The following is a 230,686-nucleotide window of genomic DNA, read 5'->3' on the forward strand; positions in this document are numbered from 1 at the left end:
CACGGGTTCCCGAGGCCAGCGTGCACGCCGCATGCGTCGGTTGACTACCACAGGTGGATTCCCGCCTTCGCGGGAACGACGAACTCTGTGAGTCCCGCGTCGCGACAGACTTTGCAGCACTGGCAGCTACGCCGAGTCCGAGCCTCTCCGAAGCAGCGGTACGGACCTACTGCGGCAGTCTGCATCGAATCTGCAAATTGGGTGGACGGCATCTCGACCCGGTATGCCGAAACTCGGGCGAAATGCCTGGAATGGGACTCGCAATGCGTCCGGGATGGATGGGCCGGGCTGGCGCGATAGCGGTCGCGGCTGCTCTCACCGGCCTCATGGTGGCCGCGTGCGGTGACTTGAGTGAAGCGACCGGTGGCGTGACTCGCGCCACTCCAATGGCAGCGGCCACGGTCGAACCGACGGCCGCCCCGCGCAGCGCGGCGAGTGCTACTTCCCCGACGGCAAGTCCTGCGGCTCAGTCGGCGGGCGCGGTTGAGCGACCGGCAGCGGGCGGCGGTCCCGGCGCTCGTCCGGGCGGCGCGGGTGCTTTTGGCGGCCGGTTCGGCGGTGCGGGGCTGGCCGACGCCGTGACTGCCGCGGTGGCTGAGGCCGCCGAGAAGTCCGTGGACGAGGTGCAGGCGCTCCAGGAGTCAGGCATGACCCTGGCCGAGATCATCGAGGCTGAGGGGGTCGACCGTGAGTCGATCGTTGACGATGCCGTGGACCAGATCCTGGCCGGCTTTCAAGGCGGACCGGCTGGTCGGGCCGCCGGCGCTCGTCCTGGTGGCGCCGGGGCCGGTGGCGGCGGGTTTGGCGGTGGCGGATTTGCTGGCGGCGGGGCTGCCGGCGGATTCGATCCGCGCGCCCCGCTGCGTAATGCCGTCGATGCGCTGATCGACGGGGAGGCGCCGGTCGCGCCGAGTGGAGCCAGGCAGTTCGTCGGCATGGGCCAGGCGATCATCAATGTCGTCGCCGAGCGCACCGGACGCGACGCCGCCGAGGTGCGCGAAGCACGCGCCGGAGGCCAGTCGTTCGCCTCGCTGCTGTTCGTGGCGGGACAGGACGTGGACGCCGCCATTGACGAAATCGTGGAGACCATCGAGTCCAATGCCGCGGCGGCTGAACGCCCCGAAGGCGCGCCCGCGCTGCCAACCGGCGAGGCGCTGCGCGAGGCCATCGAGGCGATCATGTACGCCACCGACGACAGCGAAGCCGACCTCACCCCGCCCGCGGTGGAGGGGAACTAGGCCGCGGCGTCGATGGCGAGTCTCGGCTCGGGAAGGGGTGGGCGCTGCGCGGCGATGGCCTCGGCCTGCTCGGCTTCGGTTAGCGGACAGAATCGCTCCGCAGCGTCCAGGATCTGCGGCAAGAGGCGCAGGTCGCCGGTGCTTGGGGCGGTGTGCACGGGCTGGGAGAGCACGAACCAGAGCGAGCGGTCGATGTCCGGCTGCTCGCGGTGCGGGTCGTACCAGACGTTGAGCTCGCGCTCGCGGCCGCCCCAGCCGCCGCGGGCCAGCATCTTGATGGTCTGGACGCCAACGTCACGCGCGGCAGCATCCACCAGGAGCGCCTCGGCGTCGCGGCGGTAGGCCGCATTGCGATAGATCGCCGGCGATAGCGGAAACATGATCGTGTCGAAGTCGAACCGCCGCAACGCTTCCAGGTGGACGCGCGGCGCGTTGGGCCCGTGCCCGGTGATGCCGAGGAAGCGCGTGAGCCCCTGCTCCCGCATCTCGATGAGCGCCCGCAGCGCGCCGTCAGCAGCCGTCGCCGCGTCCAGGTCCTCGAATGTGCTGACGCTGTGGAGCTGGAAGAGGTCGAACGCCTCGACACCCAGACGCCGCTGGCAGGAGCGGATGCTCTCCCAGGCGTCCTTGTAGACGCGCTCGGCGGTCTTGGCGCCCAGAAACACCTGTTGGCGAATGGCCGGCATCGAGGGCGCCAGGCGTTCCATGGCCTGGCCGTAGCTGGGCGCCACGTCGATGTGATTGACGCCGCGGCTGAGGATGAGATCGACGGCGGCGTCGGCCTCCGCCTGATCGACCCCGCGCCCAACCGCGAAGGCGCCAAACGTGACCACGGAGCTCATGTGTTCCGTGCGGCCGAGTCGTCGGGTTTCCATGGATTCGCTCCCTACAGGGTTCTCGCGATTGTGGCGCCTGTCCTGCGGGCCAAAATCCACGAAATCTGCACAGCCGGTCAACCGAATGACGACAGGCTCAAGCCTAGATTTGCCGTGGTCGCGGTGCACGTGCGGCCGCCAGCCTGAGGCCCATCATGTCAAGTCTGCTTCGCAGGGCCATCGTGGCGCTGCTCGTCATGGCCGTGGCGGGAGGCGTGGCCGCCTTCCTCATCATTCGGCTCGAGGTCTTTCAGGCCGAAGAGGAGGCGCCGCCGATAACCGCCAGCGTCGAGCGTCGGGACCTGGTCAGCACGCTCGCCGTGATCGGCAACGTGGAGTTCGGCAACACGGTCGGGCTGGGATTTGGGCAGTCCGGCACCTTGCAGGCACTGAATGTGGAGGCGGGGCAGTTGGTGCCCGCGGGGACCGTACTGGCCCAGCTAGACGTCGTCGATCTCGAGCGAGCCGTGGACGACGCCGCGTCGTCCCTGCAGCAAGCCGAACTGCAGCTCGCCAAGCTGCTCCGGCCCGCCGACGACGCAGATGTCGAGCGCGCCGAGCTGGACGTGCAGGAGGCACAGGCGTCGCTCGACGACCTGCGAGCCCCAGTCAGCGCATCGGATGTCGCGGCCGCCGAAGCGGCGGTGATCTCGGCGCAGATGAGCCATGACCGTGCGGCCAAGGACCTGGAGGACCTCCAGGCCGGACCTTCGGCTCTGGATCTGATTGAAGCCGAAGGCGCGATCGCCTCGGCGCAAGCCAGCCTCGCAAGCGCGGAGCTGGGATTGCAGGCGCTGCTGGACGAGCCTTCGGTCGCTGCGATGGCCGACGCCCAAGGCGCGATCGAATCCGCTCGTTCGAGCCTCGCCGGCGCCAAGGACGCGCTGGACACATTGCTGGAAGACCCGAGCACGAGCGACGTGGCCAATGCGGAGCTCAGGATCCGATCGGCGCGCGCGGCCCTCGCCGAAGCCGAGGACCAACTGGCCACCCTGCGGGCAGGCGCCACACAAGCCGAAATCAACGAGGCCGCCGCGAGCGTGGAGGCCGCCCGCACCGCGCTCGTCGAATCCGAGGAAGACTTGGCGACGCTGACGGCCGATCCGACGCCCGAGGAGCTCACGGACGCCGAGAACGCCGTGCAGAGCGCGCAGGCCGGCTTGCTGCAAGCCCAGTCGGCGCTGGACGCGCTGGTGCAAGGGCCGACGGAGTCGCAACTCCAGGACGCCCGGGACCAGATCGCCACGGCGCAGGCCACCCTCGATAGCGCCCGCCGAGACGCCGTCGAGGCGCCAACCAAGCAAATCCAAATCATCGCCAGCGCCGAATCGAGCTACGAGTCCGCCCAGGCCACGCTGATTTCGGCCTATGAGGCGCACGGCGAGGCGCAATTCGACGAGTTGACGGAGCATCAGATCGAGGCGGCCGCGGCCCGAGTGCGGGCCGCCGAGGCCGGGCTCGAATCGGCCGCCCACCAGCTCAGCGAAGCGCGGGCCGGACCGGACCACGCAGCGCTCAACGAAGCCATCGCGGCCGGTGAGCGTGGCCTCGCCGCCGCCCAGCGTCGGCTGGTAGAACTCCAGGAAGCGCCGACCGAAGCGGATCTCGCGGAGGCCCGAGCGAACATTGCCCTGGCCGAGGGAGCGCTGCGCGATGCCGAGGACGACCAGCGCGACCTGATCGAGGGACCGTCGGCCACGGAGATCGCGACCCAGGCCGCCGCCGTGACGACCGCGCGAGCGGCGCTGGCATCGGCTCGCGAGCGACTGGCCGAGTTGACCGAAGGTCCGAGCGAGGTCGAAATCGCGGTACAGGAAGCCGCGGTGGCTGAAGCACGGCAGGCCGTGGCGGACGCCGAGACTGAATTGAGTGAATTGCGCGCCGAACCATCGGACCACGACGTAGACGCGCAGGAGAGCGCCATCGCGGTCGCCTCGCATGGCGTCACTGCCGCCGAGGCCCGCCTGCAGGATCTGCTCGCCGACCCTGACGCCGCCGAGCTGCTCCGCGAGCAAGCGGGCCTGACGTCGGCGCAACTGTCGCTCGAGGCGGCCAGGCTGCGTCTGGACGAGCTGCGCGAGGGACCCGACCCAACGGATGTCCGCCTGGCCGAACAGGCCATTCGCGCGTCCGAGTTGTCCCTCACCGACGCCAAAACGCGGCTGGAGGAGCTGCAGGAGGGACCGTCCGCGCTGGAGATTCTCCGGGCCGAGAACGCCGTGCGCCGAGCCGCGCTGGCACTGGCCGACGCGCAGGCCCCGCCGGACGCGCTGGACGTCGAGCAAAGCGAGTTGGCGGTGACCGACGCCGAGCGGCGACTGACAGCTGCCCAGGAGGACCTGGCCGATGCGCTGATCGTGGCGCCGTTTGCCGGAGTCGTGCTGGATGTGAACGGGCAAGTGGGACTTCAGGCGCCGGCAACCGTCGTGACCCTGGCCGAGGCGGCGTCGATTCACGTGCTCGTGAACGTCGATGAATCCGACATCGGGCTCGTCAAGCTGGGTCAGTCGGTGAGGCTCGAGTTTGAGGCGCTTGGCGGCACGGTCTTCGCCGGCACCGTGATCCGTCGCGGTCAGCAAGGCGAAGCGTCGCAGGGGCTCGTGACGTACCCGGTCGAAATCGGCTTCACCTCGCCCGACCCTCGCCTGCTGAGCGGACTGACGGCCGATGTCTCGATCGTGCTGGCCGAGTCACCCGGCACGCTGGCGATCCCACGGCAGGCCGTGCAGACGGTCGGGGCCCGCTCGTTCGTGAGCGTGCTCGGCGCGGACGGCGTGATCCAGCAACAGCCAGTCACGGTCGGGCTGCAGGATGAGCTGTTCGTTGAGGTGACCGAGGGCCTGGTCGAAGGCGAGGCCGTGGTCCTCACCGGCGCGGCTATCGCCGGATTCCAGCTGCCGCAGCTGCCGGCCGGCTTCACGCCGGGTCAGTTCAGGCCCGGGCAATTCGGTGGCGGCGGCGGGGGCTTCCGCGGTGTTGGCGGCGGCGGTCCCGGCGGAGGCGGCAGCTAGTGGACAGCATCTCGCAGGAGAACGGCGATCCGACGCCGGTCGTGCGCGTCGAGGATCTCGCCAAGACCTATCACATGGGCTCGATCGACGTGCACGCCCTGCGCGGCGTCTCATTCGACATCGGCACAGGCGAAATGGTCGCCATCATGGGCCACTCGGGCTCCGGCAAGTCGACGTTGCTCAATCTGCTGGGGTGCCTGGATGCGCCCACGGCGGGGAGCTACTTCCTCGACGGCGAGTTGGTCGGCGATCTGTCGGACGACGCGCTGGCGGCCATTCGCAACCGCAAGATTGGCTTCGTCTTCCAATCGTTCAATCTGCTGGCGCGAATGTCGGCGCTGGAGCAGGTTGAGATGCCATTGCTCTACGCCCGCGACCGTCAACGACGACAACGCGCGGAAGAGGCGTTGGCGGTCGTTGGGCTCGAGGACCGCATGCACCACAAGCCGTCGGAGCTCTCCGGCGGGCAGCAGCAGCGCGTGGCAATTGCGCGCGCCCTGGTGGGCAACCCCAGCATGGTGCTGGCCGACGAGCCCACGGGGAATCTCGACACGGCCACGGCCAACGAAATCATGGAGCTGCTGGTCCTCCTGAATGAGGAGCGCCGCATCACCACGCTGATCGTGACGCACGAGGCAGACGTGGCGGCGCGCACGCAGCGGGTGATTCGCATGGTGGACGGAACGGTCGCCACCGACGACCTCACCGCTTGTGCGGAGAGCGGCGTATGAGTCTCGCGGACGGTGTGCTCCTGGCCCTGCGGGCGCTGGCCGCCAACAAGCTGCGCACGAGCCTGACGGTGCTGGGCATGGTGATCGGGGTGGCGGCGGTGATTGCGCTGATGTCGCTGGGCGCGGGCGCGCAGGCGTCCATCGAGGCGAACATCCGCGGCACGGGTTCCAACCTGCTCTTCATCAGCCCCGGCGTGCAGTCGGCGACCGGCGGCAGGTTCGTGGACGTGAGCGCCACCTCGCCGACGCTGACCTTCGAGGACGCCGAGGCCATTCGCGACGCGGCCATCCAGGGCATCGTCGACATCGCCCCGACGCGCAACACGAACGCATCGCTGGTGGCGGGAGGCAATGCGTTCACGACGCAGATCATCGGCGTGACGCCAAGCTACGCCGAGGTGCGCACCTTCCAGCCGCAGGCCGGTCGCTTCATCAGCGACGACGACCTCAGTCGACGCGCCCGCGTGATCGCCCTGGGGCAAACGATCGCCACCGAGCTGTTTCCGGGCCAGAACCCCATCGGCGCCACGGTGCGTCTCAACAACCAGACCTTCACCGTGATCGCTGTCATGGAGGAGTCGGGCCAGGCGACGTTCCAGAGCCGCGACAACCAGGCGCTGGTGCCGCTGACCACGCTTCAGACGCGCATCAGCCCGTCGCGCACGCTGGCCGGCGATGACATCGTCTCGGAGATCAGCGTGACGCTCGCCGACGAGGACGAGGCGACGATCGAGGCGGTCACCACCGAGGTCAGCGCGCTGCTCCGGCTGCGGCACGACGTGGTCCAAGACGACTTCACCATCCGGACGCAACAGGACATCATCGAGGCGCTCGGCGAGGTGACGGGCACGCTGACGCTGTTCCTGGGGGCGATTGCGGGCATCTCGCTGCTGGTCGGCGGCATCGGCATCATGAACATCATGCTCGTCTCCGTGACCGAGCGAACGCGCGAGATCGGCATCCGCAAGGCCATCGGCGCGCGCCGCCGCGACATCCTGGTGCAGTTCCTGATCGAGGCCGTGCTGGTGAGCTTGGGCGGCGGCATTGCGGGGGCGGTCATCGGCGGTCTGCTGGCGACGTACATGGGCGGCGTGCGGATCGGCGGTCGCGCGCTGGAAGGCCACCTGACGCCGGAGCCGGTGATCCTGGCGTTGGCCGTCTCGGTGGCCATCGGCCTGGTGTTCGGCATCTACCCCGCCAACCGTGCCGCCCGGCTGCGGCCGATCGAGGCGCTGCGGTACGAGTAGGGCGACACGGCCTCTTTCGATTCGACCGTGGCAGTTACTCGTCCGGGGCTTGGAACTCCATGAGGTTCGTCAGCCAGCCCAGCTCCGCCGGGATCGGTTCCAGTCAGCTGGTTGCCGCTCAGGTCGAGGGTGGTCAGCGCGAAGAGGTGATGACCGCCGCTGCCAGCAGAATCGCCACGCCAAGAAGCGTGAAGCGAAACGTGGGCAATGCCTTCCGGCTATCACCTCACGCCGGCCCTGGGACCGCATCGTGCTTGATCGGCCGTGCATACCCATCAGGCTGGCCCGCACGTCGGCAGCCCGAGGCTATCGAGATCGTTCTCCGGCACCCGCAGCGATGCTGCCGGGATGCACCCGATCAGCTCATTGCCGCCGACGTGCAACTCTTCCAACTTGGCTCGCTGGCCCGACTCAAGCGGGATGGCGCCCGTGAGTTGATTGTCGCTCAGATCGAGATGGATCAGGTTGGTCAGTTGACTAATCTCCGCCGGGATTGGGCCAGTCAACTGATTGCCGCTCAAATCCAAAACCCGCAGCTGACTTAGTTCACTCAATCCGAGTGGGATCTCGCCCGACAAATCCATCCCGGCAAGGTGCAACTCGACGACACGCCGCGTCACGCCTCCAAGTACCACGCCTTCCCAATCGGCGACAGAATGGTTGGCCGTCCAATTCAATTCCCTGGATCCCGAAAGCGCGCCCTTCAATGCAAGCAACACCGCGCAGTCGTGGACTAAGCCAGGATGGGCAGCTGGGTCTGGAACGACAGTGCCAGCCGCGCACTCGCTCACCTCATTGGGCGGCGCGACATCCCGCAAGCGGACGCTGCCGTCCGGATCACGCCGCACCAGAACCCGAACGTCCTCGCCACTCGGCGCCATGCTGTAGAGGACGATGCCCTCACCAGGACGCGCGACACTGGCGACGGCGATTCGGGAGCCGTCCGGCGACCAGGCGGCTACCGACCCGCCGGGAATCTCGATTGGCGACTTCCCAATCCAGGTCCCATCAACGGCCACCACGCATACGGCCTCACCGCATGTGAACAGCAGATTCCGACCGTCCGGCGACCACGCCACCGTCTCGATCCAGGGAGGCGCCGGATCGTGCACTGGACCTGAACCCGACTGCAGCGGAATCATCGACACTGGCTGAGCATTCGATCCGTCGGCTGCGATCGTATAGAGGACCCTGCGGCCAGCGTCGAACTTCGCAAACGCTATCCGATCCCCGTCCGGCGACCAGGCCGGCCCACTAATCGCTTCTGTAAGTCGCTCGCGGCCCGAGCCATCGGCGCCCACCGTGTAAATGGCGTATCCGGCCCGCCTTGCCGTTCCCATCTCCTCCGACTCAACCTTCACCTCGATGCCGACGTAGGCGAGGCGCTTGCCGTCCGGCGACCAGCGGGGAGGATGATGAGCCACCGTCCCAAGCCTGGCGTGGATCAGCACATCCGGCGGAACGGGCGGCCCAGGATCGATCTGCCGCACTCTCGAGCCATCCCTTGCCATCGTGTAGAGACGCAATTGCGATACAAGCCACGTGTAAGTCAGATCGCGGCTATGTCGACTCGATAGAAATGCAATATGCGCGCCATCGGGCGACCACGATGGGTAGTTATCTTCACCCCTATATGCCGTTAAACGATCGTCGCCAGTGCCCTCGGCATTCACCACTGAAAGTTCATGGCTATAGCCGGCAGTTGGATCATTGTCATCACCACCTGCCGCGACGTATCGATCGACCAACTCTGATACCACGCGATACGCACATGTCGAATAAACGATCTTTGTGCCGTCGCGAGATAGGTCAAAGGAGGCGATCGAACCCGCCCCATCCGTCCCTGGCGTCACACGAGCGATACGTACCATCCGTGAGCCGTCCGCCGCGACTGCGTACAATTCCGCTTCTGGAAGTCCATGGCTGAAGTAACTGAAGTAGATTTCCGATCCCATCGCGTTCCAATGCACCGCGCTATTCCGCTGCGGCCAGTTGCGAATGGGATGCGCGAGATCTGGATCACAGGCCGTATGACCTTCAACAGCAATACCAGGCAGTGAGTCTAATCCCTTCGGAGCCGATGTCCACGACTCCTCACCACATCCAATCAACACGATGAGTGCGGTCATCATGCCCGACACGGCCTTCCACAACCGCCACATGGACTCCGGCGATCTACATATGGGCACAGGGGATCTCATTGGGTCGCTACGCAAGCCATGCACTCACTCCACATCAATCAATGACAAAGATCGCATATCTATATCCGTGTCTGAACTAAGCTGCATGTTCACCCCGGAGCATCTCGGGCGTCAACTAGTTGGCCGTCACAGGGGTGGCAGTCCCGAACGGCCTGCAGCGGCCAGCGAATGCCTCTCGGACCGTTGGGCACCCCGGCCGCCGGGACATCCTGGTGCAGTTCCTGATCGAGGCCGTGCTGGTGAGCCTGGGCGGCGGCATTGCGGGGGCGGTCATCGGCGGCCTGCCGGCGACGTATATGGGCGGCGTGAGGATCGGCGGCCGGGCCTTGGAGGGCCACCTGACGCCCGAGCCGGTGATCCTGGCGCTGGCGGTATCGGTGGCGATCGGCCTGGTGTTCGGCATCTACCCCCCAAACGCGCCGCGCGGCTGCGGCCGATCGAGGCGCTGCGGTACGAGTAGGGCGGCACGGTCTCTTTCGATTCGACCGTGGCAGTTACTTGCCCGGGGCTTGGCCTTCGGTCAGGTTCGTCAGCCAGCCCAGCTCCGCCGGAATATCCCCGGTCAGCCGGTTACCGCTCAGGTCGAGCGTGGTCAGCACGAACAGGCTGCCCAATCCCGCAGGAATAGTCCCCGTCAGGCTCTCGCTCGCCAAGTCCACTCGACTCGGCGTGCCGCCCGTCGTGATCCCCTCCCAGCTGCCGACGGCGGTGCTGTTGTCCGCTTCACGAGTGCCCATCGCCTCGTCGGATCCCGGCGTGCTGGGCGGAGGAACCGCTTCGGTCGCAACGCCGCTCCCGACCGCGGACTCTCGGCCTGGCACCGACGCGTCAGCCGTGTCTCACACCTCTGTGGTCAGTACAGCTAGGCCGGCCGTCCGCGGACGGCCGGCGGCGCGAAGGCCGCGCCGGGTTGTCGTCGCGGCGCCACGCCCGCGCGCAAGAAGGCCAGCACGTCGCCGTCGAGCTGCACCCGCGCGCGCGTTCCCGGCGGGGGCAGGAATGTCGGACCGGCCCGGCATTCCACCGTCAGTCCGGAGTCAAAGCGCACCCGCACCAACTGGTCGTGCCCAAAGAAGCGGCGCGATTCGATCACGCCCTGGCCGCTGGGATCTTCGGAGATCTGCAGCGCCTCGGGTCGCACGTAGAGGTCGACCGTTCCAATCATGGGCTCGGGAATCGTCACGGTGCCCAGGTCGCACACCACCGCGCGACCGATGCCCGCGGCCTCGATCACGTTGAACTGGCCGATGAAATCGGCCACGGCTCGACCGACGGGCTGGCGATAGATTTCGTGCGGGGGCGCGACCTGCAGCACGCGGCCGTCAATCATCACGGCCACCCGGTCGGCCAGGCTCAGGGCCTCCTCTTGATCATGGGTCACGAACACGGCGGTCGTGCCGGACTCATGCAGCACGCGGCGCACGTCATTCCGCAAGTCGTTGCGCAGCGCCGCGTCGAGGTTCGAGAACGGCTCGTCCAGCAGCACCACCCGCGGATTGGGCGCCAGCGCGCGGGCCAGGGCCACGCGCTGCTGCTGCCCGCCGGACAGCTCATGCGGCATGCGTGACGCCAGCGCCGATAGGCCAACCAACTCCAAAGTCTCGGCAACCCTGGCGGCGCGCCCGTTCCGCCGCGACAAGCCGAACCCCACATTCGCCTGCACGTCGAGGTGGGGAAACAACGCATAGTCCTGAAAGACCAGGCCAACCCGACGGCGCTCCGGCGGCACGCTCACGTCGGATCCCTGGACGACCGAGCCGCCCAGCACGATCGTTCCGGCGTCGGGCCGATCCAGGCCCGCAATGAGGCGCAGCGTCGTCGTCTTGCCGCACCCGCTCGGACCCAGCAGCGCCAGGATGGACCCGGCCCTGACGTGGAACGACGCGTCGTCCACGGCGGTGGCGGCGCCAAAGCTCTTGCTCAGGCCCTCGCAGTGCAGCGCGATCGGCGGCGCTTCCGGCGTCATCCGCGCATCCTAACGCGCAAGCCTTGGCTAATGCCGAATATTAGCCAAGGCAAACCGCAGATTTTCTAGACGTGCGGCACCAAGGCGCTGCGCGTGATCCGCCCGGAGTCCTGCTGCGCGAAAGCTTCGTTGATGTCGGCCAGCGGGAAGTGATGCGACAGCACCCGGTCGAACGGCAAGCGCGACACGTTGTCCTTCAGGAAATCCAGGGCATGCCGCAGGTCCTGGGAGGTGTAGTGCGCCACGCCAATGATCGAGATGCTGCGGAAGACGATCCACGACGGATCGAACTCGGTGTGCCAGCCGACGTTGATATTGCCGATCTCCAGGTAGCGCCCGCCCGGCGCTGTCATCTGCAGACCCTCGGAGACCACCCCCGGATGGCCCACGAGCTCCAGCGTCACATCGGCGCCCAGTCCATCGGTCAGCTCCCGCACGCGGTCCACGCGCTGCTCCGGCGTCTCGAACTCGCGTATATCCACGATCTCGTCCGCGCCGAACGACCGGATCAGGTCGATGCGCTCATCCACGCCGTCGATCGCGATGACCTTGGAGGCCCCGTGCGCCTTGGCAACCGCAGCCGCATAAACGCCCAGACCGCCCGCGCCCTGGATGGCCACCGTCTCGTTGAATGTCAGACGGGCGCGCCGCAAACCGGAAATCACCTGCACCAACGCGCAGTTCAGTCCCGCCACCATGTCGTCGGTGAGATGGTCCGGCACCTTGTACATCGTGTGATTGGGGTGCAGGTAGTAGTACTGTGCAAATGTGCCCCGGAAGTGCGGCCACTCCTCCAGCCCACCCATTCGATCGTGCTGTCGCGTGGGACAGGCGTAGGTATGACCCTTGAGGCAGGTGGGGCATTGCAGGTCGGGATAGAGATATGAGAATAGAACGCGATCGCCTTCTCGGAGCGGATCACCCATCGAGTCGGTCGACACGCCCGCCCCCAGGCGGTAGATCTCGCCGGTGCCCTCGTGCCCCAGACACGCCGGCATTGGCCGGCCCATCTTGACCATGTCCATCTCGCCCCGCCAGTAGTGCATGTCCGATCCGCAGATGTTGGCGAGGCTAATCTTGACGACCGCGGCGCCCGGCGCTGGGTCCGGGATTGGAAACTCGCGCAACTCGAAAGGCTTGCGAAAACCAAAGAACGCGGCGGCTACGCCTTTCTCGGCCATTGCCCTCACTCCTCCCGGTCACGGCGGCGGTTCCCGATGCGCGGGCTTTAGCCTATCCCATTGCCTGACGGCGACATGACGACAGAGGCGCCATGACCACCGACGCCTGGATTCTCATCGGCGTGCTAGGCGGCGCCTTGGCGCTCTTCGCCAGCGAACGCGTGCGTCCCGACCTGGTCGGTGTGCTGGCGTTGCTGGCGGTGGCCTTCGCCGGGCTCGTCACGCCGGACCGGGTGTTCAGCGGGTTCGGCAGTCCCGCCGTGATCACGGTGGCGGGAATGTTCGTCTTGAGCGCGGGACTCGTCGAGGCCCGGGTGCCGGCCGCGATTGCTGCCATGATCGCGCGCCTCGGCGGCGGTCTGCGCCTGCGCATGGCGCTGCTGGTGCTGATCGTGGGCGTGATGTCGGCCGTGATGAACAACATCGCCGCGACCGTGATCCTGATCCCCGCGGCCACGACCCTTGCGCTCGGCGCAAAGACCTTTCCCTCCAAGCTGCTCATCCCGGTCTCATTCGGCTCCCTGCTCGGCGGGCTTGTCACCCTCATTGGCACGCCTCCGAACCTGCTCGTCAGCGACGCGCTGGCGCGGGCCGGCGAGACGCCGTTCGGCATGTTCGACTACGCGCCGACCGGCCTGGCCGTCATGGCGGTCGGGCTGCTCTACCTGCTGCTTGCCGGGCCGCGGCTCATCCCCGCGCGCGAGGGCGCCGACGTTGAACAAGAAATCCAACAGAGACGCGACTTCATGGTCGAGCTCGAGGTGCCGGGCGATTCGGATCTCGCCGGGCGCACTCTGTCGCAGCTCCGCTGGCGGCCTCGTTTTAGTATCGCCGTGGTCGAGATCACCCATCTCGGCGTCCGGAACAGGTTTCCGGGACCGTCGGACGCCATCTATGCCGGCGACCGGGTGATCGTGGAAGGTGAGCTCGAAGCCGTCACCCGCTTTGCCCAATCCGAGCGCTTGCGTTTCGCCGGTGAACATGCCGGAGCTTCTTCCGACGACGCCAGCGATGGAATGGCCGTGGTCGAGCTCGTGGCCGGTCCGGCCTTCAGGTTTGCGCACCAAACGGTCGTCCAGATGAACTTCCGCAGGCGCTACGGCGGCGTGGTGCTGGGCATCTGGCGCCAGGGCCAGCGGTTGGGACGCCCGATCCGCGATGTGCAAATCCGGCCGGGCGACGTGCTGGTCGTCCGGGTGCCCATCGATCGCGTCGACACCTTCGCCCGCTCGCGCGAGTTCATCCTCATCGGTCGTCGACCGGCACGGCCGGCCGTTCGACCGCACATGGCCGTGGCCGTGCTCATTCTCGGGGGCGTCGTTGGGCTGGCCGCCGCGGGCATCGCGCCCATTGGCGTGACGGCCGCTGCCGGCATCATCCTCATGCTGCTCTTCCGCGTGCTGCCCTACCAGCGCCTCTACACGGCTGTCGATTGGCGCACGATCGTGCTTATCGGCACGCTCATCCCGCTGGGCGACGCCATCACGTCCACCGGGCTCGCGGATCTCGCGGCGCAGTTCGCCGAGGAATATGTGAGCCCGATTGGGCCGCTGGCCGTGCTCGCCGGGCTGTTCGTCGCCACCGCACTGCTGACGCAGCTGATGTCCAACGCCGCCGCCGTCGTGCTCATCGCGCCGGTTGCGCTCCAGATCGCCGCAGGCGCGGGCATCGCCCCGCAACCGGCCCTCATGATGGTGGCTATCTCGGCCTCCACGGCCTTCCTCACCCCCATCGGCCACCAGGCCAACCTGCTGGTCTACAACGCCGGCGGCTACCGCTTCGTGGACTTTCTGAAAGTGGGCGCGCCGCTCACGCTGCTGATCCTCGTCACATCGCTGATCGTCGTGCCGATCGTGTGGCCGGTCTAGTGAGACCTCCCGCGTCCGTCATTCCTGCAAATGCGGGAATTCACTCTTCATTGAACCTGGGAGCGGATTGGATGCGCACGGTTATCCCTTTGTCTGACCGGATTCGTAAAGGTCTCTAGAAGCGGGAATCTAGCTGCCGCCGAACCTGTTTCTCCACAGGTAGGGGCGGTTCGCGAACAGCCTCTACCCCTCTATTCGCAGGCCTCCGCATGCGGGGAGCGGAAGTCTAGGCCCGTGTGGCTTCGGCGGGCGGCTAGTAGAAATGGCCCATCCGTCGGCGAACGTCCGCGCGCGAATCCTCCCGACTAGCATCGTCGTCGTAGCCGCTGGCAATCCGTTCAAGGACGCTGCTCACATAGGGGAATTCGAAGTCGAGTAGCTGTGCCCAGGACCGGTACTTTGCTGCAATCTCACGTTCCTGATCGCCGCCTTCGCCACGCCAGTGGACGCCCCGAGCGTTATTGACGCCAATATGGAATCCACGCGCGATGTGCTCGGAAGACACAGTCTCCATGACCGCGCATACCGAGCGGCACGGCCATAGGCCGTCTGTGCCAGCCGGGGCCTTGGAAAGCAACTGGCCGATGTATTGGTCCCCGAGGTCGACTCGGCCGTACTGCGCGCACAGACGGCGTACTTCCGCGACCCAGCGCTTCAGCTTGTCTGTGCTGATACTGCCGTCGGGTTCAGTGCCTGGAATGCGCCTGATGCGATTGAATAGGCGATACGCGGCACTTGCGGCAGCGGTGCGCTGAGCGGAGTTCCTTATCTTCCATTCAGACGGATCGTCACCGTCATCGTCGCGTTTGAAGAGGACGGCCAGCGCCTGAACGAAGAGTATCGGTGACTTCTCGATCTCGCGCTCGAGATTCGGAATGCCGTGGTTGCTCTCATCTTCGTCGAGTGCCCCGATGAATGTAAACTCCAACTGCGCCATCTCAGCCTGGGTGACGCCGGGCCGCCCATCGAGTGCACTGAGCGCACGCGAGATGTCGAAGGCGTCGGGCGCAATCGTTTCGTCTGCATCGACGGTAGTGGCGACAGCCGTCAAGAGTCGCTTCAGGCGCGAAGTCTCAATCTTGTCCCAATCCCGACTCGCAGTATGGAACGCTGGCCAGGCACGCTTTACTTCAAGGAGTCGATCGGTCAATTCGTTCAACTCCGACTCACTATGCTGATTCCAGCGAGGGGGGACCTCGCGCCAATAGCCGTCGCGGACATCCGGGGAGTATTGTTCCAGTAGGCGCCACGTTCGGTTGTCGAACGGGGCGCACGTGAGAAGGCGCACTTTCTGGTCGGTAGTGGCTGCACTTGCGACTTCCAGGAGAATCGACTCCCTGTCACAACCGTGAATCTCCCAAATGAACCCCTGCATGAAAGCGTCGGTCTTCTGGCTGGGTTGGGAGTCGTCGAATAGACAGATTCGCAGAACGTCTGCCGCCACGCCCTGCGCGGTCGCGCACGGAGCGGCGTAGCGTCCGACTGCGTGGGCGCCGTTGCCCGTGGCGAGGAGGTTGGTGACCCCATCAAGGCCGCTTGCTGCCCAGATGTCCGCCATCGCATCGGTTCGAAGTTTGTGGATTCGATCTTCACGCTTGGAAAAATCCAGCTCCTCGCCGTCGAAGTCGCCAACGGAATGTCGAATCCATTCATCGGCGAACAGCCACGCGTGACGGTTGACTGGATCACGGGGTGCGAGCTGCCCGTAGGCGTCACGTGCTCTTTGGTGGGTTATGGTCTCTGGGCTGTGCCCCCGTCCGCGTCTCATGAGCGCGTAGCGACGAATCTGCTCGCGCAACTCTGCTTTGGCGCTCTCGTCGGTTTCAGTCTGAGACCATGTGTCGATCAGATTCCACACGTCCGATTGATACTCATCGGACATTCCACTGAGTCGCTGGATTAAGTCACCAAGAGTCGCGCTGTCGTGCTCGGGCCATGCCAATGCGAGGTCGAGTGCCCTACAAGCGAACTTCATTAGCTCTAGCTTGGTCACCACCTCTCCGGCACCTACCGCGTCGGTGCGCCACCGTGGCCGATAGCTCGGGATCGCTATCTGGTGTGACTCAATTTGCTGCATGCAGATTTGCCAGGCGACCTCGGGGAAGCGGCGCACAAGAAGCTCAAGGCCCCTGATGCGATCGTCGAGCGAAGCCGCTGTCTGTGGCATCCAACAGCAGTAGATTGCCGCTAGGCCATCGATTGGCTTGTTGGCCACGTTGTCGTCGATCTCCGTCAAAGCAAGCTGCGCCAGGATTAGGCTGACGCGCGAAAGACGTTGCGGACTCCAGGCCAGGCACTCCAATGCCCACAGGAGACCTGTTCGCGAGGGGCCCGTGAACAAAGGGTCGCTGACAGGCTTCAAGAGACCTTGCAGAGCAGACTCCGATTGCCCGAGGTCATGCTCGATTAAGGCAAGGAACGTGTTCGGCGCCGCTTCGGCGTACCGCGGGAGGTCGCTCTCGTGTGACAGCAGCTTGTCGAGTGTCAATGGCGCGAGGAGCCGCTCGACGAGGTTGGAAACACGTTGCTCGACATCGACGCCAAGTCGACGCTGGAATAGATCGTTTCCATGGACCGCCAGCAGGACGAGCGTCTCGCAGATGCCGTCGCGCAACGCGCTGGAGTGGTCGCGCGTCTTTCCGTAGAGGCCCGCCGCCCATCTATCACGCTCTGGCAGTTCGAGAGACGGATCGGACTCTGACAGCACGTACTCGGCAAGCTCCAGGAAGTCCTCGATGTGCTTCGCCGTCAGAGAACGGCTGATGGCGAAGAGGGCGTCCAGCTTGGACACGACGCCGCGGTGCTCGGCGACAGACCAGACCGGGCAGTCTTCCAAATGCAGGAGACGCGCCAGAGTCTCCTCGACCTTCTGATAGTCGGCATTTGCAAGGGCGGAGAGAATCTCGCAATCGGCGCTCGATTCCCTGTGCCAGGCACCGGCCATCACCAATGGGATCAGGCTGCGCGCAATTCCAAAGTCCGCAGCCCATGGCGGCGTTCTAATCGCATTGATATTCGAGAGGCGCCGCCGCAGGATAGTTGGCGAGCGACCGGACTCCCTGCCCCATCGATCAAAGTCGTTTCGGTTGATTTCCATGTCGGCGAGCGCCGCTTCAAACGCCTCACGGCCTAGTGGTCTAAGGTCCACATTGGGTTCGCGATCAACAGCGTTGCGGGGACGTACCACGATGCAGTGGCGCCGCCGATAGACGTTGGCGAGCTCGCGTTCGGCTTCTTCGCTCGACACGATCAAAAGAAACGGCGCTGACGCTGACGCTAGGATTCTCAGCGTTTGCGCCGAGTCGAACACGGCGACTCGATCTCCGTGCTGGGCCGGCGCTTCGCCTTCATCAAACAGGCAGTAGAGGAAGGCCAGTGCTTCATCCTTGGAGTCGGCGGCGACGGCGAACGGGCGGTCTCCGGGTTCGGCCGCCAGCCACTCTGTGATGGCTTTACGGTGAGCACTGACCGCAGGCTCGAACATCTTGACAGTCATCATGGGCTCGCTCGCCGTGGACCAGCGACTCCAGGACTGATCGAGGGTCTCAAGTCCGTCTAGGGGAATCTCTAGCCTTTCAGCCAGCCAGACCTGCCCGGTGACCGACGCCGCCAGCCATTGCTCGAGGTCGCTTGCATCAAAGGCCCGAACGGCCTTCCAGTGCCCAAGTGCTTCCTTCTCCGCAGCCCAGTCATTCTTGCCGGGCCAGTTGCGCGCAGTGACGAACACGAACGTGAGCTTTGCTTGCTCTGCCGCTGGGACGGTTCCCAACCGGCCCCTGTAGTCGTGCTCGGCCTTGGCTTTCGGGCGTCGATTGGTGCTCAGCTCCCAACCCGAATCACCATCGGGAATCCACGGAGTCGGCTCGCCGGCTTCGACCCAGCCGTCCCAACCGGCCCGCTGCGCGTTGTCGTACCCGGGAAAATCAACGCGGCGCAGATCGTAGCCCGTTGAATGAATCAATCGGCGAAGCAGCACCGGCAGTTGGGCGCGGGCGTCGTTACCAGCCGCCCAGTCGCTGATTTGCCGAGCGGTGATGGTGAGGAAACTCGGCACGTGGGCCTGTACGGCCAGGCGCCGATCCGCCTCGCGTCGGAGGTCTTGCTTCGACTGCTCTTGGCGGTCCAAGAGTTCCTGCCGGTCGGCGCCGAACGCTTTCTCCAACCGGAGCGCCATGTCGGGAGAGAGCGCGGCGCGGCCATTCAAGAGGTTCGACAAGGCCGGCCGTCCCACACCCAACTGCCTTGCGGCGTCCGTCACCGTCACTCCCTGCGGCAGCACGCGCTGCCTGATGAATTCACCTACGTCCACGGTCGATTCCGATCTGTGACATCAGAGACTACGGCGAAGTGTATTGTGTCGCGCTACACGCGTCAACACGCCTGGGCGCGGGTCTCTGGCACCGGATTCTTAGCGTGTCCGATTCAATTCCAACAGCTCCCACAGGGCGTCTTCCTCTGAGATGTCGGCGGCCCAGCCGTCGCTGCCGGAGTCCTTTCGCGCGCCGCGCTCGAAGCAGTAGTTCTGGCCGGTTGGGTCGGCTTCCACCGGCGTCGGCTCGCCGAGCATGCGGCCGAGGTCGTTGAAGTGCGACTGGGCGACCGCGTTCTCCTTGAGATCTACCGCTTGCCATTTGGCGATGAATGAGTCCGGCGTCATGGGGTCATGGTCTCACCCGCACCCGATTCGCGCCGGGACAGGCCCTCTCCCTTGGGAGAGGGAGTCGGACAAAGGAGTGGCGGGATGGTTACGCAACGGTCACAAGGTTGGGAACCGCGGCGACGCCTATCGAGCTGTACCGTTCTCGAAGCGGTCCAGGCGGAACATCTCGATGTCGTGCCGGGATTGACCGTCCAGCGCCAGTTCAGCCGCGATTTCGCCAACCACCGACGCAAATTTGAACCCGTGCCCGGAACAGGCTGACACCAGGGTCACGTTTGGGTGTCGTGGGTGCGCATCCATGATGAAGTGGCCGTCCGGCGTGCTGGTGAACATGCAGGTCATCAGCTCCAGCGCGCGCCCGTTGGCACCCGGAAAGTAGGGAGCCAGGCACGTGCGCAACAGCGCCTCGTCCGCGTCGTCCGTCGTCCGGTTCAGCGTCTCGGGCGTCACCGCGTGCTGCAGGTGGAACATGCGCCCGAGCTTGAGCCCAGGTGGACCGAAACGCGGCAGACCGTAGAAATACTCCTCGTCGTCCGGTGGCTGCAGCAGCCACACCGGCAGACGGTCCGGTTCGCAGAGGGCCGGTTCATCCGGCTCGAACCACCCGACCACCTGTCGCGTCACTTCGAGCGGCAGATGCAGGTCCGCCAGCAACTCCGCCATCCATGCGCCGGCCGTGAACACGAGCCGCTCGGCTCGGTAAACGCGATGTTCGGTCTGGACCTCCACGCCGTCCGTTGTGGCCTCCCAGCCGGTGATGGCTTCCTGCGTCCGCACCTCCGCCCCGTGCAGGCGAGCCGCCGCCGCGTGCGCCAGAATCGCCCGCTCCGGGAGCAAGAACCCCGCCGACGGGTCGTGCACGCCGATCATGTCGTCCGAGAGTCGAACGGCGGGAAACCGCCGCGCGACCTCGGCGGCGTCGAGCACCTCGTGCTCCAGCCCATAGCGTTCGGCGGCCAACAGCGCGCCGCGCACCACCAGCGCATCGGGCCGTCCCAGCGAGAGACCGCCCGAGTGGATAAACAGCGTCTCGCCGCTGACTTCCTCGAGTTCGCCCCACAGCGTCTGGGCTCGCTGCACCAGCGGCACGTACCCGGGCGCGTTGTAGTACGCATGCCGCATGATGCGGGTGTAGCCGTGGGAGCTGCCCTGGTCGTGCGCGAGGTCAAACTGCTCCAGCGCCAGCACGCACACGCCCCGGCGCGCCAGGTGAAAGGCCGTGGCGCTGCCCATGGCGCCCACGCCGACTACGATGACGTCCCAATCAGACACGCGGGCAGTGCCTCCAGCGCTCACAATCCGCCCGCATTGTGCGAAAGGCCCCACGGATGAGCCAGCCGCTGCGAGTGGTGCTGTTGGGCACCGGAACGCCCGACCCGCGACCGCATCGCGGCGGGTCGTCCACCTATGTCGGCGTAGGCGACGCCGGCGCGGTGTTCGATCTGGGGCCTGGGGCGACGCGGAACCTCGCGGCGGCGGGCATCGACCTGGCCACGATTGGCCATGTGTTCTTCACCCACCTGCACTTCGATCACTCCACCGACTACGCGCACTTCGCGCTGTCGCGCTGGGACCAGGGCGCCGGACGCGGCGACGACCTCTCCGTCTTTGGCCCGCGACCGCTGGAGCGCATGACGGAGCGCCTGTTCGGCCATGACGGCGCCTTTGCCCCCGATCTCGTCGCGCGCACCAACCATCCCATGAGCTTGCAGGCCTTCCGCAATCGCGGCGGTGTGATGCCCCGCCGGCGCCCGCGGATTGACGTTCGAGAGCTCGCCGTCGGGGATACGGTCGTAACTGACGGGTGGACGGTTCGCGTGGGGCACGCCCAGCACGCGCAGCCCTACCTCACCTCACTGGCCTACCGGCTCGACGCCGAGGGCGGCTCGATTGTCATCTCCGGGGACACGCGCCCGTTGCCGGAGATCGTCGAGCTGGCGCGCGGGGCCCACACGCTCGTCCACATGGCCATGGAGGTCGACGCCTCGCGCGACCAGTGGCCCGACATCTACTCGGCCTGCACCACGGCCCGCGGCGCCGGCAAGATCGCCGGCGCCGCGGGCGTCCAGCGACTGGTGCTGGTGCACGTCATGACCGAAGCCGACGACCCGGCGTACATGCAGGCGATGGTGGACGAAGCGCGCGAGGTCTTCGACGGCTGCGTCATCGGCGGCGCCGACGGTCTGTGCCTGTCGTTTCCCGAGCCTGCCTAGCGCGCCCCGGTAGCCGCCTCGATCAGCCGCTCGGGCAGTGTGTCCCTTGGTCGCGGCTCCACGACCTCCAGGTTGCGCCGCGAAGCCTCCTCGGCAAGCCACTGGCCGAACAGCCACTTGCCTCTGACCTCGGCTTGAAGTTCAGCTTGTGTCCGGCCCGCAACCCAGCTGCCGCCGCGAGCCACCAGGGCGGCCCGAAGCGCTGATTCGTCCGGTTCCACGATGAACGCCGCGCGTATCCAGGCCGCGCGTTCGAGCATTGATGGGCGAGCAAGCAGCGACGGCAATGCGCCATCCCCCTCGATCACGATGGGGATTTGCTGGTCGACATGGTTTTCCACGATCGCCTCGAGCGGGGCCGACATGACGCCGCCAACGTCGATGAGAGCGGCGCACTGCTCCTCGGGCGTGCGATTCCTAAAGTCTGGCCGCTTGTCGGCGTACAACGACTCCGTTCCCTTGGGAAGCGTCACATCAGCCCGTTGGAACGCGAGCCGCACGTCGTCGACCATTAGCCACGGCACGCCCAGCGACAGCCCGATGCGCTCCGCGGCGGTGGTCTTCCCGGCCGCCGAATGCCCTCCGATCAGGAGAACGAGCCAGTCATAGTCCCACCCCGCGCCACTGGCATCGAACAACTGTTCACTCCTCAGGGACGGTCAATGCTCGCGACATCGTCAAGGGATCAACGGGGTCGGGGGCGCGAGCCGATGGTCCCGAATGGAATGGGCCGCCGGCTACGCCGCCCGGGCCTTCGCTACCAGACCTCGTCCTTGGCGTAGAGCGACTTCGCCGGCCCGATCAGCTTGGGATCGGGCTTGGGAACGCGCCGGGCGACGTCGGGGTCGTACTCCAGATTCCGCAGCACGAAGCGCATGCAGTTCAGCCGGGCGCGCCGCTTGTCGTCGGACTTGACAACCGTCCACGGCGAAGCCTTCGTATCGGTTCCCGCAAACATCACCTTCTTGGCCTCGGTGAAGTCGTCCCACAGCGGCAGCGACCGCCTGTCCACGGGGCTCAGCTTCCACTGCTTGAGGCTGTCTTGGGCGCGGGACACCACGCGCCTGAGTTGCTCCTCCCGGCTCACCGAGAACCAGAACTTGAACAGCCGCAGGCCGTCGCTGATCAACATTTGCTCGAACAAGACGGTGTCGCGCAGGAAACGCACCGTCTCGGCCGGCGTGCAGAAGCCCAGCACCGGCTCGACTACCGCCCGGTTGTACCAGGAGCGGTCGAAGAACACGATCTCTCCCTCGGATGGGAGGTGCTGCACGTAGCGCTGGAAGTACCACTGGCCGCGCTCCCGCTCGGAAGGGGCCGGCAGCGCAACAACCGTGGCGCCACGGGGGTTGAGGTGCTCCATGAAACGCTTGATCGTGCCGCCCTTGCCCGCGGCGTCCCGCCCCTCGAACAGCAGCACGACGCGCTGCCCGGTCTCCTTGACCCACTTCTGCATCTTGAGCAGCTCGACCTGCAGCGCGGCCTTCCGACGTTCGTACGCCCGCCGGCCCATTTTGGTGTCGTAGGGGTATGAGTCGCTGATGATCTCGCGACGCCCGGCGCGCTCCACTTTCCGCAGGATTTCCTTGGGAATCCCTTTCGTGGGAATCAGGAGACCAGTGTCATCTCGGACTGCGGTTGCGGTTGCCATGCGAATACCCTATTTCCGCGTCTCACACCCGTCAATTTCCAATTCGAACTTTGAATGACTAGGTTGGGTGAACCTGTGCCATGCACCACGGCGCTCGCCTCGACCAGTGGCCGAGAGTCACAACGGGTCGACGCCTGACCAGTCGAGCCCGCCCCTCTCACGCTACAGCGCCGCCAACACCTCGCGCTGGCGCGCCAGCCGCTCGGACCGCGCCTCGGCGAAGCGCTTGATGCCGGCGTGGATCGAGTCGGCGTCGAGATTCGCCTCCGCGATCACGTCCGGCTCGGTTCCGCCGGTCAGCCACTGGTTGTCCCAGTCGGACCACAGGGAGTACTCATCGGTCAGCGGCCCCAGGTCGCGCACCGGCGGCATGCGCCGCGTGCCCGTGGATACCACCATCGCGTCATAGCGCGCTCCGGCCGGAATGAGGTGGTCGCGATAGGCCTGCGGCTGGCGTTCGAAGAGCTCCTCGCTCACCACGGCGATCACTCGCACGTTCACGCCCTCGGCTTCAAGCTGCGGCAGCACGCGCATCAAGTTGACCGTCGAGTTCGAACCTTGCACGAACACCGTGCCCTGCGGCTCGCTGCCCGCGTCCCAGTCGCGGATCAGATACATCCCCTTGGCCGCCGCCAACGGATCGGAGTCGGCGAATCCGGCGCGGTCGGCCACCGGAAAGTCGGGTCGCGCCACCTCGATGGTGATGAGCCCAACCTTCGGATCGCGTGCCGCCAGTGACGCCGCCGCGAAGTAGCCCGGGGCCACGTCGTTGTAATCCCAGAAGCTCAAGTTGATGGCCTGGTCGCGCGGGAACAGCTTCCACACCTGCGGCGCGAAGATGCCGAAGTGCGTGCGCGCGTCCGCGGCGGTCTCCGGCCCGGAGTGCCCGGCCAGAATGTGCAGCACGCCCATGCGAAACGGGCTGTCCTGGTTCTGCTGGCTCCAGACGCGCGCCGGCAGATACATCAGCGGCGTGAATGCGCCGTAGGTGCCGCTCAGGGCCCAGACACCGGCGTGGCGGTCGGGGTCGAGCGACGCGGACTGGCTCACCAGCCCGATCGCCGACGAGGCGTTTCCGGCCTCCTCGATCGGCGCCTTCATGCGGGTGCCCAACGGGTTGTCCACCGGGTCGTAGTGCCCCCACAGCGCGCCCTTCTCGACGTTGATCGAGCTGGACAGGTCGGCGGCCAGGGTGATGAAGCGGTTGTCCGTGACGTAGTTGACCCACTTGATCAGCTCGGAGATGGCGCGCCGGGTGCCGGCAACGTCGCCCGGCTTCTTGGCCAGCTCGATGTCCACCGTCGCCGTCTCGCCGGTGAGCTCGTTGGTGACCTCGACCGACTGCGGCTCGAGCGGAATGTTATCCGGACACAGCCGCTCGTCCATGAACGGATTGATCGTCGGATCGATGCGCAGTGGCAGGTTGTCATTCAGCGAGTCGCCGATCTCGACCAGCCGATCCGCCAGCCAGTCGCCCAAACCGTTCTGGTTGAGCACCGACATCGCCACGTCGATGTTGGTCTTGAACTGGATCAGGCGCTCGCGCTCGTCGGCCACCGGGCCGTCGCGGATGCCGTCAAACTCCACGCCGTAGCGCCGCTCGAAGGTCTCGGCCAGCGCCACGAAGTAAGGCTCGTTCATCTTCAACTCGTAGGGATGGCTGTGATAGCCGACGAGCTGGTCGCCGAACCCGGGCACGTGTCCGTTGTCCGCGGCCGGCCACCACCCCTTGGTCGTCGTCCCAACCAGGATGATCGGGCGGCGGTCGTTCGGATCCCACTCTTCCATCGCCCGCAGGGCCGCCATGATCTGGTCGTAGTCGTTGCCGTTCTCCACCGAAATCACATTCCAGCCGTAGGACGTCCACTGGTCCTCGATCACGTAGCCCTGGGTGAGAGACGGGTCGATGACGCCGCCGACGAGCGAATCGTCGATGCCGGCGTTGTTATAGGACAGCAACACGCGCAGCCGCTTGCCCACCTGCTGCGCCAGCGCCTGGGTCTTCAGCTCCTGCGCGTGGCCCTCGGTCATGGCGAACTCGCCCTCGAGCGCGATCACCTTGAGCGAGTCGTCGGCGCCGACGAAGTCCCAGAAGGCCGCCTTGCCCGCCGCCGTGGCGACGCCGATACCGGAAGGGCCGCCGTTGACGTCGTTGGTCAGGTCGGTGGTCTCGGAATGACCGGCGAGCGAGCGAATGCCGCGGATCTTGGCCTGTGCGAAAAGCGGGTGGTCCTCCAGCCCGTGGTCCTGCAGCAGCGTGTCCAGGGCGCCGCGTCCGCGGCGGAACCCCAGCGCGTCGATCGGCAGCATGCCCACGTTGGGGTCCACGGCGTAGCGGTCGTCGCCCGTCGCCGCGTGCTTCTGGGCCATGGCCTCGCCCATGATCATCCAGAGGGCGTAGGCCGTGGGGATGTTGTGGCCCCCGGCCAGCATGAAGCGGTCGCAGAACGGGTGCTTGGGCCGGCGGTAGTCGTAGCGCAGGGCGCCGTTCTCGGGTCCGCCCAGGTGCAGCGCCACGTTGTACGGCGTATAGGCCAGCGGCCCGCCGAAGTGCCCGGTCTGGGCGTAGTTGCCCAGCAGCACCAGCGTCATCGCGGTCATGAACCCGACGTCTTCGATCCGCTCGCGGTCGTCGGCGGGGACTTCGACCGTGTCGTCGATCGTCACCGTCTGCACCGCGCTCGCGCGGGCGGTGACGCTTTGGCTGCCGTTGCTGTGCGCCATCAATCGCTGCTCCTTGGGAGTCGAGGCCGGGGATAGCGGTTTATGTGGCAGCCCGAGGGCTGCCGGCTGCTGAACAAGCGTACCGAATCGCCCAAATCTGGGGAATCCGCCAGGCACTTCAGTCCGCGACACCACTTCCCGCGACTCACGCTCGTTGGATTCTCTCCCGCAATGCCCCCTGAATTTCCGGTCGCGGTCACCGGCGGTGTCCCGGGGCAGACCTAGCGTAGGCGGGAGCTAGCCTGTGATTCCCCGCCTCAGGGCGACCACCACATGCTGTGGTACAGGATTCAGCCACTGCAATATGCTGTGGCCACCCACCGCAAATTGCGATACTATGCCTGTTCCTATCGGCCTAGGCCGAACATCCAGCACACCGCGTGCAAGACAAGGGGTGTGCGCCATTCGAGGTTAGAGTATTGATGACTCAGGAATCATCTGACAACGGCAATCGGCGTCGACGCCGATTGATCGGCGAGCTGGAGAAGCACCGTCAAAGCAAAGTGGTCGCATACACCATCAGTGATAGAGAAAATGCTAGCGCTCAAATCGGCGACGATGCTGTGAGGCCACTCTATGATCACTTTAGGCGCATTGGAAAGGTAAGTAAAGTTGATCTACTCATCTACTCCCGCGGCGGATCGACTGATACACCTTGGCGAATAGTCTCACTTGTCCGTGAATTTGCAGATGAATTCGCAGTTCTTATTCCCTACCGAGCTATGAGTGCAGCTACCATGATCGCACTAGGTGCCGATGAAATTGTAATGTGCCCCAAAGGTGAGTTAGGACCTATCGATCCACAGCTAAAGCAAATCCACTCAAGTCCGGATGGCGAAAGAACGCAAGAAGAGATATCTGTTGAGGACATCATGGCTTATGTCCGGTTCTTGAAGGACGAGGTCGGTCTATCTGATCAGAATGTCCTGGGAACTCAGGCAGCATCACTCACGGATAAATTATCACCTCAGATCCTTGGCAAAATATATCGCGGCCATTCGCATATTCGCTCAGTTGCAAGGAAGCTTCTCGAGGCTCACAGCTCGAAATTTGAAATTGATGGCCCTGCTATAGATGTAATTGTAGATACACTGGCTGAGAAAACGTTTGAGCATGGTCACGCAATTGGCAGACGCGAGGCGCGTGAGATTGGTCTGAATATTGTTGAACCAGATAAAGTCTGCGAGGACCTAATATGGAACATCTTCGAAGAATACGAAAGTCTGTTTTGTCTAGATAGTCCGATTGATCCTCATACATTTATACCTGATAATCAAGAAGAGCGTATTGAGCCTCTGGTGATGGCGTGTATTGAATCTTTGGCTTTAGCTCATCATTTCACAGCTGAACTCAAGGGACGCCATCAGAGAAACATGCCGCCTCAGCTAAACCTAAATCTCAATGTTCAGTTGCAGATGCCGGCAGGAATAGACCCTTCAACTATGCCTGTTGAGCAACAGGCACTTCTCCAGGAGTTGGTGCGAGCGGCACAGATTCAAGCGGAGCAGGCTGTGCAAGAGCAGATTTCCCAGCAAGCGCCGATTGTTGGGTTCTCGGGGCAGATACAGCGTACTGGGTGGCGGGAGCTTGGGGGCTGGGCTGCTTAGGCGCGAAAGAATGGCACCGGCGACGAGACAAAGTGGGTAAGTGTGGTGCCGCCGTCAATGATGCGAACCCGAGGGCGCTGGTCGGGGCGGGGGGCTTTCGGGGTTGGCGCCAAGTAAAGCTCAGTTGCAATTTCGGAGCTTCCGAATGGCACGATGGTGACCGAAACCCTTCTCCGAGCCAATTCACCTTGGCCTACTACATGCCGCATGGTTTCACCTTTCAGGCCACCGGCGGTCTAGGCAACGATACATTCCGAAAGGCGCGGCCCGACTCCGGGAAGCGATATTTCGGGCTTGAGGCTGCACAGATGAACTCGGCGGTACCCAGCCTAGGCCGATCACGTTTGGGCAACGACCTAGGAGCAATATGATAGATGTAGGGCCTTAGGAAGTCCATACTCAAATAGTATACAACCCTGCAACGAACTGCAAGCGGTGAGTCGAAATCGAAAATAAAGCTACATAATCCGACATAAACCCAGTCTACGATGTGGAATGAGCTGTTATTTCGTAGCACGGGCATTTCGCTCGCGCCTAGTCAAGCTCAGGTAGTTTCGCTCCGTGGATTGATGGCTCCGCCGCCAGTATCCGTCGCAGGCGCGCCACTGATTCCTGACCTTCGGAGCCCAGCCCGAGTATGTCGCGCACGAGTACCCGGTCCAACTCGATACGTGCAGAGTCCACCGCGCAGCGGTGGAAGGACTCGAACTCAACGTTCGCCAGTTCGCGCCAGGCGCCGTTCGCGGCATCCAATTGCCACGAGTCCAGTTTGCAGACGTTTAGCGTCGGCAACTCGCGAATCAACGTCCGGCTGCCTTGTCCGCGCCCAAATTGTGATGGGTTGGCGCGGCTGGCATGGCAGAGCATCCCAAATGTCGAGTTGCACCAGAGCGCAAGCGCGGCCTCCATGACCTCACGTAGCTCGCCCGCGTCGTCATTGAGTTTGAGCGTGTGCCAAGCGCGCACGCCCAAAGTGCGTTCGAAGGTTCGCACGGCGGCGACTCGCTGTGAGTTGTACCGAACATCCGGTGTCAGGTGCAGGTTCCCGGCTGCGGTCCAAACCCGGGCATGGTCGCGGCCGGGCTTGGGCGAAAGTCGCGCATTGGGGTCGGTACCCAGCGAACGATGCACCGCCTCGCGCTGTTTCCAGATAGCTGGGTACTGCGCTAGTCCATCGTAGCCGTGGAAAGCGTCGAACACGCCGATCGAGTCCTTACGAATTTGCCCATGGTGAGGACTCACGGTGGCGATGGACTCAACTTGCGCGATGGGGATCGCACTCACAGCGCGGGTTCCGTCTGCGGACCAAATGAGACCGTTCGCAAGTGCCAGGGCACGTTGCCCAATCTCGGCAGAGCGCCACCGCACTCCGGGCACCGGAGCGCGGTCGATTGGCGAGTCCACCAGCTCTCCCCAGATTTCCCCGCCGACCACCAGCGGGTTGCCTCCAACTGGTGGCCCGTCCACGCGCTGAACAGCGGGCACTGAGCGCACCGCATTCAACACGGCGAGCGCGTCGGTAACCTGCATCGGCGACTTCCACAAGTTCACGCAGGTCACTCGACGCGGCGGCAGCTCGTCAGTCCGTAGGCGGCGTGCAACCAACAGCACTTCGGCGATGTCCGTGTCCTCGGACAGCGATTGGTTCTTGGGGTCATGCACCGCGAGGATGTAACTCACCGCATACCGCGATGTCAGGAGTTCCCGCATCCCGGACCAGGCGCTCCCTGCAACCGCCGCCATCGGCAACACCACGGCGATATGTCCGTTTGATTGCACCAGACGGTCTGCCAGCGCAAGGAAGGCCGACGCCAGGCCCACCCGCTGGTTTGCCGGCGTCCCCTGACAGGCCCGCACAAGGGCGCGTGACATCTGCCGCTCGACAGACGGCTCTCGGAACGACCCGAATACCGTCGTGTACGTGTCGGACCCGTCGCCAGGGCCTTCGTGCCGGGTATACGGCGGATTCATGATGACTAGATCAGCTCTGGGCCGCTGCGCACTGGATGCTTCTTCGCCTGCGAGCCCGCTTACCTGTTCTCCCGCGCCTGAAAATAGAGAGTCGAGACGGTCGCGTGTGAGCCAGTCCAACGACCCCAACCGCGCCCCGTTCACATCGTCGAAGCCTAGCGGCAGCGTATGCAGGTTCATCCGCCGAAATGCGACCGACGGCGACATCGCGGCCAACGTCGCTGCCGTGAGGTGAATGGCGGCTTGAACAACGTCTGCGCCGTGAATCACGTCTTCGATTAGCAGTTGATGCAGTTGGGTATCCGGCAGGTTTCTGGCCAGTCCCGCACGGCGTGCGTTGTCCGCCAGTTGGTGGTATGCGGCCATTAGCAGCGTTCCGGTGCCGCAGGCGGGATCGATGACAGTGAGATCCCGTATGGATTCCGGGTTGCGCCAATCCACGTCGGGCCATTGCGACGAATCGAGCGCAAGCCCAGCAAGGAGTGTCGCCGTCGGGATTTTCGTGTAGAAGGCGGCCAGGAATTTTCGGTCGGCGATGAGCCGGTTGAATATTCGTCCCGCAAGGTCGTGGCGGCGTGTGGCGGCCAGCCCCAACAGACGCTCGGCCGTCAGCGCGCAGCGATCCAGGAAATCCGAGGCGAGTTGCGTCGGGAGTTCTTCCACCACATCCCGTGCCATACGGAAGATTGGGAAGTAGTCGATGGCGAGAATCGCGTCCCAGGCGCTTGTCAAGCGGTTCTTGGAAGTGTGACCGTCCCAGCGGAGCGTGCTGACTGGACGTATGCCCGGTTCGAATTCGGCCAAGCGCTCGTGAAACATCATGGCGTTGATGACGACGAGCGCTCCCATGTTCGCGACCTCGTCGCCGGGTGCCGTCAAAAACACCTCGGCTACCCGCGGCAGCGTCGCCGGTGACGCGAATAGCCGAGCGCCCGCTGCCCGGGCGCCCTCGTCTAACTGTTCAACTGCTTCATCCAGGTCGTCGACTGGCGCTTCGGCGCTACGTACGGCCTGCGCTAGTTCATCAACGCTCCCGCGAATCTGCGGACCCGAGGTTCCGTCTCCGCGCCACTCCTGCCAGTCCAGGGTTGCAACGGCTAGCCTGCTACCTAGTTGGGCCTGGGGAACTCTCCGAAGGTCTTCAGGCACCGACACGGCAAAGGCTACGGCAACGGTCTGGCCCTGAATCTCCATTCCTAGCCGAGAGAGCGCGTCAGCGTGCACGCTGCGCGCCGGTGCATACTCCGTCTCGACGGCTATCGGCCCGCTGTCGACCAGGACGAGCACATCGGGCCGTCCACTGTCTGAGTGGGTCGATTCAGGCTCAGCTTGGAGCCCCGCTCGCTTGTGGAACAAATCCGCCAACGCCGCGTTGACCACGCTTTCATGCTTGCGGCCGGACGAGATTGCGGACATTTGAGTGGGTTGCTATCACCTGATGCGCGACGGTCTTCGGGCCAGTGTGCCAGCAAGTGAGGCGTGTCCCGCATAGTATTGTCGCGCGCGACTGCGTACGTGGATGCTCCTGGCCGCTTCGTCAGTTTCAGGCGGCCGTCAGAAGTTCCCGCAGACCCTCGGGATACAACGGACCGTCGAGCGGCTCGGAAAGGTCAAGCCAAACGGCTTCGATGCGTTTTCCGCTTGACTCCATCCCATGGATGAGCTCGGCGCCGTAGAGCGACCGGTCCACGAATTGCGCCTCGAAGAGAAACTCGATCTGGTGCGCGTGCTCACCGTCCCGCTCGAAGATGTTTTCGACGGTGGTCAGATGCCGCACCTGCTCGATTTCCGCCTCGATCTCCTCCAGGATCTCTCGCTTGACGGCCTGCGCCGCCCGCTCGCCGAACTCGATCGCGCCGCCCAACGGTCGGTAGTAGTGTTCGCCGTCGGGCGCGGTGTACCGCCGCACCAGCAGACGCGAGCCGTCGCGAATCACCGCCAGCGCGACCGGGCGAATGCGGGACCGGGACTTTCGCTTCTCAGACATCGGCACACCGCCTGGTAGGTCCGGCCGGCGCCGCGGCCACTTCGCGCCCACGCCGGGCGCGCCGTGGTGACCGGACCGGTCCTATGGCGCGCCGTCCGGTGGAGGCGGCGGACCGTCGGCCAAGTAGTCGAGGCTGAGCGCCGTGCGGACCTGCTCGACCAGCGCCTCGCCGCGGCGCTTGGTCGCGGCCGTGCCCGCAGCCAGCACGTCGCGCACGTCGTCGGGACGCGCGGCCCAGTGCTCCCGCCGGTCGCGAATCGGCGCCAGGAACGCATTCATGGCGTCGAACAGCCGGTCCTTGACCTCGACGTCCCCCACCCGGCCGGTTCGATAGCGGGCCTTCAGGTCGTCCACCTCGTCCGTATTCGGATTGAAGGCGTCGTGATACATGAACACCGGATTTCCCTCCACGGTGCCCGGATCGGTGGCTCGCAGCCGCTTGGGGTCGGTGAACATGCTGCGCACCTTGGCCCGCAGCGTTTCCTCCGAGTCCTTGAGGAAGATCGCATTGCCGGCCGAGGTGCCCATCTTGCCCTTGCCGTCGATGCCGACCAGACGCGGCACCGCACCGATCCGCGCCTCGGGTACCACGAAGGTGTCCCCGAACCGCCGGTTGAATCGAATGGCGATGTCGCGCGTCATCTCGATGTGCGGCAGCTGGTCGTCGCCAACCGGCACCAGGTGCGCCAGCGGCAGGAGGATATTGGCGATCTGCATGACGGGATAGTTGAAGAAGGCCACGGGCACCGACTTGGTCGTCGCTTCCAGGTCCGCCAGCTCGGCCTTCAGCGTCGGATTGCGCTGCAAGTGGCCCAGCCCCAGAAACCAGCTCAGGTGCAGCGTGAGCTCGGCAAACTCCGGCACGCCGCTCTCGATGACGAAGTGCGACTTGTCTGGATTCAACCCCACGCCCAGCCAGTCCAGCGTCACTTCCCACAGCCCCCAGCGAATCCACGGCAGATTGTCGGCATAGTCCGAGACCTGGTAGTCCGCCAGCAGGAAGAACGACTCGTACTCGTCCTGCAGCTCCAACCACTGCGAAAACGCCCCGGCGTAGTGGCCCACGTGGGACGGCCCCGAGGGGCGCAGCCCGGTCAGGATGCGGCGGCGTTCAGCGGCGGGGGTGTTGGCAGGCTCCGACATGCGGCGTGACCTTGAGGGCGAATGGGAACAGCCCATAGTGCCACTGGCAACTGCCCCAACGCGCCGCGTGGTCTACCGGACCAGCTTGTTGACCCCGTTCAGTCCGGCGACCTTGTAGGCCTCGGCGAACGTCGGATAGTTGAAGATCGTTTCCACGAAGTAGTCGATGGTGCCCTCGAGCTGCATGACCGCCTGGCCGATGTGCAGCAGCTCGCTGGCCTGGTTGCCGAAGATGTGGACGCCCAAGACCTTGCGCGTGCCCGGGTCGAACAGGAGCTTCAGAATGCCGAAGTCGTCGCCGATGATTGCCCCACGCGCAATCTCCTTGTACCGCGCCACGCCGCTTTCGTAGGCCGCCCCTTCCAGCGTGAGCTGCTCTTCGGTCTTACCGACCAGGGCAATCTCGGGAATGGTGTAAATGCCGATGGGCAACTCGTCGTCGATGCTGGGGCAGTCCAAACCCAGGGCGTGGCGTGCGGCCAGGCGGCCCTGCTCGGCCGACGTGGACGCCAGCGCGGGCTGTCCGATTACGTCGCCCACGGCATAGATGTGCTCCTGCTCCGTCTGAAAGAACTTGTTGACTTTCACCCGTCCGCGGTCGTCGGCGGCCAGCCCGGCGGCGTCGAGATTCAGCAGTCCCGTGGCGCCGCGGCGTCCGATGGAGTACATCACCACGTCACTGACCGTGCGGGCGCCGGTTTCGAGCACCGTGACCGGACGGCCCCTGGGATCGAACTCCACGTTTTCCACCCGATGCCCGAGGCGCATCGTGATGCCGTCCTCGCGCATGCGGAACTTCAGCGCTTCGCCAATCTCCTCGTCGACGATGTCGAGCAGTTCCTTGCGCCCGTCGATCAGTGTCACCGCGACGCCCAGCGTGGCAAAGATGCTGGCGTACTCCGTGCCAATGATTCCGCCGCCCACCACGGTCAGCGACTTTGGAATCCTTGGCAGGTCCAGGATGCCGTCGCTGTCGACGACCCGCTCCTGGTCGAAGGGGATGTGCGCCGGCCGCGACGGGTTCGACCCGGTGGCCAGAATGACCTTGTCGGCGCGAACCTCGATGATGGAGTTCTCGGTATGAATCGCGAGCATGTGGGGATCAACGAAGTGCGCGACGCCGTTGAGCAGCTCCACGTCGTTGCGCAAAAAGCCGTCGCGGACCACGTCCACCTCGGCCTGAACGACCTGGGCCGTGCGCAGCAGCAGATCGTGCATGGTCACGTCGGCCATCACGCGGTAGGACTCGCCGTAGAACGAGCGCTGGCCGATGCCGGTCACATGGATCACGGCCTCGCGCAGGGTCTTGGAAGGAATCGTGCCGCGATGGACCGCCTGCCCGCCGACGTAACGTTGGCGATCGATGGCGGCCACGCGCTTGCCGCCCTTGGCGGCCTGAATCGCGGCGCGCCGTCCCGCCGGTCCCGTGCCGATGACCACAATGTCGTAGTGCGGCTTGTCGTTCGACGGGCCGCCGGAGCCAAGGCCTTGAGAGTTCTGCACGCGCACAAACCGTATGCCCCAACAGTTCCGCAGGCATCGTAGCGTGACAATCGTTGAGGTAGGTATGGCCTCGACTGCGCGGAGTGGGTGGACGAGCTTGTGACGACGCATTGGCGCCGTGTGCCGGTTTCTCTGAGTGCACGGCGTGCCGCGGCTATGGTCGGGCTCGCGGTAGCGCTGCTGACAGGTGCCTGCGGCCCGGTTAATGACGACGAGATCACCGTCTATGCCGCGGCCTCCCTCCGGGATGCGTTTTCCGAAATTGCCCGGAAGTTCGAGGAAACTCGATCAGACGCGCGAGTGGTGCTCAACTTCGCGGGCTCGCAGGTGCTGCGGGCGCAGATCGAACGCGGGGCTCCGGCCGATGTCTTCGCCTCGGCGGACGACGTCCACGCACGGCAATTGGAGGCGGCCGGACTGCTGGCGGCCCTGCCGCGCACCTTCGCCGAGAACGCGCTGGTGCTCGCCGTGCCGGCAGGCAATTCACGTGGGATTGCGCAGCTGACCGACGTGGCCGCGCCGGACGTGCGCCTCGTCATGGGCATTGCGGACGTACCGGTCGGACGGTATGCCCGCGCGGCGTTGGAACGCTATGCCGGGGCGATTGGACGCGACGATTTCGTGGGAGCCGTCCTCGACAATGTGGTCTCATTCGAGACAAACGTTCGCCACGTGGCGGCGAAGCTGGAGTTGGGCGTGGTGGATGCCGGGTTCGTCTATCGCACCGATGTCCTCGCGTCCGACGGCGCGCTGGTCGAGATTCCGCTCCCTCCGGATGCGGTGATCGCGGCGCCCTATCCGATTGCGCTGACGAAGCGCGGAGCCGGCCGAGAGGCCGCGACGGCCTTTGCCGACTTCGTGCATTCACCCGCCGGCCAGCGCATGCTTACGTCGCACGGCTTTCGGCCCGCCGGCTGAAACTCGCCGAGGAATCTCCGAAATGCGGCGCGCCCAGTCCCTCACGTGGAGCAGGCTTGCCCTTGCCGCGTCCGCCGCGATCCTCGTTGCCTTTATCGGCATCCCCGTGGGGGCATTGATCGCCCGCGGGTTCATCCAGGGCGACGTGCTCGCGGCGCTGCGCAGCCCGGTGGCCACCACTGCCCTCTTGCTGTCGCTGGCCACCTCGGCCATTGCCGTCGCCGTGGCCGTGGTGCTGGGGACGCCGGCCGCCTATCTGCTCGCGCGTCATCCCTTCCCCGGGCGAAGCATCGTCGACACTCTGATCGATCTGCCGGTGGTGCTGCCGCCGGTCGTCGGCGGGCTGGCGCTGCTCGTGGCGCTTGGTCGCCATGGAGTCATCGGCGGCCCGCTGGACGCCGCCGGCGTGGACGTGGCGTTCACCACCGGGGCGGTGGTCCTGGCGCAACTTTTCGTCGCCGTTCCGTTCTACATTCGCGCCGCGCGTGCCGGATTCGAGAGTGTCGACCGCCGGCTCGAATCCGTCTCGGCAACGCTTGGCGCAGGCGGATGGCGCACGTTCAGGCGAGTAACGGTGCCCTTGGCGCTGCCGTCGCTGATCGGCGGCGCGGTGATGTGCTGGGCGCGCGCCCTGGGCGAGTTCGGCGCCACGATCATGTTTGCCGGCAATGTCTTTGGCCGCACCCAGACAATGCCGCTGGCCATTCTCGAAGCGATTGAGACTGACGTGGACGCGGCGCTGGCCATCGCCATTGTCCTCATCGCCCTGGCCTTCGCCGGGCTGCTGGTCTTCAAGGGACTGGCGCGGCTCGGAGGACGGGTCCTGTGATTCGGGCCGACATCCGCACTACCGTCGGCAGCTTCGACCTCGCGGTCGAGCTCGCGGTGGATCGCGAGATCACGGTGCTCTATGGGCACTCGGGCGCGGGCAAGACGCTGACCCTGGAGGCCATCGCAGGTCTGCTGACTCCCCGACAGGGTCGAATCACGCTGCACGACCGGGTCATGTTCGACAGCGCGAACGGCGTCAACGTGCCGCCGCAACGGCGCGACCTCGGCTACCTGGTGCAGAGCTACGCGCTCTTTCCGCATCTGACCGTGGCGCAGAACATCGCCTACGGCCTCGGACATGTCCGCCGTTCCGAGCGGCGCGAGCGAGTGGAGAGCTTCGCGCGCATGTTCGGCGTGGACGACCTGCTCCGGCGTCGTCCCGCGCGCATCTCGGGCGGCCAGGCCCAGCGCGTGGCCTTGGCGCGCGCGCTGGTGCGCGAGCCGCGGGTGCTGCTCTTGGACGAGCCGTTCGCCGCCGTTGACTCGAGCAACCGCCGCACCATGCGGCGGGAACTCCGGCAGCTCGCCCAGCGCCTAGACCTGAGCGTGGTCATGGTCACCCACGACCTCACCGAGGCCTACAACGTGGGAGACCGGCTGGCGGTCATCGATCGCGGACGCGTGCTGCAAGCGGGACCCCGCGACGAGGTCTTCCACCGCCCCGCCACGGCGCGCGCCGCGGAGCTGCTCGGCGTGCAGAACGTCCTGCCGGGCCGGGTCGTGGGCACTAACGGCGACCGCGTCCACGTCGCGACCGGGCTCGGCATGGTCGCGGCAATGGTCGAATCCCGCCCCGCAACCGATCATGTCCAGCTCGCCGTCCGCGCCGAGCAGATCATCCTGGAGCGGCCCGACCGGCCCTCGACCGAGCGCGAGAACCGCTTCCAAGTCACCATCATCGACGAGGCCGCGTTTGGCTTCTCGCACACGCTGGTCGTGCGAGTCGACGACGCCGCGTCAGGTGCGCCAACCCTGGAGATCGACGTCCCGGCGCATCCCTACCAGGTGCTCAACGTCCCCGCCCACCGCGACTGGCGCATCCACATCCCGCCGGAGGCAGTGCACGTCATCGTGGAGTAGCAGGGCGCAGATTCCTCGATGGATTCGGAAGCGCCACGGTGGTACCGTACAAAATACGAACAAGCGATAGGAGCCAGCGTGGGCGAGTTCTCGCATCTAGTTGAGACCAGCGGTGACGGCCTGCCGGTCTCGGACTACCGACAGCACACTCTGCAGAAGCTTGCGACCGTGCGCTACTACCTCGAAGCGTTCAATATCGCGTGCACACGCACGAAATGGTTTGGCGGATGGACGTTTGTGGATACGTTCGCTGGTTCTGGCCTCGTGCAGGTTCGCGACACCCAAAGGTTCTTCGAAGGATCTGCGCTGATTGGACTTCGAAGTGGGGCGTCTGTTGTCCACGCCATTGAGTTTGAGCAGGCCAATGTCGATGCGCTCAGACAGCGTGCGACGGATCGCGGCATCGGTGGCCGACTCCAAACACATCCGGGAGACGCCAACACTGTCGCTCCACGTATCCTCGCCAACATTCGACCACGGACTCCTGTGTTCGTGCTTCAGGATCCGGAGAGTATGGAACTCAAGTGGTCGACCGTCGAAGCCGTCGCAAGGGCCAATCAGGGAAGGCGCAAACGCAAGCCCGAACAGCTCATCAACTTCACCGACGGAGTTCTGAGACTCTTCTGGACTAAGCAGCGAATTGCGCCAGCGAACCAAGATCGCCTTGACAGCTACTTTGGTACCGGTGCTTGGCGCGATATCGTCGAGAGCCGCAGGGCGGGTCGCTTGGAATCATGGGGGACGATCCAAGCTGCTGTGGACCTCTACAAGAAGCGACTTCGCGATGACGTCGGATACTCGCACGTGCTTGATCAAGAAGTGCGCCGCGACATGGTGACGCGCGGTCAGCGCGCCTATCACCTTATCTTTGCAAGTGACCACCCTGCTGCTCGCGGGATCATGACGGACGCATTTGGGAAAGTGCACGTGGGGCAGGGCCAGTTCCCTGGGATGCCACCGGCGAGTACTGATGAGTAGCGCGAGCCGCATCGAGTGGACCGACGCCACCTGGAATCCCGTGACGGGCTGCACCCGCATGAGTCCCGGCTGTGACCACTGTTACGCCGAGCGGATGGCGAAGCGGCTGAAGGCGATGGGGAATCCTCGCTACACGAATGGGTTCGACGTGACGCTGCATTGGGACAAGGTGTCCGAGCCGCTGAAGTGGCGGCAGCCGCGTCGCATCTTTGTAAACAGCATGAGCGATCTGTTTCACGACGCGGTTCCGCCGGAATTTGTGCGGGCGGTTTTCGACACCATGGCGGCCGCACACTGGCACGAGTTCCAGGTTCTCACCAAGCGCGCTCGGCGGCTCCCCAAGGTCGCGGGGGACCTCAGATGGCCGCCCAATGTGTGGCTAGGCGTCTCGGTTGAATCGCAGGAATATGCGTGGCGCGCGGACCACTTGCGTCGGGTGCCTGCCGCGGTGCGCTTCTTGTCGGTCGAGCCGCTTGTCGGTCCCGTTCAGACGCTGGACTTGGACGGCATCGACTGGGTCATCGTGGGCGGCGAAAGCGGACCGGGCGCCCGACCGATGGACCCGCAGTGGGCGCGCGCGATTCGCAATCAGTGCGTGGCCGAATCCGTCCCATTCTTCTTCAAGCAGTGGGGAGGTGTGAACAAGCACCGCACGGGACGCGTGCTCGACGGCCGCACATGGGACGAATTCCCGGTGGCGACCGCCAAAGCCTAGCCGGCGAGCAGTCGGTCCCCGCTAGCTCGCCCCGTTCAACCTCGGCATCACCTCGTCCACCAGCAGCGTCATCGACTGCACCCACTGGTCGCGCGGCTGCCACTCGTGCGCCATGGCCAGCAGCACGCCGAACCCACCCACGTCGTCGTAGAGCTTCTGCAGCTTGGCGGTGACGTCGTCCGGGCTGCCCACGATGAAGACGTTGTCCACCAGGTACTCGACCGTCACGTCGGAGTCCGGCATGTCCGTGTCGATCTTCATCGCGTCGAGCATGCGCACCTTCGGCATGATGTGCAGGAAGTAGTGACGGAAGTCGCGGGCCAGCGTGCCTTCCAGGGCTTCTTTCCGCGCCTTCTCGGTGGTTTCGGCGATATAGACCTCGCGCGCGATGCGCCATTGCGAGCGGTCGGGCGTTCGGCCGGCCTCCCGCGCGCCCTCCTCCACCGATTCCCAGTGCGTCTTGACCACGCGCGTCGGCACCAGGTTGATGCTCATCGGAATCCACCCACGCGCGCCCGCCAGCGTCAGCGTGCCGGAGTTCTCCGACACTCCGGCTACCCCGATCGGCGGATGCGGCTTCTGGTAGGGCTCCATGTGCACCCGCAGGCCGATCAGATCGTCCGGCTCGGGAATGTTGAAGTCCCAGAAGGCCGTTCGGTAGCGTCCCGGCTTCGGGTCGTTCCAGAGCATGAGCACCGTTTCGATGGCTTCGCGCGTCATGGCCCGGTGCTCGCCTGTCTTCGGGTCGAAGCCGAACACCTCGAAGTCGCCGGGAAATCCGCCGGAGCCCACGCCCCACATGAAACGGCCCTTGGCCATGTGGTCGAGCTGGGCGATCCGGTGGGCGATCATGAATGGGTTGTGGTTGGGCATGCAGGTCACGCCCGTCCCGAACTTCATGCGCTCGGTTTTTGCCAGCGCGTGCGCAATGAAAATGTCGGGCGCGGGGATGTTCTCCCACTGCGTCGTGAAGTGCTCCCCGATCCACGCCTCGCTATAGCCCAACTTTTCGAGCGTGATGAGCATGTCGAGGTCGTTTTCGAGCGTCTCGGTGACGTTCGACCCCGGAGGGTGCAGGGGCATGGCGAACAGTCCGACGTCCATCGCAACCTCCGTCCCGTATCCGGACAGTGCGGGCGCGCGTTGAGCCGCGATTGTCGGCCAGCGGCGGACATAGCGTCAACGCGGCGGCAATTGACCGGGAGCGTCGACCACCGCCTGCGCGCTCGTTGCTACCGTGGACGGCGGGACCGCGCACGGTGCGATGTCGATGGCCGAGTGGGTAGCCGAGCAGGGACAGCTGCTGCTGGCCTTGCTCGAAGATCACCAATACCTTGCGCTCGCCCTCGCCGTCGGTCTCGAGGGCGCCGGCGTGCCGCTGCCGATCTCGGCCGAGGTGGTCGTGGTCACGATGGGGTTTCAGGTCTACCGCGGCGAGGCGAACCCGTGGGCGGTGATGGGCACCGTGGTGGCGTCCGCCACGGCCGGCGTGAGCGTGCAGTATTGGATTGCGCGCGGCATCGGCCGCCCCCTGCTCGATCGCTACGGACGCATCCTGCGGATTCGCCCCACGCACCTGGAGCGCCTCGAACGCTGGTTCGCGCGACGCGCCTTCCCGGTGGTCGTGATCGGCCGCGTCGTGCCGGCCGTGCGCATCATCATTCCCGTCGTGGCCGGGGTTGCGCGCGGCGACTTCCGCCGCTTCGTGCCCGCCGCGGCCGCCGGAATCTCGCTCTGGGCCCTGCTCTACATGGGCATCGGCTGGGCCTTCGGCGACACGGTCGAGCACCTCGTGACGACCCTGCTGGAGGACCCGACGCTGGCGGTCATCGTGGGCGCCGCGGTCGGCGGCCTTCTCGCGGTGCTCGTCGTGCTCCGCTTCCGCCGTCGTCTGGCGCCGCTCGTCGCCGGTCCGGCGGCGCGCCTAACCGAGCGATTCGGGCGGCGCGGCTAGGTCTCGTCCGCTAGTCGAGCACCGCCGTCGCCTCGATCTCCACCAGGCCGCCCGGGAGCGCCAGCTCCACGCCCACGGTCGAGCGCGCGGGCTTGAGGTCGCCGAAGTACTCGATGTAGACCTCGTTCATGCCGGAGAAGTTGGCGATGTCGGTGATGAACACCGTCACCTTCACCACGTCTTCGAGCGTCGCCCCGGCGGCTTCCAGCGCGGTCTTGACGTTCTCGAGCGTCTGCCGCGTCTGCGAGGTGATGTCGTCGCCCACCAGCTTGCCGTCGGCGTCGAGGCCCAACATGCCGGCGGTCGTCACGATGTTGTTCTTGCGAACCACGAGCGTGTAAGGAGCAATCGGCGCGGACATGCTGTCCGGGTTGATGCGCTGGATTCCCATGAGCGTTTCTCTCTGTCAGTGACTCGGTTCCCGAGGGTACACGGCGGAATGGCGATTGGCCGTCCAACAAGCCCATTTCGTACTCCCTTGTCGGACGCTGGAACAGAGTCCGTACCCCCTCTCCGACTGTCCCTAAGTGCTCTCAGTTGCGAGACCCTTGCGCAACCCCTCCGTCATTCCCGCGAAGGCGGGAATCCACCCTTCATTGATCCCGGGGGCGGACAGGATGCGCCCGGTCATCGCCAAGTCCGGCTGGATTCTGCAAGAGTCTCCGGAGGCGGGAATCCACCCTTCATTGATCCCGGGGGCGGACAGGATGCGCCCGGTCATCGCCAAGTCCGGCTGGATTCTGCAAGAGTCTCCGGAGGCGGGAATCCAGCGGCGGCTGAACGGCGGTCCAGTCCCCTCTCCCTGAGGGAGAGGGTTAGGGTGAGGGGGTCCGGGCTTGGGCGCGCGGGCTGTAGACCAATTGCCGAACGCCACCCATCCGCGACGGCTACCATTGCGTCTCTCGTCAGCGGAGGGCCTGGCCGTGTACGACCTCCTGATCTCCGGCGGCACCGTCGTCGACCCGGCGCAGGGCCTCAACCACCCGCGCGACGTGGCGATCGCGGGCGGCCGCGTGCGCGCGGTCGCCGAGCGCATCGATCCCGCGCAGGCCGAGCACGTCCTCGACGCCTCCGGCCTCCTGGTCACGCCCGGCCTCGTCGACGTCCACGTCCACGTCTACGACGGCGTGAGCCACTACGGCATCGACGCTGACACCTACGTCCTTCCGAGCGGCGTCACCACGGCCATCGACGCCGGATCGGCCGGCGCCGACACCTTCGAGGGCCTGCGGCGCTACGTGATCGAGGTTTCGGAAACGCGCCTCAAGGCCTGCCTCAACATCTCGGCGACGGGCATGGTCTCGCCGGTGGTGGGCGAGCTGGAGGACATCCGTCTCATAGACCCGAAGAAGGCCATCGAGGTCTGCGAGCGCCACCGCGACGTGATCGTCGGCGTCAAGGCCCGGCTCAGCGAGAACCTGGCGGGAAACAACGCCCTGCCCGCCCTGCACCGGGCCCGCGAGGCGGCGGACGCGGTGGGGCTGCCCATCATGATTCATCCCAACGCGCCCGTCTGCACGCTGGACGACATCCTCCGCGAGATGAAGGCCGGCGACCTGTTGACCCACTGCTATCACGGGTTGGACGAGGGCATCCTGGACGATGACGGCCGCGTGCGCGCCCCGGTCCGCGACGCCGTAAACCGCGGCGTCCACCTCGACGTGGGGCACGGCCAGGGCAGCTTCTCCTGGAGCGTGGCCGAGTCGGCGATGGCGCAGGATCTCGTCCCAAGCACCATCAGCAGCGATCTGCACGCCTACAATTTCGACGGTCCGGTCTTCGATCTGGCCACCACCCTCAGCAAATTCCTGCACCTGGGCCTGGATCTGCCCGACGCCCTGCGCCGCTGCACCGTCACCCCGGCCGAGATCCTGGGCATGCAAGGCCAGATCGGCACCCTGGCCGTCGGCGCCCACGCGGACGCCGCGCTGTTCCGCGAGGAGATCGGCGCCCACAGCTTCGAGGACGCCCACGGCCAAACTCGCATCGGCGAGCGCCGCCTGGTGCCCGTCAAGGTCGTCAAAGGCGGCAAGGTCATCGACGCCATCGCCCGCGGCTGGCACGGCGACCATCATCACCATCACTAGGCGGGTCGGGTTGGGGCTGTCGCCGACCGCGCCTCCGCTATAGGAGACTTTTGCGTAGACCCTTCGTCATTCCCGCGAAGGCGGGAATCCACCCGTCGCTGAATCTGGTGGCGGGTGGGATTTGCACGGCCATCCTTAGTCTGACCGGATGTTGCATGGGTCTTCGATAGCCCGTAGCTGCCTGACCGACCGGATCGACACCCGTCGCCCGGTGCTCCCATTGATTGGCGAGTCCAGCTGACGTCTCACGACAGATCGCGGAAGGGCGGCGCGCCCAGACTGTGCGGTGCAATCCGGCTGGCGCTTGAATCGACCATGGAACGATTCGGCTGCCTCGCGCGTATTGTTTGGTAGGAGTGCCGAGAAACAGATGCCGCGATGGCGCCTGAGACTTACCTGCGAGCATCCAACGCCTTGCCTGGCGGGCGGCATAGACGAACGGTCGCGAACAGTTCCGGGAATCCGGAACCGGTGACTCGACGGCGATATCGTGGCCGCTCGGACGGGATGCGATGCCGCCGACGCCACCACATTGGGCATCTGTTGACTAGGACGACAGTGTCGTGAACCTCAATCCTTGAGAGCCTGACGGTGCACCTCATTCATTGGAAATCTTGGCCTTGTACTCACCGAATGAGGCGCGGTGACGGTGGCGTGGTGAGTCACGGGATTAGCAGGCGTGGCTCCGGGGCGCTGGCGCGGGTCGCCTTACCGGCGGTGCTTGTGGCAGCGCTAGCGATTGGATGTGGTCCCGACGGAACCGAAGAGCCCCAGTTCATAGAAATAGTGAAAACAGACGTCCCTGTGCATGTACACAGAGCAACCACGGCTTTGACCACTCACGGCCAGCTCACCTTTCAGGAGTGTGACGGGCGATTCGGTTGGGGCCCGCGATATGACTATGACGTGGTGGCCTGGAGTCCCGACGGGTCGACGGTGTATTTCACGTATGGCTGGGACCTCTACGGCGTCACGGCGGATGGGTCGCGCCTCTGGCTGATCGCCACCGGCGCGCCGCCAGAATCGGACCCTCTCAGGGCAACGGCACCGGCGACGGCGTTCTCGGTGGCGCCGGACGGGAGCCACCTGGTGTACGCGAGCTGCCGCTACCCACCAGCGGAGTTCACCATGCCGGATGGTCGAGTGTTGCTGGATGCCGGCGGGGGAACGTTCGAGCTGGTGCGGATCACGGTCGATGGCGGGAATGTGGAGCGGCTCACGGCGAACCGGGGCGTGGATCACTATTCCGCTTGGTCGCCGGATGGGCGGCGCATTGCCTACGTATCCGATGCCGAGCTGGTCGCTAGTGAACTTGATGCCGCGTTGGCAGACCAGCACCCGGCGCCGCCTAGCCGGCGCATTCGGAGCAATTCCGACGCCTCGTGGGTGGGCCTGTACACGATGGCGGCCGATGGCACCGACATTCGACCGGTGCTGGACGAGGACTTCGCGGTGCTGCACCAGCCGCCCGCCTGGTCGCCCGATGGCCGGCATTTGGCCGTCGTGCGATATGGCAAAGAAGAGTCGGCATTTGGCCCCACGACGAGGAGTACCAGACGGCAGTTGTATGTGGTCGGGGCCGACGGCGCCGAGCCGCTGCGACTGGCGGCCAACGTGGTGAGCGGGCCCTCGTGGTCGCCGGACGGCCGGCGGCTGGCGATCGCGAAGGCGGAAGAAGGCGGGGTGGGGCTATACGTCATTGGTCTAGACGGTACGGGGGCGCGGCGGTTGATTGGCATCGAAGAGTGGCGTGGGGGCAACTGGCAAGCGCTGGAGGGTGAGAATCCGGCAGAGGCCTGGATCGACACGGTGGCCTGGTCGCCTGACGGCACGCAGATTCTCGTCCGGTCCAACGCTCGGTACACGGCGATTGTCGTCAACGTGGAGTCTGGCCGGAGCACCGAGGTAGGGATCGAACCTGGAATTCGGCCCAAGAGAGCATTCCAGGGCGTGCGGGCTGCGGCGTGGTCGCCCGATGGCTCGCGCATCGCGATGACCGGCGGCGGGGAGATCAAGCTACGAGAGGCACCCCAGATCGTGGGGACGGTGGCTCCTGACGGCACGGGTCTGAAGGTGCTGGCCTTGGTAGGCGCGGGAGGCGACCTGGTTGCGGAGGGCGCGCAGGAACCAGACGTGGTGGCCAGCCAGACTAAGTGCGCCGACGGGACGCTGGTGCCGGATCCCGCCGGGAGCGCCGGCTTGGTGCGCGATTGCCAGGTCCTGCTGGGTCTGCGCGACGCGTTGTTCGGCGAGAGCGGCCAAAAGCCGAATTGGAGTCCGGGAGCGCCGATGGCCCAATGGCTGGGAGTGACGATCACGGGCACGCCGCCGCGGGTCACGAGCCTTAGCCTGCGGTCCCAGGATTTGCGCGGGACGTTGTCGCCGGCGCTGGGCGACCTGACGTCCTTGCGCACCTTGGACCTCGCCTTCAATTCCTTCTCCGGCTCAATCCCGGCGAAGCTGGGCAACCTGTCGCAACTGCGTCGATTGGGACTCGCGTCGAACGAACTGCGAGGGCCGATTCCGCCGGCGCTCGGGCGGCTGACCAAATTGGAAGTTCTCAGTCTCAGCGATAACTACCTCGAAGGCGCGATCCCGCCGCAGCTGGGCCAGTTGGTCAACCTCCGCCTGCTCGGCCTCGAGGCCAACAAGCTCGTCGGTGACATCCCACCGGAGTTGGGTCGCTTGCCCAAGCTGGAGTACGTCTGGCTGGGGGGCAATGACCTCACCGGCTGCGCGCCGGCGGAGTTACCGGTCGAGGATTCGGCGAGCCTCGGGCTTCCCACATGCGAGCCGGCAGCGTGAGGAGCCTCCACGAGCGAGTCTGGGGCATGCGCGCCGGCGGCGCACGCAGCGGACGAACGCCCGTGGCCACCCTCGTCGCCGTCCTGATAGCGCTGAGCGTGGCTTGCAGCGGTGCCGATGGGATCGATGAGGTAAAGCCGTCGTTCCCGACGTCGGCGCCGGTCGCTGCTGAGTCGGCATCCGCGGTTGAAACGGACGGTTCGCTCGCGGTGGCGTCGGCGGTCCAAACGGTCGCGCCCGGCCCCACATCGCACGCCGGCAACGCGACGCCCCGGGCCGTCACCGCCACGGCGCCGGACTTGTCGACTACGGGCCAGCCCGCGGGAGTGCGAGATGACCACGGGCACGGCGAAGCGGCCGCCACCAGCGGACCGGAGTCGACCGTGGAGGAATTCTTGGCGGAGGGTCTGCACTTGGCGGGGGCGTCGCCGGTGCACCTGGCGGTGCGGGGGATGGCCGCGGCAGACACGGTGCGCTGCGCGTGGCGGGGCATCGCGCGAACCGCGGCGCAGCGGGAGGGCGCGATCCGGTTCTGGCTGCGGCTGGACGCGAGCGAAACGATCCCGGCTGCGGACTATCTGGGGATCCTGTTCGCGGTCACTTGGGACACGATCGACCCGAAGTACCGGGAGACGGCGAAGTCGAACTTCCTGGCGATCGCGCGGGGCGGGCTGTCGGAGGAGTATCTGTTCCTGACCTGCTTCGCGGACTACACGGTGAGCAGTTATCTGCTGGGCGCGGGGCCGACGACGGTGACGGTGGCGTACGACAACTGGGGCGAGGCGCGCTCCTATGAGTTGTACGTGCGGGAGCACGAGGCAGGGACGTACGGCACGGACCCGTTGCAGGCACGCGGGGACTACGAGGCGTCGCTGCAAGCCAAGGTGGTGGCGGCGGAGGAAGCCTTGGCGGCTGAGATCGGGGGCCGGGAGCGGATCGTGTTCCTGGCGCCGATGGGTGCGCATAACGCGATTGCGTTCGAGGCCTGGCAGGCGGTGGCGCACTGGGACGTGGCGACGGCGGCCGACGGCACGGTCACCGCGGTGCGGGTGGGGACACCGGAAGGCGACCCAGAGCACACGCAGACGCTGGCCAACTTGACCAGCCGGATCACCACGGCGGCGGCGAGCGACGCGCATGCAACCACGCGGATAGCCAATGTCACGGGGCTGCAGCAGGCATACCGGGACATGGGGGCCTACGACGACATCACGCCGGACGATGGCGATACAACCACCTTCACGCCGGCGCAGCCGCCGCCGGTGTCGGGGTGCGCCAACGGCACGGCGGTGGGCACGCCCAACGCCAACCGCGGCTTGGTCCAGGACTGCGAGACGCTGCTGGCGGCCAAGGACGGACTGCGGGGCGCGGCCACGGTGAACTGGAGCACAAGCACGGTCATCTCTAACTGGGAGGGCGTCACCACCGGCGGCACGCCGAGCCGGGTGACGGGGCTGAACCTCTCCCGCAAGAGCCTGACAGGGACGATCCCGGCGGGGCTGGGCCGCCTGTTCGCGTTGACCACGCTCAACCTGAGCGGTAACCAGCTGACCGGGACGATCCCGCCGGAGCTGGGCTGGCTGACGAACCTGACCGAGCTGCGGCTGTCGGGCAATGCGCTGACGGGAACGGGGCAGCCATAGCCACAGCGCGACGACCGTGGTGGCCATCACCGTCACTAAGGTCGCCGCGCCGGCGGTGGCACGACGGAACTTGCAGCCCGGCGCGGCCTTCGCGCCGCCGGCCGTCCGCGGACGCCCGGCCTAGCCCATTCGCCCAGGTCGCCGCCCTGTCTTCCCCTCGTGGCAGAATGCATGACTATGGCGCTGACAAGTACGGCTGAAGACTATCTACTCGCGATCTATGGGTTGCGCGCCGAGGGTGGGCCCGTCATCGCCGCTCGACTCGCGGAACGCCTGGGGGTATCGGCGCCAACGGTGTCGGCATCGCTCGAACGGCTGGTGCGCGACGGTCACGTGTGGATCGCTCCGCAACGCGAGGTGTTCCTGACGCTTGGCGGCGAGCGCACCGCCGAGAAGCTGGCCCGGCGCCACCGGCTGATCGAGCACTGGCTGATCCGGACGCTGGGGCTCGGCTGGGCCGAGGTGCACCACGAGGCCGACCGCTTGGAGCACGCCATCTCGCCCGAGCTCACGGATCGAATCTCGGAGTCGCTGGGCCATCCGCCCACGTGCCCGCACGGATTGCCCATCCCGGGCAACTATCCGGAAACCGACGTGGGCAACCTGTTCAAGCTGTCGACGGCCGAGGTCGGGTCCAAAGTACGGGTGGTGCGGCTCTCCGAGCCCGCGGAGGATGACAGCGAGCTCCTGCGCTATTTCGAGGAGAAGCAACTGGTCCCCGGACGGGTGATCGAGGTCGTTGAGCAGACGCCGGCCGGGCATATCGTGGTGCAGGTGGACGACCAGTCCGCCGTGGTTGACGACACGGTTGCCACCAATCTGTGGGTAATCGCGGCGTAGCCGCCCGCCGCAAACGCCCCCGCGCCATGATCACTCGTCGTTCGCCGCACGCTGCGCCAATGCGCCGACGTTGTCCCCCGCACGAACCGGCCGGCGCATGACGGCTGAGGTTCGCCCGAGCCGTATCTTTACCGTTCGGCCGGCGCTTCCGCGGCGTCTCGAGCGCTTGCGCGATCTGGCGTTCAACGTGTGGTGGGCGTGGACGCCGGCGGCGCAGGACCTGTTTCGGCGCATCGACGCCGAAGCCTGGCACGCCTCGCAGGGGAATCCGGTGGCCGTGCTCACCCGGGCAGCTCCGGGCCAGCTCCAAGTGCTGGCCGAGGACCCGATCTTCATCGCCGACCTTGACCGCGTGTCCGAAGCCTATGACCAGTATTTGAGCCGCCCCACGTGGTTCGAGCAAGTGCACGGGCATCTCGAGGGACTGCGGGTGGCCTACGTCTCCATGGAGTTCGGCGTGGCGGAATCGGTGCCGCTGTATTCCGGCGGCCTGGGCGTGCTGGCGGGTGATCAGCTCAAGGCCGCCAGCGATCTCGGGGTGCCGCTGGTCGGCGTCGGCATGCTCTACCGCCAGGGGTACTTCCGGCAGTCGATCGATCCCTCCGGCGCGCAGCGCGAGCAGTTTCCGGAAAACGACGTGGAGGTCCTGCCCGTGGTCGCGGTGCGGGCGGGCGACGGGCAGCCGCTGACGGTTCGGGTGCCGATTGACGGGCATGAGATTGCGGTTCGGCTGTGGCGAATGGACGTGGGTCGCGTGCCGCTGATCCTGCTCGATGCCAACACGCCGGAGAACAGCCCGGCGGACCGCGAGCTGACGTCCCGGCTGTACATCGGTGACAGCGACATTCGCATTCGGCAGGAGCTGCTGCTGGGCGTCGCCGGCATGCGCGCCTTGGACGCGCTCGATCTCACGCCGACCGTGGCCCATTTGAACGAGGGGCATAGCGCGTTTCTCATTCTGGAGCGCTTCCAGGCGCTGCGCGCGCAGACCGGTCTCAGCGAGGCCGCGGCGATGCAGATCGTGCGCGCGACCAATGTCTTCACCACGCACACGCCGGTCGCGGCCGGCCACGACGAGTTTTCGGCGGAACAGGTGAAGCGTCATGCCGGCGCCTATTTGCAGGCGTCGAACATCGATGTCGAGCATGCGCTGGCGCTGGGCCGGGTTGACGGCGCCAACGACGGCGAGCCGTTTGGCATCACCACCCTGGCCATGCGCGGTTCCGCCTGGCGCAATGGCGTGAGCGCGCTTCACGGCACCGTGAGCCGTCGGATGTGGGAACGGCTGTGGCCGGGCGTCCCGGTCGGCGAGGTTCCGATCGGACACGTGACCAATGGAGTGCATCTGCGCACCTGGGTATCTCGCGAGCTTAACGGCCTGCTCCAGCGCTACATGGGGCGCCATTGGGCCGAGCGCACCGATCCGCAGGGCATCGAGGAAGGCTTGGCCGCCATTCCCGACGACGAGCTTTGGCGGGTGCATACGCAACGTCGCGAGCGTCTGGTGGCCAACGTCCGGCGACGCCTGCGAGCGCAGGCGGAGCATCGAGGAGCCGCGGCGCACGAGTTGGCGCAGGCGTCCGCCGCCCTGCACAGCGATGTGCTCACGGTTGGGTTCGCGCGCCGCTTCGCGCTCTACAAGCGCCCAACCCTGCTGCTGCACGACGTGGAACGGCTCAAGGCAATCGTCGGGAACTCCCACCGCCCGGTGCAGATCATCTTTGCGGGCAAGGCCCATCCCAACGACGATCTGGCCAAGGACTTGCTGCGCGAAATCACGGCCATCAGCCGCGACCCGGCATTCGAAGGGCGGCTGGTCTTCGTGGAGGACTACGACATGGGACTGGCGCGCGACCTGGTGCAGGGTTGCGACGTGTGGCTGAACTTGCCGATTCCACCGCAGGAGGCCAGCGGCACGAGCGGGATGAAGGCGGCAGCCAACGGCGTGCTCAATGCCAGCGTCCTGGACGGTTGGTGGGACGAGGCCTACACGCCCGAGGCGGGTTGGGCGATTGGCCGGGCGGATGTCGACGACGAACGGCAGCGGGACGCGAGCGACGCTGGGGCGATCTACGACCTGCTCGAGCACACGGTGGCCCCGCTGTTCTACGACGTCGGGGCGGGAGAGACGCCGACGGCCTGGGTCCGAATGGCGCGGCGCTCGATGGCCCTGGCGCTGACGAGCTACAGCGCGAACCGAATGGTCCAAGATTATGTCGAGTCATTCTACGGTCCCGCGCACCTGCTCGGCCGGAGCCTGCGCGAGCACCAGGGCGGTGCGGCCACCGAGCTCGCCCACTGGCTCGACCATCTGGTGGCGCAGTGGCCTCACGTGCATATCGCGGAAGTGCACGCCGACGGCCCCAGCCAGGTCGACGCGGGGATGATCGTGCCCGTGCGAGCGCGCGTGGCCCTGGCGGGGCTGAGTCCCGACGACGTGACGGTCGAGGTATTCGTGGGGCACGTGGACTTCGACGGCGCGCTAATCGGCGGTCGGGCCGAGGTGACCGAGCATGCAAGCGCGGACGCAGACGGCGCCCACTGGTTCACGGGACGCGCCGTGCTGTCCCAAAGCGGACGCCTGGGCATTGCCGTCCGCGTGATTCCACGCCATTCCCTGCTGGCCGGGCCGTACGATACCGGGCTGATTCGCTGGAGCGAGGCGGCCGGCGCGACCTGATGCTTAGGCGTCGGGCATCGGCCGCGTCTTTTGTGAGTGACCCCTCAAGCGTTTACCCTGAGGTACCGTTTCGGCCGGCAGACCGGTCGGACAGCGCTTGCGCCGACACAGGAGGAATCCCCCGTCGATGACGTACGTAATTGCCGAGCCATGCATCGGTACGAAGGACGCCTCGTGCGTGGACGTTTGCCCTGTCGACTGCATTCATCCGGGTCCAGACGCGCCCGAGCATGAGGCGGCCGACATGCTCTACATCGACCCCGTGGAGTGCATCGACTGCGGCGCCTGTGAGCCGGTATGTCCCGTGACGGCCATCTTCCCGGACTTTGACGTGCCCGAGGAGTGGGCGCACTACACGGAGATCAACGCGGACTACTTCGCGTAGCCGGGCGCTCTGCGGCTAGCCGGCACCCTTGTGCATGACAGCCAGCGCCTCATACGAGGGTCGGGGCGAGCCGTCGGGGCGCAGGACGCCGAAGGGGAATTTCTCGTCTTCCGGTCCCACGACGGATTGGAAGTTGAGATTCCACACGAAGGCGTGGGTGATGTAGTCGTATTGCTCGCGCACGAGCCGGATGGCATCGACGAGAAACTCCGCCTGATCGGCCTCGGAATTGTCGACGCCGTAGCCGTAGGCCGGGTCCTGATTGGCGGTTGACCAGCCAAACTCGGTGATCCAGATGGGCTTTGCCCCGTCGCCGAACTCCTCCATGACCGCCCGGTGCTGCGTGAAGCGCTGGAAGTAGAAGCTCGCATGACCGTTCCAGCCGTCGCCGCGCGGAGATCCGATCTCCTGGCGCGGAGCATTGTTGAATCCCCCCGGGTGGATGCCCCAGGCGTCGAATCCGTCGCGGACGATGCCGTCGTTGTACTCATACATGCGGCGGAGGAACGACACATCGTCCACGGCCTGCACCTGCTGGTCGGGAATGTCGACATCGCCGGCGGGTGTGAGGGCGCCTCCAATGGTCACGGCGTTGGGATCGCCGGCGCGCACTCCGCGGTGGCCAGCCAGGAGCAGCTCCACAAACTCCCCGGCGTTGATGCGTCCGTAGCCCCACTCGCGTGAGAGATTGGCCTCGTTCCACAGCTCATAGGCCTGCACGGCGCCCCGATACCGGGACGAAATGACCTGCATGAAGTCCTCGAAGTCCTTGGGATCGGCTGGAGGGCCGTGCGCCCCCTCGCCGAGCGCCCAGCCGGGCGCGCGCACGACGCTCAGCATCAGGTTCAATCCGGCGGCCGAAGTGGCGGTCACAATCTTGTCCAGCTCCCGCCAGTCGTAGCCGCCCTTTTCGATCGGCTCGGTCTGGCTCCATTCCACCTGCTGCTTGAGCCAGTTGAATCCGGCGTCGAGCGTCCGGCTGACAATGAGGTCGCGGTCCTGGTTATAGATATGAGCCTGAAAGCCATAGCCATCGAGGCGGCGAAGCGCCGCGTCGGGGTCATTCGGATCGGGAGTCGGCACCGCCGGACTTGGCGCGACCGGGGCCGGGGTGTCGGGACTTGGCGTAGCCGGGTCCGGCGTGGCTGGGACTGGCGTAGATGGGCTCGGCGTGAGGACCTTAGGCGTGAGCACGCCCGCGGTGACCGCGGAGCCCGCCTGCGTCGGCGTCGGCTCGGCGGGTGCGGAAACGGTAGCGGCGTCGGTCACCCCGTTTCCGGATTCGCCACAGGCCAGAGTGGCCGCTCCGGCCGCGAGGACGGTCAGCAAGCGTCGCCTCGACCACCGGCGCGGCATGGAAATCGGCAACGTGCGACGTATCCTTGAGTACAAACCGCGTGGATGGTATCAAGGCGGGGATGGCGCGCCGGCGACCGCCAACCCGCGTCTCCCAACCAACCGTCGCTAGAGGAAGGTCCGCATGGCCCAGCGCAGATACGGGAATTCAGTCCTTGGCATAGGCGTAATCTTGGTGATCGCAGTGATCATCATCGGGCTGTTCAGCGTCCGCTTCGTGGGCGTTGGCGAGGTCGGCGTGATTCACACGTTCGGCGTCGTGGACCCGGTACCAAAGCCGCAGGGCCTGCTGCTGAAGCTGCCGTGGGCGACGCTGGACACCTACAGCGTGCGGACGCAGTCGATCACGATGAGCTCGCGCGCCGAGGAAGTCGGAGTCTCCGATCAGACCGTGCGGACGCTGACCTCCGAAGGGTTGTCGGTCGGCCTCGACATCACGACGCTCTTCGTGCTCACTTTCGCCAATGCGCCGGAGGTGCGCAATAACGTCGGTCCAGAAGGCGTCTACCAGGAAATCATTGTTCGGCCGGCCATTCGGGACGCGATTCGCGACGTGGTGGCGCAATACACGGCCGAGGCGCTGTACACGACGGCTCGCGAGGAAATCAGCAGCCGCATCCAGGCCCAGTTGGACGAGTTGCTCAATCCGCGCGGCGTCTCCATCCAGAATGTGCTGTTGCGCGACGTGACCCTGCCGGCGGTGATCACCCAGGCCATCGAGAACAAGCTGGCCGCCGAGCAAGCGATTCAGGAACGCCGCTTCCGGGTCGACGAGGCCAAGGAAGAGGCCCAGCGCCGGATCGAGGAGGCGAACGGTATCGCCGAGGCCAACCGGCGGATCAACGAGTCGCTCACCGCGGCAGTGCTGCAGGACAAGTACATCCAGGCGCTGCGCGAGATGGGCTCGGGCAGCGTGGTGTACGTGCCCACGAATCCGGAAACCGGGCTGCCGGTGATCCTGGGCACCCCGGAGCTCGGATCGAACTGACGGCTGACGGAAACGTCCAAGTCGTAGGGCGGGATGCCGCCGGGCTCGACCCGGCGGCGATGGGCGATTAGCTCAGCTGGGAGAGCGCTACGTTTACACCGTAGAAGTCGCAGGTTCGAGTCCTGCATCGCCCACCGTATGCAGCCCGAATATTCTCTACGTGCAACGCACGCCCCGTCAGCAGTCGTGCATTCACTCGCGAGAGATGCCGCACGAGCTGACTCCGAAAAGGACTTGCGGTGCGTGGGCCCTTTAGATTTGGCCGTTGCGCTCTGCCACCACGGACGTGCCAGGTGCGAACGTGATCGACGGCGTGCGACCCTAATGGGCACCGATTTCGTTATGCAAGGTCGCGAGCGATGACGACCGAGCACCTGGGCGGACGCTACTTCGCCGATGCACTCGACGGTCGCGTGGACATCACCGACAGCTACGAGGTGTTGGGCGACCTTCCGAATCTTGTGGGCGTCTCATCGGGAGAGGAAGACGAGATCGTCGATCAGATTCGCCGACTGATTCAGGATGAGGGGGGTGGAGTCGCAACAATCGGCGGCACGGCCGCGCCGGCCACCGCAGACGCAAACAATCTATATCACGCCGATCTCATCGCCGCGGTCGACGGAACAGACGCCGTCGCCCCTCTGAGATTCGTCGCGGATACGCTCTACGCCGTCGGAATGGTGCGGGTGACGCCGCGGACGCACCATCAGCCCAAGGCGTTTGTGACGCGAACAAGGGCGTCACATTCAGCCTCCCAGAGTCTCCCGAGTGGCAACTTGAGTGACGCCGTCCAGCGCTGGAGTGAGCACCTTCGCGGTGCTCGAGAGCATGAGAGATCGTGGACGAGCACATTTAGAGAGTACGGGGAACGCGAAGTCGCGCTCGACTGGCTGAGGGGTGATGACGCCAGATTCGTTCTGGTTGATGGCCCAATAATCACCCAGAACATGCTTACGCAAGATCGGGCCCGCGGCCTGCTCCAGAACTTGGTCGCAACTCGGCGCGCAATCGGGTTTATCAAGGAGCTAACTGCTAACCCCTTGCTTACTGCGATCGGGTATGCGCTTCGACCGGACGAGGTCTTTGTGCTGAGCGACTGGAGGAATATTCTGTCCGACCGCTTCGGTGCAAGGCAGAGACATATCGGGACATGGGTCGAGCAACATGGAGAGGCAATTGTTAGGGCCGTCTACAAAGTCCGCAACCGGGCGTTCGCCGTCGAGTGTCACATCGAGCGACTGCCACTCGCATTCGCAATCCTCGAACACGACAACGGGGGAGCGCTGGACCATGACATCCCAATGCTGCTGCAAATCGCCGACAACCATGTGCGGTCACGATTTAACGGCAACCGCGCGCGTGAGGAAGTGATTGCACGCTTCGCTTCATCCGAGCCGAGTCGATTCCTTGCCCTTACAAGCGAGAGGGGATTGCGTTGACCCAATTGATCCAGGTAGCCGACGACCAAAACACTCCCACCGACATCGTCAGGTTGGTGACGGGTGGGGAAGAAGAACTCCTTCCGCTCTTCACCTATGTGATTTCGGAATCACAATCAGATCGCTTCTTCCTCCAGATCGCAACTCCGAATCGCAATCTCAGCCGCTTTTCCCCCCATCCGTTCGACGCCATCTCGTTGGCACAGATACTGTCGCTTCTCGGTGAACGCGGATACGCCACCGATGCGATAGTCGCGAACGTGACGTACTACGACGCAAAAGTCGAGGCGATCATGCGGGACGAACAGGCCGTGACAGCGTTTACTCGCCCGACGACTGGCGCCGTTTGCCGACCAGCCACGACCGGCGAGATAACGGCCTGCCTCGAATTGCCAGCCGGGAACGGGCCGGCGACCCGAATCGGTCACTTAGCACAGTCGGGGGACGCAGATGTTCCAGTGCACGTCGACGATCGAGTCCTCAATCACCACGCATTGGTGGCGGGAGCAACAGGATCTGGCAAATCACACCTCCTTTCGAATATTGCGCACGCCGCCGCCCACATGGACCGGTGCGTAATCCTGTTCGACCACAAGCCAGATCACCAAGACCATCACGAAGAAAACAACGAAGCAGCGTATTCCAAGGCATTCAATCTCAATGGTACCGGGAGTGATTCAGTACGGTATTGGACGCTGGATGAGGACGACCAAAACTCATCTGCTAGGCTGATCAGCGCCCAGGCATCAGAACTTGATAGGGCCATACTTGCCGGAACTATCTTTTATCGTGGCGGTGAGGAGAATCAGGCCGAAACATTTGAGCTTATAACCTCTGATTTCGCGGACAATCAGCAATCAACATGGACTATCCACGACCTCACCGACTACATCCGCAACAATAACAACGCCACGCTGAGTAATCGAGTATTGGGTGCTGGTGGCGGTAGCCTAAACCCACAAACTATGAATGCGATCCGGTGGAAAATCCGGGCTCCAGGGCGTATCCCTCAGTTCCTCGATCCCAGGCCGACGCCAGATTGGCAAGGGAGACGCCGCGAGACTGGTGACATCTCCGACATATTTGCGCCCGGGTTGAATGTTATCCGCATCAACGAGGAGAACGCGCGTGGCTATGCACTCTTTTTGGACCAGCTCCTGAGGCGAGCTGCATCCATTCGCAGTATCACTATGCAAGGAAATACGCAAGAGACGCCAGCATTAGAAGTGATCATCGACGAAGCTTCGGATATTTTTGCAGCCGAATCCCGCCATTTGCGTGAGGCAGCAAGCAGTGCCCTAGCGGAACAGATTCGAAAAGGGCGCTCACTTCACATCGGCTACCTAATCTCCGTGCAGAGTGCCGGAGACGTACCTGATCGAATTCGGAATAATCTCAACACTACGATCATTGGAAGACACCGAAACTTGAGCGTATTGCGCGACGCTTTGCCTACAGCCAGAACTGAAATGCTCGATCAGGCAGACAAATTGAACCCCGGTGAGATGTTTGTTGACATGTTCTCTGTGCGCTCACTGCTTTCGTGCAAGATGGATTTGTCGCCGTCAAAGCTGACCGTTGCCGAGTGAGCGGTGTGAGCCAGCGATGGATTAGGTACCTCCGGCGTAGGACGGGAGACCCCGGCCTAGTACTCGTTGAGCAGGGTCGGCGGATAGGCAAAGCACGGAGGGAACTGTCCTCGGACCGCTATCGCGAGGTGCTCGCGCACGCTGGGCTGAGCGAGCGCGACGCCGAGGCTCTGGCGGGCTACGCCGCTGTGCTGGGGCCGCTAGTCGAAGCGCAGCCTGACGTCCGACTGCCCTTTCGTGCCAGGACGCTGGCAGCGCTAGCGGATCAACCGCTGGACGTGCTCGTACAAGCTGCACAGGCTGGATCGATCCAACCGTCAATGACCGAGGCGGATGCAAAGTCCCTCACGCCGACGGCCAGCGCCTCCGTAGCATCGGTGATTCGGCCAAGCGATAGCTGGAACTTCGGGCGCCTTCAATGGCCCAGGATCGACGGCGAGAATGGATATGGCTACATACCCGGAGATCTCTACGCCAACTGCCTGTGGTACTACGCACGTAATGGCGATGTCGTAGTCGACCCGATGGCCGGTTCTGGCATGTTGCAGCGGGTGTGGGATGATCGCGACCTCTGGCTCGGCACCAATGCGGTCGAGTTGGAAATCGTAATGTCCGACCTCGCACCGCGCGGCCCGTACCGGGAATTGATTCAGAAGTGTGACCTACTACAGAGGTTTCCGGTACCAAGAGCCGACTACGTCATACTCGACCCACCCTACTGCGAGATCGTTTCTGGCCAGTACTCTGACCTTGAGTCTGACTTGGCAAACATGTCGCCTGATCGGTGGCGCGAGGCCATGGAGGTGGTCGCGCGCCGTCTGCGGGAGGCTCAGATTGAAGGCGGACGCTGCACGGTAATCGTGCCCAACTGGCGCGGGCTCGCTAGCGGCCAACGACTACTGTTTCCCGAAATGGTTCGTCGGACTTGGTTGCGGATGGGCTACGAGTTGTACGACGTGGTCTATTCGTCACGCCGCATTCAGCGCCGGCAGGGTCGCCGAATCGCGATTCTCAACAATCAGGCCCGCCGATCACGCGTTCCCCTCACAGACATTTCGGAAGTGCTTACCTTCGTAGCCAAGTAGCCGTGCGGCCGTCCGGTGTTTGCATTTCGCTGGCTTCACGACATACGAGCTGGAGTGTAGTGGGCAACTGCGCCAACGGCGGTCCAATAGTCTGACAAGAGATTCTGCTCGCATTGGCGGTCGTTGCCACGGGGACCAGGACGCATCCGTGCGGCAAAGGAGCGGCGCAAGTGGTGCAGCAACCCCCCAGGCCAGTTGGCTTGGGTCGGCGGGCAACCGATCTGTGCAGCCGAAGGGACGAGCTTTCGCCCTTGTGGGCGGCTAGAAAGTATGCCCAATCGCCAAGCGCTTGCAGGTGCTATCCGAGTAGCAATTCCCAAGAACGCAAACAACGCAGGAGTTCGCAGTACAGTGGGTACAGACCCAGCGGTGCCGCGCCATTACCCCTCGGGACCGCGCGCCTGGCGAGATAGCTCAGTCGGTAGAGCAGTGGACCAAAAGTCCATGTGTCGCCAGTTCGATTCTAGCTCTCGGCACCACCGACGCTTAACCCGCGCGGCCGCGCCGGAAGGTCTGGTCTCTCTCGGCGCCCGGAATGACAGATCGGTAGTGCGCAAGGTGATGGCGCGGCACGAGCGACCAATCGCCCAATAGACCGGCGACTCCCAAGCACCCGGGCACGCAACACGATCAGCTGGGGGCCGTCGTCATCGCTCAACTTCGGTGATCCGTGACAGGTCGATGGGACACTTGACCCGAGGTCGCTCGTTCCGCCAAGCGTCCCGAAGGCGGCGGCCGCAGCCGCGAAGGAATCGGCACCAGCGAATTCGGCATGCCTTACGCGAGGCCTAGCCCCTCATCGCCAACGCAAACGGCGGAGATTGGGCTGCCGGCTAGGCCGCAGCTGTCTAGCTCCGAACCTCAAGCAGCGCCAGAATTGGCTCGACATGTGCGTGTGTGGGCAGAGGCTCCCGCCGATCCCACCAACGAAAGTCTCTGATTTCGGCTGCAATCCGCACCTCGCCGTCCGCCTCGACAAGGAAGACGTGGTGCCTGTTCACAGAGCTCGCCCACTGGAACAGGTATTCCACTCGTGTCGCCGTGAGGCCCGTTTCCTCGAGCAGCTCTCGAACCGCCGCTTCCGCAGGCCGCTCCCCCGGCTCGATGCCTCCGCCTGGTATCGAGAAGTCGCCGGACCCGCCCCGGACGAGCAGCACGTGGCCATTTCGAATGACGACCACGGTGGCCCGCTGGCGGAGTCCATCAGTCGGGGGCGCCGGGTGCACGCACTCGTATTCCCAGCGCCAGCGGCGTAGGTGTCGCCCCGCCTCCAAATCTCCATCACCCCAGACGCGATAGAACAGATCACCGACTTCGTACGGCTGTTGGTGTAATGTGCGCCCGTCCCAGGTGACGATGCGGGGGTCGCCTGGATCCCACGCGGGCGTGCACGCATCGAGACCCGATTGCTGGTCAGGAGTCGTGCCGTCGGCGGCGGATACCGCGGATACCGAAAGAGTCGCGGCGACCAGAATGGCCGTCACCATGCAGGCAACCCGCCTCATGCTCACCGCCTCGTCATCTCTCCGACGTGCTTGCACATCTGACCAGAATGATGTGATTAACGATCATTCGTCACAATGGCACAAGAACCGCAGCCTGGTTGCAACCCGCACCCGGCCCGAAGACCGGGCGCAACTATGGAATCGGTGCGACGAACCCTTGTCAACGACTTCGCGCGCTGTCACTGGCCCTCGGATGACGGACTTCCCTCGGATTGAAGACTCGAGCATACGGTGGCGGAGTGAGCTGCACCGACGATTCTCAGCGGTAGACCCGTAGTACAGTGCAGGCTCGCCCACCGGCATCGCGCGATGACCCGTTGGGGCCGTGCGCATGGCGAGATAGCTCAGTCGGTAGAGCAGTGGACTGAAAATCCATGTGTCGCCAGTTCGATTCTGGCTCTCGCCACCAGGAAGTTTTCCTATCCGATTGGCGCAGGGCGCAGGTGGTGCGCTCCACGGACTCAACCAGGCGCTAGATTCCTGCCTTCGGAGTCCCCTGCCGAGTCCGGTACGGGCGGGGATGCGACCCACCCGACCGCAAGCATCCGGCGCGCGCCCCAGGTTCAGTGAAGGTGCATTCCCGCCTTCGGAGACCTTTGCAAAACCCGGCCAAGCTTGAGGAAGACCGGGCGAACCCCATCCGCGGCCAGGTTCAATGATGGGTGGATTCCCGCATTCGCGGGAATGACGAGGGGCTACGAACAGGTCGGCCCAATCGCGGGCGTGCCGCGTCGGGTCGCCGACTCGTCGAGTCCGAACCGGCGGTGCTAGCAGCCGCTGTAGATGGTCATGCTGGGCAGGCAGCCGAAGTTGATCTTGGTGGTCTGAATCGTGACGTCCTGCACCGGCGCCGACATCTCACCGTCCGGTCCCGGACCCAGCGCCACGCCGCCAATCTTGTCCAGCGTGGTTAGCGAGGGGGCGTGGTTCTCCTTGACGCGTCCGAAGATGGTGTAGTCGGGCGGCAGCTCGGCGTCCGTGAGGTCGTTGAGAATGATGTAGAAGCGCGACCCGTTCGAGTTCGGCGCGCCGGTATTGGCCATGACCAAATCCCCGCGCCGGTAGGGCTGCTGCGGCGGCTCAATCTCGAACGTATAGCCGGCGTCGCCCGTTCCCGTGCCGGTGGCGTCGCCAGTTTCAATGAGCACGCCCGGCACCACGCGATGCACGGTCATGCCGTCGTAGTAGCCCTCCTGGGCCAGGAACAGGAAACTGTTGACCGCTCGCGGCGCCTCTTGCGGCACCAGGTTGAACGTCATCCGTCCAAGGCTCGTGGTGATGACGACGCTGTAGGGCCGGAGCTCCTCAACCGTCATCTCCGGCTCGGCGGCGAATGTCAGCGGACCCTCCGGCTCCGGCTCGCCACAGGCAGCGACCGCAACGGCCGCCATTGCCACGACCAACGCAATCACGATTGCTCGCCACATGGCTCTTCGCTCCGCATTCAACCGCCGGCTCTCCCGCCATTCTGCCGCGTCGGCCGCCCAATCGCCATGCAAGTCCCGCCGAGTCAGACGGCGAGCCGCGTGCGCTACGGTTTTGGGGCCTTGCCCGGAACGCCGGCAAGCGAGGGGTGAGTTCGTGAGCGTCGACATCGACCAATGTGTCGCCGACATCCTGGACGTCGGCCATTGCGTCTTGCCCAATCACTTTCCGAAGCCGGCGATCGACGCGTTCCACGAGGGATTCCTGCCGCTACTGCAAAGAGTCGCGGCCCGCATTCCCGAAGGCAATCGCCGGGCGCACCGCTGGGCCATCGGCCTGCCCTTCGCACCGCCGTTCTATCAGTCCGAGTTCTTCAGCGACGACACGGTTAACGAGATCGTGGGGCGCATCCTGGGCGAATACATGTTCATCGCCTACTACGGCACCGATACGCCGGTCGCGGGATCCGAGGACCAGCAGGTGCACTCGGACATCCGCCCGCTGTTCCCGGAGCAGCCGGACCTGCGCTATCCGCCGCCGACGCTCTCGGTGCGCTTCACCAGCGTGGACATGACCCTCGACAACGGGCCTTACAGCACGTCCGAACGCACGCAGCACCTCACGAGGGACGAGGCGCAGACAAAGATTGCGGCGGGCGAGATCGAGCTCGCGCCGCTGCTGCTTCGCGCGGGGGACGTGCTTATCAGCGACGCCCGCACGCTGCACCGAGGAACGGCGAATCGCACCGACGAGCCGCGTCCCTTCGCGGTGATCGTCTACAACCGCGACTGGTATCACCTGGAAGGCGAGTTTCGGCTGGAGGCCAACGAGGAAACACCGATGCTGCTGGAGTCGTTCTATCGGACACTGCCGCCGGCCGAGCAAAACCTCCTCCGGCGCGTGCCGAGGACGGATGGCTAGCGCCGGACAACCAATCGACGGCGGACCTGCCGACACTCGTTTGGTTGTCGTTCCCTACGATCCAGCGTGGCCGGCCATGTATGAGCGGGCACGCGCGGAGATTGTCGCGTGTATCGGCCAGCACATCCTGCGAATCGAACATGTCGGCAGTACGTCCATACCTGGACTGTCTGCCAAGCCAACGATTGACATTCTTGTGGGCGTGCGCGATTGGGACGAAGCCAACATCACCATTGCGCCGCTTGCCGACATTGGATGGGGATACGTCGGCGAGCACGGCATCCCACGCCGGCACTATTTTCGCCGGGGCGCCGTGAGCGGGCGCCGCACGCACCACCTGCACATGCTCGAGGTGACGCAGCCGGAGTGGGAGACCATGCTGTCGTTTCGCAACTTCCTCCGCGGCCATCCGAAAGCCGCGGCCGATTACGAACGCCTCAAACTTGACCTCGCGCGCGGAAATCTTGACGGGCCCGGCTACCAGGCGGCGAAAGCGCCGTTCATCCAGGGAATTCTCGAGCGGGCGCGCGGCACTTGCCCCACAACGGATGGCTGAGGCGAAACGCCCAATCGTTCGCGTGCCGGCGGAGACGCGCCTCGCTGTCGTTCCCTACGACCCGGGATGGCCAGCCATGTATGAGCGCGAACGCGCCGAGATTGCCGCGTGCATCGGCCAGCACATTCTGTGCATCGAGCACGCGGGCAGCACCGCCATTCCGGGCATGGCCGGAAAGCCGACCATCGACATCCTGGTGGGCGTCCACGAATGGGACGAAGCCAGGGTCACCTTCGGGCCGTTGGCCAAGATTGGGTGGGAGTTTCGCGGCGAGCGCGGTATGCCGCGGCGGCACTTCTTTCGTCGGCTCGATGCGCAGGGCCGCCGCACGCACCAGCTGCACATGCTTGAAGTGACCCACCCCCAATGGGAGGCGATGCTGCTCTTCCGCGACTACGTCCGCAGCCATCCAGATGCGGCAGCGGAGTACCAGCGGCTGAAGCTCGATCTGGCGCGGCGGTTTCCCGACAGCCGGGGCCAGTACACGGTGGGTAAAGAGGCGTTCGTGATGGACGTGCTGGCGCAGGCGCGGCGAGCGCGTGAGGACAGGCGAGACGCGTGACGTCGAGGTCGATCCGACGTGCTCGCCGCTAGAATTGACGCCACGCGGTCGCCTGAATGAAGGGCCGGCGCCATGTCGCTCTCCGACCAACAACTTTCGTTCTTCGAGACCTTTGGCTACCTGACCTTTCCGGGAGCGTTCGCTGACGAGGCCAAAAGGATCACCGAGGAGTTCGAACGGGTGTGGGCGGATCATGGCGGCGGCCACAACCAGCAAGCGCACGATCATGAGCGTCGGTCGGCCCTGGTTCCGTTCATCGACCAGAGCGAGTATCTGAGCGCACTGCTGGACGACCCACGGATCGACGGGGTCGTCAGTGCGTTGCTGGGCGACGATTACAACTACACCGGGAGCGACGGCAACTTCTACGTGGGCAACACGCGCTGGCACTCCGACGGGTTCGCCCGCATGAAATACCGCTCCATCAAGATCGCGTTCTACTTGGACCCCGTCACGCGCGACTCGGGTTGCCTGCGGGTGATTCCCGGTAGTCACATTCCCGGTGACGGCTATGCTGAGTCCCTGCAACAGATCATGCCGAGCAGCCGGTCGGCGTCGCTCGGGGAACGCCTGGGCATCGAGGGCCGCGATGTGCCCGCGGTGGCGCTGGAATCGGAGCCGGGCGACATGGTGCTGTTCATTCACGACCTGAAGCACGCGTCATTCGGCGGCGGAACCCGCCGGCGCATGTTCACCATCAACATGTCTGAGCGCTTCCGTGACGAGGACCTGGACGATCTGCGAGAGGACGTTGCGACGATGGTTAGGTTCTGGGCCGAGCGGGCCTACGGCGACGCGATGATCCGAACGGCAGGTCCGGGCCGCATGCGGCATTTGGAGCAACGGCTGGCCAACGACGACCACTTGCCAGAGCTGGTGCGTCAGGCGCGCCAGGAGATGAGCGAGCCGTCGCGCAGCTAGTCCTGGGCCGCTCCGTCGACCACAAAGGGAGACCTTTGCAAAATCCAGCCGGGCTTGGGGATGACCAGGCCTATCCTGTCCGCCCCCAGATTCAGTGAAGGGTGGATTCCCGCCTTCGCGGGAATGACGAAGGGTTACGCAGAGGTCTCCTTCAGGGAGGGGGAACCGGAACTGCCCTCCAAACTCCACCGGAGGAACTACGCAAGAGTCTCCAGGGGCGGTTCCCATTGGATACCGCTAGGCTGTGCGCACTGCGGCGGCGACGAGCCGGAATTGGTGAACTCATGACAAAGACGATTCCAGGCGACCACGAGTGCTTCAGCGAGGACTGGCGCCGCACCGATCCCGACCTGGTGCTCTATTTGCCCGAGGAGCCCTCGTACTGGATCGAGGCCGTGGACCACGTCCTGGTGGACGTCACGCCGGGCGGAGACTTGCTGGCGATCTTCGCGCTGGCCAGCCAGCCGCATGGGGCCGACTACCGGGTCGCGTACTCACGCAGCGCCGACGGCGGACGGACGTGGTCGCCGGTGGGCGTCATTGACGGTCCGGGGGCGAAGCCCGGCCAGGTGAGCGCCTTTGGATTCCCAATCATCAGCCGGCGCGGGCGCATCTACTGCTTCTACAACCACGGCCGCGCGATCGGCGACAGCTATCAGACGAGCTTTCTGCGCTGCAAGTACTCCGACGACGATGGCCGCACGTGGATCGATGGGGAAGTGGTGATTCCCTACCGCTCCAGCGCCAACGACCACCCGGACCGCTCCATCGGGGCCAACTGCGTGGTGTGGCAAAAGCCCATCCGCGACGCGCACGACCGCCCGATCATCGGATTCACCCGCTGGACGAACTCCTACGTCAAGACAGCGCGCCGCGAGGACGACTTCACCATGTCCCGCCGCGATAGCCAGGCGGAGTTCATGCGGTTCGAGAACATCGACGAGTCGCCGCATCCGCGCGACGTGCAGATCACCTGGCTGCAAGACGACGACACGGCCATCCGCGTGCCGGTGCCCTACGAGCCCGAGGCTTCGCGCAACTATTCCTATTGCGAGGAGCCGAGCGCGGTGCTGCTGCCGGATGGTCGGCTGTTCGTGGTGGCGCGCACGGCGACCGGACAGATCTGGTACACGGTTTCGACCGACGACGGCGTCACCTGGCGGCCGACGGAACCGCTGCTGAACCGCGACGATGGCGCGCCCATGCTCAATCCCGTCTCGCCGTGCCCCATCTTCGCGTTGGACGACGGCCGGTTCCTGCTCATGCTGCAAAACCACGACGGGCACGGATTCGGCGGTCGCGGGCCCCGCGACTTTCATGCGCGGCGACCGCAGTTCATCGCCGTGGGCGAGTTCCGGCCCGACGCCCACCAGCCCATCTGGTTCAGCCAGCCCCAGTTGCTCTTCGACACGCAGAACATCGGGGTGTTTCCCTTCTACATGAAGTGGCTGTCGATGTACGCCAGCGTCACGGAGCATCGCGGCGAGCGCATCCTGTGGTACGCCGACCGCAAGATCTTCGGCCTCGGTCGCTACATCACCGACGACCTGCTGGCGCCGCTGACGGTCCCCTCGGCGTAGCCCCGATTTTGGCGGGGCGCTGCTACGATTGGCGCCCCATATCCCGCGCGGCGCGCGGGCGCCCCCCGAGATCGAGCACGGCTCCATGGCACTAGAGGTCAGGCCGGTTTCGGCCGCCCTGGGCGCCGAGATCATCGGCGCCGATTTGACGCAGCCGGACGACGACGAGCAGTTCGAGACGATCCGCCAGGCGCTGCTCGACTACAACGTGGTCGTGATCCGCGACCAGCAGATTTCGCCGGCGGACCACGCCGCGTTCAGCGGCCGCTTCGGCGTGCTCGAGCTCCACGTGTTGAACCAGTTCCTGCTGCCCGAGCAGCCTGAGGTGCTGGTGCTTTCGAACAAGCGCATCAATGGAGTGCCCGTCGGGCTGCAAGACGCGGGACGCGAATGGCACAGCGATCTCTCTTACATGCGACTCCCCTCGCTTGGCTCGTTGCTGTACGCGTTGGAAATTCCGCCGACCGGCGGCGACACGCTGTTCGCCAATCTCTACTCGGCCTACGAGACGCTGTCGCCTGAGATGAAGGAACGCGTCGAAGGGCTTCGCCTGCGGCACTCCTATGCCGACTTCATCAATCGCCGGTTCCAGGAATCCGCGATGGAGCGACCCACCCTCACCGCGGAGCAGGCGGCCAAGGTGCCCACGGCTGTCCATCCGCTGGTGCGCACGCATCCGGAGACTGGGCGTAAGGCGCTGTACGTGAGCCCGTCACTCGTGGCCGGGATCGAGGGCATGGACGACGCCGAGGGCAAGGCGCTGCTGCAAGAGCTCAACGACCACGCCACGCAGCCCGAGTTCGTCTACCGGCACGTGTGGCGGCTGCACGACATCGTGTTCTGGGACAACCGCTGCACGCTGCACCTGGCCACGGCATTCGACCCGAAATACACGCGCCACATGCACCGCACCACGATTCAGGGCGACCTGCCGGTCTGACCACCGGTTGCCGGGTGCATCTCGAGTGAGCGCCGGGTCCAGCAAGTCCGTCGATCCCGACGATTCCTATACGGCCGCGAATCGCGCCGCTTGGGACGCAATTGCGGATAGGCGCCAGAAGATCTTTCCGCCGGCAGGCCATTTCGCCGAGGGCGGGTCGGTGCTCGACAAGCGCGATCACGAGGCCGCCGGCGACGTGCGGGGACTGCGGCTGTGCCATTTGCAGTGCGGGAGCGGGGAAGAGGCGCTCTCGTGGGCGAACTTGGGCGCCGAGGTGACCGGCGTCGACATCAGCCCCAGGCAGATCGAGCTGGCAACCGCCAAGGCCAAGGCAGCCGGCATAGCGGCTGACTTCGTGGCCGCGGACGTGTGCTCGCTCCCCCACGATCTGCTCCGCCCCGCGTCATTTGACATTGTCTACACAGGCGGCGGCGCCCTGGTATGGCTGCCGAGTCTCGACCGCTGGGCGGCGACGATCAACGACCTGCTCAAACCCTCGGGACGGCTCATCGTGCGCGAGGAGCATCCAGTGATCGCCCGCGTCGAGGTGCGCGAAGGGGCGATCGCCATCGTGAATGACTACTTCGACCGGCAGCCCGAAGCGTCTACCGGGTGGTGCCATTTCCCCGGCGCCGCGGACGCCCCTGAGACGAAGTGGGATTGGACCTGGCCCTTGGGCGACATCATCACCAGCGTGGCGCAGGCCGGTCTCCGCGTTGAACGCTTAACCGAGTTTCCAAGCACGGCTGCCTGGCGCTTCGGCGACGACTTGGAGCGTCTGCAGAAGCTGCCGGGCTCGTATCTGTTCGTTGCCAGCAAGCCTCCCGACACCGATCAACAAGCGTCCGCTTAGGGAGACCGCGCACGAGCCGCCGCCGTGGGCGACAGGTGGCGTCCGTGGCTCAAGCGGCTCGAAAACGCGGGCGCCTAAAGTTGAGTCTTGTCCGAACTACCCCGGCCGATCTGCTCCCGCGTCACTGGTTTGGGCCCAACGCAGCCCGGCGAACCGTCCGCCGGCCTGGAGCAGATTCTCTGGCGTTCCTTGCTCGAGCACCCGGCCGCGGTCCATCACGACGATTCGATCCGCGCCCATCACCGATTCGATTCGGTGGGTGACGACGATCAGGGTGCGGCCGCGCCGTGACGCGGCAAGCGCGCGCCGCAGGTCTTGCTCGGTCGCCGCGTCCAACGAGGCCGTGGCCTCATCCAGAATCAGCAGGCGCGGGTCGCGCAGCAGCGCGCGGGCGATGGCGATCCGCTGCCGCTCGCCGGCGGAGATGCTGTGACCTTGCTCACCGACGGTGGTCTCGATCCCTTGCGGCAATCTGGCGAGGAAGTCGTCGAGCTGAGCGTCCCGCAGCGCCCGCGCCAACTCGTCGGCACCGGCCAACCCTGCCGGATAGCGGATGTTGTCGGCGATGGTTGCGTCCCACAGTCGCGGTTCCTGGGGCACCAAGCCAATCTGCCGGCGCAGCCACGAGAGATCGATCTCGCGGGTGTCGATCCCGTCGACGCGCACCGAGCCCGAGTGCGGCGCATAGAGCCCGACCAGCAAGTCCAGCAGCGTCGACTTGCCGCTGCCGGTTTCCCCCACGATGCCGAGGAATTGGCCCGGCTGGACCGAGAACGAGACGCCGAAGACCCCCGCGTCTTCCCGCGCGTAGCGGAAGTTTGCGTCCTGAAACGCCACCCGAGCCCCTGAATCGTCAGCCGGGAGTTGCGGCGTCCTGCCTCCAGCCCGCTCCGGCGCGAGACCAAATACATCGTCCATTCGCTCGTATTCGGCCTCGACCCGCGCCCGGTTTGCCTGGAGCGTCAGCAGGCGCTGCAGGGATACATAGGCCCGAGGCACAAGCGCCACCGCCGCGATCAGCCCGCCGAGCGTCAGGTGGTCACCGGCAATGAGGACGGCGCCAATTCCGAATGCCGCCGCAGTAACCAGCGCCTGGGCTGCCGCACCGCTGTGGGCGATCACCACGTCGTGCAGGACGAAGGTCTTGGCCTTTACACGCCAATGCTCGTCGAGCCATCGAAGCCATCGCCCTCGCTCCCGTTCCGCCGCATCAAACACGCGGACCACCCGAATGCCCGCAAGCACCTCCTGAAGGAAGATTTGCCCGCGCTCCAGATGGCGCCCGAACCGCCGTTCAAGTCGCGTGGAAAGGGGTCCGAGCCGGGCAACGCCAAGGGTCATCGCCGGTATGGCGACGAGGGCCAGGAGTCCGAGCGGCCAGGCCAGCACCAGCATGGCCGAAAGTGAGGCGACCAGCACCAGGGTCTGGGAAACGGCGGGAAGCAACGACTCGCCAACGAACCACTCACCGATTCGTCCGCACGATCTGGTGAGTCGAAACACGAGCTGCTCGGACGGGACCTGCTCAAGCTCCGCGAGTTGGGCGGCTGCGATGCCGTCGAAGGCTTGCTGGCGCAGGCGACGCGACACAGCCTCGCCGATCGAGGCCCGCATGTAGCTCTCGCTCGACGCCAGAATGAGCAGCACGAGCGCCGCACCGGCCATCCCACCGGCGAGCACCGCCGTCAACCCGAGGTTTCCGCCGGGAAGAGCACGATCGATCAGCGCGGCGACAAGCAGGGCCGGAACGATGCTGACGGCCGCGCCGCCCAGCATGAGCCCCGCCGTGAGCGCAACGGCGCGCCAACGCCGACGCAGCTCCTGCCGCACGATGGCGGCCGACGTGGACGATTCGGCAGTCGTCGGATCGGTAGCGTTCGCGGGTTCAGAAATCCACGGCCTCATTACCCAAATATTTTGACGGGAGTGGCCGCCGCCGTCAGTGCCGATTCCCGCCGAGGATTCGAAAAACCGGGGATATAATGAGGTGGGCGAAGAGAGCGGTCGCCTTCCGCGCAGCAACCACATTCTCGATCCGTGCGCGGCCGCCATGGCGATGACGCCGATCGCAATACTCCCATCGAGGGCGCGGTGAAGCTCGGCTACTTTCACAACGGGCACTTTCCGCCGATCGAGTTCGAGGACTTCGTGCGCTGGGGCGCGGCCAACGGCTATCAGGCCATCGACGTGCCGCTGTTCCAGCCCGACGCCCGCGCCATCTGCGAGCGTCACAGCCTGGAGCCGACCTCCACCACGGGCATGATCTGCCAGCCCATTGCCACCGATGCGGCGACGCGGGCCGAGCAAGCGGCCGAGGCCTGCCGGGCGTTGGACTACGCCGCCGCCGAGCACATCCCGCTGGCGTGGCTGGGACACCAGATGGCGCCGGACCTTGGATTCGACGCCAACGTGCGCCTTTTCGCCGAGGGCGTGGCGCCGGTGCTGGACCACGCGCAGCGGGTCGGCGTGCGCCTGGTGATGGAAAACTGGGCCGACGGCGGGCGCAACCTGGCCTATGCCCCGGCGCACTGGGAGGCCATTTTCGACGCCGTCCCGCACAAGGCGCTGGGGCTGTGCTTCGATCCATCGCACCTGGTCTGGCTGGGCATCGACTATCTGCGCGCCACGCGCGAGTACGGTCCGCGCATCTACCAGGCACACGCCAAGGACACCGAGTTCCTGCCCGAGGCGCGTTACCAGTACGGCGTCATCGGCGCGGAGCGCGGCCGGATTGGCCAAGGGACCTATCGCTTTCGGATTCCGGGATTCGGCGTGATCGACTGGCCGGCCTTCATCACCGCACTGCTCGACGTCGGCTACGCCGGCCCGCTGGTCGTGGAGCACGAGGACCCGTTCTGGAGTGCCAGAACCGACCCTGAGAACGACGCGCTCAAGGGACTAGTGCTGGCCCAACGATTTCTGGCGCCGCTGCTGGTCTAGACGGCCAGCGGAAGACGACGAATTCGCTATACGCTTGGCCAGCCGTCGGGAATCTCGTTGGCGTCGAGTGCGGCCTTGATGGCTTCGGCGGCCCCGGGCGTCACCCAGCCTGACCATACGCTCACGTTGCTCTTGAGCCACCAGAGTGCAGTTTCGTTGATGCTGGCATCCCGGTTTTCGAGCCGCCACTTGCCGACAGCTTTGTAGAGCTCAAGATTCAGATTCCAGGCCCGCAGCATCTCGACGACTTCCGGCGCCCGACCAGGGATGTCTCGATGCACGGCAATGGAGATCGTCGCGTCTCGGTAGGCGCAAGCCTTGGTCGTCGCCCAGCACTCATCGGTGTACTCGGGCTCCTTCAGGCGGACCAAGTCGAGCTCGGCCGCAGGATCGTTGGTTCCCCATTGGTAGCCGAGCCACGGTTCCCGTCGCTCGTAGGCGCCGTAGAGGTCGGCATTCGCCGCGGCGCTGTCACCTGGATTGATGATGTGGACGTGGTCCGACAGTCCGTATGCGTCGATCTGCTGGGCGTTGATTTCCTCGCAGACCCAACCGATGACGCAGGACACCAGCCGCGCTTTACCGCGTGTTTCGACCGTGGCGAACAACGCCTTGAATTTCTCTTCTTTAAGATCCTCGACGCTGTCCAACTCCGGGTACTGCTCCTGAAGATATGCCGGGATTACGAATGCGGACTGCCAGTCGCGGCCGAGGCTTTCGCCGACCAATTCGACATCGCCCGCTGCCAGCGCATCCACCCAGGCATCCTCCTGGTTCGGCAGCCAGATCTCCATGGTGACCTGGGTGTCGCCTCGGCGCAGTCCCTGCAACAACGGAAGGGTGGCGCCGAATACCAGATCGGTGGGATAGCCGTAGCCCTTTTCGACGATGTATTGGGCGACGCGATTCTGAAACTGCGCACTGGTCCAGTTCAGATCGCTGAAGACGATGGGCTCCTTCTCCGCAACGACTTCGGTCTCGGAGCAGGCGGTTCCAAATATGACGGCAATCAGCGCAATTGCCATGACCGACCGTCTGGACATGGCCAACATGCGGCAGGTCTCCCTTCTCGTTTCCCTCAAGCTGCTTGCAGCGTGACTCTTGGAGATACCGTCATCGTGCAATCGGGAATCACCGGCCCCGATTCGAGGATGCTACTGCCTGCTTTCCGGTCCGGCCAATCGTCATGGCAGGGCCTGCAAGCCACTTCGCATGGGTGATCCGACCCGGTCCCGCTACAACACGCCCTTGGTCAGGATCACGTTGCCGTAGAGCCGCCGTTCGCCGGTGGCGACGATGGCGAAGGCCTGCCGCGCCCGCTCGTAGAACGCAAAGCGCTCCACTCGCTCGAAGCTCACGGGCGCCCCGCGGGCTGTCGCGGCAATGCGGCGAAAGTCGGCGAAGACAGGCGGCTCGGCGTCCGGGTCGCCGACCACCGCCATCACCGCCGCCGGCCGCTCGACGTACTCGTCGAGCGGCAGCACCGAGAGAATGGCTTCGGCGGCGCGGGTGGCGTCGACGCCATCGAGGCGCACCAGCCGCCGGGCGTTGGCCTCGGCCGGAAAGTTCGCATCGACGATCACGATTTCGTCGCCATGCCCCATGGCCGCAAGCACACGCAGCAAGTCCGGCCCCAGGAGCGGGTCGATGCCTTTCAGCATGGGGGCGTTCCTCAGCGTCGGCGCGGTGGCATCGTGGCACATGCGGACGGCTATGCTCCGAAGCATGGGCGAATGCGGCGCGACGGAACGAGGAGGCGAAATGTCGCCACGCGCCAGCTCAAACCACCTTGGCGCGGAGGGCGCTGGCCCGTCGCTCAAGGAGTTCGTCGAGCACGTGCCGGTGACGCTCAACGATGCCGGCGACACCGCCGGCTGGGTGTCCAAGGAAGTCGTTGATCGCCTGTGGCTCGAGGTAGACGGGGAGCTGGTCAGCCAACTCTGGGTGGTCGACGTCGCGGTGCGAGCCTGGGACGCCGAGCTGCGCAGCGCCGGCGTGGCCGGCGTGGGGACGCCCGAGCCGCATCGTTTGAAGGGATATGCGCGGCGGCTGATGGAGGCTTGCGAGCGGTTTGCGGCCGACCGGGGCTACCCGATCAGCATGCTGTTCGGGATTCCGGACTTCTATCACCGCTTCGGCTACGCCACGGTCTGCCCGGAGTACGAAATCCGGATCGAACTCGACGCCCTCGAGACGAATGGGCCAGCCGCTTCGCTCGAAGATCTCCAGCCCTCGGACTGGGTTCCGATCGCTCGCATTTGCAACGCGGCGTACGGATCACTCGACGGCTCGGTCGTCCGGCGCGAAGGCGCGTGGCGAGGTCCCAGGCAGGGCTCGGACTGGTTCCGAAAGCCGCAAGCGTTCGTGAGTCGCGACGCGCGTGGGCGCCCGGCGGCTTACGCGGTGGTCGACACCGAGCTGACGGACGGTTGCCTGTCGGTGTCGGAAGCGGTGGCCGGCCATGACGCCGCCGGATTAGCCCTAGCCGGCGGATTGGCCGGGATGGCCAGATCGCGCGGCGCGACGGGCCTGCTGGCCAGTCTGCATCCGGGCACGGGGTTGGGTCCGCTGCTGACTCGACTTGGTGGCGCGGTCGAGGTGACACGACCGGAAGACGTCGGCTACATGGCGTGCATCGTCGACCTGGACGCCGTGTTGCAGAAGTACACGCCGGCGCTTGCTTACCGCGCAGCCGCCTGCGAGCTGCCATTGCCCGGAACGCTGCATGTGAAGACCGACATCGGCGAGGGCTGCGTCACGCTTGGCGGGCAGTCGCCGCCCGCCGAGCTGTCAATTGATCGGCTTGGGCTCGTGCAGCTTCTGTTCGGTTACCGGACGTTTGGAGAACTTCAGGAGATCGGCCAGGCCCGCGCGACCGGTGTCTCCGACGCCGTGCTGGCGAAACTCTTTCCGCGCAATGACGGCTACTGCTTCTGGCCGGACCGGTATTGATGCCGGCGCCTCGAGGTTGCCATCTCGACCGTTGATAGGCGTCGAGCTGATTAGAACCTTGCCGGATAGCCGCCGCAGCTAGGACTTCCCATCGCCGTGCAAAGAGCGCGCCACAACTACGAGATCCTCAGAGCAGCGAGCGTCGAATGCCTGGCGATCGAACCCGCCATCGATGTGCTCGATTTCGAGCCCGACCTCTCCGAGGAGCTGCTCGATCTGCGCAGGGGACGTGTATCGCAGCGGCATGCGTTCGATCACGCGATTCGAGCGACCGTCGCGACCCACCACCTCGAACGCGACTTCGAAGTCGAATATATGCCGCCCTTCGTCCCGGGCAACGGATCGGGTGAATCGCGCGATTCGCCGACCGTCCCCGAGAGAGACCTGACCGTCGTCCAGTCTCCAGTCCGTTGGGCCGAGCTTGTCGAAGCATGCCGGCCGGCGACTTGGCAGGTCCAGGGCCAGCCGTGCACCAGCCGTGAGGTGACGGAGAACCGTGCGGAGGCATTTCACCTGATCGTCGTGCGTGAGGAGATGCATGAATCCGCCGAATGGGATGATCGCGAGGGCGAACGACCGATCAAGGTCGAACCGCCGCATGTCGGCTTGGACGAGCTCAACATGCCGCCGAACGCGTTGGGGTTCGCGGACCAGCTTGGCGCGGCAGCTGTCGAGCATGGGCGACGCAATGTCGATCCCGACGACATCGAGGCCAGCTCGGGCAATCGGGAAAAGGACCTCGCCGGTGCCACATCCCAGTTCAAATACAGGCCCACGGGACCGGCGGGCGAGGTCAACGTAGAAGTCGACGTCGGGACGCTTGCGAACGATCTCGAGGTGGTCGTAGGTCACGACCGTCAGCGAGTCGTGCCGCTCGTACGGTGAAGGATCAGGGAGTGCGGTCACGGCGCCGCCGGGTTCGGAGCCATTAGCACCACGCAGGCTTGGCATTGCCATCGACCGGGGTGCCTGAGTGCAACGCCGACGCGTGGTCGCGACGGTTCAACGGACGGTAAACACTAGCTGAACCGCTTGATGAAGCCCGGGAACGTGCCCATCGTCGGCATCTCGAGGTCAAACGCGTCGTAGCCTGCGCGGCGGATCCGGTCCAGGATTTCCGAATCGCTCGGTCGGCACGGCGCCAGCATGAGGGCGGTCCCGCTGGGTCTCACCACACGATCGATCTCGCGCAGCTCCTCATCCGGCTTCCAACCGAACGACCCGTTGGTCAAGATCGCCGCGTCCACGGCATTGTCTGCCAGCGGTACCCGTTCCAGAAGTCCGTCCAATGTGGTGACGTTGTAAAATCCGTGTGCGGACAATTTCCGCTCGATGTATTCACGCAGCGCGGCGACAGGCTCCAGCGCGAACACCCGCGCGGCATACGGCGCACACCGCAAGGTGGCCTGGCCCGTGCCGGCACCAATATCCAGGACCACGCGATCGCGGACGTCCACGCGGTCATGAATTTCGCTCGGACTCCACGAGCCCCACGTCAGGGCGTCCCAGGTGGCCGGCGATTTGGCCATGCCGACGTTCCAGGCGCAGCGTCGCAGGATCGACTCTTGCGTGGATCGCAACTCCTCGGGCGAGAGTTTCAGCGGATGCGCTTCGGCCTCGCGCAGTCCGGCACGGAACCCGGGCGAGGCGTCGGAGAAGTGCGCGGCCACCTCGGGCAGCGGCATGAGCGCCGCGTACAGGCGGGACCCGAACTCCCGCAAGAGCCCAGGGTTACCGCGTTCGTCCTCCAGAAACGCATTTACGAAGTACGTGTTCAGGTGCACGAGATCCGGAAGCCGCAGATCGAATAGTCGGATCGGATCGATCACCGTGCGTGGCCAGCCGCGCGCGGAGCCCCGCGGATACTCCGGAGAGCCTTCGGATTCGCGGCGCAGCAGCCCGTATTGCACCTCATCCGCAGGCGTGCCGGACTTCGCCGAATGCTCGCGCAACGTGCCTTCGTACCGCATCCCCAGCTTCCGCAGGACGCGGGTTGACGGCTGGTTGCGCGCGTCGGCCCTGGCGAAGACACGATTCAGATCCGGCTCCGCGGCGAAGGCGGACTCGATCACGGCCGCGGCGGCCTCGGTGGCGATCCCGCAGCTTCGGTGCGCACGCGCCACTTCATAGCCAATCTCGGCCCGCCGGTTGGAGATTTCGATCCGGAGATCGACGCCACCGACCAGATCTCGGTCGAGCCATATCCCCCAATGAGGTTCGGTGCGCCAGTCGAGCTGCTGCGCGCGCGCCAGCCACTCACGCGCGTCCGCCGCCGGGTCGATCCGGGGCGCTGCCGGGTCGTCATCGGTGAATTTCGGATCGGCCATGTAGCGCGACATGGCCTCGATGTCATCCGGCCGGTGCGGTCGAAGGGTGAGCCGCTTGGTTCGAATTGTGCGCGGCAACATGGGGCGACGGGCGCTAGGGCTCCAATACCAGCGCCGGAATTTCGGTCAAGCTGGTGATCCGTGTGACGCCCGCCGGTCCAGAACCCTCATCGTGCCGGTCAAGCCAAACGCCCTTGAGCCCCGCATCGCGGGCTCCAATCGCGTCCGCGTCCAAGCGATCGCCGACGTGCACGCACGCCGACGGCGGCGCACCTAGGGCTTGGCAGGCCACCTCGAAGATCCTCGGATAGGGTTTCGCAACTCCAACCTCCTCGGAGACCACCACCGTCGTGAAGCTGTCCAAGACGCCGACGGCCGCGAGCTTCCGTCGTTGGTGCACCGACCCACCGTTCGTGATGACACCGAGGCAGAGACCACGCAGTGCCTCCAGGGTGTCGCTGACATCTGAAAACAGCGTCAGGTTCTGGTCGTAGTGGTCGCTGTAAACGGCGTAGGCCCGATCGGCTTCGGCGTCGGGCAATTCGCGTGATATGAGACTGAATAGGCCACGGATCCGACCACGGCGCTGGTCTTCCAACGTGGTTTCACCCCGCAGGTAGCGATCGAAGTGAAATTCCGTCAGGTCTTCCCAGCGCTTGAGGAGATGCTCGTCGGAACCGATCAGCCGGTCTCGGTACCTGCTGAACATGCCGAGCGCCCCGGCTCGGGTGGCCGCGTCGTGGTCCAGCAACGTGCCGTCGAGGTCGAAGAACACGGCTTGGATGGGTGAATCTGGCATGTGACGGAGTTGGGGAGGGCGAACTCAATTCGGTCGCTTCCCGCAGCATATCCCGACGCAGTTGTCGCCAAACGGGTGGCCGGCGATGGTCCGGAATTCCCTGATTCGGCCGATTGAGATCCTTGGGGGACTCGGGGCGGCGGAGGACTTGCGGAGGAGACCTGGAGGGTTCGAGGTGGGGGATGGGTGGATTCCCTAAATTCACAGACGAAGTGCAACACCTCGCGAAGGTCTCCCGCGCGGCTATGACAAAATCTCCAGTTGCATGAGGCCCACTGGCGTAGCCCGTGATGACAATCGGCGGGGATCCGGGTCCTAAGCCCAGCGTGATCGGCTGACGCATGCCCACCCTCAGCGCGGCATGGACCGGATCCCTCGGCTACACGCGCCGGGGACTGCGCGTGCTGGGGGCGACTCCCTGGTTGTACGTCCAGATCCTGAGCGCCTTCGCGGCGCCGGCGGCGGTCGCCGCGTATGTGACGGCTTCGGACATTCCGGAGGGATTTGGCCGATCGGCGCTGCTCTACGTGCTCAATGCCGTCTCCGCGTCGGCCGCGCCGGTGGTGGTGATGGTTGCCGTCGCCGCCGGGTTCCATGGCGTGCGCCTCAGCTTCATCAGCGCGATGCGCCAGGGGCTCTGGTGGCTGCCGCGCTACCTCTGGACCAACGTGCACACCACGGTCATCTTCTGGGCGCCGATTCTGGTGCTGTTGAATCTGTTCGAGTGGCAGCGGAATGAGGCGCCGGTCGAAGGCGCGGCGGGCTTGGCGTTGACGGCCGCCTGGGTGGTGCTGATTGGTGTCGCAGCACTCTACATTCACTCCCGGACGCTCCTGGCGCCGTTCTTCGCGGTGCACGGCAACCTGCCCGCCACGCTGGCGACGATCGAGTCCTGGCGCATGAGCGGCCGCCGCTTCCCCATCGTGTTCGGCACCTTCGTCGTGTCGTCGGCGCCCACAGCGGTGCCGCTGGCGGTTGTGCTGACGACGTTGGCGTTCACGCTTGACGAACCAAGCGGGGCCAGGGCGACGTACGGGGCCATGCTGCCGGCACTCGTGTGGGCGACCATCAAGCTGGTGCGGCCATTCCTCATCACGGCAACCTACGGCATGTATTCGGAGCTCTGGACCGAGGAACAGGAGCGGCGGACGGAGCACGGGTCGCCGGCGGTGCCGCTGTTGGCGCGGCCGCTGCTGGCGATTTCGCGTTGGATCCCACGTCTGGCCGGTCGCGCGATTGGGCGGCGCATCGAGTGGACCGCGTGACCTCAGATTCGCCGGCCACCAGTTCGCCGGGACGCCTGGTCCGGGCGCTGTCGCTCGACGCCGAGCGGCGGGTGCGCGAGGGTGGATTCGAGGCGCTGGCCAACGCGATCCGGCGGGGCGCCGACCTGCACATCGGCACGGAGTTTCGCCACAACGAGCACGTGGATACGACGTCGGACAGCCCGGAGGTCGTGCGCGAGCTGGCGGAGTTCCGGACGACATATCTGGTCGAGGACCGCTGGGCGGCGGGCATCATGACGCTCAGGCAGCCGGTAAGCCTGCCGGACGCCTTTGGCCCGCGGCCGTCGATGTCGTTCTTCCTCTACAACCAGGACGGCACGCAGGCCATCGCGCGACCGCACCTCGACGGGGTGGCGAGCGCCGGCGCGACCGGCGCGGCGCCGATCGACAGTCATCCCGACATGCCCAAGTACCACGTGCTGGACAGCTGGGACGCCGAGACCAACGCCCCGAGCAGCACCTTCATCTACGACTTCGAGCACTTCGACTTCCTGGTGCGGGACGACTGGACCGAGGTGTTGGCGCACGACGCCGAGGGGGCGGTGGTCCACGGATCGGAAGATGCCCTGGGCGAGGTTTGCGGTTCCGGGGGCGAGGTCAAGGCCTCGATTCGGGGGCTGTGTGCGGACCTGGCCGGACCTGAATCGGACGCAGTTGACCACGAGGTCTTCATCCAGGTCGGATCAAGCTACTACTACACGGAGCAACGGCTCTTCATCGGCGGGACGCACCCGCTGCCGAGAGTCCGGGCGTCAATTCCACTGCGGTATGCGACCCGGGCCTGGGACTTCGGCTGGTTGATCGTGCGCACCGACGGCCGCGTGATCCGCCGCCTGTGCGATCCCTACACGCTGCGCTTTCACGACAGCGAGTCCCGCCACGCGATCCGCTGGTTCGCGCGGTGAGCGTGCTCGGGCGGGTTTGAAACCCGCCCCTACCCCAAAACGCTCAGGGCCGGCAGTTGAATCCGGCCGCGGTTGAACCGTCGCCGGAGCAGTTGAGCGTCACGCCGGTCTTCATCGCCGAAATCGTGATCGCCTGCTGCGGCACCGACGACTCGCCGTCCGCGGCCGTGCCCACGGGCACCGCCTCGATCTTGGCCAGTGTGTCGAACGATGCCTGGTGTCCTTCCTTGATCTGCCCAAAGAGCGTGAAGTCCGGCGACAGCCGCTCCTGCGCCGTGAGGTCGTCCAGGATGATAAAGAACTGCGACCCGTTGGACGTGCCCGGGCCCTTGTTCGCCATCGCCAGCCCGCCCCGGACGTAGGGCCGCTGCGGCGGCTCGATCTCGAAGGAGTAGCCCGGGCCTCCCGTCCCCGTGCCAGTGGGATCACCGCCCTGCACCATGAAGCCCGGGATCAGCCGGTGGAAGGTCACGCCGTCGAAATAGCCCTCGTTTGCCAGGAACAGGAAGCTGTTGACGGCCAACGGCGCCTCTTCGGCGAACAGGGTGAAGGTCATGCGCCCCAGGCTGGTCGTGACGATCACCCAGGGCTCACCGGCGGGAATGTCCATGGCCGGATAGGCAGCGTAGGTCTTGGGGCCTTCGGGCTCGGCTTCACCGCACCCCACCACCACTACAACCAGCAGCACCGCCACCAGTGCGAGTCGCCACATGTCCCACGCTCCTTCGTCCGCCTCCGCGACATCCGCATTGTCGCAGCGGGTTCAAGGCTTTGTCGCACGCCGGCCATGTGATGGACGGTCAATGCCACGTGCGGTTCGCGTACCGCCCGTCACGTGACACCCGGCTCAGTTCACGTCAGTGCGGGACTCCTGCGCGAGCGGCTGAGGGCGCCACGTCAGCACCTAGCCCTTACGGCTTGCAGGTGAACCCGATCGCACCCTCGCCGGAGCAGTTGAGCGTCACGCCGGTCTTCATCGCCGAAATCGTGATTGCCTGCTGCGGCGCCGACGACTCGCCGTCCGCCGTCGCGCCGACCGGCACCGCCTCGATCTTGGCCAACGTGTCGAACGATGCCTGGTGTCCTTCCTTGATCTGGCCGAAGAGCGTGAAGTCCGGCGACAGCCGGCCCTGCTCCGTGAGGTCGTCGAGGATAATGAAGAACTGCGAGCCGTTGGCGGTGCCTGCACCCTTATTGGCCATCGCCAGGCCGCCGCGCACGTAGGGCCGCTGCGGCGGCTCGATCTCGAAGGTGTAGCCCGGGCCACCGGTGCCCGTGCCGGTGGGATCGCCACCTTGCACCATGAAGCCCGGGATCAGGCGGTGGAACGTCACCCCGTCGAAGAAGCCCTCATTGGCCAGGAAGAGGAAGCTGTTCACGGCTAGCGGCGCCTCTTCGGCGAACAGCGTAAAGGTCATGCGCCCCAGGCTGGTGGTCACGATGACCCACGGCTCACCGGCGGGAATGTCCATGGCCGGATAGGCGGCGTAGGTCTTGGGGCCCTCGGGTTCCGCTTCGCCGCACCCCACGGCCACAACCACCAGCAGCACTGCCACCAGCGCGAGTCGCCACATGTCCCACGTTCCCTTACCCGCCTCGGCACCGTCCGCATTGTCGCAGCGCCCTCTACCTTCTGTCGCGCAGTCGTGCGGTCGCAGTTCTAAACTGTCCCCTGCGAACCGGGTTGCCACTGACTGAGGACGCGCCATGACCCAACGCCTCTACCGGAGCCAGGTCGACCGCATGCTCACCGGCGTCGCCGGCGGGATGGCGGAGTATCTGCGCGTGGATCCGGTGATCGTCCGCATGCTCTGGGTGATCGCCGTGTTTCTCTCCAGCGGCGTGGGGCTGCTGGTGTACGTCACCCTTGCAATCGTCATGCCGACCGCGCCACCGCTCGACGATGATGCCGAAGCGCAGCGGGCAGAGGGCAGCCAACCGGCCACTCCGGCCCGATACGCTCACGCGACCAACGGCGCCGCGCTGGTGGTGGGATCGGTTTTGGTCATCATCGGCGCCGCTGCGCTCATGAGCCAGTTTGGCTGGTTCGACGCCTGGCGGCTCTGGCCGCTCATCCTCATCGCGATCGGCGGCGTGTTGATTTTCAACCAGCGACGGTAGGCAGCCTTGGACCAGCGCGGCTTCGGATTCGGCGGGGCGCTGATCCTCGTCGGGATCGTCGCCCTGCTTTGGAACTTCGACGTCCTGCCCGACCGCTTCTGGCCCGTGGCCTGGTCGTTGTGGCCGGTGGCGCTGGTGGCGGTGGGCGCCGGCCTGGCGCTCTCACGCGTGCGTGCCTGGCTTGGCTCGACAGCCTTTCTGGTCGTGCTGATCGCCGGATTCGGCACGGCGTGGGGTCTGGCGGCGGCAGGCAAGGGGCCGGTCCTTCACCACCGAACGATCGCCGTGGAACGGGGGCAAGCCACCGCGGTACGCCTTGAAGTAAACGTGGGGGCAGGCTCGCTTAGTCTGGGCGCGCAGGCGCCTTCTGGTCTGCTGATCGCCGGCAATCTGGAATCGCGCGCGGTCGACATCGACTACGCAATCAGCGAATCGCATCAGCCCGGCGGCCGAAGCGTTATCGAACTCGGGAGCGGGCCCGGCCGGGAGTTTTCGATTTGGCCCGGCCAGGGCTCGTCGGAGGACTGGCACCTGCATCTCACGCCGGACATTCCCACCGAAGTGCGCGTGGAGGCCGGCGCCGCCGACATCGACCTGAATCTTCGCGGCCTCCGTCTCCAACTCCTCGAGATCGAGGGCGGCGCCGCCGACATCGACGTGGTGATGCCCGCCGCCGCTGGAAGAACCGAAGCCAGCATCGAGGTCGGCGCGGCCAGCCTGCGGATCACCGTTCCGGAAGGCGTGACAGCACGGATCGAGGTCGATGCCGGGCTTTCGAGCATTCAGATTGACGAGGATCGATTTCCGCAAGCGTCCGACGACGTTTACATTTCGCCAGACTTCGATCGCGCCGCCAACCGCGTGGACATCACGATCGATGCCGGCGCCAGCCACGTTGAGATTCGCTGAAGGAGTATCCGCCATGACGAACTTGCCCGACTCGGAAGTCAAGAGTCTTCTGGCCGCCACGTCGACGGCCACGCTCACCCACCTTCTGCAGCAGCGCGGCTATCGCAACGTCTACTTCAGCGGGCTGCGTCCGGTCGGTCCGGCTGCACGGGCGGTGGGCCGAGCGCGCACGCTGCGCTACACGCCCCACCGGCCCGATCTCTATCCCGACGACCTGTCTCAAAATCCGCAGCGCCTGGCGATCGAGTCGATCGAGCCCGGCGAGGTGCTGGTGGCGGAGGCGGGCGGTGAGTTGGGCGCCGGGGTGCTGGGTGACATCCTGCTCACGCGCGTGGCCAAGCGCGGCGGCGCGGCGTTCGTCGTGGATGGGGCAGTGCGAGACCCCGAGGCTATCGGGCAACTGGAGATGCCGGTGTTCGTGCGCGGCATTCATGGCGCGGCGCACATGCGCGACCTGGTACCGATCGGGCACGACGTGCCGGTTCGATGCGCCGGGTGCACCGTGGTGCCCGGCGACTGGATCGTGTGCGATGCGAACGGCGCGGCCGTGGTGCCACCGGAGGTCGCCGCCGAAGTCGCCGCCGAGGGCGTGGAAATGGACCTCAAGGAGGAGTATGTCCTCGAATTGATCGAAGGGGGCGCGTCCACCGTCGACGTCTACCCGCCAACTGACGACAACATGCAGGGCTTCCCCGCGTGGAAAGCGGCCCGCGGACACAAATAGTCGCGCCCGCAGCCTGGAGACCCTTGACTAGAGGAGGAGGGGCGGGTCTCAGACCCACCCGACGTCAAGTATCCGGCGCGTCTCCGGACTTGGCCGGACTGGATTCCGGCCTTCGCCGGAATGACGGAGGGGTGACGCAATGGTTTCCTACCTGGGAATACTGAAGCACATGACGTCGGTCGGCGGCACAAGGCCAGTGGACATCAACGCATGACGCAGCACTCGATCGTGGGGGTGTGGCGGCTCGTGTCGTACGAGTCGCGACCGGAGTCCGGAGCGACTCGACTGCCGTATGGCGTGCAGGTCAGCGGCTACCTGATCTATACGCCACAGGGCTACATGTCGGTGACGATCATGGGCGCCGATCGGGCAAATCTCGCCTCCGAGGACCGCCTCGCAGGCACGCCCGACGAGTACGCGCGGGCCATGAAATCCTATGTCTCCTACTGCGGGCGCTACACCGTGCTCCCCGACCGCGTCATTCACCACATTGAGCTCAGCCACTTTCCGAATTGGTGCGGCGTGGACCAAGAGCGCTTCTACGAGCTCGAGGGGGATCGCCTGCGGCTGCGAACGCCGCCGTTCGTGCTCGGCGGCGTCGAGCAAACCGCGCATCTGGTCCTGGAGCGCGTTCGGGACGGCGAGTAGCGCCGCCGGAGCGACGCTCGTGACAGCGGGCGACTGGCGCCGGCGCGTAGGATGCGCTTGGGCGTGAAACAAGGAGTCCACGGTGAGCTATCCGCGTGCCTTTGCCCGGACCGAGTTCGAGCGCCGCGCCGCCGCGGTTACCGCGCGCATGCGCGACACGGGCTTGGACGCGCTGATCGCGTACTCGGTTCGCAACAGCCAGGGCCCGGTGGCCTATCTCGGCGGCTACGAACCCGATCTGGGCCTGCATGACGTGTCCTATTTCCTATTGATCCCCGGCGAGCGGCCGGATGCCGTCCTGGTGACGAATGGGTTCTGGGACGATCCGGCCTCGCGGACGTGGGTCGACGACGTAGTGATCTCCTACAAGTTCGAGTCGAGCCTGCCGGAGCTGCTGCCGAGCACAGCGAAGCGGATCGGCGTCGCGGGATTCGACTACCTGCCCGCTCCGGTCTATCTGGGCCTGAAGGCGGCTCACCGGCAGTGCGAGATCGTGGACGCCACGCGCCTGGTGAAGGAAGTAGCGCAAATCAAGAGTCCGGCCGAGATCGAGGTGATTCGCACCTGCATGTCAATCAACGATCACGGCGGGCGGGCCTTTCTGGAGGGCGTCCATGAGGGTGCGAACGAGCGCTCGCTGCAAGTCGCGGTCGACCAAGCTCTGTTGCAGGCGGGGGCGGACGGCCTCTACTACAACCCGCAGATCTACAGCGGAGCAAGCGTGGCGCACGGCATGGGCATGCGCACAGACCGCATCCTCCAGGCGGGCGACCAGGTGCAGGTGGACTGCGGGGCCATGTATCGCGGCTACCGCGGCGATCTCTCGCGGGTCACCACCGTCGGCCTTGTGGCGCCGGAGGTCAGGCACATCATGGAAGCCACGGCCCTTGTGTACGAAGCCATGGTGGACTCGCTGCGCCCCGGAATGGCCGCGGCCGACGTGGCCCGCGTGGGGATTCGAATGGCGGAAGCCAATGGGCTCGGCGACTGCCTGTATCGCCCGACGCCGGACCATCCGCCGGGCATGCTCGGCCACGGCATCGGCTGCTGGGTGCACGAGCTGCCGGACATTCAACTCGATTCGACCGACGTGATCCAGACCGGCATGGTGGTGGTATTCGAGACCATCCTGGGGCGGCCGGGGACCGGCGGAGCGAAGATCGAGGACGCGGTGCTGGTGACCGACGGCGCGCCCGAACGGCTTTCCAGCATCCCGGTGCGCACGTGGCCGCTGTGAAATCGGTGGTAGCGTACGCGTCGGCTGCCTCGTGCCGAACTAAGGTCCCCGCATGAAAACCACGGTCGCGATTGCCCACATCCTGCAGGCCGAGGGCATCGAGTTCCTCAGCGCCTACCCAACCACGCCCGTGATCGAGGCCGTGGCCGAAGTCGGCATCCGCCCGGTCATCTGCCGGCAGGAGCGCGTGGGCGTGGACATCGCCGACGGATTCTCGCGGGTCACCAACGGCAATCCGCCCGGCGTGTTCGCGATGCAGTACGGACCGGGCGCGGAGAACGCGTTTTCCGGCATCGCCACGGCGTTCACCGACGCGTCGCCGCTGCTGGTGCTGCCGCTGGGACAGCCGGGAGATCGCGAAGGGGTGGCGCCCTTGTTCAGCTCCGTACGCGCCTATGCCCCGATCACGACGTCCATCCAGCGCTTGAATGCACCCGAGGATGTCGCCGATCGGATGCGGCGGGCGTTCGCCGCGCTGCGCATGGGTCCCGGCGGACCCGTCATGCTCGAGATTCCCGCCGACGTGGCCGAGGCCGAGGTGGACGACGCCATTCCGGCCGGCTATCGACCGGTGCGACCCGTGGTGGCGGCCCCGAATCCGGACGACGTCCGACGTGCGGCGCGCGCCCTGCTCGACGCCCGTCACCCGGTGCTACTCGCCGGGCAAGGCGCGCTCTACGCGGGCGCGAGCGGCGAGCTGATAGAGCTCGCGGAGCTGCTTGGCGCACCGGTCGCGACGACCATGGCCGGCAAGAGCGCGTTTCCCGAGAAGCACCCGCTGGCCCTCGGGAGCGTGTCGGGCGTGATGAACGAGGCCGCGCGGCACTTCGTGCAGCAGGCGGACCTGGTGTGCGGGATCGGTAGCAGCTTCACCAAACACATCATGTCGATGCCCATTCCGGCCGGGACGACCATCATTCAGCTGACCAACAACCGGCGCGACATTGCCAAGGACTACGACGTCGACGTGGCGGCAGTCGGCGACGCGAAGCTGGCGCTGCGCAGCCTCGTGGATGCGTGTACCGATCTCATGGGTGGGAGCTCGAATGCCCGCGATGGAGCGCCGGCCGACCAGATCGAGCAGCTGCGGCGCGGCTGGCTGAGCGATTGGATGCCGAAGCTGGCCTCGGACGCCAAGCCCATCAATCCCTACCGGGTCATTTGGGAGTTCATGCAGCGGGTCGACCCGGACGAGGCCATCGTGACGCACGACTCGGGGAGCCCGCGTGATCAGATCATGCCGTTCTACCAGGCCGGCGGACCGCGGACATACCTCGGCTGGGGCAAGTCCCACGGGCTGGGCACAGGACTGGGCCTGAGTCTCGGCGCGAAGCTGGCGGCCCCCGACAAGTTCGTCGTCAACTACATGGGCGACGCCGCCTTCGGGATGACCGGACTCGACATCGAAACCGCCGTGCGCTGCAAGATTCCGATTCTGACCATCGTGCTCAACAACTCGTCAATGGCCATCGAGGCCCGCCATTTGCCGCTCTCGCACGCGAAGTACCGCACGCGAGACATCGGCGGCGACTACGCGGACATGGCGGCGGCCATGGGGGCGTGGAGCGAGCGCGTGGACGAGCCGGACGACGTCGGCCCGGCCCTGGAGCGAGCCCGACGTGCGACGGAAGACGGCCGCACGGCGTTGCTGGAATTCATCACCAGCGAGGAGATCACGTTCTCGAACAAGAATGTGATTGGCTAGGCGGGCTCGATATCGACGACCAGCAACGATTCCTCGTTGCCGGCGTTCGCCGCCAGCAGCGCGCCGCCCGGGCCGAAGACCGCCGACCGGCCGGTGACCCGGTGCGGCCAATTTGGGCGCTCGTTGAAGTCGCCGCGCGGGTCCTTGGCATCGAAATAGAGCGCAAACACGCCCAGCCGTTCGGCCAGGTTCTCGGCACGGCGCTTGAGCGTGTCGCGCTGGTTGAAGTCCAAGATTTTGTCCCATGAATCCCCGGCATTCTGGAAATCCTTGATGCAGTCGAAGTGCGGCTCGACGATGACGCGAGCGCCGAGCCCCACGAGCGTGTCGTGGATGGCGGGGGACTCGTTGTCGGCGCAGATGGTCACGCCGATTGTGTGTGGGCCAAGCCGGAATGGCGCCATGTCGTCGCCACCGCCGCGGTAGAAGTCCATTTCGCTGGTGGTCGGTTGCAGCTTGCGCTGGACGTGCCGCACGCCGTCGCCGTCCACGATGACGTACGCATTGAACGGCTTCGGCGCGAGCCCGCGTTCGGCAATGCCGGCGCCGATCGCCAGACCAAGTCGCGCGGCAAGGCGCGCCAGCCGCTCGGTCGAGGGGCCGGGAATCGCTTCGGATTGCGTCTCGAGGTCGGCGAGGTCGGCATCCGCGTCGTAGGTCACCCAGGGACCGTGCACGGAGAATTCGGGGAAGAGCACCAGGTCGCACCCGGCGGCGGCCGCCTGCTCGGCGAAGGCCTCGATCTTCTCCAGATTCGCGGCCTGCTGTCCGCGCAGGGAACACAGGGTGACCATGCCGATTCGCATCAAGGCCTCGATCGCAACTGTTCCGACGCCCACTAAGCCTCACACAGGCGGAGACTGCACGCGTACCGGGGACTCTGCCGCACGCTTGGTAAGACGCCGCTCCTTTTCGGGGGATGGCGCGGGTAGTGAGCCATCGCGGCAGATGCCTCACGAATCGAGGCACGTCGTCCAAGGTTTTCCGCGCGACAGTGGCTATGCTTACAGTCATACGGGTTGAAGTGCGGCGACTCTGAGTCCGGGCGTGTACGGCCGAATGCCATTCCACCCGCCGCGAGCAGTGCTGGGATGGACGCCGGAGCAGATCGTCAGATCGCTCCGGCGGCTCTGAGACGACGACTGGAACGCGCGACGAGGCGCGAACCCGCGTCCAGCAGGGTGAGAATCCCGCCGCACGTCGCGTGGTTGTCGAACGGCTAGGGCTTTAGGCCCAGCCCTTTCATGGACGGAGCATGTCCCATGGCCCGCTTGGCGATTTTCATTGATGGCGCGTACCTGGAGTCGGTGCTCAAGTACGAGTTTGGCGGCGTTCGGATCGATCTGACGAAGCTCGTCGATGAGATTCAGAACCACGTCGAGGACAACAGCCCGGATCCCGTCGAAGTCCTGCGGACGTACTACTACAACTGCCGTCCGTATCAGAGCGATCCCCCAACGCCGGAGGAAATTGACCGATATTCGAACTCGCGACGCTTCGAGGACGCGCTGCGGTATCTGCCCCGCTTCGAGGTGCGACTGGGTTATCTCCGCAAGAGCGGCATCGACGAGTGGGGGAACCCGGTATTCGAGCAGAAGCAAGTCGATCTGCTGCTGGGTCTTGACATGGCGCTGCTCGCCAGCCGGAGGCAGGTGCAGCACGTGGCGCTCGTGGCCGGCGACGGGGATCTCTATCCCGCCGTGCAAGTCCTCAAGAGCGAGGGGGCCATTGCGTGGCTGATCCACGGGCCGCGGCAAGGCAGCGACGGACGCCCGATGTACTCGTCCAATCTCTTCAAGGCCGCGGACGAGCGCTTCGAGCTGGATGAAGAGCTGATCGACCGCCTGCGGATGTAGGGGCCCCGCTCGCCGTCAGTTTCCTTCGTCCTCGCAGGCGCGACAGACCCGGCGACTACCCGCGCTCCGCGCGCCGATCGCTTGCCCCTCCGCGCACGCTGGCGCGAGAACGACGACGGCCAAGCCTCCCCACCGCGGCCGCGGTTGGCGACATAGGTTAGGGTCCGGGCGACACTCGACTTCTCGGAGCCCGCGCGGGGTCCGCTCACCAGACTCACGTCGTCGACAGGGGAGCCACCTGATGAAACGCCGCCTTCAACTTGTCGGATTCGTGGCCGTGCCGCTTGGCGCCATCGCCTTGGCCGCGGTTGCCTTCGTGCTCGTCATCAACCTGCAGCAGCAGCTGGCGGACGCTACCGCGCGGGTCGACCGGCTCGAAGCCGCAGGCGCGGCTTTGGAGCCGCGCGTGCTTGCCCTGGAAGACGCGTCCACGTCACTCGACACGGTTCACCCCATGCTCAGCGCCCAACGCTTCCGCCTCGTGGACGACAGCGGCCAGGAACGCGCCGTCCTGCAGATGGAAGAAGCCGGGCCGTCATTGCGAGTCTTGGGCGGCGGCGGCGAGTCTCAGCTGTTCATCGGCGTGACGGACACCGGGCCGGAGCTCACCGTCAACGGCCCGGGCCTACCCGCGAGTTCCGCCCGCGCCACGATGAAGCTCAACGCAAATGGACTTCCCCACCTGGAAATGGTCGACCTGGAGGGGCGTCCGCGGACGGCGCTGGCGCTCAGCTCCGCCTCCGGAAACGGCGATGGCTTCCTCCGCTTCTGGGATCAGGACGGCGACCGGCGCCTGCTCGTGGGCGTCCGCGATGACGCACCCGAGGTCGTGCTGGCCGACAGGGAAGACATCGCGCGCGCGAAGCTGAGCGCCGGTCCGACCGGACCGATCCTGAGGCTCCACGATGCCGCCGGCAACGCGCGGGGGGACTTTGGCCTCACCAACCTCGACCAGGTTGGGGTCATCCTGAGGGGCGATGACGAGGAGCAACGCGCCGCGTTCTTGGTCAATCCCTTTGAGAGCTCCCTGACCTTCTATGGACCTCGAGGCCAGGTTCGTTCCGTCCTCGAAAGCGATGACGAAGGCTCATCACTCTTCCTCTTCGACGCGCGCGACAGCTTCGGCGTGTCCCTCGGAGTCTCGGACGATGGGTCGGTCATGGGATTCTCCGATGAGACGGGCGCCATCCGCGCCGCCTTGGGCTTCGTCGGTCTTGGGTCTTCGCTTGAATTCGCCGACGCCGAGGGCACCGTGCGCGCGCACTTGAGCGATACGGCCGACGCCACCAGGCTCGTGCTTCAGGACGAGCAGGGGGTTCCGAGAGCGGCGCTCGGTATCAGCGCCGAGGGTGAAGTGCTGGGGCTGTTCGACGAATCCGGCACCGTGCGGACCAGCGTGGCGCATACGCCGCAAGGTTCCGCGTTTGAGATCTACGATGCCCAGGGCACGGTGCGCGCCAATCTGGGCTTTTCGCAAGGCAGCCCTGGGCTTTCACTGAACGACTCGTCCCAGAATCCTCGCGTCGCCGCCGGTTTCATCCGCAGCACGCAAGAGCCCTTCATCGCCACGTTGGACGAGGACCTCGGCATCATCTGGCGGTCCGACCGGCCGCCGGATTCGGAGTCTGACTCCGAAACCACCGCGAGCACAGGTGACTAGGTCTCGCACGGGTTGGCGTGGTCCCACGGCTGGATAGGCGGTCGCCCGCAAGGCGGCGCAGTGCCCAGGCTATTCTGACCTCATGGCGTACGGGTGGCACGACAGCCTTGGCCCGGGCGGGCCGTCGCTGAGTGATCCGAATTTTGAAGAGCCCAGAAGGCGGCGCGGCCCGCCGCGTTCTCGCTGGCTGGGCGCCGCCTCCGCGTGCTTCCTGGTAGCGCTCGGCACGGCTGTGCTTGTCACGCAGTCGATGGCGGTCGGCATGTGGTTCATCTTGGCCGGAATCGGTGTGTCGATGTTGATTCGCGGTCTGCTCTCCGTGCGGCGGATAACCCAGGGCCGCCGGCACATCGACTTGGCCGGCGCAGGCGAACACTCCGCCAGCAGCAGTTTGCCGCGCCCGGTCCCAGCCGTTGAACCCTCGTGGTGGCTGCAGCCAATGAGCCACCGGCAGGCTGCAGCCGTCATCAGCTTGCCGTTTGGCGCTACGGGTATCGCCTTCTTGGTCGCTGAACCGGATTTCGTGCCCAGCGCGTGGACGGCGATCGCCAGCGGCAGCCTGGCCGTCATTTATCTCGTCGTGGCCTACCGGCGGTCCAATCGCCCGCGACGCCAGCGGCGTTTCCGCGTGGAGGAAGACGACTCGAGCAAGAAGTGGCGTCGCTATCGGTGGCCGCGCGGCGCCCGCACGCTGCGCTAGACGCGAAGCGTGAGTTCCGTGGAAAGCTCGTGCGTCGAGCGGAGGCGGACCTAGGCCCCAACCGCTCGCTGCCGCGCGAGGCCGCGCCGGGCGAGGACGGTGACCAGCACCAATGAGCCCGCGAGCGCGGCGACGCCGACCCAGTTCATACCGCCCGCGCTGAATACCGGACCCGTCGCCAGGCTGCCGGTGGCCGCGGCCACGGCCGCAAGCGCGTCGCCGGCACCCTGGGTGCGGCCTCGCTCGCGGGGCGAGAGGCCGACAATCAGCAAGGCCGAGCCGGCGACGAAGCACATGTTCCAGCCGTAGCCAACCAGGAACATCGCCAGGAGCATCACGCCAAGGTCGGCCGAAAACGGCGTCAGGAGGCTGGCGGCGATCAGCTGCGCCGCGCCCAGCGCGATCACCGGCAACTGACCGTAGCGGTCAACCAGGCGTCCGGTGAGCGCCGCCAGCCCGAACATGCCCACGGTGTGGACCGCGATGGCGATCGAGATGGTGGTGGGCACGTGGCCGTGATCGTGCAGGTGCACGGGCGCGATGGTCATCACCATCACCATCACGAGCTGGCCGATCAGCATGGCGAGCACGGCCACCCGGACGTTGACGGCGCGAAAGATCTCGCGCAACGGACGCGCATCGGCATCCAGGCCGCCGCCGGCCGCAATGGGGGCCAGCGGCGACGCGATGGTCATGTCGCGTGGATCGGGTCGTACGAACGCGAGGACCAGGGCCACAGCCGCACCGACCAGCACGGCGGCGGCCAGCCACGGCCCGGCGAATTCATCGATCCCAGCGCCCTCGGCCAGGCTCGTGGACGCCTTGACAATCAGCGGCCCAGTGATCGACCCGACGGTGCCGGCGAAGACGATGCGGCCGATGATGCGCCCGCGGCGTTGCGGCGAATGCACCTCGGCGGCGACGTAACGCGACTGATCGCTCGCGGTCCGCGACATGCCAAAGATCGCGGCTCCGGCCACCAGCCCCGGGTATGACTCGGCCATGATGGCAAGGGCTCCCACGACCGCGCCGGCCACGCCCGTGAGATAGCCGAGCGCGAGCGCGGGCCGACGCCCGGCGGCATCCATGAGCCAACCAATCGGGTAGGCCGCCAGCGCCCGACCAAACAGCATGGCGGCGCCGGGGATTCCCGCATAGGCGGGGTCTCCCGCCAGAATCGCCGCGCTGATGGACAGCACCGAGAAGCTGGCGATACCGGCGGCCGAAAAGGCGGATTGGGCGGCAAACAGCGTCGCCGTGATGCGCTGAGGGGCGGTCAGCGACGGAATGAAGGACGTGGGCCTGTCTCCCCGCGAGGGCGTGCGGGCATTCTAGGCGGGAGTGAGACGGGCTATCGTGGCCCCACACGCGGGGGCCACAAGGAGCGGGCACAGGTGGGCACATTCGACGGAAAGTCAGTCGTGGTGACGGGCGGCGCTCAAGGCATCGGCGGCGGCGTCAGTAAGGGCTTCGCGCGGGCCGGCGCGTCGGTCACGGTGGTGGACATCGACGAAGCGGCGGCCGCGGCGCTGACCGGCAGCCTGGGGAACGAAGGGGGCACGGCGCAGTACGCGATTGCCGACGTGAGCAGCCACGCGGACGCCAAGCGGGCCATCGAGCAGGCCGTGTCGGCCTTCGGCGGCGTGGACGTGCTGGTGAACAACGCCGGCATTCAGCCGATGGGTTCTTATGTCAAGCTCGATGCCGAGACCGAGGAGGGCTGGGACCGGATCATCGGGGTCAACCTGAAAGCCTGCTTCCTGATGTCCAAATACGCCATTCCCTCGATGCGCGAGCGCGGCGGAGGCGTCGTCATCAACGTCGCCAGCGTGCAGGGCCTGCAATCGCAACCCATGGTGCCGGCCTACGCGGCGTCGAAAGGCGGGCTGCTGTCCCTGACGCGCAACATGGCGCTGGACTATGCCCGAGAGAACATCCGGGTGGTGGCCATCAACCCGGGATCGATCGATACGCCCATGCTTCGGACACAGGCTCGCGCGGCGGGTGACGAGGACGAGATGGTCGAGACCTGGGGGCGCACACACCCGATTCCACGCATCGGTCAGCCCGCCGACATCGCCAACGCGGCATTGTTTCTCGCCAGCGATGCGGCCAGCTTCATCACCGGCGAATACCTGTGCGTCGACGGCGGCTACATGGCCCAGGGCGCGTGGGCGGGGAACTACGACGAGTAGGCCGTCCCCTCACCCCGGCCCTCTCCCCTGGGGAGAGGGAGCCTGATCGAGCAGGCTATGGCGGCAGTGTCTGGAGGTAGTTGACCAAGTTCCAGATGTCGAACACGGTCAGCGTCTCGCCAAACGCCGGCATGGCCGTGTCGGCGATACCGCTTTCGATGAAGCCGTAAAGCTCGCCGTCGGGATGCAGCGGCACGTGAATGGTCAGGTCCAGCGGCGGCGGATCGAGTCCAGCCGCCAGCGGTCCGTCGCCCTGTCCGCCCGGACCGTGGCAACTGACGCAGTGGGCCTCGAAGTGCACGCGTCCGGCATCGATGGATGTCTGGTCGGGCGGTACGGGGTTCACGGCGCTCAACGAACTCGGAGCGAACTCGGGGGTAGTGACGAGCAGCGCCAGCCCTACCGCGCCAGCGCCGAAGCCGGCGACCGTCACGCCCCGCCGTGCCCAGTCCGCCCAGGCCATGGGCTGCAGCATGGCGAAGGCCAGAAGGAGTCCCAGGCCGGCGAGCGCGATGGCCCATACGCGGCGCACGTCGTCGGCGGCCGGCGGCGGCGCGCCGCCCGCCGCTGAGCCGCCCGGCGTCACGTCGAACCGGAAGGGCGCGCGCGCGTCGAATTCGCCGGGGCGCCGGACGATGGCCAGCGCCTGCCAGCGCCCGACGAGACCGATGAAGTCGCCCGCCACGATGTAGCGTCCGTCAGCGTCCGGAGTCGGACGCAGATCGCGCTGCCCGATATCCGAGTCGAGGAACTTGACGTGCAGCTCGACGTCGGCGTCGACCACGGGCTGCCCCCGATCCTGCAGCGTCAGGGCGGCGGTGTTGTTGCCCGGGGCACCGGGCTGAATGCTCAGGGACACGTCGAGGTCGTCGACGCGAGTCTCCAGGTTGACGCCGCGCGCATCTCCCAACGCGACCTGGCGCGCGGGTTCGAGGCTGGTGAGCAGGCCGACCACCACAACCACGGCGACGCCAAGCAGCACCTCGGCGGCCACCAGGCGCGGCGCCCAGCGGCCGGCGGCCGAGGGCCGCGAATCGCTCAGGCGACGCCGCGTCCAGAGCAGGTTGACCGCGCCGAGGCCAATCAGGGGCGCCACCAGCGCGAGCTTGGCCACCAGGGCCCGGCCGTAGTCGGTTTGCGCCAGGCGCGGCAGCTCGACGACTTGAATCCAGGTGGCAAACGCCCCGGTGATGACGAGAGCGCCGACCGATATCGTGGCAATGGTGGAAAACCGCGCCAGCAGCGCCCCCATCAGACGGCGGCGCGGGTGGTCGTCCAGCGTCCGGCGGGCGTGCGCGAGCGAAAGCAGCAGCGGCGCCAGACCGCCGGCCCACAGGGCAGCCGTGAGCAGGTGCAGCACGTCCGCGCTGGTGGCCGCGGCCGAGGATTCCAGCAGCGCCGCCGCATGGCTGCCCAATGAAACTGTGACGAGCACGGCCGCGGCCACGGCGGCGACCGGCAGCCAGGCTCCCAGCGGCCGCGGTTCGCGGCCGGCTCGCATGAGCGCCAGCGCCAGGGCCACGAAGGCGATGGCCCGAGCGATCCACAACGTGCCCCACTGGCCCAAGCCGAGCGCGCTGCCGACGGCGCCGACCAGGTCCGCCTCGGCATCGCCCGCGAGGCCCGCGGCCTGGGTCACCAGCAGTCCCACGTGGGCGCCGGCGGCCAGACTGAGGCCAATCCATCCAAGCTCCACGTAGCGCGATCCCGCGCTGCCGACACCGACCGCGCGAGCGGCCGGCGCGAAAGTCAGCGGCACATGCACCGCGGTGCCCAGCACGAGCATGACGCCAACGAGCAGCGCGGCCCGAAGGACGGGCTCGGCGGGGCTGAGAATGAGCGCGGACGCCGGGGTGCTCGCCACGTCGGCGTCGATGGGCTCGCCCACGCTGAAGGCGTAGGAACCGCGGATCACGTGACCGTCGACCACCGACAACGTGCGCCAGGTCACGACATAGGTGCCATCGGCGAGCGGCGGCACCCGGACTAGCATGGCGGAACGGTTTGACGGATCGACCTGGCTGGGGCCGTCGGTCACCGACGCCCCGGAGGCATCCAAGACATCGATGCGGCTGAACCCAGGCTCGATCCGCTCGCTGAACTCGGCGGCGACGACCTGCGGCGGCGTCTCAACCGTCGAGCCGGCAGCCGGGATCGCTCGCACGAGATTGGCATGGGCGCCAACCGGCATGAGTCCGACGCCGATGAGCACGGCGGCAAGCGCGACCGCCAACGCCCAGCGGTGGGCCGGCGCCTGGGTCAGGCGGCGGAGAGTCACCTGGATCGCCAGGTGCGGGCGGGTTTGAAACCCGCACCTACCGGAGACATGGCGTCCCTGGGTTTGACCGGACTGGATTCTGGCCCCGGATCGAGTCCGGAGCAGGCTCTGCGCCGGAATGACGGAGTCTAGACACGGCGGCGACTCCGAATTGCCAGCGCGATTGCGGCAGCAGCGGTCAGAAGGCCAACAGCGCCCACGACAATGCCGACGATGCCGATCGCTCGCGCGCCCGCCGCTGCGTCCAGCGCCTCGTCGGCCGATGCCCGCGAGGTCCGCACGACCCCCTCGAGCTCGCGGACGCTGGGGAGCGTGACGGGGAATTGCGCGGCGGCGCGGGACTGAACGGCGTCGAAGGTGTTGGCGCCCGACTCGAACGTCTCGTCGAACGGCTGGCCCTCGATGCTGCCGAAGAACCGGAACCGATAGCCGCCGGGTTGCGTCGGAATGAACTCCGCCGTGTAGGCACCGGGGCGCTCGAACAGCGGCGCGAGCGCCATGACCGTGGACTGCCCCGAGGAGCTGTGGGTGACCTCGACTTCGAGCGTGTCCTCCAGTCCGGTCACCGGCCCGCCCAGGCCGGCAGCGGCGTGGGCCTCATCCGTGTGCATGCCGCTCGCGATGAGCTGAGGCTCGCCGGTGCGATTGAGAAACACGACGGCAGTTCCCGGCTGCGCGCGAAGCACGGGCGGCGCGGCGCCGCCGGCGTGCAGCTCGATTTCGAGGCGACTTGCCGCGGGCGCCCCGCTTGAAACTTCGATCGATCCGGCAATGTCGGGATTGAGGTGGCTGTGGTAGGAAATGGTCATGCCGTCGAGGCCGTGCGGAATCTCCGCTTCGAATGCGTCGCCATCCGCGAATGGCGTGGACACAAAGATGCCGCCGTGGGCCATGACGTCGGGCATCTGGCTACCCGACATGTCGTGCGGCTGCTGGGTGTCCGGCTGGTTTCCGTTCCTGGTGACCTCGAGGAAGACGGCGTTGAGGTAGCCCTCGTACGCGGGCTCGTTGAGGAAGCCGACCACAACGTCGTAGCCGGCCGATTCCCGGCCTTCGTGCGCCAGCGCGCCTGCGGCGGCGGTGGCGGTGAGGGCCGCCGCCGCCACCAGCACGCGCGCTACGGCGCGCGCGGATTTCCATCGCATGTGAGTTCTCCTGGGTGCATGGGCTCGGCGGCGCGAACAATCGATGCGCCTGCCGTGAAGGTTGTCGACGGGTCGACTAGCTCCGAGGCGGTGGATGCGCCGCCTGCGGCGTCCACCCCGATACTCGTTGGGTGGCATGCGTGATCCGGCGAAAGGTGATGGGCAGCAGGGCGGTGGCCAGCAGCGCCGGCAGCACGCCGGCGAGCAGACCAAACGCGCCCTCCGGGAATTCGCCCGAGGACGCCTCCGTGTCAGCTCCCAACGGCGCGTCGCCGGTCGCGAGGTGCACGTGGCGGTGCCCCTCGTGTCCGGGTGGAACCTCGATGCCAATGGCCTGCGCAAGCAGCACGGTCAGCAGGGGCGCGGCCAGGGCAAGCAGCGCCGCGCGCGCGAGCAATTGCCCACCGGCGCTGGAGAGCTGCATCGCTGTCAAGACTCGCGGGAACCATTCGGGCGCACGAGTCAAGCTTACTGCCGTTGCGCCGAGCCTCAGTCAGCGGTTGGCGGCGCCTGCTGAAACCTGAGCGCCGCGTGGTGACACGTCACCGGCCAGCACGCTCGACTTGCCGGTTGACCCACGAGGGTGGATACCCGCCTTCGGAGAGCCTTGCAGAGTCCAGACGGGCTTGGGGATGCCCGGGCGCGTCCTGTCCGCCCCCAAGGTTCAATGATGGGTGGATTCCCGCCTTCGCGGGAATGACGAAGGGTTACGCGAAGGTCTCCATCGCGGGAATGACGAGCTTGAGGCGGCCCACGATGCGCACAGCGGCCTTCCGGACTAGACGCGTGCGGACACGCTGACCGGAAGGACAACCAGCATCGCGGAGCCGGTGCGGTTGGACGACTCACCGTCGCTGCCAGCGGAAACTCTGGCTCGGATGTGCTCAATGACCGCTTCGACCTCACGCTCGGCCACGCCGACCAGCAGGGTCACGTTTCCGCGTCTGAGAAAACCGCCCGTCGTGTTGATGCGCGTGACGCGGAACTCGTCCTCGACCAGCGCGGCCTGGACCGTGTTGGCGTCGTCGTTCGGCAACACGGCGAGCACCATGCGTTCGACCGGGATCTCGGGAAGCATCAGCCGGCAGTGGAGGATGGGCAGCGCGCGACGCTAGCACCGGCTAAATCGAAGGGTCAATCTCCCGGAGGCGGGAACGCCAGGTGCAAACCGTGCGCATGCGCAAGCTCGATCATGGCTTGGTGGATCCGCCCGTTGCTTAACACGCAGCGGCGGCTGTCGGGGCCCATGGGACGCCAATAGATATCCGTGGCGCGACCGCCGGCCCGCTCGACGATCAGCGACGCCGCGGCCTGGTCCCACCACTTGACATTGCCCAGGAGCGCGCCGTCGAAGCGGCCCGCCGCGACCCACGCCATCTCGAGGGCGGCGCTGCCGGTCAAGCGGACGCGATGAAAGGTGGAGGCCGCCGCGGCCAGCGCCACGCGAAGGCGCTTGGAGTCCTCGCTCGACACACCCGCTTGTGCCCAGGCGACGGCTGATTCGGCGGGATCGTCGCGATCGGTGACGCGCACAGTTGCGCCGTTGCACTCCGCGGGACCGTCGGCGGTAGCGGTAAACATCTCACCGCGGACTGGGTCGAAGATGGCGCCGACGTCAACCCGCCCGTGGGCTGCATGCGCCACGCTGACGCAAAACTGCGGCTGGCCGCGTGAGTAGTTGTCGGTGCCGTCGAGCGGGTCGATGACCCAGACGTCGGGCTCGAGAGTGTCGTCGTGCGGCACTTCCTCGGAGAGAATCACGTGGTCGGGGAATCGGGCGAGCAGCACCTCGCGAATGGCGCGGTCCGCAGCCATGTCCGCGTCCGTGACGACCGTTGTCTCTCCTTGGTAGGTCTTCCAGCGGACGTCAACCGTGCCGCCCAGCCGCTGCATCAACTCGTCACCGGCCGCCCGAGCCGCCTGGGTGGCGGCCTCGAGCATGGCCGCAGGGTCGGCAGTCATGATTCCCGAGCGTTGCGCCGACCGAGCGGCATCATTCCGGGCGCGTGGGCTGCGTGCATGGGCGGATTGCTCTGCCATTGGCCTGGCGGCGGCATCATAGACGGCGGATCAAGCGACGGCCATGCCCACCAGCGCGTGGTTCGACTGGCTCACCACGAACGGAATTGGCTCATCACGAGCGGCGCCGTGGGCGATGGCGCGCACGGGGTACGCTAGCGGCCATGCCCCGCACGCATCGAGAGCGCACTCCATGCATCCGCTGACGTTCGCCGATCAAGAGCTCACAGACCTCCGCGGCAAGGGCCTCTGGCGGCCCCTCCGCGTCTTGGAGTCCCCGCAAGGTCCGCGGATTCGCATCGGCGGAGACGACCTGCTGAACATGTCGTCGAACGACTATCTCGGGCTGGCCAACGACCCGGAAATGCGCACGGCCGCCCAGGCAGCGGTCGACGAGTTTGGCGCGGGCGCCGGAGCGGTGCGCACCATCGCCGGGACGATGGATATCCACGAGGCGCTCGAGCGTGAGATCGCCGAATGGAAGGGCGTGGAAGCGACGCTGGTCCTGCAATCGGGGTTCGCCGCCAATCTGGGCGCGGTGGCGTCGCTGGTGGGTCGCGACGACGTGATTCTCAGCGACGAGCTCAACCACGCCAGCATCATCGACGCCTGCCGTCTCAGCCGCGCCACGGTGCGCCGCTTCGCCCATAGCGACGCGGATTCGTTGCGCACCGAGCTGCGGCAATGCGGGAACTATCCGCGCAAGCTGGTGGTGACCGACGGTGTGTTCAGCATGGACGGCGACATCGCGCCACTGCCCGATTTTGTCGAGGTGGCGGAGGAGTTTGGCGCGATGGTGATGGTAGACGACGCCCACGGCAGCGGCGTGCTCGGGCGGGGCGGGCGCGGCACGGTGGATCACTTCGGCCTCAAGGGACGCGTCCACGTGCAGATGGGCACGCTGTCCAAGGCGATCGGGTCGATGGGCGGCTACCTGGCCGGCTCGCAGACGCTGCGCGACTACCTGATCCATCATGCGCGGCCGTTCCTGTTCTCGACCTCGCATCCGCCGGCCGTGGTCGGCGCCACACGGGCCGCCATCGCGATCCTGTCGCGTGAGCCGCAGCGGGTGGAACGCCTCTGGGAAAACGCCCGACATTTCAAGGCCGGCCTGGCGGACCTCGGACTGAACACAGGACGCAGCGAGACGCCGATCACGCCGGTGATCGTGGGCGAGGCGGAGACGGCCCACGCGCTGAGCGACAAACTCCGCAGTCTTGGGATATTCGTCCAGAGCGTCGCGTTTCCCACGGTGGCTCGCGACGCCGCGCGAGTGCGGGTGATGGTGAGCGCCGCCCACAGCCGCGACGACCTGGACGAGGCCATCCGAGCGTTTGCCAAGGCCGCCGCCGATCTCGGCCTCAACTGAGGGCCCTGTGCCGGGGACGAATGCCGGGGGACACCGTGTGCGTCGAGCGTCAACCGCCGGTTCAACGTCTATACGCGACGCCTGCGGCGGCGGAGTAACCCGGTGCTAGAATCCCGCTCACCTGCGACGGAGGACTTGCCGGCGGTGGCCGATCAGCTCGATGAGCTCCGGCGCGCGGTGGACGCGTCGGATGATGAGTTGGTTCGGCTGCTGAGCGAGCGGGCGGGCGTGGTCCGCCGCATCGGCACCCTCAAATCCGCGGCCTCGAGCCCGTCGTATTCGCCAGACCGCGAGCGCGCGATCCTGGACCGCGTCGCGGCGTCCAACCCCGGCCCCCTGAGCGCGGCGCACATCCGAGACATCTTTCGCGAAATCATCTCCGCGTGCCGCAGCCTCGAAGAGCCCGAGCGGGTGGTGTTTCTGGGTCCCGCCTACACCTTCAGCCATGAGGCCGCGCGCGCCCACTTCGGACGCTCGGCGGACTATCTCCCCGCCGAGTCGTTTCGCGAGGTCTTTGCTCATGTCGAACGCGGCGACGCGGCCTATGGCCTCGTCCCGGTCGAAAACTCAACCAGCGGCACCATTGGCGAGACCCTGGATCTGTTTTCCGAACACGATGTGGCGATTTGCGGTGAAGTGGTGGTACCGATTTCGCACAACCTCATCGCCACAGCCATCGAAGACACCTACGAGACGGTCTTTTCGCACGCCCAGGCTCTGCACCAGTGCCGCGACTGGCTGGCGCACCAATTGCCGGCGGCAACCCGACACGAGGTAGCCAGCACGTCGGAGGCCGCCCAGCGCGCCAGCGGCCAGCCCGGAACGGCTGCCATCGGCACCGTGGCCGCCGCCGAGGCCTATGGGCTGACGGTGGTGCGCGGCCACATCCAGGACCTTGCGGCCAACCGGACCCGCTTCTACGTGATCGCGCGCCGGCCCGCGAGCCGCACCGGGAAAGACCGCACCGCGCTGCTCGTTTCCATCCGCGACCGCGTGGGAGCGCTGCACGACATGCTGGGCATGCTGCGCAGCCACGACGTTAACTTGAACTTCATTCAGTCGCGCCCATCCCGTATCAAGCCCGGCGACTACCTGTTCTTCCTCGAACTGACCGGGCACCCGGACGACCCGAACGTGGGTCAAGCGCTGGCCGAGCTTGCCCGGACGAGCGTGCTTGCTCGCGTGCTCGGGGCGTGGCCGGTCAGTGCGGCGCCCGACTAGCTCGGTTTCGCAGTCTCGGCGCTGAGCCGCGGATGCATGCGGCGTGCCAACTCGCGGCGCGCCAGAAAGATCCGACGACCGCATCCCGCGCAGCGGAGCCCCACGTCGCCGCCCACCCGGGTTACGGTCCAGGTGTCCGCGCCGCACGGATGCGCCTTGCGCATGCGCACCGTTTCTCCGACGGTGAACTGGGGAACGCCGGACGACGTTGCCTCAGTCACGCGGATCGGACGGCGTTGATGCGGTCGCGCATCTCTTGCACCGCGGCACGGGCCGCGAGCGCGTAGTCGGCATCGGCTGACGCCCAGAGCGCGGAGCGCCCCGCGTTGATAAGCACCCCGGCCGGCGCATCACCAAACCCGGCGCGCACGACGGCGTCCAAATCTCCGCCTTGGGCGCCGACGCCCGGTGCCAGCAACGGGACGCTTGGCGCCGCGGCACGCATGCGCCGCGCGTCGTCGGCCCGAGTGGCGCCGACAACCGCTCCCAGGTTGCCCATCGCCGCCCGCGATTGAATTTCGGCGGCCAGGCGCACGAACAGTGGAGCCGCGTCCCGCGAACCACCTTGAACGGCGTCCGCGTCGGGATTGCTGCTGCGCGCCCACACGAACACGCCGCGCGTCGGATCGACGAGCATCGGCTCAACCGTGTCCCACCCGCCGTAGACGTCGACGGTCACCGCGTCAGCGTCGAACACATCGAATGCCGCCCGAGCGTAGTGCTCCATGGAGTCCGAGACGTCACCGAACTTTCCATCGAGGATCACGATGGCGCGATGATCGATATGTTCAATGATGTCGGTAAGCAACTGGATTCCATCAGTTCCCATGGCAAGATAATGGGCCAGATTAGGCTTGAACGCCGACACATCTTCAACAGATGCGTCAATGACGTTTCGCAAGAACATGCCAGCGCCCTCGACCGTGTGCGGGATATTCAGCGGCAAACGCTCGCATAGAACATCCAGTCCGAGGCAGACCCACGACTGCTTGGCCTCGGCCTCGGCCCACAGCCTTGCCGAGAAATCCGGTGGGTCGGTGGAAACGCCGAGCGCTTCGAACTGACCGGCCGCGGGCCGTGGTCGATGACTCATGCTCGCCGGCAATGGTAGCCTATCGGCCCCCAATCAGAACGCAGCGGGTGCGCGCCGGTGGACCTTCGCAAGCTATTCCGAAAAACCCCGGCGCCCAACGAGTGGCCGATTCGCCACACGATCAAGGTGATGCCGCGGGAAACGCTGCGAACGATCGCCGAGCGCGAATACGGCGACCAACAGCAGTGGGAGATTATCTTCGAGCGCAATAGGTGGCGATTTGACGGCGAGGATCCTCAGGCGATTTATCCCGGAATGGATCTCGATATCCCGGAACCCGCGACCTAAGGCAATGCCAACTCCTGGTGCCGAAGGTCGGGATCGAACCGACACGAGGAGTTACCTCACTGGTTTTTGAGACCAGCGCGTCTACCAATTCCGCCACTTCGGCGCGTGGCAGGAGTGGAGGGACTCGAACCCCCGACCTACGGTTTTGGAGACCGTTGCTCTAGCCAACTGAGCTACACTCCTCTGCCGGGTTCACGGTAGCACAGGATCAGCGCGCGGCGGTCACAATCCTAGGCGTTGCGTGAGCCGCAATTCTTGCGGATTACCCCCTTGCTCGTCGACGCGACTGGCGATGCAATCAGGATGGCGCTGCAACCACATTCCATCGCTGTCAACGTATTTGTGGACGAGCAATCATGGCAGATCGCTTGTCCATACTCCTGTACGCCGACTTAGGTTGAATGGACCATGAATTCCCGCCTTCTCGGGAATGACGAATGGTCCATTGGATGCTTTACATATGATTGCTTGATGTCAGTGTCATTGCCTGACTTGCGAAAGATTGACTGAAAGTAAATCAGGCAAACAGCGAATCCAGGCCTTCCATATGGCGACACGCATTGAGACTTCTTACATCGACAACAATAATAGTCGACGTGATCTATTCGCCTTCCGACCAGCGCTGGTATTCGCTCCAAATATCGCCAGCCCCATTGTCCGGCTTGAAGACGATGCGGCCGTTCCAGCGATACGACGCGCCAACCTGACAGTTCTTCATCACGATGCCGAAGTCCCAAGCGGGGTTGCGCGGTCCGCCTCCGGTCGGCTGGATGGCAAACCGCAGGTGGTCATCCGTGCGCAGCATCAGGGCCAGCGCCATGTTCCGCCAGCGGCCGAACATCACGGGCTCGGCGAAGCGCATCGGTTGGATGTTGTGCAACAGGCGCCCGGCGGGGTCCGGCTCGTGGGGCAGCAACTGCGCCTCCCGCTCCGAGGCAAGGGCGCGCGCGTCGTGCGGCGGCTCGGCCAGCGTCGCCACCCAGTCACTCTCCGCCCCCGGCCGCGCCCGGGCGCGAACGTACGTGGTCTTGACCTCGGGCCGCCGGATGTAGCAGGCCCAAAACAACCCCATCCAATCACCGCTGAATGAGCCTGGGTGCGGAAGAATCTCAGTTTCCAGGTCGACGTAGTGCGGCGGCACGACCCTAAATGTGGTCCGCACGTCGACGCGTTGCGGCGATTGGACGCTTGTCGTCAGGACTACGGTGGATTCGTCCACGCGCGTGAGGCCGCTGGGTGTGGGCGCGCCGCCCGGTCGCCCATCGACCCAGCGCGGCCGAAATGACGAACCGTCGGCGTCATAGACAAACTCGAAGTTCAGTCCGCTCCCGCCGCCCACGCCGAAGACGTTCTCCGCCGGGCCGCGGCGGCTGAAGAGCTGTCGGATGCCGTTGTAGCCGGTGTAGCGGTCGAAGCGGTAGGGGCCGTCTTCGAACGTGCCGTCCTTGATCGCGGCCATGCGGGCGTCGTCACGGGTTGGGGGGTCGGCGGCGTCGGCGTTGTCAACGACCTCAACGAACAAATCGCCCGCGGCAAGAAACTGCGTGCCCATGGGTGCCTCGATGCGCTGCTGGATCGTGGCTGGCATAGCGTCTGATAGGCTTCGCCGTCAACTGGTGGCCCGCGCAATCGACGGCGATGCGCGAGCCGGCGGAAGGGGTTGCGCCGTGACTGGGGATGAGCACGACCGCATCGCGGACCGATGGCTCGCCAGCGATCCCATCTATCTGACGGACCTGGACCGGTGCGAGCCGGCATCGGCTCTGGTTGACGTGCCCGCGCTGCGGCACTGGCGCAAGCTGGCCTACACCACCGACGACCTGGAAGGCACGATGCTGCTGGCCGGCCCGCAGACCGCGGCGCCGACCGTCACCTATCCGCTCGAAGCGTCGGGCTGGCATGCCATTTCGGTTGGACTCGTGCGATGCCATGCCGGAGGCCACCACGCCCGGTACAGCGAGCTCGAGGTTCGGCTCACCGACGACCAGGTGTCGACGATGCTGACTCTCCCCTCGCTGGCGGATCACTATCCCGACGAGCCCATGCCGGAGCACCGGGAAGTGGCGGAGCTGTTTTGGAAATGCGCGGAGCTGGACGGGCAACAGCTCGAGCTGGGTCAGCCGGCGGCCCGCCTGAAGTCCGGCGACGAGCACGCGTCGTTTGCCTGCGGCGCGGTGCACGTGGCGTATATCAAGCTGGTGCCGCTCACCGACGACGAGGCGGCTCAAGTCGCGGCGGATCGGCAGCGAGCCGACACCAAGCGACTTTTCGCGCACAACGACTCCCACGGGCCCCATTGGGTTTGGCGGCTGACGTCGGCAGACGAGATTCGCCGCGAGATCGAGCCCTATCGCGACACCGACTTCAGCCGCATGTATTGGGAAGCCGGGGGCGGCGACGAGGTCCACTACTTCTCGAAGATCGCGCACATCCCGACGATCGAGGAGGTGCAGGACTTCAATCGCCGCGGCGACCGGCTCCATGCCGAGAGCTGGCGCGTGTTCCGCGATGCGGGGATCGACCCGTTTGCCGTCGCGGTGGACCACACCCACGAGCTCGGCATGGAGTTTCACGCGGCCTGGCGAGTTTCGGGGTTCCACTACCCGCCGCCAATCGACCACAACAACTTTGGCGATACGTTCTACGACCGCCACCCAGAGTGGCGCGGCGAGGACCGCCGGGGCCGGCGCACGCCGATCATGGCCTACACCTACGAGGGTGTGCGCCAGTTCGCGGTTTCCCTGTTTCGCGAAATGACGAAATACCCGATCGACGGCGTGTGTCCGCTCTTCAATCGGCGTCTGCCGCTGGTGGAGTACGAGCCGCCGTTGGTGGAAGGATTCAAGCGCGAGTTCGGCGCCGATCCGCGCGAGCTGGACGAGCGCGATCCAACCTGGCTGGCCTATCGCTCGCGCGTCCTCACCCAGTTCATGCGCGAGCTGCGGCAGGCGATGGACGACGTAAGCCGGGAGCAGGGGCGGTCGACGCCGATTGCGGTGTCGGCCGTCGTCGAAGGCACCGAGGCCGCCAACGCCTTCTTTGGCTGCGATCTCAAGACCTGGGCCCAGGACGGCCTGGTCGACACACTGATTCCCTACGTCTCCGACTTGGAATCGCGCGGCTCCGTGGCGCCCTGGTCCGACGCACGGGAGCTGGACTATTTCCTGGATGCGGTCGACGGCACGTCGTGCCTGCTGGCGCCGAACGTGATGCCGCGCCGGATGAGTCCCGAGGACTTTCGCCGACGGGCCGCCACGATCTACGGCGCGGGCGTCGAGCACTTGTTCTTCTGGGACTGCGCGGGCGGCCACGGACGCGCGAACTACCGCCCGATGTGGAACGCGGTGCGGCGCCTGGGCCACGTGGACGAGGTGCTGGCCTGGAGCCGCGACGGCGAGCCGGAGTTGGGCTGGATCTCGTCCGACCTGCGAAGCGTGGGCGGCTGGAGCACGGCGTACGCCGATGCCGGGTAGCGCGAGCGTGGATCGCCACACCGACCGCTGGCTTGCCGGTTCGCCGGTGTATCTGGCGGACCTCGACCGCTGCCTGCCCGCCGACGCCATGAACCCCGCGCCTGCCTTGCGGCGCTGGCGCGCGCTGCCATTCACGGCGGAGGCCTGCGCCGGGACGATGCTGCTGGCCGGTCCCGAAACCGCGGCGCCCGACGTCACCTATCCCCTCGATGTCGCGGGCTGGCACGCGATTTCGATCGGCGTCTACGCCGAAACGCACGGGGAGAGCCGCGCGCTGCGCGCCCGGCTCACGGGCGAGCCGTCGTTCACGTACCTGGCGACGCATCCCGACGAGGGCACGTTTCAGGCCGAGCACCTGCTGGAGCGCTTCTGGAAGATTGCGGACCTCACGGATCGGCAGATCGAGTTGGGACAGATCAGCCCCCGCGTGGGGTCCGGTGACGAGGCCGGCTCGTTCGTCTGCACGCCCGCGAACATCGCCTATATCAAGCTGGTTCCGCTGTCACCGGCCGAGGTGGAAGCGCACTTGGCCGACGAGGCCCGCACCGACCGGCGGCGGCTGTTCGCGCACAACGACGCCCACGGCTATATCTGGAATGGCGGGCCGCTCACGGTCGAAGAGATCCAGCGCGAGGTCGCGCCGTTGGCCGATTCGGACGTGGCGCGGATCTATTGGGAGGGCGCCGTCGGCGACCTGACGTTTTATCCGTCGGACATCGGCCACATGCCGACGGCTGATGGCGTGGAAGACTTCATGCGCGTCGGGGATCACACGCACGCGCGTGCCTGGCGGCACCTTCGCGACGAGGGGATCGACCCGCTGCGCGTCGCCGCCGAGACCGCGCAGTCAGTTGGGATCGAGCTGCACGCCTCATACCGCGTCGCCGGATTCCACTTTGCGGCGCCGATCTACGACTCGTGGAACGCCGGAGGGTTCTACCTGGACCATCCCGAACTCCGCTGCGTGACACGCGACGGCTATCCGGCGCCGCGACTGTCCTATGCCTACCCCGAGACGCGGGACCTGGTGATCTCGCTCTTGCGGGAGATGGCGAGCTATCCGGTCGACGGCGTGGCGCTGCTGTTCAATCGCCGCCCGCCGTTGCTGGAGTACGAGCCGCCGCTGGTGGAGGGATTCCAGGCGCAGTTCGGCTTGGACCCCCGCGCATTGGACGAGCGCGACGAGCGCTGGCTGCGATATCGCGCCGCATTCCTGACCACGTTCATGCGCGAGTTGCGCGCCGGACTGGACGCGACGGACCAGGAGTTGGGGCGCACCCGTCCGACGCAAATCTCAGCCGTCGTGCTGAGCAGCGAAGCCGAGAACCTGTACCGCGCCATCGACCTTCGCACGTGGGTCGCGCAAGGCCTGGTGGACACGGTGATTCCCTACAGCTCGGCGCCGAACCTTGACAGCGGCGCCGAAGCCTGGGGCGACCCGGCGTCCATCGAGTTCTTCACCGAGCTGGTGAACGGCACAGACTGCGTGCTGGCGCCGAACCTGATGCCGCGCTACGTGCCCCCGGCTGAACTGCGACGGCGCGCGCGCGAGCTCTACGACGCCGGCGTGACGCACTTCTTTGCCTGGGATGCCGTGATGCTCGGTGGGCGCGCAGTCTTCAACGACTATTGGGACGCGCTGCGCCGTCTGGGCCATCGTGACGAGATTGCGGCCTGGAGCGAAGCGGGCGAGCCGTCCCTCGCCTCCACCACGATGCGTCTCCTGACGCTCGGCGACTGGGACATGTCCTACGCCACGCCGGGCTAGCGCCGCCGTGCGGCAACCCGAACGACGGCGTGTCGCATGACCGACAGTCCAGTGGTGGATGGACCGCGGGCATGCGCCGCCGACGAGTTCGATGGCGTGGTCGCGCTGCTCAACCGCGTGTTCCGCGAAGGCTCCGACCAGAACACCCAAACCGACTATCCGCTGATCTTCGACCCCGCGCGCCGCGAGTACATGCGGGTGGTCAGCATCGACGGCGCGGTGGTCGCCCACGTGCCGGTGGCGCCGCGGGGCGTGGTCATCGACGGGGACAGCTTCACGCTGGCCATCATCGGTGGGACGGTCACGCACCCGGACCATCGGCATCGCGGCTATGCCACCGCCTGCCTGCGGGATGGGGTGCGCATCATGGTCGAGCGCGGCTGGCCGGTCTCGGCGCTGTGGACGATCGAGCCGACCTTCCCGTTCTATCGCAACTCGGGCTGGGAGGCCGTAGGGTCGCAGGGCTGGATGTACCCGCTGGACGCGGATGACGTCGCGCGGATGCGGCCCAGCCGCCACCGGATCGCCGTCTACGAGCCTGGCAATTCGGGGCATCTCAGCGCAATCCGCGGCATCCACGACCGCGAGCCGCTGCGCATCGCCCGGTCCCCCGACGAATACGACGTGCTGTTTAGCCTGCCCAAGATGCACACCCTTCTAGCTTTCGAGGACGACGACGTGGCTGCCTACCTCACGGTTGGGCAGGGAACGAACAAGCCGGGTCTGGTCGAGGGCGGGGGCGACCACCGGGCGCTGGAGGCGCTCGTGCGTCACGCCCGTGCCGAGTGGCCCGCCGACCAAGACCTGCAGGTCGTCCTGCCGCTGACGCCGTGCGCCCTGGGCAAAGTGGTCAGTGCGATCAAGCCGGGGCAGCAGCGGCCAGTGGAGCAGGCCAGCGGCATCGGGTTTCAAATGATGCGAGTGAACGACTTTGGCTTGCTGATGCGACAGGTTCGGAACCACCTGGGTCGCCGGTCGGCGGGCATCCGTGGCGAGGCGTGCGTGGTGAGCGAGGACACGAATGAAGCCGTGTCGCTGCGCGTGCGCGACGGCGAGGTCGAAGTCATGTCCGAGCGCCTGCCCGATGCGGTGGCGCTGAGCCGCCGGCAGCTAACCCAGCTCGTGTTTGGGGGGCATCCGTCGGCGCCGCCGCTCGACCTGCACGGCAGCGGCGCGCACCTCCTCGACGCACTGTTCCCGATCTACGCGCCGATCTGGGAAATCGACCACTCATAGCGTCCCACGGCAGCGAATGGAACCCACCGTGAGCCGTCCTAACATCCTGCTCATCGTCACCGACCAGCAGCGCGGCGACTGCCTGGGTCTGGCGGGTCACCCGGTGCTGCGGACGCCCAACATGGACTACATCGGGGGCGCCGGCACGAACTTCACCCGCGGCTACAGCGAAGTGCCGTCCTGCATCCCGGCGCGCCACGTGTTGATGTCGGGGCAGTCCGCGGACGTGAGCGGGATGGTGGGGTTCTACTACCGAAATGAGAAGTCGACGTGGCAGCCGGAGGCGACCCTGCCGGGCGAGCTGCGCCGCGCGGGTTATGAGACGCGCCTGATCGGCAAGCTGCACTTGCAACCTCGGCGGCGGCGCTGGGGGTTCGACGCGATGGAGCTGGCCGACGGCATCGGCGGGGACGACAACGACTACGCGGACTGGCTGCGCGAGCGGGTACCCGAGGATCAGCTCCAGGCTGCACACGGCGTCGGCTCAAACAGCTGGGTGGGCCGGCCGTCGCACCTGCCGGAGCACTTGAGCTACTCGGCGTGGGTGGTCACCCGAGCGCTGGAATACCTGGAAAAGCGCGACCCGTCGACACCGTTCTTCCTTAACCTCTCGTTCTTTCCGCCGCATCCGCCGCTCGCGCCGTCGCGCGTCTTCTATGAGCGGTACGCCTCGCTCGATCTCCCGGAGCCGGTCGTCGGGGATTGGGTCGATCCCTTGCCGCCCGGCGCGTCGCTCGGGCTGGATCCCCTCGGCGGCTCGCAGCGCCTGAATCTCGATCCGCTGACCATGCACTATTGCCGGGCGGCGTACTACGGCCTGATCAACGAGATCGACGCGCAGCTTGGTCGGCTGTTCAACGCCATGCGCGGCTCGTTGCTGACCAACACGTTTGTGATGTTTGTGTCCGATCACGGCGAGATGCTTGGCGATCACCACCTGTTCGCCAAGACCGAGCCGTTCGAGGCTTCCGCCCGGATCCCCTTCATGGCGATGCCGCCGCAGCCGGGCCGGGGCAAAGCGAATGCCGAGTTTCCCTCTGGCGTTACCTGCGACGCGCCGGTCGGCCTGCAGGACGTGATGCCCACCCTGCTGGACGCGGCAAACGTGCCGATTCCCCCCGGCGTGACCGGGCGGAGCCTGCTGCCGTTCATGCGCGGCGAGCGGCCCGAGTGGCGCGACGCCCTTCACGGCGAGCACGCCACCTGGCGCACACCCGACACCGGCACCCACTGGCTGGTGACGGCCACGCATAAGTACATCTGGTATAGCCAGACCGGGGACGAGCTCCTATTTGATTTGGCGGCCGATCCGAATGAGCTGCACGACCTTTCCGGCGAGCACGACCTGGAGCAGTGGCGTCGGCGAATGGTCGCGGCGCTGGTCAACCGTCCGGAGGGATTCACGGATGGGCGGCGGCTGATGCCCGGCCAGCCGCATCGGTCCTTCGTGCCGGGCAAGGGACCAGTCGTCGAGTGGCCGGACGTGGGCCGTTAGGACGATTTCCACGAGTGCTCGGCCGACGCGCGATTAGGTGAGCTGTCACGCGGGCCTCCCGATGACCGTTCAAATTGCGCTCGTATACCGTGGGCACTGCGCGCCATCGAGCCATTCGGCGTGCACGGAGAACTTGTAGCACCCTAATGCGACGTTCCAACCGCCAAGCGGCCGTGCGGGTGGCGGAATGGATTGGGCGGATCCTGCTCGTGGCAGTCGTGGGATTGTGGTGGGGCGGTCACGTGGGGCCACAGCTCTTCAGCCTGGCATTCCCGTCGCTCCTGCCGTCCGACAATCTGCTGCGCCCGCTGGATCCCGAGCTCGATGAAGGCTTCGCCAACGCCGCGTCCGCGGCCACGCTGCTGATCGTGGCGCTGCTGGCTGCGGCGAATACCGCCGTTGGATGGCGGCGGGGGTCCGGCCGAGTCGCCGTGGGCGGCTGGTTCCTGCTGGCGGCGTTGGTCGCTGTCGTCGCCGTCAGTGAGCTGAGCGATACGCACAACGACGTGCAAGCCGACGTGCTGCGAAACGTATTCGGCGTGGAGGGACGTCCCGCGGATTGGGCGCGAATCGCGCTAATGAGTCCGCTGCTCGCAGCATTTGCGCTGGCAATGTGGCTTTTCGTCCGCCGGGGTTTAGGCGCATCCCCAGCGCGCGTGCCGATTGTCCTTGGCGCCGCAGCCTGGCTGCTGTCCGTGGCCTATGACGCCACGCAGCACATCCTGCTCACCGGCCAGGACCATGTGTTGGGGAGCATCATCGAAGAGATGCTGGAGATATGCGGGGCGTTGCTGATTGGGTTGGGCGCCGCCATGTCCCTTCGCGCGGACGCGGCGCTGCGAACGCGCTCTCACGCACGGTATGTCCGGTGGAGAGCGCAACTGATTGGATCCTTTGTCGCCGTTGTCGGGCTCGGCGCCCTGGCCGTCGTGTTTACCTACAGAGTCCTGCTCATCGACGTGGGAGCAACACCGGACCTTCACGCGTTGGATTTGCGCCTATACGCGCAAGAAACGGTCGCGCAGGAGCTGCGAATGCCGGCCAATGCTATTGGGCGAATCGATCTGCGGCTCGCCCAGCGGGATCCGGACGGCGGAACGGGCACGGCGGCCGTGCGCATTGCCAGCCCGGAACATCCGGAGCGCACATTGGCGGTTGGATCGGTGGAGATTCCCTCAGGTGTGCGAACGCACTGGCGCAGCATCGATCTCTTGCCACCGCTGACCGAGCCCGAGGGCCGGCGGCTGCGGGTAACGGTGATTGCCGACATCGATTCCAACGCCGAACTATGGGTTGGGGTGGCGAAGTCGAACTGGTATGCCGACGGGGGGTTCTGGATCAACGGCGAGCCCGCCGCGCCGCACCAGGACCTCGAGTTCGTGGCCTATGGCGCCGCCGAACCCACGCGAAGCAAGGTGCGCGCGATCTGGGAGAGCTTCACCTCAGGCTGGCGTTGGCCCGCGACGCTGGCCCGTGTGGTGGTGGGGCTGACGCTGATTACCTTTTTCCCCGTTGTGCTGGTCACCGCCGCGTGGCGGCGGCCAGGCGTTTCAGGAGACCGTCGCCACTAGGAGTCGGCACCGCGTCGCTGCACTTAGGTCAGGCCCGCCCGGCGCAGCGCTCGTGGAACGTCGCCGGCGTGGGCGCGGGCCCTGGCGTCGAGCGTGCCCGCCAGCTCCCCGGCCTCGAATGCCGCCGCGGGCTCGGCCATGGGACGGGCTCGCAGCCACTCCGCCGCGACGACCGCGTCGTTGTAGTCGCCCAGGACATCCTGGAGCGCGGCGAGACGGCGCGCCAGGCGCTTGACCGGCTTGCCCCCATAGCGCTCCACCGCCTCGGCGGCATAGCGCGCGCGCTTGGCCACGATGCGCATGCGATGCAACTCGTCGGGGCTGGTGGCGGCGTCGACCTTGGACGCCACGCGACGCAGGCGTCCCTCAGCCCGTCGCGCCAGGGATCGAAGCTCGCGCGGCGCCATGTCGCGTGCATCGACACGTACCTCGGGCGAGGCCGACGCGGCGATCACGCGATCGAGCAACTGGTCGGTGCGCTCGCTCTGGAGCATGGCCAGGAGCTCTTCCCGCGCTTCCTGCCGCTCGACGAGCAGTCGCGCGAGCACCGGCTCGGGAGTCGTGCGCGACGGGTCCAGCGCGCGAGCCGCCGCCTCGAGCGTCTCGAGCATCACGTCGGCGTCGCGAATCGGCTGCATGAGCCCGGCCAGCCACCGCAACTCGTCGCCCAGCGCGCGCCGCCACGCCTCGTCCAAGAGCGGTCCAAACGTGCGCATGTTGGAGCGCAGGCGTCGGGTGGCGACGCGGGCCTGGTGCACGGCTTCGGGGTCTTCGTCGAGCACGACTCCCGGGAGCGCGAGCACCAGGCGCCTCGTGGCCTCGGCAAACGCGACCCGAATCACATCGGCCGCCGTGGCGTGGAGGCCGAGCCGGGGAACGGTCACTTCCGGCGAGGCGGCGGCGTCGGCCTCGATTGCCCGCCGCAGCTTGGGCACCCGAATCGGAACGGTCGCGCCGGCGACTTGCAGCCGCGTTACGACGTCCCGAACGACTGCTTCGGACGCATCCGGACGCAACTCAACTTCAACTTCGCGAAACTCCCTGGCCATTGCGCCGCCGGCATAGGCCGTGACGGCGTCATCAGAGATTTCGGCGACGTCTCGCCCCTGAGGGTCGGCCACATCGGTGGATCGGCGCGTCGTTTCCAGGCGAACCAGCGGGATGACCGGACGGGCGCGAGTGAACGGCCGCACGATGGTGATCGCGTGGGGCGGCGGGGCGTCGGCCGCACCGTCCACTCGAACCTCGTCACGCGCGAGGGCGGTTCCGTCGTCGAGCACCGGGAGCTTGACCAGCCATCCCTCGCCGACCCTATAGCGCAACGTGCAGCCCCAGCGGAGGAGTCGCAGGTCGGCGGTGTCGTAGTAGGTCGTGACCAGATGGCGAGGTTCGTGCGGGCGCGTCACGTACGCGGCCAGCGCTCGGTCAAGGTTGAGATCGACGAGCGGGTCGACGCCCAGCTTGTGCTCGCGCTCTCGCGTCACGCGCTCGCGAGTCACCGGCACAGCCCAAGTCTGATCCGCACGAAGCCTCTCTGCTCCCCGGTCTGTCGGCGCGGGCCGACTATCATATAAGCCCCACGCCGCCCTTCGAGGACCACGCCGTGAGACTCGCCGGACTCGCTGGCCTCTTGCGGGCATGGGCGGCGCGAAGTCTCCGACGCACGGGGCGTGCAGCGGGCGCTGAAGGAGTCGTCCGGCCGCCTGACGGTGGCTCAACCGCGCCAACGAGTCGCCGCGCACCGGTCATGTCGGACGACGACGGCATGCAGCCCGGACCGTTTCCGGGGCGCCTGTTCGTCGTGGAGGGGATCGACGGCTCCGGCAAGAGCACGCAGCTCGACCTGCTCCACAAGTGGCTAACCAGCCGCGGGGTGCTGGTGGTGTCAAGCGAGTGGAATTCGTCGCCGATCGTCCGCCGCACCACGCGTCGAGGAAAACGGCGCCGCTTGTTTTCGCCCATGACGTTCAGCCTCATCCACTGCGCGGACCTGGCGAACCGGGTCCACGAGCAGATCCTTCCCGCGCTGCAGGCCGGGGCCACGGTGCTTGCCGACCGCTATATCTATACGGCGTTCGCACGCGACGCCGCCCGCGGCGTCGACCCCGTTTGGCTGCGCCACCTCTACGCCTTCGCTCCGAAGCCGACCATGGCGTTTTACTTCGACGTTCCGCTGCCGGAGGCGATTCGGCGAATCGAGGATGGCCGGGCCCAGCTGAAGTACTACGAGGCCGGCATGGACCTTGGCCTGAGCAGCGATCTCGACCGGTCGTTCCAAGCGTTTCAGGGCATGATCCAAACCGAATACGAGCGGATGCTCGATGAGTTTGGGCTGATCTCCATCGATGCAACCGCTCCGCCCACTGAGCAGCAGCACAAAGTCCGCGAGCTTGTGGAGCCCCACGTCGGCGACGCGCTCAAGATTCAAGACGGCGGCCTGGCGGACGCCCTCACGGCGTCGGGACTCACGGGGCGCTACCTGAACACGCTCGGGGCCCGACGATGAGGAACCGGCAGGCGCGCGACTTGCGCTTCTACGGGGAGCCGCCCACCGGATGGCACGATCGCGAGGTCCTGGGTCGCATTGTCGTCTTCGAAGGCCCGGACGGCGCCGGACGATCGACCCATATCCGGCTGATCAAGGAGTGGCTGGAGGACATGGGGCTTCCAGCCGTGGACACCGGACTTACCCGCTCCGACCTGGCCGGGCGCGGCATCGACCGGGCCAAGACGGGGCATCGGTTGGACGCAGTGACGCTCAACCTGTTTTACGCCACAGACTTCTGCGACCGCCTGGAGCGGTTGATCCTGCCGTCGGCCCGCGCCGGAATGGTGGTGCTCGCCGACCGCTACTTTTATTCGCTGATCGCGCGGGCGTGCGTGCGAGGCATGCCGCGCGAGTGGATGGACGGGCTCTACTCGTTCGCCCCGATCCCTGACAAAGTGATTTATCTCGATGTCGATGTGGACCAGCTCCTGCCGCGCGCTCTGCACGCCGGAAACATCGACTACTGGGAGTCAGGGCAGGACTTTCTTAAGGGGACCGATCCGCATTCGACCTACATCGCCTATCAGACGGACATGATCCGGCAGCTGCGCGAGCTGGCGGGCATCCACAGCTTCGACGTGGTGGACGCGCGCGGACCGATTACGCAGACCTTCGAGTCCATCCGCGGGCGCATCGAGGAAGTGATCGCCGACATCGCCTGAGTCCACGCCGCGGGGCGGCGGCGACCTCTAGTCCCCGAGCTCGACCCCGGTGTCGCGCGCGGCGGAAATCCAGTGATGATCCAGCGGCACAGTCTTGCGCTCGCCGGCAACGTCGGCGAGATCGACCGGCGTCACCTCTTCGCCGTGCACGCCGATCATGCTGCCGGTGACGCCATCGGCCACGTATCGCGCGCAGGCCGTGCCGAGGTGAGTAGCCAATACCCGGTCGAAGGGCGACGGCGTTCCGCCTCGCTGCACGTGGCCCAAGATCGTCAAGCGCGATTCCAGACCCGTCAGCTCTTCCAACTGGCGAGCCACCTGCTGCGAGTGCGCGCCAAGTGAATCACCGTGCCCATTGCCTCGTCCGCCGGCAGCGTTGCCGTTTCCACGTTCCTTGCCCGAAGCGCCTTCATGTGGCCGCGCCCCCTCCGAGACCGCGACGATGCTGAATCCGCGACCACCCAGGCTGCGGCGGCGGATCGCTTCCGCGATCTTCTCGATGTCATAAGGAATCTCGGGGATGAGGATCACGTCGGCGCCGGCGGCGAGTCCGGCCCCGAGGGCGAGCCAGCCAGTGTTGTGCCCCATCGTCTCCACGACGATGATTCGATGATGGCTGTGCGCGGTGCTGTGCAGGCGGTCAATGGCCTCGGTCGCAATCGTGAGCGCCGTGTTGAACCCGATGCTCACGTCGGTGCCGGCCACGTCGTTGTCGATGGTCTTGGGCAGCGTGACAATCCGCAGCCCTTTGCGCACCAACTTGTAGGCGCTGGCCTGCGTGCCTCCACCGCCGAGGCAGACCAGCGCATCCAACCGATGCTTTTCGAAGTTTTCGACCATGATGTCGGTCATGTCCGCCTTGCGTCCGGCAATGGGCATGCGGTGCGGCTTGTCGCGACTCGCCCCAAGCATCGTTCCGCCAAGCGTCAAGATTCCCGAGAGGTTGTCGTTGTTGAGCTCAATGAATCGGTTTTCCATGAGCCCGCGAAACCCATCGCGGAAACCAACGACGCGCATGCCGAACTGCTGAATCGCGGTCTTGCCGACACCGCGAATGGCCACATTCAGGCCCGGGCTGTCGCCTCCGGCTGTGAGGATTCCGATGTTTCTCAACGAAAGCTGCATTGGCCGCCGTCCTCAGCCGTCGCGGAGGCCTGGCTGAATGCTGCGGACCACACCCAAGGCCGCGCGAAGCGTCCGTCACTGGCGCTGCACGCTGTGCCCGAAGATGCGGTGACGGACCTCGCCCGGGCGGCGCCCAATCCCTGGCGTTGACCGGCGACGCGGCACGCCATTGGCGTGCCTTCCGCCTGCAAAGCCTCGCGGAGCATCCGCTAGCCCTCCCGCAACGCGCCACCGCGCTGGAATGATACGCGCGGCGCGTAGTCGGCGCTGGCGTCGCCGCACCCGCGGAAACGGACGACCAGCAGCTGGGGTTTGCCGGCGTTGGCATCGGCGCGTCCTGGGCGACAAACGGTCGCCAGACTCTGTCGAGACCAAGGGCGGGCGGCTCGCGAACCGAGTGAGCCGCGATAACCGGCAGGTGTCAGCGAGCTAAGCGCCACCTAACCGTGGTTCACCATTCGATAAGATTCGCCCCGTGCAACATGCACTCTGGCCACGGGCGCTGCTATAACAGCTACGAGGTCTTCAAGGGTGCGTCTCATGCACGAACGTCAACGACTACCCCGGTTTTCCCTTGCGACGAGCATGTGGGGCGAAGTGCCGACAACCACGCTCACCGAAGCGCTCGCGGAAGTGACCGCGGCAAACTTCGAGGCGATCGAGTTCTGGCCGCCGCTGTGTCCCCTGATTTCCGCTGACATGCGGAAAAACGCTCGGTCGGCATTTGAGCTGGCCAAGGTTCGGCCGACCTCGATGCACGCGCCGCTTACCCCGACGGTCAACCTTGCGGCCGTGGATGAGCTCGAGCGGCGCCTCTCCGTGTACGAGGTCGCCGCCTGGCTCGCGCCCTATGCGGACCTTGGCGGCGACGTGGTGGTGATTCACCCGACGGGCGCCGCCTTCAGCGGCGAAGGGTCGATGGCTATCAACGTCGAGGCGGCCATCGACGCGGCCCGCCGGTCAGTCGACGAGCTCTATTCGATCGCCGATCGCCTGGGCCTGCGGATCGCCTGCGAAAACCTCATGGAGCGCGGCACGCCGCGCCCGCTATGCCGCATGGAGCAGCTGCGCGCGTTTGTCGACCCCTACCCGGAAACGGTGGGGATCTGCCTGGACACCGGCCACGCGGCGGTGAACGGCCTGAATCCGGCGTCGGAGGCGCGCGCCGCGGGCGAGCGGCTGATTGCGACGCACCTGCAGGACACCGATGCCCTTGACGACCGGCATTGGGTGCCGGGCGCCGGCCACATCGACTGGGACGAACTGGTGTCCACGCTTCGCCAGATCGACTACACGGGTCGATGGACGTTTGAGTTGAGCTCACGCGACAGCCCGCCGGCGTCCGTCGCGGGCGCCGCACACCAAGTGGCGTTGGCGTGGAGTGATTGAGCGGCGGCGACCGCGGCCGGTTCCAGCCACTAAATCGAGCGGCGGTCGCGGGATAGATGAGAAGGGAACGCCTGGGCTGGCGCTCTGGACCAGAAAGATTCCGCGACGGTATAGTCCCCCGACAGGCGCCGGATACCTTGCGGTGGGTTTTTTGTCCCGTCGCCAAGCCGGCCAAATGGGGAGGGCACACGTATGAGCCATCACATTCGCGCGGGCGTCTCGCGTCGGCGCGTCCTCAAGGGCGCGACTGCGGGACTGTTTGGCGCAGCCGGGGCAGCCGTGTTGGCGGCGTGCGGTGAAACGCAGGTCGTCACCAAGGAAGTCATCAAGGAAGTCCCGGTCGAGACGGTCGTGACCAGGGAAGTCGTTAAGGAAGTCCCGGTTGAGACGGTCGTGACCAAGGAAGTGGTCAAGGAAGTCCCAGTCGAGAAGCTGGTGACCACCGAGGTCGTCAAGCAAGTTGAGGTCATCAAGGAAGTTGCCGTCGAGGTCGAGAAGATCGTCACCAAGGAAGTCGAGGTCATCAAGGAAGTCACGGCCGAGATGATGATTCCTGAGGGACCGATCAGCGGCGGCACGCTGAATCACAGCGGCAGCGGCCCAAACCACCAGGACATCTTCAACCCGCTCAAGCAGGTCAGTAGCTCGCAGGCCTACATCACGGACTATGTGTTCCTGCCCCTGTGGTACGGCGACACGTGGGGCGCGGGTGACACCCCGGCCATGACGGGTGAGTGGGACAAGGGCGTGGCCCACAGCTGGGATGAGGTCGAGAGAGGCCGCGTCTACAACTTCCACATCAACCCCGACGTCACGTGGCACGACCAAGTCCCGGTGACGGCGGACGACGTGCTGTTCGGCGCCAAGATGGGGCTGGACAAGAACTACGGCTCCGGCAAGCACAAGAAGGACTGGGGCCGGATCGACGGTGCCGAGGCCTGGGGCGAGAACCCCACGGACAACGTAGAAGACGTTCCCGGCCTGTCCAAGCTCGACGAGATGACGGTGCAGATCGCGATCGACCGGCCCGACCCGGCCTGGTGGGCGAGCCGCGACTGGCACATCCCGCCGATGGCCCGGCACCACTACGCCAATCTCGACCCGGCGACGGCGATCGAGACGCGGGCGCTGAATCCGCTGGGCAACGGTCCGATGATCTGGGAGCGCTACGTCACCCAGCAGTTCGCCGACCTGACGGCGCACAAGGCCTTCGCCTACGGCGTGCCGTACGTCGACGACTACGTCGTGCGCTACGGCGAGCGCAACGCGCTCGACGCGGCCATGGAGGCGGGCGAGCAGGACTTCCACCGCGCGAGCAACATCGAGGCCTTCCAGCGCCTGGCGAGCCTGGCGCACCTGCGGCCGTTCCCGCAGCGCTCGCCGTTCGGCGGGCACGTGTTCTTCAACCAGACCGCCGAGGTCTTCGCCGACATGACGCTCGAGCAGCAGTCGCTGATGATCGAGGCCATGGTGCGGGCGGTGGACCGGGACACGGTCAACAACGAGCTCCACGCGGGCACGCTGTTCATCTCGGACTACATCTTCGAGCACGTGGCGCTGATGCAGGACCCGCCCGAGGGCACCTTCCGCGCCATGCCCTACGACCCGGACGCGGCGCGCGCCCTAGTCGAGGAAGCCCAGTGGGACTCCGAGAAGGTGATCAACTGGATCAAGTGGGGGCCGCCGACGCCCACGGACCTGGCGCTCAAGAACTACTGGGAGCAGGTGGGCATCAAGGTTGAGTTCTTCCTGGTCGACGGCTCGGCGGTGATCGAGAAGCTCTACCAGGAGCGCGTGCACGACATGGTCATGGCGAACATGGGCGGGGACCAGGCCGTCGTGGACGCGTGCCTGCGCGTGTGCAGCGACCGGGTGTACGAGCTCGGTGGCTGGAACCACTCGAACATCAACCGCCCGTGGATCGACGAGGCGTACGCCGACATGCTCGCGGCGCCGAACAACGAGGCGCTGCGCGAGCGGTGGATCGAGTTCGCCACGCGACTCCACTCCAAGGGCAACATGGTGGCCGGACTGTTTTGGCGCGGCTCGCTGCGGAACCTGTATCACAGGCGTCTGCAGGGGGCGTTCTACATGCAGTTCTACGCCATGCCGGTGCACTCGCCGATCGAGCGCGTGTGGCTGGACCCGTACTGGGACGAGCGGTAGCGCCTACCGCCATGCCGGCGCTCAACGCGGCGGCATGAGCCCAGATCGAGGAGCCGGCGGTCGAATGACCGCCGGCTCCTCGGCGTTTCGGCGTGTCTCACCGCCGAGCCCACGGCGTGGTTGACGAGATTCGTCCCTGTAAACTACGGTGCCGCAAAGTGCGGGCATACGTTGGGCCAGTGCATGCTGGATATGCGTAATCCGACGAGCAGGCGAAGCCGCACGCCCCGCACGCCATCCGTCCGAATCGTGACCATGTCGGTACCGTCGGGCACGCCCACGTTTCACGCGCTGCCCGCCCGCCACTCCTCCAACGCACACCGTTCCGCGGTCAACCGCCGATTGACTGAAGGGAGGAGGTCCAGACGCATACGCGGATAGCCGTTGGAACCGTGGTCGGACACTGACTCTTACGCAGCACTTAACCAGGGGAGGGACTACAGATGCTTGACGTTGGAAAGAAAATGATGACCCGCCGAAACCTGATTCGGGGAGCAAGTGCGGGTCTATTCGGAGCAGCGGGTGCGGCCGTACTCGCGGCGTGTGGCGAGGCGCAGGTCGTCGAGCGCATCGTCACCCAGGAAGTGATCAAAGAGGTCCCGGTCGAGACCATCGTGACCAAAGAAGTGGTCAAGGAGGTCCCGGTCGAGTCCGTGGTGACCAAGGAGGTCGTCAGGGAGGTCCCGGTCGAGAAGGTCGTGACGCAGGTAATCGCTCAGCAGGTCGTCAAGGAAGTTCCGGTCACGATCGAGAAGGTGGTCGAGGTCGAGAAGGTCGTGACGGTTGAGGTCGAGAAGGTCGTGGAAGTCGAGAAGGTCGTGACGGTCGAGGTCGAGAAGGTCATTGAGAAAGAGAAGATCGTCGAGCGACCAACCTCCGTCCAAGCCGGCCAGCCGGTATACGGCGGGGACCTTAGGGTCAGCTGGGGCGGCGGGATCGCCGGCGCCAGCTTCAACAGCTACACGCAGATCTCCAGCGACCAGGCCATCGTCAACGTGGAGGTCGGCACTTCGCTGATCCACGGCGCCAGTTGGGGCGACGGCCCGTTCGCGACCCTCGAGACCCGCTTCGGCGACGGCGTGGCCAAGTCCTTTGAAGAGGTGGCGCCGGAAGAGTCCTACATCTTCCATCTCGACGAGCGCTTCAGCTTCCATGACGGCAAGCCGGTGACGGCGGACGACTTCATGTACACGTTCCACATCGTCACGCACCCGGACTGGGGCGTGGGATATGGCTCCCGGCAGCTCGAGCAGCTGAAGGGGTTCAAGGCGTGGGCTGAGAACCCGACCGACAACATCGAAGACACCGGCGGGGTGAAGAAGATCGACAACATGACGATCCAGCTCACCACCGACGGCGTGCAGGAGCCCTTCTGGGCGAGCCCGAACCCCATGCAGCCCATGCCCAAGCACATCTATGAGGCGCTGGACCCGGCCACGGCGTTCGACACGATGGCGCTGCAACCGGTCGGCAACGGGCCGTTCAAGTTCGAGCGCTACGTCGACCAGCAGTTCGCGGAGTTGAGCCGCAACGACGACTATCCCTACGGTGCGCCGTGGGTGGACCGCTACATCGTGCGCTATGGCGACCCGTCTGCGCTCGACGCCGCGACGGAGGCGGGCGAGCTCGACTTCCTGCGCACCAGCAGCGTCGAGGCCTACGCGCGCCTGGCCGGCATGCCGCACATGCAGGCGCAGCCCATGCGATCGCCCTTCGCGAGCTTGATCTTCCTCAACCACAACATCTTTGCGGAGAAGTGGCCGGACGTTGACGTCTCGCTGATGACCGAGGCGATGGTGATCGGGGCCGATCGTGTGTCGATCGCCAACAACATCATGGCCGGCACGCTCTTCGTAGACGACTACCACTTCAGCCATATCCGGTTCATGCAGGACGTGCCGATGGACGCCTATCGGGCGCTGCCATACGACCCTGAGGGGGCCAAGGCCCTGCTCGAGGAGTCCGGCTGGAACACGGACGACACGCTCACGTGGCTGGGGTGGTTCGCGCCGCGTCCGCAAGACCTCGCGCTGATGGCGAACTGGCTCGACATGGGCCTGAAGGTCGAGTTCGAAAGGGTCGACCGCGCCGTGGTGGTCGAGCACCTGTGGGAAACCGGGGCCAACGAGATGGTCGTCGCCAACCTGGGCGGCTCGCAGGACGTGGGCGATGCGTTCCGGCGGATCGGATGCGACAACATCTGGCCCAACGGCTACAACTACCACCACACCTGCTTCCCGGAGATCGACGCGCTCTATCAGGCGGCGTTCGACGCGCCAAACAAGGCGGCGCTGAAGGAGGCCTGGATCGAGATCTCCCGCTACCTTCACGGTCGCGGGACCATGATCGCCGGGCAGCTGTGGAAGCACTCGCTGCTGTTCCTGTACCACCGACGCGTGAGCGGACCGTGGTGGATGAACAACTACGCGATTCCGGCACGCAGACCCACCCACCGCGTGTGGCTCGACCCGCGCTGGTCCGGTAGGGACTACGTCGGGTAGGCCCCGGCGAGCGCCCCGGCTGACGGGTCGCTCACCAACGCAAGCGGCGGGGGTGAATCACCCCCGCCGCTTTGCGTCGTAACTGCAGGACGGGCGTCGCTGCCGCGGTGCCGGGTTAGTCCTCGACGACCGCCTCGAGCCGGCGAATTAGCGTTGCTCCGCTCTCCGCGCCGGCAGTCCGTCCGTAGAAGGTCAGATAGCAGATCCCCAAGGGGGCGTGCTCAATCGGAATCCGACGCTGCCGATCGCCGACGCTGAGGTCGGCGGTCTGCTCGGCGACGTTCCAAGAAACCGTCACGGGAACCCATGCATCCGGGGGCACGAGGTCCGCGTCCAGGCCGATGTCAATGGCCCCGTTTCGTCGGCGATCCCTGGGGTCCCAATAAGTCTCGTCGAGCACCAGATCCACGCCCGCCGAGGACTCGTCGCGCCGCAACTCGAAGCGCAACCTGCCGCGCACGGCGAAGGGGAAGTTGCGCTCGGCCCCCAGCCGGCCGCTCCCATCGCCCTGCAGGCGCAGCGCGTGCTCCTCGTCGAGCAGCACCGTCTGCACGGCCGTCGCCCCGGTGAACGACCAACCCGCCAGCCCGTTGTCGAAGTCTTCGCGATCGCTGGTCTCGTCCAGGCGGTCGGGATCAACGTAGACGTACTGGCACTCGGCCCGCTCGCCACCCGAGTGGTGGCCGAATTGCACGAGGACATCGCCTTCGGGCAGTTCCGCAAACCGCGGATAGCCGACGCGAGCGCCGTCCGGCTCGTGCCCAATCGTCCGAACGATCTCGCGATAGCCGCGCCACGTCGCGCCGTTGTCGTGCGAGACCGCGACGTTGAAGACGTGGCGGCACCAGGACTCGGTGGGATAGTCGGCCCACTCCGACAGCATGTCGGAGGCAAACGGCGGCCCAATCCCGTTCGTCCACACGAACAGCAACCGCCCGTCACGCAGCCGCAGGTTCTCGCCGGGCGAGCTGGACCCCTTGAACCGAGAGGGCGCCGGCGGCGACCAGATCCGTCCGTCGTCGGAAAAGGACTCGTAGAAGCATCCAAGCTGCGTGCGAATCAGCATCCACACGCGACCGCCGTCGAGCTCGGCCACCACCGGCTCCACGGCCCCTGAGTGGCTGTGTTGTCCGCCCGACTCGACGGGCAGGTGGGTGGAATCGTGTCCCCAGGTGCGACCGCCGTCGTCCGAGTAGCAGGACTTGGAGACGTACTTCCCGACGGCGCGTTCGACGTCGAAGTACTCCAGCGGAAGCACGATTCGGCCGTTCGTGAGATGCACGACGTTCATGATGGCCGCGGTGAATTCCTCGCCGTAGTCGAGTCGCGCCGGGCCATCCCACGTGGCGCCGCCGTCGCGGGACACGACGTGGTAGGCGTCGGTGCGCTGCTCGTGGAGCTTGGGGTCCTCGCGATCTTCGGGCCACTTGAGGAACCGCATGCCGAACAGGTGAATGTCGCCCTGGCGGTCGACGAAGTTGATACAGCCTTCCCAGCAGCCCAGGCCCATGGGGAGCTCCATGATCACCTCGCGGGGCTCCCACGCAATGGGCCGCCCGCGTCCGTATTTGACGGTGAGGTATTCGGGAACCCACGGGTCGTCAAAGGTGCCGGATTGGAGCGACTGATGCAGCACTTTGCCGCGCGTGGACGCGCTCATGCAGCGTCCGTCCGGCAGGACGCTGATCTGCCCTGGCGTTGGGTGACGCTCGGCGAGGATCATCGGTGAGCCGCCGGTCGGGATCGAGGGTCGGGCCGCGTATTCGATCCTGCCTTGGTTTTTGCCTTCACCGAATCCCCTGCCTTCCCCTGTACGAGGCGAGCCCGCAACCGATAGCACCAATATCGTGAGGCTCCAGATTCAGCGGCCCAGCCGGTTCCGTCAAGCGACAATGCTCGTGCCGGTGACGTTGTGCGCGTCTGCCGGATCCGACGACCGCGCCTGGGAATCGGCGGGGGGCACACCACCAGCCGGTTAAACTGCATAGTCATGCACGATCCCGACGCCATCGCCATAGTTCCGGCTCCGGCCGAAATCAGATCTCTCCTGGGACGATTTCGGCTCGGGCCCTCCACAACCATCCACCTGGCGGATGCGAGCTTCGAGCCGGTCGTTGCGCGAGAAGCGCAGCGGCTTCGCGCGTCCACCGGACTGGATCTGCCGGTCGTTTCGCACGAGTCGGCGGACATCGTGATCTCATCGGACGCGTCGCTCCCGCCGGAAGGCTACCGGCTCATCGTGCGTCCCGACGCCGTGCGGATTCAGGCCGCCGACGCGGCCGCGCTGTTCTATGCGTTCCAGTCGATCCGGCAGCTGTTGCCGCCTGCGGTGGAGAACGAGCACGTCAGCCCAGACGTTGACTGGAGCCTACCCGCCGTGGAAGTCGTGGATTACCCGCGCTTTGCCTACCGGGGGTTGATGCTGGACTCGAGCCGGCATTTCTTCGAGGCCAGGTTTGTGAAGCGCTTCATCGACCTGATGTCACGCTACAAGTTCAACCGCTTCCATTGGCATCTGACGGACGACCACGGATGGCGCATCGAGATCGACGCCTACCCGCGTCTGACGGAAGTGGGCGCCTGGCGACGCGAGACGATGATCGGAAACAACCTCAAGACCTACGGCGGCGACGGCATACCGCACGGAGGTTTCTACACGCAGGACGAAATTTGGGAGGTCCTGAACTACGCCGCCGAGCGCTGTGTGACCGTTATTCCCGAGATCGAAATGCCGGGCCATTCCACAGCCGCGCTGACCGCCTATCCCGAGTACGGATGCCATCCCGGACCCTACGAAGTGCCTGTGAGCTGGGGGATCAAGAAAGACATCTACTCGCCCTCAGATGCCACGTTTCGCTTCCTGGAAGATGTGCTCGCTGAAGTGATGCAGCTATTCCCCAGTGAGTACATCCACATCGGCGCGGACGAAGTTCCCAAAGACCAGTGGGAGGCGAGCAGCCTCGCGCAGGAGGTCATCGCGCGCGAGGGTCTTGCCGATGAGAACGAGCTTCAGAGCTGGTTTATCAGGCGCATCGAGGCCTTTCTGAATGCGAATGGCCGCCGCCTCATCGGTTGGGACGAAATCCTGGAAGGCGGGCTGGCGCCGAACGCGACCGTCATGTCATGGCGCGGCATGGGCGGTGGACTTGAGGCGGCCAAGCAGGGGCACGACGTCATCATGACGCCCAGGGACTACGTCTACTTCGACTACTACCAAGGCGATCCCGACGTCGAGCCGCTGGCCGGGCGCTTCGGCCACCCGATCCCGCTGGACGCTGTGTATGGGTTCGAGCCGATTCCGGATGAGCTGACGGAGCGGGAGGCCCGACACATCCTCGGCGCTCAGGGCAACGTCTGGACGGAATTCATCAGTACGCCCGAACACGTGGAATATATGACGTATCCGAGGGCATTGGCCTTGTCGGAGGTCGCCTGGTCGCCGAAAGCCCGCCGGAGCCTTAGTGGGTTCCACCGGCGGCTGCGAGCAAACATCGGGCACTTGGATGCGCTCGGCGTGAATTACCGGGCGCTCGACTAGAACCCGGCAGCGAATTGGCGGTCTAGAGCACGGTCTGCACGTGAGGGTACGCGGCAATCTTGTCGTCGGAGGTCACCAAGGGAAAGCCATGCACCCGGGCGGTGGCGACGATGATTTGGTCCGACGGGTCGCGATGAAAGTCGCCCGGCAGGCTGATCGACTCCACAGCGACCGCAGGCGTCAACTCCAGCAGAGTGACTCCTGGGTATTGGAGCGCCGCGTCAAACCAGTCGGACAGGCCAACGGGCAATGCCAAGCGTCCATACTCGCAGAGCTTCGCGATCTCCCAGCAGGATATTGCGCTGACGCCAATGCCGACATCTTCGCTGCCGGCAATCTCCCGCTGCTGCGTCTCGGTCAGCTGATCGGGATCAATCGTCCACCACACCCAGGCGTGGGTATCCAGCATGATCACAGCCGAAACTCCCAGTCGTCCGACGCCACCGGTTCGTGGGGGCGATCGTATCGGTAGGGCTCGCCTCGCAGGGAGTAGCGATCGCCCGCCAACGGAACCCGTTTCACCGCCCACCTCGGCTCGGGCTCCAGGGTGAAATGCCGTCCGTGGGTCAGGACGTAGATTCGCGGCGTCGGTCCGGAGACGTCGACCACCCGATAGACCGAGGCGTCCCCGCTGGTGAGGGCGTCGTGCGACTTCCGGCTGGAAACCTTGAGCTTGTGCCAGTCGAGGCTGGGCGACTCGGTGCCCTTGATCTCGACTCGCTCGCGCCGGCCGTCGATTGACACCCTGAGGTCAACGCCGTCCCCATCCTCCTCGATCTGTGCCCGGCGCCCAAATCTGTCGCGGAGGTGCGTGCGCACAATGGACTCAGCCTTTTCGGCCGTGCTGAGGCTTGCCAATTCCTGGCGCTGCGTCGGGTCCAGTGCAATCGAGAATGACGGGTAACGGTTGGAGGATTCAGGCAGCGGCTCGATCGGCATCGTGGATCGGGCGTGCGTGGAAATGGACGCCGCGTCCCGGTGGCCGCTGGTCAACCTCATCCGCCGCCTGATCTCGTCGGCTCGGTTCACCGCTCGACGCCTCTCGGTTTCCTGAGTCGCACCGTCGTCCCCCGGGTCCGACACCAACTGGAACTGGCCGCGGCCAACCCGCCACACCTTGGGCGCCGCTCCTTTCGCGACGAAGTCGCCAACCTTTGCACCATCTGTCGAGATGCTGCTGTTGAACGGACAGACGTTGATTGTGGTAAGCGCGAACTGAGGACTTCCCGGCCCCGCAAGAAAGGGTCGAAGGTCGCCGGTTCTCCAAACGCGCGGGATGAGGTCCCGTGCGCGAAGGTCGTAGACGTGCTCCCAAAACGTGGGCCGTCGGTCGTTCATGGTTGCCCCTCGCTAAGGCAAATTGCGATTACTACACTATTCTAGAATAGGAAAGAATATGATAGCAATTGTCATGCACGGCTACTGCCCGCGATCGGTGATGGAGGCGCTGGTAGTCACGGGAGCCTTTGAGAATGGTGGCCAACGGCTCGTGCGTGCCAGGCGGTCCACGACTGAACGACCTGCTGTCGCCGTTTCCGTCTAAGCTCAGCAACCCCGATTCACGCGCGCGCACTAGCGGGCGAGCGCGCCAATCTCGACGCTGGGATATCTACGCGAGCGATGCCCTCCGCGCTCACGGTGCCGCTCCGGCCTGGCAGCGGGCTAGGCGCGGTGAGCGATGGACGCAATCGGCGGGATTTTGGCTCCTCGGGCAGGACTCGAACCTGCAACCCTGCGGTTAACAGCCGCACGCTCTACCATTGAGCTACCGAGGAATGCGGTGCGGCGGGCGCTCACACGAACGTGGCGCCCGTGAAGGGCGCCAGGATCGCTGTGGGCCAGCGAGGTCTAGGCCTAGGCGGCCTCTTCGGCTTCCCCTCCGCCCATCATCTTCCGAACAGCCCGGAATGCCACCGCGATCACCCCAATGATCGCCGTGAGAATACCGATGCGCTTGATCATCTGCCTGCACCTTCGCCATCGTCCGCTGCGTTCGACTATAGCAGAGGCTAGTGGCAAATTGACCCTGCCCACCCGCCCAGATTCGACGATTCCATCAGGTCGGAACCGGCAGATTCGGGCGAACTGACAGCGGCGCCCGCGCTAGCCCTTGATCACTCCCACGGGCCGCAACCGGGCCACATTGCGGGAGATTCCCGCGCCATGGGTGATGGCAGTCACATCGGCCACGTTCTTGTAGGCGTCGGGGGCCTCTTCACTGAGCAAGCGCGGGTTGCGCGCACGAACCCCCACGCCCATGGCGCCCAGGCGCTCGACCATGTTGACTCCCCGCAGCCGCCGGCGCGCCGCGGAACGGCTGAGGGCGCGGCCGGCGCCGTGACAGGTGGAGCCGAAGGACTGCTCCATGGCGCCCGCCGTGCCGACGGCCACGTAGGACGCGCGTCCCATGTCGCCCGGGATGAACACCGGCTGCCCGACATCCTGGTATTTGCTGGGAAGCTCAGGGTGCCCGGGTGGGAATGCGCGCGTGGCGCCCTTGCGGTGGACGCAGACGCGACGCGCCTCGCCGTCCACGACGTGCTCCTCGATCTTGGCGATGTTGTGCGCCACGTCGTATACGACGTCCATGCCGAGGGAACGCGCCGACCGGCCAAACACGCCCGCGAGCGCCTCGCGGGTCCAATGGGTGATCGCCTGTCGATTCGCCCAGGCGAAGTTCGCGCCGCATGCCATGGCGGCCAGGTAGTCCTGGCCTTCCGGCGAGCGCAAAGGGGCGCACGCCAGCTGGCGATCGGGCAACTCGATGGCGCGACTCGACGGCGCCTGGGCGAATGTCTGCAAGTAGTCCTGGCAGATCTGGTGACCGCAGCCACGGGAACCGGTGTGCAGGAAGACCACGATGGTTCCCGGCTGCTCGATCCCAAGAGCCGCCGCGGCGGATGGATCGAACACCTGATCGACGACCTGCAACTCCAGGAAGTGATTCCCCGAGCCCAGGGTGCCAAGCTGGCCGGATCCGCGCTCCTTGGCCCGCGCGGACACCGCCTTGGGATCGGCCCCGGCGAGCGTCCCGCCTTCCTCGGCCACTTCGAGGTCCTCGGGCCAGCCGAGCCCCTGGTCGACGGCCCACGCGGCGCCGCGGCGCAGCACGCGATCCATGTTCTTGTGCGTCAGGCGAATGCGGCCCTTGGTCCCCATGCCGGCAGGAACGGCGCGGAACAGCGCGTCCAGCGCTTCCTTGAGCCGTGGACGGAACTCTTCCTCGGTTAGATTCGTGCGAATGAGCCGCACGCCGCAGTTGATGTCGAACCCGATGCCGCCCGGCGATATGACGCCGTGGCGCACGTCCGTCGCGGCCACGCCACCGACGGGAAATCCGTAGCCCCAATGCACGTCCGGCATGGCCAGGGCGTGCCCCACGATTCCGGGCAGGAACGTGACGTTGGCCAGCTGCTCCAGGGGTTTGTCGGATAAGACCGTCGGAAGCATGGTTTCGGACGAGTAGATGACGCCCGGCACCCGCATCCCGGCCTTGTAGCTGGTCGGTATCTGCCAGCGGAACTGGTCGAGGCGCTCAAGCTGGGATGCGTCGGGGCCGGATGCCGGCGGTCCCGCCCCTCGCCCACGCGAACGTTTCTTGCGGCGTGACGCGCTCACGACGACCTCATGCTAGACATCCACGATCACCCGGATGCGCACCGCGTCCGGTTCACACCGCACGGCCAGCTCGTGGTAGCTCACGGCTTTCACGCCCACGCCGAGTAGATGACGCGCTTCGTCGAGCGTCTCGCCGCGGGCGGTGGCGGAGAGCCGGAACCCTTCGCTGACTGAAACCTCAAAGCTCGCCGACAACCAGCCGTGGGCATCCAAGGCATAGAGCAACTCGCTGAGCCATGCCACCGCCAGGGCGTCCGCATCGTCGGCGGCGACCCGAAACCTCCGCGTATCCGGGGCGCGGACCGTGCCGTCGTGCAGCACGATGGCCTGCAAGCCCAATCCCGCCTCGGCAAGCGCCTCGGCAAAAGACGGTCCCCACGCCTCGAGCCCGATGTCTGCCGTGTGATCGAACGTGGCATGACCGCGCCTGCACTCAGGGTCGCTCGGCATGTGCGCTCCTTTGCTCAAGCATAGGCGAGGCGTCGCGGTCTAAACTGGACAAGGCAGCAGGCCGAAGACTCGATGACAGTGACCGGCACCGACACGTTCCTGTCCGTTGACGAGGCGCGCACGCGCATTCTGGCCGCCGTGCGGCCGCTGGACCCGGTTTCGTTGGGTCTCGCCGAGGTTCACGGGTTGGTTACCGCGGAAGACGTGACGTCTCAGGTCGACGTGCCTGGATTCGACAACTCGGCCTTTGACGGCTACGCCCTCCGCGCGGCGGACGTCACGGGAGCGCGAGCGGACTCCGGCAGGTCGCTGCGCGTGGTCGGTGAGGTGGCCGCCGGTCAAGCCGGCGAGGTGCACGTCGAGGCAGGAACGGCGGCACGAATCATGACGGGGGCGCCCATTCCGCCGGGCGCCGACGCTGTGCTTCCGTTCGAGGACACGGACGGCGTGCACTGGGCGCAGAAATCAGGGGCGGCCAACGGAAAGGTCCGCGTCCTGGAAACCGCCGAGGTGGGCGAGAACATCCGACGGCGAGGGGGCGATGTCGCCCAGGGCGATGTGGTCGCCCCGAAGGGCCAAGTGCTGGACGCCGCCCACATTGGCGTGCTGGCGTCGGTGGATGTCACCGAGGTATGCGTCCATCCGCGTGCCCGCGTTGCCATCTTGCCGACCGGCGATGAGATCGTGGAGGTCGGCGATCCGATCGCTCCGGGGCAGGTGCGCAATAGCAATGCGTGGGGTCTGACCGCGCTTGCACAGCGCTACGGCGCAATTGCCGAGCGCCTGCCGATCGCCCCCGACACCGAGGCCGGCCTGCGCACCGCCATCCGGCACGGGCGTGACGCGGACCTCTTGGTCACCATTGGCGGCGTGTCGATGGGCGACTACGACCTGGTGCGAAACGTGATCGCCTCCGCCGGGCGCATGGATTTCTGGCAGATCAACATGCGACCCGGCAAGCCGCTGGCCTTCGGAGAAATCGACGGCACGCCCGTGATCGGCCTGCCCGGCAATCCGGTCTCAAGCATGGTCTGCTTCGAGCTGTTCGTGCGGCCGGCGCTGCTCAAGCTGATGGGGTACACGCGGCTGGTGAACCCCATGGTTCAACCTCGCGCCCTGGAGCCCATGCGCAGTTCCAGCGGAAAGCGCACCTACGTGCGAGTGACGGTGCGCCGCGACGGCGACGAGCTCGTCTGCGCGGCCGCCGGTGAGCAAGACTCGTTCCGCCTGACCTCCATGACCCAGGGCAACGGTCTGGCGGTGATAGCCGAGGGCGCCGTGATCCAAGCCGGCGATCCGGTGACCGTGATCGCCCTGGACGAGCGAGACATGCTGCTGCTGTCGCAATCGGCCACGCTGATACCATGACACGCCCACGGGCGCGTAGCTCAGCTGGTCAGAGCGCGCGGTTCACATCCGCGAGGTCATAGGTTCGAGTCCTATCGCGCCCACCTCCACGCGTGAGCGACCCTTGCGCATCGCGCCTGCGCCCCAACGGCCAAACACTCGCGGTGGTCCGATTGATCACCAGGCTGAGACTTCTCGCGCCCGATCTTCAGCGCCCCGTACCATCGCCGGTAAGTTTGTACTGGTAGGGAAACTCGAGGTCTCTGTGGTAGAGTCATCTAACGTGGCCGCGACCGACGAGCAGCACCGCGCCAATGCCGGCGCAAGCACCCACTTTATGAGGTCTCCAACGTGACTGAAACTCTCGCTCGCATCAGTGCACGAAGACCCTGGGTAACTATCGGGATTTGGGGCGCGCTAGTCGTTGTTGCTGGCATACTAGTCCAGACACTTCTTGCAAGCGCCACAACCACAGATCTACGGCTGGCCGATAGATACGAATCCGAGCGCGCCGCTGCATTGCTGGAAGAACGATTGCGCGGCCCTAGAGCCTTGGCGGAAATTGTCATCGTGCAGTCGGATTCTTTGACGGTAGATGATGACACATTTCAAGCGAAAGTGGAGAGGGTTCATCAAGATATCGTCTCGCTAGGCAGCGAGATAATTTCCGGTGGAATCGATGGACAGCAGATAGGCGGACAGCCTTTTTCCCACTATTATCAAGCTGTTGCCTTCAGCGCTCTCATTCCACCGGAACAGCTTGAGCAGCTGCTCTCCATTCTTGTTGCCGGCAGCCAGCGAACCGTGCTCATGCACTACACGCTGGCCGGCGACTCGGACGAGGCGATCGCGAACGTCGAGGAGCTCATCCACGTCGTCCGGGAAGCCAATGCGGCGGACGATTTTCGCGTGCTCGTTGGAGGCGACGCCAGCGTGGCTTTCGAGAACAACGAGCTGAGCGCGCATGACCTGGAGCAGGGCGAACGCTTCGGCGTTCCCATCGCGCTGATCATCCTGCTGGTGCTCTTCGGCGCGGTGGCCGCCACCCTGCTCCCATTGGGCATGGCCATCGTCGCTATCGCCATGGCGCTTGCCGCCGTGGGGGTGATCGGGCAGGCCTTCGAGCTGATCTTCTTCGTCACGATGATCATTACGATGATCGGCCTCGCGGTGGGCATCGACTACTCGCTGCTGATCGTGTCGCGCTTTAGGGAAGAGTTGAGTCGGGGGCTCGGCACATTCGAGGCCGTGGCCAAGGCGGGAGACACGGCGGGGCGCACGGTGTTGTTCAGCGGCACGACCGTGGTGATCGCGCTTATAGGCATGTTCATCGTGCCGGTGTCGTTCTTCCAGTCGCTGGGGCTGGGCGCAATTCTGGTGGTGGTCACCGCGCTCGCCGCCACCCTCACGCTCCTGCCCGCTCTGCTGGCGATCCTTGGTCCTCGGGTCGACTTTCTGACCATTCCCTTCCTGTCCCGGTTCTCGTTGCGAAATACGGAGACGACTGGCCGTGGATTCTGGATCACCATCACGCGCGCCGTCACACGCTTCCCCGTGGTGAGCATTCTCATCGTCGGCGTTCCGATGATCGTGCTCACGTCGTTTTATTTCGGCATCAAGACCGGGCTCAACGATGTCAACACCTTTCCCGAGCGCGCGCAGACTCGAGAGGCGTTCATCGTTTTCGAAGAGGAATTTTCCTTCGGCGACGTCAGTCCCGCCGGGATTCTGAGCCCGGCTGAGATCGTCATCGACGGAGACATCGGCAGCCCTGAGGTGCAAGCGGCGATCGCGCGCCTTCAACAGTCGCTGGCGGAGGACCCCGCATTCCCCGTCCCGCCCGCGGAGCCTGAAGTCAATGCCGCCGGCGACCTCGCGCTGCTGACGCTGCCCTTCCCGGGCAAGCCCAACAGCCGCGAAGCCACGGAGAAAATGGCGACGATCCGCGACGTGCACGTGGCCGGGGCCTTTGAAGGGGTGCCCGCGGATGTCTACGTCGGGGGCGCAACCGCCGAGGCCGCCGACTTCTTCGGCATCGTCGACGTGTTCACGCCGGTCGTCTTTGCGTTCGTGCTTGGCTCCAGCTTCATCATCCTGATGCTGGTCTTCCGGTCGATCGTCATTCCGCTCAAGGCAATCATCATGAATCTACTCTCGGTGGGTACCGCATACGGTCTGCTGGTGCTGGTCTTTCAGCGGGGGATCGCCCGAGATCTGTTCGGCTTCCAGGAAGCGGAGGTTATCGACGCCTGGATTCCACTGTTCCTGTTTTCCATCCTCTTCGGACTCTCGATGGATTACCACGTCTTCCTGCTCAGCCGAATTCGGGAACGCTATGACGAGTCCCAGGACAACCTGCAGGCCGTGGCGTATGGCCTCGAGTCCACGGGCCGCATGATCACCGGCGCCGCCCTCATCATGGTCGCCGTATTCGGCGCATTTGCCGCCGGCGAGACCGTCGTGAATCAGCTTGTCGGTTTCGGGCTTGCCGTGGCCGTGCTGCTCGACGCGACGTTGGTGCGGTCGGTCTTGGTGCCGGCGAGCATGGCGGTGCTGGGAAGGGGGAACTGGTACTTGCCGTCATGGCTGCGGTGGCTTCCAGACTTGCGAGTCGAGGCCGAAGAGGGATGATTCGCCCCAGACTAGCCTTGAGTTAAGGCCAAGGCACACGCACACATGGATATCCCCTCCGATTACCACGCAGGTTATGCGAGGGCTCGAAAGCTTGCGCCGGAGCTAGCGGACAACTACATCGCGCATACATTCATTGGCGATCCGGAAGCCGACGCGATGATGGCCGAGCTTGCTCCCCTGGGGCAAGCCAAGCTGGGCAGGTTCATCCAGATCGGAATGGATGGCCGGGACAAGCGCGCGCTGCGTGAGGCGCCGGCCGCGCTGAGGGAGTTCTTTCAGTCGTGTGAGAACGTGCCCGATTGGGTCGATCTTGAAGAATTTACCCCTGGAGTCCGCATGTTTCATCGGAACTCGCAGTTGGTCTTGGGAGCAATGGTCGGCGGCACGCTCGTCGAAGGCTTCTCCACCAACATCGCCAAATCGTTCTTCATCACCGGAAGGTTGCGCGATCAGGGCGTCAGAAGACTGCGACAGAACAATCGCCACATGGTCGAAATCTTCTTCCCGGGCGGCCTGGAACGGGATAGCGACGGTTGGAAACTGTCCGTTCGCATTCGGCTCATTCACGCCATGGTCCGACGGCTCTTGGATGGATCCGACGATTGGGACTCCGAAGCCTGGGGAATCCCGATCAGCGCCGCGCACGTGGGCTATGCCATCACGGCATTCTCAGCGCGACTCTTGAAGCACCTCAAGAGCCTCGGGGCCAAGTTCGACGACGAGGAGCGGGCCAGCTTTATGCAGGTCTGGCGCTATTCGGGATATCTGATGGGCATTCCAGAATCGATTCTATTTCACGACGAACATAGCGCTCTGGATCTATTTGAAATCGGCGGTATTTGCGAGCCAGATCCCGACTACGAGTCCGTTGCTCTGGCGCATTCGCTGGTCAACTCAGCGCCGCTCATCGCCGGCATTATCGAGTCGGAAGCCCGCGAAAAGCTTGCCCGATACATATTTCAGGTGTCGCGAGCGCTCATCGGCACCGAACTCGCCAACCACCTCAAGTATCCCCGATACCCCACGCCGGGCGTCCTGTGGTGGTTCCGAATGCAGAGTCGCTACAACCGCGTCATGACCAAGCTGTTCAAGGGCCGTCTGCGCAACGAGAACCAGATGACGGCCCTGCTCGACGTATCGAATTTTGATGAGACCGGCATCACCTACCGCCTGCCCGACCACGTCTACGCGGAGGAGTCCTCCCGGTGGTAGGCCGGAGGTCCTAGCGGAGTCTCACGCGTCGCGCCGGGGTCGGAGCACGCTTGACAGGGAATCCGGGCGGTCGCGGGGAGTCAGGGATCCGCGAAGAGTCTGACCTTTTCCTCGAGCCACTCGCGCAGCTGGGCAAAGCGGAATGAGTGCGTGGCGAACAACTGCATGATGAAGGCGTAGGCTTCATCGTTGTCGCAATCGATGAAACGGCCGTTCTTGCGCAGAAACGTGTCGGTGGCGAAGAAGGCCGTTCGCTTGTTGCCGTCCACGAAGGGGTGATTCATGGCCAGGCTTTCCAGGAGCGCGGCGGCCTCGTCGAGGATTCCGTCGTAGTAGCCAAGCTGCGGGCGCATGATGGCGGACTCCAATGCGCCCGCATCGCGAAGCCCCAAGGAACCGCCGAATTCGTTGACGGCAATGTCATGGATCGCCACGACTTCCTCGACGGTCGGGAAGTCGCTGGTCACGACTTGCCCAGCAACTCCCCAAGGCGCCGATTCTTCTCGAGGCTAGCCTGGAAGTGCGCCATGACCTCGGGGCGGACCTGCTGGCTCGCCCGGCTTTCGATGTAGTGGCTCATGGCGTCTTCCAGCACGGCCTGGAAGTGCCGGCCGTCATTGCGCGCGATCTGACGCAGTGCCGCCAGCAATTCCGGGTCGGCCTGGCTGGAGAACTTCACGCGCGGCGTAGCCATCATTCAACCTCCTCACGGGTTGTCTTCAGCATCTGCCGAGCCGCCAATGGCGTCAAGAAACATATTGACAGAGATGGGCAACCTAGACCCGTTGGCTGCCCCGGAGCGATGGATTCCCGCCTTCGCGGGAATGACGGACCCAAGGTGGGCTGCTTTCGACTGGGAGCATGACCGCGAATCGCCGTCTCCGCTCGCTTAGACTGGCGCATGACCGCCTCACTCGCAGCGGCTCTTGTCAGCGGCGTCGCCGCCGGACTGATTGTCGGGACGTGCATGGCGTGGCTGGCCTCACGGGTTCGGCGCGACCGCAAGGCCGCCGCTGGACCCGCCGAGTCCACCGAGGCGCGGCTGGCGCGAGACTTCACCGTGCTGGCGGAGCTGCTGTCGGAACGTCTGGCCAAGATCTGGCTCGCCGACACGCCCGGGGCACCCGTGGCCGAAGGCGACGCGCACTATCACCACGTGTTGGAGTCCACCACCACGATCGTGCGCCAAGCCGGGGCGTCGCCGAAGGCGGCGACGGCGGTCGGCGCACTCACAGCCAAGCGGGTGCGGCCGGGCCCAATTCGGGGCAGGCGCGACGATGGGTCGCCGGTGGCGCCCCCGGGCTAGTCGCGCCGCCTACGCGGGAACGGCCGCAGGCGCGAACTCGGGCAGATAGGGCTTGAGCAGTTCGAAGGCGGCATCGATCTGGGCATCGTCACCGGAAGTCTTGGGCAGCGCCACCCAGCGCTCCATGACCCCAACGCGGCTTAGGAGCCCCTTCGCAACCGCGTGGGCAAACCCCGGCCGGGACTGAAAGACCTCCAGAAACTCGTTGGTGCGGTTCTGGGCCGCCGCCGCGGCCTCGAGATCGCCGATGCGCCAGGCCTCGTAAATATCCAAATTCAACTGCGGTGCGATGTTCGGCGTCATGCCGGTAGTGGCCACCGCGCCGGAAATGAGGGCGTGCAGGAACGTCACGTCACCGCCCACGATCACTCGGAATTCGGGACCGCCGCGTACGGCAGCCAAGTAGCTCATCACGTTCCCCACGGACCCGGAACTGTCCTTGGTGCCCTGCACCCCGACATCGCGCAGCCGAGGCAGCGTCCCCGGCTCGGCGGGAACTCCGGTCAGCCGCGGAATGTTGTAAAGCAGCACGGGGACGGGGGACTCGCGCACGACGCCAGCGAAGTAGCCGACGAGCTCGTCCTGGGTCATCTCGAAGTAGAACGGTGGGTTGACGAGCACACCGTCGGCGCCCAGGTCACCGGCTTCACGGAGCTGCTCATGCGTCCGTCGCACGTTGGGCTGCCCGCACGCCACGATCACGGGCACAGCCCCGCCGACCTCGTCGACGGCCGCACGGATGACGATCTCGCGATCGGCATCGTCGATGGAGGCGAACTCCCCGGTCGTGCCAAGCACCACGATCCCGTGGCAGCCGGCGTCGACGACGCGCCGGGTGAGGCGCCGCAGCGAGGCCTCGTCCGCGGTGAAGTCGGCGTTCAGCGGCGTCAGCAGCGCCGGAATCACCCCATGAATGCGGGACTGAAACGTCGTCATCAAGGAGTCCAAGTCCTGGTGCCGGCTGGATGCGGCTGATTATAGGCGTCGTCTGCACGCGAGCGCTCCGAGAGTGGCATCATCGCCGCCGCGGGGTGGTGACCAGCAAGGAGTTGAGCCCGATGGAGTACGTGAACATGGGCCGTTCGGGGCTCAAGGTGTCCCGGGTCGCGCTGGGATGCGGATTCCGCGGCATGACGGACCAGGACCTGATGGAGCGCATCATCCGGCACGCGATCGACAAAGGCGTCAACTTCATCGACTGCGCCAACACCTACGTTGGCGGAATCGGGGAGCAGGTGCTCGGGCGCGTGCTGCCGGGGCAGCGCGACGAGTTGGTCATTACCACCAAGGTGACGTCGATCGTCGGGGAGGGGCCGAACGACATCGGCAGCTCGCGCTACCACATCATGCGCGAGATCGACCGCAGCCTCCGCCGTCTGCAGACGGATCACGTGGACATCTACATCGTCCACTGGCGCGATCAAACCACGCCCCTGGACGAGACGGTGCGGGCGATGACGGATGTCGTGGCCAGCGGCAAGACGCGCTATTGGGGCGTCTCCAGCTACCAGGCGTGGGAGGCGTGCCAGGCGCTGTGGCTTGCCGACCGGGCGGTCGCGCCCGGGTTCATCACCACGCAGAACCAGTACAGCTTGCTGTGCCGCAATCCCGAGCAGGAGCTATTCCCCTTCTGCCGAGAGTTCGGCATCGGCGTGATGGCCTTTTCGCCGCTGGCCGTGGGCGTGCTCAGCGGTGACTTGCAGCAAGGCCAGCCGGCCCCCGCGGGCACGCTGTGGGAACGGCAACCGCCATACGAGATGGAATCCGTCCTCACCGACCGGGCGCAGCGGGTCATCGACGCGTTGCGCGAGATCGGCGCCTCCCACGGTCGCCACCCGACCGCCGTTGCCATTCGGTGGGTGATTTCGCGTCCCGAGGTGGCGACGGCCATCGCCGGACCGGACACCACCGAGCAGCTCGACGCGTACCTCGAGGCCGCGGGCTGGGAACTGACGGCCGAAGAGATCGCGCAGCTCGACGAGGCCTCGGACCCCGCGGGCTAGATATTCGAGCGGGACTGCCCGCCGTCCACGTTGATGCAGGCGCCGGTGACGAGGCTGGCTTGTTCGGAGGCGAGGAACGCCACCACGGCGGCCACCTCCTCGGGTCGGCCGAACCGTTCCATGGGCATGTCGCGCTCGATAAACGCCGCGATGCCCTCGGGATCGCGGCGCTGGCGCCGCTCCCAGCCGCCGCCCGGAAACGCGATCGAGCCGGGCGCGACGGCATTGACCGTGATGCCGAACGGCGTCAACTCCCGGGCCATCGATGTCGCCAGGCTGTTCATGGCCGATTTGGCGGCGTTGTAGGCGGGTGGGCCGCCGGCCTCGCGCCCGTAGATGGACGTGATGTGCACGATGCGGCCCCAGCCGGCGGCCTTCATGAGCGGCACCGCCGCGCGGCTGGCCCGCACGGCCGCGCTCAGGTTGACGTCGAATGTCGCGGACCATTGCTCGTCGGTACCGGTCACGAAGTCGCTGTCGCCCATGGCGCCGCCGACGTTGTTGACCAGCACGCTGATGCCGCCGAGCTCGGCCACCGTGCGCCCGACGGCCTGCGCCGGCGCCGCGGCGTCGCGCATGTCCAGCGAGAGCGAAATTGCGCGAACCCCAAGCACCGAAATCTCATCAGCCGTGCGGCGCAGGTCATCCCCGCCCCGCGCGACGATGGCCACGTCGCAGCCCTCGGCCGCAAGCCCGAGCGCGATCGCCCGGCCGATGCCGCGGCTCCCACCGGTGACGAGCGCAACGCGGTCACGAAGCCCAAGGTCCATCCGCGACTCCTTTTTCTCCGCAGCGCTCGGTGAACCGCCCGCCCGGCGACCGACCGTGCAAGACCACCAAACGGGCGCTCACAAGCGACGTCCCTCCGGGGCTGGAAGACAGCACCCAGCCTACCGGGCGGCCTCAGCCACGCGAACCAGCGTCAGCCGCGGCACTTCCGCGGGCGCATTGACTCGCATGGGAATTCCGACCGTACCGACCCCCCGAGTGATGAACACCAGTCGGCCGCCGATATGCATCAGTCCGCTGGGCCTCGGGAGCGGCGAGCGCGTGCTGGTCATTGGGGCGGACATGAACGGCGGCACAATCTGCCCGCCGTGGGTGTGCCCGCAAACCACCAGGTCAACGCGTGTTTGTCCGAGGCGGGGCACGGCGTCGGGATTGTGCGTGAGCACGAGGGTGAAGGCGTCATCGCCGACGCCGTCGAATGCGCGGACGGCGTCGTCGCCCCGATAGGTCGCGTCACCGACGCCGACAATGGCCAATTCCGCGTCGCCGATCCGGTGGCGCACATGCGCGTTGTCGAGCACCGTAACGCCCTGGGCCTGGAACGCCTGCCGGATGAATTCCAGCGGCTGGGTGCGATTGCCGATCCACGACGGGTCAGTCGCATCACGGGAAACAAACAGATCGTGGTTGCCCCAAACCGCATAGGCGCCGTGCACGGGCTCGATCGCCGCCAGCGCCTCGGCCACCATCGGCGCGGCGTCAACCCGGTCGCTGAGGTCGCCGCACGCGAACAGGAAATCCGGGCGGGTGCCGGCGAGCCGGCGCAAGGCGTTCAAGCTGGGTGTGCGTGGAGAGCGCACGTGAAGGTCGGACACGACTTGGATCGTCAGCCCGTCGAGCGCCCGCGGCAACCGCGGGAGCGGCACGGGGATCGGGGCCGCCTCCGCGTCGGACGCTTGAGCGACTGCGCGAGCCACCAACCCGAGGGCGCTAAGTCCGGCTAGCGCTGCGGTCCGACGGACGGTCAGCACGGCCACTCAGACTGCGAGCGCCTCCCGGGCCGTCGGCAATGGATCGAAGGGCTACAGGCCGTGACGGTTCTCCGACACGACGCTCGCGCCGTCGACCGCGGCAACGTCCGGCGTCGACTCCACGTGGGCGCTCATCGCGCGAAACTTGGCATACCGCGCAGCGACCAGGTCGGCGGGCGCCATGGCTTGAAGCTCATCCAGCGCCTCGACGAGTGCCGCCTTGAGATTCTCCGCCGTGGCGTCGTAGTCGCGGTGGGCGCCGCCAGACGGTTCGGGAACGATGCGGTCGATGAGATCAGCCGCGTAGAGCACATCCGAAGTCAGTCCAAGGGCCTCGGCGGCGCGCTCCGCAAACTTCGAGTCTCGCCAAATGATCGCGGCCGCGGCCTCCGGCGATGCCACGGAGTAGATGGCGTGTTCCAGCATCAAGATGCGATCGCCAACGCCCATCGCCAGGGCGCCGCCGCTGCCGCCTTCGCCAACCACCGCGACGACAATGGGAGTCTCCAGTCGCGCCATGACGGCCATGCTCTCCGCGATGGCCCACGACTGGCCGCGCTCCTCATCCTCCAATGCCGGACCGGCCCCCGGCGTGTCGAGCAGGGTGATGACCGGGAGGCCAAACCGCGCGGCCAGCTTGAACAGGCGGATGGCCTTGCGGTAGCCCTCCGGGTGCGCCATGCCGAAGTTGCGCTCGACGTTCTGGCGCGTGTCTCGGCCCTTCTGATGTCCGACCACGACGACCCGCCGCCCTTGCAGCGAGCCCACGCCGCCAACCACGGCCATGTCGTCGCCGTGGCGCCGATCGCCGTGCAACTCGACGAAACCTTCAATCATGCGCTCGATGAAGTCGAGCGTGTGGGGCCGGTCGCGGTGGCGGGCCAGCTGCACGCGCTGCCAGGGCGTCAGTCGAGAAAACACGTCGGCGGTACGCGCCTCGAGCTCGAGCTGCATCAGCTCGAGCTGCCGCAGGACGTCCGACGCAGAGTCAACATCGCTGTCCGCCTCAAGCTCGGCGATGCGGCTGCGCAGCTGGTCGAGGTCGCGCTCGAAGTCCAGCACGGCCGACGCTCGCTACCCCAGCCGCGTGCGGGCCGCGTCAACAACCTCGGCGCGCCGTGACACCTGGGCGGGCGCCAACAGCTCAATGAGTCGGCCGATCGTGCGGCGCTGGTCCCGTCGAGGAACGACCGCGTCAATCATGCCGCGCCGAAGCACCCACTCGGCGGTGTGGTCGTCGGCCTGCGCCCGGCGACTCAGCGTCCCTTGCACGACCCGCGAGCCGGCGAAGCGAATCGTAGCGCCCGGCTCGCCGATGATGACGTCGGCAACTGCCGCAAAGCTGGCCGTCACGCCGGCCAGGGTGGGATCGGCCATCAGCGCGATGTAGGGCACCCCGGCGGCGGCCAGACGCGCGGCGGCGGCGGTGGTCTTGGCCATCTGCATCAAGGCAAACACACCCTCGTCCTGCCGGGCGCCGCCGGACGAGGTCACCATCACCAGCGGTATGCGCCGTTCTTGCGCAAGCTCGAAGAGCCGGGCGATGCGCTCGCCGGCGGCCCCGCCCATGCTGCCGGCGATAAAGCCAAACTCCATCACCCCCAGCGCCACCTCGTGGCCCTGGATGTGCCCCACGCCGCACACGACAGCCTCGGAGCGCCCGGTGGAGGCCTGGGCTTTGGCCACCCGGTCTGGATAGCGCCCGCTTGGCCGGGAGAAGTTGAGCGGATCGGACGTCAGCACATCCGCCGCCAGTTCCCGGAAGCTCCCGGCGTCGTCCAAGAGGAGATCAAGCCGCTGGCCGACCGTCAGGCGATCGTGATAGTTGCAGCGGATGCACACGTGCAGCCCCGCCTCGAACTCCGGGCGGTAGTGCATGGCGCCGCACTTGCGGCACGTGACCCAGAGATCGGCTGGAACGCCACCGCGCCGGCGTCCGGCAAGGAGATCACGCACGGGCATCACACAATCTGAAACGCGGGTCGCGGCAAAGAGTGATGGCCGCCTGCCCCCCGGAGTTAGACCGCGGAGTATATCAACAGGGTGTGGATAGATGGCGTCATGGCTCGAGCGGGCGATCAGGCGGCGGTCGCGCCGCCACCACCGCCCCCACCCAGGTCGCGCCGCGGCGCCTGAGCGCTCGGGCGGCGGCTTCGAGCGTCGCTCCCGTTGCCGCCACGTCGTCGACGAGAAGCACACGGGCGCCGCTCAGGTTGTGGAGACATGTGAACGCGCCGATCACGTTGCGCCAGCGCGCTTCACGCGTCAGCGACATCTGGGGAGCCGTGTCGCGGTGACGGATCAGATGCTGGTCCAGCACGGGCACGGCCAGGCATCGGGTCAATTGAGCCGCGATGAGCGCGCTTTGGTTGAAGCCGCGCTCCCGCTCGCGCGCGGGACCCAGCGGAATTGGAACGAGCGCGTCGATATCCGGCGGGCTGGACAGCGCTTCCGCCGCGACCCGTGCCAGCGCACCGGCGAGGTAGCGCTTGTTACGAAACTTCAGGCGCAGAATCGCATCCCGCACGGGCGACTCGTACGGATAGCGCACGAATACCTGGTTGATGCGCCGTTCCTGGTGACGGCATGCGGCGCACTGGTCGCCGTGATCCAGCCTCCGGTTGCATTGGCGGCAGCAGGGACGCGGCAGGGGTTCGAGCTGAGAAATGCAGATGGCGCAAATGCCGTCACCGAGCGCGCCACACCCGGCGCAGACCGGTGGGAAGATGATGTCCGCAAGGCCGCGCCCGAGAGACCGGGCCACCTCGCCAACTAGCTTCAGCGTCGAGGCGCCTGACCCGCCCCGGACGCGCCGCCGGCCCCAGTCACCCCTTTGGCGCGGGCGCCGGCTCGGCGTCGGCCCGTTGGATCTGGACGACGGCGGGTTCGCCGTCGACGACGCGCAACTCGAATTCCTTACCGGCGGCACTGCCGTCGACGACGTGCTCGGTCAGCGGCTCGTCGACATAGCGGCTCGCGAGTTGACGCAGGGGGCGCGCACCCTGGTTCCGGTCGGCAGCCGCACGGACAAAGAAGTCGAGGGCCTCGGACGTGACATGCAACTCCAGCCCGACCGCACGCGCGCGGAGGATTGCCGCCGATAGGAGCCGCCGCGCGATCTCGCGCAACTCCGCTTCACCGAGATCGTGATAGATCAGCAGTCGGTCGATGCGGTTGAGAAACTCCGCCGGGAGATGTCGCCGGGCGTGCTCACGCATGCGTGCCTCGAACGCCGCGCGCTCGCCGGCCTGCTGCGTCGGACCCGATCCGAAGCCAATCTTCGGCCCGCGCGACTCCTCCACGCCAAGGTTCGACGTCATCACGATGATGGTGTTGCGAAAGTCGACCGTGCGCCCGTTCGCGTCGGTGAGGACACCGTCCTCCATGATCTGCAGCATCATGTGCAGCGTCCGAGGATGTGCTTTCTCCACGTCGTCAAATAGCACCACGGAGAAGGGATTGCGGCGCACGGACTCGGTGAGCTCGCCGGCCTGATCGTGCCCCACATATCCGGGCGGCGACCCGACGAGACGGGACACCGCGTGCCACTCGCCAAACTCGCTCATGTCCACGCGCACGAGCTTGAGCTCGTCGCCGCTCACGAATTCAGCCGCGGCCTTGGCCGTCTCGGTCTTGCCGACGCCGGTGGGGCCAATCATGAGAAACGATCCGATGGGACGGCGCTCATCACGCATGCCCGCCACCGCGCGACGCAGTGAGCGGCCGAGCTCGTTGAGCGCCTCGTCCTGTCCCACGACGCGCTTCTGGAGCATCGACTCGATGGCCAGAAAGCGCTCGGCTTCGGCCTCGATGAGAGTAGGCGTGGGGACGCCGCTCCAGCGAGACACGACGCCAGCTATTTCGTGGATCCCGATCATGGGAGTATTCGCGCGCGCCTCGGCCTCCCAGGCACGGCGTTCGTCACGCAACTCCTCGCGCAGCTGCGCCTCCGCCGCCGCCAACTCGAGGACTTGCTCCGGCTGCCCGTCGACGCCGAGGTCGGCGCGTGTGGTCGCCAAGTCGTCAAGACGCTGCTCAAGTTGCCGCAGGCGCTCGGGGGCGGTGAGGCGGGCCACCTTGGCCTTGGCGGCGGCTTCATCGATCAGGTCGATCGCCTTGTCGGGCAATTGACGTTCAGTCAGGTAGCGCCGCGACATGCTCACGGAAGCCTCTAAGGCTTCGTCGCTGATCTGCACGCCGTGATATTGCTCATAGACGGGTCGCAGGCCCTCGACGATCGCGATGGCCGACTCCTCATCAGGCTCGCCGACGTCGACGGGCTGAAGCCGCCGGGTTAGGCTCTTGTCGTTGGAGATATGGCGGCGGTATTCGCGCCACGTGGTCGCGCCGATGAGCCGCAGCTCGCCGCGCGCGAGATGGCTCTTGAGCATGTTGGCCGCATCGAGCGAACCGGCGGCTCCGCCGGCCCCGACGACGGTGTGCAACTCATCGATGAACAGGATGACGTTGGGATCGGCGCGAGCCTCGGCAATCACGCCTTGCACGCGTTCCTCGAACTCGCCGCGATACTTGGTGCCGGCAATGGTCGCGGCCAAATCGAGCGCTATGATGCGTCCCTTGCGCAAGTCGGGCGGCACGTCGCCTTCCCGAATGCGCTGGGCCAGTCCTTCGACGATGGCCGTCTTGCCGACTCCCGCATCGCCCACGAGCACTGGATTGTTCTTGGTGCGTCGCACGAGGATTTCGATCATGCGGTCCATTTCGGACCGTCGACCGACCACCGGGTCGAGATCACCGCTGGCGGCGGCGCGCGTGACGTCGCGGCCATACTCGGCCAACGGGCTCTTGGCCCGACGGCGTCCGCGGCGACTGGCTCGCCGTCCGCCGCCACCGACGCGACCGGGGCGATAGGACGCCTCGATGCGCCGGCGAATCGAGCGAAAGTCGACGCCGGCCTGACGCAGGCTCTCGCCAGCCAAGCGGCCGTGGTGGGCCAGCACGCCCAAGAGCAAATGTTCGGTGCCAATGAACCGCACGCCCGTGCGCTCGGCTTCCAGCGCGGCGGCGCGCAGCGCATTGCGGCCGCCCGGACCCAGCGGTCGTCGGCCGGGGTCCTGGTCGTCCCCGGGACCCAAGGCCTCCACCACGGCCTCGCGCAGCTTGAGCACGTCGACCTGCGCTTCACGCAGGATGCGCGCCGCCGCGGTCTGCGGCGAGGCGAGAATCGCCAGCAGCAGATGATTGGCGCCCACGGTCGAATGCCCGAGGTTGGTCGCCTCGAGCTCCGCCTGGGCGAGAATCCGACGGCCCTTGGTCGTCAGGCGCCGCAGATACTCAACAGGTTCGTATTCGTCTCGGGTTGATTCCACGCCGCTAGCTCGTGAATGGCTGGGAGATGGTCTCCAGCAGGCTGTCGAGACCCTCTCCAATGCTATCGCCCAGGGTCGTCATCACAAGAACCAGCACGACCACGAATGCCACGGCGACCAGCGCGTAGCCGATAACGCTCTGCCCGCTCTGGCCGACGATGGAACCGCCATCGGGGCGATCGGTCGGGTTGTTGGAGTCGTCGTGCATGTGAGCCACCGCCTGAGTCCCTGGCGGATGCTAGGTAGCGCGCCGTCGGCGTGTCAACGCAGGCGAGCCGCGCCCAAGCACGCTGACGCCGCACGCTTGGCCCACCCGCGTCGCGGCGAGGCGACGACCATCGGGCCGATGGCAGCGGCAAATATCATGCGTTCCAAGTGACGCCGGGCAGTCGGTGACCGGTGCATCGCGGCTCGTGCGGCGGCGTTTGCAGCGACAAAATGCCGACAAATCAAGGGCTCGCCGTCAGCCCGTCCATCCTCGCCACCGGCACTCGTGTGCGGCACCGCCGTATAGCGCCCGGCAATGCCGATTTCAGCACCCAACCTGATAGAATTGGTCCCGGGAGAATTCAGCCGGTTTATGGCGTCCAAAGGAGTCCACCAGGCACGCATGGGGCTGACGCACTTCGACAGTGCCGGGGCTCCGCGCATGGTGGATGTCGGCGCAAAAGCGGCGACCGTGCGCGTGGCCGTGGCGGCGGCGCGAATCGCGATGCAACCCGAAACGCTGGCCATGATTCGCGCACAGTTGGACGGCCGCGACTCACCGCTGCCAAAGGGCGACGTCGTGGGCGTGGCGCGGGTGGCCGGGATCATGGCGGCCAAGCGCACCCCGGATCTCATCCCGCTCTGCCACCCGCTGCCGCTGAGCGGCATTGACCTGGCCATCGATCCCGCGGAGGACCCGCCGGGGCTGGCCATCGAGGCCACGGTGCGCACCACCGCCCGCACCGGGGTGGAGATGGAGGCCTTGACCGCCGTCTCCGTCGCGGCGCTGACCGTCTATGACATGTGCAAAGCCGTCGACCGCGCGATGACCGTGCACGACGTGCGCCTCATACGAAAGTCCGGTGGCGCGAGCGGCGACTTTCAGGCCGCCGACCAGCCGGAGAGGGAGGACTAGGTGACCGACGACCGCCTCATGCCGATCGAGCTCGCCGAGGAGATGGAAGCCTCGTACATCGACTACGCCATGAGCACCATCATGGCGCGCGCCATTCCCGACGTGCGCGACGGGCTCAAGCCGGTCCAGCGGCGGTTGTTGTATTCGATGGACGAACTGGGCGCGGCGCCCAACGCGGGGTTCCGCAAGGCGGCGCGCGTGGTGGGCGACACCATGGGGAAATACCATCCCCACGGCGACGGCGCGCTCTACGACACGCTGGTGCGCATGGCGCAGCCGTTTTCGCTGCGCTATCCACTCGTCGACGGGCAAGGCAACTTCGGCTCGGTGGACGGCGATCCGGCTGCCGCCATGCGGTACACCGAGACCCGGCTGACGGCGGTGTCGGCCCAGATGCTCGACGAAATCGATCGCGACACGGTGGACTTCGTCGAGAACTTCGACGGGACCGCCGAGATGCCGGAAGTCCTGCCGGCCGTCGTGCCGAATCTGCTGCTGAACGGCTCGACGGGCATTGCCGTCGGGATGGCCACGAGCATCCCGCCGCACAACCTGCGCGAAGTGGGACGAGCGATCCAGCACTTGCTGGACGAGCCCGACACGAGCCGCGACGACCTGATGAAGTTCGTGAAGGGGCCGGACTTCCCAACGGCGGCGATTATCGTCGGCGCCGACGACATCCAGGACACCTACCGGCAGGGCCGGGGCCGAGTGGTCGTGCGCGCCCGGGTCGCGATCGAGGAGGTCCGCGGCGAGCGCATGGCGCTGGTCGTCACCGAGCTTCCGTACATGGTCAACAAGGCCACGCTGATCGAGCGGATCGCGGGCCTGGTGCGGAACAGCACCATCGAGGGCATTTCAGACATCCGCGACGAGTCCGACCGTCACGGCATGCGGGCGGTGATCGAGCTGAAACGCGACGCCCGCCCCTCGGCGGTGCTCAACCAGCTCTACAAGCACACGTCGCTGCAATCCACCTTCAGCATCAACATGCTGGCCCTGGTCGACGGGCGGCCCGAGCAGCTGACGCTCAAGCGCATGATCGAGCTGTTCATCGAGCACCGGCGAGAGGTGATCCGCCGGCGGACGGAATTCGATCTCAAGAAGGCGCGCGTCCGGGAGCACCTGCTCGAGGGCTACGTCATCGCACTGGACAACATCGACGAGGTGATCGAGTGCATTCGCGCGGCCGCCGACACGGAGTCCGCTCGAAACGAGCTGATGAAGCGTTTCGGTCTCACGGAGACGCAGGCCAACGCGATTCTCGACATGCAGCTGCGCCGGCTGGTGCGACTGGAGCGCCAGCGCATTCTCGACGAGCTCGACGCCGTGCGGGCGGAGATTGCCGACCTGGAGGACATCCTGGCCGACGCCAACCGCGTGCGGGAGATCATTCGCACCGAGACCCGCGACGTGGTGGATCGCTTCGGCGACGAGCGCCGCACCGAGATCCTAGCCGGGGCGAGCGGCGACTTTTCGGATGCCGACCTCGTGGCCGACGAGGATTGCTTGGTCACGCTGTCGTCCAACGGTTATGTCAAGCGAGTGCAGGCGACCGCCTACCGCCGCCAGGGTCGCGGCGGTCGCGGGATCATCGGCTTCCGCAGCAAGGCGGGCGGGATCGTCGAACACTTCCTGATCACCAACTCGCACGACTACCTGCTGTTCTTCACCAACCGCGGCAAGGTCTACCGGCTGCGGACCTATGAGATCCCACAGCACGGGCGCGACGCGCAGGGCATCAACGTGATCAACCTGCTGCCCATTGAGCAGGGGGAAACGGCCACGGCCGTCCTGGCCATACCCAATTTCGAGGCGGGCGACTACCTGGTGTTCGGGACGCGCCGCGGCCAGGTCAAGCGCAGCGCGCTCACCCAGTTCGTCACCTTTCGAGTCAACGGCCTGCTGGCCATGAACGTAGCGCCCGATGACGAACTGGCCTGGGTGCGCCTGGTTACCGACGAAGACAGCGTGATGTTCTTTACGCGGAATGGCCAGGCCATCCGATTCCACCTCGAAAACGTGCGCGCGAGCGGCCGCACCAGCGGCGGTATGCGCGGCATAAGGCTGACCAACGACGACGAAGTCGTGGCCATGGACCTCGTCCGCGAAAACGCCTATGTGCTGCTGGTCACGCGAAACGGATTTGGCAAGAAGATGCCGGTATCGGACTTCAAACCCCAAGGCCGAGGCGGCCAAGGCCTACGCGCCATAGTCCTGAACGAGAAGCTTGGCCCCGTGGCCGACGCCCGCACGCTGCTCAGCCCCGACGAAGAGATCGTGCTGGTCTCGTCCGACGGACAGGTCATTCGCTGCGGACTCAAAGACGTACCCCGGCGGAGGCGCTACGCCGAGGGCGTGATCGTGATGCGCATGAAAGACAATGTCGAGCTGCTGCGCGTGGCCCGGCTGGCCGACGGCCGCGACGGGGACTCCGGCTAGCCGGCCAGACGTATCCCGCCCGTCACGCAGACAACGTCTGCACAGCTTTTGAGCCGGGAGGGAACGTTTCGTTTCCGCTGCGCGTAGTGTTTAAGGACTGTGTGAACGCCTATACACGACGGGAAGTCTCCATGCATCGGTTTCGAGCGGCATTCATCATTTTGATCGTCTTCACGCTTATGGCGTGCGGCGAGGCCGAGAGCGGAGCTGAATCGTTGGATGCCAGCGGTGCCCCAATGGTCGCGTTGGCAGCAATGCCCATGGCTGCGGAGTCCGAGGAGGCCATGGTCGTGCGCGAGGTGCCCGTCGAGGTCGAGGTCATCAAAGAGGTGCCGGTCGAGGTCGTGGTGGAGCGGATGGTGACGGCAGCGCCGGCGCCGGCAAGCGCGCCGGCCACAGCCGCGCCGCAGTCGCTCGACACCGGCGTGGTCGAGCGCCAGATCATCCGGACCGGCACGCTGAGCGTAGTCGTCGCCGAGCTTGCAGCCGCGGTGACCCAGGTCGAAGACATCGTGGCGGGCATCTCCGGAGCGTTTGTCGCCGCATCCAACATCCAGCAGGACGACCCGCGGCGCGTGAGCACCATCACCGTGCGCGTGCCCGTCGAGGCGTTTGACGCCACGCTGGCCGCGCTGCGCAACGTCGGCGCCGAAGTGATCGACGAGGACATTCAGAGCCAGGACGTCACGGCGCAGTACACCGACCTGACCGCTCGCTTGCGCAACGCCACGGCCGCGGAGCAGCAGCTGCGGGACATTCTGACCCGCGCGCAAACCGTGACGGACACCATCGAGGTGCAGCGCGAGCTGACTCAGGTCCGTGAGCGCATCGAGGTGCTCCAGGGCCAGCTCAACGTGCTGACCAACCAGAGCACGCTGGCCACGATCGTGCTGCGGCTGCATCCGGCGGCGGACCTGATCGTGACGCGCGAGGTCCCAAGCCATTTCCGAATGCATGACTCCACCAGCCTCAGCCTTTCGGTGTGGAACGAGGGCACGGTCGACCTCAAGCAGGTGGAGGTCGTTGATCGGCTGGACCCGGGCATGATCTTCCTGGCCGCGAGCGAGGGCGGCGTCTACAGCGCAGCCGCGCACACGGTGTCGTGGACAATCGACCGGCTCGGTCCCGGCGACGCGCGCTTCCTCAGCAGCGACGTCAGGCTCGAGAGCGAGGCGCTTGACATGCAGGCGCGCGCCGAAGTCTCGACGTCCAGCCCGGAGAGCGACGGCGCCAACAACCGCGCCGAGGCGACGCTGACGTTCCACGTGGACCTGTCCATCTTCAAGGACGGTCCGGCCGCCGTGCCCGTCGGGCGGGACGTGGTCTACACCCTGGAGTACCGCAACACCGGCAACACCGACGCCCGCAACGTGCGCCTCGAGGAGCGCCTGTCCGACGGCATGCAGTTCGTCCGGGCCGAGGGCGGCGGGCGATTCGACGACACGCGTAACGCGATCGTTTGGGAGTTTCCGCGGATTGCGCCGGGCTTGTCCGACCTCGTGACCTACGTGGCGCGGGTGGAGGCCGACTCGGGGCGCCTGCAGACCGACACGACGATCACGTCGGACGAGCCGGATCGCGCCGACGTGGACAACACGAGCACCACCTTCTTGACCGTGCTGCCGGAGGACGTGGCCGACCGCGATGTCTGGAACCCCGGATCGACGGCTCGCGAGAGCGTTGATCGGCTGGGACGCTTCGCCCAGTGGGCCGCCGACGCCGGACTCACGATCGCCATCATCGGCGGACCGATCCTGGTCGTGGTGGCGGTCCTGGTGGCCGGCGTGCGTGCGGTGCGGAGGCGTCGCGCGAGCTAGCTCGAGGCGCTGGTGTAGCGGCTGAGGCCGAAGCGCCAGAAGCGCGTGGCCGTCAGCACCGCGACGACGGCGATGACGGGCGCGACCCAAACCAGCCAGGATGGGTCGCGCCCGGTCACGGCCTGCGCCGGCACCGTGGTGACGAACGCCACCGGGAACACGAAGGTCAGCAACTGCCGCAGCCAGAACGGGTAAACCTCGATGGGATAGCGGCCGGTCTGGAAGAACAGGTTGAAGATCATGGTGACGTTGGCCACGCGCACGAACCAGAACACCAGCGTGGTCAACGCCAGCCAGATGGCGTAGACGATCGCGACACCGCAAGCCAGCAGCGCCACGAACAGCAGCACGCCCCAGCCGGACGCGCGCACGTCGAGGCCCGCCAGCGCCACGCCGAGGACAATGGCCCCGAGCACGATGTCGGAGACGTGCCAGACGGCAAAGCGCCGTGCGCTGGCCAGAAATAGCGCCGGCACGGGCTTCATCAGCACGTAGTCGAACGTGCCCTCGCGCACTTCCTCGACGACCCGGTTGAGGCTGGGCGACATGAACATCGCCACGAACCCGTTGACGAACACGAATATCCCCAGCAGCGACAGCGTCTGCCCCAGGGTCCATCCGCCCAGCGTCTCGGTGTGGCTGAAGATCACGGCCACGCCGCCGATGGCCGTTCCGAGATTGAGCACGCTGCGGATCACGTTGCCGAACAGGTCGCCGCGGTAGGCAAACTCCTCCTGCAGCGCCGAGCGAAAGTAGGCGCCGGCGATGCGGGCCAGACGCCCGATCACGCGCCCACCGCCCCATAGCGCTTCACGCCGGCTCGCCAGAGCACGACGAAGGCCGCGGCGGCGGCCACGGTCCATCCGGCCTGGATCGCCAGTCCCGTCACCAGCTCCGCGCCCTGCACCCGGCCCAGCGCCACCTCGATGGGGAAGCCGACCGTATAGCGCATGGGCAGCACCACGGCGGCCTGCTGCAATACGCCCGGAAGCACGGCGACCGGCGCGACCTGGCCGCCGAGCAGAAGGGTCAAGCTCATCCAGATGTCCCAGAACGACATCGAGCGCGTGGTCCAGAAGGCGAACATGGCAAAGCACGAGCCGATGAGGAACGAGATCGAAGCCGCCATGACCATGGACGGCAGGAAGAGTGCGATCCCGAGCCAATCCGGATCGAAGGCGGGGCGGAGAATCAGCGCCAGACCCACCCAGATGGGTACGAGAAACATCAGGTTCACGGCCTTGTAGGCAATGTTGAGCGCCCCGGCGCGCCAGAACGGATGCAGCGGGCGCAGCAGGTGCGGGGAAAGCCGGCCGGTCTGGATGCTCGGCGCCATGGTGTAGACCTCGATGGCCAGGGTGAGGTGCGACACGGCCATGAACACCAGGTAGTAAAGGACGAAGTCGTCGCGGTCGTAGCCGGCAATGTCGCCGCCGCCGACAACGGTGGACCAGATGACCAGGTAGATGATGGGGTTGACCACCTGCCAGAGGCCGTAGAGGAACATCTCGATGCGGTACTGGAACAGGTCCGCCAACTCCGCTCGCAGCAGCGACGCGAAGCCCGCCAACGTGCGTGAGCGAATCACGACTCCCGCCGGTGGAAGACCTGGTCGATGACGTATTCCAGCGGCGGGTCCTCGACGCTCAGATCGGCCACCGGCAACTCCGCCAGCATGCGGGCCGTCACCGAGGCTGCCTTTGCCTTGTCGGTGCGCACGCTGACCTGCACGTCGTCGGCCGAAACGACCTCGCCGTAGGCCGACACATCCGCACGATTGACGGGGCGCTCCAGGTGCAGCGTGATGGTCTTGTGCGGGGCGTAGCGGTCGATCAGACCGGAGAGCGGGCCGTCGTAGAGCAGCTTTCCGTGGTCGATCACCACCACGCGCTCGGCCAGCGCCTTCACGTCGGCCATGTAGTGGCTGGTGAGCAGGATCGTGGCGCCGGTGGTGGCGTTGTAACGGGTGACGAAATCGCGGATGCGCTGCTGCATCGTCACGTCGAGCCCGATGGTCGGCTCGTCGAGAAACAAGACCCTCGGACGGTGCAAGAGGCCGGCCGCCAGCTCGGCTTTCATGCGCTCGCCAAGGGAAAGCTGGCGCACCGGCTTGGTGAGGATCTCTTCCAGCTCGAGCAGGTCGACGAGCAGGCCCAGCGACTCCTGGTAGTCGGCGTCCCGCAATCCGAACACGGCCTTGTTGACGAGAAATGTGTCCAGGGCCGGCAGGTCCCAGTAGAGCTGCTGGCGCTGTCCCATGATGAGCGTGATTTGCGATAGGAACTCGCGCCGGCGCTCCCACGGCGTGAAGCCCAGCACCGTGGCTTCGCCGCCGGTCGGGTGCAGCAGCCCGCTCAACAGCTTGAGCGCCGTGGTCTTCCCCGCGCCGTTGGGGCCAAGGAAGCCGACGATCTCCCCGGATTCCACGTCGAAGGTGATGTCGTCGACGGCGCGCACCGACCGATGGCGGCGTCGCACGATGCTGCGCAAGGACTCACGCAGGCCGCCCTCACGATCGGCGACCTGGTAGTGCTTGACCAGGTTGCGCACACGAATGTCCGCGGACATGCAAACTCCTGACGCGGGCGACTCCCGAGCCTAGCGCCTCACGCGAAATCCGAGAGTCGGGCCGGAGCAACGAACGGCCACCGCGGATCTTGTGCGCAGCCGTTCGCGTGTTTACGCCTTTTGGTAACTCCCGGAGCGACGAGCGTTCAAGCGGCTAGCGTGCTGCTGTTTACTGCTTCATGAATGTGAATGACCAGTAACCATCCTAGAAGCCGCAGCAACCAACTCGCAGTCAGGCACGTCGGCTACCGTGGATAACAGGCAAACACAGAAACGTCAGCGGTGCTCTGGCTGCTCTTATTACACTTTAGATGCAATTGAGCAAGAATGCTCCCGATAGAAACATTCACCCTTGTAACGGCCGTGTGGAGAACATTCTCTCGGGAACACCCGAGATTAGTAGACCACTCATCAGCAAAAATTGTTTCGCTGTTGCAAAGCGTCCCAAGGTCGTTGGCACCTGCAAAGAGCGAGACATCTAGATCATACGGATCGATCGTGGCACCGAATTGCAGAACCTGCGCTTCAAGGCGCCCTCTGTCGGCGTTGAACAGCCTCACCCAAAGATTGGCGACTTCCTCTGAATCGGCAGCAGGAGTCTGCGTCGGCGAAGCATCTTCCTCAGGTGCGATCACTGTATAGCCAAGCTCACGCAGCCCCCGGATTGCCGAGTTGCGCTGGTCCGTTGCCCAGGTCGTACACGGATCCCAGCCGCGGCGCTCGGCGTAGCCGCGGTAGAAGTCACTGTGATACGGGTGCATCTGGCCTAGGTAGGTCCCGTTCGGCCACGCCGGCGAGTCCTGACAGAAGTCTTCACCCTCATAGTTCAGGGCGAACACAACGCCGGTGGTGATTGCCGCAAGCGCAAGCACGGCGCCCACGACGGCAAGAATCCGTCTCATCGGTTTCCTCCCTAGAGTCAACGACCTCAGCAGCAGCCGGAGCGGATGCTCGTGGCACCAGAGCCCACAACACACGCGGTGGAGTGTCGGGGGCCCGCAAGTGACCGGAAGGGTATCACCGTCAGGCGAGACGCCCTCCACGAGTCTGTTGGGCGCGGCTACGTTCCCGCCGCGCACGAGAACTTCGCATGATTTGCAGCTTGATTTGGGCCTGGATTCCCGCCTTCGCGGGAATGACGGACGGGTTGCGGCAGGGCGCAGGAAGCGGGAGCCCAAGCGCGCTGGCTGTGGTGCTCCAGGACCTATTGACAAGTGTGCCCAGGCGGGAATTCTGGCTTCGTTCGTGGTGAGCCTGTCGAACCACGCCCTTCGACAGGCTCAGGGCGAACGGATCGGGGCGCGCCTAAAGACTTGTTCGGAGCGCCTAACGCGCAGGCACCCACTTGTGCAGGTAGCTGTCGGCGCCGACTTCGCCCACGTAGATTGCGCCTTGGTCGTCGACCCAGATCCCGTGCGGTCCGCCGATTCGGTCCGGCGGCTCGCGTTCCTGGGCCCAGCGGGTGATCACCTTGCCATCAAGATCAAAGACCGTGACGCCGCGGTTGAGCTCGCTGACAAAGACCGCCCCTCGGTCCTCATCGACGTAGAAGTCGCTTGGCAGCGGAATGTCGCCCCATTCGGTGATGTAGATCCCATCGCGATCGAAGACCTGGATGCGATCGTTCTCGCGGTCGGCCACCAGCACCCGACCGTCCCGTAGCACCCAGATGCCGTGCGGCAGCGCGAATTGACCCGGACCCGTCCCGGGCTCGCCCCAGCTGAGCTCGTGCCGGCCGGCGGCGTCGAACCGGTGACACTTGGTGTCCCCGTAGCCGTCGGACACATAGATGGAGCCGTCGTCGGTGACGAAGGTGTTCGTGGGCTGGTTGAACAATCCGGCGGAGGCGCTGGTCACGTAGGGATAGCCCAGGCGCCCGTGCAACGTGCCGTCGGTGCCGTAGATCCAGACCACATGCGCCAGCTGATCGGTCAGCCACAGCCGCTCGTGGCGGTCCATGAAGACGCCGTGGGCATAGCAGATCTCCGCGTCACCCCAGTGGCCGATGACCTCGCCTTCGCGACCGAGCACCGTCATGGGACGCGTGCCGCGATTGAAGCAGAACACGCGGCCCAGACGGTCCGTGGCAATGCTGCCGATCCAGCCCAGGCTCCAGTCGGGCGGGAGCTTGAGCCAGCCGTCCACATAGTCGTAGGTGAAATCTCCGGATCCAACGCGCATGCCGTTCTCCCAGGGCGGTGGCCACCGTGCGCAGCGTAGCGGGTCGCCCGACCGCGGAACGCTGGCGCGTGTGTGCCCTTCGCCACGGTGCCGCGCCGCGCGTGGGCGTAGGGTTGACGGAGACTGCTGGCCGCCACGGCAGGCGGCTCGGCGATGGAGGTGTGCGGTGAAGAAGAAGGTGGCGGTGCTCGTGCTGGCGATCGCGGCCGCGGCGGCGCTTGTCACGCATCGGCTGCGTCGCGAACCGGCGTCCGAGGTCTCGGCCTAGGCGCCGCGACGACCGCTGACCCGGGTGGCGTTCGCGCTGCCCGGGTCCGCTGCATTTCGGCCGCCAATCGCGCATCACGAGGCAGAGGTCTTATCCTTAGTCGATCGATTCGCACGGCGGGCTGAGACATGTTCCAAACCATTGGGCGCACGTGGGAGCTCATCAAGATGAGCTGGGCGGTCCTGAAGAAGGACCGGGAGTTGGTGCTGTTTCCCGTGATGTCGACCGTGGCCCTGGTGATATTGGCCGGGCTGATGATGGGCGTTGGGTCCGGACTTGGCACGGTGGACCGCCTGGCCGGGACCGGGGCTTCCGAAGTGGACATCGTGCTCCTGGCCGTGACCTACTTTGTGCTGGCGTTCGTCGTCATCTATTTCAACTCGGCGCTCATCGGAGCGGCGATGATTCGCCTCGCCGGCGGTGACCCGACGGTCGGCGACGGCCTGCGCATGGCGAACAAGCGCCTGCCGCAGATCCTGGGATGGGCGCTCATCTCGGCCACCGTCGGTCTGATCCTGCAGGTGCTCCGCAGCCAGTCGCGCGACAACATGCTCGGACAGATCGTGCTCTCGCTGGTCGGTGGCGTCTGGGCGTATCTGACCTACTTCGTCGTACCGATCGTGGTCGCGGAAGGCCTGGGGCCGATCGCCGCGATTCGAAGCTCCGGCTCACTGTTCAAGCGCACGTGGGGCGAGCAGGTCACGTCGAACATCGGATTCGGCATTCTTGGGTTCATCGCCGCGCTGATCGGCGCCTTGCCCGCCATCCTGGTGGCCTCCGTCAGCCTTCCGGCCGGCATCGCGGTTGGCATCGTGACCGTTGGACTCGCCCTGGCGATCGTGACGGCGCTGGAGGGCATTTTCAAAGCCGCGCTGTACGGCTATGTGGCGGACGGTCGCGTGCCCGAGGACTTCACGCGCGACTCGCTGGCCGGGGCCTACCAGAGCGGCGCCCGACCCTATCGGCCGTTCTAGTCGAAGCCGGTCCTACGCGGGGACTGTTATCATTCCGTGGCGGGTTTTGCCGTATAGCGCCGCCATCGGTCAAGCACGCGAATAGCAGGAGTAGACGGACGTGTCGCAGGGTCCTCGAATCGGGCGACGCCGGCTGCTTGCGTTAGCGGCCGGCAGTGGCGCCGTGGCGGCCGGCGGCCTTGTCACTTCGGTCAGCGCCGAAGAGTCCATTGAGCCCGACCCTCATGTGGTCTACATCCACGAGACCGGTCACCACATTTCCGGCCGAATCCTCGACTGGTGGCTGCAATACGGTCGCGAGTCGTCGATCGGATGGCCGATCACCGAACCGCTGCGTTACGGCCGCGAGCAGATCCAATACTTCGAGCGCGGCGCGCTGCGAACCGACGCCTGGACGCGCGATCCGCTTGGCGTCACCCCACTCAACCTGGGAACCGCATGGGCGCTGCAACAGGTGTCTGCCGATCAACCGCACGAATATGCGTGGTGGTTTCCACAGACGAATCGCGGAGTCCATCCTGAGTTTTGGGAGCCATACCGCGAGGGCGGCGGCGTCTTCGCGTTTGGCTTTCCGGTCCTATGGGGCGCCGAGACCACCAGCGGGTTGCGCCAGGCCTTCAGCCGCTCAATCTGGCGGGATACGTCTCAAGGCCTCGTCCAAGATCCCGTGGGCGTCTACGTTGCCGAGTCGCGCGGCATACGCCTAGCCCCCGTCAGGCAGTCAATGATCGCCCCGCCCTACGACGCGGCGCACTGGCCGACACGGACGATCTATCCGTCGCAGCGCCGGGCGGAAGTCGATCTCACGCGGCAAGTCACGACCTTCTTCGCGGAAGACCAGCCGGTCTACGAAGCGTTGATCTCAACCGGGCTGCCGCCGGACTTCACGCCGCCCGGCGATTTCGAGATCTTCTGGCGGATCGAGCGCGCGCGGTTGATTTCCAACGGCAGCACGGTCAAGACCTATGACGTGCCCAACGTGCTGCATGTCCAATATTTCACCGAGAGTTGGATCGGGTTTCACTACGCCTACTGGCATGACGCCTTCGGCAGCGTGTATAGCGCCGGCTGCGTGAACATGCGGCTGCACGACTCGCAGTGGGCGTGGGATTTCTGTGCGAACGGCACGCCGGTCACCGTGCACGACTAGGCATCGGCCGCGCAGTCTATTCGGCGAGGACCCCGCTCTCCTCAGGCTGCGGCGCGTAGGGCGCCCGCCCCGCCGGAAGCGGCTCGCGGCGCTCCGCGACGAACTCCGTGGCTTGCGCCGCCGCCGCAACCGAATCAAGGCCGAGGTATTCGATGGTGTCGGCATATGGGCGCCCGGTCGCCGGGTCCCAGCCGTGGTCGCGATAGTAGGCCCGCACTTCGTCCCTGACGGTGTCCCGGCTGAGCCGACGGTCGCGCAGCGGCCCGTGTCGCAACGGCTGGTGCAGGCGGTCCGGGAGTCGGTCGTCTTCCGGCTTTAGTCCTTCCCGCAGGTTGAAGAGCCGCGCCATGGTGACGCCGCGCTCGAAGGTCGCGTGCAACTCGTCCGGTGAAACCTCCCAGCCCGTGGCCGCGTTCAGCAGCGTCAGGGTCATGGCCTCGTCGTACTGCAGGAAGTGGCACAGGCCCACCGTGTTGCGAAGCCCGGACCGCTTGCCGGCGGCGCCGGTGTGGTCGCCGCCGGTCGGGGTGACCGGGTAGTTGCGGCGCATCTCGGGCATCGCGCGGGGATCGTGCATGGCCACCTCGAGCCCCTTGACGTGGACGACCCGCACCTCGGCCTCCGCCCCAAGCGTGCGGGCCGCCCTCAGCGAGCCCTCGGCCAGGAGGTCGCCCACGCCCTCACGGCGAGCGATCTTGCCGATCACGCGCAGCAGGTCGTCGGCGGACCCGAAGTGCAGCGATTCGCCGCTGAGCCGGTCCTTGTCCATGAGGCCGAGCTCGACCATCTCCATGGCCCACGCGATCGTCGCGCCGCAGGAGATGCTGTCCATCCCCAACGCATTGAGCATTTCATGGCCCTTGCAGACGGCCATGACGTCGACCACGCCGGTGTTGGGTCCGATGGCCGCCATCGTTTCGTACTCCGGACCGCCGTATTTGGGATCGACCTCGAGGTCGGGACGCGTGACCTTGACCCGTTTCTTGCAGCGCACGGAGCACGCATAGCAGCGATCCATTTCGTGCTCGGCGAGATCTTGAACGGCCAGCGCGTCCACTTGGTCGCCGCCCGGCAGCCGGCCGTCGCGGAAGTTGTGGGCCACGAGGTGACCCTCGAGCTGCTTGGACTTAACCATGGCGCCTGTGCCCCAGGTGTGGAGCCGATGGTGCGGTTCGCCGGGCGCGAGGGTCTCCTGGGCCACCCAGCGCGCCACCCCGGCAATCGCCCGCGGGTCGGCCGCGGACACCGGCTGCGTGCCGCGCACGGCAATGGCCTTGAGGTTCTTGGATCCCATCACGGCACCCAGGCCCGTGCGGCCGGCCACCTCGTTGAGATCGTGAACCACACAAGCGAACCGCACCAGGTTCTCGCCGGCGGGACCGATCTGAGCCACGCGCACCTGTGGGTCGGCGAGTTCCGCCCGGATTCGGTCTTCCACCGGCCCGGTCAATTTGCCCCACAGCGGCCGGGCGTCGCGTAGTTCGACTTCGTCGTCGTGGATCCAAAGGTAGACCGGATGCGCCGCCCGCCCCTGCACGATGATGGCGTCCCAGCCGGCCCGCTTGAGCTCGGCGCCCCAGTAGCCGCCGGCCTCGGACTCACCGAAGAGGCCGGTGAGCGGCGACTTGGCGCCTACGCTGTGCCGGCTGCCCCCGGGGACGGAAACGCCGGTAATGGGACCGAGCGCGAACACGAGGCGATTTTCGGGATCGAACGCGTCAATCTCCGGTGGGACCTCCGAAAGCAGCGTGTGGGCGATGACGTTGCGGCCGCCCATGTGCAGCCGCATGAAATCCGGCTCGGGCCGCTCCACCGACAGGCGACCGGTGGTGAGATCAACGCGCAGGAAGCGCCGGCGCACCGAGCCTGCGGAGGGCGCCATGGCTAGGCGCCACCTGACATCGGGACGAGGATGTCGACCAGATCGCCAGCCGCCAGCACGGCGTCGCGCTCCGCCAGCTCGCCGTTCAGGCCAAGCGTGAGACGCGGTTCGGCATCGACGCCGTAGCGTTCGAGGAGATCCTGGATCGTGGCTCCCGCCGGCACGTCAACCTCCCGCACCGCGCCGGTACCCGGAAAGTAGCGGGCAAGGTCCGCGTAGGGTCGCACACGCACGCGAAGCGGCGGCGTCATCGTGCACCATCCTCTCCCTCCGGCCCGACGCCGACCGACCAGGCGCTAGGGCACCGACCGCCCGCGCACCGCCGTCTCGATGCGATAGACGGACGTTTGCGCCGTGACGAACAGCGTGCTCCACCCGGACCCGCCCCAGGCCAGATTCGATGGTCGGGCGGGAGTGACGATTACCCCCAGCACGGCGCCGTCGGGCTCGACCACCCAGACTCCGCCCGGACCGGTGCTCCACAGCCGCCCCTCGGCATCGCACTTCATGCCGTCCGGATTGTTCGGCGCCGGGTGCGCGTCCATGTCCACGAACTGCCGCGGGTTCGTCGGCGACCCGTCTTCCTCGACGTCGAACGCCCAGATGTCTCGCGGTCCGCCCGAGTCCCCGACGTAGAGCACGGATTCATCGGGCGAAAACGCCAGCCCGTTCGGCCGCACGAACCGATCGGTCGCCAGCGCCAGCGAGCCGTCCGGCGAAAGCCGGTACACGCCGTTCACCGGCTGCTCCTTGGCGTCGGGACCCAGCGGATCGATGCCGTAGGGCGGGTCGGTGAAGTAGATGTCGCCGTTGCGGCGCACGACGAGGTCGTTGGGACTGTTGAGCCGCCGTCCCTCGAAGTACGCAGCGATGGGATCCGGCTGCGTGTTGGCGTCGAACCGCAGCACCGCCCGCGCGGTGTGGGCGCAGGCCAGGACATTGCCGTCGCGGTCCAGGGTGATCCCGTTGGTCGAGCCGCTGCCCGCGCGAAACGTGGTGAGCTCGGGGCCCTCGGGCAGCTCGCGCCAGCGGCAGATGCGGTCGTTCGGGATGTCGCTGAAGAGCAGATGATCGCCGCGCCAGACGGGTCCCTCGGTGAAGCCAAGCCCGCTGGCGATGCGCTCGAACTGCGCTCCGGGCGCCAGCAGCTCATGCAGCCGCCCGCTGCGATCCTCGAGCGCGAGCGCGTGCTCCTCGTCGACGAAACGGTGCGCCATTCCAACCTTCAGGCGTTGCCAGTTGGTGTAAGCCCGATGATGCCCGACGGGAGCACGGCGCGCGACACCGCAAGCGGTTGACAGGTTTTCGGCGGCGCTCCTAGCCTCTTGTCGGCGCCTCTCCATCACGGCGGCATGACGTATGACAACCGACCAGATTTCGCATCAATCCTCCGAGGCGTCCCAACTCTTCGAGCCGCCGGCGGACTTCGCCGCGCGCGCGCACATCGGCTCGATGGAGCAATACCGCGAGCTGTATCGACGCAGCCTCGAAGAGCCGGAGGACTTCTGGCGTGAGATCACGGACGGCTTCGAGTGGATGAAGCCGTGGACGACGCTGCTGGAGTGGGAGCCGCCGTTCGCCAAGTGGTTCGTGGACGGCGCCACCAACATCAGCGTGAACTGCGTGGACCGCCACGTGGCCGCCGGTCGCGGCGAGCGCGTCGCCTTCTACTGGGAAGGCGAGCCGGGCGACACGCGCGTCATCACCTACGCCGACTTGCTGCGTGACGTGCAGCGGTTCGCCAACGCTTTGCGCGCGTTGGGCCTGGAGCGCGGCGACCGCGTGCTGCTCTACATGCCCATGGTGCCGGAGCTGCCGGTCGCCATGCTGGCGTGCGCCCGTTTGGGCCTGGTCCACAGCGTCGTGTTCGGCGGGTTCAGCGCGGATGCCATTCGCGACCGGGTGAACGACGCCGGCGCCTCGCTGGTGATCACCGCCGACGGCGGCTGGCGGCGCGGTCGCGTGATCCCGCTGAAAGCCAACGTGGACGCCGCCCTGGCGGACGACTCGTGCCCGTCGGTCGGCTCGGTGGTCGTGCTGCGTCGCTGCGAGAACGACATCACCTGGGTCGAGGGGCGCGACGTCTGGTGGGACGACGCCGTCGCCGGTCAGTCCGACGAGTGCCCCCCGGAGGAGCTGCCCGCCGAACACCCGCTCTACATCCTGTACACCAGCGGAACCACGGGCAAGCCCAAGGGCGTGGTCCACACGACGGCGGGCTACATGGTCTACACCGCCACCACGGCCAAGCTGATCTTCGACCTGCGCGACGACGACATCTACTGGTGCACCGCCGATATCGGCTGGGTCACCGGGCACAGCTACATCGTCTACGGGATCCTCGGCAACGGCGCCACGAGCGTGATCTACGAGGGCGCCCCCAACGCGCCGAAAGAGGACCGGTTTTGGGCCATCGTCGAGAAATATGGCGTCACGGTGCTCTACACGGCGCCCACGGCCATCCGGACCTTCGTGCGCTGGGGCGAGGAGCACCCCGACGTCCACGATCTCACCAGCCTGCGGCTGCTCGGGACCGTGGGCGAGCCGATCAACCCCGACGCGTGGCTGTGGTACCACCGGGTGATCGGCGGCGGACGCTGCCCGATCGTGGACACGTGGTGGCAGACGGAAACGGGCGGAGTCCTCATCACGCCGCTGCCGGGCGCCATTGCGCAGAAGCCCGGCTCGGCCACGCTGCCGTTCCCCGGCACGGAGCCCCAGATCGTCGACGAGCAAGGTGAGGCGCTGCCCGACGGTACGCGCGGCCTCCTGGTGCTGAATCGCCCCTGGCCGGGCATGCTGCGCGGCATCTACAAGGATGGCTGGGGCGTTCCGGGCCATCCCGGCGAGCACGGCGACGCCGAGCGGTTCATCGAGCAATATTGGGCCAAGTTCCCCGGTCGCTATCTGACCGGCGATGGGGCCGTGCGCGACACCGACGGCTATTTCTGGATCATCGGGCGCGTCGACGACACGCTCAACGTCTCGGGGCACCGCATCGGCACGGCGGAAGTCGAGAGCGCCCTGGTGAGCCACCCCGCGGTGGCCGAATCCGCGGTCGTTGGGACGCCTGATCCCATCACCGGCGAGGCGATCGCCGCCTTCGTCACGCTGCGAGGCGGCATCGACACCTCGGACGAGATGCACGCGGAGCTGACGGCGCACGTGGGCGAGAAGCTGGGACGCTTCGCGCGGCCCAAGCAACTGCGGTTCGCGGATGCGCTGCCCAAGACGCGCAGCGGCAAGATCATGCGCCGGCTGTTGCGCGATATCGCTGCCGGCCGTGAGGTGGTCGGCGACACCACCACGCTGGAGGACCTGACGGTCTTGGCCCAGCTGCGGGGCGACGAGGAATAACCCCGCTGAAGCAATCCGCCCGACGTAATACCATGGCGCCGGCGCCGCGATCGGAGCGGCGCCGTTCAGCGGAGCAACGCAGGTCCATGCAGGTCACCGGGTCCCGTCGAACCGCGCGCCTCGGGCGCGCCATTTGCGCGTTTCTGGGCGGCGTTTTCCTCACCGCCGCCCTGGCGGCCTGCGGCGAGTCGAGCCGCTTCTCCGACCTGGCGCCAACCCCTGAGCCGACCCCGGCCGTCGCCCAACTGCTGGCCATGGTGCCGGCGGGACGGACCGCGCCGAACCTGGCCCCGGCGCCGCCCCCGCGGACGCCCGAGGCGGTGGTCACCATGGCGGCGCCAACGCCCATCGTGATCGAGACGCCGACCCCGGCGGTGGACGGGACCAGCCCCACCCCGCCGCCACCGACGGCGCCGCCCAGCGACTTGCCACCCGGTCATCAACTCTTCATCGCCAACGGCTGCACGGTCTGTCACGCCGAAGACCTGAGCGGCGGCATCGGACCGGCTCTCGCGGGGCGGACCGTTGACGATCTGACCGAGGAGCGCATCCGCCAGCAGCTCGGCGAGGGCGGCAACGGCATGCCGCCGTTTCCCGACTTGACGGAAGAGCAAATCGTTCAGCTCATGGAATTCATTCGCAGTTCCTGAGTCCAAAATGACAATGCGCGTCCGCGCGCTCGTCGTAGAATCTGATGAAGGTCCGGTGAGGAGCGCCAAGTTGCGCGTCGGAATCGTCGCAGCGATCGCGTTGACGGTGGTCCTGGCGGCGTGCGGCGACACCACCGCGCCGGCGGAACCTGTGGCCGAGTCCGCACCGGCGGCGACCGCAGCCTCCGCGCCGGCGACGGCCACTGCCGCTCCCCCGCCCGCGCCAACACCGCAACCGACTGCCACGCAGGCGCCACAGCCAGCCGCGACGCCGACCCCGCCGCCGGCCCCAGCAAGGCCAGTTGCCGTCGACTTCTCGCTTCCGAGCGCCCAAGGCCCGCAGTACACCCTGAGCTCATTCGCCGGGCAGCAGCCGGTGGTCGTCGTGTTCTACCGCGCCTTTTGGTGAGGGACCTGCCGCACCCAGCTCGTGGAGCTGCAAAAGAACTACGAGGAGTTCCAGGCGCGCGGCGTGGAGATCCTTGCCGTCAGCACCGACTCGCTGGAAGACACCGCCGGCATCGTGGAGCGGGTCGGCATCCAGTTCCCCGTGCTCTACAACATCGAGGGCAACGTTCCCCGCGAATACGGCATCTTCAATCTCTACGGCGACGGGCTGGCGACGGGGTCGGCGTTCCTGGTCGATCTTGACGGGAACCTGGCCTGGAAGTCGATCTACAGCGGCATTCACGACCTGATCACGTCAGCCGACATCCTGGCGGCCATCGACGAGTTGTAGCGCAACGACCGCGCAATCCGAGCCGCTCGGCTCAGCGGAGCGGCGCACGTAGGTGAAAGTCACCGAGTCTCGCCGAGCCGCACGCCTCGGGCGCGGCATTTGTGCGCTGCTTAGCGGTGTAGTCCTCGTCGGCGTCGTGGCCTGCGGCGAATCGAGCGGCTTTTCACTCCTTGTGCCCACGCCGGAACCGACCCCGGTCATCGCCCACTCGCTGGCCATGGTCCCAGCGGGGCGGACCGAACCTCCCTTTGAGCCGTCTCCCACAGCCCGTCCGGCGGACGAGGTGCCCACCCCGCCACCTCCCACACCTCCTCCAACCCCGACGCCGACCCCGATCGGTACGCCGACCCCCACGCCGACTCCACCCCCGCGCGAGGATCTTTCCCCCGGACATCAGCTCTACGTCGACAACGCCTGCGCGACCTGCCACGCCCAAGACCTGAGCGGCGGCATCGGACCGCCGCTTGCCTGTCGTACTCCAGAGGACCTACCAGAGGACCGCATTCGCTCGCAGCTCGCCGACGGCGGCAATGGCATGCCACCGTTCCTTGACCTGACGGAGGAGCAGGTCGGTCAGCTCATCGAGTTCATCCGCGGCTACTGCTAGGCGGTCACGGCAAACCGGGGCCACGCCTCCGACGTAGAATTCAAGGGATGAGGCGTCGGGAGAATCCGGGTGCGCGTCAGGGTCATCGCGGTCGTCGCGCTGGCGGTCGTACTGGCTGCGTGCGGCGACACGGTCGCGCCGGCGGAACCCGCCGCCGAAGTGGCGCCCACGGCCACTGCAACTCCGCCGCCGGCGCCAACGGACACTCCCGCGCCGCCGCCACCCGCGCCGACGCCCACCAGCCCGCCGACGCCCACCGCCACTCCCGCGCCGACTCCGGTAGCCGTCGCCGCGGCGCCTACGCCCACCGCCGTCCCGGCGCCAACCTCAACGCCTGTCCCCGCACCCACGTCCACTCCGGCCCCAACGCCCACGCCGGCGCCCGTCCCAACGTCGACGCCACAACCCACGCCCACGACGGCAGCCGCGCCGACACCGACTCCGGCTCCTCAACCGACGCCCACGCCGCAGCCCACGCCCACGCCGCAGCCGACTCCGACGCCGGCGCCCGAACCCACACCAACACCGCAACCGACGCCGACGCCAGAACCCACGCCAACACCGGCACCGACGCCGACCCCCGCGCCTGAACCCACCCCAACACCGGAGCCGACGCCGACACCACAACCAACCCCAACGCCAACAGCCGCACCGGCCACGGCCAGGCAGGCCGCCGTCGACTTCTCGCTGCCAAGCGCCCAGGGGCCGCAATACACCCTGAGCTCATACCAAGGGCAGCAGCCGGTGGTGGTGGTCTTCTACCGCGCCTTCTGGTGAACGACCTGCCGCACCCAGCTCGTGGAGCTGCAGAAGCACTACCAGGAGTTTGAGTCTCGGGGCGTGGAGGTCCTCGCCGTCAGCACCGACTCGCTGGAAGACACCGCCGGCATCGTGGAGCGGATCGGGATCCAATTCCCGGTGCTCTACAACCTCGAGGGCAATGTTCCGCGGGAATACGGCATCTTCAATCTCTACGGCGACGGGCTCGCCACGGGGTCGGCGTTCCTGGTCGATCTTGACGGGAACCTGGCCTGGAAGTCGATCTACAGCGGTATTCACGACCTGATCAGGTCCACCGACATCCTGGCGGCCATCGACGCGCTGTAGCGCAACGGCGCCGCCTGCATGCCGGAGCGATTGGTCGCCGCGGCGAACCCCTGCGGCGTGCTCGGCGTAGGATTGCAGGGGAAACCCGCCGGGAGGGACATGGTGCGAATCGGGATCATCGCGGTGGTTGCGTTGGCGGTCGTCATGGCCGCGTGCGGCGAAGCCGCCGAGCCCGCGGAACCCGCCGCCGAGGTGGCGTCCGCCGCAACCGCAAGTCCGCCGCCCGCGCCAACGCCCACCAGCCCGCCGTCGCCCACCACCGCTCCCGCGCCGACCCCGGTAGTCGTCGCCGCGGCGCCAACGCCAACCGCCGAGTCTGCACCGACCTCGACGCCTGTGCCCGTGCCAACGCCGACGCCGGCGTCCACGCCAACGGCGGCTCCGACTCCGACTCCCGCAGCGACATCAACGCCGCAACCCACACCGACTGCGGGGGCGACTCCGACGCCTTCGCCCGCGCCAACGCTCGCACCCGCACCTACGCCGACGTCGGCGCCCCAGCCCACACCAACGCCGAGAGCTACGCCAACCCCGCAACCCACGCCGACGCCGCGACCGACTCCCACCCCCGCGCCTCAGCCCACGCCGACGCCACAGCCGACCGCCACGCCGACACCACCCCCGACATCGGCCAGACCGGCCGCCGTCGACTTCTCGCTGCCGAGCGCCCAGGGTCCGCAGTACACCCTGAGCTCATTTCAGGGCCAGCAGCCGGTGGTGGTGGTGTTCTACCGCGCCTTCTGGTGAACGGCTTGCCGTACGCAGCTCGTGGAGCTGCAGAACCACTACCAGGAGTTCCAATCGCGCGGCGCGGAAATCCTGGCCATCAGCACCGACTCGCTGGAAGACACCGCCGGCATCATTGAGCGGATTGGCATCCAGTTCCCGGTGCTCTACAACACCGCGGGGGAGGTGCCCAGGGCCTACGGCGTCTTTGACCACTTCGGCGACGGCTTGGCCGTGGGATCGGCGTTTCTGGTGGGCCTCGACGGCACCGTTGCCTGGAGCTATGTCTACACTGGCATCTACGACCTGATCCCGTCTGCCGACATCCTGGCGGCCATTGACGCGCTGTAGGGGCGCATCGCCGCTCGGTGCACGCCGCGTGACACACGCCTACAATCGCCGCCGGCCTCATTGACGGGAATCTCCATGAATAATCCGCTACGGGCCGGCGTGGTCGGCCTCACCGGCATCGGGGCCAACCGCCCCGCGCCTGGGCCGGGACCGGGCACCGGCTTCGAGATGCCCCACTCCCACGTCGCCGCCTATCGCCATGTCGCCGGCACCGAACCCGTGGCGGTGTGCGACATCGTGCAGGAGAAGCTGGACGACTTTCACTGCACCTGGAGCGACGTGCTGCCCGACGTGCGCGGCTACACCGACTACCGCGAGATGCTGGACCGCGAGCAGCTGGACGTGATCAGCGTGGCGACGCCCGACGACCGGCACGCGCAGATCGTGATCGACGCCGTCGACGCCGGCGTGCGCGGGATCGTCTGCGAAAAGCCCATCGCCTCGACGCTGGCCGACGCCGACCGCATGATCGCCGCGGTCGAGGCCGCGGGCGTCCCCATGCTGGTGGATCACACGCGGCGCTGGATGTTCCCCTGGGTGCAGGTGGCCGAGGTGATTGCGTCGGGCGAGATTGGCGAGGTGCAGCGCATCATTGCCAACCAGGGCGGCCCACGGGCGATGCTGTTTCGCAATGGCACGCACATGTTCGACACCATCCTCTGGTACGCCGGCGGCACGCCCACCGCGGTCTACGCGATCGCGGAAGCCGGGTTCGAGGACTACCCCCCGCGCTATGCCAGCGACGGCGGCCACGACCCCGACACCGACCCGGCCATGTCCGTGGTCGTCGAGTTCGACAATGGCGTGCGCGCCTTCTGGAACATGTGCAAGACCATGCCGCAGGTGTTCACCCTGGAAGTGTTGGGCACGGACGGCATCGCTCGCGTCGGCGACTCGGACGACGCCACCGTCGTCGTCAAGAACGGACGCGGCTTCGAGCATCGCACCCTTCCCCGGCCGCACTTCACGCTCGGCCACATCGCCGGCTGCGTCGACGAGATGGTGCACCTGATCCACCACGGCGGCCGCCCGTCGATGGACGGGCGCACCTCGCGTCAGGTCGTGGAAGTGCTGCTGGCCGCGCTGCACTCGCAGCACGCCGGCAACGCCCGCATCACGCTGCCCATCAGCGACGTATAGGCGGGCAGGCTGCCGGAACGTTGCTCCGCGTTGGCGGAGGGCACTTCCATGGGCATCCCTCCGGTCTAAACGCCCGGCTTTCGCCGCATCGAGCTCGTTAGAGCCTTACATGACGGAAGCGTCAGAGTCATGTCCCAGCCGGTGGGATCAGGGTGGGGTGTCAACAGGTCTGAGTTAGAAAGGCCGCGACGATGATGACAAGTACCGCTGCCGCCACAAGCAAACCAAAGCCGCCATCGTGACTCCGCCGATAGGCGGAGAATCTCTCGTGGTAAATCGCCCGCACCTCTCGCGATGCCCTGGTGCGCTGGGTTTCGGCAGTGAATTCGTCCTGAGGAATGGGGTAATGGGAGATGCTGCCGTCAGCGGGTAGGAGCCGCCTGTAGCGGCGTCGAAACTCGTGATCGGACTGAATCCCCTTTCGCATGTTGCAAGGGACGCAGAGGAGTTGCAGATTGCCGATCTCGTTGCCGCCACCCCGACTCACCGGGTGCTTGTGGTCGATTTCCAAGTAGCGGAGGCGATGGGTACGGCCGCAATACGAGCATCGGCCCTTCTGGGCCATGAAGAGTTGATTCTTTACGCTCCGGGGAAAGACGATTCGGCGTGGGTCCGAATGGCCTGAGTTACCGCCCCATCTCACCGAATTCCTCCCGACTAAGTCGGATATCGCGACGTACGCTCGAGGCTAGAGCGACTTGATGTAGGCCACGATCGCGAGGAGCTCTTCGCGCGAGAGCAACGTGTCGAGATCGGCCTGCATCAGGCCTGCTTCGTATCCCTCGACCACTTCCGCGTTGGGGTCCACGATCGCGCGCAGCAGATAGGCGTCGTCGGCGATGACCGTTGAGCCGTCGGCCAGCGTGACCTGGCTGAGGTAGACGCCCTGCCAGGTGGGTCCGGTGCCGTCGGAACCGTCGGCGCTGTGGCACGCCTCGCAGCCGATGGCGCGGACGAGCGATGCCCCCAAGGCCGGATCAGGCGGCGGCGCGGTGGGAGTGGGCGTGGGCTCCGGTATGGGCGTCGGCGTTGGCTCTGGTGTGGGCGTTGGCTGCGGCACGGGAGTCGGTGTGGGCTGTGGCGTAGGCGTTGGCACCGGCGGGGGCGTGGGTGTCGGTTGCGGTGTCGGCGTCGGTGCCGGAGTGGGCGTCGGCGACGGAGTCGGGGTGGGTTCAGGCGTTGGCGTAGGTTCGGGCGTCGGTGTCGCGGTCGGTGCGGGGGTGGGGGTGGGTTCCGGCGTTGGCGTGGGCGACGGCTCGGGTGTCGGGGTGGGCTCCGGGGCCGCCGTTGGTTCCGGCGTGGGAGTCGGAGTGGCCGCCGCCGTGGGCGTGGGATTGAGTGTGGGCGACGGCTCGGGCGATGGCGTGGGCGACGTCAAGACGACGTCTCGAGCTTCGGAGAAACCCATGACGTCTTGGATCAAGACGGTGCGGGAACCCGGCGACACATCCTGGAATACGTGCGTGAGGATGCCGTCGGAATGAGTGGTCTGATTCGGAGGGCGTCCATCCAGGGTGACACGGACATCGACGCCGGCGAACACCTGCAATTCGACGGTCACAGTGGAGTCCTCGACGGACATGCGGTGAATGTCCCACTCCCGGGTCGGCCGTGGGGTTGGGGAGGGCGTGGGTTCGCGCGTCGCTGTAGGCGCCAGCATGGCTGCGGTGGTCGGCGTTGACGTAGGCGTAGGGATAGATGTGGGGGACGAGGCCGGTGGCGTTGCCGCTGCCGGCGGCTCCGTGGTGTCCCCGCAAGCCAGGCAAAGGAAGCCCAAGGCGACGACCAGGCCCGCTATTTGGAAGATGCTCAAGGGACCCTTCGAGTGGCGTTTGGGTGCGAGTCGACGGCCGCTTGCGCGCCTATGCACGCGTCGGTTCGGACAACGCGCGAGTCACCGGCATTCAGGAAACCGTGTTTGGGCCAATGCGAAGGAGTCTTGCGGTCTCATGGCGCGGCGCATAGGCGAGAGAGTATCGCGCTGGACTGGTAAATTCTGCCGTTGCCGTACGTAGGTGCCGACAGCAGGCCGCAGAGGTCGTCTTGGTCGTGCCGGAACAGTCTCCGCAGCGGAATCTGGCGATCGTCTCTCGCAGCATCCTCGGTCAGGCCGTGGATTTGATCGGGACGGTCGTTTCCTATTCGGCGACGGCGCTCTTGCTCGCGGTCATTTTGCTCGTGGCCATCCTGCCCGCGCGCCTTGTCGACGCGGCCGCCGCCTGGCTGGGTCGCCGCGTGTATGCCCGCGGCGGGCGTCGCTCGCGCCAGCTGCGCGCCAACCTGTCCGTGGCCATGGGCTCATCGGCCTCGGCGCAAGACGTGAACGCCGCGGCCGGGGACGTCTATGCCAGCTACGGCCGGTATCTGGTGGAGTACTTCACGATGATCTGGCCGGACTGGTGGCGCCGCCACCGCCGCGTCGAGATCGACTCGTCGGAACTGGCGGCGGCGCTCGATGCGGGCCGCGGCGCGATTATCGTGAGCATGCACGCCGCGAGCTTTGAAATCGCCGCCCGCGAGCTGCGACGGCGACACGCACCCATCTCGTCCGCCGGCGAACGGCTGCGGCCGCACTGGCTGGGGCGCGTCTTCGCGATGATCCGACGACAGGCAAAGATCGAGGTGCACGACGAACGCGAGGCCGCCCGCCCGTTGCTGCGCGCGCTGCGCCGCAACGAGGCCGTGGGACTGGCCGCGGACCGCGTCATCATCGGCGACGGCGTGCCCGTGCAGCTCTGCGGCGAGACGGCCATCCTCCCCAAAGGTCCCGCCTTGCTTAGCATCATGAGCGGTGCGCCGCTCATGCCCGCATTCACCCGGCGCTTGCCCGACGGACGCGTCCAAGGCTACTTCGCGCGCGGCATCGACCTGCGCGACCTCGACCGCTCCAACGCCGGCCTGCAGGAAGGCGTGCAACGCATGGCGGATGTGCTGACGGAGATGATCGGCTACGGCTACCGCAGCTGGTATGCCCTGCACCCGGTGTGGCCAGCGGCGCGGGTGCCGTAGCAGCCGACGAGCCCAAACCGAGGACCGGACGGGCGGGTTGGAAACCCGCCCCTACGAGTGCGCGATTTGATCGGAGATACCGAGCGGCGGCGTTCCACCTAGGTCGCGCCGCCGGTGTTCCTGAGAAACTCTCGCGCGCCGCCCTCCAGCCAGGGCGTCCAGGGCGGGTGCAGAAAGCGGGCGCCGACGTCGATCCAGTGGGCCGCGTCTGACGTGAAGGCGAGCGTGCCCGCCACTCGACCGGCGTCGACGATCTGGCGAATCGTCTTCTCGGTCAGTTCGCGAATCTCCGGCGCGGTGCTATCCAGAATCCCCATGCTTTGGCCAAGGTCCGACGGCGCGACGAAGAACACGTCGATGTGATCGACCTCGAGCAGCTCCGGCAGGTTGCGGACCGCCTGTATGTCCTCCACCAGGATCACGATCAGCGTTTCGTCGTTCGCCTTGTTCAGGTAGTCGTCCACGCCGTAGCCCTGGCGCGAGCCAAACATGCCGCGATGCCCGATGGGCGCGAACTTGGCGGCGTCCACGATTTGCCGCGCCTCGTCGGCGGTGTTGACGTGCGGTACGACGATGCCCTGCGCACCTTGGTCCAGCGTGCGGTAGATGATGCCGGGCTCCACGCGGTTGACGCGCACGATGGACGTCACGCCCCACAGGTCGCAGGCGCGCGTGAGGTCGGCGATGTCGCCGAAGTCGACCGGCCCGTGCTCGGCCTCGATCCAGAAGCCGTCGAACCCCCACGGGCCCATGAGGTCGATCATGTCGGGCGTGTTCACGCCGGCGGGGACGGTTGCCACCCCGCCCTCGGCGAGCTTGCGCTTGATGCGGTTCGGTCGGAGTTTGGCCATGCTCAAACGTCCTTGTGATTGATCGACGGCGGACCGGCGGCTGCCAGCGTAAGGCATGGGCGCCGCGGGGGCAGCGCGGGCAGGGGTTTTTATACGTGTTCGGGCAGTTGCTTCGTATCCGAAGGAAAGCCTGGGGTCGCTACGTGCGGGTCACGGTGATGAACGTGCCGGACACCTCGCTCATGCGCGGGTTGTTCGGGTCGGTGCGACCGTAGGCGGCCAGCAGCGTGTCGGAGGCGACCGCTTCGACCCAGTCGTAGCTGCCACAGTCCCACGGCTGCGGGCCCAGGTGCAGGCAGAAGTGCCCGATCCACGAGTGGCCGTCATCGAGGCTGAAGGCCAGCCAGTCGCCCGGACGACCGTAGATCACTGCCAGCACGCCGTTGTCCAGGCGGCAGGCATTGGGCCAGACACCGCGGTCGGCAATGGGATCGGCCACGCTCCAGGTGCGCCCGTCGTCCACCGAGCGGCTCAGGTACAGCGGGGAATAGCGGGCGTCGTAGCGCCCCCCGCTGCGCATGAAGCACAGCACTTCGCCGTTCGGCAGGGTCAGCAGCCCCGGCTCGTCGAAGCCTTCGATCCGCACGTGGTCGCCGGGCGTGAGGTCCGACGCCACCGTGGCCCGGTAGTGCCAGCTCCGTCCCCGGTCCGTCGAGCGCACGACGTAGGTGCTGTACTTGCGATGACCCGTAAATCGCCCGTGCGCGCCGGCCAGCAGGCTGCCGTCGCTGAGCACCACGATGTTGTGATCGACGTACGAGTCCACGTGGAAGCCCCAGCGCTCGCTCTCGCCTTCGGCGAGCTGCGGAACGCCGGAGATCTCCACCGCCTCCGCGGCAAACGTTTGCCCCCCGTCGGTCGAACGGAAGCCGCGGCCCAGGTACACGCCCGATCGATCCGTCTTGCCGAGCCAGGGTTCCTCGGAACCCTCTAGGCCGATCAACTCGCCGTCGGAGAACTGGTAGACGTGCCAACTCGGCCACGCCGGCGCCGGCTCCCAGGTCTGGCCCGCGTCCGGTGACGCGCGCCAGGTCATCGCGCCGTCCTCCGAGGGGACGTTGCCCGCGATCAGGCGGCCATCGCGAAGATTGAACAGGAATCCGACGGGACAGAAGCGGTCTTGCTCGGGAATCAGCGTGATGGTGTTCTCGACCTGGATCGTCAGGCCGGGCAGCTCGTAGCGCCCGCGGCACCGGGCTTCGTGGTCGACGGGCATGGTCTTGGCAGCCATTTGGCGCTCGCTTTCCGCTCACGGGGGATCGCCGGGCGCCGATGGTACCCCCAGGGGATTGCGCCGGACCCAGAGCACGCACCACCGTACGCGAGTGCGGCAAGCGCCTACCATGCGGCCAATGAGCCGTTGAATCGAGGAGAACCCGCGATGACCGAGTCCCAGATCCGCGAGCGTGTGTTGGCCGAGGTCGATGCGCTGGCCGACGACCTGGTCCAGATGACCATCGACACCGTCCGCATCCCGTCGGTGAATCCCACCTATCCGGGCATCGACCAGGAGGCGGCGCGAGGCGGCGAGACCCGCGTGAACGAGTTTTGCCAGCCGCTGATGGAGGCCGCGGGCCTGGAGACCGACCTGTGGGAAGCGGAAGAGGGTCGCGCCAACCTGGCGGGCACGCTTCGCGGTGCGGGCGGGGGACGGTCGCTCCTGTTCAACGGCCACGTGGACGTGGTGCCGCCCGGACCGGACGCCAACTGGAGCAAGACCGGGCCGTGGAGCGGCGAGGTCATCGACGGCAAGATCTGGGGGCGCGGCTCCTGCGACATGAAAGGCGGCAACGCCGCCACGCTGACGGCGCTGCGCGCGGTGCTGAATGCGGGCCTGCGACCAAAGGGCGACGTGATCCTCGAGTTCGTCGTTGGCGAGGAGATGATGAACACGGAGGCCGGCACCGGCGCGGCCATTGAGCGCGGCTACACGGCGGATGCGGCGATCGTGGCCGAGGCCTCCGGACCTCCCTACCGCCTGGGCATCATCCCGGCCTCGCCCGGTCTGCTTTACATGGCGCTGACGGTCAAGGGCCGCGCGGTGCACGCCTCGATGCGCGACGAGCTGATTCGCGCGGGTGGCGGCGGCGCGGCCATCGGCGTGTCTTCCATCGACAAGGCGCAGTTGATCATGGACGGCCTGCGCCAGCTCGAGGAGGAGTGGGGGCAAACCAAGTCGCATCCGATGTTCAAGCGACCGGGGCACTTCACGATCTACCCGGGGTTCGTGCAGGGCGGTCCGAACGGGCCGTTCGTGATCTCGGAAGAGAGCCGCGTCGAATACGCCATCTGGCACCCGCCCCAGGAGCCGGTGGACGACGTCAGGGCCGAGATCGAGACTCACATCGCGCGGGTGGCGGCCACGGACTCGTGGCTGCGGGACAACCCGCCCAAAGTCGAGTGGCTGCTCTGGTGGCCGCCGTTCGACGTCTCGCCCGACGAGCCCATCTGCAAGGCGCTCGAGGCCGCCTACACGGGCGTGTTCGGCACGGAAGCGCCCTACTACGGCTTCGCCGCCGTCGACGACGGGGCGTTCCTGAACCGCGCGGGTATTCCGGCCATCACCATCGGCCCGGGGAGCCTGCTGGTGGCGCACGGTCCCGATGAGCACGTGGAGATCGACGAGCTGATCGACGCGGCCAAGATCTACGCGCTGGCGATCGTCGAGTGGTGCGGCGTCGCATCATAGGGCCCGCGGCAAGCTTCAGCCGACAGAGGCGCCCCGCATGAGTCGCACCCACTCCTGCGAACCCACGATGACGGATGAGGACGTGGTGTGGTTCTGCCGCAACGGCTACTGGATCCTCGAAGCGGCGGTGCCAGACGAGATCAACCGGCGAGCGCTGGACTATCTGGCGTCGAACACGCGCGGGGAACCCACTGAAATCCTGCAAGAGGACTGGTTCGTCGACGGCGTGATTCTCAACCCCGCGGCCGCCGGGGCGGTGCGCTCACTGCTGGGAGACGATTTCGCCCTGCCGACGCTGATGGCCAACCACCGGGGCCGGGGACCGGCCAAGCCCCAGGATTGGCACCGGGACAGCGGCTCACGCCAGGGGCCGGAACTGAACTACCTGCAGGTCTTCTACTACCCCCAGGACGTGCCGCCGGAGATGGGTCCCACGGAGCTGCTGCCGGGCTCACACTTCCTCTACCAGCGGGAAAAGCACATGGCGCACTACGGGGCGATCAAGGGCAGCGTGCTCACCGCCGGGCCGGCCGGTTCGATCTTCATCACCGCCTACAACATCTGGCACCGCCGGGCGGCCCGCACGGCGCCGGCGGCGGCCGGCGTGCGCCACCTGCTCAAATACAACTACTGGCGGACTGTCGACCCGCGGCGAGACTGGATCGTGAACCCCGAGTTCGACGTGGCGTCGGCGGACTTCGTTGTCGACGGGCTGCGGTTCGCCGACGGGGTCCGAGATTGCGTCGACGCCGCCGAGATGTATTTCTGGCTCTGCGGAAAGATCGACGAGTTTCACTACCTGGGCGGTCAGTCGTGGCCCGCGGACATCCTGCTGTCAAAGCCCACGCCCGGTTCCGACGAACGCGCCCGCTACCGCCGGCGCTTCGGCGTGCCGGGCGACATCACCGATCGACGGGAGAGGCAATCCGGGCGCCGCTGATGAGTTGAGGGGCGACCGCCGCCAACCTCCAGGTTCGGCCGAACTGGATTCCGGCTTCCGCCGGAATGACGGAGGGATTTCGAAACGGTTTCCTCCCGCGGGAACGACGAGAGGTTGCTGAGGGGTGCCAAAAGCATGCGGCACGCGCGAGCTACGATGGGAGGCGCGAGCGCCACGGCGCGATCGGCGGAGGTCTGCTGATGAAGGACCTGCGGCAGATGGTGCGACAGTGCATCGACGAGCTGCGCGAAGGGCGGCTGACCGAGGAGCGGCTGCGCGAGCTCGAGGAGGCCGTCGGCGCGGAAAAGCCGCGGCGCTGGGACCTGCTCTACCTCCAGGCAGCCAAGACTTCGGAAGTATCCGACGTGGTCGGCATGCGCATGATCCGCGACGGCAAGGTGGTCTACCCGTTGCCACCGCCCGAGGACTGGCCCTATAAGACCGTCCTCGATGCCATCAACGACGGCTGGCGGGTGGTGAAGTTCCCCGAGCTGTCGCTGCTGATGGACGAGGGCCGCACCTATGGACTCTCCTGCGAGTTCATCCTGGAACGGAGGGCCTCCGCATGACGCTGACCAAGCGCACCTATTCCTGCGCGCCCACCATGACCGACGACGACGTGATCTGGTTTTGCCGCAACGGCTACTGGATTCTGGAAGGCGTGGTGCCCGACGAGATCAACCGGCAGGCGATGGACTACCTGGACGACCATCCAATCTCTGAACCTTCGGAGATCCTGGAAGAGGACTGGTTCGTCGAGAACGTGATCTGCAATCCGGCGGCGGCCGGAGCGGTGCGCTCGCTGCTCGGCGACAACTTCACGCTGCCGGTGCTGATGTCGAATCACCGCGGCACCGCCCCGCGGCATCCACAAGACTGGCACCGCGACGGCGGCTCGCGCTACGGCCCGGAGGTGAACTACCTCCAGGTGTTCTACTACCCGCAAGACGTGCCGCCCGAGATGGGCCCGACGGAGCTGCTGCCGGGTTCGCACTTTCTCTACCAGCGCGAGAAGCACATGGCGCACTACGACGCGATCAAGGGCAGCGTGCTGACCGCAGCGCCGGCGGGCTCGATTTTCCTCACGTCCTACAACATCTGGCACCGGCGCGGCGCGCGCACGGCTCCGACCGGGATTCGCAATCTGCTCAAGTACAACTACTGGCGCACGGAGGACCCGAAACGCGACTGGATCCAGGAGCCGGACTTCGACATCGAGTTCGCCGACTTCGTGGTGGACACGTTGCGCCACTCGGAGTTGATGCGGGACTGCGTGGACGCCGCCGAGATGTACTTCTGGCTCTGCGGCAAGTCCGACGAGTTCCAATACCTGGGCGGCCAGGGCTGGCCGGGCGACATTCCGGAGAACAAGGCCACGCCTGAGGCGATCGCGCGCACGCGCTACCGCCACCGCTACGGCGTGCCGGGCGATATGACCGATCGCGGCAAGAAGCGCGCCGCGCGCATCTGGTGACATGAGTTGGGACATCGAGCGGCATGCGGCCGAGCTCGAGCGCGACGGCTACACCATCCTGGAGCGCGTGCTGCCACAGGACGAGATTGACGCCTCCGTCGCGGCGATCGAGGAGACGCTGGCCTCCGAGGAGACCATTGGGCGCAAATACGGCCTGCAGAGCGCGAACCTGCGGATGGTGTTCAACGCGCAGGCCAAGCACCGGCACTTCCACGGCCTGCCGCTGCGCTACCCGGCGCCGGTGGAGGTGGCGCGGCAGGTGCTGGGTGAGGACATGTTTGCCCACGACGTCACCATCCGCGTGCCCATGCCGACCGGGGAGAAGGACCACAAACGCTTCGGCGGCAACCTGCACGCCGACTGGAGCGATTTCACGGTGAAGCCGTTCGTCGGCGGCCGGCACTACGCGCTGGGCATCCAGGCCGCCTGGGCGCTCACGGAGTTTTCGACGACGACCGGGGGGCCGGTGGTCTGGCCGGGTTCGCACCTCACGAATGAGATTCCGCCCGAGGACTCGGTATCGCTTCCGCCCGGATGGAAGATCGCCGAAGCGCCGGCGGGATCAGTGCTGATGTGGGACGCCAGCCTGTGGCACACCGGCGGCACCAATCGCGGCGACGGCCCGCGCTACTCGCTGATCCTGTTTTTCCAACGCTGGTGGGTGAAGGGCTTCAACGACTCCTATCGCTACATGCCCCCGGAGATGCGCGCGCAAATGTCGCTGGACGAACGCAAGCTCTGGGGACAAGAGGCCGAGGTCCCGCCGAATACGCATTTCCGAGGCATGAGCCAGGAACAGATCGAGGCCCTGACGCCGGAGGAACAGGCCGTCCTCAACATCGCGGCGTACTAGGACGGGCCGCGGTGCCGCCGCGCAGGGCAACAGCGCGGCCGGTGCCGTGGCATTCGGGGTTATTCGCAGGGACTCCGAACGACGAATCGAGAGAGCCATCGGTGGCCCGCGCTGCGTGCAGCGTGGGATTGGCGCCTGTCGAAATCTCCCAGGCTGCACGCAGCCTGGGCCACCGGACATGTCATTTCGAACGCAGTGAGAAATCCAAGGACGTTGGTGCAGGCTCCGCGCCCCTTAGATTCCTCGCCGAGCCTCGGAATGACAGTGGTGGGGGCGCAAGGACTTGGAGGTCCACGGCCGGGGCACGGTCCGGCTCCCTCTCCCGGGACGCGAGTGGGATGGGGTGAGGGTGATGACTGGAGGCGCACTCGGTCGACGAATGCCGCCAAAAGCAACCGGGGCGATGCCCGGTCCGCGTTGACGCTGACACTTCGCCGCGCATAGCATCGACCCGCAGCGCCAGCCCAGCGAGGGAGCCGCCATGTCGGTATCCGGGCCGCTCGACGAAACCACCTTTGCCGCGCTGAAGGCCGCCGACAGCCCCACGGTGTCGAACGCCATCGAGGAGCTGGGCGTGCGCGACCATCGGGTCGGGTTCGCCGGGTCGACCGTGCGCTGCATATATCCGGAGCTTGGCATCACGCTGGGATATGCCGTCACGGCGCAAATCGACACCACGGGACCCGGCCCGATCGACGTGGGCCGCGGCATGCGGGAGTTCGCCGAGCTGCTCGCCGCCGCCCCCAAGCCCGCGATCGTCGTCGTGCAGGATGTCGGGCCGCATAAGGCGCGCGCGGCGATGTTTGGAGACTACGCCGCCACGCTCTACCGCGCGCTGGGCGCGGTGGCCTTCGTCACCGACGGCGCCATTCGCGACATTGACCAAATGCGCGAGATGCGCTTTCCGTGTTTCGCCGCGGGCACGTCGGTCTCCCACGGCAACCCGCGGCGCATCACCATGGACATTCCAATCGAGATCGATGGCATGGTGGTCGAGCCGGGCGACCTGATTCACGGCGATGTGAACGGTCTGCTCAACGTGCCGCTGGCGGCCGCTGCAGACCTGCCGGCGCAGGTGGAGCATGTTCGCGTCACCGAGCGGGCGGCCATGGACGCGCTGATCGGGCCGAACGCCTCGGTGGACGAGGCGCTCTCGAAGATGGGGCACTGAGCGATGGCGCTGAAGTACTCGGTGGTGCTGGCGACGCTGGCGAGCAGTCCCGGCGGACAGGTGTGGGAGGACCCGGACACGGTGCTGGGCGCCGTGGCAGACGCGGGCTACGACGGCGTCGACCTGGACGCCGAGCCCGACCGCATCGACGAGGCGCTGTTCTACGCCGTGGTCGACAAGGCGCGGAACCTGGGGCTAAGCATTCCGTCGCTGCTCGGAGCCTGGGGCGGCTGGCACGCGGGGGAGGAGCGCGACCTGGCGTCGAGCGACGAGTCGAAGCGGCAGTACGCCGTCGACTACGCCAAGCGCTGCCTCGACCTAGGCGCGACGCTGGACGAGCCGCCGGTCTACGAGATTTGCGCGGTGTCGTTTGTGCCCGAGTATCCGGTGACCAGCAAGCCGCTAGCGGATCTGCGGCGTCAGTTCGAGCGGTCGGCGCACGAGATCGCGTCTCACGCCGAGACCGTGGGCGTGCCGGTGGCCATCGAACCCGTCAATCGCTTCGAGGGCTACGCCGGATTCATGAACTCGGTCGTCGAGGCGGTCGCGGTCGTCGAGGCGGTGGGGTCGGACCACCTGGGCATCGTGGCCGACTTCTTCCACCTCAACATCGAGGACGGCCCGGTCACCGAAGCGCTGCGGACCGCGGGCGAGCACCTCATGCACACCCACCTGGCCGACAGCAATCGCCAGATGCCAGGCACCGGCCACCTCGACTTCAGCGACATCGTGCGCGTGCTGGACGCCATCGGCTACGACGGCTACCTGTCAATCGATTGCGTGCCGGCCAAGCCCGACTGGCGCACCGTGCTCACGTCCACCCGCGAGTTCATGGGCCAGATCGAGGCCGGCGTGGACCTGCAGCGGCGGCTGGCGGCTGTTCAAGTCACTTCGTAGGAAAAGCCCGACATGGTTTGGGCGGCATTCCCGTGAACTCCTCGCACCAAATCGGTGCCGCGCCCCATAGAGAGCCATGAGCGTGCGCCTCGGTCGTACGCCGCGTGGTTACACCCGTTGCGCGTGCATCCTTTTCATCGGCTTCCTCCTTCTTGCTTGTGGTCCCGATGCCGACCCCATTGCCACAGCAACACGCGAACCGGCCGTCACCACATCGCCTGCGGTCGAGGTCACTGAACCGTCCGCAACAACTCAGACGGCAACATCAGCCAGCCACGACGGTGACGCTCCGCAAGTCACTTTGTTCGAGGATTTCGATGGCACCAAGAAGCGAGCCATACTGTTGCCTGATGGCACTTATGTTCTCGCCGACGGAACCAAGTGCAAGTCGGGCGAAGACTTCAAATATTGCGAACAGCTGATTGATGGGCCCGTGCCGGTATATCAATGCAGTCCGACTCCATTCGGAGCCGAGGGTGCCGAATTCTACAAAACTAGCCATTTTTCCAATGACTTCCTTCATTGGAGCAGCGACAACGTCTACCTTGTGTTCGGCTACGGTGAGTTCATCTGGACACTGAATCTCGAGAGCCTTGAGCTCATGGATCGAGTCAATGCCAATCCCGAGGTTAGCTCAGTAGTTCCATCGGGATTCAAATACGGCTTCTATGCTGATATCTCACCAGATGGCAGGCGCATTGTATATTCAAGTTGCGAATATGAAACCGAATACAGCGATAGCTGGCTCAGGAGATTTCCTGAGAATATGCATCCTGACAATTTCGGTACACCGCACCACATACGCGGAAAGCGTGACTACGAGATTGCCGTCGTAGAAACCGATGGACATTCATCTGAACGCCTTACAGAGCGTCGGGGTCTGGACCACTTCCCAGCCTGGTCGCCAGACGGCACGCGCATAGCTTTTCTATCGAACGAAGATCAGAGGGAACCCCTGGATCTTCATAGTCGACCCGCGTACCGTCAATTGCTATACACAATGGCTCCCGACGGTTCGGATGTACGCAAGGTTGTACTCACGCCTGTCGCGCTCTCGCCTCCGGTTTGGTCGTCGGACAGTCGTCGACTGGCGTTTGTCGCGCTCCAAGGATCAGAGAGGCCCTATAGGTACATTCTTCACACAGTTCAAGCCGATGGCTCTGACCTCAGCAGGATAGGCGCCATAGAACCGTTCGATGCCGATCACGAATATTTCCCGCTGCCGTCCTGGTCACCGGACGCTAGTCGGCTCGCCTATTTCGCAGCAGGGCCGACGGGCCTCGGCAGCATTTACGCCGTTCGTCCAGACGGCTCTGACAAACAACCGGTAGTCGAGGGCGTTGACGTGCGCCAAATCGCCTGGTCACCGGACGGGTCGGAGATCCTCTTCGTCACCGATTGGCTGTACTTCGTCAACCCTGATGGAAGCAATCTGCGCCGCTTGGAGGTGCCAGCCGACCTCGAGCGGCGCATGGCCGAGGCCGGCGGAACGGCCCTTGCCGCATGGTCGCCGGATGGCTCCCAGATCGCCATTCACTATCCGGGACGACTGCTCGTGACCATGAACCGTGACGGGACCCACAACCGCATCATCTACGGTGGCGACTTCCGGCCGCGGGCGGCGCTTCCGGTCAGGGAGCCAATTGATACCGCCGTCTGCTCTGCCGGCGTCGCTGTCCCCGATCCTGAAACCAACCCTGGCCTCGTTCAGGATTGCGAGACCCTCCTTGCGGCCGTTGAAGTGCTCGCCGGCGACTCCAGATTCGGCTGGAGTCCTGACGTCCCTTTCACCCGGTGGAAGGGCGTGGTCGTCAGTGGCTCGCCACCGCGGATTAGGGAATTAGTCATTGCGTCCAGCGGGCTGTCGGGCACGATACCGCCGGAACTGGGCGATTTGCAGGCGCTGGAGCTTCTTGATCTCTCCCAAAACCCTCTCGTCGGCGAGATCCCGCCTGAGTTGGGCACCCTCGCTGAATTGGTGTTTCTGCGCCTCAAGCACACGTATCTCAGCGGACCCATCCCGCCCGAGCTAGGGGGTTTGTCCAAACTACAGGTGCTGCGGCTCACCAATGGCAACTTCAGCGGAATCATCCCACCGGAGCTTGCGGCCCTCACCGATCTCACGACAGTGGACATCTCGGACAACCGGCTGGTCGGCTGCGTCTCGAGCGAGTTTTCCGACATCTGGGTGACCGGCAGCGACCTCGATCGCTGCGAAAATAAGGGCTAGCCGGCGGGGCTTAGGTCCCCTCCCCAAGGGGGCCTTTGCAAGAGCCAGCCGGGCTTGGGGATGACCGGGCGCATTCTATCCGCCCCCGTGTTTAATGAAGGGTGGATTCCCGCCTTCGCGGGAATGACGAAGGGTTACGCAAAAGTCTCCCGAGGGAGAGGGTGAATCCGTGACTGCGACTCCAACCAATACCCAAGTAGTCCTGGCGCGCCGGCCTGTCGGCGTGCCCCAGGTTGACGACTTCGAGCTTGTCGAGTCGCCGATTCCGCGGCCCACGGCCGGCGAGGTGTTCGTGCGCACGATCTACGTTTCCGTCGATCCCTACATGCGCGGGCGCCTGTGGAGGAAGCCGCTGCGCGGGCAGCCGATTGCCCTCGGCCAGGTGATGATCGGCGAGGGCGTGGGCGAGGTGGTCTTTTCCAGCGACCCGCGCCTGCGCGAGGGCGAGATCGTTCGCGGTGAGTTCGGCTGGCAGAAATACGCCGTTACGACGCTGGAAAACCTGGAGATCATTGATCGCAACGCCGCGCCGCTCTCGACCGCGCTCGGCATTCTGGGCATGCCCGGCCTCACGGCCTACTACGGCATGGTTGAGGTGGCGCGGCCGCGCGCGGGCGAGACCGTGGTGGTCACGGGCGCCGCGGGAGCGGTGGGGAGCGCCGCCGGCCAGATCGCCAAGCTGCAGGGCTGCCGCGTGGTGGGCACCTGCGGCAGCGACGCCAAGTGCATGTACCTGGTCAACGAGCTGGGATTCGACGCGGCGATCAACTACCGCACCCAGCCGCTGGACGACGCGCTCCACAGCGCCTGCCCCGATGGCATCGACGTGATATTCGAGAACGTGGGCGGTGAGGTACTGGAGGCCCTGCTGCGGCGCATCAATCTCCACGCCCGCATCGCCCTCTGCGGCGCGATCTCGCAGTACCACTCCCAAGAGCTCGCGCCGGTGCCGCCGCACTCGCGGACGCTCCACAGCCGCCGCGCGCGCATGGAGGGATTCCTGGTCAACGACTTCGAGGACCGCGACCCCGAGGCCATGGCCGCGCTCACCGAGTGGGTCACCACCGGCCAACTCACCTACCGCGAGAACATCGTGGCCGGCATCGAGAACGCCCCGGCGGCGTTCGTGGGGCTGTTCACCGGAGAAAACACCGGCAAGCAGCTGGTGCGGGTGAGCTCCGAGGAGGTCTCGGTCGTCGAGCCACTCTAGTCGGGCAGGACCACTCACCCGCTCCTCATACCGTGTCCGTTTGCCCCTTCGGTGAACTCAGAGCAGGCTCCGAGCCTGTCGAAGGGCGTCCCCTTTTGCCCTTCGAACGGTGCGTGGTTCGACAAGCTCACCACGAACGGAATTTCCGTGCCCTTAGTGCGAGCTGCGCGCGGTAAACCGTTCGTCGACGAGAACAGTTAGCCCGACTCCACGCGCGCGGCCAACTCGCCGCCCGCCGCGCTAACCTCACAGAGCCGCACTCACGTGTCTTTCCGCGAAGAGTTGGGCTCGGAAGCGCGGCAAATTCGGCAGAGCTCGGAAAGAGGAAGGCATGGGACTGCCGCCACCGGATCGAGGCGTCAGACTTGAGTGGGCCAACATGCCTGGGCGCATCCGCAGCGAGGTCGAACGGTGGCTGGGTGGTGCTGTCGTCGGCGCCGTTTCGCAGCCCACCGGCTTTACACCTGGGGTCGCGGCGCGGCTGACCGTGGACGACGGCCGCCGACTCTTCGTCAAGGCGGCCGGTCCCGAGCCCAACACTGCTACGCCTAAGGCGCACAGGAGTGAGATCAACATTGTGACTGCCCTGCCACGCGCGGCGCCCGTCCCGCGGTTGCTGTGGTCGCACGACGAGGGAGAGAGCGGTTGGGTCGTGCTGGCGTTCGAGGACGTGGACGGTTACCACCCGATGCAGCCGTGGCGGATCGACGAGCTAGATCGCGTGGTCGCAGCAATGGAGCAGCTCAGCAACTTGCTGACGCCATCGCCGCTGCCAGCCGCCGTGATTGGGACGGCAGTCGAGGACTTCTCCCGAGGTTGGCGGCGACTCCATGAGGAACGCCCGTCCCGGCTAGACCACGTGGACGAGTGGTCGCGCCGTCACCTCGAGGCGTTAGCAGCAATCGAGGACACGGTCGGGCCTGCGCTGGCGGGCGACACACTGCTGAATCACGACATCCGCGCAGACAACATTCTGCTCACGCCGGACCGTATTTGGTTCGTTGACTGGCCCCATGCCCTTGTCGGTCCCGCTTGGTTGGACGTGATTGGCTTTGCACCCAGTGTGACGATGCAGGGTGGTCCATCTCCCGAGGAGGTGATCGCCAGACACTCCGCATGTCGCAACGCCGATCCTGACGCCATCACGGCGGCGGTCGTGGCGCTGGCCGGATACTTCACACACCGGGCCGTGCAGCCCCCGCCGCCCGGCCTACCCACGGTGCGCGCATTCCAGGATGCGCAGGGCGCGATTGCGCGCGAATGGGTCGCCCAACGCACCGGGCTGACTTGATCGACAGCGCCGCGAGGAGCGCGACGATCGAGTGTGTCTTCGTAGACTGGCAAGCTTGCCGCCAACGGCAGTGGTCAGATGACCAAGCAGTCTAGGCGCGGCTAGCCGGTATCCACCCGCGCGGCGAACTCGTTCCAGGCGGCTTCGACGCGGGCGACGGCGCTGAGGGTGGCGTAGGTGTCGGGCCACATGGCGTCCACGATGGCCTTGGCGCCGCCGTCGTCACCGGATGCCGCCAGCTGCTCGATCTCGGCGGTGCGCGCAGCGTGGCGGGCGGCGGTCCCGCGCGCGAGCCGGGCCAGTTCCCGCGAGGCCCGAAAGTGCTCAAGGGCAAGGTCCGCCGTGGAGACTCCCGCGGACGGATCGTGCTCGGCGCGCTCTTCGCTGGTCGAATGGCCGTACTTGGGCGGCAGGCGAGATCCGTCCTCGGCATACATGGTGTGCGTCGGCTCGACGTGCGGCGTCACCGAGAGGTACATGATGACCGGCTCGTCGCCGACCACGCGCACCTGGTGCATTTCGTCGCGACCGGCGAAGCACAGCTCTCCCGGTCCCAGCACCGCGGTTTCGCCCTCGATTTCGAACTCGGCGCGGCCCTGCATGATCAGGAAGACCTCGGCGCCAAGGTCGTGGCTGTGGCGCGTGGCCACCTCGCCCACCTCGAACCGCAGGAAGCGCGCGCGGATCTCCGGCATGATGACGACGTTCTTGATATCGCGGCGATAGTCGAAGACTTGAAGTGGCATGGCTAGGCGGCTCCTTCCAGGTGCGCCAGCACGATATCGCGTACCAGCGCGACGTGCTCCACGGCCTCGCGGCCCGGCGTGAGCGGCTGCTCGCCGCGCCTGATGCACGCCGCGAAGTGCTCCAGCTCCAGCTTGAACGGGTTGGCTTGCCATGAGCGGGTGGTCGTGGCGGGGTGGCCCTCGGCGTCGATCCACTGGACGGTGACGTCGCTCGGCACGCCGCGGCTCCAGCCCGTGGGGAACGACGCGATGACGCGATCGCGCGAGCCGTAGACCGCGAGCGTCTCCTCGAAGCTGAACAGCTCCGGCAGGTCGATCCAGCTGCACACGGCGCGCGCGCCGCCGGGATACTCCAGCACGGTGGACAGGGCGACGCCGCCGGACCAGATGTCGGTGCTCACCACGCGGCGCGGACTGCCGAACATGGCGTGCAGGTTGCCGATGTCGTGGATCATGCTGCCGTTGATGGCCCCGAAGGCGCTGAGCGTGGCGGCGTCGACCCGGTCGCGGCCCAGCGCCTCGGCGACGAGCCGGTCCGACTCGGCGCGCCCGGCTTCGATCACCTCAGCGGGCAAATCGGACGGCACGTGGTAATCGAAGGTCGCCAGGTGCAGCGCGTTGTCGGGGTGCAGGTGGTTGACCTGGATGAAACGTACGTCGTCGATCTCCGCCACCCGCCGCTGCGCGAACCGGAAGGCCGGGTCGTAGCGCTTCATGTAGGCCGCCTGGTAGACGACGCCGGCGCGGTCGGCGGCCTCGGCCATGGCCTCCGCCTCGGCAACCGTGTAGCAGACGGGCTTCTCGACCAGGATGTGCTTGCCGGCCTGGGCCGCCGCGATGGCGGGCGGCGCGTGCGAGCCGGTGGTGCAGACGATCACCGCGTCGATGTCCGCCCGCGCGACCAGCTCGTGAAAGTCCACGTGCCGTCGCTCCGGCGGCACGCCGTAGGCGTCGCCGACGTGGTCCAACAGCTCGCGCGACAGGTCGCACAGGCCGGCAATCTCGAACTCGTCCCGCAGCTCGACCAGGTGCGGCAAGTGCTGGATCTGGGCGATTCCGCCGCAGCCGATGACGCCGATCCGAAGTCTGCTCATCATCCGCACCGCCTGGAATCTTTTGTCGACACGCCGAGCCTACCGCCTGGTTCCGCCGACGGAGACCTTTGCGAAATCCAGTCGGGCTTGGCGATGACCGGGCGCATCCTGTCCACCCCCAGGTTCAACTAAGGGTGGATTCCCGCCTTCGCGGGAATGACGAACGGTTGCGCAATGGTCTCCAGAGGGAGAGGGGATCGGACGAGAGACGAGGGCAGCGAAACGATCTGAGGCTTGGCAAAGTAACCCACGGCCTGCTGGACGGTCCCGCCTTACTTGGCTTAGGATTTCGTAAGGAGGCCCCTCATGCTCGTGAAGATCACGTCCAAGCGCCAGGTCACCTTTCCCAAGCATGTGCTGGACGAACTGGGCGTGGGGCCGGGCGACCGGCTCGAGCTGCGTGAGGGTCCCGATGGCTACATCCTGAAGCCACGGCGCATCGACTATTCCAAGCTGGGAACGCTCAGGGACAAGATCAAGCCCGGCACTCCGCCGTTCGACATCCGCAAGTTCCGGGACGAACGGGAGCGAGGGCATGGCCCTGCACCAGAGAGTTGACCGCAACCGACCGGCTTGACGACGGTTCCCAGGCAGGCTTGGCCCGTCGCTACGGGGTTGACACCTCGATCCTCGTCAGATTGATCGCCCAGGAGCCCAGAGCGGACTTCGAGCGCTGCTTGACCCAGCTTGGCGTCCTGGTCGACGAACGGGGATGCGAGATATTCGCGTCCAATCAGGCCATTGGCGAAGCCTACGCTGCACTGATCCACCATTACAGCTTGTCCAGCGCCGACGCCAGGGCCGGGCTTCGGGATGTGCTGACTAGCGGTCTCATAGCTCCACAGAACGGCCGTGCAGTCCTAGAAGCCCTCGCGGCGACCAGCAACCCCGGCCTGTTCGACCGCCTGATCGCCATTGACTACGAGCGGGCCGGGCTGGACACGCTTACTTTGGATCGGAGGATGGCCTCACTCCGCCACGTGCGTCACATCTCAGAGTGAGCGCCCGACCGGGCAGTGGATCACATTGCTTGTGTCGACGGCGGGGGGCCAAAAGGGACCTGCACTTGCACTCTAACCTGGGCATCGAGTCCGGGACAGGATCTACTCGTGGGCGAACAGGTTGAGCCGCCGCTGGACTACCGCCTCCGTGGGAATGTCGGAGAGGCTACGCAACGGTTTCCGTTCAGAGGGAGTGGTCTGATCAGAGACGTTCTCGCGCGGGAAAGCTCGGCCTAGCCGCCGCTGAGGACTTTGTAGCCGTAGTTGTCCTTGGTGCGTTCGGCCACTGGGAGCACCTCGACCACGACGCGGGAGAGGCCCACCACCTCGCCGTCGGCGTCGAAGCTGTAGTCGTTGCCGAGGGCGCCGCTCCAGGTGATGTCGTAGAGGCAGTCGCGGAATCCGTCGGCGTCCTGGTCGTCGCCGGTTTGGCTGAGGCACTCGGCAGCGATGTAGACGGTGTCGTAGGCGGAGCCGAGGTGCCAGGGCAGGGTGATGTAGTCGTAGCGCTGCCGGAAGTCGGCGAGCACCGACTGCGTCTTGGCGTTGTTGGGGTCGGGCGCGGCGGTGATGGCCTTGACCCCGGTGGCCGCGTCGCCCGCGATTTCGAGCGAGGTGGTGCCCACGGTGATGGTGTCGCCGTAGATGGGGCCGGCGTAGCCCAGCTCGCGCGCCTGCTTGATGATGGTGCCCGCCGCGAACTCGGCCTGCGGCGTGACGTGGAGCGCGTCGGGGTTGGCCTCGAAGAGCTTGGTCAGCTGGGACCGGAAGTCCGTGACGTCGGAGCCAAACCGCTCCGCCGCGACGACGGCGCCGCCGTTCTCCTCGAACCGCGCGACGGTCGTGCGCCGGACGCCCTCGGCGTAGTCGGTTTCCTCGGTGATGGTGGCCAGCGTGCGGATGCCATCGGCCCAGAGCGCGTCGCCGGTACGCATGCCCACCTCGATATCGCTGATCTGGGTGCGGAAGATGTAATCGCCGGCGTCGGCGATGTCGGGGTTGCTGGCCAGCCCGGAGAAGAGGATCACGCCGTCGGCCTCGGCCAGCGGGGCGACGCCGAGCATGGCGCCGCTGCACGACGTGCCGAGGATGATCTTCACGCCGTCGACGTCGGTGAGCTTGTTGTAGGCGTTGATCGCGTCCTGGGCGTTGCACTTCGAGTCTTCGACGACCAACTCGAGCCTACGCCCGTCGACGCCGCCAGCGGCGTTAATCTCCTCGAGAGCCATGAGCTTGGCCTGATGGGCCACGGTGCCGTAGGTCTCGCCGGCGCCGGTGAGCGATTCCATGACGCCGATGCGATAGGGGGCGGCCTCGTCGGCATCCTCGCCGCAGGCCGCGAGGATCAACACGACACCAGCCAGTAGTCCAAGGGCGACAATTCGTTTCCATGACGAGAAGCGCATGAAATGCTCCTTGAATCCAAGCCGACCAGCGGCCGGCGCCGTCCGCGGAAGAGTTGCGCCCAGTTTAGGTCGTGGTCTCACGAGCGCCGCCTGCGATTGCAAAGAGGGACCGGGGGGACCTTGACCAAGCGAAACGCCGTCGCGCAGGCGCCCTCCAATCCGTTCGATTGCCCCTTCGACTGGCTCAGGGCGAACGGATTGGGGTAGAACCGCCTTGTTCAGCCCCTTGCTAGAAAGCCGCGATCCCATGCTCTTGATCTTTGGCGGCCTGCCCGCCGTGGGGAAGACGGCAATTGCCACCGAGTTGGCGCGAGGCATTGGGGCGGTGCATCTGCGCATCGATTCCATCGAGCAGGCGCTGCGCAACTCCGGCGTGGAGATTTCGGGGCCCGAGGGCTATGTGGTCGCCTATGCGGTCGCGGAGGACAACCTGCGACTGGGCCACACGGTCATCGCCGATTCCGTAAACCCGGTGGAAATTACCCGAGCCGCCTGGCGAAACGTGGCCGCGCGAGCCAGCATTCGCTGCATCCAAGTCGAGGTCGTCTGCTCCGACCGGGCAGAACACCGGCGCCGGGTGGAGTCTCGGAAGTCCGACATCGACGGCCACCGATTGCCGACGTGGCGCGAGGTGTACGACCGGGAGTATGAACCGTGGGAGGCCGACGTCGTCATCGACACGGCGCGACAGTCCGTCGAGGTCGGCGTCGCCGCACTGCGCGAAAGACTGGAAGGTCATGAGTAGGCCATCCAGCCGGCGGCCATCGACGCCGCGCGCGGCGTTGATATCGTCCGCGGAAACGATCCTGGCCCGATGAGCCACGGTGCCGTCGGACTCAGCAGCGGCCGTCGGCGATTCCATGAGGCCAATGGCCGACCGAACTGCCTCGCCCACGTCCTCGGCGAGGGGTGACGGGTGCTCGATTTCGACCGGTTCCAATGGGTCAGCTTCGACTGCTACGGCACCCTGGTCGATTGGGAGACTGGGATTGTCGAGGCGGTCAGCGAGGTGCTGACGCCTCGCGGCATTTACAAGTCGAGGGCCGAGATTCTGGCGCTCTTCGCGGATGTCGAGCCGCGGGTGCAGCGGGCGGGCTACCTGGAATACCGCCACGTCTTGCTTCGTGTGATGGCCCAGATCGGTAGCGAGCTCGGCTTCCAGCCCACCGAGTCCGAGCTGGCGTGCCTGGCCGACTCCCTGCCCCACTGGCCGGTCTTCCCGGACACGGTGGACGCGCTGCGGGCGCTGCAATCCCGCTTCAGGCTCGCGGTGATTTCCAACGTGGACGACGACCTGTTCACCGGGACGGCCGCGGCGCTGGGCATCGACTTCGACGCCGTGGTTACGGCGCAGCAGGTCCGCAGCTACAAGCCGGGACTGGACAACTTCCACGCCGCCGCCGCGCGCATGGCCGTGGCCACGGATGCCTGGCTGCACGTCGCGGAGAGCCTCTATCACGACATCGCGCCGGCCAACCAATTGGGAATCGCCAGCGTCTGGGTGAATCGCTCGAATCGAGGCGGTGGCACGCGCCGCGTCGACGCCATTCCGGATCTGGAAGTGCCTGATCTCGCGACGCTGGCGCGGATAATGTGCCCACCGTGACCGCCGCCGGGCGCCAGCACCGGGACCTATCGTTGACCTTGGCACGGGACTGATCCCATGACTCCGAAAAGAAGCATTTTCGTGAATCTGGCCGTGAAGGACATGGACAGGTCCGTCGAGTTCTTCACCGCGCTGGGATTCGAGTTCAATCCCGCGTTCACCAACGACCAGGGCGCCTGCATGATCGTCGGCGAGAACATCTTCGCCATGCTGCTGGCGGAGAGCTTTTTCAGCAGCTTCATTCCGGGACGGCGGATCGCCGACACGTCGGATACGACCGAAGCATTGCTCGCCGTGTTCCTGGCCGAACTGGACGAAGTCGACGCCATGCTCGACAAGGCCGTTGAGGCCGGTGGAACGGCCTTCAGAGAGCGGTCGGAGTTTCAAGGCATGTATGGCGGCGCGTTCCAGGACCTCGACGGGCATATCTGGGAAATCGGCCACATGGGTCAATCCGCGGCGTCGGATTACCCGCAAGCACCGGAGGACAACTCGTGATGTCGGCATCTTCCAAGCTCAGCCCGTTCCTCTGGTTCGACGGCCGATCCGAGGAGGCCGCCGAGTTCTACGTCTCCGTGTTCCCGAACTCTCGGATTCTGAGTGTCTCGGCAATCTCGGATGGCCCCGCCAAAGGCGCAGCGCTGGTGGAGTTCGAGCTCGACGGCCAGAAGTTCGGCGCCGTGGACGGCGGACCGATGTACAGCTTTACGCCGGCCGTTTCGTTCGTTGTTTCCTGCGACTCGCAAGAGGAGATCGACTACTACTGGGACCGGCTTTCGGAAGGCGGCGAACCGGGCCGGTGCGGCTGGCTGGAGGACAAATTCGGCCTGTCGTGGCAGGTGACGCCGTCGATGCTTCCCGCCCTGATGCAGGGCAACGCGTCGAAGGTGACGGAAGCGCTGCTGGCCATGGACAAGATCGACATCGAAACGCTGCGCCGGGCTTCGGAGAGCGGCTGAGGCCGCCGGTGATCGCTGAGCTTGGCGCCCACCCGAGCGATGGACGGCTGCTGCTGCACGCGGAAACTCAGGCCGAGTGGCGGGCGTGGCTAGAGCAGAATCACCAAAGTGCGGACGGCGTGTGGCTCGTCTCGTGGAAGAAGGCCACGGGTAGGCCGTTCATTCCCTATTCCAACACGGTGGACGAAGCGCTGTGCTTCGGCTGGATTGACTCGCGACCCAACCGGGTGGACGACGAACGGGCGATGCGGCTCTTCACGCCACGGAAACCGAAGAGCCTCTGGTCGCGCATCAACAGGGCGAAGGTGGCGCGACTCGCGGAGCAGGGCCGGATGGCGCCGGCCGGCATGCGAATGGTCGAGACGGCGAAGGCGAACGGGTGGTGGACGATCGGCGACGAGATCGAGGACCTGGTGATCCCGCCCGACTTGGGTTCGGCCCTGGCCGCCAACGAGACGGCGAGGGACTGCTTCGAGCATTTCGCCGCCTCGGCGAAGAAGAGCATCCTCTGGTGGATCAAGTCGGCGCGGAAACCCGAGACCCGGGCCAGGCGCATCGCGCAGACCGTCGAACTGGCCGCCGAGAATCGCATGGCCAACCACCCCAAGGGCCGCGACCAGGGGCCGAAACGGCGCTAACGTTGGGTTGGCATGGCCGTTCTGGACGCCACATGATGGTTCGGTCGCTCGTCGTTGCCGCGCTGGCGGCCTTTGTGCTGTTTGCCTGCGGCGAGGACGCATCCGAAACGGCCGAGCCTCGGGCGCCAGCGGTTTCGACCATCACCGTGCAGACGTCCCCGGCGCCCGCGCAGCCCGTGCCCACCGCAACAGCGGTGCCGTCCCCAGCGGCGACGTTGGCGGCGATCCCGCCAACACCCGCGCCTTCGCCTGCGTTCACGACTGCCGTGCCGGCGCCAGGCGTCGCGGTCTCCGAATCGCCGGCCGCGGTCGACGCCGCCAATGCGTTCCTCAACGCGCTCGACTCGGACCAACAAACGGCGGCCGTGCTCGCCTTCGATTCGCCCCTGCGGCCCAACTGGTCCAACCTCCCGCCGGGCATGACGGGATTCGAGCACAACGGCGTCCGCATCGGCGACCTGGACGACCGGCAAACCGAGCTGATGCATGAGTTCCTGCGGGCGGCGCTCAGTCCCGAGGGCTACACCAAGGTCGTCGGCATCGTGGGGGCCGAAGACGCGCTGGCCGCAGCGTCCGGACGGCAATTGAGCGCGGACAACTACTGGCTGGCGTTCTTTGGTGAGCCCACCACGGACGCCCCCTGGGGCTGGCAGTTCGGCGGTCACCACCTGGCCGTGAACGTGACGGTCGTTGACGGGCGCTCGTATCTCTCGCCAACGCTGGTGGCTGTCCAACCGGCGTCCTACGAGGTCGAGGGTGCCACCATCGCGCCGTTGGCCGGCGAGGTGCAGGCCGGGCTGGCGCTGATGCACGCGCTGGACGACGCGCAGCAGGCGGCGGCGCGGGTGCAGCGTCCCAGCGAACTCTGGGCCGGCGCCGGCAGGGACGGCGTGACGCCACCGCTGGAGGGCTCATCCGCAGCGGGGTGGAGCAAGGCCCAGCGAGCCCTGCTGCTGGACGCGGTCGCGCAATGGATCGGCCTGCTGCCCGCCGCCAGCGCGGAGGTCCGCATGGCCGAGATTGCGGCAGACGTTGGCGAAACCTATTTCGCTTGGCACGGCGACGTTGACGCCGGCCGGCCCATCTACTACCGCATCCAGGGACCAGCGCTCATCATCGAGTTCGCCACGCAGAGCAGGTCCGGCGGCGAGCGGGCGCACTACCACTCGATCTATCGCGACCCAACGAACGAATACGGAGCGGCTGCCGCTGCCGGCTGACCGCATCGAACGAGCTTCCGACCCTGACTACCGGCGATGCTGAGTCCGTCGACGGGGTCGCAGATCCAGCGTCTCCAACTTGGGCGCCGGCGGCGAATCCGCCATAATGACTTCCCGTCAACATCGGTTGGATTCGCCTAACGAGGCAGGCACTCCATGACGACGGCATCACCCGCCGTGGCGCAGGCGCCGCGGCTGACGACGGACCAGATTGCCCAGTTCAAGCGCGAGGGGTTTCTCGTGCTGCCGGGCGTGGTCGATCCCGAGCTGTGCCGGCAGGCGCGCGACCAGATGTGGGACACGATCGCGCAGTACCGGCCCAGCATGCGGCGCGACGATCCCTCCACCTGGACGCCGATCAGCGAGGCGGAAAACGCGAGCTATGTGCGTGAGGAGACCGGCGGCGACCCCTACTTTGGCGGCGGGGGGCACCGGTTCTATATCCGCAATGGGGCCGAGGACCTGCTGCTGGACATCGGCGCCCGCGTCGTGTGGGACGTCGCCGAGCAGCTGCTGGGCGAGGGCGAGGTGGTCTACCCCGCGGGCCTGGACGCCACCGGCCACACCACGGGGCCGTGCTACCTGACCGAGGGCGCGGTCAAGGGCATGGAGTCCCACCTGGGCGACAGGACGAGGGAATGGACCGGTCCGCCGACCAATAGGACCGGACCGCTGCGCCTGCCGAAAACCGGTCCCCACTGGGTGACGGGCCAGGGCACGCGCGGCATGTATTGCACGCTGCCGAACGGATCGCCCCGCGGACCGAACTATCCCTCCGCCCATTCGGGTGAGGGCATGGGTTCCGAGAGTCGCTGGAAGGTGCAAACCGCGGTCTACTTCGACGACCTGCCGCTGGGAGCGGGCGGGCTGCACCTGTGGCCCGGCAGCCACGCACGGGTGTGGGAGGCCTACCGCGAGATCAAGCAGAGCGGCTCGGGCGAGACGTATGACGGCTACAACCACCCCGTGGTGGCCGACATCAAGGCCGACACGGAGCCGGTGGACACCCACGGTCCGGCGGGCTCGGTGGTGCTGTGGCACTCGATCATGCTGCACATGGCGGGCGTCAACACCTCGAGCGACATCATCCGCCAGGCGACGTTGTACGCCTTTGCCAAGACGCCGGAGTCCATGCCGGACGAGAGCGTGGAGAACGAGACCCTCGACGACATCTGGGCGGATTGGTCGGACGAGGTGCGGGCGGTGGCAGTCTAGGCGGTCGGGCGGCCCCTCACCCCGGCCCTCTCCCCATGGGAGAGGGAGTCGGGCCGGCGGTTGATTCGGGCTAGCCGCCGGCGGCTTGCTGCCGCTCGGCGCGGACTTTGGCGGAGAGCGCGGCCAGGTGGCCGTCGTTGGCGAGGCGCTGCTCGAGGTGCCGCATGCGCTCCGGCGAGGCGGTTTGGAGCATCACGTCGCCGTAGGCGCGCTCCATCTCGTGCCGTGACAGATTGGCCACCGACTTTCGAACGGGCTCCAGGTCGTCGTCGGGTTGCCGCGCTTGCATGTTGATGGTGAACATGCGCCGCCGCGTGCCGCCCCCGAACGACGCGTGCTTGATCTCGTGATTGAATACCAAGACGTCGCCGGGTTCGGTTTCCAGCGCAACGGACGGCACCTCGGCCCCTGACAGGCCCCAAGTTTTCTCGGGCAGCGACGTGCGCTCGTCGAGCGGCGTGCGGTAGTAGTCGACGGCGCCCAACATCCGCCAGAAGCGGCCGCCCTTGTGGTGGCTGCCCGGAATTACCCGGAGGCTGCCGGACGCGGCGTCCAGCGGATCCAGGTAGAACGCGGTCTTGATGGGGAGCTTGGCTCCCCAGCTCGTGTCGGAATGCCAGGGCGTATCGCCGCTGTAGACGTTGCCGTCGCTGGTCATGTAGTTGAAATCCTCGCCGCAGATCGAGGACCCGATGCCGAGGACCCGCGGGTCGTCGAGCAGCGAGCACAGATACGGGTGCTGGTCGATGAACGGCACCACCACCGTCAGCCGCTCGTCAAGGTCGTCGGCCGCGCCGTCCAGCCCGCCGCCGTTGGCGGTCCACACGTCGCGGAAGGCGTCGTTGAGCGCGTCGACCTCGTCGCGGAAGAGGCCGCGCAACGCCAGGTAGCCGAAGGTCTCGAAGAATCGCAGTTGTTGCTCGGTGAGTTGCATGGCGCTCTCCGATCCGCTCGTGCTCACGGCCCACCCCCAAGAATGCTGCCACCTTCACCGGCGCCGCGCCAGCCGCGGTCTCGCCTGGCTGAGGCACGAACCGCAGTCCCGCCCAGCCGGGCGCCATCATCGGCGCATGTTGGCGCCGCACGGGTCTCATTTAGAAACAAGCGTCGTGATATATTGCTTGGCCACTACCGTCGCTTTATTTCTGATTTTCCTTACATGAGAGGAGAACGATTTGACTGAAATCGACGAAGTCTTGGCAAGCAACGCCAGCTATGCGGCAAACTTCCGCGCGTGGGATTTGACCGCATCGCCCGTGCGCAGCCTTGCGGTGGTGGCCTGCGCGGACGCGCGCATTGACGTGCACAGAATCCTGGGACTCAAGGAGGGCGACGCTCACGTCATCCGAAACGCGGGAGGCGTGATCACCGACGATGTGATTCGGTCGCTAATGATTTCCCAGCGACTGCTCGGCACCCGCGAGGTCATGCTCATCCATCACACCGACTGCGGCATGCTGAAATTCCGCGACGACGACTTCAAGGATGAGATTGAAGCCGAAACGGGGATTCGTCCGGCATTCGCGCTCGAAGCCTTCGCGGATCTCGACCAAAACGTGCGGCAGTCCATCGCCCGAATCCACGCCAGCCCGTTTATTCCACACAAAGACCAGATTCGGGGGTTCATCTACGATTGCGCCTCTGGAAAGCTTGCGGAGGTCCTGGATTCATAGTCAACTCATGGCAGAAGTTTCGGTTTCAATCGATGAATCTAATTGAGTCGTCATTCAATTATTATCCTGCATTTCACCGATGGGATTATTGCATCATCAATGCGAGGATTACGGCCGCATTGTCCGTAAAGAAGTTTGGTGCTATAGTTCGGGATCGTTAGGATTGGCGGGGCCGGGCGGTCCGCCATGCGGCAGCGAGGGAGAGGCACGTTGCCCGCCGTAGCCCCACCCCGGCGAATGGCATCGCTGCAGTCGAATTCCCCGCGCAGCGCTTCCAGCCTCACAGCAACCCCGGTGGAATTCGCGGGTAGCCGCCGACAGGCGGAAGCGGGGGATCGATCGGGCACTCGGTCGTGAGCTACACCCGCCAGGACCTTCGCGGAGATCTTTTCGGCGGCGTAGCGGCTGCCGTCGTCGGGTTGCCATTTGCGCTGGCCTTTGGCGTGGCGTCGGGTCTTGGACCAATGGCCGGCCTCTACGGGGCGATCGCCGTGGGATTCTTCGCGGCAGTGTTTGGGGGCACGCGGTCCCAGATATCGGGGCCCACCGCCCCGATTGCCATGGCCATGGCGGTGGTCGTCGCCACGCACGCCGACAACATGGCCGAAGCGTTCACCGTGGTCATCATGGCGGGCCTCATCCAGGCGCTCCTGGGCGCCATTCGCGTGGGTCGCTTCGTGGCCTACGCGCCGTTTTCCGTGATCTCCGGACTCCTGTCCGGCGTGGGCATCATCATCATCCTGGTGCAGACGCTGCCCTTCGTGGGCGCCCCGGTCGCAATCGGCGGCCCCGTGGAGACGGTGCGTGCGTGGCTGGAGGCGCGACACGACGTCAACTACAGCGCGCTGGCGATCGCCGTGGTCACGTTGGCGGTGGTCGTGGCGTGGCCCAAGCGGTTGCGGACCTATCTCCCGCCGACGCTGGTGGCGCTGCTGGCCGGAACGCTGCTCAGCGCGCTGTGGCTCAGCGATTCGCCCGTCATCGGCGACGTGCCAAAGGGCCTGCCGGAGCTGCAGTTGCCCGACGTGTCCGTCGACGCCCTGGCCGGCGCGGTGTTGCCGGCGCTGATCATCGCCCTGCTGGGAGCGATTGACAGCCTGATGACCTCTCGGGTCGCCGACTCGATGACGCGCACGCGGCACGACCTGAACCGGGAGCTGATCGGCCATGGCATCGGCAACATGGCCGTGGGATTCGTCGGCGGACTGCCGGGCGCCGGGGTGACGCCGGGCACCGTGGCGAACCTCCGCGCGGGGGGACGCACGCCGGTTTCCGGCGCATTGCGCGCGGCCATCCTGCTGGCGTTGGTCCTAGCCCTGGGGCGATACGTCGAGTTCATCCCCCACGCGGCGCTGGCCGGAATCCTGATCAAGATCGGCTGGGACATCATCGATTGGCAGTTCCTCACCCGCATCCACCGCGTGCAGCCCGAGCACCTGCTGGTCATGGCCGTCACGCTGGGGTTGACGCTGGTTCTCGACCTGGTCACCGCCGTGGCCATCGGCCTGATCGCCGCCGCCGTGGCAAGCGCGCGCCAGTTTGAGCGCCTTGACATGGACAGCGTGGTTTCCACGCCGCTACCGGAGCAGAGCGCTGGTCCCGGTTCGGATGGCTCGGGCAAGGAGACCTCGTTCGCCGAACGCGTGGGCCTGGTGTCGCTGACGGGGAGCTTTTCCGTGATCTCGGCGAGCAAGCTGATCAATACGATCAGCGCCGACATTCGCCTGCGCGAGGTCGTGATCCTCGACTTTTCCGACACGGTCTACATGGACGACAGCGCCGCGCTGGTGCTGGAGCGGATGATCGATATGGCGATTGCCGAAGACACCACGTGCGTGGTGATGGGACTCGGAGGTCGGGCCGCCATCACCCTGCACGCGCTCAACGTGCTGCGGCGCGTCCCGGCCGATCACTTCGTGGCCACGCTGGACGACGCGCAGGCGACCGCGAGACGCTTGCTGGAGAGCTAACCCAGCGGCAAGAACCACCCCGGCTGTACGGTCACGCCTGGAAGTGCTGTGGGTGCATCACCGATCCGTTGGGCGTCGGCCTGCTCGCCGCAACATCGAGCGGCAACGGGAGAGGTCGACACCGTTCACCACCAGGCTCGCTGCCACACCTCCGGCGGCGACGGCGGCGATGGCGATGCCGAGGTCATACCAGCGCTGGGGGGCGTATTCGAAAGTGATCGCCGAGCCTTCGGCAACCGGCAAGAAATAGCCGTTCCAGAGGCCATCCGCGAGCAGCGGAGCGAATGCCTCGCCGTCCACCCAGGCCAGCCAGGTGGGGTCGTAGGCCCGGCGGAGGACGATGAACGCCCAGCCACCGGCGCCGCGCGTGGTGGCTTCGATCCGCGTGAGCTCGCGCGTCGAGACTTCCAGGCGCGGCCGGACCAGCGCGGGCGAGGCCTGAGCCGACGTCGGACGCCATGCGGTGGGCGCGAGGGCCAGGGTGCTCACGGCTTCGAGCCCGGGACCGGCGGTGACGCTGACGTCTCCCTCCGCCGCGGTCCCGACCCGCATCCAGCGCCAGCCCGTGGTCGGAGACGTGGTGGTGAGCCGCGCGCTGGAGCTGGCGGTCGCAACGTTGATCCAGGTCGAGCGAGGGCTGGTGAAGACACGCAGCCAGACGGCGCGGTCGCGGTCGGCGGGGACGGGAATCCGCAGCGCCGCACGCTCGCCTCCGGGCGTGGCGAATGCCAGGCCCAGGCCGTAGTCCGACGCCCAGTCATCGAGGTCCTCCCGCCCAAGGCGCTTGAGCCAGGACTGCCGCTCATCCGCGTAGGCGCCGCCACGGGTCCAGCCGCCCTTCGAGCCGTGGAAGCCAAACCAGCCAGTGACGGGCATCAGCTCGACGTTGTCCGCGACGGCGAAGATTGCGTCGGTGGTTGGCTGCGCCGGGAAGACTGAGTCTGGCAGCGACGGGCGCACCCGGTGGTTGGCCAGGACGCGCGTGACGCCGGCAGGGGCGGCAAGGTCGAGTGTGTCGCTCCAAACGGCGCTGGAGGCTTCGAGCAGCGGCACGGCGGCGCCAAGATCGAACGCCAAGACGTTCGGGCCGGACGCCAGAACGGCAGCGTCGGGCAGCGCGGCGAGGGCTGCGGCCAACTCCTCACCGGCCAGTTGGTCGCGCATTACCACCACGTGGCTGAATCCCGCCCGGTGGGCGGCGGCAAGCGCCTCGGCAGGCTCGACGCCGTAGACGAACTCGATCCATCGACCGGGGATGGAGGACGGCGGCGCCGGTGAACGCGTGTCGCCAGTGAGGGATGGGTTTGCCAGGCTTGCCGCCTCCATCAAGCGCAGCGTGCGCGCCGGGTCCCAGGGCGCGGGCCGGTCGTCGGAGGACACGACCAGGATTCGACCCTCCGGCCCGGCGGCCCCGTCCGCCGCCCGCAACACGTCGCGATAGTCCGCCGGCAACGGCCGGGGAACGTAGCCGGGTTGATCGGTGCTCCACAGGAGCGGTACGGCGGGCGCGGCATGGACGCTAAGCGCGACAACCACATAGCCGACGAGCAGTGCGGGCGCGAACGCGCTGCGCGTCCACCCACCGGCCGCAACCCGGCTGAGAAGTTCGGTGACCACGAATCCGGCGCCAAAGGCCTGCGCCATGATGAGCAGTCCGACCACCCGGTCCGGTTCGCGAAAGACCCACAGGCCGGGAATGGTGTTCACGGCTGCTTGATACATGTCGGCCGTGAGCGCCCAGTTCGACGTGGCCGCGACCAAGGCCGCGGCATACCCCCCAACGGCGAGATAGAGCGCCGGCGGTCCCCAACGGCGTAGGGCGACGGCCGCCAGCGGCAGCGCCGCCACCGCCCAGCCGGCGAACTCCCAGGGCAGCCGGCTGGCGCCGGCGGGAACCAAGAGCTCATGCCAGTTGGCGTTGGCGGCTCCCTGGAGCGTGGTCGGCAGGTCCTGGTGGCGCGCGAGCACCGTGCGCGTTTGGTCCATGAGGGTGTAGGCCGGGTCGGGGCTGCCCCCGAAGAGCTTGACGGCCACATACGGCGCGATCTGATAGGCGAGCAGCGGGACGACTGCCGCCGACCACACGAGGCCGTCGGTCAGCGCCCGGCGGCGCTTGACGGGGCACTGCACCATCGTGCCGACGACCCACGCGGCAATCATGAGCGTGGTGAAGACCAGGTAGTGGGGTTGCGCGGCGCCCAAGAGCGCGAAGACGAGGGCGGACCCAACCGTCCAGCGCCGTTGCCCTGTTCGCGTGCCCTCGAGATAGAGCCCCAGCACGAGTGGGGCCGCCGCCCATTGAGCCAGCAGCCAGCTGTGCTCCAGGCGCGCGATGGTCCAGGGATTGACCACCAATGCCACCGCCGCGACCATGGCGCCCATGGCTGCGCAGGTGCGAGGAGTCTCAGGGCGCCAGCGGGCGAACAACGCAAAGGCCGTAAAGGCGCTGACATATCCGACGCCCGCGATCCACAGCACGATCAGGCGGGCATACGTCGCGCCGTCCATGCCAAGCGCTTTGGCAACACCAACGAGCGTGAGCGTGATCGGCAGGCGTCCGGTGCCCGCGATGCTCAGCGTCTCGCGCGGCGACCACAAGGGATAGACGCTGTGCTCGACGACGCGATCCAGGAAAAGCGAGGGATAGAGGTCACGCTGCTGCAAGTCGCCAGGGCTCGTGATGACGGCCCAGAACACGGCTACGACAATCAGCGCGCCGACGCCGAACGCCAGCGCCCAGGGGCTGGCCATCCGCCCGCCAAGTCGCCAGAGGGCAGCCAGCGGCGAAGGGCTGCGACCTGGGCGGCGAGTCACTGCCGATGATGTTGCGGCGATTTGGGGTGGCGCGGGGTGTGCTGGCGGCCTTGAGTGTAGTCCTGGCCGTGGCGGCCGCCCTGGCGCTGGGAGGCGCGGAACGCCAGTGGCCGGCGTTCCCGACCTACGCGTTCAACCTGGACTTTGGGCCCGCCTTTGCCGGCGGAAGCCTGGAGCAGACGTTCGCCGCTCCCGCCACGCCGCTGCGCCGCATCGAGCTGCGCGCGGTCAGCCCGTGGCCCGAGACCGTCACGGTTCGGGTGCGCGATGCTGGCGATCCGGCGGCGGTGGTGCTGGTCGAGGCCAGCGTTGGGATTGCCGCCGACGGCTTGATACGAATTGACCTTCCGGGGACTGTGGACACGAGTGGGCGGCTTTTGCAAGTCCAAGTCGTCAATCCGCCCGAGTCACCTACGCCCTTGTCGCTCCAGGCCAATCACACCGACCCCTATGGGGGCGGACAAGCCGCCATCGGCAGCGACCCCGGCACGGGTTCGGTTGACCTGGTGCTTCAGACGTGGCGACGTGTCACGCCAACGGGGCTTGCGCTGGAGGTGCTGCGCGCGAACGCGCTCGGCGCCCTATTTGCCCTGGCGACGCTGATCGCGGTCGCTGGACTGGCGTTGGCCTGGGGCTGGCGTCGATTTGCCGACCGATCGAGATCGGTCGCGACTACGGCTGGGTTGCTGGGCGTCGCGGTGGGACTGGGGTTGCTGCGCGTCGGCTTTGAAGTCCTCGCGCCCTGGGTGACCTGACGGCGCTAGCCGCCCCACTCGGCGCGGCTGTGCGGTCGCGCCGCGCCGAGCAGGCGTCGCAGCGTCACCGTGCCGTAGACGACGAGCGTGATCCAGCACGCGGGCAGGTGGTAGAGCCAGGCGCGATCGGGTCGACCGAGCCAGCCAATCGCCGCCTGGACCAGCAGGGGCACGACGGTCACTGTGGCGGCGGCGAATAGCAGGGCGCCGCGCCACGGCGGGGCGGTCGGCCCCGTCCGCATGCCCGCCGCGCTGAAGTAGAGAAAATCCTGCGCTCGGCGCGTTTGCTTGCGGGCGAACTGTCGCAGGGATTGGGCGTAGTGGTGCGCAATGCCAAGGTGCAGCTTGGCGACATGGACGAAAGGCCCGGAAGTGCCCGAGTGGAGGATGTCGACATCGAAGAGATACCCGTCGCGCACGGCGGCGGCGGCAACCGACCGCCGCGTAAAGAAGCCGTTGGCCCCCACCGTCGGCAGGTGCTCACGCCGGAACCGAACCTTGCGATAGGTGGGGGTCTCCTCGTAGACCTCGTGATCCACGCCGGTCCACTTGCCCGTGACGAGGCATTCGCGGTCGTAGGTCCCGAGAAAGAGGACGAAGGGATCGTTCATGCCGAGCAGCGCGAAGTAGCGATCGAGCGCGGGCATCGTGTCCAGGGCGGTGAACTGGATGGGCTCGGCGCCGGCAATCTGTGGATCGGCTAACGCGTCGACGACGGCCTCCAGGGTGTCCGGCGACGGCAGCTCGTTGTCCGAGTCGACAAAGCCCACGATCGCGTGGGTCGCGCGCTCCAGACCGGCGGCCTTGCCGGCTTCACCGGTGACCAGTGGGTTTTCGACCACCGTGCAGCCCGACGATTCGGCGACCTGCCGCGTCGTGTCGGTTGAGCCGCCGTCGGCGACGATGACTTCCAGCCGATCTGCCGGATATCGCTGGGCGCGAATCGACCGGAGGGCGATTTCAAGACTCCGCGCGCAGTTGAGCGTGGGAATGACGATCGAGATTCCGGGGGCATCCGCCATGGCAGGCAGTATGCCGAAGCGCCCCGTGAGCGAGTCGACTGGCTACCCGATCCACATCGCGGAATTCGGGCGTGAGGACTCCTAAGCGTCGTTGCCGGACGCGCCGCCGTTGTCGGCGTCGAATCCGTATTGCCGGACGATCACGTCCACGTTCCGCTCGGAGAACCGGCGCTCGGCCTCGGCGCGCGCTCGCTCACGGAGCGCGCACAGACCAGCGCGATCGGCCAGCATGTCCTGCAGTCCCGCCATGAACGCCTCGGTGCCCGGCTCGACGAGCCGTCCGATCTCGGGAGTCACGGCTTCTCGCAGGCCACCGAGGTTGCTCGCGACGATTGGCGTGCCGGCCGCGCTGCCCTCGAGCACTACGATCCCCGCCGCCTCTTCGTACTGCGACGGCACCAGCAGCAGGTCAGCCGCGGCGTACATCGTCGCGATGGTGTCGAGGCGTTCGGCTGGCGGGCCGGCAGGATCCTGCATGAGCGTCAAGTTCGGCAACGCCGTTGAAGCCTCCGCGACCTCGGTTCCCATATCGCCTTCGGCGCCCAGCATCCGGAATTGCACGTTGGGCAGCCGTCGCGCGAGATCGAGAATGATGCCCACACCCTTCTTGCGCAGGAGCCGGCCAACAAAGAGACAGGTGGGCGCCGACTCCGGCCAACCGAGCTTGGCACGAGCTTCGACCTGGCTGCGCGGCCGAAACACTTCGAGGTCGACCCAGTGCTGGTGGGCGGTGACGCGGGCCGGATCCAGCCCGATGGCGACGAGCTCCTGCCGGGACGCCTCGCTCACGGTCAACACCCGATCGGCGCGCCCGAGCAGGGAACGCACGGCTTGCGCCAGCACTCGGCGCTGCCGCAGCTCGTAGATCGCGTGCATGCTGACGACGATCGGCTGTCGCGCACCGGTCCAGCGCATGCCCAAGGCGGCCACAGCGGCGGACAACCCGTGCGCGTGAATGACGTCAAAGCCGTCGCTATGACGTATCCGGTGTCGAATGGCGCCCGCCAGCAGGCCGGGCACCAGGTAGGCGAACACCAGCGGCGCGTATGGTTCGATGCGCGGATGCCATCCCTTCCCAAACCAGGGAATGCGGATGACTTCGCCGTTTGGGAGCGGCTCGCGCGATGGGGCCTTCACCGGAGCGACCAGCGGTTGGTGCGTGAGGAGCGTGACGCGGGTGTTTCGCCGCGCGAGCGCGGCGATGAGCGCGTCGATGTGCGTCTCGACCCCGCCACGATTGGGCGAGGCGAACGGTGACAGCATGAGCACACGCCGACGGTCGCGGGAGTGGGCGTCGCGTGCAGCCGGCGTCATGTGACTGCGTCCGGCCCGTGCATGAGGGCGATGAGGAGAGCCGCGGTCACGCCGCCGCTCAGCGCCAGTGCCGCCGGCCGTCCAAACCGTCGCCGGTCGAGCGACGACCACGCAGCGCGCCCCACCACGGTTCCCACCAGGAGGGCGACGGCGAGGCCGACGCCGAGATAGAGCGGCGACTCGGTGGCCTGCACTCGCAGTCGTGTGAGCGCACCGGCGTGGCCGGAGGCCGAGAAGGCCAGATCGACGTCAATCGGCGATCGGCCCAGCTGATCGACAAGCTGCCCAGCCGCATACGCATCGTTTCCCGTCGCTCCAACATAGAGTTCCGCCGGAGAGTCTTCGAGCGCGACGACCCGAATGGCAAGCGGTCCGGCGGGAAAGTCTACCGAGGCGATCGCGATTGAAACCTCCTGGAGCTCAGCGCTGGGTGGCGCCTCGAAGCGAGCCGAGCGGAGCGGTTGGCCATCCCCAGCGCGCAGGAGGTGAACGTTCGCGTCGGCTGCCGGACCACCCTCACTCCGCGCCCAGAGGGTGATGGTGTCTATGGGGCCGCCGGAGAAGGCGACCGACTGCGTGATCGAGCCAACCAGCGGTCCGAGCCCAAAGCTCGGCGCCACCGGATTCTTAGCGGTGGTCAGCGGCTTCCATCCCAGGCCGACCGCGGCCCCGAACATCAACGCCAGCACCGTGGCGAGGAGCCAGACGGCGATCCTCATGGACGCCAACCACCTGGCCGCGGCCGGCGCGGCCACAGTGTCCACGCGCCCCATGCGAAGAGACCCGCCCACGCTAGGGCGTGGCCCGCCAGAAACGCCTGGTGCAAGCGATATTCGAGGACCAGACGGCCAGAGGCGCCGGCCGCCGTGCGGACGCGCAGCAGGTCACGCTCGGACGGTTCAACCATCGCGGCATGGCCCGGCACGTGAGCGGTCCAGAGTGGATCCCAGTGTTCCTGGGTGACAATTTCGCGCGCATGCTCTCCGGCTGGCGGTAGGTCGATGACAAGGCGATGCATGCCCTCGCGCCTCCACGGTAGCTCAATCGGTCCACGGGAACTTGCCACGTAGACCCAGGGATACGCCGGCTCGACCGTGCGAAACAGCTCGTAGTAGTCCGCGGTCAGCTCGAGCGCGAGGCCTTCGGTCCGGCGCAGAGCTTGGGCAAGCTCCCGACCGCGGAGCGTGCCCGTTGGAACGAGCACGCGGGACACCCCATGAGCGCGAAGAGTGTCGGCGAGGGCGGGCGGGCCGGCTTCGACCAGCGACACGAGGCGGTCGCCGACCAGCGAGTTTTCCGTCGCATAGGGCGTGGAGACGGACAGCGTCTCGATGGCGTGCAGGACACGACTCTGCCGCGACCAATCCGGGAAGCGCAAGGGCCACACGGCCAGAAGCGTGCGGGAGTCTGCGGCCGCGTTGCGCCGGTCAATCTCCTCGGGCACCGTGCGGAACGAGGCCGGGAACCGCTCGGGCACCAGGCTCAGGGTCCGATCGTCCCAGAGCATGCGCTGGATCCCCGGCACCATGAAGGCAACCAGCAGTAGACCAAAGACCGCTGCCTGAATGGTTCCGACGGCCGGCAGACGGCGTGGGGCAATTCGGACGAACGTCGCTGGAGCGAGGACCAGTCCGGGCAGATAGGCCAGGGCCAGTGCGCCGGAGAGCTTGTCTGGTTCTCTGAGCGCCCAGCCAAACGGGGCATTTGCGGCGACGGCCAAATAGCCCGGACGCAGCGCCTCGTGCCAGCTGGCCATCTGAATGAAAGCTGTGGCTCCGCCGACGATCGCGGCGTATCCCAGCACTCGGCGCTGTCCTGGCTGTCGCCAAAACACCATGGCCAGCACGGCCGCGGGAATCAGGGCAGCCATGCGCCACCCCGGCAAGGCGGCGGTGTCGGGCTTGAGGCCCACGCCGAAGAAGGTGTGCCCCGTGAGCGTGAGGGTGTCGATGACGGTTTGGCCGCTCTCGAGCACCGGCTGGACATCGGTTCCTTCGGCGTATCTGGGTCCGGTGGGCGAACCGGCGGCTGCCGTGACCAGGAGCGGGACGAGGATGAAGGCGGCGAACACGGCAGAGCCGCCGAGGAACGCCAATGCGGCTGCGCCGATCGGGAGGCGGGGGCCGGGACTGGTGACGGCGGCGTAGGCAAACCATCCGAGGCCCACGAGCAGGCCAATCGCCATGTAGTGCGGCGAGGTGGAGACGGCAAAGGCCAGCACGGCGGCGGCCGCCAGCGCCCGGTGGGCACGGGAGCGAGCGGTGGGCGCGCGCGTCGCCGCCACGACGAGACCAAGCACAAGCGGCAGCAGCACGCCGCTCAGGTGGACGCCCAATTGCTCCCAGCGCGCCAGGGTCCACGGATTGAGAGCCCAAAACAAGCCGGCCAGCACGAGGCCGAAGCGAGTTGCGACCGGATGTCGGGCTCGAATTCCCGGCCCCGTCACCAATCGGGCACCGAAATATCCACCGAGGAATCCCAAGAGGTGCCAGCTCAGCCAGTGCAGCTTGCCCGCCACTTCCGTGGTGAGGTCGAATGCTTGAGCGAGATAGCCCCAGGGCACATAGGTGTAGGTGCGCATGACATTGACAAGCCCGGTGCCGTATGAGGTATCCCAGGCGCTGGTGAACCGACGGGTCCAGAACTCGTTGGCGAACGGATAGCCGAGATCGCCCTGAATGATTTCGCCCGGCGTCGCGACGACCCGCCAGCCCGCTACCAGGGTGAGCAGCAAGCCGAGCGCAATCCAAGCCGAATCGCGGGCCAGCAGCCGGGCGATGTGGGTGGTCATTGAGACGGCTTCGGCTGGTCAGCGAAAACGCGCGCCAGCGGCAGTGAGAGGCCACGTGCGTTGAGTACTATTCCGACCACCAACCCGTCAGGGATCCAGCGCGCTCACCGGCAACGAATGCACCGTCAGGCACCTTACCTTGTGGGTTGGCTACAGCGATGATCCGGCGTCGGCCGCGCCCAGTGCTCGCGCATGCGCCACTCGGCTGAATCGACTCCGACGCTGACCGCGTGGGAGCGGCTCGCCCACGTTCTGACGAATGTCGGGGACCTTTCTTATCGCCGTCGGATCCAGTCCATGGCGGAGTACCTGGACGCCAAGCCCGAGCACCGCATCCTCGATTTGGGGGCCGGCGAGGGCTTCGTGAGCCTGGCCCTGCGCGAGGCCTTTGGGAGCCGCATCGTGGCGTTGGATTCCGCGCCGCCGATTCTGCACCAGGGCGTGGATCGCGACGTCCACGGATCTCGACACGTTTGGCTGCTTGGCGATGGCGCCCACCTGCCGTTTCGCGACCGGACTTTCGACGGGGTGGTGTGCTCGGAAGTGTTGGAGCACGTGGAGGACGACACCGCCGTGGTGCGTGAGATTGCGCGGGTGCTCAAGCCCGGCGGCGTCGCCGCGCTCACCGTCCCCTGCGGCAACTACCCCGCGCTGTGGGACCCATTGAATTGGGTGCGTGAGCGGCTTGGGCTCGGCCACTTCAGCCCGGACTCGGGATTCTGGGGCGGGCTGTGGGCCATGCACCTGCGCCTGTATGGTCCGGATGAGTTTCGGCGGGTGGTTGCAAGCGACGAGCGCCTGGAAGTGACGCACTTCGAGGGCCTGACCCGGTGGTGCCTGCCGTTCAACCACATGCTGCTGTGGACCGGCAAGCAGCTCTACGGGCGATTGCCGGAATCTTCGGCGGCCTACCGTTCGATGGAGAAGTTCGAATACGCGCGCACGCCCCATCAGCGCCTCAACCTGAACCCAATCACGTGGGGACTGCGACTGATGCAGGCGATCGATCGTCGCAACGACACGCTGCGGGATCCGTTTGGGCCAAGCACGAATCTGGCCATTCGCGCGGTCAGGAGATCGCCTTAGCCATCGGCGGCGCCGGCGTCGTTGACTCCCCGGACTCGGCAACTCGGGCGAACGGCGGCGGCACAACAGGGCGGAGGTATCCGCCAGCCTCGCGACGGGAGTCGGCTACGTCCGATGGTCCGCAATCGCCGCGAGTTCGCGCTCCGCGATGTCGGCCCAGTCGAGCGTGCGCACGCGGGCCCGTCCTCGCTCGGCGAGGTTCCGGCATCCGGCGTCGTCCGCCAGGAGCGCCAGGATCTCGTCGGCAAATGCCGACGCGTCGCCTTTCGGAACGGCGCGGAAGGCATCGCCCCAGACCTCTTTGAGCTCCGGCAGGTCGAAGGCGATCACCGGCATGCCAAGCGCCATCGCTTCACCGATCGCAATCGCCCAATTCTCTTTGAACGACGGGTGCAGGAATAGCCGGGCCGTGCGAAGGGTACTGAAGGCCTGGGTGGCTTCGAGAATCAGCCCCAAGAAGTCGATATTGCCTTCGAGCCCGAGCGCGCGAACTCGCGCCTGGGCGGCCTGCATGTCGATGCCGCCACCAATGATTGCCAGCCTGGCGTTTGGCGACGCTGCCACGACGAGCTTCCAGGCGTCGATGAGCGTGAAAACCCCCTTCTCGGCCGAGACGCGCATGAACGTCGCCGCGTCGAAACGGCGGGTCTGTGTATTGCGGTCGATTGCCGCGAGTGTGGAGAGATCCACGCCGCAGGGAACACCAAGTATGCGTCCCCTTGGGAAGCCCAAGCCGACGAGCTGCCGCGTCGTGGCGGGCGATACGGCGAGCACGCGGTTGGCTCCCAGCGTCGCCACCAAGAGCGACAGCCGCTCGGAAACCAGGAACGCCAGGGATTGGTACCAGTGATGGCCCTCGCGCTGCCAGAATCTCCATACCGGGATGTTGTGCGCGACAACCGCCCAGCGCACGCGGTGGCGGTACCAGAGCTTGAGTATCAATCCGGGCAGGGTGTCGTAGAGCTGCTCGTTCGCGCTGACGATCACGTCCGGCTGCAGCCGCAGGAGCGACCGCGGAAGTCGCGCGCACACCGTGACGGCGCGCAGCATGAACGACCACCGGCTCTCGCCGCCGTGCCAGGCGACAATGTGCGGCTGCACGATGAGGCCGCGCCTGTGGAAGAGATCGACACTCGCCACGCTTCCCATCAGGTGGACCTCATGGCCGGCCCGCGCCCAGTGTTTTGCGATTTCGATGATTCGAACGTCGCCGCCGGCCACGCCGACGGCCACTTGGCCAGCGATGCCGTTCACGATCAGGAGAATGCGAATGGTCCGGGGCCTTCGCTATCCGTCAAGCTCGTGAAGCTAGCAGAACGGCAGGGCACTTCGTGGCCCCCGACTGGTCTCAGTGGTGGTCCGCCTACCCTCGGCATCGGTGCTAGACGGGGCAGCGTGGGTACGGCACGATGACGGAAGGATCACCGCCGGCCGGGATGGCATGAGGTTCTCCGGCCATGGCCGCGTCTACCCAGGCGATGTGCAATTCACCAAATCCCAGGCTTCGAGCGCCGTCCGATGTTTCGGGCATATCCGGCCCGAGGGCCGGGTCGGCGCCTCGGCCGTGCCGGTGAACGAACGCTGACGGCTTGCCTCGGCACGGTGCCAAGACACACGACGTCGCCGTCGCGGCACGTGCAGTCGGCCTGGATCTGAAGCGCAGCGGATGACCGACAAGCCAATCGTCACGCTTGGCATTCACGACGGGATGGTGGCCGCGGCCGCCCTTGTCGTCGACGGCGAACTCCGTGCGGCCTGCGCGGAAGAGCGCCTGACGCGGAAGAAGAACCAAGCCGGCATTCCGCTGCATGCCGTCGAAGTCGTGCTGGCGACGGAGGGCCACACGATCGATGACGTCGACCTGATCGCGATCAGCACCCAGGACGGGATCATGCCGACCGTCGACGACGTGCCGGCGTCTCAGACGACACGGCGGTTCTATGACGTCTACGGCGCTGCGTGGACCCTGTTGGCGTCGATTGAGCGGCACTGGCCAGCAAGCCGAGCCCTCACCCTGCCGTCCGATGCGGCTCGTCGGCTCGGCCGGGCGGTCCTCCAGCGCGCACGATCCGCCGCCGTTGTCGCTGCAACCGGCGCCGATGCCGAGCGGATGGTGTTCTACGACCACCACACGGCGCATGCCATGGCGTTGGCTCCGCTGATCGGTCCCGAGCCGACGCTAGCGTTCACGCTGGATGGCGAGGGCGACGGCTTGAGCGGAGCGGTCGCGTGGTACCGCAACGGCCAGCCGCCGGAGCGCCTCGGCGCGGTGTCCCGCAATGCGTCACTCGGCCACGTGTACGCCGGAGTGACGGGCAACCTGCGGATGACACCGCACCAGGACGAGTTCAAAGTCATGGGCATGGCGCCCTACGCGCACGCCGGGGCGCGCGACGCGTGCTACCAGCGTCTGCGATCCCTGCTGTGGGTGGCGAGGGACCGGGCCGGCACGCCGACCATGGCGGCCTCGCGTGGCACGCGTCTGGTGCATCGCTTCATCGGCGATTACCTGCGGGATTTCAGATTCGACGCGCAGTGCGGGGCGGTGCAACGCCTCTGCGAGGAGACCATTCTGGAATGGATGTCGGCCTGGGTGCAGCATCTGGGTCTCGACCGCGACGGCGTGGACATCGGGCTGGGCGGCGGAGTTTTCATGAACGTCAAGGCCAACATGCGGATCGCTCAACAAGCCTGGGCCAACTCGGTCACGCCGATTCCCAGCTGTGGCGACGAGTCCTGCGCGGTCGGTGCGGCTTTCCTCGGGTACATGGACGCCTGTGCCGCGGCCGGGCGTCAACCGCAATTTCGGCAGGCCAACCACCTCTACCTTGGGCCGGGCTGGAGCGACGCCGACATCAGGCAGACCGTCGATCGCGCAGCCGGCGAGCACGGACTGCGCGTGGAGCGTCCCGGGGACATTGCCGACCGCACCGCGGCCTTGCTGGCCGACGGCCATGTGGTCGCGCGCCTTCGCGGGCGCATGGAGTGGGGCGCCCGCGCCCTTGGGAACCGGTCCATCCTCGCCGATCCCTCGCGGCACGACAGCGTGCGTGAGATTAACAAGCGCATCAAGAGCCGCGACTTTTGGATGCCCTTCGCCGCCACGATTCTCGACGAGGCGGCGTCCACCTATCTGCAGACGCCGCCCGCCCCGACCTCGCCCCACATGATGCTCGCGTTCGACACCGTGCCCGAACGCTGGCACGAGATCGCCGCCGGGACGCACCCCTACGACCGCAGCTGCCGGGCCCAGATTCTCGAGCGTCGCGCGAATCCGGAGTACTACCGCCTGATCGAGCGCTTTCGCGATCGCACCGGGATCGGCGCCGTGCTCAACACCAGCCTCAACTTGCATGGCGAGCCGATGGTGAACTCACCGGATGACGCGCTGCGAACGCTGCTCGAGAGCGACCTGGCCTTCCTAACGCTCGAGGACTTCCTTATCAGCAAGCCGATCGTCGCCTAGGTGTAGTGACTTCACACCCGCCAGCCTTGCGTTTGCTCACGCCGTGGCCCGCCGACCCGCTGGGTAGCCAGGTGCCTGATCTGCTCCTTCTGCCTCTATCGGTCGAGCCGTCGATGCTTCCGCCCGAGGGGCGGAACCCCATCCGGTGGAACGCCGATGTCGCCGTCTATGCGCCGCAAGGAGCCGTCGGTCCGGTCATGTCGACGCCGCCTTCCGAGCCGCCGCTCATGCCTCCAGTCGGCATTCGAGTGTCCGAGGTGCGTGGCGTGGATGGCCAGCTCGCGTTCACCGTGACGCTCACCGACCACGCCCCGGACCAGTGGAGCAGGCACGATTGGCAACTCGTCGCCGGGGAGGCATCGCCCTGGGCAATTCCCACCGAGCTTGAGCCGGATGGCCGCACACCCGTGGTCGTGCAGTGGTTTGCCGGCCAGACGGAGCCGGGCCGGGGGACGACCACCCGCCATTATCTGTTCGATGCCCGGACCTCAGGCTTGGCGCCTCGCGAAGACGGTCAGGAAACCACCATAGCGACCTCGGGCGACGGCGTCGGCGCCGGGATCTGGATGCTCACCCTGCGACTGCTTCGCACCGAAGACCAGGGCACCTACGTGGCGCAAGAGGAAGTCGCGGTCATCCCAATGCTGCAATTCGAGATAACGGACACCGGTGACGTGACCGGATTCGTCTACGACAACGCGCGCGAGGCCGAGGTGGAGCTCTCAGCGGCGCCAGGAAGCGAAGCCTCGAGCATTCGATCTTGGTCGCCGGCCGGCGCCTAGCGGCCGAGCCATCGCCGCACCGAGCAGCGCCCACGCCCCGGTCAGGAACGCCAAGGCCGTGGCCACGTCTTCGGCCTCCTGCATCCAGGCCGCGGCAGCCGCGCCCCCGAGAGGGATGGGCGCGAGATACCAGTGGCGAATGGCCGCGATGATTGCGAGCCTCAGCCCGCGCACGACGCTGCCGGCGCTGTCGAACGCCGCCCGGGGCACCCTTGCGACGATGGCGACTAGCCCGGCGATCAGCACGATCGGAAACGCCAGCATCGCGGCGATGCCTGTCGGCGTCAGGCCCTGCAGAACCCCGATGTGGGCTCCTGCATTGAGCGGCACGCTGAGGTGAGCCGCCGCCACGAAGAGCCAGGTGGCGAGAGCCACAGCCCCGACGAGCGTCACGACCAGCGCCATCGGGCGCCCGTACACGCGCGTCACCAGCACAGCGGCTGCCGCGCCAACGAGCCCCGCGAGGACCGCGACCCCGGCGGCGACGGCAATGGTCCATCGTTGGAAGGCTGCCGCCACGGCCTCCAGGTGGAACGCGGGCGGCAAGCGTTGAAACATCCGGTGGCCCAGCGCCAGGAAGCCCCGCAGCGGCTGTTCCATGATGGTGAGTTGTGACTCGGCAAGGGGATCGCCAATGTCGACCCCGCGCAGCACGACGCCGCCCCCGGGCGCTTCGAGCACGCGCACGGCCAATGTGTAGCCGTCGCTTTCGGTCGGCACGGGGAAGGTGGCCACGTATTCCGCCATGCCCGGGGCGGTGAGGCGCAGCCGGTCGGCCCACTCCACGGAGTCGCCGCGCTCAAGCCGCACTTCAAGCGTTGGCGGCGCCACGACCGAAGCGGTCGGCCGCGCCTGGAATCCCACGAACAGCTCCGGCCCGCGCTCGGGGCTGAGCGCCTGCCGCATGCTCCACCCCGGGAGCAGCGGTCCAATCTCGAACGGCTCGCCTTCCACGCCACCGATGACCAAGGGTCCGGCGGGCCAGCCAAGCGCGGCGGCCGCGCTGAGGGCCACGGCGACGATCCAAACTGCCGGGACGACGGGTCGCCGGAGTCTCACCGTCACCGCCGCCACCTACGCGGGATTGGCGCCCAGCCGATGATCGGCATGCCGACGAGAAATCCAAGATTCACCATCAAAATCCAGAAATAGCCGAAGTTCGGTGTGAACGTCGCCGTCACCACGTCCCCGGGCGCCAGGTTCACGAACCAGCCATTGAAATGCCCGTCGACGACGACGTGATGCTCAGGGCCGACCTCATCGTCGTTGACGTGGAGCACCCAGCGCGGATCGAACCGCTCGTCGAGCCTGACGAGTTGTTCACGCGGCTCGCCCTGGTATTCGGCGGATGCCCATCCCGCTCCTTCGCCCGTTAGGGCAAGCCCGCCCCCGGCGGGAGACCGCGGCTGCGACGCATGCTCGAGGACGATGGACAGGCCGTGCGGGAGAGGGGAGACCGCAATGTCGAGGAGCTCGAACTCCAGACCCGACAGGCCTTCGCGCAGGTGGTGCACGTCAAGCGTGGCGACGGGCGACCCGGCATCCAGCGGCACCTCAACTCGCACGAACCTGTCATGCCGATTGGCCAGCTCGCGGTGCATCGCATACGTCACATAGGGGTATGCCTGGGCGCCGATCACATTGACGCCGTCGACGCCGGTGGTGACCCGACCACTGATGGCAACGGTTCGTCCGTCGGACGGCACCGTAACTTCAACGCGCACGGCCCCGGCGCATACCGCGGTGTCGCAGGGCTGATACTCCGTGGCCTCCGGGAGTCGGTGGCTCACGCGGACGACCGGCTCTGGCGGCGGCGGCGCCCGCAGCGTGAGACGGTGTGGTCCAGCCTCGAGGTCCACGATCCCTTCCAGGATGTCGTAGCCCATCTCGGTGCCGATGTGTGTCAACGGCACCGGCGACCCGTCAATGCTGACCGTGGGCTGCAGGCCGGGCACGGCGGCGAGCCGCACCGTGTACGCGCCCGACCGTGCCAGCCGGAACGTGCGGTCGCCGTCGGTGGTGCCAAGGTCTGGCAGCACCGCATAGATGGGAAGCCGGCCGAACGCTCGCTCCGCCTCGCGTTCGGCTGCCTGAATCTCCGACGACGAGAGCAATCCCAACTTCGAAACGGCGTTGAGTCCGGGTCCGTCGGTTCGCACCAGGACCTCATGCGAGCCCGCGCGGGTGGTCGGCGCCTGGAGCCGCGTCCACCGATAGCCGTAGCCGTCCGCTTCGCGGGTGGAGATGCGCGCGACGGATCGCCCGTCCACGATGATCTCGAGCGCGCCGCCCTCCGGGCTTACGAAGTGGCGAATCCAGAGCTCGCTGGTCGCGCCGGTGGTGTCGACCGTCGTATTAAAGGCCACGCCATCGGCTCGGGTCAGAAGCCCACGCGTCATGTCCGCAATCTCAGGATCGGCGTACCACCAAGCGTTCTTGTACGGGGCCACCCATTCCCGCGTGGCGTCGGGGACCTCCGGCCAGAAGGCATCGGCCGGGCTCCGCAACGCTCCCTGGGGCAGATAGTTGGCCGTCAGGTCGAGTGGGTCCGCGCCCAACCAGATCTCGGTGGCGGCTCGGACGGCGCCGCCGGGGGCGCCGTCGATCCCGCGCACGCCCAGTTCGCCACTGGCGATGGAAATCGCTCCCGCGTCGTCGAACATGTGCCAGGCGGTGACGAGCGGTCGGAGGGAGGGGGAGCCAACGATGATGCGCCCAGGTACTCCCAGCCGCGATGCGGGCGGCGTGGCTACCTCGTAGACCTCGACTTCGCCCACGGACAGATCGTCCAGGCGGTCGAGACCCGGCTGAGCCGCCAGCGCGAGCCGTGGCCGCGGCCGTCGCTCTTGCCACTCCAGCCATGGTTCGCCGGTGGGCACGATGAAGCCGGCATGCGTGCTCTCCCAATGCGGATCGAGCATGACGTTGCGAAAGCGCCCGTAGGCCAAGAGTCGGTCGACGGGATACCGGTTGGGCCCATAGAGCCCCTGATTGAGGGTGGCGGTCCAGGGGCCGTTGAGGGTGGAGGCCGCCGAGCCCCAGATGGATCGCTTGGGCGGCTGGTGGACGGTGGGGGGATTTCCCTGGGTTGAGAACCGGCCGGTGCGGCTTTGATAGCTGCTCGGCCAGAACATCGGCAGATGCACCATGCGGTCGTTGTGCGGCATCGCGCGCAGGTTGTCGATCACGGCGACGGTGTCGTCGTCAATCGTGTAGGGCGGCAGATGCCCCGCAAGGTTGCCGATCCAGAAGGGGAGGGTGCTTACGGCCACGACTACACCCACGAGCACGCCGCCCACGGCGCGCCACGCACTCGGCGGGCGGGCCACGAGGTGGGCGACGCTTTGCCCCACCAGAAAGGCCAGCAGCAGGCCCGCCCCGACGGTGAGATAGCGGATATTCCTGAAGATCGCACCCACGACCGTGCCGTCGATCACATCTTGGATGACGGAGAATGGCTCGTTGAATCCCTTTCCGATCAGCACCAGGGCAAGAAACCCGAGCACAGCCAGCAGGGCACGCTGCCGGGCTTGCCCGTGCAGCAGGACCGGCGCCACCAGTGCGAGGCCGGTCATCAGTCCGCGGGCAACGAGCCGGATGCCGCTGCCGGCCGCAAGTGGACCTTCCGGATTCTGCGAGTAGTTATAGGGCGTGCCGGTTAGGGTCAGCGCCTCGGCCAAGGTCGGCGCCGCGCCCTTGATCCATTGAGCCGCGGCCTCCAGACTCCAAGCCGACATGACCTCGTTTGCCGAGGGCACGACGATGAGCTGCCAGGTAATAAAGGCGATGGCCGGGTGCAGCAGGATGACGCTGAGCCCCATGGCGGCGACCAGCCCGAGTCGCCGCAGCCGGAGGCCTCGCGTGCCCGGAGCGGTAAAGGCCCGAAAGAGCGCATAGATGCCAATCACGGCGGTGGTGATGAACGTCATGTGTATTGAGCTGGCCGCCAACCCGATCCACAGGCTGCCGCGCACGAATCCACGAACTCCCGGGGCGCGGTCGAAGGTCTCATGCGCGACCTGCAGCGCCTTGGGCAACAGCGCCACGCTGATGAGCATGGCGGCATAGCCGGTGACGAACGCATCGAGGAAGAATGGCGTGGTCATGTAGACGACCGCCGCCGTGAATGCGGCGGGCCTGCCAAACCCGAAGCATTTGCCGGCCTGGTACATGAAGACGCCGGCCAAGGCGAGAAAGATGATGGAGGCGCGCGAGGTCAACCAGCCATCCACGCCGGGAATGAGCGCCAAGGCTCCCAGGGTGAGCTGGAAATACTGGCTCATCGCCCGCTCTTCCTCGGACTGCCCGAAATAGTTCGTCTGCCAGGCCGAAAGCCGGTCAACAGCGAAGTCGGTGTTCTGCCAGGCGGCGAACGGGGTGGTCCAGTCGTCGCGCAGCCCCAGGTAGCCGGCATCGAAGATCAGGCCCCGGTGCCAGATCACCACCAGCACGAGAATGGCCAGATAGGCCGACGCGTCCGGGTGGCGCGCGAACAGCTCCCTGGCCCACGTGACGACACGGTGGAGCGCTTCCATCGCGGTCGAACGCCCGTGGCGCGCCACGGCCGGCGATGCCTGTTGGCTCATGTGGAAGGCGCGCTCACTTCACGGCCGTCACGTGGCCAGCCGCGGGGCGGCGTCAGCCACTCGCCGGCGGCCGCGGCGCACCACCAGGCCAGACGCGCGGGCCCGGTTTGCACGCTTGCCGACTCCTACGTCGCAACCGCACGGTCCCGCCGCAGCACCCAGCCGGCCCAGCCGAGCAACGCGAGCGCCCCGGTGCCTAGGAAGGCGTCGAGCGTCCACACCACGGCTGTCAGGGATTCGTGACGCAGCCACAGCGTCACGGTGCACGCGATGCACAGCGGGACAAGCACAACCCATACGCGAAGCGTACCGGCCCCGATGTGGAAGTAGGTGAGCATGGTCAAGAGCGCAAGAAGTGATCCGGCAAGGGTATAGCCCCAGACGAGCTGCGGGACCGGCACGTAGCGGTCCGCGAAGATGATCTGGAAGACGAATTCGGGCAGAGCGACGATGATCAGGGCGGCACCGCCGCTGATGAGGACCGTGAATGCCGCCGTCACCGCGAAGGTGCGGGTCAATGGCTCGCCGGCGGCTACGTGCCGAATGATGTGCGGGAGCACGACTTGCGCCGCGGGCGCGGACGCGAACAGGACGATGCGTCCAACGAGCGCGGAGGCGGCGTAGAGCGATGCGTTGGCATCGTCGAAGAAGTGGCGCACCACCAGGACATCGACGTTCATCAGGATCGCCAGCGACAAGCTCAATAGCCCAACCCGCACGTGGGCGGACATTCCAGTCGCATCCGGCGGAGTTTCAGCCGGCGCTTCCGTCGTCGCCCGCGCGATGTACGGCGCGGCGAGCACCACGACGAGGACGCCGAGAAGACCGGAAAGCGCCGAGGCGGCCATGCCGCCCGCCACGCCAAATCCAAGCGCCACCAGGCCAACCCCGATCGAGGCGCGCAACACGCCGTCCACCAGATTCGAGGCCCCTAGCAGAAGGAATGCACGTAGACCGGTCAGCAGCGCCTTGGTGAACGGCACGACAAAGCCGATGGCAACCGCGCCGCCCAACCAGATGATCGCGGGACGGTTGTCGGTCCCAAGCAAGAGCTCGATGGCGCCGCTCGTTGCCACGACGACGATCCACGCGACCAGGCCAATCAGCGCGCTCCGGATGAGCGACCGCCGTAAGACCTCGAGAGCGGCGGCGCGCCCGCGCCCCACGACGGCAAGGCTTGTGATGCGCGTGCCGATCGGCAGCAGCAACTGCGACGGCACGGCGAGCACGGCAAACACCGCCAGCACGGCAAACAAGTCGGCGTAATCGCCCGGCGCCAGCAGGCGCGCCATGGCCCACTGAAACCCAAAGGAGGTCAGGCTGGCGAGCAGGTTGAGGCCGCCAAGCACCACGGTGTCGCGGGCAACGACGCGCGGCCCCGAGGATCCAGTCCCAGCGGCGCTGGACGCCGCGGCCGGCCCGTTCGAGGCGCTTCGTCCGTCGGCGGCGCCGGGAGCTGTTGCGGCTTGGCTCGCCTCAGACTGCGATTGACTCAGCGGACTGCCACGCGCGCGTATTCGGAGCGATCGCCTTTCGGGACGAGCACCTAGTTTGTCGCGATCTTCGGAGGCCTGGAGTGCGGCGCGCGGGCGGCCGCGCGAGAGTCGGACGACGCCACCAACCAAGGGTCCACGCCGAGCGCATCGTCATCAGCCGAGTCTCCCATGAGTAGCTGAAGCTCGCGCTCGGCGATCACCGACCAATCGAGCTCGCTCACGCGGGCCGCGCCCCGCTCGGCAAGCTCGCGACGGCGGGATTCGTTGTCCAGAAGAGAAAGGATTGCGCCGGCGAGAGCCGGGATGTCGCCTTCGGTTACCGCGTGATAGGCGTCACCCCAGACCTCAAGGAGTTCAGGCAGATCGTAGGCGACAACCGGCGTGCCAAGGGCCATGGCCTCGCCCATCGCAATTGACCAACTCTCCTCATGCGACGGCAACGTGAACAGACGGCAAGCACCGACACACCGGTTCTTTTCGTCAGAACCGATCGCGCCGAGCAAGTCAACGTTGTCCGAAAGACCAAGTCGTCGCACGCGCTCCTGCACGAGGTCCTGGTCGGGTCCGTCGCCGATGATCGCGAGCTTGGCGTCCGGCTTCTGCGCGGCGACACGCGCCCACGCATCGACAAGGTCAAAGACACCCTTGGCGGCGGCCAAGCGGCCAACCGACACCGCGTCGTATTTCGGTGTTTGCGGGCTCGGGGCAACGCCGCGGAGGTCCCGCAGATTCACGCCGCAGGCAACCGCGGTGACCCGGCCCATGGGAAATCTGCTGCGACGGAGCTGGCGCGCGGTGGCGCGGGCCACGGCGATGGTGCGGTCCGCGAACAGCGCCGCGAGGAGCAGGGAGACGCGTTGGGCGAACAGGAAGGCAAGCGCGTTGTACCAGGGCGGCCCTCGGCGGCGCCAAAACCGCCAGCCCGGCATCATCGGCACCGAGACGGCCAGGCGCGCGCGCCGCCAGCGCCAGAGCTTGAGCATGACGCCGGGCAGGACATCGTAGGGCTGATCATGCGATGTCACGATGAGATCGGGGCGGAGGCGCCACAGCGATAGCGGAAGAAAGAGGCATACGGTTATCGAGTGCAACGCCAGCCACCAACGGCTGTGGCCGCCGCGCCAGCGGCTGGTGTGCAGTGTCGGTTCGAGACCCCATTGCCGGCACGAAGCACCGGCCTGGATGCTACCCATCAGGTGAATGTCATGGCCGGCCCGCTGCCACTGCTTGGCGATCTCAATGATCCTGACGCACCCGCCGTCGACTTGCTCGCGCACCAAACCGTTCATGATCAGCAGGATTTGCAACGGCGTGGGCACCACGGCAGCAAGCGCAGGATGCTACCACCGACGCCGTTCCGTTGCCAGAATCCGCCGAGGCAAAGCCAGGGCAATTTCCGCGATTGGCGGAGAGACAAGCGCGATGAATCTACACTAGAGTTGACGACTATTAGACGCAGGTGTTCCCGGAAGTGTGGAGTATTGTTTGCTCCTGCCTCCATCGTTTTTCTCGAGCATAAACTGTCGCCACTGAGTCACTCATGAGTTGCAGATAACTCTCGAATACCAGTGGGTAGCATCAGTGTAGCCGGTGCAGTCGAGCTTGAGCATGTGCCTGGGGTTAACTTCTACTCTCATACTAACGACCTAGACTACAAGCTAGTGCCAGTCCGCCCAAATTGGATGCAAGAAGCGCCTGGGGCATTTCGATCGGACCATCGCTGATTGGTGTGGCGCAGGGCGAGCTGAGCAACTTGGGTTGGCGGAGTCCTATGGCAAGCGCGGCCACTGTCAAAGGAATGCGACCGGCCCAAGCAGCGGACCCATCGCCGTTGCTACCGCAGCACCAGCTCCGACGGTCACCGCGGCTATCCGGCCGAAGGGTGCGCCCTTGAGCGACGACCAGGCCACCCGGCCCGCCGCGGCGCCCGCCAGAAGGGCCACGGTCAGCCCAATCGCCAGGTGAAACGGGGCTTCGCTCGCTTGTGCTCGCCAACGGGTGAGCGCGCCCGCGGATCCGGTCGCCAAAAACGCGAGATCGATATCGACCGGTGAATCGCCCAGGCGGTCGGTGAGTTGCCCGTCCGGGTAGACATTGCCGAGCGTCGCCCCGACGAATATCGGCGCCGCGCTGCCATCGGACGCCCCGATGCGCAGCCACAGGGTGCCAGGTGACAGATCAATTGGGGCAAACGGGATGCGCGTCGCCTGCAGGTCAGCGCCCGCCGGCGCCTCGAACACCGCCGAACGGATGGGCGGACCATCCGGCGACCGGAGCAGGTGCGCCTCGGCCGCAGCCGGATGCGTGCCCTTGCTGCGCGTCCAGACGACCATGGAGTCCAACGAGCCACGTGGCATCTCGATTGTTTGCGTGACCGATCCCACGACGGGGCCGAACGGGAAGTGCGGCTGCCTCGGTTCGGCGGGCGTGGCGAGCGGCAGGCGCTCCAGTCCGACCACCGCTGCGAGGATGAGCGCCACGACCGTGCCAGCGAGCCAGGCCGCGGTTTTCACAGGCGCCCTCGAGATCGACGTGGCCGCCGCGGCCAAAGCGTCCACCCGGCCCACGCGATGAGCCCGGCCCAAGTGACGGCGTGACCCGCCACGAGGGCGCGCTGCACGCCGTATTCCACGACCAACGGGCCATGGGCGCCCGGCGCCAGCCGCACGCTGAGCGTCCCCTGCGCGGAGCGTTCCAGTGAGGTTGCGTGGTCCGGCAGATGAGCGGCCCAAAGCGGATTCCAGAATTCTTGGACGACGATTTCGCGCGGCGCCGGTGGGCCAGGCGGCACATCAATAACGAGCCGGTGCATGCCGTCACGCCGCCACGAAAGCTCGACCGGCCGCTCCGAGTCCATCTCGTACACCCAAGGATACGGGGGATCGACCGTCCGGAAAACCTGGTAGTAGCCTTCCGAGAATTCGAACTCCAGCCCGTCGGTCTGACGCAACTGCTCGGCGACCGCGCGACCGCCGGGCGTTCCGATGGGAACCATCACTCGGGCAACGCCGTGCGACCGGAGGGCGGCAACAAGCTCCGGAGATTCGCTGCGCACGAGGTCTCGCAGTCTTGCGCGCACGGGGATGGTATGCGACACGAACGGCGTCGTGATCGCAGATTCTTCGATATGGTGAATGACCACAGATTGCGCCCCCCACTCGGGGTAGCGGCTCTCATAAGGGATGGCCAAGAATGTGCGCGACGTTCCGGCGGCGTTGCGCCGGTCAAGCTCGGCCGGCGCGGTGCGAAACGAGGACGGAAAGCGTACCGGCACGTTTTGTGCCGACTCGTCTAACAGGGTCCAATTGAGCGCCGGCAGCACATAGACCACAAGCCCGACGCCAATCGCGACGGTCTGAATGATGCCAATGCTCGGGAAGCGGCGAGGCGCGTCGCGCGCAAACACGACGGGGGCGAGCGCAATTCCCGGGAGAAAGGCGAGCGCCAACGAGCCCGAGAGCTTGCCCGGTTCGGTGATGACCCAACCGAACGGGGCGGCGTCCACTAGCTGCAAATATGTTGGGCGGGTGGCGTCGTCGAAGGTGGCGATCTGAAGCAGGGCCGAGGCACCGCCGAAAACGACCGCATAACCCAGCACCTGCCGGTGATCGGGCACGCGAAAAAGCGCCAGCACTAGCAATGCCGCGGGAATCAAGCCTGCCAGGCGCCAGCCGGGCAGCGCGCCCGGAACCGGTGGCTTCAATATCGGCGCCCCGGATCTCTCGCCAGTGAGGGTGAGGGTGTTGCCGACCGATTTGAGGGGATAAGCCACCAGCAGGCGCTCGGAGGTCTCGAGATACGCAGGCCCGGTCGGCGCTCCGGCGACCGTGGCGGTGAAGAAAGGCGCGAGGAAGAATGCAGCAAAGAGCGCGTAGCCGCTCAGGAACACTGCGGCTGTGACCATGATCTGGCGCCGACGGCGAGGCGCTGTGACCAAGGCAAAGACCAGCCAGCCAATCCCCGCGAGGCCGCCAACCACCATGTAGTGCGGCGAGACCGAAATGGTGAACGCGAGAATCGCCGCCGCCGCCAACGCTCGCTGCACCCTGGTGCGCGGCCGTTGCGCTTGCGTCGCCGATACGAGCAAGCCGAGGAATAGCGGGAGCATCAGCGCACTCACCCAGACATGCAATTGCTCCGAACGCGCCAGGATCCAAGGGTTGAGAATCCAAAAGAGGCCTGCGAGAAAGAGTCCCGCACGGAGCGCGACCGGATGCGCGGTGCGCGTTTTCGGTCCAACGAGCAATCGCGCGCCAAAGTAGCCGGCCAGGAACCCCAGCAGGTGCCAGCTCATCCAGTGGAACTTGCCCGCCACCTCGGTCGAGAGTCCAAATGTCCAAACGATGATTCCCCAGGGAGCGTCCGCATACGTGCGCGAGCTGGTGATGAGGGTGCTGCCAGTCGATGTGTCCCAGGCGGTGACGAACTTTCGGAGCCAGAGTTCCGCGGCAAACGGATACTCCCGGTCGCCAACAATGAGCTCACCTGGCGTCGCCACGACGCGCCAGGCCACCGCGAAAGCAATCAGCAGCCCAAGCGCGATCCAGACCGCATCGTGGGCCAAGACGCGCTGCGCACGTGCGGTAAAGGACGCTGCCCCAGACGCCCTGACGTGCAGTCGGAGGGGCATTCCGGTCAAGCGCTCCGTCCGTTCAGGCAGGATGGCGCGCATCGGTGCGTTCGCGTTGGGTCTCCGACAGCCGGAGACCTAGCCACCGCACACGGAGGCCTAGCCTCCGGCGATCGCCGGTGCAGCTTCGGGTGCCGAAGGCTCAAGCAGGCTTGCGTCGATCGGCGCGGTTGACCCGCCGGCGGTGAAGAGCCTGGCGGGAAGCTCGGCGACACCCGTGTCGACCGGTGCGGCGCCGGTCTCGCCGGCGTCAAGCTGTCCCTTCCGAAAGTCGAGCATGTGGCCGACGATGTAGCGCGACCCGCGCACCACGTAGTAACGGAAGTGGTCGCGGCTCTTGCCCGCGTGCAGCAGCTTGCGGGTCACGTAGCGCGGCGTGAGAAAGCTGGTGTAGAGCGACTGCACCAAGCCCATGATCTCCGGCGTGGGAATTGGCGACCGCAGCACGGGCTCTCGCATGTCGTAGCGTTCCCAGTGCTCCGGGCCGTCGAACCGGAGCCAGTCGTGCTCGCGCGCCTGCGCGTAGAGCTGAGTGCCCGGGTAGGGAATGACGATGGTGCCCTGCAGGGTATTGATCCAGCCGCGGTCGAAGGTCTCGCGCGTGAAGTCGATGGTCCGCTTGGCCTCCTCGAACGTCTCCCACGGGTAGCCGACCATGCAGGTCACATGCGGCTCGAGGCCCGCCTCGCTGGCCCACTTCACCGACTCCCACTGCTGGCGAACCGTGGTGCCCTTGTTGAGCAGATCAAGGGTGCGCTGATTGGCCGACTCGATGCCGTAGAGAATGAAGCGGAAGTTGCTGTCGCCCAGCATTTCGTATTCGGCCTGGGACAGGGCATCGGCCCGCATGTTGCAGCCCATCATCAGGACCTTGTGCAAACCGCGCTCGCGGAATCCGGTGCAAAAGTCGGTGAGCCAGCGTCCCGCAGGGAACGTGCCCGTGTCGTCGAACACTTCCTCGACGCCGAGATCGACGAGCTGCTCCAATTCGTCCAGATAGTCGTCAACGGGCCTGACGGACCACGTCGGCAGCATGCTGGTCCAGGAGCAGAACGTGCACCCGCCGCCACCGCGCCGCGGCCCCCCGGGCACTCGCCGCCGCCACCAGCAGTCGGCGCTGGTTGCGCCGGTTGCCCAGCCGTAGGTGCCCTTCTTCAGGAAGTTGCCGTTGCGATAGGCGTAGAGCTCCCACTTGGCCAGCTGGCGGTCGATGTGCGGACGGACGGCTTCCCGGACCGGCGGATCCGGCTCTTCGCCGGAGTTGACGATCTCAGTCTCGTCATGACGCCAGAACACGCCGCCTCCAAGGTCGTCGCGACCCTCCAGGAAGTCGGCAAGATTCAAAATGGCGAAGTCGAACTGGCCGCCCCGGATCACATAGTCGACGGGGCAAAAGAGAAACGGCTCTTCGGGAAACGCGGTGACGTGGTCGCCCACCAGCGCAATGGTCATCTCGGGAAACCGCGCCTTGAGGTCGGCGATGGCGTGGTAGAGCGGTGGCGCGCTGGGCGTCTTGGTTTCGATCATCATCAGGTCGGGACGCGCCAGCTCCACCTCTCGACAGTAGGCTTCCCAGTCCCAGCCTTCGGCGATCCCATCCAGCCAGACGGCCTCGTGGCCATGCCGTTGCAGCAGCGTGGCCGCCAGCGCGGGCAACACCGGAAAAATAACGGTGGCGTTGTCGCCGACGAAGCGGTTCAGCGCACCCACGAGCCCATGGCCCTCGCTGCGGCCCGTCGAAAAGACCTGGTATTGCCGATTCTGACTGAGGAGCGGGATGCCCTTGGCGCTTTCGAACGGCGGAAAGCTGATGGCAACTCTCACGCGGGTTTATCGTTCCAAGGGTGGTGAAGCGGCAGCATCAATGGACTGGCGACAAGCTTGTTCCGCCGCGCAACACGTCGGCTTTATGATTCTAGAACACCATGGGTGATTCCAAACCCCCGCCCCAAGCGCCCGCCGCAGATCGTCACGGACTCCAGGCGCCGCCTGCGTCAGCGTTCGTGGACGTGTCCATCATCATCGTCGCGGCGCGCCGGACCGCCTATCTCGACGAGGCGCTGGCGGCCATCACGCGCCTGAAACGTCCGCCTCGGGAGACGATCGTCGTTCTTGACGAGGGGCCGCCAGGCGATCTGGGTTCAACCCAGTGCATCGTGAGTGGCCCAACCGGTCCGGCGCAAAAGCGCGACATGGGGGCGGCGGCCGCCGGCGGAGCCTGGCTGGCGTTCCTCGACGACGACGCGTATCCCGCCCCCGGCTGGCTCGAAGCGTCCGCGCCCCACTTCGAGAATCCAGCTGTGTCGGCGGTCGGGGGTCCGGGCGTCACCCCGCCGAACGACGAATTCCGCGCGAAGGTATCCGGTTGGACCTACGCGTCATGGATCGTGTCCGGTCCCACCCGTTTCCGCTATGTGCCGGGTCGGCGCCGCGCCGTAGACGACTTTCCCTCGATGAATCTGATGGTGCGACGTTCGGTGTTCGAGGCCGTTGGCGGGTTCGATAGCGCCTTCTATCCGGGGGAGGACACCAAGCTGTGCCTGGAGATCGTTTGCCGCGGCGGCGGCATCGTGTATGAGCCCGGCGCGCTGGTCTATCACCATCGGCGGCCGGTGATGCGCGGTCACCTGCGGCAGATCGCGCACTACGGGCGGCATCGCGGCTATTTCGCCCGCGTGTTTCCGGAGACATCGCGCCGACTCCAATACTTCATCCCCAGCCTGTGGTTGCTGTGGCTGGTCATCGCCGCGCTGGCGTCCATTTGGGTTGAGCCGATTCGGTGGCTGCTGCTTGGCAGCCTCGCCATATACACCGCAGCGGTGGTGGGAAGCGCGATACACGCGACGCGCGACTCGGGCAGCGCGGGGATCGGAGCGGCCGTTGCCCCGGCGATTGTCGCCAGCCACCTCTGCTATGGCTGGCACTTCTTGGGTGGTCTGGTACGTCCGCGTCCGCCGTCGTCCTAGCCGATTCTCCATCTGATGGGATAGGGCGAACGATGCGGCGCATCGCAGCAGTCGCGCCCCACGGAGCCCTCGGCCCGCCGTCGCCGCGGGGGACCTCAGGTCACGCGTCCACGCTGGCCCGAGTTTCGGTGAGCACCAGATCGACGACGCGGCGCAGGGCCTCTTCGCGCGTGTCCCCTTCCAGCCGCCGGAGGCGATACAGATCGAGCTGCCGGTCGGCGCCGGTTCCCTCGCGGATGATGGTGCACGCGTGGCGCAGCTCGGCCTCGCAGCCAAGCGCACGGGCGTCCTCAGCCAGGTCCTCCACGAGCTCGTCCGTCAAGTCGCCGATGTCCTTCCGCCCGCCGCCCCGCTCGTCGCCAAAGAATGCAACCACGCCGTAGCGCTGGGCCAGCCAGCGGTTCTCGGCAATGATCTCGGTCGGCGGCTCCGGCGGCAGCGCGCCCTCCCGGTGCCGGCGGAGCAACCGCCGGACAAGCGACGCGTAGATGGCCACGAGGCACATTGCGTCGTCGATGCGCGTGCAGACATCGCAGATGCGCATCTCGATGGTGGGATGGGCGTGGGAGGGGCGAATGTCCCACCACAGCTCGCTGCCGTCGGTGATGAAGTCCATGCGCTGATAGTCGGCCACCAGGCGGTCATAGTCGGCGCGCGACCACAGGGGACCGGGCAGGCTGGTGCGCGGCAGGTTGCCCACAAGGTTGAGGCGGTAGGACTTGAAGCCGGTGTCGTGGCCTCCGTTAAACGGCGAGTTGGTGGAAAGCGCGTGCAGCAGCGGCAGGTAGCGCCGCATGGCGGTCATCACGCGCACTCGCTCATCCGGGTCGCCAAATCCCGCGTGGACGTGCATGCCGCCGATCAGGAATCGCCGAACGCTCTCCTGATACGTGGTCGTGAATCGTTCGTAACGCTCGCGCGGGGTGGTGGCCTGCGCCCGCCATTCCGCGAACGGATGGGTAGAGGCGGCCATCAGCGCCGCCCCAAAGGTCTCCGCCGCCTGGATCACAACCCGGCGAGTCTCCTGCAATGCGGCGCGAACCTCGGCCACCGACGCGCACACCCGCGAGATTGCCTCGATCTGGGTGCGCAGCAGCTCCCGAGAAATCTTGTGCGGCCCGCGGTTTTCCTCGGACGCTTCGAAAATGCGAACGTCGGGGTCCACCAGCAAATCGCGCGACGCGGGATCGACGAGAAAAAACTCCTCTTCGACCCCGAGCGTGATTGCCAGGTCGTCATGGGCGTCGCCGCCGGTCCCGGAGGGCATTGCTAGGCCGAACCCTTTGTCGCCGTCATGGCCGAGGGCTCGACGACATACCCCCTGTCCGCGGGTGCCATGAGCAAGCGACGCCGTCGCCGGCGACGGCGTCGCGGACCCGGACCGCCCACCGGACTATTCAGGGTCGAACCGGCGCAGGCGGCCCGCCACCATCAGCGTCTCGACGAACATCGTGGCGGCGGTGGTCGGTCGGATCGTGCTGGGATAGCGGTCTCGAACGATCACGGGCGCCTCGACGATGGTGCGGAACCCAAGGCGAATCGCCAGCGCCAACGCCTCGATGTCAAAGGCAAAGCCGGACGTGCGCACGTGAGGAAACACCTGCTCGACGACCGGCGCCGCATAGATCTTCAGCCCGACCTGCGTGTCGCGCACGGCGAGACCGAAGAGCAAGCGCGTGAGCTGCCGGTATCCCCAGCTATAGACGCGGCGCGCCAGCGGATATTCGACTACGGACTGGGCGTGCAGCTTTGATCCGACCACGATGTCCGCCCCCGACTCGACGTGGAGCCGATAGGCCTCCACGAGGCACTGCGGGGGAATGTCGCCGCCGCCGTCGAGAAAGGCCCGCGAGCGCCCGGCAACCGCCAGCAGCCCGCGGCGCACGGCCTCACCCTTGCCCGCATTCCGCTCATGCACGGCGACGCGCAGCCGTTCGTGCTCAATTCGCGCGAGCGCTTCCGATGTGCCGTCCTCATCGCCGTCCACAACGACCAGCAACTCATAGCCGCAGCCAAGGCCGTCCAACGCCCGCAGAACCTCACCGACCTGGTGGCCGATGACGTCGGACTGCCGGTAGGTCGGGATCACGACCGACAGGTCGGGAAGCTCGTGAGTCGGCGTGTCGCCTGGCTCGGATGGATTGAGGGATGCCTCGGCCGTCATCGCCACTCCTGGCCCGACCGGGGCTGCCAATGCAGCGCTGGAGGTTTCTCAAGCATCTCGCCTACCCCGAGCGGTGAATCGGGCCATGATCCGTCGGATGATACGCAACGGCCTCCATCACGGCGTTCGAGCCATTGCGCGACGAGGGGAACCCAGTGCGGGGTCATGAACGTCGATCTCCCGCCTCGTTACCGGCCCCAGACGCTACGGCCCCGACTGGCCGTTGGGCGCCCGAAATCGCCATAGGACGCTGCCGGCGTTGTGCATGACGAGTCGGTCGTCGTCGATGACGTCGGCCGGCGCGGCTTCGATCTCGCGCGCCACCTGATCGGGGTCCTCGTAGCCGACGTCGAGGGCGCGGCATTCGTCGGGGGACATACCGGTGGCCAGGTGGACGTCGATACGCGGCGTTTCACGCCCGTCGATCATGGGCGCGTCACCTTTGATCAAGACGCCCAGGGTGAGCGCCAAGGGACTGACGCCATGCGGCTGCCAGGCCTCGGGATGGGCCAGCAGGAATGGCCACCCGTGGAGTCCCACCTGGCGGATCGCGCGGCCGTGCGTCGCGGAAATCTCGCGAACGCCGGGGGCGTACAGGATGAGTTCGCCGCCGTCGGCCACCGTGTCGTCGCCCCGAAAGACGCCCTTGGCGCCGGTCCAAAGCTCGGGATACATCCACGTGCCGTCGGGCAGGCGCGGCGTGGCCGCCACCGTGCGCGAGACGCGGCGGGTGGTGTAGCGGATGTTGACCTCGGCGCTGAGCGCCGCCGCCGCGCGCGTGACCTCGCGCCATCCGTCCGGCTGCACGAACACGCCGCGCGTAGATCCCGTGGCGTCGTCGACCACCAGGGCGATGGTGGTGAGGGGAACCGGCACCTTGCTGGTCATGTCGTCGATCAGCTCGCGCACCGGGTTGTCGAGCACGCCTTGAATGGCCCGCGCGCCACGCAGGCTGCCGATGGTGTGGAGCAGGTTGATCATCTCGGGTCCCGAGACGCCGGGAAAGATCTGCTTGGCGCCTCCGGCGAAGCCCGCGCCCTCGTGCGGCTGCACGCGCGTGATCAGAATCACGCGGTCGCAGTCGAGCAGCCGGCGGTTGATCCGCACCGGCATGTCGCTGTCGAATCCCAGCCCGGGCGCGAGATCCCCGTAGTCGCCGAAACGGGCCTGCTGTTCGGCCAGCGACACGGAGCCGATTTCGACCAGGGCGTCCGCCCGCGCCCACTCGTGGTCGAGGATGGGGACCCCGGGATAGGCCTCGGCACCGAATACCCACTGCCGCTTGGCGGCTTCGGGCATTGAGGCGTGGGTGCCCTGCGCAATCATGACGTCCACTGCGGCGGTACGCCCCTGGAGCGCCTGCCACACGGCCCGAAAGGTTTGGCTGACGGGGATCTTGCGGGTGTCGTCGGGCGCCAGCACCAGCACGCGGGACGCATCGAGCGGGAGCTCGGACAGCGCATCGGCGATCACGGCCGCGGCGTCTGGGGTCGTGACGGCGGGCGACGCCTCGGCCTGGAGCACCTGGGATCGGACGTTCATGCGACGCGGGAGGCCAGCGCCTCGGCCTGAGCCACCATGTCGCCCAATATTGTCACCCCTCCCGACCAGAAGCTCGGGTCATTCAGATCGATGCCCATCGGACGGACCAATGCCTCAGGCGAAACCGAGCCGCCGCGGCTCAGCATCTCGGTGTATGCCGGCGCGAAGGCGTCCCCGCGCTCGTCGTAGACCTGGAGCAGCGCCAGGACGAGCAGTTCGCCGAATGCGTAGGCATAGACGTAGAACGGCGAGTGCACGAAGTGCGGGATGTAGCTCCACCAGGTGCGGTAGTCGTCGGTGAGGGTGACCGCGTCGCCGTGCATCGGCTCGTTGGCGTCAATCCACAGCTCGCTCAGGCGCTCCGCGGGCAGCTCCCCCTCGTCGCGGCGGGCCGCGTGGGCGGACTCCTCGAAACGGTGCATGACAATCTGCCGGAACACGGTGGCGAAGCTGTCTTCGATTTTGCTCGCCAGCAACGACAGGCGCGCCTGGTCGGACGGCTGGGCCTCCAGCAGACGGCGAAAGACCAGCATCTCCCCGAACACCGAGGCGGTTTCGGCGGTGGTCAAGGGCGTGTGCGCCTGCAGGTAGCCCACGTCGCGCGACAGAAACTGGTGCGCGGCATGGCCCAGTTCGTGGGCGACCGTCATGACGTCGCGGATGCGATCGGTGTAGTTGCAGAGCACGTAGGGATGGGTCTGCGTGGTCGACCCGGCGCTGAACGCTCCGCCGCGTTTGCCGAGGCGCAACTCCGCATCGATCCAGCGCTCCTCGAACGCCCGCGAGGCGATGCCGCCGAGCGTTTCCGAAAAGGCGGCGTAGCTATCAACCACGATCTCGCGGCAGCGGTCCCACGCGTAGACGGTGTCGTCGGCCCTGATGGGTGCATAGCGGTCGTAGTCGAAGAGCTCGTCCAGTCCGAGCAGGCGCCGCTTGAGGCGGTAATACCGCTGCACGATGCCGAACCCGGCCTCGCAGGCGGCCACCAGCGCCTCGACGGCCGCCGGCTCGATCTCGTTGGCCAGGTTGCGGGCGGCGATGGGCATCGGGTAGTGCCGCAGCCGGTCGTCGATGGCGTGATCCTGCAGGCGAACGTTGAAGACGTAGGTGAGCGGATGCTGCTGGGCCGCGAGCGCGGCGGTGAGGCCGGCCGCGGCACTGCGGCGGGTGTCGCGGTTGGGGTTGTATAGCTGGGCCAGCGTTTCGGCTTCGGTCAGGGTGCGCCGCTCGCCGTCGATTTCCACCTCGCAGGTGATGCGGCTGGTGATTTCGTCGAACAGGCGCGACCACGAGCGCGACCCGGTGTTGGCCTTCTCATCCATGACCTGCTCTTCGCCTTCGGCCAGGCGATGCGGCTTGGTGCGGCGCTCGCGCTCAAGCAGATAGGCAAATCCGGCCAGCCGCGGATCGGCCATCAGCTCGGCGGCGCGGTCGTCATCGAGGTGCACCCACTCCAAGTCGAAGAAGATGAGATGGCGGCGAATCTCGGTGCTACGCGCCTGGGTGCTGTTGAGCAGTCGTCCGGCGGCCGGGTCGTCGCTGTGGGCCGCGTGCTGCAGATGCGCGAAGATCACCGGCGCGTCCATGAGCTCATAGATGTCTTCAAGCTCCTGGAGGGCCTCGCGAAGGCCGGAGGCGGACAGCTCCCCCAGTTTTCCCCGATAGCGGGTGGCGAAGTCCTGGGCGCGGGTGTCGGCGGTGTCGTGGTCGCGCTCGATGCGTGGATCGTCGAGTCCGGCATAGAGCGCGGACAGGTCCCAGACGACGCCGTCGGCAGAACTGGATGGCGCGACGGTCATCACAGGCCCTTCAACGGGTTGTGCGAATTGGCCATAGCTGCTGCCTCCACCGGGAGCTATCCAACCGGGGCGTCCGGGCTGAGCGCGGCCAGCAGCGCCTCGTGCTCCGCCACGACCCTGGCGACCGCCTCCGCGGACGCCACCTGCTCTCGCGCATCTTGGTGCCGCATCTTGATCTCGACCGCGTCTGCCCGCACGGTGCGGCGGCTGATCGTGCACCGAATGGGAATCCCCAGGAGGTCGGCGTCGTTGAACTTGACCCCCGCGCTCTCATCACGGTCGTCGACCAGCACCGAAAGGCCCGCAGCTTCGAGATCCTGGGCCAG

Annotated in this window: 189 protein-coding genes, 7 tRNA genes and 5 pseudogenes (1 of these 201 only partly in view); 108 read left to right on the plus strand and 93 right to left on the minus strand. The window is 66.5% G+C overall.

Annotated elements, in window-relative coordinates; translation table 11 throughout:
- The first annotated feature begins 578 nt into the window (after positions 1-578).
- Positions 579-1,238: a hypothetical protein gene (locus OXG79_11105; protein MCY3784320.1), complete on the plus strand. Its 660-nt coding sequence runs from the start codon at positions 579-581 to the stop codon at positions 1,236-1,238.
- On the opposite strand, the gene OXG79_11110 is transcribed toward OXG79_11105, so the two are convergent.
- Positions 1,235-2,113: an aldo/keto reductase gene (locus tag OXG79_11110; protein ID MCY3784321.1), complete on the minus strand. Its 879-nt coding sequence runs from the start codon at positions 2,111-2,113 to the stop codon at positions 1,235-1,237. The genes OXG79_11105 and OXG79_11110 overlap by 4 nt on opposite strands.
- Before the next feature lie 155 nt (positions 2,114-2,268).
- Here OXG79_11110 and OXG79_11115 point away from each other — a divergent pair, with 155 nt between their 5' ends.
- From OXG79_11115 to OXG79_11125, 3 genes are all read left to right on the plus strand, one after another.
- Complete coding sequence (locus OXG79_11115; GenBank protein ID MCY3784322.1) at positions 2,269-5,124, plus strand: efflux RND transporter periplasmic adaptor subunit; 2,856 nt, start codon at positions 2,269-2,271, stop codon at positions 5,122-5,124.
- 74 nt (positions 5,125-5,198) lie between these two features.
- Positions 5,199-5,855: an ABC transporter ATP-binding protein gene (locus tag OXG79_11120; protein ID MCY3784323.1), complete on the plus strand. Its 657-nt coding sequence runs from the start codon at positions 5,199-5,201 to the stop codon at positions 5,853-5,855.
- Entirely contained in the window at positions 5,852-7,102 is a 1,251-nt protein-coding gene (locus OXG79_11125; GenBank protein MCY3784324.1) for an ABC transporter permease, read from the plus strand. Before OXG79_11120 ends, OXG79_11125 begins: the two co-directional genes overlap by 4 nt.
- 275 nt (positions 7,103-7,377) lie before the next feature.
- Here OXG79_11125 and OXG79_11130 read toward each other — a convergent pair whose 3' ends face one another.
- The 4 genes from OXG79_11130 to OXG79_11145 all read right to left on the minus strand — a co-directional run bounded on the left by OXG79_11130 (position 7,378) and on the right by OXG79_11145 (position 12,450).
- The gene (locus OXG79_11130) at positions 7,378-9,234 is read right to left on the minus strand and encodes a hypothetical protein (protein MCY3784325.1); all 1,857 of its coding nucleotides are present in this window, start codon (positions 9,232-9,234) and stop codon (positions 7,378-7,380) included.
- Between the two features lie 563 nt (positions 9,235-9,797).
- Positions 9,798-10,040 (minus strand): hypothetical protein, encoded by a 243-nt coding sequence (locus OXG79_11135; protein MCY3784326.1) that lies wholly within the window; start codon positions 10,038-10,040, stop codon positions 9,798-9,800.
- Between the two features lie 125 nt (positions 10,041-10,165).
- Positions 10,166-11,269, minus strand: coding sequence for an ABC transporter ATP-binding protein (locus OXG79_11140; GenBank protein MCY3784327.1), 1,104 nt, complete (start codon positions 11,267-11,269; stop codon positions 10,166-10,168).
- Between the two features lie 65 nt (positions 11,270-11,334).
- Positions 11,335-12,450: a zinc-binding dehydrogenase gene (locus tag OXG79_11145; protein MCY3784328.1), complete on the minus strand. Its 1,116-nt coding sequence runs from the start codon at positions 12,448-12,450 to the stop codon at positions 11,335-11,337.
- 92 nt (positions 12,451-12,542) lie between these two features.
- Here OXG79_11145 and OXG79_11150 point away from each other — a divergent pair, with 92 nt between their 5' ends.
- Positions 12,543-14,318, plus strand: a complete 1,776-nt coding sequence (locus tag OXG79_11150; GenBank protein ID MCY3784329.1) for an SLC13 family permease — start codon at positions 12,543-12,545, stop codon at positions 14,316-14,318.
- 253 nt (positions 14,319-14,571) lie between these two features.
- On the opposite strand, the gene OXG79_11155 is transcribed toward OXG79_11150, so the two are convergent.
- The 3 genes from OXG79_11155 to solA form a co-directional block, all read right to left on the minus strand.
- The gene (locus OXG79_11155) at positions 14,572-18,627 is read right to left on the minus strand and encodes a HigA family addiction module antitoxin (GenBank protein MCY3784330.1); all 4,056 of its coding nucleotides are present in this window, start codon (positions 18,625-18,627) and stop codon (positions 14,572-14,574) included.
- A 99-nt stretch (positions 18,628-18,726) separates the two neighbouring features.
- On the minus strand, positions 18,727-18,975 hold the full coding sequence (locus OXG79_11160) for a hypothetical protein (GenBank protein ID MCY3784331.1): 249 nt from the start codon (positions 18,973-18,975) through the stop codon (positions 18,727-18,729).
- Between the two features lie 126 nt (positions 18,976-19,101).
- Positions 19,102-20,250, minus strand: a complete 1,149-nt coding sequence (gene solA, locus OXG79_11165; GenBank protein ID MCY3784332.1) for an N-methyl-L-tryptophan oxidase — start codon at positions 20,248-20,250, stop codon at positions 19,102-19,104.
- Between the two features lie 56 nt (positions 20,251-20,306).
- Here solA and OXG79_11170 point away from each other — a divergent pair, with 56 nt between their 5' ends.
- Entirely contained in the window at positions 20,307-21,191 is an 885-nt protein-coding gene (locus tag OXG79_11170) for an MBL fold metallo-hydrolase (protein ID MCY3784333.1), read from the plus strand.
- On the opposite strand, the gene OXG79_11175 is transcribed toward OXG79_11170, so the two are convergent.
- From OXG79_11175 to OXG79_11185, 3 genes are all read right to left on the minus strand, one after another.
- Entirely contained in the window at positions 21,188-21,829 is a 642-nt protein-coding gene (locus OXG79_11175; GenBank protein MCY3784334.1) for a hypothetical protein, read from the minus strand. The genes OXG79_11170 and OXG79_11175 overlap by 4 nt on opposite strands.
- A 119-nt stretch (positions 21,830-21,948) precedes the next feature.
- A complete protein-coding gene (ppk2, locus tag OXG79_11180) occupies positions 21,949-22,842 on the minus strand; it encodes a polyphosphate kinase 2 (protein ID MCY3784335.1) in 894 nt (297 codons plus the stop codon).
- Positions 22,843-23,004: 162 nt separating this feature from the next.
- Entirely contained in the window at positions 23,005-25,566 is a 2,562-nt protein-coding gene (locus OXG79_11185) for a hypothetical protein (GenBank protein ID MCY3784336.1), read from the minus strand.
- 422 nt (positions 25,567-25,988) lie between these two features.
- On the opposite strand from OXG79_11185, the gene OXG79_11190 reads away from it, so the two are divergent.
- The gene (locus OXG79_11190; protein ID MCY3784337.1) at positions 25,989-27,173 is read left to right on the plus strand and encodes a hypothetical protein; all 1,185 of its coding nucleotides are present in this window, start codon (positions 25,989-25,991) and stop codon (positions 27,171-27,173) included.
- Between the two features lie 534 nt (positions 27,174-27,707).
- Here the strand turns inward: OXG79_11190 and OXG79_11195 are convergent.
- The 4 genes from OXG79_11195 to sthA all read right to left on the minus strand — a co-directional run bounded on the left by OXG79_11195 (position 27,708) and on the right by sthA (position 33,777).
- Positions 27,708-30,560, minus strand: a complete 2,853-nt coding sequence (locus OXG79_11195; GenBank protein ID MCY3784338.1) for a hypothetical protein — start codon at positions 30,558-30,560, stop codon at positions 27,708-27,710.
- A 127-nt stretch (positions 30,561-30,687) separates the two neighbouring features.
- The gene (locus OXG79_11200) at positions 30,688-31,131 is read right to left on the minus strand and encodes an NUDIX domain-containing protein (GenBank protein MCY3784339.1); all 444 of its coding nucleotides are present in this window, start codon (positions 31,129-31,131) and stop codon (positions 30,688-30,690) included.
- Between the two features lie 81 nt (positions 31,132-31,212).
- Entirely contained in the window at positions 31,213-32,274 is a 1,062-nt protein-coding gene (gene trpS / locus OXG79_11205; protein MCY3784340.1) for a tryptophan--tRNA ligase, read from the minus strand.
- A 72-nt stretch (positions 32,275-32,346) separates the two neighbouring features.
- Positions 32,347-33,777 (minus strand): Si-specific NAD(P)(+) transhydrogenase, encoded by a 1,431-nt coding sequence (gene sthA, locus OXG79_11210; GenBank protein ID MCY3784341.1) that lies wholly within the window; start codon positions 33,775-33,777, stop codon positions 32,347-32,349.
- A gap of 156 nt (positions 33,778-33,933) precedes the next feature.
- Here sthA and modA point away from each other — a divergent pair, with 156 nt between their 5' ends.
- From modA to OXG79_11235, 5 genes are all read left to right on the plus strand, one after another.
- Complete coding sequence (gene modA / locus OXG79_11215; protein ID MCY3784342.1) at positions 33,934-34,695, plus strand: molybdate ABC transporter substrate-binding protein; 762 nt, start codon at positions 33,934-33,936, stop codon at positions 34,693-34,695.
- A 22-nt stretch (positions 34,696-34,717) separates the two neighbouring features.
- A complete protein-coding gene (locus OXG79_11220; protein MCY3784343.1) occupies positions 34,718-35,524 on the plus strand; it encodes an ABC transporter permease in 807 nt (268 codons plus the stop codon).
- Positions 35,521-36,606: an ABC transporter ATP-binding protein gene (locus OXG79_11225; GenBank protein ID MCY3784344.1), complete on the plus strand. Its 1,086-nt coding sequence runs from the start codon at positions 35,521-35,523 to the stop codon at positions 36,604-36,606. Before OXG79_11220 ends, OXG79_11225 begins: the two co-directional genes overlap by 4 nt.
- 78 nt (positions 36,607-36,684) lie before the next feature.
- The gene (gene tcmP / locus OXG79_11230) at positions 36,685-37,584 is read left to right on the plus strand and encodes a three-Cys-motif partner protein TcmP (GenBank protein MCY3784345.1); all 900 of its coding nucleotides are present in this window, start codon (positions 36,685-36,687) and stop codon (positions 37,582-37,584) included.
- Complete coding sequence (locus OXG79_11235; protein ID MCY3784346.1) at positions 37,577-38,299, plus strand: phage Gp37/Gp68 family protein; 723 nt, start codon at positions 37,577-37,579, stop codon at positions 38,297-38,299. The genes tcmP and OXG79_11235 overlap by 8 nt, the downstream gene beginning before the upstream one ends.
- A 21-nt stretch (positions 38,300-38,320) precedes the next feature.
- Here the strand turns inward: OXG79_11235 and OXG79_11240 are convergent, their stop codons facing one another.
- On the minus strand, positions 38,321-39,403 hold the full coding sequence (locus OXG79_11240) for an LLM class flavin-dependent oxidoreductase (protein MCY3784347.1): 1,083 nt from the start codon (positions 39,401-39,403) through the stop codon (positions 38,321-38,323).
- 166 nt (positions 39,404-39,569) lie between these two features.
- On the opposite strand from OXG79_11240, the gene OXG79_11245 reads away from it, so the two are divergent.
- Entirely contained in the window at positions 39,570-40,253 is a 684-nt protein-coding gene (locus OXG79_11245; GenBank protein ID MCY3784348.1) for a DedA family protein, read from the plus strand.
- Between the two features lie 10 nt (positions 40,254-40,263).
- Here OXG79_11245 and OXG79_11250 read toward each other — a convergent pair whose 3' ends face one another.
- A complete protein-coding gene (locus OXG79_11250; GenBank protein MCY3784349.1) occupies positions 40,264-40,644 on the minus strand; it encodes a RidA family protein in 381 nt (126 codons plus the stop codon).
- A gap of 532 nt (positions 40,645-41,176) precedes the next feature.
- Here OXG79_11250 and OXG79_11255 point away from each other — a divergent pair.
- From OXG79_11255 to OXG79_11280, 6 genes are all read left to right on the plus strand, one after another.
- Entirely contained in the window at positions 41,177-42,340 is a 1,164-nt protein-coding gene (locus OXG79_11255) for an amidohydrolase/deacetylase family metallohydrolase (GenBank protein MCY3784350.1), read from the plus strand.
- A gap of 831 nt (positions 42,341-43,171) precedes the next feature.
- A complete protein-coding gene (locus tag OXG79_11260) occupies positions 43,172-45,145 on the plus strand; it encodes a hypothetical protein (protein ID MCY3784351.1) in 1,974 nt (657 codons plus the stop codon).
- A gap of 62 nt (positions 45,146-45,207) precedes the next feature.
- A complete protein-coding gene (locus OXG79_11265) occupies positions 45,208-46,788 on the plus strand; it encodes a leucine-rich repeat domain-containing protein (GenBank protein ID MCY3784352.1) in 1,581 nt (526 codons plus the stop codon).
- 177 nt (positions 46,789-46,965) lie between these two features.
- Positions 46,966-47,628, plus strand: a complete 663-nt coding sequence (locus OXG79_11270; protein MCY3784353.1) for a metal-dependent transcriptional regulator — start codon at positions 46,966-46,968, stop codon at positions 47,626-47,628.
- Positions 47,629-47,725: 97 nt separating this feature from the next.
- Positions 47,726-50,308, plus strand: a complete 2,583-nt coding sequence (gene glgP, locus OXG79_11275) for an alpha-glucan family phosphorylase (protein MCY3784354.1) — start codon at positions 47,726-47,728, stop codon at positions 50,306-50,308.
- Between the two features lie 127 nt (positions 50,309-50,435).
- Positions 50,436-50,693 carry a ferredoxin family protein gene (locus tag OXG79_11280; GenBank protein ID MCY3784355.1) on the plus strand — a complete coding sequence of 86 codons (258 nt, stop codon included), beginning with the start codon at positions 50,436-50,438 and terminating at the stop codon, positions 50,691-50,693.
- Positions 50,694-50,708: 15 nt separating this feature from the next.
- On the opposite strand, the gene OXG79_11285 is transcribed toward OXG79_11280, so the two are convergent.
- Complete coding sequence (locus tag OXG79_11285; protein ID MCY3784356.1) at positions 50,709-52,022, minus strand: hypothetical protein; 1,314 nt, start codon at positions 52,020-52,022, stop codon at positions 50,709-50,711.
- Between the two features lie 202 nt (positions 52,023-52,224).
- Between OXG79_11285 and OXG79_11290 the strand changes: the two genes are divergently transcribed.
- From OXG79_11290 to OXG79_11315, 6 genes are all read left to right on the plus strand, one after another.
- Complete coding sequence (locus OXG79_11290; GenBank protein ID MCY3784357.1) at positions 52,225-53,037, plus strand: prohibitin family protein; 813 nt, start codon at positions 52,225-52,227, stop codon at positions 53,035-53,037.
- 61 nt (positions 53,038-53,098) lie between these two features.
- Positions 53,099-53,171, plus strand: a tRNA-Val gene (locus OXG79_11295).
- Positions 53,172-53,396: 225 nt separating this feature from the next.
- The gene (locus OXG79_11300; GenBank protein MCY3784358.1) at positions 53,397-54,476 is read left to right on the plus strand and encodes a hypothetical protein; all 1,080 of its coding nucleotides are present in this window, start codon (positions 53,397-53,399) and stop codon (positions 54,474-54,476) included.
- The gene (locus tag OXG79_11305; protein MCY3784359.1) at positions 54,473-56,065 is read left to right on the plus strand and encodes a DUF87 domain-containing protein; all 1,593 of its coding nucleotides are present in this window, start codon (positions 54,473-54,475) and stop codon (positions 56,063-56,065) included. The genes OXG79_11300 and OXG79_11305 overlap by 4 nt, the downstream gene beginning before the upstream one ends.
- A gap of 128 nt (positions 56,066-56,193) precedes the next feature.
- Positions 56,194-57,150: a hypothetical protein gene (locus OXG79_11310; GenBank protein ID MCY3784360.1), complete on the plus strand. Its 957-nt coding sequence runs from the start codon at positions 56,194-56,196 to the stop codon at positions 57,148-57,150.
- A gap of 403 nt (positions 57,151-57,553) precedes the next feature.
- Positions 57,554-57,629 (plus strand) — tRNA-Phe (locus OXG79_11315).
- Between the two features lie 369 nt (positions 57,630-57,998).
- Here OXG79_11315 and OXG79_11320 read toward each other — a convergent pair.
- Positions 57,999-58,637, minus strand: coding sequence for an NUDIX domain-containing protein (locus OXG79_11320; GenBank protein ID MCY3784361.1), 639 nt, complete (start codon positions 58,635-58,637; stop codon positions 57,999-58,001).
- Positions 58,638-58,988: 351 nt separating this feature from the next.
- Between OXG79_11320 and OXG79_11325 the strand changes: the two genes are divergently transcribed.
- Positions 58,989-59,064 (plus strand) — tRNA-Phe (locus OXG79_11325).
- 358 nt (positions 59,065-59,422) lie between these two features.
- On the opposite strand, the gene OXG79_11330 is transcribed toward OXG79_11325, so the two are convergent.
- Positions 59,423-60,082 carry a peptidylprolyl isomerase gene (locus OXG79_11330; GenBank protein MCY3784362.1) on the minus strand — a complete coding sequence of 220 codons (660 nt, stop codon included), beginning with the start codon at positions 60,080-60,082 and terminating at the stop codon, positions 59,423-59,425.
- 154 nt (positions 60,083-60,236) lie between these two features.
- Here OXG79_11330 and OXG79_11335 point away from each other — a divergent pair, with 154 nt between their 5' ends.
- The 7 genes from OXG79_11335 to OXG79_11365 all read left to right on the plus strand — a co-directional run bounded on the left by OXG79_11335 (position 60,237) and on the right by OXG79_11365 (position 66,413).
- Complete coding sequence (locus OXG79_11335) at positions 60,237-61,001, plus strand: phytanoyl-CoA dioxygenase family protein (protein ID MCY3784363.1); 765 nt, start codon at positions 60,237-60,239, stop codon at positions 60,999-61,001.
- Complete coding sequence (locus OXG79_11340; protein MCY3784364.1) at positions 60,994-61,557, plus strand: GrpB family protein; 564 nt, start codon at positions 60,994-60,996, stop codon at positions 61,555-61,557. Before OXG79_11335 ends, OXG79_11340 begins: the two co-directional genes overlap by 8 nt.
- Complete coding sequence (locus OXG79_11345) at positions 61,550-62,119, plus strand: GrpB family protein (protein ID MCY3784365.1); 570 nt, start codon at positions 61,550-61,552, stop codon at positions 62,117-62,119. The genes OXG79_11340 and OXG79_11345 overlap by 8 nt, the downstream gene beginning before the upstream one ends.
- A gap of 72 nt (positions 62,120-62,191) precedes the next feature.
- Positions 62,192-63,040 carry a phytanoyl-CoA dioxygenase family protein gene (locus OXG79_11350; protein MCY3784366.1) on the plus strand — a complete coding sequence of 283 codons (849 nt, stop codon included), beginning with the start codon at positions 62,192-62,194 and terminating at the stop codon, positions 63,038-63,040.
- A gap of 284 nt (positions 63,041-63,324) precedes the next feature.
- A complete protein-coding gene (locus OXG79_11355; protein ID MCY3784367.1) occupies positions 63,325-64,620 on the plus strand; it encodes a sialidase family protein in 1,296 nt (431 codons plus the stop codon).
- A gap of 85 nt (positions 64,621-64,705) precedes the next feature.
- Complete coding sequence (locus OXG79_11360) at positions 64,706-65,560, plus strand: TauD/TfdA family dioxygenase (GenBank protein ID MCY3784368.1); 855 nt, start codon at positions 64,706-64,708, stop codon at positions 65,558-65,560.
- A gap of 25 nt (positions 65,561-65,585) precedes the next feature.
- Positions 65,586-66,413 (plus strand): class I SAM-dependent methyltransferase, encoded by an 828-nt coding sequence (locus OXG79_11365; protein MCY3784369.1) that lies wholly within the window; start codon positions 65,586-65,588, stop codon positions 66,411-66,413.
- A gap of 96 nt (positions 66,414-66,509) precedes the next feature.
- Here OXG79_11365 and OXG79_11370 read toward each other — a convergent pair whose 3' ends face one another.
- Positions 66,510-68,318 carry an ABC transporter ATP-binding protein gene (locus OXG79_11370; protein MCY3784370.1) on the minus strand — a complete coding sequence of 603 codons (1,809 nt, stop codon included), beginning with the start codon at positions 68,316-68,318 and terminating at the stop codon, positions 66,510-66,512.
- Between the two features lie 132 nt (positions 68,319-68,450).
- Between OXG79_11370 and OXG79_11375 the strand changes: the two genes are divergently transcribed.
- Positions 68,451-69,353 carry a sugar phosphate isomerase/epimerase gene (locus OXG79_11375; protein MCY3784371.1) on the plus strand — a complete coding sequence of 301 codons (903 nt, stop codon included), beginning with the start codon at positions 68,451-68,453 and terminating at the stop codon, positions 69,351-69,353.
- Positions 69,354-69,379: 26 nt separating this feature from the next.
- Here OXG79_11375 and OXG79_11380 read toward each other — a convergent pair whose 3' ends face one another.
- Together OXG79_11380 and OXG79_11385 are read right to left on the minus strand one after the other, a co-directional pair.
- Entirely contained in the window at positions 69,380-70,378 is a 999-nt protein-coding gene (locus OXG79_11380) for a hypothetical protein (GenBank protein ID MCY3784372.1), read from the minus strand.
- A gap of 210 nt (positions 70,379-70,588) precedes the next feature.
- On the minus strand, positions 70,589-71,014 hold the full coding sequence (locus OXG79_11385) for a ribose ABC transporter (protein ID MCY3784373.1): 426 nt from the start codon (positions 71,012-71,014) through the stop codon (positions 70,589-70,591).
- A gap of 100 nt (positions 71,015-71,114) precedes the next feature.
- On the opposite strand from OXG79_11385, the gene OXG79_11390 reads away from it, so the two are divergent.
- Together OXG79_11390 and OXG79_11395 are read left to right on the plus strand one after the other, a co-directional pair.
- Positions 71,115-72,305 carry a GNAT family N-acetyltransferase gene (locus OXG79_11390; GenBank protein ID MCY3784374.1) on the plus strand — a complete coding sequence of 397 codons (1,191 nt, stop codon included), beginning with the start codon at positions 71,115-71,117 and terminating at the stop codon, positions 72,303-72,305.
- 96 nt (positions 72,306-72,401) lie between these two features.
- Complete coding sequence (locus OXG79_11395) at positions 72,402-73,190, plus strand: hypothetical protein (GenBank protein MCY3784375.1); 789 nt, start codon at positions 72,402-72,404, stop codon at positions 73,188-73,190.
- 134 nt (positions 73,191-73,324) lie between these two features.
- Here OXG79_11395 and OXG79_11400 read toward each other — a convergent pair whose 3' ends face one another.
- Positions 73,325-74,713, minus strand: coding sequence for a GNAT family N-acetyltransferase (locus tag OXG79_11400; protein ID MCY3784376.1), 1,389 nt, complete (start codon positions 74,711-74,713; stop codon positions 73,325-73,327).
- Between the two features lie 13 nt (positions 74,714-74,726).
- Positions 74,727-75,431, minus strand: a complete 705-nt coding sequence (locus OXG79_11405; protein MCY3784377.1) for an HAD family hydrolase — start codon at positions 75,429-75,431, stop codon at positions 74,727-74,729.
- 341 nt (positions 75,432-75,772) lie between these two features.
- Here OXG79_11405 and OXG79_11410 point away from each other — a divergent pair, with 341 nt between their 5' ends.
- Positions 75,773-76,696, plus strand: a complete 924-nt coding sequence (locus OXG79_11410; GenBank protein MCY3784378.1) for a hypothetical protein — start codon at positions 75,773-75,775, stop codon at positions 76,694-76,696.
- Entirely contained in the window at positions 76,693-77,622 is a 930-nt protein-coding gene (locus tag OXG79_11415) for a hypothetical protein (protein ID MCY3784379.1), read from the plus strand. The genes OXG79_11410 and OXG79_11415 overlap by 4 nt, the downstream gene beginning before the upstream one ends.
- 43 nt (positions 77,623-77,665) lie before the next feature.
- Here the strand turns inward: OXG79_11415 and OXG79_11420 are convergent, their stop codons facing one another.
- Together OXG79_11420 and OXG79_11425 are read right to left on the minus strand one after the other, a co-directional pair.
- Entirely contained in the window at positions 77,666-78,232 is a 567-nt protein-coding gene (locus OXG79_11420; protein ID MCY3784380.1) for a peptidylprolyl isomerase, read from the minus strand.
- Positions 78,233-78,533: 301 nt separating this feature from the next.
- Positions 78,534-79,094 carry a peptidylprolyl isomerase gene (locus tag OXG79_11425; protein ID MCY3784381.1) on the minus strand — a complete coding sequence of 187 codons (561 nt, stop codon included), beginning with the start codon at positions 79,092-79,094 and terminating at the stop codon, positions 78,534-78,536.
- 235 nt (positions 79,095-79,329) lie between these two features.
- On the opposite strand from OXG79_11425, the gene OXG79_11430 reads away from it, so the two are divergent.
- From OXG79_11430 to OXG79_11455, 6 genes are all read left to right on the plus strand, one after another.
- A complete protein-coding gene (locus tag OXG79_11430) occupies positions 79,330-79,743 on the plus strand; it encodes a PspC domain-containing protein (GenBank protein MCY3784382.1) in 414 nt (137 codons plus the stop codon).
- A gap of 6 nt (positions 79,744-79,749) precedes the next feature.
- A complete protein-coding gene (locus OXG79_11435) occupies positions 79,750-80,652 on the plus strand; it encodes a hypothetical protein (protein ID MCY3784383.1) in 903 nt (300 codons plus the stop codon).
- 13 nt (positions 80,653-80,665) lie between these two features.
- Positions 80,666-81,376, plus strand: a complete 711-nt coding sequence (locus tag OXG79_11440) for a hypothetical protein (protein ID MCY3784384.1) — start codon at positions 80,666-80,668, stop codon at positions 81,374-81,376.
- Between the two features lie 210 nt (positions 81,377-81,586).
- Positions 81,587-82,024, plus strand: coding sequence for a lipocalin-like domain-containing protein (locus OXG79_11445; protein MCY3784385.1), 438 nt, complete (start codon positions 81,587-81,589; stop codon positions 82,022-82,024).
- An 82-nt stretch (positions 82,025-82,106) separates the two neighbouring features.
- Positions 82,107-83,261: a Xaa-Pro peptidase family protein gene (locus OXG79_11450; GenBank protein MCY3784386.1), complete on the plus strand. Its 1,155-nt coding sequence runs from the start codon at positions 82,107-82,109 to the stop codon at positions 83,259-83,261.
- Positions 83,262-83,313: 52 nt separating this feature from the next.
- Positions 83,314-84,966, plus strand: coding sequence for a thiamine pyrophosphate-requiring protein (locus OXG79_11455; GenBank protein MCY3784387.1), 1,653 nt, complete (start codon positions 83,314-83,316; stop codon positions 84,964-84,966).
- On the opposite strand, the gene OXG79_11460 is transcribed toward OXG79_11455, so the two are convergent.
- A complete protein-coding gene (locus OXG79_11460) occupies positions 84,963-85,805 on the minus strand; it encodes a hypothetical protein (GenBank protein MCY3784388.1) in 843 nt (280 codons plus the stop codon). The two genes, OXG79_11455 and OXG79_11460, sit on opposite strands and share 4 nt — an antisense overlap.
- 423 nt (positions 85,806-86,228) lie before the next feature.
- Between OXG79_11460 and OXG79_11465 the strand changes: the two genes are divergently transcribed.
- The 3 genes from OXG79_11465 to OXG79_11475 all read left to right on the plus strand — a co-directional run bounded on the left by OXG79_11465 (position 86,229) and on the right by OXG79_11475 (position 89,182).
- On the plus strand, positions 86,229-86,822 hold the full coding sequence (locus OXG79_11465; protein ID MCY3784389.1) for an NYN domain-containing protein: 594 nt from the start codon (positions 86,229-86,231) through the stop codon (positions 86,820-86,822).
- A gap of 241 nt (positions 86,823-87,063) precedes the next feature.
- Positions 87,064-88,482 carry a hypothetical protein gene (locus OXG79_11470; GenBank protein ID MCY3784390.1) on the plus strand — a complete coding sequence of 473 codons (1,419 nt, stop codon included), beginning with the start codon at positions 87,064-87,066 and terminating at the stop codon, positions 88,480-88,482.
- Between the two features lie 82 nt (positions 88,483-88,564).
- Complete coding sequence (locus tag OXG79_11475) at positions 88,565-89,182, plus strand: hypothetical protein (protein ID MCY3784391.1); 618 nt, start codon at positions 88,565-88,567, stop codon at positions 89,180-89,182.
- A gap of 50 nt (positions 89,183-89,232) precedes the next feature.
- Here OXG79_11475 and OXG79_11480 read toward each other — a convergent pair whose 3' ends face one another.
- Positions 89,233-90,432 carry an MFS transporter gene (locus tag OXG79_11480; GenBank protein MCY3784392.1) on the minus strand — a complete coding sequence of 400 codons (1,200 nt, stop codon included), beginning with the start codon at positions 90,430-90,432 and terminating at the stop codon, positions 89,233-89,235.
- 144 nt (positions 90,433-90,576) lie between these two features.
- Here OXG79_11480 and OXG79_11485 point away from each other — a divergent pair, with 144 nt between their 5' ends.
- The gene (locus tag OXG79_11485) at positions 90,577-91,377 is read left to right on the plus strand and encodes a glucose 1-dehydrogenase (protein ID MCY3784393.1); all 801 of its coding nucleotides are present in this window, start codon (positions 90,577-90,579) and stop codon (positions 91,375-91,377) included.
- 55 nt (positions 91,378-91,432) lie between these two features.
- Here OXG79_11485 and OXG79_11490 read toward each other — a convergent pair whose 3' ends face one another.
- The 5 genes from OXG79_11490 to OXG79_11510 form a co-directional block, all read right to left on the minus strand.
- Complete coding sequence (locus OXG79_11490; protein MCY3784394.1) at positions 91,433-93,655, minus strand: copper resistance protein CopC; 2,223 nt, start codon at positions 93,653-93,655, stop codon at positions 91,433-91,435.
- A gap of 128 nt (positions 93,656-93,783) precedes the next feature.
- On the minus strand, positions 93,784-94,800 hold the full coding sequence (locus OXG79_11495) for a hypothetical protein (GenBank protein MCY3784395.1): 1,017 nt from the start codon (positions 94,798-94,800) through the stop codon (positions 93,784-93,786).
- Positions 94,801-94,876: 76 nt separating this feature from the next.
- A complete protein-coding gene (locus tag OXG79_11500; GenBank protein ID MCY3784396.1) occupies positions 94,877-95,224 on the minus strand; it encodes a hypothetical protein in 348 nt (115 codons plus the stop codon).
- A 354-nt stretch (positions 95,225-95,578) separates the two neighbouring features.
- The gene (locus OXG79_11505; GenBank protein MCY3784397.1) at positions 95,579-95,878 is read right to left on the minus strand and encodes a cyclic-di-AMP receptor; all 300 of its coding nucleotides are present in this window, start codon (positions 95,876-95,878) and stop codon (positions 95,579-95,581) included.
- A 56-nt stretch (positions 95,879-95,934) separates the two neighbouring features.
- Positions 95,935-96,762, minus strand: coding sequence for an inositol monophosphatase (locus tag OXG79_11510; GenBank protein ID MCY3784398.1), 828 nt, complete (start codon positions 96,760-96,762; stop codon positions 95,935-95,937).
- Between the two features lie 250 nt (positions 96,763-97,012).
- Here OXG79_11510 and OXG79_11515 point away from each other — a divergent pair, with 250 nt between their 5' ends.
- Together OXG79_11515 and pheA are read left to right on the plus strand one after the other, a co-directional pair.
- Positions 97,013-98,188: a glycine C-acetyltransferase gene (locus OXG79_11515; protein ID MCY3784399.1), complete on the plus strand. Its 1,176-nt coding sequence runs from the start codon at positions 97,013-97,015 to the stop codon at positions 98,186-98,188.
- Positions 98,189-98,290: 102 nt separating this feature from the next.
- A complete protein-coding gene (gene pheA / locus OXG79_11520; GenBank protein MCY3784400.1) occupies positions 98,291-99,409 on the plus strand; it encodes a prephenate dehydratase in 1,119 nt (372 codons plus the stop codon).
- Here pheA and OXG79_11525 read toward each other — a convergent pair.
- Positions 99,406-99,630 (minus strand): DUF951 domain-containing protein, encoded by a 225-nt coding sequence (locus OXG79_11525; GenBank protein MCY3784401.1) that lies wholly within the window; start codon positions 99,628-99,630, stop codon positions 99,406-99,408. The two genes, pheA and OXG79_11525, sit on opposite strands and share 4 nt — an antisense overlap.
- Positions 99,627-100,502, minus strand: a complete 876-nt coding sequence (pyrF, locus tag OXG79_11530; GenBank protein ID MCY3784402.1) for an orotidine-5'-phosphate decarboxylase — start codon at positions 100,500-100,502, stop codon at positions 99,627-99,629. The genes OXG79_11525 and pyrF overlap by 4 nt, the downstream gene beginning before the upstream one ends.
- 57 nt (positions 100,503-100,559) lie before the next feature.
- Between pyrF and OXG79_11535 the strand changes: the two genes are divergently transcribed.
- The gene (locus OXG79_11535) at positions 100,560-100,790 is read left to right on the plus strand and encodes a hypothetical protein (protein ID MCY3784403.1); all 231 of its coding nucleotides are present in this window, start codon (positions 100,560-100,562) and stop codon (positions 100,788-100,790) included.
- 15 nt (positions 100,791-100,805) lie between these two features.
- Here OXG79_11535 and OXG79_11540 read toward each other — a convergent pair.
- The 3 genes from OXG79_11540 to OXG79_11550 all read right to left on the minus strand — a co-directional run bounded on the left by OXG79_11540 (position 100,806) and on the right by OXG79_11550 (position 102,378).
- Positions 100,806-100,893, minus strand: a tRNA-Leu gene (locus OXG79_11540).
- A gap of 3 nt (positions 100,894-100,896) precedes the next feature.
- A tRNA-Trp gene (locus OXG79_11545) sits at positions 100,897-100,973 on the minus strand.
- Between the two features lie 418 nt (positions 100,974-101,391).
- On the minus strand, positions 101,392-102,378 hold the full coding sequence (locus OXG79_11550; GenBank protein ID MCY3784404.1) for a hypothetical protein: 987 nt from the start codon (positions 102,376-102,378) through the stop codon (positions 101,392-101,394).
- 79 nt (positions 102,379-102,457) lie between these two features.
- Between OXG79_11550 and OXG79_11555 the strand changes: the two genes are divergently transcribed.
- The 5 genes from OXG79_11555 (at position 102,458) to OXG79_11575 (ending at position 110,333) form a co-directional block, all read left to right on the plus strand.
- Positions 102,458-104,263 carry a family 10 glycosylhydrolase gene (locus tag OXG79_11555; protein ID MCY3784405.1) on the plus strand — a complete coding sequence of 602 codons (1,806 nt, stop codon included), beginning with the start codon at positions 102,458-102,460 and terminating at the stop codon, positions 104,261-104,263.
- The gene (locus OXG79_11560; protein MCY3784406.1) at positions 104,253-106,031 is read left to right on the plus strand and encodes a family 10 glycosylhydrolase; all 1,779 of its coding nucleotides are present in this window, start codon (positions 104,253-104,255) and stop codon (positions 106,029-106,031) included. The genes OXG79_11555 and OXG79_11560 overlap by 11 nt, the downstream gene beginning before the upstream one ends.
- 36 nt (positions 106,032-106,067) lie before the next feature.
- Positions 106,068-107,267: a GNAT family N-acetyltransferase gene (locus tag OXG79_11565; protein MCY3784407.1), complete on the plus strand. Its 1,200-nt coding sequence runs from the start codon at positions 106,068-106,070 to the stop codon at positions 107,265-107,267.
- A gap of 28 nt (positions 107,268-107,295) precedes the next feature.
- The gene (locus OXG79_11570; protein ID MCY3784408.1) at positions 107,296-108,762 is read left to right on the plus strand and encodes a sulfatase-like hydrolase/transferase; all 1,467 of its coding nucleotides are present in this window, start codon (positions 107,296-107,298) and stop codon (positions 108,760-108,762) included.
- A 146-nt stretch (positions 108,763-108,908) separates the two neighbouring features.
- Entirely contained in the window at positions 108,909-110,333 is a 1,425-nt protein-coding gene (locus tag OXG79_11575) for a hypothetical protein (protein ID MCY3784409.1), read from the plus strand.
- Between the two features lie 23 nt (positions 110,334-110,356).
- Here OXG79_11575 and OXG79_11580 read toward each other — a convergent pair whose 3' ends face one another.
- Positions 110,357-111,832 carry a CYTH and CHAD domain-containing protein gene (locus OXG79_11580; protein ID MCY3784410.1) on the minus strand — a complete coding sequence of 492 codons (1,476 nt, stop codon included), beginning with the start codon at positions 111,830-111,832 and terminating at the stop codon, positions 110,357-110,359.
- Positions 111,833-112,080: 248 nt separating this feature from the next.
- On the opposite strand from OXG79_11580, the gene OXG79_11585 reads away from it, so the two are divergent.
- Entirely contained in the window at positions 112,081-112,839 is a 759-nt protein-coding gene (locus OXG79_11585) for a thymidylate kinase (protein ID MCY3784411.1), read from the plus strand.
- Positions 112,836-113,543 (plus strand): thymidylate kinase, encoded by a 708-nt coding sequence (locus tag OXG79_11590; GenBank protein ID MCY3784412.1) that lies wholly within the window; start codon positions 112,836-112,838, stop codon positions 113,541-113,543. Before OXG79_11585 ends, OXG79_11590 begins: the two co-directional genes overlap by 4 nt.
- A 27-nt stretch (positions 113,544-113,570) precedes the next feature.
- Here the strand turns inward: OXG79_11590 and OXG79_11595 are convergent, their stop codons facing one another.
- Positions 113,571-114,668 carry an ATP-dependent 6-phosphofructokinase gene (locus OXG79_11595; protein ID MCY3784413.1) on the minus strand — a complete coding sequence of 366 codons (1,098 nt, stop codon included), beginning with the start codon at positions 114,666-114,668 and terminating at the stop codon, positions 113,571-113,573.
- Between the two features lie 597 nt (positions 114,669-115,265).
- Between OXG79_11595 and OXG79_11600 the strand changes: the two genes are divergently transcribed.
- From OXG79_11600 to OXG79_11610, 3 genes are all read left to right on the plus strand, one after another.
- The gene (locus OXG79_11600) at positions 115,266-116,057 is read left to right on the plus strand and encodes a sugar phosphate isomerase/epimerase (protein MCY3784414.1); all 792 of its coding nucleotides are present in this window, start codon (positions 115,266-115,268) and stop codon (positions 116,055-116,057) included.
- A 192-nt stretch (positions 116,058-116,249) separates the two neighbouring features.
- A complete protein-coding gene (locus OXG79_11605) occupies positions 116,250-118,223 on the plus strand; it encodes an ABC transporter substrate-binding protein (protein MCY3784415.1) in 1,974 nt (657 codons plus the stop codon).
- 443 nt (positions 118,224-118,666) lie between these two features.
- The gene (locus OXG79_11610) at positions 118,667-120,724 is read left to right on the plus strand and encodes an ABC transporter substrate-binding protein (GenBank protein MCY3784416.1); all 2,058 of its coding nucleotides are present in this window, start codon (positions 118,667-118,669) and stop codon (positions 120,722-120,724) included.
- A 115-nt stretch (positions 120,725-120,839) separates the two neighbouring features.
- Here OXG79_11610 and OXG79_11615 read toward each other — a convergent pair whose 3' ends face one another.
- On the minus strand, positions 120,840-122,447 hold the full coding sequence (locus OXG79_11615; protein MCY3784417.1) for a sialidase family protein: 1,608 nt from the start codon (positions 122,445-122,447) through the stop codon (positions 120,840-120,842).
- A 267-nt stretch (positions 122,448-122,714) separates the two neighbouring features.
- Here OXG79_11615 and OXG79_11620 point away from each other — a divergent pair, with 267 nt between their 5' ends.
- Positions 122,715-124,262 (plus strand): beta-N-acetylhexosaminidase, encoded by a 1,548-nt coding sequence (locus OXG79_11620; protein ID MCY3784418.1) that lies wholly within the window; start codon positions 122,715-122,717, stop codon positions 124,260-124,262.
- A 22-nt stretch (positions 124,263-124,284) separates the two neighbouring features.
- Here the strand turns inward: OXG79_11620 and OXG79_11625 are convergent, their stop codons facing one another.
- The 5 genes from OXG79_11625 to OXG79_11645 form a co-directional block, all read right to left on the minus strand.
- A complete protein-coding gene (locus tag OXG79_11625; GenBank protein MCY3784419.1) occupies positions 124,285-124,677 on the minus strand; it encodes a type II toxin-antitoxin system VapC family toxin in 393 nt (130 codons plus the stop codon).
- Positions 124,674-125,291, minus strand: a complete 618-nt coding sequence (locus OXG79_11630; protein ID MCY3784420.1) for a hypothetical protein — start codon at positions 125,289-125,291, stop codon at positions 124,674-124,676. Before OXG79_11630 ends, OXG79_11625 begins: the two co-directional genes overlap by 4 nt.
- A gap of 671 nt (positions 125,292-125,962) precedes the next feature.
- Positions 125,963-126,037: transfer RNA gene (locus tag OXG79_11635), tRNA-Asn, on the minus strand.
- 328 nt (positions 126,038-126,365) lie between these two features.
- On the minus strand, positions 126,366-127,748 hold the full coding sequence (locus tag OXG79_11640; GenBank protein ID MCY3784421.1) for an RtcB family protein: 1,383 nt from the start codon (positions 127,746-127,748) through the stop codon (positions 126,366-126,368).
- 144 nt (positions 127,749-127,892) lie between these two features.
- A complete protein-coding gene (locus OXG79_11645; protein ID MCY3784422.1) occupies positions 127,893-128,330 on the minus strand; it encodes an archease in 438 nt (145 codons plus the stop codon).
- 72 nt (positions 128,331-128,402) lie between these two features.
- On the opposite strand from OXG79_11645, the gene OXG79_11650 reads away from it, so the two are divergent.
- From OXG79_11650 to OXG79_11665, 4 genes are all read left to right on the plus strand, one after another.
- On the plus strand, positions 128,403-129,698 hold the full coding sequence (locus OXG79_11650; protein MCY3784423.1) for a molybdopterin molybdotransferase MoeA: 1,296 nt from the start codon (positions 128,403-128,405) through the stop codon (positions 129,696-129,698).
- 9 nt (positions 129,699-129,707) lie between these two features.
- A tRNA-Val gene (locus OXG79_11655) sits at positions 129,708-129,781 on the plus strand.
- Positions 129,782-130,196: 415 nt separating this feature from the next.
- A complete protein-coding gene (locus OXG79_11660; GenBank protein ID MCY3784424.1) occupies positions 130,197-132,308 on the plus strand; it encodes an MMPL family transporter in 2,112 nt (703 codons plus the stop codon).
- Positions 132,309-132,353: 45 nt separating this feature from the next.
- Complete coding sequence (locus OXG79_11665; GenBank protein MCY3784425.1) at positions 132,354-133,523, plus strand: oxygenase MpaB family protein; 1,170 nt, start codon at positions 132,354-132,356, stop codon at positions 133,521-133,523.
- Between the two features lie 80 nt (positions 133,524-133,603).
- Here OXG79_11665 and OXG79_11670 read toward each other — a convergent pair whose 3' ends face one another.
- Entirely contained in the window at positions 133,604-133,990 is a 387-nt protein-coding gene (locus OXG79_11670; protein MCY3784426.1) for a type II toxin-antitoxin system death-on-curing family toxin, read from the minus strand.
- Positions 133,987-134,220, minus strand: a complete 234-nt coding sequence (locus tag OXG79_11675; GenBank protein MCY3784427.1) for a hypothetical protein — start codon at positions 134,218-134,220, stop codon at positions 133,987-133,989. Before OXG79_11675 ends, OXG79_11670 begins: the two co-directional genes overlap by 4 nt.
- Positions 134,221-134,424: 204 nt before the next feature.
- Between OXG79_11675 and OXG79_11680 the strand changes: the two genes are divergently transcribed.
- Positions 134,425-134,829, plus strand: a complete 405-nt coding sequence (locus OXG79_11680) for a hypothetical protein (GenBank protein ID MCY3784428.1) — start codon at positions 134,425-134,427, stop codon at positions 134,827-134,829.
- Positions 134,830-134,838: 9 nt separating this feature from the next.
- Here OXG79_11680 and OXG79_11685 read toward each other — a convergent pair whose 3' ends face one another.
- The gene (locus OXG79_11685; protein ID MCY3784429.1) at positions 134,839-135,765 is read right to left on the minus strand and encodes a dihydrodipicolinate synthase family protein; all 927 of its coding nucleotides are present in this window, start codon (positions 135,763-135,765) and stop codon (positions 134,839-134,841) included.
- Between the two features lie 29 nt (positions 135,766-135,794).
- On the opposite strand from OXG79_11685, the gene OXG79_11690 reads away from it, so the two are divergent.
- Positions 135,795-136,832 (plus strand): aldo/keto reductase, encoded by a 1,038-nt coding sequence (locus OXG79_11690; protein ID MCY3784430.1) that lies wholly within the window; start codon positions 135,795-135,797, stop codon positions 136,830-136,832.
- Here OXG79_11690 and OXG79_11695 read toward each other — a convergent pair.
- From OXG79_11695 to OXG79_11735, 9 genes and pseudogenes are all read right to left on the minus strand, one after another.
- On the minus strand, positions 136,829-137,602 hold the full coding sequence (locus OXG79_11695; GenBank protein ID MCY3784431.1) for an SDR family NAD(P)-dependent oxidoreductase: 774 nt from the start codon (positions 137,600-137,602) through the stop codon (positions 136,829-136,831). The two genes, OXG79_11690 and OXG79_11695, sit on opposite strands and share 4 nt — an antisense overlap.
- Before the next feature lie 120 nt (positions 137,603-137,722).
- A complete protein-coding gene (locus OXG79_11700) occupies positions 137,723-138,487 on the minus strand; it encodes a metallophosphoesterase family protein (GenBank protein ID MCY3784432.1) in 765 nt (254 codons plus the stop codon).
- 156 nt (positions 138,488-138,643) lie between these two features.
- Complete coding sequence (locus OXG79_11705) at positions 138,644-139,654, minus strand: acetyl-CoA carboxylase carboxyltransferase subunit alpha (GenBank protein ID MCY3784433.1); 1,011 nt, start codon at positions 139,652-139,654, stop codon at positions 138,644-138,646.
- 12 nt (positions 139,655-139,666) lie between these two features.
- On the minus strand, positions 139,667-140,548 hold the full coding sequence (locus tag OXG79_11710) for an acetyl-CoA carboxylase carboxyltransferase subunit beta (GenBank protein MCY3784434.1): 882 nt from the start codon (positions 140,546-140,548) through the stop codon (positions 139,667-139,669).
- A gap of 103 nt (positions 140,549-140,651) precedes the next feature.
- Positions 140,652-141,119, minus strand: coding sequence for a phosphoribosyltransferase family protein (locus OXG79_11715; protein ID MCY3784435.1), 468 nt, complete (start codon positions 141,117-141,119; stop codon positions 140,652-140,654).
- Between the two features lie 298 nt (positions 141,120-141,417).
- On the minus strand, positions 141,418-141,762 hold the full coding sequence (locus OXG79_11720; protein MCY3784436.1) for a hypothetical protein: 345 nt from the start codon (positions 141,760-141,762) through the stop codon (positions 141,418-141,420).
- Positions 141,763-141,768: 6 nt separating this feature from the next.
- Positions 141,769-142,287 (minus strand): annotated as a pseudogene (locus OXG79_11725) (AAA family ATPase).
- A gap of 294 nt (positions 142,288-142,581) precedes the next feature.
- A pseudogene (locus OXG79_11730) lies at positions 142,582-143,922 on the minus strand (ATP-dependent Clp protease ATP-binding subunit).
- A 4-nt stretch (positions 143,923-143,926) separates the two neighbouring features.
- A complete protein-coding gene (locus OXG79_11735; protein ID MCY3784437.1) occupies positions 143,927-144,130 on the minus strand; it encodes a hypothetical protein in 204 nt (67 codons plus the stop codon).
- A 402-nt stretch (positions 144,131-144,532) separates the two neighbouring features.
- On the opposite strand from OXG79_11735, the gene moaC reads away from it, so the two are divergent.
- From moaC to OXG79_11750, 3 genes are all read left to right on the plus strand, one after another.
- The gene (gene moaC / locus OXG79_11740) at positions 144,533-145,045 is read left to right on the plus strand and encodes a cyclic pyranopterin monophosphate synthase MoaC (GenBank protein ID MCY3784438.1); all 513 of its coding nucleotides are present in this window, start codon (positions 144,533-144,535) and stop codon (positions 145,043-145,045) included.
- Positions 145,046-147,487, plus strand: a complete 2,442-nt coding sequence (gene gyrA / locus OXG79_11745) for a DNA gyrase subunit A (protein MCY3784439.1) — start codon at positions 145,046-145,048, stop codon at positions 147,485-147,487.
- A gap of 131 nt (positions 147,488-147,618) precedes the next feature.
- The gene (locus tag OXG79_11750) at positions 147,619-149,304 is read left to right on the plus strand and encodes a DUF4349 domain-containing protein (GenBank protein ID MCY3784440.1); all 1,686 of its coding nucleotides are present in this window, start codon (positions 147,619-147,621) and stop codon (positions 149,302-149,304) included.
- On the opposite strand, the gene OXG79_11755 is transcribed toward OXG79_11750, so the two are convergent.
- The 5 genes from OXG79_11755 to OXG79_11775 all read right to left on the minus strand — a co-directional run bounded on the left by OXG79_11755 (position 149,301) and on the right by OXG79_11775 (position 154,053).
- On the minus strand, positions 149,301-150,092 hold the full coding sequence (locus OXG79_11755; GenBank protein ID MCY3784441.1) for an ABC-2 family transporter protein: 792 nt from the start codon (positions 150,090-150,092) through the stop codon (positions 149,301-149,303). The two genes, OXG79_11750 and OXG79_11755, sit on opposite strands and share 4 nt — an antisense overlap.
- Positions 150,089-150,892 (minus strand): ABC-2 family transporter protein, encoded by an 804-nt coding sequence (locus OXG79_11760; GenBank protein ID MCY3784442.1) that lies wholly within the window; start codon positions 150,890-150,892, stop codon positions 150,089-150,091. Before OXG79_11760 ends, OXG79_11755 begins: the two co-directional genes overlap by 4 nt.
- Positions 150,889-151,872 carry an ATP-binding cassette domain-containing protein gene (locus OXG79_11765; GenBank protein MCY3784443.1) on the minus strand — a complete coding sequence of 328 codons (984 nt, stop codon included), beginning with the start codon at positions 151,870-151,872 and terminating at the stop codon, positions 150,889-150,891. Before OXG79_11765 ends, OXG79_11760 begins: the two co-directional genes overlap by 4 nt.
- Before the next feature lie 245 nt (positions 151,873-152,117).
- Positions 152,118-152,774: a hypothetical protein gene (locus tag OXG79_11770; GenBank protein MCY3784444.1), complete on the minus strand. Its 657-nt coding sequence runs from the start codon at positions 152,772-152,774 to the stop codon at positions 152,118-152,120.
- A gap of 424 nt (positions 152,775-153,198) precedes the next feature.
- Positions 153,199-154,053 carry a hypothetical protein gene (locus OXG79_11775; protein ID MCY3784445.1) on the minus strand — a complete coding sequence of 285 codons (855 nt, stop codon included), beginning with the start codon at positions 154,051-154,053 and terminating at the stop codon, positions 153,199-153,201.
- A gap of 396 nt (positions 154,054-154,449) precedes the next feature.
- Between OXG79_11775 and OXG79_11780 the strand changes: the two genes are divergently transcribed.
- Together OXG79_11780 and OXG79_11785 are read left to right on the plus strand one after the other, a co-directional pair.
- Positions 154,450-155,295 (plus strand): DUF6159 family protein, encoded by an 846-nt coding sequence (locus OXG79_11780; protein MCY3784446.1) that lies wholly within the window; start codon positions 154,450-154,452, stop codon positions 155,293-155,295.
- Between the two features lie 100 nt (positions 155,296-155,395).
- Positions 155,396-156,445, plus strand: coding sequence for a L,D-transpeptidase (locus OXG79_11785; GenBank protein MCY3784447.1), 1,050 nt, complete (start codon positions 155,396-155,398; stop codon positions 156,443-156,445).
- A gap of 16 nt (positions 156,446-156,461) precedes the next feature.
- On the opposite strand, the gene OXG79_11790 is transcribed toward OXG79_11785, so the two are convergent.
- Genes OXG79_11790 through OXG79_11800 form a run of 3 tightly spaced genes read right to left on the minus strand, consistent with a single transcriptional unit; the run spans position 156,462 to position 159,544 of the window.
- On the minus strand, positions 156,462-158,327 hold the full coding sequence (locus OXG79_11790; protein MCY3784448.1) for an aldehyde ferredoxin oxidoreductase family protein: 1,866 nt from the start codon (positions 158,325-158,327) through the stop codon (positions 156,462-156,464).
- A gap of 2 nt (positions 158,328-158,329) precedes the next feature.
- Positions 158,330-158,578, minus strand: a complete 249-nt coding sequence (locus tag OXG79_11795) for a MoaD/ThiS family protein (protein ID MCY3784449.1) — start codon at positions 158,576-158,578, stop codon at positions 158,330-158,332.
- Positions 158,579-158,623: 45 nt separating this feature from the next.
- Positions 158,624-159,544, minus strand: coding sequence for an SMP-30/gluconolactonase/LRE family protein (locus OXG79_11800; protein ID MCY3784450.1), 921 nt, complete (start codon positions 159,542-159,544; stop codon positions 158,624-158,626).
- Positions 159,545-159,686: 142 nt separating this feature from the next.
- Here OXG79_11800 and acs point away from each other — a divergent pair, with 142 nt between their 5' ends.
- The 6 genes and pseudogenes from acs (at position 159,687) to OXG79_11830 (ending at position 164,787) form a co-directional block, all read left to right on the plus strand.
- Positions 159,687-161,684: an acetate--CoA ligase gene (gene acs, locus OXG79_11805; GenBank protein ID MCY3784451.1), complete on the plus strand. Its 1,998-nt coding sequence runs from the start codon at positions 159,687-159,689 to the stop codon at positions 161,682-161,684.
- Positions 161,685-161,770: 86 nt separating this feature from the next.
- Positions 161,771-162,334, plus strand: a complete 564-nt coding sequence (locus tag OXG79_11810; GenBank protein ID MCY3784452.1) for a cytochrome c — start codon at positions 161,771-161,773, stop codon at positions 162,332-162,334.
- Positions 162,335-162,758: 424 nt separating this feature from the next.
- Positions 162,759-163,073, plus strand: a pseudogene (locus OXG79_11815) (redoxin domain-containing protein).
- Between the two features lie 283 nt (positions 163,074-163,356).
- A complete protein-coding gene (locus OXG79_11820; protein MCY3784453.1) occupies positions 163,357-163,680 on the plus strand; it encodes a cytochrome c in 324 nt (107 codons plus the stop codon).
- A 119-nt stretch (positions 163,681-163,799) separates the two neighbouring features.
- Positions 163,800-164,270 (plus strand): hypothetical protein, encoded by a 471-nt coding sequence (locus OXG79_11825; protein MCY3784454.1) that lies wholly within the window; start codon positions 163,800-163,802, stop codon positions 164,268-164,270.
- Between the two features lie 88 nt (positions 164,271-164,358).
- A pseudogene (locus tag OXG79_11830) lies at positions 164,359-164,787 on the plus strand (peroxiredoxin family protein).
- Here OXG79_11830 and OXG79_11835 read toward each other — a convergent pair.
- Entirely contained in the window at positions 164,736-165,155 is a 420-nt protein-coding gene (locus tag OXG79_11835; protein MCY3784455.1) for a hypothetical protein, read from the minus strand. The pseudogene OXG79_11830 and the gene OXG79_11835 sit on opposite strands and share 52 nt — an antisense overlap.
- Positions 165,156-165,552: 397 nt before the next feature.
- Between OXG79_11835 and OXG79_11840 the strand changes: the two are divergent.
- Positions 165,553-165,864 (plus strand): annotated as a pseudogene (locus tag OXG79_11840) (redoxin domain-containing protein).
- Between the two features lie 75 nt (positions 165,865-165,939).
- Positions 165,940-167,004, plus strand: a complete 1,065-nt coding sequence (locus OXG79_11845; GenBank protein ID MCY3784456.1) for a Gfo/Idh/MocA family oxidoreductase — start codon at positions 165,940-165,942, stop codon at positions 167,002-167,004.
- Between the two features lie 688 nt (positions 167,005-167,692).
- Here OXG79_11845 and OXG79_11850 read toward each other — a convergent pair.
- Positions 167,693-167,974: a c-type cytochrome gene (locus OXG79_11850; GenBank protein MCY3784457.1), complete on the minus strand. Its 282-nt coding sequence runs from the start codon at positions 167,972-167,974 to the stop codon at positions 167,693-167,695.
- Positions 167,975-169,053: 1,079 nt separating this feature from the next.
- On the opposite strand from OXG79_11850, the gene OXG79_11855 reads away from it, so the two are divergent.
- Positions 169,054-170,013 carry a hypothetical protein gene (locus tag OXG79_11855; GenBank protein MCY3784458.1) on the plus strand — a complete coding sequence of 320 codons (960 nt, stop codon included), beginning with the start codon at positions 169,054-169,056 and terminating at the stop codon, positions 170,011-170,013.
- 98 nt (positions 170,014-170,111) lie between these two features.
- Here OXG79_11855 and OXG79_11860 read toward each other — a convergent pair whose 3' ends face one another.
- Both OXG79_11860 and OXG79_11865 read right to left on the minus strand, forming a co-directional pair.
- Positions 170,112-170,864 (minus strand): aldolase/citrate lyase family protein, encoded by a 753-nt coding sequence (locus tag OXG79_11860; GenBank protein MCY3784459.1) that lies wholly within the window; start codon positions 170,862-170,864, stop codon positions 170,112-170,114.
- Between the two features lie 139 nt (positions 170,865-171,003).
- Positions 171,004-172,095 carry a sialidase family protein gene (locus OXG79_11865; GenBank protein ID MCY3784460.1) on the minus strand — a complete coding sequence of 364 codons (1,092 nt, stop codon included), beginning with the start codon at positions 172,093-172,095 and terminating at the stop codon, positions 171,004-171,006.
- A 150-nt stretch (positions 172,096-172,245) separates the two neighbouring features.
- On the opposite strand from OXG79_11865, the gene OXG79_11870 reads away from it, so the two are divergent.
- The 10 genes from OXG79_11870 to OXG79_11915 all read left to right on the plus strand — a co-directional run bounded on the left by OXG79_11870 (position 172,246) and on the right by OXG79_11915 (position 183,619).
- Complete coding sequence (locus OXG79_11870) at positions 172,246-173,553, plus strand: ArgE/DapE family deacylase (GenBank protein ID MCY3784461.1); 1,308 nt, start codon at positions 172,246-172,248, stop codon at positions 173,551-173,553.
- Positions 173,554-173,590: 37 nt separating this feature from the next.
- Positions 173,591-174,493, plus strand: coding sequence for a phytanoyl-CoA dioxygenase family protein (locus tag OXG79_11875; protein ID MCY3784462.1), 903 nt, complete (start codon positions 173,591-173,593; stop codon positions 174,491-174,493).
- Between the two features lie 200 nt (positions 174,494-174,693).
- Positions 174,694-175,062, plus strand: a complete 369-nt coding sequence (locus OXG79_11880; protein ID MCY3784463.1) for a hypothetical protein — start codon at positions 174,694-174,696, stop codon at positions 175,060-175,062.
- The gene (locus tag OXG79_11885) at positions 175,059-175,967 is read left to right on the plus strand and encodes a phytanoyl-CoA dioxygenase family protein (GenBank protein ID MCY3784464.1); all 909 of its coding nucleotides are present in this window, start codon (positions 175,059-175,061) and stop codon (positions 175,965-175,967) included. Before OXG79_11880 ends, OXG79_11885 begins: the two co-directional genes overlap by 4 nt.
- A 1-nt stretch (position 175,968) precedes the next feature.
- Complete coding sequence (locus OXG79_11890) at positions 175,969-176,820, plus strand: phytanoyl-CoA dioxygenase family protein (GenBank protein MCY3784465.1); 852 nt, start codon at positions 175,969-175,971, stop codon at positions 176,818-176,820.
- A 481-nt stretch (positions 176,821-177,301) separates the two neighbouring features.
- Complete coding sequence (locus OXG79_11895; GenBank protein MCY3784466.1) at positions 177,302-177,991, plus strand: RraA family protein; 690 nt, start codon at positions 177,302-177,304, stop codon at positions 177,989-177,991.
- 3 nt (positions 177,992-177,994) lie between these two features.
- Complete coding sequence (locus tag OXG79_11900) at positions 177,995-178,888, plus strand: sugar phosphate isomerase/epimerase (protein MCY3784467.1); 894 nt, start codon at positions 177,995-177,997, stop codon at positions 178,886-178,888.
- 76 nt (positions 178,889-178,964) lie between these two features.
- A complete protein-coding gene (locus OXG79_11905) occupies positions 178,965-181,118 on the plus strand; it encodes a hypothetical protein (protein MCY3784468.1) in 2,154 nt (717 codons plus the stop codon).
- Positions 181,119-181,287: 169 nt separating this feature from the next.
- Positions 181,288-182,328, plus strand: coding sequence for an NADP-dependent oxidoreductase (locus OXG79_11910; GenBank protein MCY3784469.1), 1,041 nt, complete (start codon positions 181,288-181,290; stop codon positions 182,326-182,328).
- Positions 182,329-182,707: 379 nt separating this feature from the next.
- On the plus strand, positions 182,708-183,619 hold the full coding sequence (locus OXG79_11915; GenBank protein ID MCY3784470.1) for a phosphotransferase: 912 nt from the start codon (positions 182,708-182,710) through the stop codon (positions 183,617-183,619).
- Between the two features lie 101 nt (positions 183,620-183,720).
- On the opposite strand, the gene OXG79_11920 is transcribed toward OXG79_11915, so the two are convergent.
- Both OXG79_11920 and OXG79_11925 read right to left on the minus strand, forming a co-directional pair.
- Positions 183,721-184,365 carry a cupin domain-containing protein gene (locus tag OXG79_11920; GenBank protein MCY3784471.1) on the minus strand — a complete coding sequence of 215 codons (645 nt, stop codon included), beginning with the start codon at positions 184,363-184,365 and terminating at the stop codon, positions 183,721-183,723.
- A gap of 2 nt (positions 184,366-184,367) precedes the next feature.
- Positions 184,368-185,459 (minus strand): Gfo/Idh/MocA family oxidoreductase, encoded by a 1,092-nt coding sequence (locus OXG79_11925; GenBank protein MCY3784472.1) that lies wholly within the window; start codon positions 185,457-185,459, stop codon positions 184,368-184,370.
- A gap of 306 nt (positions 185,460-185,765) precedes the next feature.
- Between OXG79_11925 and OXG79_11930 the strand changes: the two genes are divergently transcribed.
- Both OXG79_11930 and OXG79_11935 read left to right on the plus strand, forming a co-directional pair.
- Positions 185,766-186,017: an AbrB/MazE/SpoVT family DNA-binding domain-containing protein gene (locus OXG79_11930; GenBank protein MCY3784473.1), complete on the plus strand. Its 252-nt coding sequence runs from the start codon at positions 185,766-185,768 to the stop codon at positions 186,015-186,017.
- Positions 186,014-186,460 carry a hypothetical protein gene (locus OXG79_11935; GenBank protein ID MCY3784474.1) on the plus strand — a complete coding sequence of 149 codons (447 nt, stop codon included), beginning with the start codon at positions 186,014-186,016 and terminating at the stop codon, positions 186,458-186,460. Before OXG79_11930 ends, OXG79_11935 begins: the two co-directional genes overlap by 4 nt.
- Positions 186,461-186,693: 233 nt before the next feature.
- Here OXG79_11935 and OXG79_11940 read toward each other — a convergent pair whose 3' ends face one another.
- The gene (locus tag OXG79_11940; protein MCY3784475.1) at positions 186,694-187,866 is read right to left on the minus strand and encodes an ABC transporter substrate-binding protein; all 1,173 of its coding nucleotides are present in this window, start codon (positions 187,864-187,866) and stop codon (positions 186,694-186,696) included.
- A 247-nt stretch (positions 187,867-188,113) separates the two neighbouring features.
- Here OXG79_11940 and OXG79_11945 point away from each other — a divergent pair, with 247 nt between their 5' ends.
- The 7 genes from OXG79_11945 (at position 188,114) to OXG79_11975 (ending at position 193,504) form a co-directional block, all read left to right on the plus strand.
- The gene (locus OXG79_11945) at positions 188,114-188,611 is read left to right on the plus strand and encodes an AAA family ATPase (protein MCY3784476.1); all 498 of its coding nucleotides are present in this window, start codon (positions 188,114-188,116) and stop codon (positions 188,609-188,611) included.
- 171 nt (positions 188,612-188,782) lie between these two features.
- Positions 188,783-189,472 carry an HAD-IA family hydrolase gene (locus tag OXG79_11950; protein ID MCY3784477.1) on the plus strand — a complete coding sequence of 230 codons (690 nt, stop codon included), beginning with the start codon at positions 188,783-188,785 and terminating at the stop codon, positions 189,470-189,472.
- A 57-nt stretch (positions 189,473-189,529) separates the two neighbouring features.
- The gene (locus tag OXG79_11955) at positions 189,530-189,970 is read left to right on the plus strand and encodes a VOC family protein (GenBank protein MCY3784478.1); all 441 of its coding nucleotides are present in this window, start codon (positions 189,530-189,532) and stop codon (positions 189,968-189,970) included.
- Complete coding sequence (locus OXG79_11960; GenBank protein ID MCY3784479.1) at positions 189,970-190,431, plus strand: VOC family protein; 462 nt, start codon at positions 189,970-189,972, stop codon at positions 190,429-190,431. The genes OXG79_11955 and OXG79_11960 overlap by 1 nt, the downstream gene beginning before the upstream one ends.
- 8 nt (positions 190,432-190,439) lie before the next feature.
- A complete protein-coding gene (locus OXG79_11965; protein MCY3784480.1) occupies positions 190,440-191,069 on the plus strand; it encodes a YdeI/OmpD-associated family protein in 630 nt (209 codons plus the stop codon).
- Between the two features lie 32 nt (positions 191,070-191,101).
- Entirely contained in the window at positions 191,102-192,289 is a 1,188-nt protein-coding gene (locus OXG79_11970; protein MCY3784481.1) for a DUF3500 domain-containing protein, read from the plus strand.
- Between the two features lie 156 nt (positions 192,290-192,445).
- The gene (locus tag OXG79_11975) at positions 192,446-193,504 is read left to right on the plus strand and encodes a phytanoyl-CoA dioxygenase family protein (protein ID MCY3784482.1); all 1,059 of its coding nucleotides are present in this window, start codon (positions 192,446-192,448) and stop codon (positions 193,502-193,504) included.
- A 70-nt stretch (positions 193,505-193,574) separates the two neighbouring features.
- Here OXG79_11975 and OXG79_11980 read toward each other — a convergent pair whose 3' ends face one another.
- Complete coding sequence (locus OXG79_11980; GenBank protein ID MCY3784483.1) at positions 193,575-194,438, minus strand: phytanoyl-CoA dioxygenase family protein; 864 nt, start codon at positions 194,436-194,438, stop codon at positions 193,575-193,577.
- A gap of 241 nt (positions 194,439-194,679) precedes the next feature.
- Here OXG79_11980 and OXG79_11985 point away from each other — a divergent pair, with 241 nt between their 5' ends.
- Positions 194,680-195,177 (plus strand): carbonic anhydrase, encoded by a 498-nt coding sequence (locus tag OXG79_11985; GenBank protein ID MCY3784484.1) that lies wholly within the window; start codon positions 194,680-194,682, stop codon positions 195,175-195,177.
- A 353-nt stretch (positions 195,178-195,530) separates the two neighbouring features.
- Entirely contained in the window at positions 195,531-197,147 is a 1,617-nt protein-coding gene (locus OXG79_11990; GenBank protein MCY3784485.1) for a SulP family inorganic anion transporter, read from the plus strand.
- Positions 197,148-197,204: 57 nt separating this feature from the next.
- Here OXG79_11990 and OXG79_11995 read toward each other — a convergent pair whose 3' ends face one another.
- Positions 197,205-199,898 carry a hypothetical protein gene (locus OXG79_11995; protein MCY3784486.1) on the minus strand — a complete coding sequence of 898 codons (2,694 nt, stop codon included), beginning with the start codon at positions 199,896-199,898 and terminating at the stop codon, positions 197,205-197,207.
- A 68-nt stretch (positions 199,899-199,966) separates the two neighbouring features.
- Between OXG79_11995 and OXG79_12000 the strand changes: the two genes are divergently transcribed.
- The gene (locus OXG79_12000; GenBank protein ID MCY3784487.1) at positions 199,967-200,716 is read left to right on the plus strand and encodes a hypothetical protein; all 750 of its coding nucleotides are present in this window, start codon (positions 199,967-199,969) and stop codon (positions 200,714-200,716) included.
- A 5-nt stretch (positions 200,717-200,721) separates the two neighbouring features.
- Here OXG79_12000 and OXG79_12005 read toward each other — a convergent pair whose 3' ends face one another.
- From OXG79_12005 to OXG79_12020, 4 genes are all read right to left on the minus strand, one after another.
- Complete coding sequence (locus OXG79_12005) at positions 200,722-201,738, minus strand: glycosyltransferase (GenBank protein MCY3784488.1); 1,017 nt, start codon at positions 201,736-201,738, stop codon at positions 200,722-200,724.
- A gap of 81 nt (positions 201,739-201,819) precedes the next feature.
- Positions 201,820-203,052, minus strand: a complete 1,233-nt coding sequence (locus OXG79_12010) for a glycosyltransferase family 4 protein (GenBank protein MCY3784489.1) — start codon at positions 203,050-203,052, stop codon at positions 201,820-201,822.
- Positions 203,049-203,771, minus strand: a complete 723-nt coding sequence (locus tag OXG79_12015) for a hypothetical protein (GenBank protein ID MCY3784490.1) — start codon at positions 203,769-203,771, stop codon at positions 203,049-203,051. The genes OXG79_12010 and OXG79_12015 overlap by 4 nt, the downstream gene beginning before the upstream one ends.
- Positions 203,768-205,843 carry a hypothetical protein gene (locus OXG79_12020; GenBank protein ID MCY3784491.1) on the minus strand — a complete coding sequence of 692 codons (2,076 nt, stop codon included), beginning with the start codon at positions 205,841-205,843 and terminating at the stop codon, positions 203,768-203,770. Before OXG79_12020 ends, OXG79_12015 begins: the two co-directional genes overlap by 4 nt.
- Before the next feature lie 192 nt (positions 205,844-206,035).
- On the opposite strand from OXG79_12020, the gene OXG79_12025 reads away from it, so the two are divergent.
- On the plus strand, positions 206,036-206,929 hold the full coding sequence (locus OXG79_12025) for a class I SAM-dependent methyltransferase (protein MCY3784492.1): 894 nt from the start codon (positions 206,036-206,038) through the stop codon (positions 206,927-206,929).
- Between the two features lie 105 nt (positions 206,930-207,034).
- On the opposite strand, the gene OXG79_12030 is transcribed toward OXG79_12025, so the two are convergent.
- Positions 207,035-208,183 (minus strand): glycosyltransferase family 4 protein, encoded by a 1,149-nt coding sequence (locus OXG79_12030; protein ID MCY3784493.1) that lies wholly within the window; start codon positions 208,181-208,183, stop codon positions 207,035-207,037.
- 412 nt (positions 208,184-208,595) lie between these two features.
- Between OXG79_12030 and OXG79_12035 the strand changes: the two genes are divergently transcribed.
- Positions 208,596-210,395 (plus strand): hypothetical protein, encoded by a 1,800-nt coding sequence (locus OXG79_12035; GenBank protein ID MCY3784494.1) that lies wholly within the window; start codon positions 208,596-208,598, stop codon positions 210,393-210,395.
- A gap of 71 nt (positions 210,396-210,466) precedes the next feature.
- Positions 210,467-211,177 (plus strand): hypothetical protein, encoded by a 711-nt coding sequence (locus OXG79_12040; protein MCY3784495.1) that lies wholly within the window; start codon positions 210,467-210,469, stop codon positions 211,175-211,177.
- On the opposite strand, the gene OXG79_12045 is transcribed toward OXG79_12040, so the two are convergent.
- The 7 genes from OXG79_12045 to OXG79_12075 form a co-directional block, all read right to left on the minus strand.
- The gene (locus OXG79_12045; GenBank protein MCY3784496.1) at positions 211,118-212,242 is read right to left on the minus strand and encodes a hypothetical protein; all 1,125 of its coding nucleotides are present in this window, start codon (positions 212,240-212,242) and stop codon (positions 211,118-211,120) included. The two genes, OXG79_12040 and OXG79_12045, sit on opposite strands and share 60 nt — an antisense overlap.
- The gene (locus tag OXG79_12050) at positions 212,239-215,763 is read right to left on the minus strand and encodes a hypothetical protein (protein MCY3784497.1); all 3,525 of its coding nucleotides are present in this window, start codon (positions 215,761-215,763) and stop codon (positions 212,239-212,241) included. The genes OXG79_12045 and OXG79_12050 overlap by 4 nt, the downstream gene beginning before the upstream one ends.
- 125 nt (positions 215,764-215,888) lie before the next feature.
- The gene (locus OXG79_12055; protein MCY3784498.1) at positions 215,889-217,115 is read right to left on the minus strand and encodes a hypothetical protein; all 1,227 of its coding nucleotides are present in this window, start codon (positions 217,113-217,115) and stop codon (positions 215,889-215,891) included.
- Positions 217,116-217,309: 194 nt separating this feature from the next.
- Positions 217,310-218,578: a glycosyltransferase gene (locus OXG79_12060; GenBank protein ID MCY3784499.1), complete on the minus strand. Its 1,269-nt coding sequence runs from the start codon at positions 218,576-218,578 to the stop codon at positions 217,310-217,312.
- Between the two features lie 471 nt (positions 218,579-219,049).
- Positions 219,050-219,772 carry a hypothetical protein gene (locus OXG79_12065; GenBank protein MCY3784500.1) on the minus strand — a complete coding sequence of 241 codons (723 nt, stop codon included), beginning with the start codon at positions 219,770-219,772 and terminating at the stop codon, positions 219,050-219,052.
- Positions 219,769-221,823 carry a hypothetical protein gene (locus OXG79_12070; protein MCY3784501.1) on the minus strand — a complete coding sequence of 685 codons (2,055 nt, stop codon included), beginning with the start codon at positions 221,821-221,823 and terminating at the stop codon, positions 219,769-219,771. Before OXG79_12070 ends, OXG79_12065 begins: the two co-directional genes overlap by 4 nt.
- Before the next feature lie 165 nt (positions 221,824-221,988).
- Positions 221,989-223,713, minus strand: a complete 1,725-nt coding sequence (locus OXG79_12075) for a B12-binding domain-containing radical SAM protein (GenBank protein MCY3784502.1) — start codon at positions 223,711-223,713, stop codon at positions 221,989-221,991.
- A 185-nt stretch (positions 223,714-223,898) separates the two neighbouring features.
- Between OXG79_12075 and OXG79_12080 the strand changes: the two genes are divergently transcribed.
- Positions 223,899-224,855 carry a glycosyltransferase gene (locus OXG79_12080; GenBank protein ID MCY3784503.1) on the plus strand — a complete coding sequence of 319 codons (957 nt, stop codon included), beginning with the start codon at positions 223,899-223,901 and terminating at the stop codon, positions 224,853-224,855.
- Positions 224,856-224,955: 100 nt separating this feature from the next.
- Here the strand turns inward: OXG79_12080 and OXG79_12085 are convergent, their stop codons facing one another.
- The 5 genes from OXG79_12085 to OXG79_12105 form a co-directional block, all read right to left on the minus strand.
- Complete coding sequence (locus OXG79_12085; protein ID MCY3784504.1) at positions 224,956-226,122, minus strand: carboxylate-amine ligase; 1,167 nt, start codon at positions 226,120-226,122, stop codon at positions 224,956-224,958.
- 126 nt (positions 226,123-226,248) lie between these two features.
- Positions 226,249-227,019, minus strand: coding sequence for a glycosyltransferase family 2 protein (locus OXG79_12090; protein ID MCY3784505.1), 771 nt, complete (start codon positions 227,017-227,019; stop codon positions 226,249-226,251).
- 204 nt (positions 227,020-227,223) lie between these two features.
- Positions 227,224-228,561 (minus strand): lactate racemase domain-containing protein, encoded by a 1,338-nt coding sequence (locus OXG79_12095; GenBank protein ID MCY3784506.1) that lies wholly within the window; start codon positions 228,559-228,561, stop codon positions 227,224-227,226.
- Positions 228,558-230,360 (minus strand): M3 family oligoendopeptidase, encoded by a 1,803-nt coding sequence (locus tag OXG79_12100; protein ID MCY3784507.1) that lies wholly within the window; start codon positions 230,358-230,360, stop codon positions 228,558-228,560. The genes OXG79_12095 and OXG79_12100 overlap by 4 nt, the downstream gene beginning before the upstream one ends.
- Before the next feature lie 56 nt (positions 230,361-230,416).
- Positions 230,417-230,686 carry the end of a proline--tRNA ligase gene (locus tag OXG79_12105; GenBank protein ID MCY3784508.1) on the minus strand. The gene runs 1,464 nt beyond the window's last position, so the window shows 270 of its 1,734 coding nt (coding positions 1,465-1,734); its start codon lies off the right edge, out of view — the gene reads right to left on this strand; its stop codon occupies positions 230,417-230,419.

The sequence above is a fragment of the Chloroflexota bacterium genome, assembly GCA_026706485.1.
In the GTDB taxonomy this organism is placed as follows: Bacteria; Chloroflexota; UBA11872; order UBA11872; family UBA11872; genus JAJECS01.

Excerpts from the sequence above, each read along its gene's own strand:
- OXG79_11110 (MCY3784321.1), bottom strand. The coding sequence starts at position 2,113 with ATGGAAACCCGACGACTCGGCCGCACGGAACACATGAGCTCCGTGGTC.
- OXG79_11115 (MCY3784322.1), top strand. The coding sequence starts at position 2,269 with ATGTCAAGTCTGCTTCGCAGGGCCATCGTGGCGCTGCTCGTCATGGCC.
- OXG79_11120 (MCY3784323.1), top strand. The coding sequence starts at position 5,199 with ATGGGCTCGATCGACGTGCACGCCCTGCGCGGCGTCTCATTCGACATC.
- OXG79_11125 (MCY3784324.1), top strand. The coding sequence starts at position 5,852 with ATGAGTCTCGCGGACGGTGTGCTCCTGGCCCTGCGGGCGCTGGCCGCC.
- OXG79_11130 (MCY3784325.1), bottom strand. The coding sequence starts at position 9,234 with ATGATGACCGCACTCATCGTGTTGATTGGATGTGGTGAGGAGTCGTGG.
- OXG79_11135 (MCY3784326.1), bottom strand. The coding sequence starts at position 10,040 with ATGGGCACTCGTGAAGCGGACAACAGCACCGCCGTCGGCAGCTGGGAG.
- OXG79_11140 (MCY3784327.1), bottom strand. The coding sequence starts at position 11,269 with ATGACGCCGGAAGCGCCGCCGATCGCGCTGCACTGCGAGGGCCTGAGC.
- OXG79_11145 (MCY3784328.1), bottom strand. The coding sequence starts at position 12,450 with ATGGCCGAGAAAGGCGTAGCCGCCGCGTTCTTTGGTTTTCGCAAGCCT.
- OXG79_11150 (MCY3784329.1), top strand. The coding sequence starts at position 12,543 with ATGACCACCGACGCCTGGATTCTCATCGGCGTGCTAGGCGGCGCCTTG.
- OXG79_11160 (MCY3784331.1), bottom strand. The coding sequence starts at position 18,975 with ATGACGCCGGACTCATTCATCGCCAAATGGCAAGCGGTAGATCTCAAG.
- OXG79_11170 (MCY3784333.1), top strand. The coding sequence starts at position 20,307 with ATGAGCCAGCCGCTGCGAGTGGTGCTGTTGGGCACCGGAACGCCCGAC.
- ppk2 (MCY3784335.1), bottom strand. The coding sequence starts at position 22,842 with ATGGCAACCGCAACCGCAGTCCGAGATGACACTGGTCTCCTGATTCCC.
- OXG79_11185 (MCY3784336.1), bottom strand. The coding sequence starts at position 25,566 with ATGGCGCACAGCAACGGCAGCCAAAGCGTCACCGCCCGCGCGAGCGCG.
- OXG79_11190 (MCY3784337.1), top strand. The coding sequence starts at position 25,989 with ATGACTCAGGAATCATCTGACAACGGCAATCGGCGTCGACGCCGATTG.
- OXG79_11195 (MCY3784338.1), bottom strand. The coding sequence starts at position 30,560 with ATGTCCGCAATCTCGTCCGGCCGCAAGCATGAAAGCGTGGTCAACGCG.
- OXG79_11200 (MCY3784339.1), bottom strand. The coding sequence starts at position 31,131 with ATGTCTGAGAAGCGAAAGTCCCGGTCCCGCATTCGCCCGGTCGCGCTG.
- trpS (MCY3784340.1), bottom strand. The coding sequence starts at position 32,274 with ATGTCGGAGCCTGCCAACACCCCCGCCGCTGAACGCCGCCGCATCCTG.
- modA (MCY3784342.1), top strand. The coding sequence starts at position 33,934 with ATGGTCGGGCTCGCGGTAGCGCTGCTGACAGGTGCCTGCGGCCCGGTT.
- OXG79_11220 (MCY3784343.1), top strand. The coding sequence starts at position 34,718 with ATGCGGCGCGCCCAGTCCCTCACGTGGAGCAGGCTTGCCCTTGCCGCG.
- OXG79_11235 (MCY3784346.1), top strand. The coding sequence starts at position 37,577 with ATGAGTAGCGCGAGCCGCATCGAGTGGACCGACGCCACCTGGAATCCC.
- OXG79_11240 (MCY3784347.1), bottom strand. The coding sequence starts at position 39,403 with ATGGACGTCGGACTGTTCGCCATGCCCCTGCACCCTCCGGGGTCGAAC.
- OXG79_11245 (MCY3784348.1), top strand. The coding sequence starts at position 39,570 with ATGGCCGAGTGGGTAGCCGAGCAGGGACAGCTGCTGCTGGCCTTGCTC.
- OXG79_11250 (MCY3784349.1), bottom strand. The coding sequence starts at position 40,644 with ATGGGAATCCAGCGCATCAACCCGGACAGCATGTCCGCGCCGATTGCT.
- OXG79_11270 (MCY3784353.1), top strand. The coding sequence starts at position 46,966 with ATGGCGCTGACAAGTACGGCTGAAGACTATCTACTCGCGATCTATGGG.
- glgP (MCY3784354.1), top strand. The coding sequence starts at position 47,726 with ATGACGGCTGAGGTTCGCCCGAGCCGTATCTTTACCGTTCGGCCGGCG.
- OXG79_11280 (MCY3784355.1), top strand. The coding sequence starts at position 50,436 with ATGACGTACGTAATTGCCGAGCCATGCATCGGTACGAAGGACGCCTCG.
- OXG79_11300 (MCY3784358.1), top strand. The coding sequence starts at position 53,397 with ATGACGACCGAGCACCTGGGCGGACGCTACTTCGCCGATGCACTCGAC.
- OXG79_11320 (MCY3784361.1), bottom strand. The coding sequence starts at position 58,637 with ATGGTGACGGCCATTCTGGTCGCCGCGACTCTTTCGGTATCCGCGGTA.
- OXG79_11330 (MCY3784362.1), bottom strand. The coding sequence starts at position 60,082 with ATGTGGCGAGCAATCGTGATTGCGTTGGTCGTGGCAATGGCGGCCGTT.
- OXG79_11340 (MCY3784364.1), top strand. The coding sequence starts at position 60,994 with ATGGCTAGCGCCGGACAACCAATCGACGGCGGACCTGCCGACACTCGT.
- OXG79_11345 (MCY3784365.1), top strand. The coding sequence starts at position 61,550 with ATGGCTGAGGCGAAACGCCCAATCGTTCGCGTGCCGGCGGAGACGCGC.
- OXG79_11350 (MCY3784366.1), top strand. The coding sequence starts at position 62,192 with ATGTCGCTCTCCGACCAACAACTTTCGTTCTTCGAGACCTTTGGCTAC.
- OXG79_11355 (MCY3784367.1), top strand. The coding sequence starts at position 63,325 with ATGACAAAGACGATTCCAGGCGACCACGAGTGCTTCAGCGAGGACTGG.
- OXG79_11360 (MCY3784368.1), top strand. The coding sequence starts at position 64,706 with ATGGCACTAGAGGTCAGGCCGGTTTCGGCCGCCCTGGGCGCCGAGATC.
- OXG79_11370 (MCY3784370.1), bottom strand. The coding sequence starts at position 68,318 with ATGAGGCCGTGGATTTCTGAACCCGCGAACGCTACCGATCCGACGACT.
- OXG79_11380 (MCY3784372.1), bottom strand. The coding sequence starts at position 70,378 with ATGGCAATTGCGCTGATTGCCGTCATATTTGGAACCGCCTGCTCCGAG.
- OXG79_11385 (MCY3784373.1), bottom strand. The coding sequence starts at position 71,014 with ATGCTGAAAGGCATCGACCCGCTCCTGGGGCCGGACTTGCTGCGTGTG.
- OXG79_11390 (MCY3784374.1), top strand. The coding sequence starts at position 71,115 with ATGTCGCCACGCGCCAGCTCAAACCACCTTGGCGCGGAGGGCGCTGGC.
- OXG79_11400 (MCY3784376.1), bottom strand. The coding sequence starts at position 74,713 with ATGTTGCCGCGCACAATTCGAACCAAGCGGCTCACCCTTCGACCGCAC.
- OXG79_11405 (MCY3784377.1), bottom strand. The coding sequence starts at position 75,431 with ATGCCAGATTCACCCATCCAAGCCGTGTTCTTCGACCTCGACGGCACG.
- OXG79_11410 (MCY3784378.1), top strand. The coding sequence starts at position 75,773 with ATGCCCACCCTCAGCGCGGCATGGACCGGATCCCTCGGCTACACGCGC.
- OXG79_11420 (MCY3784380.1), bottom strand. The coding sequence starts at position 78,232 with ATGGACATTCCCGCCGGTGAGCCCTGGGTGATCGTCACGACCAGCCTG.
- OXG79_11425 (MCY3784381.1), bottom strand. The coding sequence starts at position 79,094 with ATGGACATTCCCGCCGGTGAGCCGTGGGTCATCGTGACCACCAGCCTG.
- OXG79_11430 (MCY3784382.1), top strand. The coding sequence starts at position 79,330 with ATGACCCAACGCCTCTACCGGAGCCAGGTCGACCGCATGCTCACCGGC.
- OXG79_11440 (MCY3784384.1), top strand. The coding sequence starts at position 80,666 with ATGACGAACTTGCCCGACTCGGAAGTCAAGAGTCTTCTGGCCGCCACG.
- OXG79_11445 (MCY3784385.1), top strand. The coding sequence starts at position 81,587 with ATGACGCAGCACTCGATCGTGGGGGTGTGGCGGCTCGTGTCGTACGAG.
- OXG79_11455 (MCY3784387.1), top strand. The coding sequence starts at position 83,314 with ATGAAAACCACGGTCGCGATTGCCCACATCCTGCAGGCCGAGGGCATC.
- OXG79_11465 (MCY3784389.1), top strand. The coding sequence starts at position 86,229 with ATGGCCCGCTTGGCGATTTTCATTGATGGCGCGTACCTGGAGTCGGTG.
- OXG79_11470 (MCY3784390.1), top strand. The coding sequence starts at position 87,064 with ATGAAACGCCGCCTTCAACTTGTCGGATTCGTGGCCGTGCCGCTTGGC.
- OXG79_11475 (MCY3784391.1), top strand. The coding sequence starts at position 88,565 with ATGGCGTACGGGTGGCACGACAGCCTTGGCCCGGGCGGGCCGTCGCTG.
- OXG79_11495 (MCY3784395.1), bottom strand. The coding sequence starts at position 94,800 with ATGCGATGGAAATCCGCGCGCGCCGTAGCGCGCGTGCTGGTGGCGGCG.
- OXG79_11500 (MCY3784396.1), bottom strand. The coding sequence starts at position 95,224 with ATGCAGCTCTCCAGCGCCGGTGGGCAATTGCTCGCGCGCGCGGCGCTG.
- OXG79_11505 (MCY3784397.1), bottom strand. The coding sequence starts at position 95,878 with ATGCTTCCCGAGATCCCGGTCGAACGCATGGTGCTCGCCGTGTTGCCG.
- OXG79_11510 (MCY3784398.1), bottom strand. The coding sequence starts at position 96,762 with ATGACTGCCGACCCTGCGGCCATGCTCGAGGCCGCCACCCAGGCGGCT.
- OXG79_11515 (MCY3784399.1), top strand. The coding sequence starts at position 97,013 with ATGCATCCGCTGACGTTCGCCGATCAAGAGCTCACAGACCTCCGCGGC.
- pyrF (MCY3784402.1), bottom strand. The coding sequence starts at position 100,502 with ATGAGTCATCGACCACGGCCCGCGGCCGGTCAGTTCGAAGCGCTCGGC.
- OXG79_11550 (MCY3784404.1), bottom strand. The coding sequence starts at position 102,378 with ATGCCAGCCACGATCCAGCAGCGCATCGAGGCACCCATGGGCACGCAG.
- OXG79_11560 (MCY3784406.1), top strand. The coding sequence starts at position 104,253 with ATGCCGGGTAGCGCGAGCGTGGATCGCCACACCGACCGCTGGCTTGCC.
- OXG79_11565 (MCY3784407.1), top strand. The coding sequence starts at position 106,068 with ATGACCGACAGTCCAGTGGTGGATGGACCGCGGGCATGCGCCGCCGAC.
- OXG79_11575 (MCY3784409.1), top strand. The coding sequence starts at position 108,909 with ATGCGACGTTCCAACCGCCAAGCGGCCGTGCGGGTGGCGGAATGGATT.
- OXG79_11585 (MCY3784411.1), top strand. The coding sequence starts at position 112,081 with ATGTCGGACGACGACGGCATGCAGCCCGGACCGTTTCCGGGGCGCCTG.
- OXG79_11590 (MCY3784412.1), top strand. The coding sequence starts at position 112,836 with ATGAGGAACCGGCAGGCGCGCGACTTGCGCTTCTACGGGGAGCCGCCC.
- OXG79_11595 (MCY3784413.1), bottom strand. The coding sequence starts at position 114,668 with ATGCAGCTTTCGTTGAGAAACATCGGAATCCTCACAGCCGGAGGCGAC.
- OXG79_11605 (MCY3784415.1), top strand. The coding sequence starts at position 116,250 with ATGAGCCATCACATTCGCGCGGGCGTCTCGCGTCGGCGCGTCCTCAAG.
- OXG79_11610 (MCY3784416.1), top strand. The coding sequence starts at position 118,667 with ATGCTTGACGTTGGAAAGAAAATGATGACCCGCCGAAACCTGATTCGG.
- OXG79_11615 (MCY3784417.1), bottom strand. The coding sequence starts at position 122,447 with ATGATCCTCGCCGAGCGTCACCCAACGCCAGGGCAGATCAGCGTCCTG.
- OXG79_11620 (MCY3784418.1), top strand. The coding sequence starts at position 122,715 with ATGCACGATCCCGACGCCATCGCCATAGTTCCGGCTCCGGCCGAAATC.
- OXG79_11640 (MCY3784421.1), bottom strand. The coding sequence starts at position 127,748 with ATGCGGGTGCCGGGCGTCATCTACTCGTCCGAAACCATGCTTCCGACG.
- OXG79_11645 (MCY3784422.1), bottom strand. The coding sequence starts at position 128,330 with ATGCCGAGCGACCCTGAGTGCAGGCGCGGTCATGCCACGTTCGATCAC.
- OXG79_11650 (MCY3784423.1), top strand. The coding sequence starts at position 128,403 with ATGACAGTGACCGGCACCGACACGTTCCTGTCCGTTGACGAGGCGCGC.
- OXG79_11665 (MCY3784425.1), top strand. The coding sequence starts at position 132,354 with ATGGATATCCCCTCCGATTACCACGCAGGTTATGCGAGGGCTCGAAAG.
- OXG79_11675 (MCY3784427.1), bottom strand. The coding sequence starts at position 134,220 with ATGATGGCTACGCCGCGCGTGAAGTTCTCCAGCCAGGCCGACCCGGAA.
- OXG79_11680 (MCY3784428.1), top strand. The coding sequence starts at position 134,425 with ATGACCGCCTCACTCGCAGCGGCTCTTGTCAGCGGCGTCGCCGCCGGA.
- OXG79_11685 (MCY3784429.1), bottom strand. The coding sequence starts at position 135,765 with ATGACGACGTTTCAGTCCCGCATTCATGGGGTGATTCCGGCGCTGCTG.
- OXG79_11690 (MCY3784430.1), top strand. The coding sequence starts at position 135,795 with ATGCGGCTGATTATAGGCGTCGTCTGCACGCGAGCGCTCCGAGAGTGG.
- OXG79_11695 (MCY3784431.1), bottom strand. The coding sequence starts at position 137,602 with ATGGACCTTGGGCTTCGTGACCGCGTTGCGCTCGTCACCGGTGGGAGC.
- OXG79_11735 (MCY3784437.1), bottom strand. The coding sequence starts at position 144,130 with ATGCACGACGACTCCAACAACCCGACCGATCGCCCCGATGGCGGTTCC.
- moaC (MCY3784438.1), top strand. The coding sequence starts at position 144,533 with ATGGGGCTGACGCACTTCGACAGTGCCGGGGCTCCGCGCATGGTGGAT.
- OXG79_11750 (MCY3784440.1), top strand. The coding sequence starts at position 147,619 with ATGCATCGGTTTCGAGCGGCATTCATCATTTTGATCGTCTTCACGCTT.
- OXG79_11765 (MCY3784443.1), bottom strand. The coding sequence starts at position 151,872 with ATGTCCGCGGACATTCGTGTGCGCAACCTGGTCAAGCACTACCAGGTC.
- OXG79_11770 (MCY3784444.1), bottom strand. The coding sequence starts at position 152,774 with ATGAGACGGATTCTTGCCGTCGTGGGCGCCGTGCTTGCGCTTGCGGCA.
- OXG79_11775 (MCY3784445.1), bottom strand. The coding sequence starts at position 154,053 with ATGCGCGTTGGATCCGGAGATTTCACCTACGACTATGTGGACGGCTGG.
- OXG79_11780 (MCY3784446.1), top strand. The coding sequence starts at position 154,450 with ATGTTCCAAACCATTGGGCGCACGTGGGAGCTCATCAAGATGAGCTGG.
- OXG79_11790 (MCY3784448.1), bottom strand. The coding sequence starts at position 158,327 with ATGGCGCCCTCCGCAGGCTCGGTGCGCCGGCGCTTCCTGCGCGTTGAT.
- OXG79_11795 (MCY3784449.1), bottom strand. The coding sequence starts at position 158,578 with ATGACGCCGCCGCTTCGCGTGCGTGTGCGACCCTACGCGGACCTTGCC.
- OXG79_11800 (MCY3784450.1), bottom strand. The coding sequence starts at position 159,544 with ATGGCGCACCGTTTCGTCGACGAGGAGCACGCGCTCGCGCTCGAGGAT.
- acs (MCY3784451.1), top strand. The coding sequence starts at position 159,687 with ATGACAACCGACCAGATTTCGCATCAATCCTCCGAGGCGTCCCAACTC.
- OXG79_11810 (MCY3784452.1), top strand. The coding sequence starts at position 161,771 with ATGCAGGTCACCGGGTCCCGTCGAACCGCGCGCCTCGGGCGCGCCATT.
- OXG79_11845 (MCY3784456.1), top strand. The coding sequence starts at position 165,940 with ATGAATAATCCGCTACGGGCCGGCGTGGTCGGCCTCACCGGCATCGGG.
- OXG79_11860 (MCY3784459.1), bottom strand. The coding sequence starts at position 170,864 with ATGGCCAAACTCCGACCGAACCGCATCAAGCGCAAGCTCGCCGAGGGC.
- OXG79_11865 (MCY3784460.1), bottom strand. The coding sequence starts at position 172,095 with ATGGCTGCCAAGACCATGCCCGTCGACCACGAAGCCCGGTGCCGCGGG.
- OXG79_11870 (MCY3784461.1), top strand. The coding sequence starts at position 172,246 with ATGACCGAGTCCCAGATCCGCGAGCGTGTGTTGGCCGAGGTCGATGCG.
- OXG79_11875 (MCY3784462.1), top strand. The coding sequence starts at position 173,591 with ATGAGTCGCACCCACTCCTGCGAACCCACGATGACGGATGAGGACGTG.
- OXG79_11880 (MCY3784463.1), top strand. The coding sequence starts at position 174,694 with ATGAAGGACCTGCGGCAGATGGTGCGACAGTGCATCGACGAGCTGCGC.
- OXG79_11885 (MCY3784464.1), top strand. The coding sequence starts at position 175,059 with ATGACGCTGACCAAGCGCACCTATTCCTGCGCGCCCACCATGACCGAC.
- OXG79_11890 (MCY3784465.1), top strand. The coding sequence starts at position 175,969 with ATGAGTTGGGACATCGAGCGGCATGCGGCCGAGCTCGAGCGCGACGGC.
- OXG79_11895 (MCY3784466.1), top strand. The coding sequence starts at position 177,302 with ATGTCGGTATCCGGGCCGCTCGACGAAACCACCTTTGCCGCGCTGAAG.
- OXG79_11900 (MCY3784467.1), top strand. The coding sequence starts at position 177,995 with ATGGCGCTGAAGTACTCGGTGGTGCTGGCGACGCTGGCGAGCAGTCCC.
- OXG79_11905 (MCY3784468.1), top strand. The coding sequence starts at position 178,965 with ATGAGCGTGCGCCTCGGTCGTACGCCGCGTGGTTACACCCGTTGCGCG.
- OXG79_11915 (MCY3784470.1), top strand. The coding sequence starts at position 182,708 with ATGCCTGGGCGCATCCGCAGCGAGGTCGAACGGTGGCTGGGTGGTGCT.
- OXG79_11920 (MCY3784471.1), bottom strand. The coding sequence starts at position 184,365 with ATGCCACTTCAAGTCTTCGACTATCGCCGCGATATCAAGAACGTCGTC.
- OXG79_11925 (MCY3784472.1), bottom strand. The coding sequence starts at position 185,459 with ATGAGCAGACTTCGGATCGGCGTCATCGGCTGCGGCGGAATCGCCCAG.
- OXG79_11930 (MCY3784473.1), top strand. The coding sequence starts at position 185,766 with ATGCTCGTGAAGATCACGTCCAAGCGCCAGGTCACCTTTCCCAAGCAT.
- OXG79_11940 (MCY3784475.1), bottom strand. The coding sequence starts at position 187,866 with ATGCGCTTCTCGTCATGGAAACGAATTGTCGCCCTTGGACTACTGGCT.
- OXG79_11945 (MCY3784476.1), top strand. The coding sequence starts at position 188,114 with ATGCTCTTGATCTTTGGCGGCCTGCCCGCCGTGGGGAAGACGGCAATT.
- OXG79_11955 (MCY3784478.1), top strand. The coding sequence starts at position 189,530 with ATGACTCCGAAAAGAAGCATTTTCGTGAATCTGGCCGTGAAGGACATG.
- OXG79_11960 (MCY3784479.1), top strand. The coding sequence starts at position 189,970 with ATGTCGGCATCTTCCAAGCTCAGCCCGTTCCTCTGGTTCGACGGCCGA.
- OXG79_11970 (MCY3784481.1), top strand. The coding sequence starts at position 191,102 with ATGATGGTTCGGTCGCTCGTCGTTGCCGCGCTGGCGGCCTTTGTGCTG.
- OXG79_11975 (MCY3784482.1), top strand. The coding sequence starts at position 192,446 with ATGACGACGGCATCACCCGCCGTGGCGCAGGCGCCGCGGCTGACGACG.
- OXG79_11980 (MCY3784483.1), bottom strand. The coding sequence starts at position 194,438 with ATGCAACTCACCGAGCAACAACTGCGATTCTTCGAGACCTTCGGCTAC.
- OXG79_11995 (MCY3784486.1), bottom strand. The coding sequence starts at position 199,898 with ATGGCCAGCCCCTGGGCGCTGGCGTTCGGCGTCGGCGCGCTGATTGTC.
- OXG79_12000 (MCY3784487.1), top strand. The coding sequence starts at position 199,967 with ATGATGTTGCGGCGATTTGGGGTGGCGCGGGGTGTGCTGGCGGCCTTG.
- OXG79_12005 (MCY3784488.1), bottom strand. The coding sequence starts at position 201,738 with ATGGCGGATGCCCCCGGAATCTCGATCGTCATTCCCACGCTCAACTGC.
- OXG79_12010 (MCY3784489.1), bottom strand. The coding sequence starts at position 203,052 with ATGACGCCGGCTGCACGCGACGCCCACTCCCGCGACCGTCGGCGTGTG.
- OXG79_12015 (MCY3784490.1), bottom strand. The coding sequence starts at position 203,771 with ATGAGGATCGCCGTCTGGCTCCTCGCCACGGTGCTGGCGTTGATGTTC.
- OXG79_12020 (MCY3784491.1), bottom strand. The coding sequence starts at position 205,843 with ATGACCACCCACATCGCCCGGCTGCTGGCCCGCGATTCGGCTTGGATT.
- OXG79_12025 (MCY3784492.1), top strand. The coding sequence starts at position 206,036 with ATGCGCCACTCGGCTGAATCGACTCCGACGCTGACCGCGTGGGAGCGG.
- OXG79_12035 (MCY3784494.1), top strand. The coding sequence starts at position 208,596 with ATGACCGACAAGCCAATCGTCACGCTTGGCATTCACGACGGGATGGTG.
- OXG79_12050 (MCY3784497.1), bottom strand. The coding sequence starts at position 215,763 with ATGAGCCAACAGGCATCGCCGGCCGTGGCGCGCCACGGGCGTTCGACC.
- OXG79_12085 (MCY3784504.1), bottom strand. The coding sequence starts at position 226,122 with ATGCCCTCCGGGACCGGCGGCGACGCCCATGACGACCTGGCAATCACG.
- OXG79_12090 (MCY3784505.1), bottom strand. The coding sequence starts at position 227,019 with ATGACGGCCGAGGCATCCCTCAATCCATCCGAGCCAGGCGACACGCCG.
- OXG79_12095 (MCY3784506.1), bottom strand. The coding sequence starts at position 228,561 with ATGAACGTCCGATCCCAGGTGCTCCAGGCCGAGGCGTCGCCCGCCGTC.
- OXG79_12100 (MCY3784507.1), bottom strand. The coding sequence starts at position 230,360 with ATGACCGTCGCGCCATCCAGTTCTGCCGACGGCGTCGTCTGGGACCTG.